This window comes from Halalkalibacter sp. HAAS-P014, assembly GCF_056619965.1.
Genome location: NZ_JBWQTV010000018.1, coordinates 1 through 169,225 on the forward strand (window position 1 = coordinate 1; position 169,225 = coordinate 169,225).

Genomic DNA, 169,225 nt, shown 5'->3' on the forward strand with positions numbered 1-169,225 from the left:
GACTCCTCTACTTGTTTCTCGACAACTCAAGTATAAAGGAAGGGAGAGTTTGCGTGTTTTTTTATGCTCAAAATCTATCCCTCGAATTGTTTTATAACCCCAACATATATAATAGAGCCCAAAAAAATACCTACCACCATTACATCAGGTGGTAGGTATTTCATCTATCAAAACTTAGTTTTCTTCTTCTTCGTCTTCATCTTCGTCAGCTAGCTCGTCGCCGTTATCGTCGTCAAGCTCAACGTCGATTTCTTCTTCAGTGTCAAGCTCTTCATCGTCTAGAGCTGGCTCTTCAACGTCTTCAGCAGGCTCATCCATTGGTACTTCTTCTTCTAGAGCTGGATCTTCTACTGGTGCTTCTTCTTCTGCAGGCTCACCACAAGCTGCAAGTAGTCCTAGTGATAATACAGCAACTGCTGATGTCATTAAGAATTTCTTTTTCATAATAATTACCCCCAATAATTTTATATGACTAGCAGATATATCTTTAGCTTGCTGTTAGTCTTTGTGTATCTTAGCAAGATTATTCATGCTCGTCTATGCAAATCGAACTTTTTTGGTATTATCTAACAACTTTCTCATCTTATTACATTTTTTCCCACAATCCTAGAAATAACACTTTACCATGTTAAAGGAGGGTCAGACCCCTCTTTACCACTCTACTACACTACAGTGGGGACTGACCCCTCTTCACTACATCACAGCAATATAGAGGGGATCAATCCCCTCTATAGCTTAGTGTGTCTTTTTTGGTTTTTTTAATGCATGCATGATCATGGTACATTCATGATGTGGAACTGGTTTGCTGAACAGGTAGCCTTGTGCGCGAAAGCAGCCTTTATTTTTGATCAGAATTAGCTGATCATGTGTTTCGACTCCTTCACAAATGACGGAAACGCCAAGGCTTTGTCCCATCGCAATGATCAGCTTCACAATTGCATCTTTTTCCTTCGTTGACTCGCCTCGTACGAACGATTGATCAATTTTCAATGTGTCAATTGGGAAAAGGTTTAACTGACTTAAGGAAGAGTAACCGGTTCCAAAATCATCTAAGGACACCTTCACTCCCTGCTCTTTCAGCGCGTTCAGTTTCTCACGGATATCTGATAATTGCAAAATAGCCATTTTTTCTGTCACTTCAAGGCATAATAATTGTGGGTCTATTCCAGAATTATTTAATATTTTACTTACTCGTGATGTGAAATTTTCCTTTACAAAAAAGGGCATTGATACATTAACTGATATAACCAGGTCACTAAACCCATTATCATGCCACTTTTTCCCTTGTTCCACGGCGCACTTTAACACCCACTCATCTATATCAGCGAGAACCCCCATATCTTCAGCCACCGGCAAAAATTCAGCCGGAGAGATCAATCCTTTCTCAGGGTGATTCCAACGAACGAGAGCTTCTACACCAAATGGCTTTTCCGTTTCAAGATCTACTTGCATCTGGTAATGCACATCTAACTGATTTTCACTTATTGCTTTTAACAGGTCGACTTCTAACGAAAGTTCCTCTGCGCTTTGATCATTCATTTCAGTCCTGTAAAAACGAAAACTATTACGCCCCTCATTTTTTGTCCAGTACATCGCCGAATCAGCATTTTTTAAGAGCGTGGTAACGTCCGAACCATGATCTGGGAAACGACTAATTCCGATGCTCAGTGTTAAATAAAAAAATTTTTCACACACTAAAAACGGTTGGCGAATCGCCTCAAAGATCGATTCAATGAGCTCTTCTAACACCAACTCATCTTTATACCTGATAAAAATAGTAAATTCATCTCCTGCAAAGCGACTAACCACTCCATTTGAACTAACCACATTCCTTAAACGCCCCGCCAGTTGCACCAAAACATCATCGCCTGCTTGATGGCCATAGGAGTCATTGATCTTTTTAAAGCGATCTAAATCAAGGAACATTACAGCAATTTTTTCAGACGTTCTTTTTGCAACAGATATCGCCATTTCTAACGATTCTTTAAAATTAATCCGATTCGGCAGCTGCGTCAGCTCATCATGATACGCAAGGTGCTTCATCATTTGCTCGTTGTTTATACGCACGGTCATATCACGCATAATCCCGATATAAAAACTCTCTTCGTCATTTTCTTGCTTGATCTCAGTAACGGTAATGTACGACCAAAAAAGCGCACCATCTTTTCGTTTATTAATTAACTCCCCAGTCCATGATCCTGATGTACGGATTTGGTTCCACATTTCAATATACGTTGAGCGAGGCGTTTTCCCCGATTGTAAAAAATTAGGGTTTCTCCCCACCGCCTCACCTAACGTGTATCCCGTTATTCGTTCAAACGCAGGGTTGACCACGATGATTTCACGCATATTATTCGTTATCATCAAACCATCATTCATATGATCGAATAAAACTTCAACATTTTTCTGATCCTTCGTAAAACGTTCAATCGCTGCGTTCACTAGTTTTCCCCCTCTTCATTCGTCCATAACCCCTGCGTGTATATTCCCTTATTTATTTAATTGCAAACGTAATATCAGCTTCACAAGCTAGTTCACCATCAACGGTTGCAATAGCATGTCCTTTTCCAACTGGTCCTTTCAACCTTGTGATCTCCACTTCTAAGCGTAACTGATCACCTGGTACGACTTGTCTTTTAAAACGGCATTTATCAATTCCACCAAAAAACGCGAGCTTGCCACGGTTTTCTTCTCTCTTCAACATTGCCACAGCCCCAACTTGAGCGAGTGCTTCTACAATTAATACTCCAGGCATAACTGGGTAATCGGGAAAATGGCCATTAAAGAATTCCTCATTTGCTGTAACATTTTTAATCCCAACCGCTTTTTTGCCTTCTTCAAGTTCAAGAATCTTGTCCACTAATAAAAAGGGATAACGATGTGGGATAATCTCTTTAATTTCATTAATTGTAAGCATTTACAACATCCTCTCAAAATAGATAGTTGTCCTGATTATATCATACGTTTGTACCAATTTCTTTTCCATAAAAAAAAGGGACAATTTAATGTCCCTTGATAATATCTATAATATGGTACCAAGTGTCTGGATGAGTTGCATCGCCTGCATCACCATCTCCAATTACACTAAACCCAACAATCACACCTAATATGAGACTCCCACCAATCAAGATGATCGCGAGTAAAATTCGGAGCCAAATCGGAATCAAGCGCAAACGTGGCTTTTTCCGATTTTTTCTTCGCTCTTCACGTGATTCCTCTTCTTTTGCCTTTAAAGCGAGTGCCTCTGAATCATTTTGTTCTGTGGAATCAGACTGGTCATCAGTAATTAGTTCTTGGTCTTCGGCTGCAGTGGCTTCCGCTTGCTCTACACCCTCGCCTTGCTCCAGCTCTTCAGACCCACTAGCATTTGTTTCTTCTGTAACAGCTTCTTCCTGTTCGCTCTTAGACTCTCCAGCTTCTTCTACTTCATCAGTTGGCTCCTCTTTTTCATCCTCAGAACCATCTGCAACAGCTTTTTCCTCCAGCTCACCCTCAGATTCCGCTGCTTCACCCTCAGAACCTCCGGCATCCACTTCTTCTGCATCCTCTTGCTCGCTCTCAGATTCGGTTGCTCCTTCAAGTGTCTCCAGTTCTTCTGCAGCAGCTTCATCTTTTTGCTCGACGCTAGAATCTGCCACTTCCTCAGAAGCATCCACACTCGACTCAGTAGCGTTCTCGTCACTACTTTTATCTATGGTCATTGCGCTTGCTTCCTGCTCTTTGTCAGTACTCTCTTTTTCGGATAGCTCGCTGCCTCTATTTTGTTTTATGTCTGTTTCTTCTTCTCGGCTTTTATTATTTGATCGATTTTCAGTCATCGTTTTCTCCTCAAATCTGTTCAGCCGTTTCATGCTGATTTGTAACGTTTCCGAGTATAGCTATTGTCCCTCATTAAATCACTGGTGAAATTTTATTATCTGCGAAGACCGTTTACGAGTCCTGACATTTCATCGGCCATCGAAATAGAGCGCGAATTGAATTGGAAATGGCGCTGCGCTTCAATTAGTGCATTCATTTCCTTGCTTAGATCAACATTAGACCCTTCTAAAAAGCCTTGGTTAATGCGTTGGTTACCAGCTCCAACCTCTTCTAGCACATCAGCAATGGCTAAACCCAATGCTTGAAAGTCCGGCAAGCGATAAAGATTGTTCCCGGTTGGGTCAAGCAGTTGTGGCTTCAATACTCTTGTTAGCGCCATCTCTCCAACGTTTTGAACCGTACCATCATTTAATGTGACCTGCAGTTGCCCTTCACCCGTTAGAGTGATAGTTTGAAAGTTTAAGGGAATATTTATTCGATTTCCTGCATCATCTAATACAAAATCTCCGTTCGCTGTTACCAATGTTAAAGAATCATCTGTATCTGGATCACCACTTAAATAAAACGAACCGTCTCTTGTCAGACGCTCAACAGATTGGCCGTTTTCTACAGTCTCAATCCTAAAGAAGTGATTTTTTTCCGTAATTGCAAAATCAAGTTCACGTTCTGTTTCGATAAGGGGTCCAAGCTCTGTGCGCACAGCTGTTTGTGCAATTTTAGCTCCTGTTCCAACACGTAGTCCGTCCGGTGTTAAACGGCCAGCTTCATAGGCAGGGTTTGATTGATTATTCAATTGTTGAACTAACAAATCTGAAAACGTTGCTTCACTGCGCTTAAATCCCGTTGTGTTCGTATTTGCTATGTTGTGAGATATGGTATCAAGCTTCTTTTGCAGTTGTCCCATCGTAACAGATGCTGCGATCATTGATGTATTCATCATTCATCCCTCGTTTTTCTAATTAATACGTGCTCAAACAGAAACAAGAATGAGACGCACAGGAGGATAGGTTCCCATACGTCTAGCTCGTTTACCCAATTCTTCCGATTTCGTTAACAGCTTTATCTAGACTTTGATCATACGCTTGCAAAACTCGTTGATTGGCTTCAAATGAACGGTACGCACTCATCATTTCTGTCATCGTTTGCTGCGCATCAACATTTGAGCGTTCCAAAAACCCTTGTTGGACTTGAAATGTCAGATCACCATTTCCAATCGCTGTTGGGAGCGCCTCTCCGTCAAGGCGTAGGAGCCCATCCCCTTCTTTTACAAGTTGCAATGGATCCTCAGCATAGACGACATTTAGTTGTGCAACTTGCACACCGCCTTCATTGATGATGAAGCCTTGTTCATTCACCCGGAACTCTTCACTTCCTACTTGCATCGGTTGCCCGTTCGTATCTAGCACGTAATGACCCGCTGCTGAAGTGAGAAACCCCTCTCCATCAACGGTAAAACTTCCATCACGCGAGTAGCGAAGATCACCATCGCCATTTTGCATCGTATAAAAAAGCGCGCCCGGATTGCCTGATTCCGTCTCAGGCATCACCCCTTGCAACAGGGCAAGATCGGTACTATTGTCCGTTTGCATTAAATCACCTTGGCGAAAGTTCGGCATGCGTTCTTGTAAGTACACACCTGTAGTTAACTGACCAATCGTTTGAGCTGAGCCAGGGCCTGGTCCTTGCGACTGGGTTCCCATTGCTTTAATTAACATATTCGGAAACGCTCGTAGCGACGCCTGGTCCGCTTTGAATCCCGGTGTATTGGCATTGGCCATATTATTCGTTAACATTTCTTGGCGTTGCTGCTGCGCGATCATTCCTGCAGCTGCACCGTACATACCACGAAGCATGCTCGTTCCTCCTAAAATCTTGGAAATGCGCTGCCTATTGGCAACGCCTCCGCTTTTATATTTTTACTTTTTTACTCGACATACGGTCTAGATTTTCTAAGATAATTCCGGTTCCTTTTGCCACGCAGTGCATTGGTTCTTCGGCAATCAGAACTGGGACTTTTAATTCTTCTGCTAGTAATTGATCAATTCCGTGTAAGAGTGCTCCTCCACCTGTTAGGATTACTCCACGATCGATTATATCGGCTGAAAGCTCTGGTGGCGTTTGTTCTAGGACTTGTTTTGAAGCTTGTACGATATATGAAACAGACTCTGTTAACGCCTCTTCAATCTCTTTTGAGTGTACCGTAATTGTTCTTGGAAGTCCACTGACCATATCACGCCCGCGGATGTCAATTTCTTCCTGACGTGCACCTGGAAATACTGTTGCGATTTGGACTTTGATGTTCTCTGCAGTTCGCTCACCAATTAAGAGCTTATACTTCTTCTTTATGTATGCAAGAATATCTGCGTCGAAGCGATCGCCCGCGATTTTCATGGAAGAGGCGGTGACGATATCACCCATCGAAAGAACAGCAACATCTGTTGTTCCACCGCCAATGTCTACTACCATGTTACCGCTTGGTTGGAAGATCTCCATTCCAGCACCAATTGCAGCAACTTTCGGTTCTTCTTCTAAATAAACATTTTTCCCCCCACTTTTCTCAACCGCTTCTCGAATTGCTTTTTGCTCAACGGATGTAATATTCGTTGGGCAACAAACAAGAATGCGAGGCTTTGAGAAAAGGCTCTTGACGTTAATCTTGCTTAAGAAATGTTTGAGCATTGATTCAGTCATTTCAAAGTCAGCAATGACACCGTCTTTCATTGGACGCATAGCAACAATATTTCCTGGTGTACGTCCGACCATACGAAACGCTTCTTCTCCTACTGCTAGGACTTTGTTCGTTGTTGTTTCAACTGCAACTACTGACGGCTCATTTAGGACAATCCCACTACCTTTAACATATACGAGGACATTTGCAGTTCCCAAATCTATTCCTATATCGCGACCAAACATGATTCTTTTTCCTCCCTGTTCCACGAACATATCATACTTTATATATTACGATTTACCTAATTTTCTATTTTATCACAGAATGTTCAAACAGGGCCATTTTTTTCAGAAAAAGTTACATGATTTGACAAATTAATTTTTTGTTTTAGCAATTGGTGGAGTGGGCTCATCCGACTTGCGGTACTTCACTTTCGTTGCTTCGCCACCTCGCAAGTGACGAATGGATTTGTGATAATCCAAGATTTCTTTGACTTGATTTGCTAGTTCTGGGTTGATTTCTGGTAAACGTTCTGTGAGGTCCTTGTGTACGGTACTTTTTGAGACGCCGAATTCTTTTGCGATGGTCCTCACCGTTTTCTTTGTCTCAACAACATACCTACCAATCTTGATAGTTCGCTCTTTGATGTAATCGTGCACACGACTCGCCTCCTAATTCTGTGTTGGTGATTGGTACAGTTTATTAAGGCGAGCCGCAAGATATACCATATTATTGTAAGGACATGCTTGACTTTTCAGAATTTTATGTTCCTCTTAGTTTGTTCACTAATCGCAAGAAGGTCGGCAAGGGTGCGTTGGCCACGATTTTCAAGGTGATACAGAAGCTCACAAAAAAGATGTGCTGTCGTAAGAGCATCCCCTAATGCTCGGTGTCGATCGTAAATTCTCGTGCCAAATTGACTAGCGTACCGTTCTAAGTCATACATTTGCCGTGATGGGCTAATATAGCCAATCAGATCTAGGGTATCGATACACGTTGGCATCTCCATTCGGTATTGATGTCGTTGTAGTTCCTTTTTGAGAACGAGCAGGTCAAAGCTAACGTAATGCCCGACCCATATCGATCCGTTTGTCTTCTCACTAAATTCAAGCAGAGCTTCAATTGCTTTGAGCGAGGACGGAGCATTTTGAATTGTTTCCATGGAAATACCGGTGAGGCTAGTAATCTCAGCAGGAATTTCTCGCTCAGGATGCACAAACATCTGAAACGTCTCCTCTTGGACCTTCCGATTTCGAACGGAAACGGCACCAATTTCAATCATTCGGTCCTTCGCGCCAACTGCGAATCCTGTCGTTTCCGTGTCGAACACCGTAAAGCAAAGCTCAGAAATCGGCGTAGAAAGTGGCGTCTCCTTTCCTTCGCCACGAGGCAGCAACGGCTTCCTCCAGAACATCGGCTCACCTCCTTGTTGTTGGGGTGGGGTCAGACACCTCTTTAGTGTGGTGAAGAGGTGTCTGACCCCGGTCGGTCTGCTCACCATAGGGTTATGGTGAAGTTTTGTAGGTTGCGGATGGCCTTTAGGGCGAGCAGTAGCTCTTCTTTGTCCTTCGTGCGTAGATGACGGAATTCAACTTGGCTGCTCTTCTCTTCTCCAAGTTTATATGCTTGCCAGGCGCGTTCAACCCGTATGCGTAAGACAATCTCATAGGCATAGCGTAGTTCGTCAGCTGTTTTCTCTGAGAGAGTCTTTTTCTTTTCAAGCTGTTCAATCATGTTTTCGGAGCTCCCCCCTCCAAACATCCCTTCTCGTGCGCACAATAGCTGCAAGCAATGATGAAACGGGAAGAGAGCTTCCTTTTTCAAGTCAATCGTCTCACGCTTTCTTAAGAGCCGAGCGAGAATTGGATGGTCAAAGGTCGGAACCGGTCGCTCTTTCTCAACCTCAGTCATCCGGAAGAAAAAAATACGCGCACGTTCAAACGCTTCTTCTACACCTTTTACAAACTGATCATGCAACGCCTCATCGCCATATAAAAACCGGAACGCAAAAAAATTATACGCCAGCAATATGTTTTCATTCGTCGCCCGGATGCTCCATTTCCTCAAGCGTTCCTGCCAAGCAGTGACAGACCCACGCCACTTCTTCTCACTTGCCATCATCAGCCCTTTACAGCGCGTATATCCGGCTAGCTCCAAACAGTGGACAATCTCAACGCCCAACCTCTCAAAGTACTCCTCAACACGCGCCACCTCAGCACCACTATCACTTTCAGCATTCACGTCCACATCCTCATACACAAGAAAATGATCCTGGTCGGTCAGCATAAACTGCTCGCGACGGCCCCCGCTTCCCATCATGTACCACGCAAAGCGTACGGGTGGCTCGCCGTAACCCTCTTCAACCAAACGCTCAACAGCTAGCTCAATAGCATGCCGAACCAAACGGTCATACAACTTTGTCATTACATCGAGCGTATGAACGGTTGGAATCCCGTCAGTTATCAAACTGCCCAGTACTTCATACATCGCAGGCTCGAGCTCACCGATCGTCTCAACTGTTGATTGTTCAATCGTTTGCAGAAGCTGCATCGTACCCCGATTTTTCTTGCGCATTAAATCAGACAGCGTCACCATTCCAATCACGCGACCACGATCCATGACCGGCAAGTGCTTGACACCATTCATCAAGAAGCTCGACAGCGCCTCATAGTAAAATGCATCCCGGGAAATAATGTACGGGTTTGGCGTCATGACATCTCGTGCAACGACACCACCCCCACCACCTCTTGCCACTACACGTTCAACTAAGTCTTTTTCTGTAATAATCCCAATTAGCTGATCACTATCGTTTAACACAGCGACAGAACTCGTCGAACGCTTCACCATTGTGCGTGCGACATCACGCACATCATCGTCCATATCGACAATCACAACAGGCTCACTCATAAAATCTTGAATACGCCGGATAAACGGCTCGCTCTCACCCCATTTATTGGCGAGACGAACTTGTTCAGCGAAGGAGCCGTAAATGTCACGCAAGCGAATCGTCGCTTGTTTTAAGAGGAAATCGCGAACGACAGGGTCCTCCCACCTCGCTTTTACAACAGAATAAGGGATATGAAGGCAGGTCGCTTCTGCCACTGCCCCCACCTCAGCTTCATAGTGGCCCGGCTCCTCTGTTTTCCCACCTAAAAAATCAGCTAAGCTTGAAAAGCCAATCATATCGCCCTCCTCTAGCACTTCGAGGACCTCTTTTTGATTATGGCCCTCCTTAACAAAAACTTCTGCTACCCCCTTTAGGATAAGCAGAAGTCCTTCTCGTGGTGCTTTCTTATAAAGCACCTTCTCAAATTTTTTATAATCTTTGAGGGCGCAGGCCCCCATTAGTGTTTCAAAGTCTGCATCGGTTGCGCCTTGAAACAAGGGGTGCCTACGAATTTTTTCATAAAATTTATTTTCCTGTTGATTCATCCATCCATACCTCTCCATCTTTATACGTCATTTGCTCTGGGTAACGGAGATCAACTACTTCATCTTGCAGTTTCTGTGATGGTGCTGCTGTCATTTTTGAAACGATGATCGTTACAAGCAAGTTCACCGGAACCCCGATCAAACCAGCACCTGTATCTTGGATGCCAAAGAGCATATATCCTTCACGAGCAAATAAAATGTAGCCGAGCGTTACCGTTAAGCCGACAACCATCCCAGCGATCGCCCCTTGCTTGTTCGCACGCTTCCACCATACACCAAGTAAAAGAACAGGGAAGAAAGTACCACCAGCAAGCGCAAATGCCCATGCCACAATTTGAGTGATCACTCCAGGAGGATTAAGCGCTACAGCACCAGCAACAATCGTTGCTAATACAATCGCCCAACGACCAGCCGCGAGACGTTTTTTATCACTAGCATTTGGATTCATTAAACGGTAGTAAATATCATGGGCAAACGATGATGAAATCGTAATAAGCAAGCCGCCAGCTGTTGAAAGCGCTGCCGCCATTGCCCCGGCTGCTACAAGTCCGATTACAAATACCCCAAGGTTTGCGATCTCAGGAGTAGCCATTACAACAATATCGTTAGAGATCACAATTTCTTGCCATTGCAAAATTCCATCGCCATTCGTGTCAGCAAGCTGCAACAGGCCTGTGTTGATCCAGTTTTCCGTCCATGCCGGTAATTCATCGAGCGGCTGTCCTGCAACACGCGTCATTAAGATAAAGCGCGAAAAGGCTGCATATGCCGGAGCCGATAAATAAAGGAGTGCGATAAAAACAAGTGCCCACGCTCCACTCCAACGTGCTGCTTTCATCGTTGTTACAGTGTAGAAACGAACGATAACGTGTGGAAGTGCTGCTGTACCAACCATTAAGGTGAACATTAAGGCGATAAATTGCGCTTTTTCACTTTCAGCAAATGGAGCAAAGTATTCGGTTATTCCAAGCTCCCGATCAAGCGCACCAAGCTCACTTACAATATTACCATATGTAAGCCATGGCAGTGGATTTCCCGTTACTTGAAGAGACATAAAGACAATCGGGATAATGTAGGCAATGATCAAAATCATGTATTGCGCTACTTGCGTCCACGTGATCCCTTTCATCCCACCGAGAGTAGCGTAAATCGCAATAACGACAACCCCAATCATTGTCCCGTACATCGCTGGAATGTTTAAAATACGCCCAATTACAACCCCTGAACCTGCAAGCTGTCCAATGATGTACGTGAAACTGATGATAATCGTTGCGATTGCTGCAATCAGTCTCGCTGCATTACTGTCGAAACGATCGCCAATAAACTCTGGAACCGTATAACGACCATATTTACGTAGTTGTGGTGCAAGTAAAAAGGTAAGAAATAAATAGCCACCAGTCCAACCCATAATATAGGCTAAACCGTCATATCCAAGAATCATAACCGTACCAGCCATCCCAATGAATGAGGCTGCACTCATCCAATCGCCACCGATGGCCATCCCGTTCCAAAACGGTGGTACTCCTCGGCTTGCGACGTAGAAGTCTGATGTCGCTTTTGCTCTATTAAAGATTGAAATCCCAATATAAAGTCCGAACGTTGCGAGAATCAAAAGCAATGAAACAATGGTTTGCTGATCCATGTATCTTCCCCCTTATGCTTCTTTTTTCGTCATGAAGCGATTCACTTAAAGCCTAGTGATCTAGTACCTTGCCTGAGCTAACTCTCGTATTCTGCTCTTCATCAATGCCAAACTTTTTATCAATTTTGTCACTAATAATTGCATTGCCAAAAAGCAAGATTACAAATGTTGCGACAGCGCCCTGTGCTCCCATATAGTAATGAGCTGGCATTCCCATAATTGAAAACTGAGAAAAATATTCAGCAAAGGCAACGACAGCAAATGAAACCAAGCCTCCAATTATCAAACAGATCACAACGAGCATGGTGCGCGCACGAAAATAAGCATCGGCCACTTTTTTATCAATTTTTTTCACAACGTACTCCTCCTCTTTTGTAAAAATTCGAAGCAACTTAATAGGTTAGACGTAAGACAACATGCCTCCCTTCCTATGTTTTTTACAGTCGAGTAAATTCGTTTGTAGATTTTTGAATTGGGCGATAGCGTTGAATGGTGTTACATGAGTTGCAGCGTCCGAGTCTTCGGCGTTTCGTAGCGATGATCATGTTGAGGTATCCAATGGTTGGTATAAAGAGTAGAAAAATAGGATGAATGAAAATCGAGAATAGCATAGCAACGATCCAAGGAAACATACTTAAGAATAAAACATACTGCAGCTTCGGCATGGCCTGAAGCTTTCCACGCTTACATTTTTCGCATACTGGATAGTCGGTCTGAATAAGACGCAAGTGGTCCCGTTTACGATTTTCCATAGGCTTCACCTCAATCCAAAAATGAACCGAATGGTCTCAACAAAGCCAAGTGGCACCATTGCAATTTGGACAACCATGTAGGCAGCGATTGAAACAAACGGAACGGACATAAGCAGTGGTTTTTTCAAACGAATTGCAAAAATGATTGAAAAGAGCGTAATCACTAAAAACAGATAAATCATTTTGATCCCCCCCAAACCTAGTTTGTAAGCGTTATCATATTTTTGCAAAGGCTGTTATACTCGCCTACGCTCTGTTCTATATCACATTATTCCAAAATTTCGGATTTATGTCAATATTCTGTATTGTATTTTTCACCCCAAAAAAACGACAAGCTACCTCGAGTATTGTCGCATACTTAAGGTAGCTTGCCTTTTCCTATTAACCTAACTCACTTTGCTCTTGGTCTTCATCTTCATCATTGTTTTCTTCCGGTGTTACGTCTTCTTCGTCAGATTCAGATTCATCTTCCTTATCCTCATCTTCACCAGCGTCGACAGCACCATCTTCTTCACTAGCATCTACAGCATCGTCTTCTTCAGTGCCTTCTTCTTCAGCAGGCTTTTCATCTTCGTTCTTCTTTTCTTCATCTGCAATATCTCTTACAGAGTCAATTGGTTGTTGGAATACATCATTTGGATTAACAGCAATCCCATCATGGCGAATTTCAAAGTGTACATGAATTCCAGCTTCTGAATTATAACTGTTGCGTCCAGCTCTGCCTAACACATCGCCTTGCTCAACCGTTTCGCCTTCCTCTACTTCCAATGCTTCTAAGCTATGATAATGCGTAACAACGCCATCTTCGTGTGAGATTTCAACAACATATCCTAGCAATGAATCTTTTTCTGCTTTGATCACAGTACCACTAACAGCAGCCGTTGCATCAAAACTCTCACCATCAACATGTGCGAAGTCCATACCTTTATTTGGGAAATACGTATTATTGTAGTATACAAGAGCTTCTTGCTGTTCCTCTGGTGAACTATTCACATCATAAAAGTACCCAACAACTGTAACTTCTTCCTCATCGACTACTGGCATTTTGATTACTTCAGATGAAGCCGTTACTGCTACTGCATCTTCAGAGTATGGGTCCATTCCTTGTGCATAACTTGGATCCGTTACTTCAACACTATCTTCAGGTGTTGCGCTCTCGTTGCCACTTTGTGCAACAAAAACAGCACTTAACACACCTGCTGCAGCAACTAGATAGACTGCTGGCAATACCCAGCGTTTACGTAATAAACTTTTTACATTTAATTTTTCTTCAGAAGAGCGTTTGTTTTCTTCTTCTCTCATTTTCCATCACCTCAGCAATCATTCTGATCAGATTGCTAGAAATGTATACATTGGAAAAAAAATTTTTTGAAATTAGTTTTCGACAAAGGGAATGGTTTTATGCATAGTTTTAAAACAAAAAATAAAAAGGCCCTAGAGTTCCCTCTAGAACCTTCCAGTATTTAATCTGCTTTTGCCATCATTTCCGATACGAACGGATCAACAGCCTGTATTTCCACACCTTGATAATAGTGATGAACAATGTCTGTATACTCCCTGCCTTCCTTGGCCATTCCGTCAGCTCCAAATTGGCTCATCCCAACTCCATGTCCCCACCCTCTAGTTTGGATCGCAACTTGGTCACCTTCACGCTGCCACTGAAAGTCCGATGAATCTAACCCCAATTTATCACGTACTTGGCGTCCGGTTAACTCCTTGCCATTAATCACGACTTTCGCAACTCGGCCCCCTTCTGTGCGTTCTACAATCGAACCGGCTGAGCCATCTTCAGGCATCGTCACTTTAAGCTTTTCTTCAAATTCTGAAACAGGGACAACCTTTTCAGCCGTAAACCGTGGCGATACCTGGTCCCACGGACTTTCTACACTACGTAAATACGGGATTTCATTTTCCCAGTAATCCTCAGAGTTTTCCGTATAGCCGTTGCTTGTTGAAAAGAACATCGCATCAATTGGCTCTCCGTCATATGTTAGCACCTGCCCTTGAGTAGACAGGACAGCTTCTTGAATTCTAGCCATATATAATTCATAATCAGAACCCCACTGCTCCCGGAGTTCCTCTTCGCTTTTATAAACTTGATGAGTAACCGTATCGGTAACCATCGCCCCATCTGGAAGCTCGCTTGTCGGGTGGAGCATATGCTTGACCATATAGGTTCTAGCAGTTAATGCTTGTGCTTTTAATGCTTCCATTTCAAAGTCAGCATGCATTTCTGACGCCACAACACCCATTACATATCTCTCTAAAGGCGCCTCCTCAATTTCCTCGGTTTGTGTTCGGAACACCGTCACCGCAACATCCTCATCTGGATCATAAGAATATTGGTTCTCTACTTCTTCAATTGTTACAGTACGCGTTACTGTCGTCGTACTCTCAGCAGGATCTGAATTGAATACTACAAGCATGGTTGGAATGATAAGCACAACAGTGCATAAAATAGTGGCTATTACGAGAAGTCGCTTCATGTCTGATCCTCCAAATTAAATATTCTGTCTAAAAAAGTATATGAGTGCTTGGCAGGAAATAGAACTCGTTCATATTGTTGCGTTTGTTTATTTTTGGGCAGGGGGTTGCAGGCGGTCCGGCTTTTTTTCGGGTGGTTCTGCTTGGTTTCCGGCCAACTCTGCTCCCTTTTCGGCCACTCGCTCTTTTTCCGGCCGGTTCTCCTCCCTTTCCGGCCACTTCTCCTCTTTTTCCGGCGACACCTCTGCATTTTCCGACCACTTCTCCTCTCTTTCCGGCCACTCGCTCTTTTCCCAGCTTTAACATCAAAAAAAGAAGCCTCGCCATGCGAGACTTCTTTCTTCCATTACATATTAGATTGATTTAATTTGAAGTGGAGCTGGAGCTTCGAGGTTTTCGATTTCCTCTTCTGTTTCTTCTACGATACGTTCAACGTCTGCTCCTAGTGCTTGGAGCTTGCCAGCTAGGTTTACGTAGCCACGATCGATGTGCTTTAATTCCATTACACGAGTGACGCCATCTGCGATTAGACCGGCAATGATCAAGGCAGCACCTGCACGTAAGTCTGTAGCAGATACTTCTGCTCCTTGAAGGTTATTCGGTCCAGTGATAATTGCTGAGCGTCCTTCGATTTTAATGTTTGAATTCATGCGACGGAATTCTTCTACATGCATGAAGCGATTTTCGAATACAGTTTCAGTGATCACACCTGTTCCGTCTGCTGCTAGCAATAAGGCCATCATTTGAGCCTGCATATCAGTTGGGAAGCCTGGATGTGGCATCGTTTTGAAATCAACTGGCTTCAGTTTATCTGGTCCGATCACGCGTAATCCATTTTCCTCTTCGATAATTTTTACGCCCATTTCCGTCATTTTTGCAATAAGTGGACGAAGATGTTCAGATAGTGCTCCTTCAACGAGAACATCTCCTTTTGTAATGGCAGCTGCTACCATAAATGTTCCAGCTTCGATACGGTCAGGAATTACTGTGTGCTCTGCTCCGACAAGTTCGTCAACGCCTTCGATACGAATTTCTCCAGTACCTGCTCCACGAACTTTTGCACCCATTGCATTTAAATAGTTAGCAACACAAACAATTTCCGGCTCTTCTGCAGCATTTTCGATAATTGTCGTTCCTTTTGCCATTGCTGCTGCCATCATAATGTTTTCTGTTGCCCCAACACTTGGGAAATCGAGATAAATTTTCGCACCTTGTAAACGTCCATCGATGCGCGCTTCAATAAAGCCATTTCCGATTTCAACCGTTGCTCCCATTGCCTCGAAGCCTTTTAAGTGTTGATCAATAGGTCTTGATCCAATTGCACAGCCACCAGGAAGCGCAATTCTCGCTTTCCCTACACGTGCAAGAAGAGGTCCCATAACTAAGAACGATGCTCTCATCTTACGGACATACTCAAACGGCGCTTCAGTCTTTAATGTTTTTTCAGCATTTACAAGGAACTGACCATCTTCATATTTAACATCAATATTTAAATTGCTTAAAACTTCTTTCATCGTGTATACATCAGCCAATTCTGGCACATCATATATGTGGCTTTTGCCGCGGCCTGCTAGGATTGATGCAGCAATTACAGGTAAGACTGCGTTTTTCGCACCCTCTACCTTGACAGTGCCGCGTAGCTGATTGCCACCCCGGACAATAATTTTTTCCAACGTATTCCCCTCCGCGTCTAAATTATAGTCTCTTCTCTATCATCAATATTCAGTCGTAATAATAGGCGTTACTATTGTCAACGTTGTCCCTACGCCCAATCATTTTTTTCTCTCTATTCATGCAACTTGGATAGGCCATGATTATTCTAAAATGTCCCTCTAAAAATACGCGGAAAAGGAGACAAACTGATCGACTCAGTACATCCAACCAATTCTGCAATACCTTACCATGTCTCATGAAGAGGAACTTGTATGTGGGTTGTCTAAGTGGAACTTAGAAAATTCTTATGCTATATTACATTCACATACAGTCCTTTTTGTTCCAAGTACCTGACACTTGACTAGGTATAATCTATGTTGGCTGCTGTGGTCTTGGATCAAGCGCATCCTTGAATCGATTTCAAACTACCCGATGGAGTATTATGTAAGTGAATCTCATCTTCTGTTTCACAAGTCACCAAAAGCACTTCCGGCTGGCTAACAAGCATGTAAATAAAAATTTTTCCTTCATCTATATACGTCTGGAAATATTTATTCGTTTCATAAAATTATGAAACTTGCTGTTGAATAACCGAAAAAAACAAATTTTGGTTCACTGAACATATATACCCACTCAATAAAAAATGAAACCAATCAAATAAAATCGCCATGTATCCATTCCGTTCTCCTCCCCAAAGGAAACGTTATTACTAACATTTTTTCCTTACAGGGCTCCAGCATACATGGAAGTTGTAGTCAAACTCGACAACACTTACTCCCACAAATAACGAAGCATTTGTGACGAATAAAGATAATCAAGGAAAAACTGACTAACCAACTGGGCAATGGCAATCGTCACGATTATCATTAATACTTTTGCCTTTGGACCATTTGGTTCTTTTACAAACAGATCAAATCGAAAAGATTGTAATGCCCACCATGTAACGCCAATAAAAAAGACATTGACCACGATATGTAAAATCGCTTGTTGTCCAAATCCGTCGAACATTGTCATTACTCCCTTACTTTTGATCAAAAAAATAATTGAAACCCCTTGTTCAAGGGCTAACAAAATTCAGCCCATTTTCCATCATAACCGATAAAAAGTAAAAAATCTATAGCCATATTCTAGTTGTTCGGACCTATTTTAGACCCTCACCAAGAAGGACGAATTACCCTTCTTGGTGAGGGTCTCTTTCCCTAGAATATTATACCCTGTCAAATCACCTTCTCACTCTTGAAAATACCACCAACTGTGTACAAAAACGCACATTTTTCCCTCTAGGTAAAGTTTTTCAATACGTTTTTGACAAGGTCATTACAGTTTCGTTACGTAATTTAACAATACACCTTTAGCTTATTACGAAAGCATAAAAATAAGACGCCTAAAAAGGCGTCTCATTGAAAATTATTTGCTAGCTACCTTGATACGGTTGATAGCACGTTTTAAGGCTAGTTCTGCACGTTTGAAGTCAATTTCGTCTTTTTTGTTTTTCTCAATGCGCTCTTTGGCGCGACGTTCTGCTTCGCGTGCACGGTCTACATCAATATCTGAAGGCAACTCAGCTGCCTCTGCTAAAATCGTTACCTGATCAGGGCGAACTTCAACAAATCCACCTGTCACGGCTACTTTTTCCACAGTGGTGCCTTTATTTAGGCGTACAGCTCCAATTGTTAATGGAGCAACGAGCGGGATGTGGTTTGGTAAAATCCCAAGTTCGCCATCAACTGTGCGAACTACAACCATATCCACATCTCCGTCATACACCTTGCCATCAGGAGTAACAACACTTACTTCGATTGTCGGCATTTGAAAACCCTCCTAAAGTAGCAAATCCGGGTTTTAATACAGATCAAGAGATGGATGATCTCTTGATCTTAAGCGTATAAGATTACGCCATTTGCTTCGCTTTTTCTACTACTTCTTCAATACGACCAACAAGACGGAATGCATCTTCAGGAAGATCATCATACTTACCTGTAAGAATTTCCTTGAAGCCTTTGATCGTTTCTTTTACTGGTACATAAGATCCTGGTTGGCCAGTGAACTGCTCAGCAACGTGGAAGTTTTGAGATAAGAAGAATTGGATACGACGCGCACGCGCAACAACCAATTTATCATCCTCAGAAAGCTCATCCATACCAAGAATTGCGATAATATCTTGTAATTCATTGTACTTTTGTAGCGTAGACTGAACTTGACGAGCAATTTCATAATGCTCTTCTCCAACAATTTCAGGAGAAAGTGCACGTGAAGTTGATGCAAGTGGATCCACCGCTGGATAGATACCCATCTCAGAAAGTTTACGCTCAAGGTTTGTCGTTGCATCTAAGTGAGCAAACGTTGTCGCTGGAGCTGGATCCGTATAGTCATCGGCTGGTACATAGATCGCTTGGATCGATGTAACAGAACCAACTTTTGTTGATGTGATACGCTCTTGTAATTGACCCATTTCAGTAGCAAGTGTCGGCTGGTAACCAACGGCTGATGGCATACGTCCTAAAAGGGCTGAAACTTCCGAACCTGCTTGTGTGAAACGGAAGATGTTATCGATGAAAAGAAGTACGTCTTGTCCATCGCGATCACGGAAATGCTCAGCCATTGTCAAACCAGACAGAGCAACACGCATACGTGCTCCTGGTGGCTCGTTCATCTGACCGAATACCATTGCCGTCTTCTTAATAACGCCTGAATCTGTCATCTCGTGGAAAAGGTCATTTCCTTCACGAGTACGCTCTCCAACACCGGCGAATACAGAGATACCACCATGCTCTTGAGCGATGTTATTAATTAATTCCTGAATAAGTACCGTTTTCCCTACACCGGCACCTCCAAAAAGACCGATCTTACCACCTTTGATATATGGTGCAAGTAAGTCAACAACTTTGATACCTGTCTCAAGGATTTCAGTTGTCGTAGAAAGCTCATCAAATTTTGGTGCTTCACGGTGAATTGGATCACGTTTTACATCTGCTGGAATTGGATCATTTAAATCAATCGCTTCACCTAGTACGTTAAATACACGTCCTAGTGTTGCGTCACCTACAGGTACAGAAATCGCCGAACCTGTGTCAACTGCCTCTGTCCCACGTACTAACCCGTCTGTTGAGTCCATTGCGATCGTACGCACTGTATTATCACCAAGATGCAAGGCAACTTCAAGTGTAACATTGACATCAACAGCATTAATTTCACTGCCTTTTTGTTCAATCACTAAGGCATTGTTGATTTCAGGAAGGTTTCCGCTGTCGAACTTTACGTCAACAACCGGACCCATTACCTGCGTAATGCGACCTTTATTCATAGTTTGTAGTCCCTCCTATTCGTTTACAATGAGAAGGCTGGAAGGGAGGTTGGGAGCGTTGCTCGTTTTCCAGCAGTGCTGGGTTCGGAGCGTTGCTGGGTCAGACCCCAACTTATATCGCGTAGTACCGGAATCTCTGCTTCTCATGGAGCATGAGTGAAATCGGTAGTTTGGCTTTTGGGGTCAGACCCTGTGTTTTGCTCTTTGGCCTAGACCCTTCCCTTCCTTTGCCTTTTGTTTCTATTCTAGAGCTGCGGCACCGCCGACGATTTCGGTGATCTCTTGTGTGATCGCCGCTTGTCGTGCTCGGTTGTATACTAATGATAAATCGTCTATTAGAGCTGTTGCATTATCAGTTGCAGCGCTCATCGCCGTCATACGTGCTCCGAACTCACTTGCTTTTGCATCAAGTAAGGCGCCAAAAATAAGGCTCTCGGCATACTGTGGCAATAAACGTTCTAAAATGGCTTGCTCAGACGGTTCATATTCATACGTTGTTGTTGTTACGCCTTCTGCAACATCAGATAGCGGCAACAATTTTTTCTCCGTTACTTCCTGTGTTAAAGCACTCACGAAGTGGTTGTACCAAATATACAGTTCATCAAAGAGGCCGTCAGCAAACATTTCAACCGTTGTTCTAGCAAGGTTTTTTACATCATTGAATTCCGGTTGGTCAGGCAAGCCTGTGATTTCTTGAATAATTGGCATATTCCTTCTTCTAAACATATCACGTCCGATTCGGCCGATGACAATAAGTCCGTACTCATCAGGTGATTTGTGACGCTTTTCGATCGTTTTAAGAAGTTCACGAGTTAAACCGGCGTTATATCCCCCTGCTAGTCCACTGTCAGAAGTGATAATAACATAGCCCGTTTTCTTCACCTCACGTTCTTCTAACATCGGGTGAGAAACTTCCGTAGAAGACGCAGCGATACTAGCGACTACCTCTCTAATTTTATCCGTGTAAGGTAAAAATGATTGGGCATTGGCTTGAGCTCGGTTTAATTTCGCAGCAGAAACCATTTGCATCGCCTTTGTAATTTGCATTGTCTTCTTCGTTGAAGTAATTCGTGCTTTTATATCTCGCATTGAAGCCATTTTTTTCACCACCTTTTCGCAAAACTAAACCGTTCTATCCTGTAAGACAAAACCACTAAAGCATTGTCTATTACGAATTAATTGCTAGATACAACAAATCCTTTTTTGAACTCACTGATCGCAGCTTTGAACTCATCTTCATCAGGAAGAGCACCTGTTGTGCGAATGTGATCAAGAATGTCTTTCTTGTTATGATCAAACCATGTGAAGAGTTCAGATTCAAAACGAAGAACATCTTTAACCGGAATTTCATCTAAGAAACCTTTTGTTAGTGCATAGATGATTGTAACTTGATACTCAACCGGTTGTGGTTTGTTTAAGTCTTGCTTTAATACTTCAACAGTACGTTGACCACGGTTTAACTTCGCTTGAGTTGCTTTATCTAAATCAGACCCGAACTGAGCAAATGCTTCTAGTTCACGGTAAGCCGCTAAGTCTAGACGAAGGGTACCGGCAACTTTTTTCATTGCTTTAATTTGGGCAGAACCCCCAACACGAGATACGGAAAGACCCGCATTTACCGCTGGACGAACACCAGAGTGGAATAAATCTGATTGTAAGAAGATTTGTCCATCTGTGATCGAGATAACGTTTGTTGGAATGTAGGCAGATACGTCACCTGCTTGTGTTTCGATGAAAGGAAGAGCTGTAATAGAACCTCCACCTTTTGCATCACTTAACTTCGCTGCACGTTCTAGTAAACGAGAGTGAATGTAGAATACATCCCCTGGGAATGCCTCACGACCTGGAGGACGACGTAGCAATAATGAAAGCTCACGGTATGCAGCAGCTTGTTTTGAAAGATCATCGTAGATGATTAAAACATGCTTGCCGTTATACATGAACTCTTCACCCATTGATACCCCTGCATATGGTGCTAAGTATTGCATCGGCGCTGGGTCAGATGCTGCTGCAGATACAACGATTGTGTAATCAAGAGCACCACGCGCGCGTAGTGTTTCAACTACTCCTGCAACCGTTGTTTTCTTTTGCCCAATCGCAACATAGATACAAATCATATCTTGATCTTTTTGATTCAAAATGGTATCGATCGCAATTGATGTTTTACCTGTTTGACGGTCCCCGATGATTAACTCACGTTGTCCACGTCCGATTGGAACCATTGTATCAATTGACTTGATCCCAGTTTGAAGTGGCTCATGAACTGATTTACGGTCCATAACACCTGGTGCTTTGTTTTCAATTGGACGAGTCTTTGATGTTTCAATTGGTCCTTGACCATCAATTGGCTGACCAAGTGGGTTTACAACACGTCCAAGCAATTCATCCCCAACTGGTACTTCCATAATACGGCCCGTACGTTTAACTTCGTCACCTTCACGAATGTCAACAAATGGTCCTAAAATAATAATACCGATGTTATTCTCCTCAAGGTTCTGAGCCATCCCCATTACCCCGTTTGAGAACTCAAGAAGCTCACCAGCCATAACGTTTTCAAGGCCATGAGCTAGTGCGATACCGTCACCAACACGGATAACTGTACCTACATCCTGAACTTGCACATCAGATTGAAAGTTCTCAATCTGTTGTTTAATAAGAGAACTAATTTCCTCTGCTTTGATGCTCATTGCTTTCACCCCTATTCTACTAGCGTGTTCCGGCTACAAGCCTACGCTCGATCTCATCAAGCTGTGCTTTTATCGTGCCGTCATATATGCGATCCCCGATACGGATCTTAATTCCACCGATTAGCTCAGAATCGACGATGTTTTTCACTTCAAGCTTTGATTTCTTTGCTTTTTTTGCAAAAACTTTTGCGATATGAGTTTGCTCTTTCTCTGACAGTGGCTTTGTCGAATAAACTGTCGCTTCAGCCATATCTTGAGATTCATATGCTAACTTTTTAAATTGATCTATCATCGGAACAAGGATGTCTGTTCGTTTGCGTTCAACCAACATAAGAAGTGTATTTAAGCTAATATCACTTAAACCTTTGAAGCTTTCTTGAAGAAACGTTTGTTTTTGCTTGATGGTTACTTTCGGATGAGTTAGGAATGAAACGAGTTCTGGCGTTGCCGAAACAACTTGTTTCACTGCTTGTAACTCTTCATTTACTTTTTTCAAGTCATGCTTTTCTTTAGCAAGCTGAAAAAGGGCTAAGGCATAACGATTTGCTACCGCTTGGTTGCTCATAGCTTATCGCCTACCTCTTTAAGATACTCATCAACAAGTTTCTCTTGTGCTTTCTCGTCTAGTTCTTTTTCAATAACTTTTTTCGCAATTAAAACAGATAGACCAGCAACTTGTTCACGTAAAGCTGTAACAGCTTGATCTTTTTCACGTTGAATCTCTGCTAAAGCAGAATCCTTCAGACGCTCAGCATTTTCACGGGCTTGGTCGAGGATTTCCTGACCTTGTTGCTCGCTCATTTTCTTCGCTTGCTGAACGATCTCTTGCGCCTCTACGCGAGCTTTCTCTAGCTCTTTGCGTTGCGATGCAATAAACTCCTCAGCTTCTTTACGAGTCTTTTCCGCTGAATCGATATTTTCATTAACCATTTCCTCACGTTTTTGCATTACACCTAGTAAAGGTTTAAGAGCAAACTTGTTGAGGAGAGCAAGTAATACTAGAAATGCGAATAGTTGATAAAGAATTGAACCCCATGGAATTTCAAACACTTCGATTCACTCCTTTCTTGGATGTGAAGATTAAAATCAAAATTTATACGACAATTAACGAAACGTTACGTAAATAATTCATAGTTACATAAGGAATGGCGAAGGTTCAGAGCCGAACGCAGTCGCCATTCATCATGATAATCCCGTCATAAGACGAGGTCCTTTTATTATTGGAATAATAGTAGGAAAGAAATAACGATCGCGATGATCGGAACAGCCTCAGCAAGAGGTACACCGATGAACATAAGTGTTTGTAATGTACCACGTAGTTCTGGTTGACGTGTTGTACCTTCGATTGTTGCTTTAACGATAAGTGCTACCCCGATTGCTCCACCAATTGCTGCTAAACCTGCTGCAATTGCAGCTCCTAATAATGCCATAGACATAATTCAACTTCCTCCTTAGATTTATCTAATATATTTTTTATAAAATAATGTCCTAGTTTCAGGACGGTGGTAACCTAATTAATGATGCTCAACTTTATGAGCCATGTAAACCATTGCTAACATTGCAAAAATGTATGCTTGTAGCGTACCAATAAACATACCGAACGCCTGCCAAGCGATTAGAGGTAGAAACCCTCCAAACATTCCTATCAAACCTGAAGTACCTAGACCGACTAGAAGTACCATTAGAATTTCTTTTGCATATACGTTACCAAATAGACGCATTCCAAGCGTTAACGTATTAGCAAATTCCTCGATAATCTTAAACGGCAAAAGGAAAGGTACTGGGCGAACGTAATCTTTGATGTATTCTCCAAACCCGCGAATCTTAATTCCATAATAGTGCGTTAAAATGATAACCATTGCTGCCATTGTTAGGGTAAGTGCAGGATCTGATGTTGGTGATTTCCACCAAACTTCATGTGTTTCCTTGTTATAAAATTCAAAAGGAAGCCCCAACATGTTTGCGACAAAGACATAGAACAAGAGAGTAAAAGCGAGAGCGAGAAATTGACCGCCGACTTTCCAGCCCATGTTTGCCTTAATGATTCCTCGTACGAAATCAATAAGCCATTCGATAAAGTTCTGCAAACCACTTGGTCTCATCGCAAGTCTGCGAGTTCCGAAAAAACAGATTAAGAATACAATCAAACATGTAACAGTCGTCATTAAAACTGTAGACATATTAAAGGTCAACCCAAAGTACTCCCTCATGGGTGCTATATGATCCATTAAATTTTCACCTCTTTCTACCAGATTCAATAAGTATATCTGTCATAATTATTATATAAATCAGGGCGAACCCTGCAATGACCGAGATTAGGTGTAAGTGTTCTGGAAATACGAGAGCAAGCCATACACACAAGATAGCCAGTCCCATACGAATTATGACACCAAACGTGGAAACAAAGTAGGAGAAAGGTGAAAATTTCTTCTTCCCTGTCGAGAACGCTCCGACCCACTTCACTTTCCAATAAGTTGTCCAAAGACTGACAGTACTAAAGATAAGCCCTACAATAAGGCCGAGGAATTGAGACGTAAACGGAGTTAAAACATAACCAATTGCAAAGAGGATAATCAGTATTGATACAATTTTCATATAGTGCTTCATTCTACCTTCAACTGGAATCATTTCTCTTTACCGTCTCCTAAAAAGGGCTTGATAACGTGTGACACGCCGTAAAAGCCAGTTGCAAGTCCCAACAACAGACATGTGATGAGGAAAAAAGGTTTTGCGCCAAATTGGTTCCCTAACCAAAGGCCGATAAACACTCCACTGACAGTTCCACCAACAATGTATGATGAAATAACAGAAACGAGAGCCATAGCACGCCACGGACTGCGCTTACCATCTGTCATGAAATATTTCCCCCTCTCAACTGACGTTGAGCCTATTTTTTCTATTATGTATGAAAACCTTCTCATTTAACATCCTTTGTAATCGTACAATAAGCGGAAACCTTGTGTCAATGCGTTTTCCCGTGAAATCAAAATTGTGTAAATTAAATTCACATAACTGTCAAAAAGGGACCAAAAATGTGTGGGGAAATAGCGGAGAGAATAGGGGTCAGACACCTCTGTATTTCTGTAAAGAGTTAAAGTGGGGACTGTCCCCTCTCTGTTGCTGTGATGCAATAGAGAGGGGACAGTCCTCCTTTCTTATGGTTGACCAATTGTGATGCTGGATTCGATTGTGTCTTCTTTTCCATCTTTTCTGGCATAGATGAGGACTTTATACGTTCCATCTTCTAAATCGATCTCATCCCACTCTTTTCCGATCATTCCTCGCCCGACATCTTTTTTGACATCGAGAAACTCAAGAAATTGGAATGTGTCGGCATCATATAAAGCAATCGCCACTTCTTCTGCACCGCCTGGTAAATACAGTTCATAGCGATATTCTCCAGGGTGGTCTCCATGTCCGAAATTAAAAGCCATCGCACGTGGATAGTCCGGTTCCTCAATGAAAAATACGTATGGAATAGAAATTGGCTCCCTTCCACCTTCGATAACGATGTCACCATGGTGGATTCCTTCTGCTAATACTGCCGGAAACAAATCTAACTCCACAGTCACTTCTTTCTTTTTTCCGGGTTTAATCTCGACTGAAAATGGCACTTCCCACTGCAATCCATCAGGTAGCTCAAATGGAGGCTTCACATGATAGGATCGCGTTTTTTCATCATGATTTTCAATTGTAAATGTTATTTTTCGTTTCTCACGTGGATCATTTTTGGACCACTTTCCAAATGTAACGGCACCCGGGTACGCGAGAGTCGTCGCTTCAACGGCTTTATCGACTTGGAGCCTGCCTGCTCCTTGCTCATATGGGTAATACGGCTCTCCGTCTTCATTGATTAATTTTACTGCCGTGTTCATTAAAGCTGCTTTAACTTGCTCCGGCGTCCAATTGGGATGAGCTTGCTTGACAAGCGCGGCTGCTCCGGCAACGTGTGGGGCCGACATACTCGTTCCATTTAGTCCTAAATACCCTTTGGGAACTGTGCTATCGATTGCCACACCCGGAGCGACCAAGTCCGGCTTGACATCCCATGTATGAGTCACAGGACCACGCGAACTAAAAGGGGCGATAAAATCCTCCTCTTCGCGATAAATCGTTCGCGCATACGGGGTCTCTTTTTCATCTTCCATTTGTTCAAGTAACCACTCACCGTCTTCTTTTGTAATGCTTACGACAGGGAGCTTTAATCCTTGTTCAACTGCTCCTACAAAAGCTCCTGGTAAGTTGTTGTAAATCAACACGGCTTTTGCTCCATTTTCCATCGCATACATTGCTTTTTCTGAAAAAGGGATCATTCCTCTTTTTACGAGAACGATCTTACCTTGAACATCGATGTCATCCCACTCTTCTTGCAAGCCGTAACCAGCATCAACAAGCTCGAAATCTCTTTTTAACGTCCAAGGAAGTGTTCCTCCGATTGGAGATAATGAAATTTCTTTGTCTTGACCAGCAATTGTGACATACGGTGTTTTTATTGGTGGCGCTGATGCACCGACTGATATCGCTTTTGTTGATGTACCAGGAGAACCAACCGTCCACATATTCGGACCACTATTACCGTTAGAAGTAACAGCGACAATACCTTCTTCAACAGCCTTATCAAGCGCAACACTCGTCGGCCAATCCGGACCATTCACTGTATTACCAAGCGATAAATTAAGAACATCGACTTCGTCTTCAATCGCTTTTTCAATCGCTTCAATGACTTGTTCTGTCGTCCCCTGTCCTCCAGGACCAAGTGCTCGGTACGCATATATATCGGCTTCTGGCGCGATGCCTTTTACCTGTCCATTTGCCGCAATAATGCCGGCAACATGCGTTCCGTGAAGCGTCGGTGGGCCTTGTGAAGCGACCGTCTCCATTGGGTCATGGTCGTAATCGACAACATCATAGCCACCTTTATAATTATCCTTTAAATCAGGATGGTGGTAATCAATGCCGGTATCGATGACAGCGACTTTGATCCCCTTTCCTGTTAAACGCTCTCCTTCTGGATCAAGTATGCCACGCATTTTATCGCCACCGACGAACGGCACACTCCCATCAAGGTTCGCTTTATATTTGACGACTTTATCAACTCGTTCTACCTCTTGCAGCTCTTTGAGCATATCAACTTCGCTCTCTAATACTTCTATTGAAAAACCGTTAAGTGCTCGTTTAAAGGTCTTTCTAACATTACTCGAAGGAAAAGTTGAAGTGACTCGCTGTACAGCCTCCTCGACTTCACCATCTGTTGTCACGATAACAACAACCTTTTCATCCGATGATGGCTGTTCCACTTTTCCTACGGTTGGGATCTCTGGGTATATGGCAGCCTGAACCGAGCTAAGACTGACACTACTTGCTATTGTCAATACTAACAAACATGCAATTAATCGTTTCACATCCATCTCCCCCACCATTTTGCATATGTAGATAGTATGGACAGCAATGAAAAAAAAATGCAAAACAATTTAGAGGGGTCAGACACTCCTTTTGCGTGGTGAAGGGGTAAAGTGGGGTCTGACCCCTCTTCATCGCTGTAACGGGGCATAGTGGGGTCTGACCCCAAAAAAGGCTGATCCTCCAATAGGATCAGCCTTTTTCTTTATTTTGTTCCAAATAAGCGGTCCCCTGCATCGCCTAGCCCTGGGACGATATAGCCTTTTTCATTGAGCTTCTCGTCTAGTGCTGCTAGGAAGATGTTCACATCCGGATGCGCCTCATGCACAGCTTCGACGCCTTCTGGCGCTGCAACTAGGCACATAAGTTTGATTGTTTTTGCACCACGCTTTTTCAAGCTGTGGATCGCTTCAACGGCAGATCCTCCTGTTGCGAGCATTGGATCGATTACGATAAATTCACGCTCTTCAACATCTGTTGGTAATTTCACATAATACTCAACAGGCTGTAGTGTTTCTGGGTCACGGTATAAACCAACATGACCAACTTTTGCTGCTGGAATCATACGCAAAATTCCATCTGTCATCCCAAGACCTGCTCGCAAAATTGGCACAAGACCAAGTTTTTTTCCTGCAATTGTTTTAGAGTTCGCTGTACCAACTGGCGTTTCAACCGTTACTTCTTGAACCGGTAAATCACGCGTAATTTCAAACGCCATCAATCCAGCTACCTCATCGACTAACTCACGAAATTCTTTTGTTCCAGTTTCCTTATCACGGATATACGTTAATTTATGCTGAATCAAAGGGTGATCAAACACGAAAACTTTGCTCATACGGTTTTTAGCTCCTTTTTTCATTCTTCATCTGTTATGTAAGATGCATCTACTACTAGAGATTATTCACAAGTCAGCAACAACTCACTTATCACCTATAATAACTTCGCTCATTGCCACTTATCTTCTACAAAATTCTACATAAAAAGCTTGTCCCCTTCAAGCCTTCATAAGCGATTTCATGAAAATCACTCGTAATACCAAAATTGCGAATTTTCAGCTCTCTTAAGTCATCGTACTGTAGGCACACAAATATGCTTCCAGCGAAATCGATGTTTTCATACATTTATCAACTTGACTTCCCCTCTTCACACCACAAAAAACCTAAGAGGATACTCCTCTTAGGTTTTCTCTCTTACAAATGTGTATACATTTGGAATTTTTTCGTTAACTCAGAAACTCGTGTACGTGCTTCTGCTAATTTTTCTTCATTGTCAACATTTTTTAGTGTTAATGCAATGATTTCGCCGATTTCATCCATTGCTTCCACACCAAAGCCACGAGATGTAACAGCAGCTGTTCCGATACGGATCCCACTTGTAACAAATGGTTTTTCTGGATCATACGGGATCGTATTTTTATTTGTTGTAATTCCTACTTCATCTAGAGCATGCTCTGCCACTTTACCTGTTAAGCTAAGTGAACGCAAGTCTAATAAAAGAAGGTGATTGTCTGTTCCACCAGAAACGATGTCAATGCCTTCGCTCATTAGCTTCTCAGCAAGACGCTTTGCATTGTCAACGATTGCTTGTCCATACTGTTTAAATTCAGGTGTAAGCACTTCGCCAAATGATACAGCTTTTGCTGCGATTACGTGCATTAGTGGTCCACCTTGGATTCCAGGGAAAATCGACTTATCAATTTTCTTACCGAATTCTTCTTCACATAAAATCATACCACCACGTGGTCCACGAAGTGTTTTATGTGTCGTTGTTGTAACAAAATGTGCATGTGGAACTGGGCTTGGGTGTATTCCAGCTGCTACAAGACCTGCGATATGAGCCATATCAACCATTAAGTATGCGCCAATTTCATCAGCGATTTCACGGAACTTCGCAAAATCAATTTGACGTGGGTATGCACTTGCACCTGCAACAATTAATTTCGGCTTATGTTCTTTTGCAAGTTCACGGACAACATCGTAGTCGATTGTTTGCGTTTCTTTGTCGACACCATACTCAACGAAGTTATACTGAACACCACTGAAGTTAACAGGACTTCCGTGTGTTAAGTGACCACCATGAGAAAGGTTCATACCTAAAACTGTATCTCCTGGCTCTAAGATAGTGAAGTAAACAGCCATGTTCGCTTGTGCACCTGAGTGCGGTTGAACGTTTACGTATTCTGCACCGAAAATTTCCTTCGCACGATCACGAGCGATGTCTTCAACGATATCAACATATTCACAACCACCATAATAACGGCGACCAGGATAACCTTCAGCATACTTGTTCGTTAATACAGAACCTTGTGCTTCCATTACAGCTGCACTAACAAAGTTCTCAGACGCAATTAACTCAATTTTATCGCGTTGACGACCTAACTCCTGTTCAACAGCTCCAAATACTTTCGGATCTTGCTCTTGTAACGATTTTTGATTCATCTCTCTCCAAACCCCTTCCAATTCTTTATCTTTCGGATTTTGATAACACGACATTCTATTCGCTTTTATCTTAACACATAATTGCGTCTATTTCCGTATGAAATTAACTAAAAAATTAATTTTATTCATGTTCGTCTGTTTTTTCATAGACAGCTCTAATTCCACCGATTAATTTAGGCCTTGTTTTGGCCATTGTTAAATGCGCTTCTCCTATCGACTTTACTCTACTTCGCACTGGGACTGCAACCTTCTTAAGGTGCATGCCAATGAGCGTATCTCCGATATCAATTCCCGCCTCAGCTTGAATTTCTTCAACAAGCGCTGGGTTTTTCATTTGTCTAAAAGCATATGTAGCCATCGCCCCTCCTGCCTTTCGCACAGGAACAGCCGAAACCAATTCATAGCCACGTTGCTTGGCTGTTTCCTCTTCGATAACAAGAGCGCGATTTAAATGTTCGCAGCATTGAAAAGCAAGTTTCACACCTGTTTTTTGTTGTTGTTCGATTAAAGCCTCATAGATTGCCTGCGCTGCTTCGTGAGAGCCATTCGACCCAATGTAGGAGCCGACCACTTCACTTGTGCTCGTTCCAACTACGAGTAAAACATCCTCCGTTAACGGCATTACTCCGTTTAAATCTTCAAGTGCCCGGCTCACCTGCTCTTTAATCTGTTCAGTCGGCAGATTCATAGCACGCCTCCTTGCCTTTTATGCTTCGTAACTTGTAATTTTGTTCACTCGATTTCCGTGGCGTCCACCTTCAAATTCAGCTTGAAGCCATACTCGCGCAATCTCCCTGGCAAGTCCAGGACCAATTACTCGCTCACCCATTGCTAAAATATTGCTGTCATTATGCTCGCGCGTCACTTTAGCTGTAAACATATCATGAACGAGCGCACAACGAATTCCTTTCACTTTATTGGCTGCAATCGACATACCAATTCCTGTACCACAAATCAGAATGCCTCGGTCAAACTCGCCATTGGCTACTTTTTCAGCGACAGGTAGCGCATAATCTGGATAGTCTACAGACGTACCACATTCACAACCGAAATCTTCATATGGGATTTGCAATTCATCCATTAAACTTTTTATTTCTTCGCGAATATTAATTCCACCGTGGTCTGATGCAATTGCTACTTTCATTACTATCTTCCCCTTTTAGTTTGAATTTAATTTGAGTCTAATCACAAAGGCAAAGGCGGCCTTTGTTTTCATAGATGCCCTTTAGCTTCTTCACGGATGAGCAATGGCTTCTCGCGCCGTGCGCTTTTAGGAAAGGTCACCCTAAAAGCTTAAAACCGTTTACGGCGGTTTCGCTCATTGCTGAGTCTAATCACAAAGGCAAAGGCGGCCTTTGTGATTAGACTCTAAATCGTTCGATTGTTGTTTTTAGTTTTTTGGCTTGGGTGGAGAGTTCGTAGGCTGTGTTTTCCATTTCGTTGATGATTGATCCTTGTTGCTCAGTCATTGCCGCTATTTCAAGGGAACCCGCTGATGTTTCTTCGGCGATTGCTGCTACTTCTTGCGACTCATGGGTTGTTTTCTTTATTGATTCCATTTGCCGGTTAATCATATACGAGATATCGTCAATAAAGGTGGCTACTTCATTCACTGATTTTTCCATTTCACCGATTGATTCGTTCGTCGCCGTACCTTGCTCGGATTGATTTAACGCGACTTTCACCTGATCACCGATTTGTCCCGCGACATTTTTTACTTCCGTTTGCATGTTATGAATTAGTTCTGTAATTCCTTGAACGGCTTTGGCGCTCTCATCCGCTAATTTTCGCACTTCATTCGCGACAACAGCAAATCCTCTTCCTCGCTCGCCTGCTCTTGCTGCTTCAATTGAGGCATTTAGAGCGAGAAGATTGGTTTGTCCAGCGATATCACCAACAAGGGAAATAATTTCACCGACTTCTTTCGCCTGATTTTCTAAACGACTGACAGCCGTAAGAGATTTTTCATTGTCTGAAGCCAGTTGTTGAATTCCTTGCACGAGTGAATTCACAACGGTTCTGCTCTCTGTCAGCTTATTAACCATATTAATTGATGAAGTCTTTGATGCATTTGCTCGACCTTGTACTTCTTCTGCGATGCTTGTTACTTCTTCCATTGATTCAGCCGTATTTTGAATCGCATAGGCAGTATTTTCAGCTCCCTTTGCAATCTCCTCCATCGTCGAACCAATTTGTGTTGCTTTTGTTGCTGCAAATTCAGATGCTCCTGATATCTCACTCACCTTCGTATTCGTATTTTTGAAGTTGTGGTCGATATCCTTTACCATATTACGTAAGCTTTGCAGCATCTCATTGTAAGCAAGTCCAAGTGCCCGAATTTCATCATCTGATTTTGTAACAACAATATCGTTTTGAATATCTCCAGCTGCTGCCCGTCTTGCTGCTTCTTCTACTTCTTTCAAAGGTTTTGTAATTAGTGGTGCTGCAATATAACCCAGTACCCCACTCCAAAACACTCCTTTAATAAGAGTGAATCCTATCACAGCATTGCTGCTTAAGCCAAGCATTCCTTCTAAAAAGTCAGCTAAAAAGAATATAAAGATAGCGCTAAATCCAAACGTAACAACAGCTAGTCCACTAATTCCGATAACCAACTTTTTCCGAATACTGGCACGGTACGTTCTCTCTTCCCCCATTTTTCAAAGTTCCCCCAATATGATTTACTCTTCCAATTTCTTTTCTATTGCATCAAAGCACTTCTCTAATTGTCCAGCCGTTTCCCTATATGCCTCAATCGGTCCACCTATTGGGTCAACAATATCGACATCTGTTGTTTTGGGATCTACATATTCTTTTAGCGTAAAAAGTCGCTCGTTCACTTCAGGGTAAAAAACTTTAATCATTTCTTTATGGGAGCTTGTCATCGTTAAAATGACATCTGCCCACTTGATCAAGTCTTCTGTAAGCGATTGTGAAGAATGATTTAAATCAATCCCTTTTTCCGCTAAAACCGCTAAAGTCCCCTCAGATGCTGGACTATCAGGAAATGCTTGAACACCGGCAGATTTAACTTGCACTTTCTCCCCTAACTTTGAACGCAAAAGCGCCTCAGCCATCGGACTTCGGCATGTATTGCCAGTGCAAACAAATAAAACTTTTTTCATGTAAAAACCAACGCCCTTTCATCCATACATTCTTACTTTCCATACTTTAATAACGAAATTTTCTTTCTATTATATTATCTGACTCCATATTATCACAATGCCTTCCAAAACGGTATTAGTGCTCAAGGAAAAAGTTTCCTACTTTTATTGTGATTATAGCCATTTATAGAAGAATTAAAAAGGGGGAAGTGGAACTTTTCATTGACCATGCACCTGATTATCTCATCATGCATTTTCACGAGTGGGCAATGGCTTCTCGCGCCGTACGCTTTTTGAGAAGTTCGCTCAAAAAGCTTAAAACCTTTACGGCGGTTTCGCTCATTGCTTCGTCACCTGAAAAAGGCAAGGGTGGCCTTTTGGATCCAAGTAGCTTTTCATAGAAGGGCAATGGCTTCTCGCGCCGTGCGCTTTTTGAGAAGTTCGCTCCAAAAAGCTTAAAACCTTTACGGCGGTTTCGCTCATTGCTTCGTCACCTGAAAAAGGCAAGGGCGGCCTTTTGGATCCAAGTAGCTTTTCATAGAAGGGCAATGGCTCCTCAAGCCGTGCGCTTTTTGAGAAGTTCGCTCAAAAAGCTTAAAACCTTTACGGTGGTTTCGCTCATTGCTTCGTCACCTGAAAAAGGCAAGGGCGGCCTTTTTCAGGTGACTTATAGAACCAGTTTTAGGCCGAAGCCTATTAGGATGCAGCCTCCTAGTAGTTCGCCGTAGGTGCCGATGTATTTTTGGAATCTGGAGCCCATTAGGAGGCCGATCCATGATAGGACCATGCTTACTAGGCCAATCATGAGGACGGTTATCATTACTTGGGAACCTAACATGCCAAAGCTGAGTCCAGCCGAGAAACTGTCGAGACTGACGCTTAATGCAAACAGGATTAGGCCGAAGCCAACTGGCTGCATGATTCTTTCTTCCTCTTCAGATTTAAATGATGCGACTACCATTTGCATTCCGATGATTAGTAAAAGCCCACCACCAATTAAAGTTGCGATCATTCCAAAATAATTTGATAACAGCTTGCCAGCTGCAATTCCTAATAGGGGCATAAAAATATGAAAAAGTCCAATTGTTAAGCCGATATGAAAAACTTGTTTCAAACGTAAGCCGAGCAGACCCATCCCTAAGGCAATCGAGAACGCATCCATGCCAAGAGCACTTGCCATGATAAATAGCGCAATAAATTCATTCATCCGCAACCCTCTCCTTGTACATGCTACTCCCCCAATGTGTATGCATGTACAAAAAGAAATAGAAGAGAGGTCTTTTGAGGATGCTGCATTCACTTCACAATTTAGACGCCACCTATAGAAATTCCATTTACAGTTTGCTTTAAATGAGGCAACGATCTCGTTCACACCCAAAAGAGATGCAAAAGGAAAGAACACCCCCTTTCGCATCTCTCTTTTCCACTTTACCGTGGTGAACACCTACAGAGGTGTCTGACCCCCGGCTGCTTTTTCGAGGCGGTTCATGATCGCGATTCCGAGCCCTTCGTATGGGAATATTTCTGAGAAGATGACCTCGGCCTCTTCCTGGTCAAATCTTCGCAAGCTGTCGTACAAACCGGCTGCAACTGATGCGAGATCTTTCCTTGCACCACAGCTGACAACCACATCAGCTTTGTAGCGAGCTTCGTTCTCCTTCGTTGTTAACACTCCAACGCGTCGCCCTTCTTTTTTAGCTTCATCAACCAGTTTTTGAATTCGCTCAACTTCACGCACTAAAAACAACGTACCAGCAGGTGAATAATGAGTGTATTTCATCCCTGGGGATAACGGCGTTTCATCTTCAGACAATAATGACGGATCGACTTCAACCTTCCCGACTACAGCCTCAAGCTCTTCCTTTGTCACGCCACCCGGCCGGTACAACACCGGAATCTCTTTTGAACAATCGATCACGGTTGATTCAAGTCCAACCCCTGTTTTTCCACCATCAACAATCCCTTTGATTCTTCCTTTTAAATCATGATAAACATGTTCGGCAGAAGTTGGGCTCGGTTTTCCTGACAAGTTTGCACTCGGAGCTGCAACCGGTACCTTCGCTGCGCGCAAAAGCTCAAGCGCAACAGGGTGATCCGGCATTCTCACAGCCACCGTATCTAGCCCTGCTGTCACACTCGGTGCAACGGCCTCTTTCTTTTTAAATATGATTGTAAGAGGCCCTGGCCAAAACTGTTTCATTAACTTCTTCGCAACATCTGATATATCCACAACCAACTCATCGAGCTGCGCGAATTCAGCAATGTGGACAATCAGTGGATTATCACTCGGGCGTCCTTTTGCTGCAAAGATTTTTTTTACAGATTCCTCCTCTAACGCGTTTGCCCCCAGCCCGTACACAGTTTCAGTTGGAAACGCAACAACTTCACCTTTTTCTATCCACAGTGCAGCATCCTTGATTTTCGGGAGGTTTTCATCCACCGATTCGAAGTTATCCACACGCCAATATTTTGTCTGTTCATAACTCACAGTTCATCTCTCCTATCTCCTCCATTTTGCAAGGGTTGTCTTTTGATGTCAACAAAACGACAAAAATTCGACAGTTTCCCCTCTATATCAGTATTTTCACTTCACTAATCTCAAGAAGAATACCGACTTTTCGACACATCTTGTATCCCCAACAACAAAAAAGTTGTCCACAACTGTGGACAACCTGTAGATAACTACCAGCATTTATTCACTTTTCCACAAGTTACTCATCAATTTCACATGCCCACACTTTCGCTCCTGCACTTGCGTTTCGTTTAAAGTGTGGAGAACGTTCGATTGAACTTGGTACATCGTCTTTATCCACTTCCCGAAAACCTAGTTGGTGAAACAAGGCATTTGTTCCCTTGGCACACAAGTACACCGTCTCTATGTTTTTCTCCTCGGCATATTTTAACGTTAGTTGCAAAAATTCCAAACTAAGTTTCGCATTCCAAATCGGCGAATCGAGCACAAGTGACCGCAGCAAGCCATTTTCATCATATTGCTCTATCCCTACTGTACCGATCAACTGTTGCTGTTCATCTTCAACTACGAGAAAGCTTTTAATATACTTTTCAATTCCCTCATCACGCAAGCCTGCTTTGGCAACCAATCTTTGAACTTGCAGCATGTCCTTTTCCTTAGCCTTACGTACGACGATTCCCATAAGCTCCACCCTCTCTTAATCTATTACTAGATCATATGTGGAACTTGTACCGTTTATGATAGAAAAATATAGATGTTTTCTATTATACTTGTTCAGAAGAAAAGATTCGATCTTTAATTTTTGAAAAAATCTCAACTAGGAAGAAGGCCACTTCAACTTCCTCACTCTCTTCCTCTTCGACTGGCTCGCCTTCTACTTCAGCATCTGCTGCTACAGCATCACCATTTGACATATCCAAAAAGCATAATGGAGGAAACAATACACACCACCAGTTTTCACCTTGACCGTCACCTAATGTAATCAGCACAGCATCATACAAACCAGCTGGATAAACGATGTTCCCATAAAGCTTTGTTGGAAATTGCACTTCTGAAAAACTTACTTCAAACGATTGATCAAGTCCCATGCTCGCTAACTCTTTTTCTACGATTCCTTCTATTATAATTAGATTATCTTCTATCATTTCTTTTGCTTCATGTAAACTCGCCACACCAACAACCATTTCTGTAATAGCTGCATTCACTTCATCACGGATTTCGCGTTTCAAAGCTTGATCTTTTACCGAATCACTATTTGCTAGAATTCGTAAACGAACAGCATCCTCTTCGCTTACTTCATTATGTAAAGACGCCACCGCCACTGCATTTTGAGATTCCCAATTTAATAGTAAAACAAATAAAGAGAATAATAGATAAATAACAACGTTTGGTTTCATTTCAAAAGCACCGTCCCTTCATAAGACCATTGTGGCCAGGACGGTTGAAGTTTATTCAGAAACTACGAAAAAATTGATCTTTGTTTTTTCGTAGTTTCTAAATATGTAATACGCGTACCTCCTACTCGTAACAGTAGCAACCTTAGCAAAGAGAGGGATGCTGAAATCATTTTGATTCCCTAATAGCTCATTCCAGCCGTTTTCAGGGTCTCAGTCTTCTTCTCTGAGTCCCTCTTTTCTCCCTTTCCTCATTTTCAGGGTCTCAGTCCTCTCTTCTGAGTCCCTCTTTTCTCCCTTTCCTCGTTTTCAGGGTCTCAGTCCTCTCTTCTGAGTCCCTCTTTTCTCCCTTTCCTCATTTTCAGGGTCTCAGTCCTCTCTTCTGAGTCCCTCTTTTCTCCCTTTCCTCATTTTCAGGGTCTCAGTCCTCTCTTCTTTTTATGCTTCATCAGCCTTTTCCCTTCCCGATCCGAGCAGAAACAACATGCCCAAAACCAGCATTCAAAAAAATCATATTCTTCAAAAAATACAGCTAACTCTACCTTAGTATGATATAATTAGTAGTAGATAGATAACCTCCCAACTTATCCCAACGTCTCTACTCTTAGCTAAACGATAAAAAAGGAGTGATTAAAATGGAATTTTTCAAATTATTTTTTCCAACTTCCATTTCCGGTGTCACTTTCTTTATTCTAGGGTCTTTGTTCATTATTTATTTGCATCTTAGAGTCTATCGTTTTGATAACAGCAAATAAACACTTTCTTTACCTCAAATGAACATCATTACGCCATTCAACTCAACTCTCGACAACCAACAACATGAGTAACTAATTAGTTCTTTCCCATAAAAATTCACCCTTCAACTGTGAGCAACATCACATCTTTATTGACAAAGACAGAATACAATACCTTTATGTAGGGATCCTTAAAAAGGAACAGTTACCAAATAAAGAAAATTGTAAGCGTGTCCAAACTTATGTGACATGAATTTAAACTACGGGGGTTATTTATCATGACAAGATTCTCTGAAAAAGTCGCCGTTATTACAGGTGGAGCAAACGGTATTGGAAAAGTGACTGCAGAAAGATTTTTAAAAGAAGGCGCTAAAGTTGTGATTGTTGATTTATTTGAAGACGCTCTCACAAAAGCTAAGACTGAATTAGAAAGCTTCGGTGAAGTTGTTGCGATCCAAGCAGACGTATCAAAAGAAACCGATGTTAAAAACTATGTAAATAAAGCTATTGAGCACTTTGGCCGTATTGATATTTTCTTTAACAATGCAGGAATCGAAGGAAAAGTCGCTCCAATACCAGAGCAAAAGTTGGAAGATTTCGACCAAGTGATGAGTGTCAATGTTCGTGGTGTCTTTTTAGGCTTACAATATGTACTCCCTCATATGACAAAACAAGGTTCTGGAAGTATCATTAATACATCATCTGTTGCTGGATTGTCCGGTTCTCCTGGTGTTGCCCCATACATCGCTTCCAAGCATGCTGTTGTTGGACTTACGAAAACAGCTGCATTAGAAGCAGCAAGTGCAAATGTACGGGTCAATTCCGTTCATCCATCACCCGTGAATACAAGGATGATGCGCTCACTAGAAGAAGGAATGCAAGTTGATGAGCAAACATTAGCTCAAGCTATTCCATTAGGTCGTTACGGTGAGTCTTCAGATATCGCCAATCTCGTATTGTTTTTAGCATCAGATGAAAGCACCTTTATTACGGGTGTTCAGTACCGTGTTGACGGTGGAATGGGCGCGTAAGTGAGATTTCCATTGAATGAAAGACGCACAGTTGTTAGTCAACTGTGTGTTCTTTTTAGGTTGAACCAAACTCAATCAATTCATGGTATAATTTGGATAAAAGACTACTGGAGGACTTGATCACATGTCTCAATTGCCAAAGTGCCCAAAGTGTGGCTCAGAATATACATATGAAGATGGAAACCTACTCGTTTGTCCTGAATGTGCTCATGAATGGACGTTAGAGGAAGAAACTGAAATGAATGAAGATCAAAAGGTTATAAAAGATGCAAATGGAAATATTTTAACTGATGGCGATACAGTTTCCGTTATCAAGGACTTGAAAGTAAAAGGAACATCATCGGTCGTAAAAATAGGGACAAAAGTAAAAAATATCCGTTTAGTAGACGGCGACCATGACATCGACTGCAAAATTGATGGCTTTGGTGCGCTGAAACTAAAATCTCAGTTTGTAAAAAAGATATAGTCATAGAAGGGACCTCTTAGGGTCTCTTCTTTTTTTACCCCACCTTAAATACAGACCTATTCTCTACTTCATTTACATTCAGCAAACGTTAAATTACATATTTTATCCCTCTAAGTGAATAAATAACTAGTGTTTACAGATGCTAGTAGAATCACTCGACATAGGTGGGTGCAGCATTTATGACTTTTTCCCGACTTCAACTACTGTTCGTTCTCGTATTATTTATAGGCATCGCTAATCACGTGTTAATTCTTCCCCACTTATTAGGAGTTGCCAAACGCGACGCTTGGATTTGTATATTAATTAGTTATCCAATCCTACTACTCTGGGGATGGGTTTACTCTTATATTTTATCAAAAAATAAACAAAGACAGCCTCTTTATCAATGGGTCGAAACACGCACAGGCAAAATAGGTGCCCGTTTCATCACCTTCTTTTTTCTCATCTATATTGTGTTTATTGGCTTTATTTCTTTTTTTGATTTAATCGTATCAGTTGTTATCTACTTTTTGCCACGGACGCCAACTTGGGTCGTTTTGTTACCATTCTTGTTACTGTGTATATGGGCTGCATCGACAGGTTTAAAGACCATTGTCTATACAGCCGCTGTGGTCCTACCGATTGTCTGGCTGCTAGGACATTTCGTTGCGTTTGCGACAATGGCAGAAAAAGATTATTCCTATCTGTTTCCTTTGTTTGCTGATGACGAAGCTTCTATTATAAGAGGCGTCATCATTTTACTTGGGGGCAGTGTTGATTTGCTTGTCTTGTTTTTGATACAGCACTATTTCAATAAGCCTATTTCCTACGCCTATCTGGCTATTTTGGTTACAGTCTTAACTGGGTTAGTTTTAGGTCCAACGATTGGATCGCTCTCGGCATTCGGTCCAAATGTTGCAGCAGATATGCGTTTTCCTGCGTTTGAACAATGGCGTCTCGTTACAATTGGTGAACATATTTCCCATGTCGATGCACTCGCTGTTTTTCAACTTTTATGTGGGGTCGTGATTCGCATTTCATTATGCTTGTACTTACTTCCTAATCTGCTACAACTCAAATCTATAAAAGGAAGAAGAACCACCATCATTCTGTTCGCTCTTGGCCTCGCAATACTGATGGTGCTGCACATTAGTGATATTCGCATGCAAACAATGCTTACGTTTGTTTTTTACCCTGTTGTCTTTTTCTTTGGCATTTTTATGACATTGCTATTACTAATCATTTGTTTTATTCCAGAAAAGAAGGGATCGCAAAGTGTATGAACCAAAGCAAACAACTAAACATCGCGAGCATGGAACAGTCGTTACAAGAAGGTGCGTTATCAGAAAAACAATTACAAAGATTTTTCAAAGGGTCTGCTGACATTGCCTTTTTACCTGTACAACATTCTCACTTTATTAGCGCCTTTTATTGTGAGGGTATGGCCGATATGACTCAGGTAAATGAATACTTTAATCAAGTGCTTGACCATATCACTAGTAAGTCAACAGATAGCACTGAAAACTTACCTCCTATTGATACAATCAAGACAATGAATGAGGCCATAGAAAAAGTCTTTTCTGGGTTCCTTCTTTTTTACAAAAAAGCTGATCGACACTTTTCTGCAATTGATGTCTCAAATATCCCGAAGCGAGGTCCAGAGGAATCAAAGACGGAAATCTCTTTAAAAGGTCCTCGCGATGGTTTCACAGAAGAAATCAACGTGAATATCTCGCTTATTCGGAAGCGACTCAGAACAGAAAATCTTCATAATGAAACATTTACGCTAGGATCATTAAGTCAAACAAAGGCTTCCTTGTTATATCTTCATGGAAAGGCAGATAAAGAAACCCTTCAGGAAATTAGAAAGCGTTTGGAGAAACTCGAGACTGAAAGTGTTCTTAGTTCCGGACAATTGGAACAGTGGATATCGGATCGAACCTTCTCACTGTTTCCTCACTTTGATTATATTACACGACCAGATTTCGCCGCTGAGTGCTTGCTGCGAGGTCGCTTTTTAATCATAGTCGACGGCTCTCCCAGCATCCTTATTGGTCCGATTAACATTTTTGAATTATTAAAGTCGCCTGAAGACGTTCATTTTCCCTATTATATCGTCGCATTTCAACGGTTGATCAGAACATTAGGTTTAGTAGTTGCCATTTTTGCACCTGGTCTTTATATTGCCGTAACAAATGTCAATGTTGACCAACTCCCTTTTTCGCTACTTGCCACCATCGTTGTTTCCAGACAAGGCTTGCCTCTATCGCTACCATTGGAAGCCTTTTTTATTCTGATCTTGTTTGAACTTCTTAGGGAAGCAGGTATTCGAATGCCAACCGCTGTCGGACAAACGATTTCAATTGTTGGCGGGCTTATTATAGGTGATGCTGCAATTCGAGCAGGATTGACTTCACCGACGATGCTCGTTGTTATTGCCGTCGCTGCTGTTGCAACCTATACACTTGTAAACCAGTCATTAACTGGGACCGTTACGATATTACGAATATACTCATTGATTTTATCAACGTTTTTAGGCGTCTATGGGTTTATTCTCAGTTTTTTAAGTGTGGTAGTGTATTTAGCTCATTTAGAGTCTTTTAAAATCGCCTATCTTGAACCCGTTGCCTCTCTATCCTTTAGACAGTATCTACCAGCTTTTTTGGTCGATCCATTTAAACGAAAAAGCTTTACAACTAGCATGTTAAAAGGAAAAAAGAACGATGAATGATGTAGGAAACCGTTTCGTCTACCTATTTCTAATTATTTTGGTTGTCTCTGGTTGCACAACCGATATGAAAGAAATACAACAACTAAATTATGCGACAGGTATTGGTGTTGATTTTCAGGATGGAAAGTATCATATTTATATCCAATTAGTCGGACTAAATGGTGTTGCCAAAACAGAAGGAGAAGAAAGTGATCCAGTTGCATACGTTTCTGAAGTCAGTGGGTCTACTTTTATTGATGCTTTTTTTGAAGTGTATGAAACAGGACAAGAACAATTTATCTGGGCCCATATGACGTCGGTTGTCTTAAGTGAAAGTGTTCTTGAAAAAGGGATTGAGAATATTTTTGACGGATTAACACGCTACTATGAATTTCGCTTAACACCTTGGGTTTTTGCTACGAATGAACCAATTGAAGACGTGTTATCGACGCATGGGTTAATTGACCAAGCCGCCTTAGAAACCATTTTGCATAACCCGAATCGAATACATGAGCAAAGCTCGATGATCAGGCCAATCAAGCTACAAGAATTTGCAAGAGAAGTATTTGAACCAGCACGTACAACCTATATACCTTCCCTCACAATCGATGAAACACAGTGGGAACGAAACCAGGAAGAAGAGCCAAAATTGGGGTTAAACGGTGGGTATTTTCTGCAAAACAAACAATACAAAGGCTATTACACATTAGAAGAGTTAGCAGGACTTCGCTGGATTTCACCTGATACGAAGCGAGCCTCCATCTTAGTTCCAGATGAAGAAAAAGCTGAATTCCTTGCTGTTATTACGCATTTAAAACAAGACATTGCTATAGAAGGAGAAAACTACCCTTATCAGTACCATGTGAACATAGAGGTCGAAGGAGAAATTTCCAACCAAATAAGAGGTAAGAACCAATTAACAAAAATGGAGAATGCAGTAAGTGCTAGCATCAAAGAGCAGATTGAACAATTGTATGAATTAGGAGTTCGAGAAAATGTGGACTTCTTCAATTTAGAACATACTTTGTACCGAAAGCAACATGATGACTGGAGGCAACATAATAAAGAGCCTTTATCGATGAATGGGCTTCAGCCAACCATTACCGTTGACGTAAAGCTAAAGCATTCTGGTGGCTATAAAAATAAGATAGTGGACGTTAACTAGCATGATTACTTTTGAAAAACATGTAAAAGCACATCGTTTCTAATTAGAACGATGTGCTTTTTGTTTTGCTTAGTTATTTTGTCATCTTTCCATATGCAAAAACCATTCCTCATGCTCTCTTACATGAACAGCTAAATAAGATGCACTTGTTAACAGTATGGGATCTGCATCTTATTTAAGTGGAAATAAAAATCATCTCTTTATAAATCGTGAAAAACCGTCCAACATTATGGCGTAACGGTTTTCTATTTTTGAATTTAGGTTTTTGCCATGCTTTCTTGAGAGGCATACGGTTTACGAGCAGTTTTAATTGAATCCGTTGGACATCCACACTCAGCATCTTCTAACTCGTCTATTAACTCTTGAGGAACTTCTTTTGTTCCCGTATTATTATCCAAAATAACAAAAGATATCCCGTCATCGTCATAATCAAATAACTCGGGAGCGATTGCCCCACATGCACCACACGCAATACATGTATCCTGATCAACGATTGTATACTTTGACATCGTCACGCCTCTCCTTTTCTCTTTGTAACATACTTTCAATAATCTTCTACAATCGTCATCTTTTTCCATTTAAAGTTCAATTTCTTACTTTCTCCTTTAGATCTCAAGCTGCTTACTCATTGACTATTTTGTCAAACTAGCTTAGTTATATAGCTAGTTTGACAAAACTAGAGAACTTGTCTTGTATAGATAAAATCTAAGCTTCATTTAAGTATGGAAAGCTTTACTCTCTTTTTCATATTAGAAACGATTAGTCCAACATGGCTACAGCTCGTACAGATCCAGCAGTACCACCTTTCACCTTAATAGGGAAGGCACAAAACTTAAAACCATGCCGTACAGGGACCTTATCAAGGTTGGCTAGCTTCTCAATATGGTAATATTCTTTTTTTCGTCCCATAAAGTGGGCAGGAAATAACGCATCTTTGTTACCGGCTTTTACGTCCTCTACCATCGCTCCGAATGGACGATCAAAGGTGTAGGTATCGATTCCCATCAGTTTAACACCTTGATCAATTAGCCATTCTGTTGCTTCTCCAGTCATACCCGGTTGATCTTTAAGGTATTTTTCCGTATAGATATATTTGTCATAGCCCGTCATGATTAACACGATATCCCCAGACTTAATCGTATATTCCATATTTTTAAGATCATTCTGTACATCTTCTACCGTGATTGCACTTCTTGGCTCTTTATGACGCATATCAAGAATGACACCATCACCGATAAAATCCTCTAACGGCAGCTCATCAATCGTGCGAGCAGGCTTTCCTTCAGTAGTCGGTCCAAAGTGAAACGGTGCATCACAGTGTGTGCCAATGTGAAAAAGAAAATCCCCACTGACATGTTCCCCTGACATCGCCATGCCGTCTTGGAAATCCTCTGTTGCGACACCCAACTTTTGTCCAAGCAACTCAGCTTGTTCGGCACTGCTCGAAAATTCAACTTTTAACGGCCACGGTTCTGCCATCGGATTCGCTTCCCAATACGAACTTAAATCATATAATTTCATCTTGCCCACGCCTCCTAATTTACTTGGTAGTTTCAGAAAAAAATAGGAGCACACCACCTTTAGTAGAACTGCTAATTTTTTTCATAAATGGATTGGTATACTCCCGAAACAACCTGAATAGATAACTGAATATTCAGTCTATATAAAACCTAAGAATCTTCATCTCTTCCATTACTACTCTACTTATACCCCTTGAGTTGCCTCTGTCTTTGTAATACCTAGAATCTCTCTCGCTTCTTCAGGTGAAGCAATGTCATAACCCAAATCTGTAGCAATCCCGACGATTCGCTCTACTAACTGAGCGTTGCTTGTAGCTAGCTCGCCTTTTCTAAAATAAATATTGTCTTCAAAACCGACTCGAACATTTCCACCTAGGAGAAGAGAAGCAATCGTTGCTGGATGTTGCTGTTGTGCAACCCCCATCGCACCAAATAAAGCATTAGAAGGCAGCTTACGTACCATATGTGTCAGATTTTCCATACTGAATTGAATCGAACCCTGATTTACCTTCTGCATTCCAAATACAAAGTTAAAAGAAGGAGGATCATTAATCAGACCTGCCGGCATCAAAATATTGAGCACATCCTCAAGTTGAGCATGGTTGAAAATCTCTAATTCTGGCTTAATATTCAGTTCCTTCATACGCGTTGCTGCATTCGTTAACCAATCACGCGTCCATAAAGTTGGCTTTTCTAGTTTCCCGAATTTAGCAAGCATCAAACCACAATCAAGAGAGGCCATTTCAGGTTCAGCATCCAATACGTTCAACCCATCATCAATATGGCTTTCCGGTGTCATTGCAGGAGCTGTACTAAATTGTTGAATGATATTGCTTTTTGCACTTACCTCGGCTTTAATCTCTTTAAATACATTTCCATCATTGGTCGGAATTCCATTTTTATCTCTAGCGTGAATATGTGCGATTGCTGCTCCTGCATTTAAACAACGATAAACATCTTCTGCAATTTCTTTCGGTTGCTCCGGAAGAGCAGGGTTTGCATCTTTCCCGTGAAAGTTACTTGTCGGTGCTACTGTAATAATAATTTTTCTTTTTGCCATGTGAAAACAACCTCCTAGGGTTTTTATAATAGTTTGATATTTTAATTGATAACGAGATTATGAATGTACTGCTATGTCCTGTTACATCTATCCCCCCTCTCAAAAGATTGCAATTTATTTATTGACTCACTCCATTAAATTAGGCAAGAAGAGTGAGATTTGTGGAAAGGCAATAAGCAAAGCTAGAATAACAAATCCAGTAACAATAAAAGGTAAACTCCCTTGTATAATATCTTTGAGTTCGCTGCCTGGTATTGCTCCTTTTACGACAAACAAACTTAATCCAAGAGGAGGCGTGACCAGAGCGATCTCTGTCAAGAAGACAATAATGATTCCAAACCAGATAGGGTCATAGCCTAAACTGATAATGGTAGGAAAAATGATCGGCAGCGTCAAAAACATCGCTGAAATCATATCAATAAACATACCTAGTATTAAATACATGAAAACTATCCCAATAATAATTAAAATCGGCGCCACCGGAAGCGCTGTCAAAAAGTCAGACAGCATTGTCGGGATCCTGGTAATACCTAAAAAATATCCAAAGATCATCGAGCTGATAACAATCAAAAATACCATACTCGTTGTCTTGAGTGTTTCAATCAAAGATTCCTTCATGATCTTTTTATCCATACGCTTTAAACAAAGCGCCATCACTAAGGCTGCAAAAGCTCCGATTGCACCAGCTTCATTTGGAGTAAACAGTCCGGAGTAGATACCTCCGATAATGATCAACGCTAATACCAAAAGTCCCCATGTATACTTCAGCGAAGCAAATCGATCTTTCAAGTTTACTTTGGGTATCGACGGTGCTAAAGCTGGATTGTGCTTGACACGCATAAAGACCATTGAACTGTATAATGTAACGATTAGTATACCTGGAAGAATCCCGGCTACAAACATTTTAGCCACCGATGTTTCGGTAATAATGGCATAAATAATCATAATCATACTTGGTGGGATCATCGATGCCAACGGGCCTGCAGCAACGACTATTCCATAAGCGAGCTTTCTATCAACACCGTTATTTATCATCTCTGGTGTTGTAATTCTTGCTAATGTAGCAGTTGATGCTATCCCTGAACCACTCACGGCTCCAAAAGCAGCTCCCCCGACGATTGTTGCATGTCCTAATCCACCAGGGATATGCCCTAACCACGTTTTTCCTGTTTTGAACATATCCGTTGCGAACCCGGTATAAAAAGCGAAGAACCCCATGAGCAAAAAGAGTGGTACGACACTGAATGTATAATTCGCCATTACCGAGTAAGGGATCATCCCCACAATTTTTAGAGCCGGACCCGAACCAGCAATTAGCCAATAGCCACTAAATCCGACAAAAGCTAATGCATAGGCGACTGGAACTCTCAACAGCAATAAAAGTAGTAGGACAGCAATTCCAATCCATCCGATGGCTTCAGGGCTCAGTGCCATATTGTTTCACCTTCTTCCTTCGGCGTTTCAACTACATCTATTTTTTTATCAGGGAATAGATAGAAAACGATATCCCAAAAAATTCTTAAGGTGAGTAAGCCCAACCCGATTGTGACAACTATTTTTGCCGGCCAAATAGGTATATGAACAATCCCTGCTGCGTACTCCATCATAAGCATCGATTCCCAAGCTACTAATCCCGTTTGCCATGTCATGATAGCGCAGATCGCTATACCTATCAAATAGCCAAAGAAATTTAAGCCTTGCTGTACTTTTTCCGAAAAACCACTCGTTGCTACTTCAATAAAAATATGACCTTTTATCCTTTGAACATAGGCGACACTTAAAAAAATGATGGCTACTGTTAGAGTTTCTACTAGTTCATATGATCCGGGAATTGGACTCGTTAGCTTCCTTAAAATCACATCAACCGTAACGAGCAGCATTAGAAAGATTGTTATCCCTGCGCCAAGAAACAAGAGAGCTTTTTCTACTTTTTGTTGAGTTCTTTCAAGATAACGGATCCATGTAATCATTTGACCTTCCTCAATTCTCTACAAAAGGATTTTCCTGCTCGTATTTATCAGCCAATTCAATATAGCGTTCTAATATGGCGCCAGCTGCTGAACCACCTTTCTCTTTCCAGCTCTCCCAGACTACTGTTTCAGCAACCTCTCTCAATTGATCGATATCCTCAGGGCTAGCTTCTGTAACTTCTCCTTTTGCAGTTGCAATTTTATCAAGTGCTAGTTGATCTCCTTCAGTTTGATAGATTTTGTGAAAATCATCAGGATGTGCTTCTGCAACTTCATGGATGATTTCTTGTAAATCTTCTGGAAGATCGTTAAATTTGTCTAAGTTCATTCCTATGAGTAACGACACTCCCCCAATTGGCAATCTATAGACGTGATTTGCTACTTCTTCAATGTTATAAGATGTTGCAGCTGTAAGATTGAATAACGTACCGTCCACCGTTCCTCGCTGTAGCGCTTCGAAAGACTCTGTAGACGGGATCGCAACCGGTACTGCTCCAAGCTCCTGTGCAATAACACCGTGATCACCTTGAGCTATTAACCGTTTCCCTTTTAAATCACTAATCGTTTCGACTGGATCTGTTGTAAAGATGTAAGTGGAAGGGACCGAAAGTTGTCCTGCAAACGTTACATTCTGGTTGTTTAGCTCCTCATTTAGTTCAGGGAACTCCTGATACAAATCATAATGAGCGCGAGCTCCGGCCCATGAATTTTCATATACGGCCGGATTATGGCCAACCGCATTTAACGGGATCCTACTTTCAAATAGAGGGGGAATAATAATCGCTATGTCTGCTATACCAGCAGATACACCCTCTAAAGCATCAGCTGCTTTAACAAGTGACTCTGAATAGTACCTTTCAAATGTAATCCTTCCTTCGCTCTTTTCTTCAATTGTGTCCAGGTATACATCGAACCCTTCTGATAAAGATGAAACCTGAGGTGTTTGAATGCTCGTTTTAAAAACAAATTCTTCCTGCTCTTCATTGCTTTTGGTTTCACCATTTCCTGTATCTGTTTCCGTGGTCGAGCAAGCAACTAGCAGTGTCAAGCTCAGAACACTAACAACCCTACCGATTTTAAGCGTTTTGATAATTCCCATTACATATCCCCCTTTTTATTTAAAATACTTACTTATTTTACCGGCGAATCATTTTGCTACTGCTGGTTCAAGATGTTTTTCCAATTCAGCTCTTACAAAATCCGGTATTGGGATTTTTTTACCGTTTGAACTGCTGATAAAAACAATCGTCATTCCACCTTTAGTTACGATTTGACCATCTTTTCTAAATTCGAATGTATACGTAAATGAGGAATTCCCGATTTTCGCAATAGAGGCTTGCCCCTCAAGCTCATCATCATATTCAATACTGCCCAAGTAGGTACATTCCACATGGATACGAGGCATTTCAAACCCTTGTTCAAAAAGGTCCTTATTTGAATAACCGATATGTCTAAAAAACTCATGATCTAGCAGTTCAAAGTAACGGAAAATAGAGCTGTAATGAATACGTTTCGTTGCATCAGTATCAACAAATTGAATACGGATTGGTTTTGTAAACATGTTTGTTCCTCCTTAGACGCGTTTAGCGCTTCTATTATTGGTTGTACCTATTTTATTGCAAGTAGCATGCCAAAATGGAAATTGTTGTGGCATTACTTACCCTTAGGCCTATTGCTGCTCACTTTTTTTAAAATTGTCACTAAACTGAACATGTAATCGGTAACTCTTGGTTGTTCAAATACTGAACATTTGTCCATTCGATTAACGTTCAATAATTTAACCTTTACTGGAGTAAATGAGCTGCATTTGAGCCAGCGTCAGCAAGTTTAACACCTATACTTCTACCCTCCTTCGATTTGCAGAAAGCGCTTTCCTTTAATTACATTTTATGGACAATATATAATAAAGTAAAGTTAACATTAATTACATATATGTTAGTTTTAATTACATTAAAATCGTATTTAATCTCGTAGTCCACCTCTCAAAAATAAAAGAAAAAACGTACCTCAACCGGATCGGCTAAGGTACGCATATTCATTACACAATTCTATTTACGAACAGCTACTAGAAGCCTGGATAGTTCATCGTTCCCTAAGGAAACGATCGCTTCAAGATGCAATGGATCAAGAAGTACATGCTCTCCACTTGACGGTATTTCAATGAGTAGCCGCTCGCCATTTCCGACAGCTACCTTGCCAAAACGCACCATTGCAAATTCGTTTGACAATTTTTCTAGCTGTTTATTGTTTGCGTTTGAATAACGGTTATTTTGCATCTTATATCCTCCTATCCATTTTCATTGTCTGCTAGAAAAAGAACCCTAAACTTCGAGTCGGGATAACCGTATGATCTAGGTATACTACCCTTTGTGCTAATTTCAATCCATCCCCCTCGCGCCGAACCACATCATGGCGCTGACCACAAAGAATGTCACCATCAGCCCGTTCCTTCCCTCGGTAGAGCATGAATGAACTCCGTACTCTATACTCATTCTCGTTCTCTCCAGGCATAACAAGTACTCCTGAAATTACACGTCGTAAGCGCGATGGAGACTCTTCTGCCCATGCTTTCTCCGTATCTAATCGCTCGATACGCTTTAAAACAATAAACTTATTGTCTGACTGATGATACGATCCTGGTGGGAATAATGGTTGACTTGAGTGCCTCTCGCGTGCAACACGAACTGGAACCTGATAGAGAAAATCTTCTGTCAATAGATTTGCCCAATCCCAAAGCAAATAATAATCATCTAGTAGCATCGCCTCATAATCGAGAAAATCTTTTATTTCGTCAACAGTTTTTCGATCAACCTGACCAGGAAGAAAACCTGCAGCTGCCGGTGAATAGTCAATATTTAAACTTTTCATTATGATTGAACCTCCTCTTCACTCATCATTTTTAACCAATGCTTCTGGAAATTACGCAAGTTAGAATCGTTAGCTGTTGAACGGTGTCCAATCAATGAAAGCGAAGGATCAAAGGATTCCTCTTTGTTGCTACCTATCCCGTTCAACCCCATTTGATAGTTCAAACTCATTTTGCCCTTCTTGGCAAAAAGCGTCTTTCCTGCTTTTGCAGACCCTTCCCAGTTGTTACCGTCATCCATATCAAGAAAGCCTGCAGCTCCCATCATAAGTAAAGCTCCTTGGTAGGCAATCATACAGTTTTCCTCAGGCTCAATGGCATAATTAAACATAATATTACAAACTTCCGTCTCCCCAGCACCACGTGGTTGCATAATCCGTAATTGATAAAATGTTGCTACTTTCCCTGTAGCCGGGTCCGGTGAATACCATCTGAAAATGTATGCATTCGGAAAATGCCCGAGGATGAATGGATGATAGTCATTCAGGAATTTTAAATGTCTCTCATCTAGCTCTTTTTTATCAAATAAATCCAATACCTCTTCTGTATACCCATTAAATTTTGTACCTTCCGGCTTGAAACCGGGAACGCTGTCCAGTTCCTTACACATGATGCCGGCTCCGTTATTTTCTGTATGCCACGTTGTATAATTGTTTGATAGTTTATGAACCGGAGGAAGCATTTCGATATCTACCATCGATGCATGCCCATAAAAAATATGATAAGCATCACCGATGGCATTTTCTACACCGGCTTTCCAGTTCTTCTTCATAATGTAATTACTCGGTTCACCAAGTGTACGTAATCCCCTGGAGTCAAGGCCTAAAAAGACATCATAAAAGAAGGAAGCATCACCTAGAAACTCCTCTAGCGACGGAGCATCCGGATCAATATTTGCAAAAATCAATCCCCAACGAACTTCTACACGCGCTTGTAAGAGTCCCCATTCATCACCATCAAGATGTTGATAACACGCCTTCTTATGAGGTGCAGCAATCCATTTTCCATTGTTTTTAAAGGTCCAGCCATGGTAACCGCAGACGAAATGTGATGTATTCCCTTTCATATCACGGCATACTGTTGTACCCCTGTGTGGACAGTTATTCAGCATTACTCTAACGTCACCGGACTCATCACGTGCCACAATCACTTCATCTTCCCCTAATTGGCGCAGCATATAGTCACCATTATTAGGTATTTCACACTCTAACCCCAGAATTAACCAAGAACGTCCATAAACTCTCTCAATCTCTGCTTCGTATACGTCATTATCACCGTAAATCTCAACAGGAACTTCCCCACTAGTAAGACCCTCTTTTGACCTGCTTAAGATTTCATCGAGTTTCGCCCTCTTCTTATCAATTGTTTCCATTTTCTTCTCCTCCTTCAGGATCGATTCAACAATTTATATTTAAGTAGACCTTACGTATTAATGGAGCATCAATCCACCTGTCACATTAATTCCTTGCCCAGTCATATTAGCTGCCAAATCAGAGCAAAGGAACGCCACAACTCCAGCAATATCTTCGGGGGTTTGCAATCTATTTAGTGGAATTTCTTTACAAAATCTCTCAATCACTTCATCTTTTGAAACTCCTTCGAGCTTCGCCATTTGCTCTGCCTCTCTATGCATTAACTCCGTCATAATGACACCGGGACAGACTGCATTAACATTGATATTATGTTGTGCGACTTCTTTTGCGACACCTTGTGTTATACCCATTACTGCAAACTTACTCGAAGAATAAGGAACATTATTGGCATATGCTTCTTTTCCGACCATTGACGAAAAATTAACGATTTTTCCAGACTTCTGTTTCATCATATAAGGCAATGCAGCGCGAATACTTAAAAATACTCCTTTCACATTAATATCAAAAACCCGGTTCCAATCTTCTACTGTCGTTTCGATTAATGGATTATTTTTACTGACTCCTGCACTATTAACTAACAGATCTAACCGTCCAAAACGTTCAACTGTAAAATCTACCATTCTAGAGGTATCCTCTTCCTTTGTTACATCCGTCTGAATCGCTTCGGCATCAAACCCCTTGCTTTTAATTTCATCACGGACCATTCTTGCATTCTCCAAATTAATATCAGCAACCATTACAAGCGCACCCAACTCAGCCAAGGTTAGAGCCGTGCATTTTCCGAGGCCGTTTCCTGCACCTGTGACAAGCGCTACCTTTTTAGTTAAATCAATCTTGATCATGTATCTCTTCCTTTCACAAAGTGACAGCGTTTAGAATCATTTATTGAATATTCGGGTAATTTTGTTGTTATTTTACCGTCAAATAAGACCAAATTATAGTTAACGTTATTTACACATATGTTAATTCAACTTACAATAAAGAAGGCATCCTGCCATTGTCTGGAGGTAATGACTTTGAATCTAGAACAAATCCAATATGTGATTGAAGTTGCTGAACAAGGAACCATCTCAAGAGCTGCCGAAAACCTTCATGTATCCCATTCTGCGATAAGCCAAGCAATCGCAAGCTTAGAATCAGAACTAGGTGTCATCATTTTTGTAAGGTCACGTTCAGGCAGCAAATGTACGAAAGACGGTAAAGCAGTCCTTAAATTAGCCTACGAGATTATGAACAGAATAATGGAACTAAAGGAATTAGGCCAAAGATCAACATTGCTTATCGGCGAGTTAAAAATAACAGCTGCAACTATTTTCTTTTCTACCTTTCTTCCTGAAGCTCTTTACTCTTTTAAAAATGATTACCCTCAAGTACAAGTTGAAATTCAAGAAAGCGAAACCCATGAAATTATGAAATCTGTCAAAAATAATCAATTCGATATTGGCTTGATTCTAGGTAACGATGTAACCCTCAAGGGGATCGCTTCAACTGTTACTTCTCAAACACTGATCCAATCCAAAATAATGGTTTGTGTGAGCAAGCATTCTCCACTGGCTTACAACCAAGTAGTAACTCCTGAAGAGTTGCTACAGCAGCCTTTAGTAATTCGAAACGAAGAACTCTCACAAACATTTTGGAACGAATTATTTTCAACTCACGGTAAAGGGAACGTTGTTTTTTATTCAAACAACCATGATGTCATCAAAAGGCTCATAGCCAATAACATTGCTGCCGGTATTTATACAGAATTTTGGATTAAAAATGATCCGTTGGTGCTAAATGGCGACATCATTCCCATACCGTACTTTGATCATAATTTTGTCGAATCATACTTAATCAGTTTGTTACCAAAGCATAAACATCAATCGATTATTATGAAAGAGTTTCTAAAGTATTTAAATCGCACCCTCGAAAAGCATACTTTACAAAAAGACAGTTAATTATCGTTATTTACGTGCCTTCTTGTACAAATCTTAATACCGGCTCAAAATTGAATTTGGCTTGTTTGAGTCGGTTGTATAAGGTTGTTCTTGATATACCTAATATTTTAGCTGCAAGAGTAATGTTCCCATCACATTCTCGGACCGTTTGAATAATGGCTTGATTCTCTATTTCCTTCAGCGATAACATTGCTACTGAGTTCTCTTTAAGGTCAGAACCGATTTGACTCTGGTTGTTAATAAAACGTTCAGATTCAAACAATCGCTCCGGCAAATGCTCAGGTTCGATTACCCCACTGCTCAAAACAACTGCTCTCTCCATGACGTTTTCCAACTCTCGGACATTGCCAGGCCATGAGTAATGTTCTAATATTCTAAGTGCTTCAGGTGTGATATCCGGTCTCGTGACCCCTTCCCTTTCTACCGCTTTCTCCATAAACGCTTCAATTAAAAGCCTTACATCCTTGCTTCTGTTTCTAAGTGCCGGCACAGATAGTTGAATGACATTAAGACGGTAAAACAGGTCTAACCGAAAATTTTTATTGTTTACTTCTTCTTCTAAGTCTCGATTAGTAGCTGAGATAATCCGAATATCCACCGGGATCGGTTCATTGCCTCCAACACGTACAACGGTACGGTTTTGAATGACACGAAGCAATCGGGCTTGCATTTCCAACGGCATCTCTCCAATTTCATCTAAGAAGACCGTTCCCCCATTGGCTAATTCAAATTTCCCCATCCGTCCTCCTTTACGTGCTCCTGTGAAAGCACCTTCAACATATCCAAACAGCTCACTCTCCACAAGTTCACGTGGAATCGATGAACAATCAATCGCTACAAAAGGCCCGTTCTTGCGTGCACTGTGATTATGAATAGCTTGAGCAATCATTTCTTTACCCGTGCCACTCTCGCCTTCAATCAACACATTGGAGTCGCTTTGGGCACTGAGTTTAGCCAATTGAACCAAACTGTCCATTTCTTTGCTTTTGTACAAAATTTGATCGAATTGGAAGGTGGCATTTGCCCCAACCATCTCATTTAACATTTTCCTTACACTCTTGATCTCTTTAAACAGAATAACAACTCCGAGCATTTCATCATAATCACTAATAATCGGCACAGAGGTAACCACCAGGTGAAAACGCCCTTTCGCCGTTTTCACATGAACTTCCTTATCAGTCCAACCTTTTCTTGTAGAAATGGGTTCCATTAGGTCGGCTGAGCACTCAAGGTGATCTAATAATCTCGTTCCTGTGATCTGTTTTGAGCGAAACCCTAATATAGTTATACAAGCAGAGTTTACGTACTTAATAATCCCATCATTATTGATTGTGATATAGCCGTCTGGGAAATTCTCGCAAATTTTATGTTGTATTTCACTTGATAAAAAGTCCGATTCGACGCTGCGGTGAATTTGCAGTTGTGAGCTTATACTTTCTGCAAGTATCAAAAGTAGTTGCAGTAAATTACGGTGTTCAGGTTGCCGATCAAGGCAAACTAAGTAATATTCAATAGCCCCCCCAATATTTACAGGAGTGCAATACATCCATTCCGGTCTGTCACCTATTGAAAAACAACCGGCTTCATCGTATTCTTCAACTTTCCTTTTCTGAAACATTTCAGAAACCATGTTCCTTATATTGTTGCTTCCTTCGCCTTCTTTAAGCTCAAATTCCCCAACCATTTTGCCCGTGGAATCTACTACGAACAATGTTTGAATCAATTCATTGTACCGAAAATTCTGACTATTAATTAAATTATTGAGTGCATTCATGATTTGATTATCCTTCTTCATATGAAGAACCTGCCTCCTTTAATTGATTAATAATCGGACATAACAATTGGTAGCGCTTTCATAAGACTCTCATAGAGGAATAAGCTAAAAAGAAGAAGAGAAGCTATATTCTGCTATGACCAAAAATAGTGTCCATATCGTTTGTACAATTATATCATATTGGTTACGACCTCTATCAAGGAGTTGTTTCATTCTATTAATTGAATAGCAGAAGAACCCACAGTTTCATTTCAATCTCCAACACCTCTTAATAGGTAATCTAACAAGCATTTTTTTCCAAAAGGCGACATCTGTTGAAAGTTCAGCAAGTCCCATTTGCTTGGAGATTCTATCTAACGAGAATCAAAAGCTTACTTCCACTTTTTTTAGCAAAGGGAGCTTGCAAGACTTCTTACAAATGGTTTTTAAACCAATCAAATAAAGGAAAAGCTTTCGTATGGTTGTCCGCCTGACAATGAACATCCCCTGTTTGCCCTGACGGAACGACTTCCAACCATTTAGGGCAAGTCAATGCATTATAAACTCTATATGCATGGTCGACGTTCGCTTGTCGGTCATCTTCGCCGTGGAGAATATACGTCGGACACTGAATCCGTTCGGCTACTCCCTCGCGCAAATTATAATTTTTCAGCTTATCTCTTGCTTCTTGTATCGTTTCAACGCCCATAACATGCTTTAAGATGTTAGCTAGTGGGTGATCATCTGGTCGATTTGCCCACATTTCGTTATAGTCAAATACACCACTAAAAATTCCACATACTTTGTAACGAGGCTCATAGGCAGCAATCCGTGCAGCCATATAACCACCCATCGACCAAGCCATAATACCAATACGGTCCGGGTCTATACCTGGCTGGTCGATAGCCCATTCCAACGCAGCCGTTCCTGCCTTTTCATAGTCATATCTAGAAGCAATGTTATTCAAACGCAATGCCCCTCCCTGTCCGGGGCCATCTACTGCAATGAGACCGATTCCTCTCTCTTGCAAATACGGCGCTAGAGCAAAATACATTTCTTCAGCTGTTGAATCGAGGCCTCCGAACATAACGACTGCTGGTGCATTTTCTCCTTCTGGGCTTTCATAGAAATAACCAGGTAAATAAGAGTCCTCATAAGGGATTTGAATCTCCTTTGGAGGGTTAGGCAGCATAGAAGCACCAACCTTAAAAGCCTTCACTCCTTTTTCATAGGTTTCGAGTTTGCGTGGATCTTCTGGCTGCAGATAAAACTCAGCCAAGCGAATATAATCAGCCGCTCGTAAAAAATGGACTCTCGCAGATTCTTTATTTTCATTTTGTAACGCTTCATTCGCTTGAGACAATACTTGATCCCCTAGTCTGTTCCATTCTGTAAACCAACTATTATAATTACCGAGTTCAACCCGTTCTGCTGTTTGAAGGCATTCGCTATATTGACTCCCACCATAAACGCTCGTATGCCCTAAAATCCTTGCAACTTGATATGACCACATATAATTTTCCGGCCAATAATACCACATACTATTCCTCCGTTCCAATTTTTCATATTTTTATTCGTATTTTTTATCATCCATTGGAATCATAATGTTAAATTCATCCCAAGCGGCGTTAGGGTTTTCCTCGATCTTCCACTTATGTGGTCCCCAGTCCGGAGCAAAAATCAGATGAGATAATGCATAAAGTTCAATTAAGTTTCCACCCGGTTCACGCACATAAAGATAGAATCCTTCCGCTAGTGCATGGCGCGTCGGTCCCCCTTCAAGCTTATAGCCGTAATCAACAAGCATATCAGCTGCAAGTAATACTTCTTCCCTACTGTCAACTGCATATGCTAAGTGATGGATTCCCCCACGTGGTGTGCCAGGTCCAGGATTTAAGAAAGCGACATCGTGAGACAAATTACTGACCGCCAGCCAAGCTCCAATTTCGCTTTGCTTTTCAGATGTATAAATTCCTTCATGGTATTTAAAACCGATATCCTCGTAAAACTCGCGACAAGCCGTTGCATCAGGTGTTGCGCAAGTGATGTGGTCAATCCGTCTAGCACCGATTCCACGTCGTACGATCTTTTGCGCACGATTTTTCCATTTGCTTTTCATTCCCTCCGGTGCCTCATACCAAGATACATCCCAAAAAACTTCTGAAGGATGACCACCCGGCGTCTCAAACTGATAAGCTGCGCCATGTCCTTTATCGCCCTCAATCCAACCTTTCCCTAACCCTTTTTCTTCAATGACTTTAGCAGCTTGCTCGAGCCCTTCTGGACCGGTAGCACGCCAGCCAATATGCCCTAGCCCAGCCTCTTTTCCTTCTGTAATCTTTAAAGAATGGTGGAAATAATCGTTCCAAGCACGCATATAAACAGAGTTACCAGATCGCTCCGTAATTTCCATCCCCATAATATCGTGCATGAATTTTACTGTTTCTTCCGGCTTTGGTGATATAAGCTCGACATGAGCCAACTGAGAAATCAAATAATCATTTTTCATTTTACTTTCCCCCTTATTTGTAAATCCTTACATCGGATTACTGTAAGAATTCGTTTTACACTTTATATATTGCAAATTGCATGCCAAAAATTTAAATATACTAGTTTAAATAAATTTAAAGCTTGTTGTTCTGCCTTTTTTGAGTTTTTTTATGCTAATTTAACATTAGTTGGATAATCTTTTTTCTGTTCAAAAATTGAACAATTGTTAAATTTAAAAACGTCCAATTATTTGATTATCGTGAAAGAGGCAACGCAAAAAAACCATTTATGGCCTTAAAAAGACCACAAACGGGTTTTAAACTACGAGCATATTTTGCATTGTATTCCTTTTCTTTTAGACAGGATCTTCCCATATCACTACTTCAAACGCCCCCGTTCTTTATTGCTCCATTTTTCCATATGCAAAAACCATTCTCTCTTTGCCGTTGATATCGAGTTTGATTTCTGTTGTGGCATGAGGAAATGTTTCTTCTAGCATTTTTTTTACGATTGTTGCTTGGCCGATTCCGACTTCAAAACCAATAAGACCAGTCTCTTTAATCACGCTGGGAAGCTGCTCCATAAAACGTCTGTACAAATCAAGACCGTCCTCCCCACCGAATAAAGCGAGATGTGGCTCATGTTCCCTAACATGAACAGCTAGGTCGGGCGCGTCCGTTAATGGAATATACGGAGGATTCGAGACGATCGCTTCAACTTTAGTCCCTTCTTCAATGAGAGGTGTGAGCAAATCGCCTTGCTTAAACGAAACATCGACTTTGAGGGCTGCTGCATTTTGCTTAGCAACCTCAAGTGCCTTTTCTGAAATGTCAACAGCTTGCACGCACAACGTATCATCCTCAAGTGCAAGCGTAATGGAAATCGCCCCGCTACCCGTTCCAACATCGACACACGTAATCGATTCGTTATGAAAAAGCTTCTGCTTGAGCTCGATCATGGCAAGTACAAGCTCTTCTGTTTCCGGTCTTGGAATGAGTACATGCTCATTTACCGTAAAGCGTCTTCCGAAAAATTCCTCATAGCCGATAATATGCTGCATGGGTTCCCCTTGGGCGTGGCGATTGAGGTCCTTTTTGAAGCGCTCTGCTAGTTCAGGAGTGATTTTTTCATCTAATATCATTAACAGCTTTGCACGGCTTGCATCAAAATAATGACGCAGGAGCCATTCAGCAACAGGTGGTTCGAGCCTACGCTCTTCTAAAAAAGAAGAAGCCCAACGAAGGGCCTCTCGAATTGTCATGTCTTTCATATCGTTACTCTGCATTTTGCATCACTTCAGCTTGCTCTTCCACGATCAATGAATCGATAATTTCATCAAGCTTCCCTTGAAGGATTTGCTCCAATTTTTGCAGTGTTAAGCCGATACGGTGGTCGGTTACACGGCTTTGTGGGAAGTTGTATGTGCGAATACGCTCAGAGCGATCCCCTGTTCCAACAGCTAGCTTACGATTCTGGTCGTATTCTGCTTGCGCTTCACTTTGGAACTTATCATAAACACGAGCACGAAGAACCTTCATCGCTTTTTCTTTGTTCTTGATTTGTGATTTTTCATCCTGACACGAAACAACAACACCTGTTGGCAAGTGCGTTAGACGAACAGCAGACATCGTCGTATTAACACTTTGTCCACCCGGTCCACTTGATGCGAACGTATCAACGCGAATATCTTTATCATGAATATCAATTTCCACTTCTTCTGCTTCAGGAAGAACCGCTACTGTTGCCGTTGATGTATGAATACGGCCACCTGATTCCGTTGCCGGTACACGTTGAACGCGATGTGCGCCGTTTTCATATTTAAGCTTGGAGTAAGCCCCAGCTCCGTTAATCATAAAGATAATTTCCTTATAACCACCAAGCTCTGTTGACGTTGCCTCAATGACTTCTGTTTTCCAACCTTGCGCTTCAGCAAAACGGCTGTACATTTTGTAAAGGTCACCAGCGAACAGCTGCGCTTCGTCTCCACCAGCTGCCCCACGGATCTCCAAGATAACGTTCTTATCATCATTCGGATCCTTTGGCAATAAAAGAATTTTCAAGCGTGCTTCAAGCTCTTCTTTACGATCAGCAAGCTCACTGATTTCTTCTTTTACCATTTCATACATTTCATCATCTAACTTTTCTTCTAACATCGCTTTAGCATCTTTATGCTGCTCATTTACTTCTTTATATTCACGATACGTTTGAACCGTTTCCTCAAGGTCCGATTGTTCCTTTGAATATTCACGCAATTTTTTTGAATCATTTATGACATCAGGATCACTAAGTAATTCGTTGAGTCGATCATAACGATCCTCAACCGATTGTAAACGATCTAACACGGCTTTTTCACCTCATTAAGATTTCCAGTGTATAACAGTATAATTATAGTATACAGACCGAGCCGGGTCAATGCGAGAGAGAATAACGAAAAAGGCCGGGGTTGCCTTTTTCGTTATTCTCGACGCAATGTGCGCAGCCGCCGTTACGATTTTAAGCCTTTTGAGCGCCCTTCTCTAAAGGCGCACGGCGTGTGGAGCCATTGCCATATGTTCGCTCTGTTTGTGGTAGGTCGGGGTTCACCTTTTTGGTTTGACTCGACGCAATGAGCGTAATCGCTGTCACGATCTTAAGCCTTTTGAGTGCTCTCCTCAAAGGACGCATGGCGTGTGGAGCCATTGCCATAAATGTTCGCTCTGTTTGTGATAGGCCAAGGGTTCACCTTTTTGGTTTGACTTGACGCAATGAGCGTAATCGCTGTCACGATTTTAAGCCTTTTGAGCGCTCTTCTCTAAAGGCGCACGGCTGTTTATGAATGAACACTTTTCGACCCTATCAAAGACTCGGCGCGCGAAGCCATAACCATATCTTCACGCAATTTGGGAGTAAATTTCCCCAACAATTAACCCATTCCAATAACACTCCCTCTAGCCTTCCCAATTTTTGCTTAATTAGAAGTAAATCAGGGAAAAGTAAAAGTAGAAAAGGAGTGTGTTAGTGATGAAGTATGTCATTATTGGAGGAGATGCTGCCGGTATGAGCGCAGCGATGCAAATAGTGCGCCATGATGAGTCAGCCGAGGTGACGACGCTTGAAATGGGCGAGGTTTATTCGTATGCCCAATGTGGTCTTCCCTATGTCGTCGGTGGCAAGATCAATTCATTTGATTCGCTTATTGCGCGCTCAATTGAGACATTTCGTGATAAATACGGGATTGATGCTCGTATCAATCATGAGGTTAAGGCTGTCGATGTTGAAAAGAAAGTCGTCTCTGGTGACGGTTTTGAAGTGAGCTATGATAAATTGCTCGTGGCAACCGGTGCAAGTCCTATTATGCCTCCGTGGGATGGAGCTGATTTAAAAGGGATTCATACAGTAAAAACAATTCCTGATACCGAGGCGTTAGTCGCTGATTTAGACGGAGTTTCACGAGTCGTTGTGATCGGTGGGGGCTATATTGGCCTTGAGATGGCTGAAAACTTTGTAGAAATCGGCAAAGAGGTATCAATCATTGAACGGGGTTCTCGTTTAGCAGGCATTTTTGATGAAGCGATTAGTGAAAAAGTTGCTGAGGAAGCCGAAAAGCACGGTGTGACGTTGCATCTAAATGAGTCCGTTGAAGGGTTTGACGGTGGAGCTAGCGGGCGAGTTGAACGAGTGGTCACCGATAAAGGCAGCATTTATGCTGATTTGGTCGTAGTTGCAATTGGTGTAAAACCGAATACAGGTTTTCTTGACGGGACAGGAATTCACTTGCATACCAACGGAGCGATAAAAGTGAATGCGTTTATGGAAACAAATATAGCTGATGTGTACGCCGCTGGAGATTGCGCCACCCAATACCACCGGGTAAAAGAGCGCGATGACTACATTCCACTTGGAACCCATGCCAATAAGCAAGGACGGACTGCAGGCCGGGCAATGATCGGTTCCCCTCTCCCATTTCAGGGAATAGTCGGAACATCGATTATAAAGTTTTTTGATTTGACATTAGCGAGAACTGGAATGTCTGAGGATGAGATAAAGGCACAGGGTTATCCATATGAGACGATCACGGCTTCAATGCCACACATCGCAGGGTATTACCCAGAACCGAAAAAATTAGATATTCGGTTAAGCTATCATACTGAGTCTGAGAGATTGCTTGGTGGTCAGGTAATCGGTGAAGCTGGAGTAGATAAGCGCATTGATGTGCTTGCGACTGCCCTCTTTCATCGTATGCGCATTTCTGAATTAGAGGATCTCGACCTCGCCTATGCCCCACCCTATAACGGCGTGTGGGATCCCGTGCAGCAGACCGCAAGACGACTGTAGGTGTGTGGGGTCAGGCACCTCTTTAGCGCGTTGCTGTGGTGCCGTGGGGTCTGACCCCCTCAGCTAATAAAGCTGTATTATCGCTAATAAGTTGTTAATCTTACTAATAAACGTTTTTCACCGTTATATTAAGTTTTTCGCCGTTATATCAAAACTTTCACCGTTATTTTGAGCTTTTCGCCGTTATTTCACGATTTTCGCTAAGAAATCGTCATCGCCTTAAGCAAAAGCATCTCTCCAAAAAAAACTTAACTTTTTTCCTTTTTATGCAGGAAGCCGTCAATTTTTGTCGTATTATATTTATACAATAAAAAAGAGGTGGGAGAATGATCATAAAAAAACGGGAAATGCCTATTTTTATTAAGCAGTTGCAAGCCCTGCTGCGGCGTATACCGAATTCACATCCAAAGTGGCAACAAATTGCCGATACTCTTTCTCGACATACCGCTGGTTATAAAGGCGAGAACTCACTTGATTATCACTTAAGCTTCCTACCTGAAAAACGCTACTATATCCTCCATGACCTCAGACTCCTTCATAAGGATTTCTACTTTCAAATTGATACTCTAATCCTTTCGCCGTATTTTATTTTAATGATTGAAGTTAAAAACATAGCAGGCTCTTTATTTTTTGATCCAATATTAAACCAGTTCACACGTAAACTTAATAATAAAGAAGATCTTTTTCCAAATCCTATTCTTCAAACAAACAGACACCAAATACAGTTAACAGAATGGCTGCAAGCGAATAGGCTGCCCCAAATCCCCATACTTTCGATCGTTGCCAATAGTCACTCAAAAGCCATTATCCGTACCATACCTGAATATACTCACATTCTTGCCAAGAAAGTCATTCACTCTGAATATCTCCCTGAAAAAGTAAAACAGTTAGAATTGGATTACACAGAAGAAGCATACTCTGATAGTACCTTAAGAAAATTAATTCGCAAATTACTAAAAAAGCATGAACCGGTGGAAGCCTCTATTCTCGATTATTTTCAACTTTCCCAAGAAGAGATTCTAACCGGCGTACACTGTCCAACTTGTGCTTATTTACCGATGGATCGAATACATGGTTATTGGTCATGTCCTTCTTGTTGGACCAAATCGAAAACAGCTCATGAAAATGCACTGAACGATTATTCTCTTTTAATTCAGACGACCATTACATCTCCTTTAGGAATGCACTTCTTGCACACCCCCTCACCATACGTTTGCAACCGGCTTCTTCGGGATGCAGCCTTTAGCTACACAGGTGCCAAAAAAGGACGTCTTTATTATTTAATCTCTGAGTGACCAATAAAAAAAGAAACGCCCAACCTTAGGCGTTCCTCTCAGTCACATGCACTTCATAACGCGGGATTTCCTCGCGAAGAGCACGATTTATTTTATTCATCTCTTTTTTCTTGTCCTCTTCATTTAGATCTGTTGGAGGAGTGACATTGACGAATGCATGGTGTCCGGTAATGATAACCATGCCAGCATCCCAGCCGTGTTCGTCTTCAATAATATGGTGAATCAATTCTTGGTCGTTCCCAAGATGTCTTCGCTCTCGATGCAACGTTTTAAAGCTTGTCCCGGTGTTAATCTCACCTGGATGAATATATGTTGGTGGTTGTCTATATAGACTTCCATAATTGGCTGGCCCTGGTCCTAATAAACCATAGCCATAATCACTCGCTTCTTGTCGCTCATTTGCTTGAGCGGTGAGGTTATTTCCTTGTGCCTGTGGATCATTACAACCTGTTAGAAGGAAAAGACCGGCTGCCATACAGCTTAACCATTTTTTGTTCATGTCTCAAATACACCTCCATGCGCCTAAACGGGGCTGCACTTATAGTATGTCCTTTACATGAGCAATGCTCCCTGTTAGTTTTGACCAGATTTGACGGGAACACCCGGAAGCAATGGTGGTTTATTCGGTACTTCATGACAATGGCGACAGCGTGGCTCATACGATTCAGAGGCCCCTACAAGAATGACTGGATCATGGTATGAAGCTGGTTTGCCATCGATTAAACGCTGCGTTCGGCTTGCCGGTGATCCACAACTTGGACAAACTGCTTGTAATTTTGTGACTTCTTCGGCTAACGCCATTAAACGTTCGATTGGCCCAAATGGTTCACCTCGGAAATCCTGATCGAGTCCCGCACAAATTACGCGTTTGCCATGATTGGCAAGCTCATCAGCCACTGAGATAATGCCTTCATCAAAAAATTGAACTTCATCAATTGCGACGACTAGTGTATCTTCTTTGACTAAATCCAAAATACCAATTGACTTTTTTACAGGAGCAGCTAGCACCTTTGTCCCATTATGTGAGACGACTTCTTCTTCACTATAACGATTATCGATCTCAGGCTTAAACACTTGAACGCTTAATTTCCCAAAGCTTACGCGACGAACTCGTCTAATAAGTTCTTCTGATTTACCGGAAAACATACTTCCACAAATGACCTCAATCCAGCCTTCTTGTTTCATGACGTACATTGATTATTCCCCCACCTTACAGCTTGTATATGTCTACTTTTTTCTCTAGGTATCGTACCATTTATATAAACGGATTGTTCCCGTAAATTCATGCAACTATTATGATCTCGAGCAAAAAAAACAGGCAATAGCTATGCGCTTGCCTGTTTGTCTATCCAATTATTACTAAAGGTTATATTTCTTCTTAAACTTATCAACACGGCCACCAGCGTCAGCAAGCTTTTGCTTACCAGTGTAGAACGGGTGAGAATCCGAGCTAATCTCTACCTTTAAAAGTGGGTATGTGTTACCATCTTCCCATTCAATTGTATCACTTGATCCTTTTGTAGAACCAGATAAAAACTTGAAGCCAGTGCTTGTATCCTGGAAAACCACTTTTTGGTATTTAGGGTGAATTCCTTGTTTCATTTTCTTTCATCTCCTTTTGCCCTGAATCTCTTCGAAACAGAGTTATCTAAATCACACATAGCGAAATTATAACAAGTTACAAGGTAAAAATCAACTCTCCATTTTCAACCAATGTACTTTGTTTCTTATCTTTTCACCTTACGTTTCATTTCTTCTTCCATCGCTTCAAAGAAGTCAACATTTGTCTTTGTTTCTTTTACGCGCTTAATGAAGTGGTCGACGAATTCAGGTGTGTCGCTCATTGTTTTACGGATTGCCCACAGTTTCTCTAACTGATTTTTCGGCATAAGAAGTTCTTCCTTACGTGTACCTGAGCGGCGAATGTCAATCGAAGGAAAGATGCGACGTTCTGACAATTTACGGTCAAGATGTAGTTCCATGTTTCCTGTTCCTTTAAATTCTTCATAGATCACATCATCCATACGAGAGCCTGTCTCAACAAGTGCGGTTGCTAGGATCGTTAAGCTTCCACCCTCTTCAATGTTACGAGCTGCTCCAAAGAAACGCTTCGGACGGTGGAATGCAGCTGGGTCAATCCCTCCGGACAATGTTCTGCCACTTGGTGGAATAACAAGGTTATAAGCTCTTGCTAAACGGGTAATACTATCCATCAAAATCACAACGTCTTTTTTATGTTCTACAAGGCGCATCGCACGCTCAAGAACAAGTTCTGCGACTTTAATATGATTTTCTGGGACTTCATCGAATGTCGAGCTAACGACTTCTGCTTTGACAGAACGTTCGATATCGGTTACCTCTTCTGGACGCTCGTCTATTAAAAGAACAATAAGATCAACATCAGGGTGATTTTCGGCGATGCTATTAGCAACTTCCTTCATTAAGGATGTTTTACCAGCCTTTGGAGGGGCAACAATTAAGCCACGTTGACCAAACCCTACAGGGGAAATCATATCGATGATTCGAGAAGAGACACGACCGGGTGCCGTTTCAAGTTCAATCTTTTGTTCTGGATAAAGTGGCGTTAAAGCAGGGAAGTACGGGCGATCTCTTGATGTTTCAGGAGCGTCACCATTGACGGCTTCCACATGTAACAAACCGTGATAACGTTCATTTTCTTTCGGAGGCCTTACTTTACCTGATACTTTATCACCGTTTCTCAGGTCAAAACGTCGGATTTGCGAAGCTGAGATGTAAATATCTTCGGAGCTTGGCATGTAATTGATTGGTCGCAGGAAACCAAATCCTTCTGACTGAATGATTTCAAGGACACCTTCCATGAACATCAAACCGTCTTTTTCTGCTTGCGCTTTCAGAATCGCAAACACTAATTCTTTTTTTGTTAATTTACTGTAATACGAAACTTTATACTCTTTAGCAAGTTCGTAAAGCTCTTTAAGTTTCATATTGTCTAGATCGGATATGTGAACACCCATTCTAACACCACACTTCTTCTATAGTTTGTTAAATTCCGTTACGCCAGTACTATGTATCTAGTGTAAGGAGGAAATGTTTTTACTAAAATGAAATAATAAGGAAACAGCAGAAATAGTTCATAATTATCCTCTTGTACTTTAAACTTTAGAGATAACTGTCATAAAGTGTAAAGGAGGTTCGAGGGTAGTTGGAGATTGAAGCGATGAAAGGACTATCTAATAATCGAACATATATACTTATTTTAACCATAAACCAAGAAAATATTCAACAACTATTTCTTAATAATTTTGTAATGAGCACTTTTTCTATAAAAATGGATAGTAAGGGGAAACTTGAATTAGCACTTGCCCTCAAGCTTCCCCTTCTATGATTAGCGGATAACTAAATCCGGTTTCTTTTGCATACTATGTTTTCCGTCAACAAAACGAACTGTTCCAGATTTCGCTCGCATAACTAGAGATTGAGTTGTTGCTGCAGAACCGTGGTAACGAACGCCTTTTAATAGCTCTCCGTCTGTAACGCCTGTTGCAGCGAAAATACAATCGTCCCCTGAAACTAGGTCGTCCATTTTTAAGACTTTGTTTACGTCTTCGATCCCCATCTTTTTACAACGTTGCAACTCCTCATCATTTGATGGAAGTAGCTTTCCTTGAAGTTCTCCACCTAAGCATTTCAGGCCAACTGCTGCAATTACGCCTTCAGGTGCTCCACCTGATCCAAGCATAATATCTACACCAGTGTCTCCAAATGCTGTATTCAGTGCTGCTGCAACATCACCATCTGAAAGCAACTTTATTCTAGCGCCTGCTTCACGAACGTCTTGGATAATTTTTTCGTGACGTTCACGGTTTAGAATTGCTACCACAACATCTTCAATATCTTTGCCTTTTGCCTCAGCAACGGCTTTAAGGTTGTCAATAACAGGTGCATCAATGTCGACTTTGCCAACAGATTCTGGTCCAACTGCGATTTTATCCATGTACATATCAGGTGCATGTAAAAGGTTACCGTGGTCTGCAATTGCAAGAACAGCTAGTGCATTCCATTGACCTGATGCAACGATGTTTGTTCCTTCTAGTGGGTCAACAGCGACATCGACTCTTGATCCGTAACCATTTCCAAGTTTTTCACCGATGTAAAGCATTGGTGCTTCATCCATTTCACCTTCACCAATTACAACGGTACCTTTCATTGGGATCGTGTCGAAAACATCACGCATCGCTTCCGTTGCGGCACGGTCAGCTTCCTCTTTATTTCCACGCCCCATCCAACGTCCTGATGCAAGTGCTGCCGCCTCAGTAACGCGAACTAACTCCATTGATAAACTTCTCTCCATTTTTTCTCCCCCCAAAGGATTGATATTTTTAACTATTGACTTGGTCTAATTCTTCTTCGGTCATCTTTTCACGCCAAATTTTTGCTCCAAGGCCAATTAACTTCTCTTCTAGATTAGCATAACCACGATCAATGTGCTCAAGTCCAGATATTTCCGTAACCCCTTCAGCAAGCAAACCTGCTACGACTAATGCTGCACCAGCCCGTAAATCGCTCGCTTTTACTTTGGCACCTTGCAGCTTTGTTTTTCCGTTAATGATCGCTGAACGGCCTTCGACTTTCACATTAGCACCCATTCTTCGTAACTCATCGATATGTTTAAATCTAGCATTATAAATTGTATCCGTTACAATGCTTGTTCCCGCGGCTTGTGTTAATAAACTGGTAAAGGGTTGTTGAAGATCTGTCGGGAAACCAGGGTATACAAGGGTTTTGATATCTACTCCTTTTTTCTCGCCATTGTTATGTATTAACAACTTATCATCAGATTCTTCAATCGATACACCCATTTCACGTAGCTTGGCTATCAATGATTCGACGTGGTACGGAATGATGTTATCAATAATCACTTTTTGACCAACTGCCGCAGCTAAAATCATGTACGTCCCAGCCTCAATACGGTCTGGAATAATCGAGTGCCTGCATCCATCAAGTGCATCGACACCGTCTATACGAATGACATTTGTACCTGCACCTTTAATTTTCGCGCCCATGCTTGTTAATAATGTCGCTACGTCAATAATTTCTGGCTCTTTCGCTGCATTTTCAATGATCGTTTGCCCCTTTGCACGAACAGCCGCAAGCATAATATTAATTGTAGCACCGACACTAACAACATCAAGGTAAATTCTCGCACCACGAAGCTCATCAGCACGCAAATAGATCGCACCTTGTTCATTTGTTACCTTTGCTCCAAGTGCTTCAAAGCCTTTAATGTGCTGATCAATTGGACGTGGTCCAAGATTACAGCCACCTGGAAGGCCAATAACAGCTTTTTTAAACTTCCCGAGCATTGCACCCATTAAGTAATAAGAAGCACGCAACTTCTTTACCCGTCCATTTGGAAGTGGCATTGCTATCATTGATTCAGGATTAATTGTAATCTCATGCTCAGACAGCTCCACTTTCCCTCCAATTTCCTCTAGCAACTCAGCCAGTAAATGAACGTCTGATATCTTTGGTAGATTATCAATCGTCACCTTGGAATCTGCTAGGATTGCTGCAGGGATCAATGCAACTGCACTATTTTTTGCTCCACTAATTTGTACTGTACCTTCTAGCGGATAACCGCCTTCAACCATTAATTTATCCATAACCGCATCCCTTCCATTGGTGCATTTTGCAAAAAAGACACAATTTTGCTCTCTATTCTCCATTATAACCAGATCATTGAATTTGTAACGAGTTTTTTCTTTTGTCTGATTGTAACGGAACTTTAAACAAAATTCCACTTATGAATGTATTCACAGTACAAAAAAATGGCTTTTTCTGATGTGAAATCCATTGCGTATATTGACAAAAAAGTGTCTCACACTCAAATTTTAGACCCCCGAGTGAGTGCATGATCGCCTCATAGTGGGGGTCAATTTTTCACGAGGAATGATGGATAAAGCTTAACGGTTGTTCCAATCCGCAAGAAACTTCTCAATCCCTTGGTCTGTTAAAGGATGCTTTGTTAATTGTTGAATAACGTTAAAAGGAATTGTAGCAATATGAGATCCTCTTCTAGCTGCCTCTGCTACATGCATTGGGTGGCGAATTGATGCCGAGATGATTTCTGTTTTAATGTCATGAACTTCAAAGATTTCAACCACTTCAGTAATGAGGTCTAAACCATTTTGACCAATATCATCAAGTCTTCCTAAGAAAGGAGAAACATACGTTGCTCCAGCACGCGCTGCAAGTAAGGCTTGTACACCAGAGAAAACCAATGTCACATTCGTTGTAATGCCAAGTTCTGAAAAAGCGTGAACTGCTTTTAACCCTTCTGTTGTCATTGGCACTTTCACGGTAATATTCGGCGCAATAGCAGCTAGCTCTTTTCCTTCTTTAATCATTCCTTCTGCATCTAGTGCAATCACTTCTGCACTTACAGATTCTTCTGTTACGATCGAAGTAATTTCGCGAAGGCGATCGTGAAAATCAACACCTTCTTTGGCCACAAGTGAAGGGTTTGTTGTTACCCCAGCCAAAACCCCTAGTGCTTTTGCTTCTTTAATCTCTTCTACATTTGCTGTATCAATAAAAAATTTCATTCTACTTCCTCCCAGTTCATCTATCTAGGTCAATAAGCCCGATAATATTTTTATTTTTAGAAAAATTTTTGTTTAAGAAATGCCATTAAAAGCAGCTCATTTGAACTGCTTTTAATGGGACTTTTAATTATGCTTTGTTGGAAGAACCAAATTCGCGCATTTTGCCTTTAACTGTTTCTTTAATAGCATCGCGAGCTGGACCTAAGTATTTACGAGGATCGTATAGTTCTGGCTTAGCTGCAAGCGTTTCACGAACTGCTTTTGCAGAAGAAATTTGGCTTTCTGTATTTACATTGATTTTCGCATGGCCGTATTCAATCGCTTTTTGAATATCAGCTGTCGGGATACCCGTACCACCATGTAGGACAAGTGGAATTCCAACCAATTCATCGATTTCTTTCATACGGTCAAAACCAAGGTTTGGTTCACCTTTATAAGGACCATGCACAGATCCTAGAGCTGGCGCGAAACAATCTACACCTGTAGCTTCTACGAGTTCTTTACACTCAGATGGAATTGCATAAGCTGCTTCTGCATCACTAACAATCAAATCATCTTCTTGCCCACCGATACGGCCAAGTTCTGCTTCCACTGAAACACCTAATGCGTGAGCAACTTTAACAACTTGCTTGGTGATCGCAATATTTTCTTCTAACGGATGGTGTGACCCATCAATCATAACAGATGTGAAGCCTGCATGAATTGCTTCCACACACTTTTCAAAGCTTGAACCATGATCAAGATGAATCGCTACTGGAACCGTTACATTGTACTCTTCCATAAGCGCTTCCACTATTTTCACAACCGTTTTAAAACCACCCATATAACGCGCAGCACCTTCAGAAACACCACAAATAACTGGTGATTTCTCCTCTTCAGCTGCTTGTAAAATCGCTTGAGTAAACTCAAGGTTATTTAAATTGAATTGACCAACTGCATAACTTTCGGCTTTTGCTTTTTCAAGCATTTCCTTCATAGATACTAAAGGCATTTTACATCCTCCTTCATATTAGAGCGAATCTCACAAATAATTTACCATGTTACAGCTACCTTACCTATTTAACAAGTTACCCGAAACGTTCAGCTACTATCCAACATTATGTATAAAGTCTCTTGCTAAATAAATCACACAATAAATACCATGTCTAACGACTTCATTATAGCATAATTAGGTAAATATATACGCGCTTCTATGTCGTTTCTTTGAATTTTACCCTGCATGTTTGGATCTTTTCACACTATTACGATACCGCCAAACTGTTCTTAATCACTTCACGAATATCATCAATATCAAACGGCTTTGCAAAGTGGGTTATAGCCCCTAAGCTCATCGCTTCATTGATCAAATTTAATTCGCCATAAGCTGTCATCATAATCACTTCAACTTGAGGGTGGCTTTCTTTAATTCGTTTTAAAATTTCGAGTCCATCCATTCCTGGAATCTTCATATCCAGCAACACCAAATCCGGCACTTCCTCTTCTACTATTTTTAGTGCTTGGACCCCATTTGCTGCCTCATGCATTTTATAGCCATCCTTTTGAAGAATTTCACAAAGCAACACCCGAATTCCGTACTGGTCATCTACTACTAATATCTTTTTCATCCAGACTCTCTCCTTCTAACGTTTTTATTTATGTTCATCTCATGAGTTCAACAAATAATATACAGCTGGACATATGATTTCACAACTAGTGTAATTCTCTATGTCTTATTTGAATCCTGCAATAATTTTCAATAATCGTCGGACAGTGTCCGACATCACCTGTCTAAGGCTGTCGATTTGGAAACCGTCGAAGTTTATGATGTCCATTGTTTATTGTATAATGCTTTTACTACCGTTGTATGAGGAGGATATCAGGTTTGCAAAAAATTTTCACAACTCAATTAATAGGGCTATTAAATAACACGCTTGATGAGTTTCAATTAGAAGACGCGGCACGCCTTTTGAGCCAAGCTTTGGTTGGGGATGGCAACCTTTATATTTACGGCGTGGGAGAAATGGCTGCTGTTAGCGCAGAGGCCTTGCATGGAAAAGAAAGACTTCAAGGGGTTAAACCATTGATGGTTGATGGACAAATAGCTGAGCTAGACCCGGCTGATCGTGTTCTCTTGCTTTCACGTACTTCTTTTGATGAGGACATGGTACGTGTTTTTAAGCAAGTGCGTTTGAAAGGAATTCCTGTTGTCTGCGTGACCGCTGTCTCAGGGAATGACGCAAATGCTGTTAACGAGGATCCAGAGAGAGAACTTGGGGCTGAATGGACAGATGAGGCTGACATACACCTTGACCTAGGAATCAACAATAGCCTAGTACCTACTGATACAGGCGAAAGAATTGGCTATCCCGCGTCACTTATTGCGCTCTATGCCTACTTTTGCTTATATTTGCTCATTGCAGAAATATTGGAGGAATACGGGGTCTGACCCCTACCCCCAGGGGGTAGGGGTCAGACCCCGTAATAATTATTTTTTCAACGATGCTCCGACGAATTCTCTAAAGAGTGGTTGTGGGCGTGTTGGTCTTGAACTGAACTCTGGGTGGAACTGTGATGCGATAAAGAATGGGTGTTCCTCTAACTCAATGATCTCAACAAGTCTTCCATCTGGGCTTGTCCCAGAGAATTTGAAGCCTGCGCTTTCCATTTGTTCACGGTACTCATTGTTGAACTCATAACGGTGGCGATGGCGCTCATAAACGATCTCATCCGTATACGTAGCACGAGCCATTGTTCCGTCCACTAATTTACAAGGGAATAACCCAAGGCGAAGTGTACCTCCCATGTCTTCCACATCTTTTTGTTCTGGCAATAAGTCAATGATTGGATGTGGCGTCTCTGGATTCAACTCAGCTGAATGCGCTCCTTCTAGGCCAAGAACGTTACGAGCGTACTCAATTGAAGCAAGCTGCATCCCTAAACAAATTCCTAAGAACGGTACATTGTTTTCACGAGCGTAGCGAATCGCTGAAATTTTTCCTTCCACTCCACGATCGCCAAATCCACCGGGAACTAAAATTCCGTCTGCAGAACCGACAAGCTCAGCAACATTTGCATCTGTTACTTCCTCTGCATCAACCCACTTAATGTCAATGTCAGCATCATAGGCATAACCAGCATGGCGAAGTGATTCGGCTACTGAAAGATAGGCATCTTGAAGTGCCACATACTTCCCAACAAGGGCAATCGTCACTTTTTCAGATAAATTTTGAACTTTGTCAACAAGAGCTGTCCATTCAGTCATATCAGCATCATTACAAATAAGCTTCAAATGATTACACACAATTGTATCTAAATTCTGCGCTTGCAAATCAAGTGGTACTTGGTAAAGAGTTTCGGCATCACGGCATTCGATCACGGCATCTTTATTAATGTCACAGAATAGCGCAATTTTTTCCTTCATCTCTTGAGGAACTGGCTTTTCTGTCCGAACAACAATAACATTCGGCTGAATCCCTAAACTACGCAGTTCTTTTACGCTGTGTTGCGTCGGTTTTGATTTCATTTCACCAGCTGCAGCCAGGTAAGGAATCAGCGTACAGTGAATGTACATCACATTTTCATGGCCTGCATCACTTTTAATTTGGCGAATTGCCTCTAGAAACGGTAAGCTCTCGATATCCCCAACCGTACCACCAATTTCAGTGATTACAACATCAGCACTCGTTTCGCGACCAGCACGGAATACACGCTCTTTGATTTCATTTGTGACATGAGGAATAACTTGAACAGTCCCACCTAAATAGTCACCACGGCGCTCTTTCTTTAAAACCGTTGAATACACGCGACCTGTTGTCACGTTGCTGTTCTGACTAAGATTAATGTCAATAAAACGCTCATAGTGTCCTAAGTCTAAATCTGTTTCCGCTCCATCTTCTGTTACGAACACTTCCCCATGTTGGTACGGACTCATCGTTCCAGGGTCCACGTTAATGTATGGATCAAATTTTTGGATCGTTACTTTCAATCCACGATTTTTCAACAAACGTCCAAGTGAAGCTGCTGTAATTCCTTTTCCAAGTGATGACACAACGCCACCTGTTACAAAAATATACTTAGTTGTCGCCATTTTTTCGTCTCCCTTGCATGTATAAGTATACTCCTTAAATGGAGCGTATTAGAGGTATTTGCAATGTGTTTTTCACATTGCCGGAAAGATTACCCAAAAAGGATAAGCCACCTTTTTGAGTAACCTACCTATAGGGTATGCTATATAAAATAAAAAAAACAAAAGTGACAGCTCTCCCTAGAAAGGGGGCGCACTTTTGTTTTTATTTATAAATCATAACGAATTGATTTCTAAAGCCCTAAATGATTCTACCTATATTACCAGCAGAAGTCAAGAGAATTTGTTTTAATGAAATTAACGTAAATCCTCTTCATCCTCAGTATCTAAATCCGCATCTTCACCATCATCAATGTCGATATTTTCATTGTCGTCAAAGCCTTCGTCGTCTTCCTCGTCGTCATCGACATCTTCATCGTTTGAGATTTCATCAAGTTCATCTTCTAAATCTTCATATTCATCTTCATAATCTTCAAAATCATCATCAAGTGTATCCACATCATCAAGATCTGCTTTTGCTTTTGCCTTCGCTTTTTTACGTGGCTTAACAGGTGTTGTAATCTCTTCTTCAGCTTGTTCAAGAGGATACCAGCTCTTTAGACCCCAACGGTTATCTCCTAAAGAGTGGAAACGCCCATCAATGTTCATGTCAGTATAAAGGTTGGCAATTCGTGAATCCACTTCTTCTTGTGACATTTCCTTTATTTCTGCCACCTTTTGTACAAGATCATAATAATCATAAGGTTGACGCTCATCTTTCATAATTTCAAACGCCACTTCCACCATTGACGTCTCTTGTAATTCCTCTTTACTCATCTCTTGCAGCTTCATCAAAAAGGCACGTCCTTTCCGTCAATCTTCTATCTATTCATCCAATGAGTATTGGCACTTAAAAACATACTTTTCATTATAAACACATTTCATACGTTTATGCTAGTTTATGGTAGAATAAAGTCTGCTTTGTCCAAAACTAGACAAAATTCACTCAAATTACTACAGCAACTTATGAATAAAAAGATCCGTTTGCCCTAGCTCAATTACCTTTTCATTTACACGTATAAGAGGGTGGATAGGGTCATGTGGATAAACAAAAATAATCTCTGCTATAACCCCATTGTTTAGTTCTACCCGGTTACCAATCGCAAGCTCCATAAACTTCTGAATAAAAATAGCAACATAGCTCGGCTCTAGCTTCCCAAAGGCGTCTTGACGCATTTGCTTTAGAACCGTATAAAGTGGCAATCCATTTCGATAAACCCGATCTGACGTCATCGCATGAAAGATATCAGCGATTGCAATCACCTTTGAAAACGGATGAATGTCACTAGCTGTCTTTTGAAAAGGGTAGCCCGTTCCATCCTCTCGCTCATGATGTTCTAACGCCATCAAGCAAATTTCATCAGTATATGTAGAATACTCCTTTAAGATTTGATACCCATAGATCGCGTGTTTTTGAATCGTAGTGTACTCATCATTTGTTAACAGGCCCGGCTTTGTTAATAAATCATCCCTGATCTTTAACTTGCCGATATCATGCAAAAGTCCCCCCAACGTAATCGTTTGTATATCTTTATCAGAAAAATTTAACCACCTAGCAAGCATCGATGCAATAATAGCAACACCGATATTGTGACGATATGTATAATCATCTTTCCCCAACATTCCTTCAAGTAAAACGGAAAGCTGTTCTTCATACGCTAATCTCTCCACAGTTGGCAATACAGAAGATTCTATTTTGTATATGGCACTTTTGTCAGTTTTAATACTCCGAAAAATATCTTTAATCTCGTTTGCAGCTCCCGTTATCAGAGATCGAGGGTTATCTTTTTTTGAAGAGCGTTCAATTGCACTTTCCAATTGTTCAACACTGATATTCAAACGCTTCAAAACTGACTCAGAAAGCCTTGTACCTTTGCTTAAAAGAAGCAACCCTTCGTTATTCATTAAATCAAATACTAGTTCCTCTCCTATATAACGTTGATACAGTTCTCTCACCATCATCCCTTACCCCACCTATCGACACACTACCTTTTTCCTGCATTATACAATATGGAGTAATATTTTTACAGATTTACCTATAAAAAGACAGACTGCCCCTGCTTTTGGTACAGGGTCAGTCCACTCTACTACATATTTCTACGATACTCACCCCCAACTTCATATAATGCATTCGTAATCTGACCTAAGCTCGCAACTTTTACCGTTTCCATCAGTTCTGTAAAAATATTTTCTCCCTGTATCGCTTTTTCTTGAAGGCTTTTTAAGGCACAGGTCCCCTTTTGTTGATGTCTTTTTTGAAACGCCCGTACGTTTTCAATTTGTTGCTCTTTTTCTTGCTTTGTTGCTCGCGCCAGCTCCATCTCGAATGTTTCCTCTTCTTTTTTGCTTGGATTAAGATACGTATTGACCCCAATGATCGGAAGCTCACCTGTATGCTTTTTCATTTCATAGTGCATCGACTCTTCTTGAATTTTGCTGCGCTGATACTGGGTTTCCATCGCTCCAAGCACACCACCTCGATCACTGAGTTGTTCCAGTTCAAAAAGCACTGCCTCTTCAACTAGATTCGTCAATTCCTCAATGATAAATGAGCCTTGTAGCGCATTTTCATTTTTAGCAAGCCCTAGCTCTTTCGTTATGATCATTTGAATTGCCATAGCCCTTCTGACTGATTGTTCTGTCGGTGTCGTGATTGCCTCATCATAAGCATTCGTATGAAGGGAATTACAGTTATCGTAGATCGCCATTAACGCTTGAAGTGTCGTACGAATGTCATTAAAATCAATTTCTTGCGCATGCAAAGAGCGCCCCGACGTTTGAATATGGTATTTTAATTTTTGACTTCGCTCATTTGCCTTGTATTTGTGCTTCATCACCGTTGCCCAGATCCTCCTTGCCACCCGGCCGATCACTGTATATTCTGGATCGAGGCCATTGCTGAAGAAAAATGAAAGGTTCGGAGCGAACGCATCAATGTCCATCCCCCGACTCAAATAATATTCAACATACGTAAAGCCATTAGCGAGGGTAAACGCAAGCTGCGAGATTGGGTTCGCTCCTGCTTCAGCGATATGATAGCCGGAGATCGAAACCGAATAATAGTTTCGTACGTTATGATCGATAAAAAACTGCTGAATATCACCCATCATCCTGAGCGCAAATTCGGTTGAAAAGATGCACGTATTTTGACCTTGGTCCTCTTTTAAAATATCAGCCTGCACCGTACCACGTACTTGCTCAAGCGTTCTTTTCTTGATCGCTTCTCTTTCTTCTGCTGTTGGCTCTTTCCCATGCTCATTCACGAAAAATTCCAGCTGCTGAGCAATCGCTGTATTTAAGTACATCGCAAGCAAAATCGGAGCCGGCCCGTTTATCGTCATTGAAACCGATGTAAGAGGTGCACATAAATCAAAACCAGCAAACAGCTTTTTCATATCTTCTAATGTACAAATGCTAACGCCACTTTCGCCAACTTTCCCGTAAATGTCAGGGCGATCATCGGGATCCTCCCCGTATAACGTCACCGAGTCAAAGGCCGTACTTAAGCGCTTCGCCTTATCATCTTTTGATAAGTAATGAAAGCGCCGATTCGTACGCTCCGGCGTTCCTTCTCCTGCAAACTGGCGCTTTGGGTCCTCGCCTTTACGCTTGAACGGAAACACACCTGCTGTAAATGGGAACTGTCCGGGAACATTCTCTTCCATTGACCAGCGCAAAATATCTCCCCAATCGGTATAGCGTGGCAGTGCAATTTTCGGGATTTTTAACCCAGACAAGCTTTCTGTCGTAAGCTCCGTGACTATTTCTTTTCCACGTACTTTTGTTGTGAGCGTATCTTGTTTGTAGGCTTCTTTAAGATTGTTCCAGTTAGCTAGAATCGATTTAGAAGCCGGAAGCAGCCTTTGTTCATACTCCTCTTTCAGTTCCTTAAGTTCTTCGACATCTCCGTTATGTTCAATTACCGTCTCAAGCGCACCGTTCAGTTGAAAAAGTTTGCTTGCAACATTTGCTTGCTCCTTGGTCGTTCGTTTATACTGGCGTATTGTTTGGACGATCTCACGCAAATACTCGGTTTGGTCCGGTGGAATGATTTCATTTTGCTTTGTTACCACAGCACTTGTTTCAATCGCTGTATTCCAATTTTTATTGAATTTTTTTGCAATCAGATTCACAAGCGCTTTAAATAATGTGTTGGTGCCAAGATCATTAAATTGACTCGCAATCGTGCCGTAAACTGGCATGCCCTCAAGTGGATCTTCAAATAAGTTGTGGCTGCGCTGGTACTGCTTTCTAACATGTCTCAGTGCATCCGCTGATCCTTTCCGGTCAAATTTATTGATGGCAATCATATCAGCAAAATCAATCATATCGATTTTTTCAAGTTGCGTAGGTGCCCCGTATTCACTCGTCATTACATACAGTGATAAATCGGAAACCTCAGCAATTTCAGCATCCCCTTGCCCAATCCCACTCGTCTCGACAATGATCAAATCATAACCAGCAGCTCCCACAACACAAAGCGCGTCCTCTAAACTTTCTGACACTTCTGTTTTAGACGTTCGTGTGGCAAGACTTCGCATAAAAACACGTCGATCATTGATGGCATTCATCCTGATCCTGTCACCAAGCAAGGCTCCCCCTGTTTTTCGTTTGGTCGGATCGACTGAAAGAATGGCAATTGATAACGAGTTGAATTCAAAAAGAAACCGTCGCACAAGCTCATCGGTTAACGAGCTTTTTCCTGCTCCTCCTGTTCCAGTAATCCCGATTATAGGAGGGGCTTCCGGTCTCTCTTTAAGCTGTTTTAACGTCTCAGTTAGCGCTTGATCCTGTGTCTTTGCTTGATTTTCAGCTAGCGTAATGCAGCGTGCGACATGGAGTGGATGTTGTTTCGATAATCGAGCAAACTCCTCTTCTACTTGCCAAGCGATTTTGTCATCACATAGCTCAAGCATTTTATTAATCATCCCTTGAAGTCCTAGCTTCCGGCCATCTTCAGGTGAGAATATCCAGGTAATGCCGTACTTGTGAAGTTCTTCGATTTCAGGTGGGGTAATTACGCCCCCACCTCCTCCGAAAATTTTTATATGACCTGCGCCTTTTTCTTGTAACAAGTCATAACAATATTTGAAAAACTCAACGTGCCCTCCTTGATAAGAAGAAATCGCAATTCCATGGACATCCTCCTGAATGGAAGCGTTTACAATTTCTTCAACAGAGCGATTGTGACCAAGATGGATAACCTCAGCCCCACTCGCCTGCAAAATCCGTCTCATAATGTTAATTGATGCATCATGACCATCAAATAAACTAGAAGCAGTCACAAAACGAACATGCTGTTTTGGACGGTATATTTCAGCCATGTTTCCTCCTCCTTACTTAAGGACGCTCAATCCCTTGAAGCAACTGCCGAATCTGTAAATTTGTGTATTCTTCCAAACTGTAAAGCTTTTGAATTTCCCATCTACGAAACGCCCACATATGTCCTTGAACAAGAATGTTATTTGCTATTAATTTTACATGTTTGTCTTGCACTCCGATCACGCCCTCTTTCACACAATCGAAAATGACGCGCTCAATCATCTCTGTCATCTCTGCTTCTTTTTTCAACACATATGAAAGCGCCTCTTTCGGCAACGATTTCACCTCTTGGTACATGACAAGTACTTCATCTTGCATATCGTCGATCACTTGATAGTAAGCGGAGATCGTATTTTTCAACTTTATAATTCCGGCACTCTCCATATCAAGATGCAACGCAAGTCGATCTCGTACTTCCTCATAAATCGCATCACAAACTAGGTACAGCACATCTTCTTTCGACCTAATATATTCATAAAGCGTACCAATACTAAAGCCAGATTCCTTGGCAATTTCTCTCGTAGTCGTACGGTGAAATCCCTTTTGAATAAATAAACGCACAGCACCTTTGACCATTTGCTCACGGCGCTTTTTAATTAACTCCGGGTCTTTGACCAATGATGGAACTGATTTTTTCACTTCTGTCAACCTACTTCCTCTTCTTTTGCTATTAGCATACTAGACTTTAGTAGATTGTACCACACTGAAGTTTGATTATTTTGAAATCAAGGTGCATTTTTTGAGGATAGTGGAAAAACTGCGGTTTGGTGGCGGCTGGTTTCTCCTAGATTCCGGCGACTTCTTCTCCGATTTCGGCCGCTTCCCCCTAATTTCCGGCGACTTCTTCTTCGATTTCGGCCACTTCCTCTCTGATTCCGGCCGGCTCCCTCTTTTCCGGCCAGTTTCCCTCCGATTCCGGCCGCTTCCCCCTAATTTCCGGCGACTTCTTCTCCGATTTCGGCCACTTTCTCTCTGATTCCGGCCAGCTCTCCTCCGGTTCCGGCGACCTCCTCTCCGATTCCTCCCACTAAACCAAACCTCGCGCGCGTTCTAATCAGTCAGTAACATTTTTGAAATAACGACGCGCTGGATTTCGTTCGTGCCTTCATAGATTTGCGTGATTTTCGCATCGCGCATGAAGCGTTCGACGGAGTATTCTTTTGTGTAGCCGTAGCCTCCGAATACTTGCACGGCATCGATGGTGACTTCCATCGCTGTATCTCCGGCAAATAGTTTTGACATCGCTGATTCCATTCCATATGAGAGGCCTTCGCTTTCTTTCCAGGCAGCTTGATACGTTAGGAGACGACTTGCTTCAATTTTAGTTGCCATATCGGCAAGTTTAAAAGCGATTCCTTGCTTGCTTGCAATTGGTTTGCCGAATTGTTTACGTTCTTTAGCATACTCGATTGCTGCATCAAGTGCGCCTTGAGCAATGCCGACTGCTTGGGCTGCGATTCCATTTCGGCCACCATCTAGCGTCTTCATCGCAATTTTAAAACCATCGCCTTCTTCTCCAAGTCGGTTCGCCACCGGTATTCGGCAATTTTCGAAAACAATCTCTGTTGTTGGCGAGGAGCGAATCCCTAATTTGCTTTCTTTTTTTCCTACTTTAAAACCTGGTGCATCACTGTCTACGATAAATGCTGTCACGCCTTTGTGGCGCAGACTTGCATCTGTTAGAGCAAAGACAATATAGATATCTGCGACGCCACCATTTGTAATGAAGATTTTTGATCCATTTAAGACATAATAATCTCCATCCCTGACAGCTGTTGTTTTCATCGCTGCTGCATCAGAGCCGGATCCTGGTTCTGTTAAGCCGTATGCCCCAATTTTCGTTCCTTCTGCTAAAGCACGCAAATATGTTTGTTTTTGCTCTTCGGTGCCAAATTGATAGATCGGCCAGCCAGCTAGCGAGGTGTGAGCAGATAACGTCACACCGGTCGAAGCACAAACACGTGATAATTCTTCAACTGCGATGCAATAGCTTAGGTAATCGGCACCGATCCCTCCGTATTTTTCTGGCCACGGGATACCGGTTAAGCCAAGCACGGCCATCTTGTCAAAAATTTCACGATCAAAACGTTCGTCCTCATCACGCACAGCTGCTGTTGGTTTCACTTCCTTTTCTGCAAAGTCACGCACCACTTTTCGAAGCATCTCTTGTTCTTCAGATAATAGAAAGTCCATCGTCATTGCCCCCTAACGTAGTAGCTGTTTGCTAATGACCATTCGTTGGATTTCACTTGTTCCTTCATAAATTTCGCACACCTTCGCATCTCGGAAGTAGCGCTCAAGTGGGTATTCTTTTGTATAGCCGTAACCTCCGAAAATTTGCACGGCTTCGATGGTTGCCTCGACTGCTATTTTTGAGGAGTACAATTTTGCCATTGACGCTTCCTTTCGGCAAGACCTCCCCTTATCTTTTAAGTTGGCAGCTTGATAGGTTAACAATCTTGCTGCTTCTATTTTTGTTGCCATATCTGCGAGTTTAAAAGCGACTCCTTGCTTTGTGCTGATCACTTTTCCGAATTGCTTTCGTGTTTTGGCATAATGCTTTGCTGCTTCAAACGCAGCTTCGGCAATGCCTAGTGCTTGAGCTGCAATACCAATTCGCCCGGAATCAAGGTTGGCCATTGCGATTGTAAACCCGTCACCTTCTTGACCGAGGAGGTTCTCGGCTGGAACAAGGGCCCAATCGAAAATGAGCTCCGTCGTAGGGGAGCCGAGTAATCCCATTTTATTTTCACTTTTTCCGATCATAAAGCCTGGGGTTCCTTTCTCCACTAAAAAGGCAGAGATTCCTTTCACTCCTTTGTCTGGGGCTGTTTTCGCAAAGACGATATAGGTATCTGCTTCTCCTCCGTTTGTAATGAATACTTTCGATCCAGTCAATCGGTAAAAGTCGCCCTCTTTCACGGCAGTTGTTTTTAAGGCCGCAGCATCGGATCCTGCACCTGGTTCCGTTAAACCAAACGCTCCTAAATAAGTGCCTGTTGCAAGCTTGGTAACATACGTTTGTTTTTGCTTTTCGGTTCCGAAATAGTAAATTGGGTTTGTACCGACCGATGTATGAACGGATAAAATTACGCCAACTGTCGCGCTTACTTTTGACAATTCATGAATGGCAATAATGTAGGAGGTGAAATCCATCCCGGCACCACCGTATTTTGCAGGGATCGGGATGCCCATTAAGCCGATGTCAGCCATTTTATCGATAATTGAACGTGGGAAGGTTTGATGGGTTTCCATTTCGGCAATAGTAGGCGAAATTTCTTCTTTTGCAAACTGCCGTACCATGTTTCGCATCATTTCTTGTTCATCTGTCAAACGCAAGTTCATGACTTGCACCTCCCTGTGATGTCAATCCACAATGCCTTTTTTACTCATATCGGTAAAATCCTTGCCCCGACTTTTTCCCGAGCCAGCCTGCTTTTACATATTTTTTAAGGAGAGGACAAGGTCGGTATTTGTCATCACCAAAGCCGTCGTGGAGCGTCTCCATAATATATAGGCACGTATCAAGTCCGATAAAGTCGGCTAATGTAAGAGGCCCCATTGGGTGATTCATACCAAGTTTCATGATCTCATCGATTGCCTCGGGTTCTGCCACTCCTTCATAAACGGCAAAAATCGCTTCATTGATCATCGGCATTAAAATTCGGTTTGAGACAAAGCCAGGGAAATCGTTTACTTCAACTGGTGTTTTTCCGAGCTTCTGTGCCAACTCTTTCACGGTTTCACATACTTCATCCTTCGTTGCAAGACCTCTTATCACTTCAACTAACTTCATCACCGGAACAGGGTTCATAAAATGCATGCCGATGACGTTTTCTGGGCGAGTTGTTGCTGCTGCAATTTCTGTGATTGGTAGCGATGATGTATTTGTAGCTAAAATCGCATGTGGAGGAGCAACTTGATCAAGCTCGGTAAAAATTGCTGTTTTCACGTCGATTTTTTCAACAGCTGCCTCAATCACAAAATCAACGCCCGATGCATCAGAAAGACTCGACGACTTTGTAATCCGGCCTAGACTCGCTTCTTTTTCTATCGCTGTCATCCTGCCTTTCTCAACTTGACGAGAAAAGTTTTTTGCAATTGATTGGAGTGCTCGTTCGCAAGCTTCTTCTTTCAGATCATAAAGTACAACGTCAAAGCCTGCTCTTGCATGAACTTCGGCAATGCCCGATCCCATTTGGCCAGCTCCGATTACCATCACCTTTTCCACTTTCATGTACACCCTCTCCTTTCTCAAGTCACTTCAATTAAAATTGCATCTCCTTGGCCACCACCACTACAAATCGCAGCGATTCCAAGCCCCCCACCTCTTCGTTTTAGTTCATGGGCAAGCGTTAAGATGATTCGTGTGCCACTTGCTCCGATTGGATGTCCAAGCGCGACGGCTCCTCCATTTACATTGATGTTTTCACTGTTTAAACTAGCAATTTGTTTGCTTGCCAAGGCAACAGCACTAAAGGCCTCATTGATTTCAAAAAGGTTGATGTCTCTAACCTCTTTATTTGTTTTTTGCAGTAGCTTGTTAATGACGAGTCCGGGTGTTTTCGGAAAGTCCTCTGGTTTAGTGGCTAGGGAGGTGTGGGCGATGATTGTTGCTAGTGGTTTTTGTCCTGTTTGCTTTGCTTTTGTTTCACTCATGAGAAGAAGTGCAGCTGCTCCATCATTAATGCCAGGTGCATTTCCTGCTGTAATGGTTCCGTCCTTTGAGAAGGCCGGCTTTAAGTTTGCTAGCGCTTCAAGTGATGTATCTTTACGTGGGGCTTCATCTTTATCAATGATGATTGGGTCGCCTTTTTTCTGTTGTATTTGTACCGGGGTGATTTCTTCTGCCAGTTTGCCTGATTCAATCGCTGCCATCGCCTTTTGGTGGCTTTCATATGCCCACTCATCCTGCTCCTCTCTTCGGATCCCTAGCTCTCTGGCAACAGCACTTCCGTATGTGCCCATATGAACATCGCGAAAAGAACACGTCAATCCATCGTAGATCATGCCATCAATCAGCTTGCCATCCCCCATGCGCCTGCCCCATCTTACTTCGGGAAGGTAATATGGGACATTGCTCATCGATTCCATTCCACCAGCAACAATCACATCTGCTTCTTTTAAGCGAATGGTTTGATCAGCCATTGTCACACTTCTCATCCCTGAGGCACAAACTTTGTTAATCGTTTCCGTTTTGACTTGCCACGGCAAACCGGCATAATTCAAGGCTTGACGTGATGGTATTTGTCCCTGACCAGCTTGGAGCACATTTCCAAGAATCACTTCGTCTACCTGGTCTTTATCCCAGTTCGCTCGTGTTAAGGCAGCACGAATCGCATATGCTCCTAACTCACTGGCCCGTAAATCGCGAAGTGCCCCTCCATATTTTGCAAAAGCTGTTCTCGCACCACTGACAATTACTGTTCTCACCACGATTCCCCCTTCGTAAGACTTTCGAACGAACGCTCACTCATATCCTTGTTGAAAAGCGCCGTTCTTTTTTTCATAAAAAAAGGAGTGACCCCTACAACAATCTCCATATGCTCTCTGTACAAGGAGTCAATTGCGTTTAGAGTCACCCTTTTTCTTTTTGACAAAGAGGAAGGTTATGGGGTACCCTTCCTCTTCTTGCATGGCTTTTATTCGACTGCTAACTAAGGGGTCATGTCACTAGCAGTCTTGAGGCTTGCGCGACACATAGTTTTTTTCAGAGCATCTTTAGTGGAGCCATTGAAACCACTCTTTCATGCTCTTTCCCTCATTATATGAAAGCCCTTTCCCCAATATTCTACTGTACGACTTCATTTTCTTTTTGGACGAGCGATTTTTCTAAAATTTCGACTAAGTCAAGCGTTTGAACGCCTTCTTCGACTTCTTTTGCTTTCGTTCCGTCACTTAGCATCGTTAAGCAATACGGACAGCCACTTCCGATCACGGATGGCTCAACTTCAAGTGCCTGCTCCGTTCTAGCAACGTTCACACGAGTACCCGTATCTTCTTCCATCCACATCATGCCACCACCGGCTCCGCAACACATGCCGTCCTGGCGATTACGTTTCATTTCAACGATTTCTACTCCCGGAATCGCCTGTAAAATTTCGCGTGGTGGCTCGTAAACTTCGTTGTAACGTCCGAGATAACAAGAATCATGATAAACGATTTTTTCATTTACTTCATGTTTTGGCTTGATGCGGCCTTCTTTAATTAGCTCAGCGAGTAATTCTGTATGGTGGAACACTTCGACATCTTCAAGGCCGAACTCTGGATACTCATTTTTGAAGGTGTTGTAAGCATGTGGGTCAATCGTAACGATTTTTTTCACGTTGTGCTTTTTGAACAATTCAATGTTTGCCGTTGCAAGCTCTTGGAACAAGAACTCATTCCCAAGACGTCTTGGCGTATCGCCTGAATTCTTCTCTTTGTTTCCGATAATCGCAAACTTCACATCTGCTTCATTCATCACCTTCGCAAAAGACTGTGCGATTTTTTGACTGCGTTTATCGTAGGAGCCCATTGAACCTGCGAAGAATAAAAATTCAAATTCTTCTCCTGCTTTCTCCATTTCTTTTACCGTCGGTACGTGAATATCATCACGGCCATTTCTCCAGTTTTCGCGCTCTTTTCGGCTGATTCCCCACGGATTGCCTTGGCGCTCAATGTTTGTCATAGCACGCTGGGCATCGGCATCCATTTGCCCTTCTGTTAACACAAGATAGCGACGCATATCGATGATCTTATCAACATGCTCATTCATCACCGGGCACTGATCTTCACAGTTACGGCATGTTGTACAAGCCCAAATCTCTTCTTCAGTTATTACATCACCAATTAAGCTAACGTCATAGCCCGCAGCTGCTTCCTTGCTTCCGGCTCCTTGCATCGCTAGTTGGTTCGCTTTCGTGTTCGAAAACGCATATGCTGGCAGCCAAGCTGATTTTGACGTTACAGCAGCCCCTTTTTCCGTTAAATGGTCGCGCATTTTCACGATTAAATCCATTGGTGAGAGCATCTTACCAGTTCCACTTGCTGGACACATATTTGTACAGCGTCCACATTCAACACATGCATAAAGATCGACAAGCTGCTTTTGGTTGAAGTCTTCAATTTTGTTGACTCCAAACACTTCTTGTTCTTCATCTTCAAAGTTAATCGAAGACAGTTGGCCAACTTTATGTGTACGCCCTAAAAAGACATTGACTGGCCCCGCAAGTAAGTGAGCATGCTTAGATTGTGGTACGTACACTAAAAATGTTAATAAGAATAATAAGTGCATCCACCAGAACACAAAGAATAAAGCGCCCGCAACAGCCGGAGACACAAAGCCAAAGACAGCGGCAATACCAGATGCGATCGGCTCAAACCCACTTAATGATTTTTCAAGCCAAATGAGTTCCATCCCTTTTGCGAGTAACTTAGATGTCATCAATCCCCCGATAAAAATCAACACAAGTCCAGCTTTCCAGTTGCGCTTCAGACGACCTAGCTTTTCCACATAACGACGGTGGAATGCCCAGTAAACAGCAACTAAGATCATGAGAACAACAATTTCTTGGAAAAACGTAAAATAAGGATAAATTCCACCAAGTGGCAAATGCGATCCAATCGCAAGCCCTTTCCAAATTAAATCAATCGCCCCAAGTTGAACAAGTAAAAAGCCGTAGAAGAACATTAAATGAATCGTTCCACTCTTTTTGTCCTTCATCAATTTTTTCTGGCCAAATACATTGACCCAAATTGCATTAAGACGCTCTCTCATCGTATGTTGAAATTCTGCTTTCTTGCCGAGCTTAATGTATTCATACCTTGTTTTGACAAGTGTAATAAATAAATACACGGCATAACAGGTGACGAGTAAAAACATAAGCCAATTAATTAATGTTAGCGTTTCCATTTTACGACCTCCTTTGTATCTTTTAGAATAGTTAAAATAGTTAGATAAATTTAGTATATCACAATTTTGGGCTTGAGTGTATTCACATGTTCGTTCCATTTCGCTCCAATCACTCGCTTTCCGTGGGGAGGTGCCGAGCCTCCTCGGCTGTGGGGTCTCGCCCCTACCTCTAAATCCCACAGGAGTCGAATGACTTCCGCTCCATTTCACTACGAGTAAAAACTTTCTAATAGCAACAATCTATACAAAAACAGCCAAAAGGAAAAAAGCACTTCAGATTAATTAGGAAAGTGCCAGTACTGCACTAGCTGTGCGCTTTTTGGGCATACTTAAAAGAGTAGGATGGCTTCACACATGGCTTAGAATGAACTGGAAAAGGTGAAAGATGGACTTATTCAGCCCCCTCGAAACTTGCCATTCTTTTTTCTCATGATTTCAGTGATTTTCGTACATGCTATAAATATGACTTTTGCGCTTGCAATGAACTTTTCGGGACATCTCTGTCTTTTTAGGCAGCATATGGATGGTAGCAAGCATTGCAAAATAAAAAACATGCTCTTGTAGAAGGAAGGTTATGCGATGAATGGATGGGTTATTACTGCTTTAATTATTATTGCCGTTTTGATATGGTTACGTATTGATTTTATACTCGGTTTAAAGCAACAGCGAAAGGAAGCAACTCGGCATGATCAAAAAACTCGCTACAGTGACGTGACAATGTTACCTACTGGTGATGAGTTTTTCAAACGATTATTTGCTGATATCCAACAAGCAACGGATCATGTTCATTTGCTTTTTTACATCATTCGAAATGATCATATAAGCAGCAAGTTTTTAAATATATTAGAAAGCAAAGCAAAAGAAGGTGTCACAGTTCGGCTCCTAGTTGATCGCTTAGGTTCTGATATTAGCAAAAAAGACCTAAAACGTTTAAAAGAAGCAGGTGTCAGATTTGCTTATTCTCATCCAGTTTCGCTTCCTTACCTCTTTTTCACGTTTAACAGAAGAAACCATCGAAAATTAGTAATCGTAGACGGGCAAGTTGGTTACATTGGTGGGTATAATGTTGGCGATGAATATTTAGGAAGGGATCCTAAGTTTGGACCATGGCGTGATTTTCACCTTCGCCTTTACGGAGATGGTGTCCAGGATTTGCAGGAACAGTTTTTACAAGACTGGCAAACAGCAAAGCAAAAATTTATGGAAAAGCCTTCGCATTATCCAACACTAAAAAAAGGCCCCATTCCATTGCGAATTTTGCCAACAGATGGTGTCTATTTAGAAGAGACGTTCATCAATTTAATTAGTCAAGCAAAGGAAACCATTGTGATCGGAACGCCTTATTACATTCCGGGTCAGGCCTTGCAAAAGGAGTTAATTGCTGCTGCCGGGCGTGGGGTTGATGTAAAGTTAATCGTACCGAAAAAAGGAGATCACCCTCTTGTAAAAGAAGCAGCATTTCCGTACTTTAAACCATTGCTAGAGGCAGGAGTCAATGTGTATCAATATTATCGTGGCTTTTTCCATGCAAAGTCGGTTGTCATCGACAATCAAGTTTGTGATATTGGCACAGCCAATTTTGATCAACGAAGCTTCCATATTAACCATGAGATCAACTGTTTGATTTACGATGCTGAGTTCATTCAAACCGTGCTCGGCGAGATGGAGCATGATATCTCCATTTCAGAACGACTCACACTAGAAGCCTACAAAAAACGTCCTCTCACACAAAAAGGAAAAGAAAAAGTAGCCAAACTTGTCTCCGGCCTCCTGTAGCACAGCACAGCAATAAAGGGGGGTCTGACCCCTCCCCAAAAAAAGGACCCAAAACTGGGTCCTTTTTCACTAACTACGAAAGCTGTTTTCGTTTAATCCAGCTGTCGATGATCGAGTTGCATTGGTCAGGTCGCTTAGTAGGGACTTGATGGGCAACACCACTTATGAGTACGACATCTAGGTCTTTTAATTCTGCATAAAACATGAGAGCATATAACGTTGCAACCGTATCAAGCTTTCCATAAATTGTTAGTACGGGTGCTTTTATTTTCTTTAACCTATCCGTTGATTTATACTGCTTTCCTTTTTCGTAAATTTCTCTTAATGTAGCCGGGTCGCTACGCTTAATGAAAAACTCCATTTTTTTCTTATCTTTTTTCGAACGAAAATGAGCCGTTGGCAAGACAAATGAAAACAAGTCCATAAGCTCCTTATTCGCAGCCCAAATTCCTAAATCAAACTCTCTTTTCAGTAAAAACGATGATACTTCAGGAAAGCCACTGATTAGGATGACTCCCTTCGTCATTTCCGGGTATAGGAGCGCAAATTCCTGAGCAATCGAGCTACCGTTTGAGTAACCACAGACGAGAACAGAGTCCAATTTCAACTTCATTGCAAGCGTATGGGCGATCTGTGCAAAGTCTGTTACAGATGTTTGTGGGGCTCGTTTCGAACTACGGCCACTATCGGTTAAATCAAGAAAAATAAGCTGGTACTTTTCAGCTAACGGAAGCTGGTATTGAAACGTCTCTATACCCATTACGGGTGGATGAAAAAAAATAATCGGTGTCCCTGTGCCATGAACTTCATAATAAAAATGCGTATTCTCTGCTGTTAAGTATGGCAAATGACCTTGCCTCCTTTCCTCCTATGATTGAATAAATGGAAGAAGCCAATGAAACATCTTATATCCTAAGTAAACGCCTACTATTCCCATCACTCCGGCAAACGCAGGTGGCGCCGGTATTGGTAGTTTAATTAGTGCAAATAAAAACCCAACAACAAGTCCTGCAATTAATGCTAAAAATACTTCTTGCATAAGTTACCCCTTCTTTCTATCTTTACTATGTGTGAAAATCATGCCTTTATTCGACCACTCTTAAAAAGGCCCATTTTTAGTTTGTTTTAAAAAACAACTTCAATAACAAACCAAATGATCATAATTAGTTGAATGACCGCTTTGGCAAAAGTACTACTTAAAAATGCAAGTAAGGAAGCCACTGCCACTTTAAATGCGTGCTGGGTATTCTGACTTGTGACGAGTTCTGTTACGAAAACAAGCAAAAATGGCACTAAGATCAAACCAAATGGTGGGTAGATAAATGATCCAACAATGACTCCAATCGCAGCCATCCTCTCCCCCCATTTAGAGCCTCCATATTTTTTCACAAAAAACTGACTCGCAATCAAGTCAGCACCAAGAATAACGATTGTTAAGAGTCCTATTCCAATCCAAAACCAAGTTGACAATGCTTGCGCGCTTATGACAAACGCATAGAGGAGAAATCCTCCCCACAATACTAAAACGGAAGGAATGATCGGAAAAACCAAACCAACAAAACTCAATATAAATAGAGCTATGATGAGAATCCAAATGACGATCTCCATTCTCAACCTCCTTGTGCTGCTTAAGTTCTTAAATAGAGCTGCTACTTCATTTTTATCAGCTTATTCGAAAATATTATAGCTTTTCCATTTCACCTGCTAAAAATCAAAAATGCTTAGGAAAAAACATCCTATGCGTTAATTTTATATTCCAGTAAAAAATGTGTACAGCTGGATGAGGTGGCTCGCTCTGTCTTGTGGGGATTTCGCCCATCATGCTTAAAACTGAAGAGGCTGCTGCTCAATTTATTAATCGGAATATCTTTATTTACATAGGAAACTCTAAAGAAAAAGGAGTTGTTAAAGATGATAACGAAAAATCAATGGTTACTTAATATAGGAATGGTCTTATTATCATGGTTGACATTTCCTTCATTAGGGTTACGAAACATAAAAAGATTTCTACCAGCATCCATCCTTATTTTGCTGTTAGAAATGTTTCATCAACGTTATGGAAAAAAACAAAGGTGGTGGGTTTTCTATAATAAACCGAAATCATCCTTTTTTGGGGAATTTCCCTTTCAAATAGGTCCGTTTCTGATGGTTTCATTATGGACGCTTACAATGGCATACGGAAATTTCAAACGGTTTATTTCACTCAATATGTTGGCACATGCCGTCTTTGCATTTCCAGCCTCTTTTTTCGCAAAAAAATTAAGGTATTATTCCTTAGTTCGTATTAACAATCTACAATTTTTTCTTTATTTCTTATATAAGGCACCTTTATTATATGTGTTACAATCCCTTCTTTTTGAAAATAAGAAGGAATCAAAAAGCTCTACAAATACTCGTTGAAATCAGTAAAAAACGCGCAGAGAATGTAATCATCTGTACGGTTACCTGGTTGATAAATTTATTGCTTCTCATAGTTGGCAATGCTTCTCTCGCCGTGCGTATGTTGGGAAATGCACCCAACATACTTAAGACCGTTTACGGCGGGTTCGCTCATTGCTCTCGAGAAAAAGGAACCAGGAAATTCGCCTGGTTCCTTTTTCTCTCCTACATTTTTTCTGGGGCTTTTACGCCTACTAGGGCTAGGGCGTTTTTGATGGTGATTTGGGTTGCTTTCATGAGTGCTAGTCGTGCTGATGATGCTTCTTTTTGTTCTGGGTCGATGACTCGTTCTGCGTTGTAAAAGCTGTGCAGTGTTGATGCTAGGTCGTGAACATAGTTTGTGATGCGGTGTGGAATTTGTTTTTCTGCCGCTTCCGCTACAACCTCTGGGAAGTCACCAATTGCCTTGAGTAAATCGTATGCTTTTTCAGATGACAGTACAGATAGATCTGTTGATTCATCGAATTCCATTCCTTGTTCTGCTCCTTGACGCAGCATGCTGCATACGCGAGCGTGGGCATATTGAACATAGTAGACTGGATTTTCATTTGATTTAGATACAGCTAAGTCCATATCGAAATCTAGCTGAGTATCTGAGCTTCGCATCGCAAAGAAGTAACGGGTTGCATCAATTCCAACCTCTTCCATCAAGTCACGGAGCGTAACGGCTTTTCCTGTACGCTTACTCATCTTCACTTTTTCGCCACCTTGGAACAAACTCACCATTTGAATAATCTCAACATCAAGTTGCTCTGGTGCATAGCCGAGCGCTTGAATCGCTGCTCTCATACGTGGAATGTATCCGTGATGGTCAGCTCCCCAAATGTTGATTAATTTTTCAAAACCACGGTTCATTTTATCTTGGTGATAGGCAATGTCCGGCGTTAAATATGTGTAACTTCCGTCATTTTTAATTAACACACGGTCTTTATCATCGCCGTAGGTTGTTGAGCGGAACCATGTTGCTCCATCTTCTTCGTATGTTTCGCCTTTATCTTTTAACACTTGCAAGGTTTCTGTTACTTTTCCTGATTCATATAATGAAGTTTCAGAGAACCACTCATCAAACTCGACACGGTACTCTTTTAAGTCTATTTTAATTTTTTCTAATTCTTTCTCAAGACCATATTGGCGTAAAAATGTATGACGCTCTTCTTCTGAAACATGGACATACTTATCGCCGTACTCATCAGCTAATGCTTGTCCAAATCCGATAATATCCTGACCATGGTAACCATCTTCTGGCATTGGTTTGTCTTGGCCTAACGCTTGATAGTAACGAGCTTCAAGAGAAAGCGTTAAGTTATGGATCTGATTTCCTGCATCATTGATATAATACTCACGCTCAACATCGTAGCCTGCTTTGGCAAGGACGTTACACAGCGCATCACCAACAGCTGCCCCACGCGCATGACCTAAGTGCAGGGTTCCTGTTGGATTAGCTGAAACAAACTCAACTTGGATCCGTTTGCCCCCTCCAACATTCGTCTCCCCATAAGCATCGCCAGCTTTTATAACGGTTGGGATGACTTCACGCAAGTAGCTATTATCCATGAAAAAGTTGATAAACCCAGGACCGGCAATGTCTACTTTTTCTACCGATGCACGCTCGTAGTTTAGTTTTGCAACAAGTTCTTCGGCAATCATGCGTGGTGCTTTTTTCGCAACTCGCGCTAATTGCATTGCCATGTTTGTCGCGTAATCACCGTGCGCTTTTTCTTTCGGTGTTTCTAAAATGACTTCAGGAATTTCCTCAGCACTTGCCAGTCCTGCTTCTTTCACTGCTGCAACGATTTCGTCTTTTAATTGCTGCTTAATCTGCTCTACACTATTCATTTTTTGTTTTATCCTCCTCTAATGTCAACCGTACTTGATGAGTTCCTGTTTCTTGGCCTTGTAAGACAAATTTGTATGTAAGTTGAATGCTGCCACGTTGTTTTCCACAAGGCCATTTTACGAGGAGCTTGTCCGTTGTTGCTGTCGTTTCCCACGATGCCTCTGGTGTAACATAGCGTCCATAGGTTTCTGTACCGGCGATAAAGCCTTGGCGCATTAAGATCGCTCCTTGGCGAATTAACATCAGCTCTCTTCCATCCCATTTCATTGTTGTTTGAACCGTGTCTGTTTCCGATAAAGACTCGGAAAAACGCAAATAATCTTGGGCTCCTTTATGAAACAGTTCACCACGAGTTGTAAACTCATGAGACTCCGTATGATCACCATGATTGATTTTAGTTTGAAAACGCATTTTTATTGAACGTTTGATCGTTTTATTCATGTGGCTCGCACACCTCTCTATCCTTCAAGTTTAGCGAGTTTGTCCACCAGTTGCAAGGCTGGAAAAAAAGAGTATGGGGTCAGACCCCTCTTTACTTCTTTAAAGCACCACTGCGGGGTCTGACCCCCACTCCCTCAAAAAGAGCAACCTGGCTAGGTTGCTCTTTTGGGTTTGCTTTATTTTACTAAGTCGGCGACGAATTTCGGGAGGACAAATGCTGCTTTGTGCAATTCTTTTGTGTAGTATTTCGTGTCGATCTCATGAAAGCGGCTTTCTTCAACCTCTAGTGGGTCGTGTTTTTTTGTGCCGATCGTGAATGTCCAAAGTCCACTTGGGTACGTTGGAATGTTTGCTGTGTAGAGGCGCGTAATTGGAAAGATTTCTTTTACATCTTTGAATACTTTCGTAATCAATTCGCTTTGGAACCATGGGTTGTCCGTTTGCGCAACAAATACACCATCTTCTTTCAACGCTTTTGAAATGCCTTCATAGAAACCTTTCTCAAATAGTTTCACAGCTGGTCCAACCGGTTCTGTCGAGTCAACCATGATCACATCATATTCAGCCTCTGATTTAGCAATATGCATGAAACCATCATCGACTTGAACATCAACTCGATGGTCATCAAGCGCACCAGCAATCGTTGGCAAGTATTTTTTTGAATACTCGATTACTTTGCCGTCAATTTCAACAAGCGTAGCTTTTTCAACAGAAGGATGCTTTAAGATTTCCCGGATCACCCCTCCGTCGCCTCCACCAACGACCAGAACATTTTTCGGGTTGGGGTGAGTAAACAAAGGCACATGCGCAACCATTTCATGATAAACAAATTCGTCTTTTTCCGTTGTCATCACCATGCCGTCTAACACGAGCATATTGCCAAACTCTTCTGTTTCAATCATATCAAGCTTTTGAAAATCTGTTTGTTCTGTATGATGAGTTCGCTTTATTTTCGCTGTAATTCCAAAACGTTCAGTTTGTTTTTCTGTATACCATAATTCCATATTCGTCACCTCATAAATTCCAAACTTATTCATGTATAGGGTTGTCTATTCGAACCCGTTCTACTCGTAACAAATGAATTATAAAGCACTAGACAAAAAAAGCAAGGAAAACTTATCCAAAGAGTTCTCCTGCACGTTTAAAAAATAGATTTTTTACCAATCATGGTAGTACTACTGCGAAATCATCGCAATCTATTTACTTAATTATTTTACTTTATTTTTAAAGAACGGGGTGACGTAATGGAAATCGTCATTGACCGACGAGTACGCCGAAGAAGGCGCTTAGTCCGTTTATTTTTTCGTCTATTATTAATCTTTTTAGTTTTAGCAGCTGGGAGTGCCGTCGCGCTTCTATCTTACACAAAAATGCAAGGACCACCTCCATTAAATGTTCCACAAACAACCGTCTTTTACGGAGCCGACAACTCCCCAATTGGCCAGCACCATCAAGGGGAAAACCGGCACTGGGTTGATTTAAAATCAATTGACTCTGATGTAATTGAGGCAACGATCTCCATTGAAGACAAACGGTTCTATCAACATTTTGGTTTTGATGTCACTAGAATTGGTGGGGCAGTCGTAGCCAACTTACGGGCAGGATCTATGGCCCAAGGTGCTAGTACACTCACACAACAGTATGCCAGAAACCTTTATTTAAGCCATGATAAAACGTGGGTCCGGAAGTGGAACGAGCTGCTTTATGCGTTACGCTTAGAAATGAATTATAGCAAGGATCAAATCTTAGAAGGGTATCTAAATACTGTCTATTACGGACATGGGGCTTATGGGATTGAGGCTGCTGCGCACCATTATTATGGGAAACCAGCGAGTCATTTATCACTTGCTGAAGCGAGTATGCTCTCAGGGATTCCAAAAGGGCCAAGCTATTATTCTCCTTTATTTGATTTGGACCGGGCTAAAAATCGTCAGGCCATTGTACTGCAATCAATGGTGGAAAATGGCTATATTACTCAAGTTGAAGCAGACGAGGCTTATGAAGAACCACTAGATTTTATTCGTGATGAACTCGACAGCCCTTCAACAGTAGGACCCTATTTTCAAGATGCTGTTGAGAAAATTTTAGTGGAGGAAGTTCAAATTGACCCAGCATTATTTGAAGCTGGTGGCTTAAAAGTGTATACAACACTTGATCCTGACATGCAAAAAGAAGCTGAGTATTGGGTTGATGAAATCATGCCTGACTCTGAACTCGAAACAGCATTAGTTGCGATGGACCCACGTACCGGCGATGTCAAAGCGCTTGTTGGTGGAAAAGATTATGTAAAAAGCCCTTATAACCGGGCAACAGAAGCAAGAAGAAGTCCTGGGTCGGCGTTCAAGCCGTTTCTTTACTACGCAGCACTTGAAAATGGCTTTACAACAGCTTCAACGTTATTAAGTGAGGCAACCACATTCCAAGTCGATGATGGCCGCTCAACTTGGTCACCGACGAATTTTAACGATAATTATGCCGATGATTTCATAACATTGCTGCAAGCAATGGCATTCTCGGATAATATCTTTGCCGTCAAAACCCATCTCCTTTTAGGAATGGATAAACTTATTGAGGCTGCCCAACGCGTTGGTGTCGAAAGTACACTTGATGAAAGACCATCTCTAGCTTTAGGAACATCTGATGTCGGAATCGCCGAGATGGCGCGAGCTTACAGTGCCTTTGCAAATGGCGGAAAGAGAGTTGAGCCTCGCTTCATTCGTAAAGTCGTTGATGCAGAAGGAGAAGTGCTATACGAATCAGAACCTGAACTCGTACAAGTGCTTGATCCAAAGCTAGCCTTTATTATTACAGATATTATGACGGGTATGTTTGATCCATATTTAAACGCACACGCATCCGTTACCGGTGGCTCGATTTCTCACATAGTAAATCGGCCGGTCGCAGGAAAATCTGGTTCAACTGAATTTGATAGCTGGATGGTCGGTTATACACCACAGCTTGTCACAAGTGTATGGGTTGGCTATAATCAAGGCCAAAGATTAAACCACTCATCAGACGGCCAAAACGCGAAAAAGATTTGGGCAAACTTTATTGAGGGGGCATTGGAAAATCAGCCTGCGCTAGATTTCCCTATTCCTGATGGTGTTGTCGGCGTAGAAGTTGACCCAAGTAACGGGTTACTAGCAACTGAACACTGCCCAACACATCGAGTCAGTTACTTCGTTGAAGGAACCGAACCGACAAAGGAATGCCCAAAACCAGCTGATGATGGTGAACCTGTTGAAGCCATTGATGAGGAAACACATGAGAAAGAAAATTTTATCGATCGTTTTTTTAAATGGTTTGGTCATTAAAAAAAGACGGCTGTTTCTTGAGGGGCTTTAACATAACCCCAATTAAGAGACAGCCGGTCTTTTGTAAAATCTAGCAAAAAAACTACTCTCCAACGATTATGGAAGTAGCTTACTGAAAAATTGAATTTAAATGAAAAAGCGCAAGGAGTGTCCAATTCCTTGCGCTTTTTCGTGTCCTAGTATAAATGTGCGTTTATACTTCCTTCAGTTTACTCGTAATAAACAAAAAGCTCAAGGGTCGCAACCAGTGTTCAAAAATCTTTCATAGTTTTTTGAAATTAGGTCTTTACAAAAAGCGAAACACCTGCATAATCAGTTTGCAAAAAAGGCCACTGAAACCCTTTTAGCAGATTCAAGGAAGCAGCATTGGCTCCACACGTTGCGCGCCTGCTATGAGAAATCCACTCATAGCAGGCTTTCAAAAGATTGCACCGGCTTCGCTCAATGCTTCGGTTTAATACCAAAAGGCAAAACCGGCCTTTTGGTATTAAACCTCTAGCGCGGTGTGGAGTTCTTTGTTTGAGTTGTTCCACATTTCTTCATTGTGTTCTTTTAAGTAGGTAGCGAGGATTGCTTTTGATTTGTCGTCCATTTCGTCGATTAAAATGTGGCCTTTTAATGATTTATCCATTTTGTTGACGTGTTCAGGCAAACTTTTGTAGCCTCTTCTAATTTCTGTGTCAACAGTCATTTCACAACCTGCTACTCCAGCGTAATATGGCTTGCCGTCTTTGTAATTGATTGTTACCCATACGAGCCAATAGAGCTTGCCGTTTGGAACCTTTTCTTTATCTGGAAGGAATTTAATCCTTTTCTCAATCGCAGAGCGAGCGTGTAGTGCACCCATATCAACGAAAGCTTCCCCTTCAGCTGGATCAATGAATACTGGTGATACATTATCAAGGTTCATAACCCCTGCGCCATAACCACCATGACCATCCGTTGAGTCATTGCTTAAAATGTTAAATCCGCCCGTTTTCTTTTTTAAGTTATCATTATTTAATAAGTCCATATTCTTTCACCCTTTCCCCTTTTTATCTTATTACTAATTTTATCACAGTGCTCCCACTTCTACACCTACAACTGCTTACAGAATTGTTCGACAACAAAAAAAACAAAAACCCACTCTCCTTAAAAAGGATGTGGGACTCTCTTTAGTGTGCTAGTTTGCGAAGCATTTCGATAAACTGGTAGGCTTTTTCTATGTCATCTTCTGTATAGTTTGATTTCTTTTTCAATGTAAACACTTTCTCTTTTACTTCATCACGTGATAGTTCCTCGAAGTACAAAAGCGTCGATACAAGCTCCAAAAAACGTGAGCTTTGACTGTTTAATTGATCTACGAGTTCCTGGATTTCGGGCAAATCAAATTGATATAAATCTAGAAACTTTTGGCCTTCACCGGAAAGGACATAGCGATACTGATAGTAGTTTCCTTTATCCTCTTTATTTTCACTGACAAATCCTAAGTTGCACAGCTCTTCTACCCGTAAGCTTAGTTCTTCTGAATACGGTCCAAACATATGAAATTTAAAACGCTCCGAAAATGGCACGTCCATTTTTTTTGCAATATAAATGATCTTTTGCAGCTTTTTCCGTCCGATAACCTCTCCTGCTTGCAAAAAAAGTGCCATTACATTTGCATGATCCTTCAGCAACGTTCGTTCCCCCTTTATCCTAAACGTTCAGTAACTCTCTAATCTTCTTTTTAACGTCTTTATGCTCACGCTCGTCCTCTAAATAGTCAAGCGGAAAATAGAGTTTGTGATCGGTACGCTTTTTCCCTGATATTGCTTCGACAACATCAGATTCCCTCGACAATTCACGCAGTTTCCCATTTGGCATAACTAAATGAATCGGTAAGCGCTCTTCCTCTTCACCTGGTCGGTAGAAATCATACGGGAGGTCTGAAGATGAATCAATGACTAAATAATAGTCAGGATTTAAGTTCGCTTTTCGGAATAATTCTTGGAGTACCGGCCAGTCATTCATGCTTAAATTCGGATTAAATTCGACATATTTAAATAATCGTCTATTAACGAATCTTACACAAAGATCACGCAAAATGCGATCCTCTTCTTCTTGCCAAATTTGAAAATAATAGAGAGTTATCGACTCATCTAGCCGTAAATAATCGTTCAAGCTCCCTTTTCCATTAAAAAAGGAATAAAAATGGTGTGGCTTATGTTTAAATTGGTAGCCTTGTTCATGTAGTTCTTTTGCTCGTTTAAAAATTTTGCTTAAAATGACTTCGGCACTGCGCGTTACTGGGTGGAAATAAACCTGCCAGTACATTTGGTAGCGACTCATTATATAATCTTCGACTGCATGCATCCCACTTTGTTTAATTACGACTTGATCCTCCATTGGACGCATGACACGCAAAATTCTCTCCATGTCGAAATGCCCGTAACTAACCCCTGTATAGTAGGCATCACGTTGGAGGTAGTCCATTCGATCAGCATCGATTTGGCTTGAGATAATGCTTGTTACGAGTTTATTAGAATACGTCTTCTCAATAACATCCGCAACCGCTTGAGGAAAGTCAGGGCCAACATTTGAGAGGACTTCGTTCACTTCTGTATTTCCTAGGATGATTTGTCTTGTCCACTCTTCGTGATCTGTATCAAACACTTTTTCAAACGAATGCGAAAACGGCCCGTGCCCGACATCGTGAAGCAGCGCTGCTGCCAACGTCAACAGACGTTCATTTTCATTCCAATGAGGGCGTCCTTCAAACACTTCAAGAATTCTTCTTGTAATTTCATACACACCGAGCGAATGGTTAAAACGGGTATGTTCTGCACCGTGAAACGTCACATATGTTGTACCGAGCTGTCGTATCCGGCGCAAGCGTTGAAATTCCTTTGTGCCAATTAAAGCCCATATCAGTTCATCACGCACATGAATATAGCGGTGAACTGGGTCTTTAAATACTTTCTCTTCTTCTAATTGACCGTAAAATGGTTTTGTCATGTCCGTTCCTCTCGTTTTTCAGGTAATAGTACTTCCATTATAACGGAACAAAGCAAACATGTCAGGGGTCAGTCCCCTCTTTAGTATAGTAAAGAGGGGACTGACCCCTGTTCAATGCTGTAAAGCGACAAACTGGGGTCTGACCCCAAAAATCCCAGTTACCACAGCAACTGGGACTTATTTTTTCACTTTTTTCAGAACTTTTTCGATCAGATGGTCTTCATCTGGTGCTGCTACTGGGCGATTGTTCACAAATGCAAACGACTTTTTTCTTCCTGGTCCACAGTATGACTGACAGCGAATATCAATAGTTGCTTCTGCATCCACCTTTTTCAACCGAGGAACAAGTGTCTTAATATTCGTCGCTTGGCACTCATCACAAATACGAAATTCATTTGCCATTTTCCTTACTCCTTCTTATGCAATTATCTATATGTTCAACGTAATTATCTACTTTTAAACCATCAACTAGTATAACATAAACTTCGTCATTCGCAATCAGATCACGCTGGAGCAGTATTTGCTAAAGAAATCCTTTTGAAGGCCCTGTTAACCAATCTCTTTTCCTGCACCTCATCCTCATCACCCAGTCACCTCCCCTAATTTTGTTAACAAAGCATTCGTACATGTTATAATAATGACCATGACTAACGAACTAATAGGAGTTTCAACATGAACAAATCTAACTTACAACTAGTCTCCAACATTTGGCGCTTGCTTGACCATACAACGTTTGGCCCCGACTTTGATGCATTGCAATCATTTGCTTACGATGACACCCTTTGTACGTTTATCGGCCAGCACGACGAGACTGCTACAATCCGAACATGGGTCCACCACGACACAATTGTCCTTGGCATCCAAGACAGCCGCCTTCCAGCTATCCATTCTGGACGCACGTATTTGGAGTCACAGGGCTATCGCGTTATTGTTCGAAATTCAGGTGGGCTCGCTGTTGTCTTAGACAGTGGTGTCCTCAACATTTCGCTTATTCTAAAAGAGGAAAAAGGATTTTCAATCGATCATGGCTACGAGCTGATGTACGCCCTCATAAAAGACATGTTCAAAGATTATCCAGTTCAAATTGATGCTTATGAGATTGTCGGATCGTATTGTCCGGGTAGCTTTGACTTAAGCATTGGCGGAAAGAAGTTTGCTGGCATTTCACAGCGCCGGATTCGTGGTGGGATCGCTGTTCAAATTTACCTTTGTGTAACAGGCAGTGGCAGCGCACGAGCTGAGTTAATCAAGCATTTTTACGAAAAAGCGGTAAACGGAAAAGAAACGAAGTTTACGTACCCAACTATCAAACCGGAAACAATGGCTTCATTGAATGAACTCCTTGATGAACAGTTTACAATTGCTGATATGATGAAATTATTATTAGTAACTGTTCAAAAGCAAGGTGTTCAGTTCACGCTTCACCCATTTTCCGAAGAGGAACAACGGGTATTCATTGAGAATTATGAACGCGTGACAACCCGCAATGAAAAAGCATTAACACGATAAATAAAACGCAGCACACTTCTGTTCATTAACAACAAAAGTGTGCTACTATACGAATAGAATCTATTTTATTATAGTTTGTAGTCAAGAGGTGACAGCATGTTAAAGAACTTTCTAGCAGATGACTCTATCGTAAACAAATCTACTAGAACAATCTATGAGTATATTTATCAGTATGGTCCGATTACACAAGCAAAGCTATGCGAAATGACGAAATTAAAGCGTTTGAAAGTAGCACGTATCTTAGATGAGTTACTCGAGGAACATTATATTGAAAAAGCCGGGTATGACAAACCATCAGGTGGTCGTCCTCCCCTTATTTATCAAGCGAATGCTCGAAGTGGATTTATTATTAGTGTGCATATAACACGAATAAGTACAAGAATCACTTTATTTGACCTTTTTCTAAATCCATTAAACGAAACAACTTTTTCAATGACAAAGAAACATACCCCAACCGTTGTTCTTACAAATATTAATGCGACAATTCAATCATTCATGGAAAACCATCACTTTACTTCTGATGAGTTATTAGGGGTAGGAATTGCTACAGTTGGTCCTTTAGATGGCGAAAAAGGGATCATCTTAAACCCTGAACATTTCTTAGCACCTGGTTGGGAAAACGTACCGATTATAGAGATGATAAAAGAAGTTCACCCGGTTAACGTCTTACTCGAAAATGCCACTAGCATGACCTCTTTAGGGGAATATAAATACTTACGCAATTCTCACAAAAACATTCTTCATTGCTTTAACGGTTGGGTATTTGTCTGTGGCATTATTACTGATGGTAAAATTGTTAAACCTGAATACGGTAATGCGACTAGTTATGGGCATATGGTCATTAACCCAACTGGAAAAGCATGTTCCTGTGGAAGTCGAGGCTGTGTTTCCACCTATTCAACATTACAGGCAATCCTAAACAATTTAAAAGAAAGTCACCCAAATCTGTATAACGACCTTAAAGATCATGAACAATTCATTTCAATCGAGAAAATCATTAAACGATTAGCGAATGAAAAACAAGCACAGGATGTTATAAAAGAATCTGCTTACTATTTTGGGATTGGTGTAGCAAATTTAATTAATATTTTTCAATCAAGTGTTGTCGTTTTAGGTGGCCCTTTGGTTCAGTGGATGCCTAATTACTATGAAGAAGCAATCCAAACAGCAAAACAATTTATTGCCTATAACAAAGAAGTTACGTTTAGCAAACAAAAAGATACATCTGCAGTCGAAGGCATTGCTGTCGCTGTTTTGCAATCTTTTATGAGTAGTGACCTTTCTGAAAATTCGATTTTATAAAAAAAGTTCTTGATAAAATAAAAATCGTCCTTTACAATGATCTCAAAGGGAATCAAAAACTCACTACTTTTTTTTACTCACTTTAGTTCAAAAACAACAAAAGGCAAGCGGAATTTTTTTTACTATCTTTAGTTCAAAAAGAACAAAAGGTAAAATGAAGCTTAATCTTGTTACACACCTTCTTAAGGTGAAGAATCTCGTATCGTTTGAAAGCGCTTTATAACATTTTTAGTATTTTTTTTTAAAAAAGTACTGCTAAATTAGCTAAACCATAGTTTAATAAAGTTTGGAGGAAAATGAGATGAAAATTAAATTTTTAGGTACTGGACTTCCTATCCCCAACGTTGATCGCGTCGGTCAAGGAATATTAATCAGTCACGAAGGACACAACGTTCTTTTCGATTGTGGCCCTGGAGTTAACAGAAGACTATTCGAAGCAAACATCAGTCATAAGGACATCAATCACCTTGTCTTTACTCACCTTCACTGGGATCACTTTGGTGACTATGATGCATTTGTTCAAACTGGATTTGTCACAGATCGCGAGACACCTATTAATGTATATGGACCAAACGGAACACAAGAAGTAACTGACTTACTCTTCAAAAAGGTCTATTATCGTGATCTTATCTACAGAAGAGGGATTCGTGGCCCAGGCGCTTGGAAAGAACCAAACGTTACAGAGGTATTTGGAGGTCATCAATTCACAATCGGACCGTTCAACATTAACGTATTTCGCGTCCACCATGGTGAGTATGTTGATTACTCATTAGCTTACCGAATTGAATGCGAAGGAAAGTCAGTTGTCATTTCAGGTGATACAGCCCCTGTTCTTGGCTTTGCTGACTTTGCGAAAGATTGTGATGTTCTCATCCATGAAGTTATGGCAGGAAAGCCACCTTCAAAGTTTTTACAAGAAGCAAGACCAGAATTAAACGCCGAGCAACTAGTAAATTTAATGGGACATTGTTCCCCAAGACAAGTAGGAGAAATTGCGCGTGAGGCAAACCCTAAAAAGCTTGCACTCATCCACCTAGCACCTAATTTGCCAAATGATCTAATTGACCAAGTCGCTGAGTATTATAAAGGTTCAATTGAAATTACACAAGACTTATCAGAGATCGATCTAGCAACAGATTTATCAGAATTAAAAGTTTAGTCTATTTATTCTAAAAGCAGGGGCCTCTAAGGCCTTTGCCTACCCTACTAACAGGAGGAATCAGAAAAATGAATCGAAAGCGCTTACGCAATTTTAGCATCTTTTTACTACTAACAGTCATGGCAGTGATCATTGCAGCATGTAACAGTGAACAGTCTGAATCGGGAGGCAATGGTTCTGAAGATGAATTGTCCGGCAGTGTTCCTGTTTATACTTCAGGTACCGGTGGCATTCTTTATATATTAAATGCTGGTATTAGCAACATCTTCAATACAAATGACTTAATGCCAGGAGTTCAATTGGTTACAGAAGCAACAAGTGGATCGACAGAAGTTATGACCTTAACATTAGAACGAGGAGCAAGTGGCCGTGCTGCACTAGGTGCCAACTCTGCACCTAGTGTGTACAAGCTATACGAAGGAACTGAGGAACACATTCCAGGAGAACATCCAAACATTCGTGGTATTGCGAATTTAGGTTATGCCGCTGTCCATGTTTTAGTTCGTGAAGATTCTTCGATTGAAACATTTGCTGACTTAGAAGGAAAACGTGTCGGTGCAAGCCCAGGTTCAGCTCCTGAGTTATTTTTAAAAGAATTGCTATCAGCTGGCTATGGTTTAGAGGAATCTGATTATAACATGTTGCCTTTAGGTTACCAAGAAGTACAAGACGGCCTTCAAAATAGAAGTATTGACGCTGGTATCGTTATGGGTTCAGTTCCTGCTCCACTTGTAAATGAAGCAGCTTCTATGACAGATGTACGCATCCTTACTGTTGAAGAAGACGTACAAGAAAAGTTCCTTGAAGTACACCCGTATTATAATTTCAGAACAGTAGATTCAGGTACGTATGCTGGTCAAGATACGGATGTAAACATTGGTTCACTTGACCTTCTTATGTTTACAGACAAAGATACATCTGAAGAGTTAGTTTATAACTATTTAAAATCAATTTTAGAGTATCAAGATCAGTTTACTGACCTGCATCCTTCTGCAAGTGCTATTAATGAAGAAACAATTAATGAAGGAATTCAAATCCCTCTCCACTCTGGAGCTGAAAAATATTATAAAGAAATAGGAATTCTAGATTAATCCTTTGTAATGTGACTGGTCTTATCTGAATTCATAGTATGTAATGGCGCAATTTTTGTCCATTACATACTATTCAATACACCTTAAGAGGGGTGGAAAACAATGAAAATGATTTTAGCTCGTACAATAAGTGTTTTAGCCATTGTAATGGGGTTATTCCACCTATATGCTGGAGGAATTCAACTATTTCCAGCCACTCAACAACGCGCCGTTCATATCGGTTTTGCTTTAGCACTTATTTTCCTACTTTATCCAGTAATACGAAAAAAGCCTGATGATGAAGAAAACAATATACCAAGTCCATTGACAAACTCTTTTACTCTTGCAATGAACATTGTACTAGCTTTGATGGGATTGTATATTGGAGCCTATATCTTCTTTAATTATTTAGATGTAGCAACTCGTTTGTTTGCTCCTTCGACTGCGACTGTTGTCATCGGAGCGATGCTCATTCTTTTAACATTAGAAGCTTCACGAAGAGTTATCGGCTGGTCATTGCCGATCATTGCTATCATCTTTTTACTCTATGCATTCTTAGGTGACCGTTTGCCACTAATGTTCTCTCACACCGGTTTTTCATTTGAGAGAATTATTACGCAAGTCGGCCTTAGTAATGAAGGAATACTCGGAACGCCACTCGGAGTATCAGCAACATACATTGTTTTATTTATTATGTTCGGGTCATTATTAGAACGCTCAGGCGCCGGGAAATTGTTCATTGAACTTGCGATGGCACTTGTAGGAAGGTTTAGAGGTGGAGCGGCCAAAGTATCTGTTACCGCGAGTGCTCTCTTTGGAACAATCAGTGGAAGCCAGGTTGCAAATGTGGCAACAACAGGAGTTTTAACAATTCCTCTTATGAAAAAAGGTGGTTATAAACCTGCCTATGCCGGAGGAGTTGAGGCTGTTGCCTCTACCGGGGGAATGTTTCTTCCACCTGTTATGGGGGCCGTTTCATTCTTAATTGCAGACTTCCTTCAAGTTGACTATATATATGTTGTCATGGCTGCGATCCTACCAGCCTTGCTTTACTTCTTTGCTGTTTTTATGATGGTAGACTTACGCGCAGCACAACTACCTAAGGACAGTGCTCAAGACTTAGAGGTACCTGATCTAAAGAAATCGCTAAAAGATAAAGGACACTTACTACTTCCGTTAGGTGTGCTTATCGTCTTATTGCTAGTTATTCAAGTTAGTCCACCACTTGCAGCATTTTGGTCGATTCTTTCGATTCCAGTTTTCAGCATGCTTCGCAAACATACAAGAATGGGCATTCGCCAAATTGTTGAAGCAGTTGAACAAGGGGTTAAATTATCTTTAGTGGTTGCAGCCGCAACAGCCTGTGCCGGTATCGTCATCGGCGTTGTAAATATGACAGGTATGGGGCTAAGATTCTCAGGGTTATTGATTGAATTGTCGGCAGGAAACTTATTCGTCTTATTAATTTTAACAATGCTTGCTTCTATCATCATGGGAATGGGACTACCTCCTGTAGCTGCCTACATTGTCTTAGCGATTCTAGCAGCTCCTGCAATGGTTCAGTTAGGTGTTTCTCCAATGGCTGCACATATGTTCATTTTCTATTACGGAACACTTTCAGCAATCACACCACCAGTCGCAATTGCTGCCTATGCTGCTAGTGGTATTGCAAGGTCCGATGCCATGAAGACAAGTCTATACGCTGTACGGTTAGCTGCTGTTGCCTTTTTAGTTCCATTTATGTTTGTGTACGGACCATCGCTTCTTATGGAAGGGTCGATCGTATCCATCATCACAACGGCTATTACAGCATTCATCGGCGTATTCGCGCTTGCCGTTGCACTAGAAGGCTATTTGAAACAACACATCTTAGCCATTTCGAGAGTCATTCTTTTTGTCGGAGCACTTTTATCCATGTTTGTCGGCTATGCAACCGATCTAATCGGGATCGCGCTGATTGCCGTCACCTTGCTCATTGAATTAAAAAGAAAAAACTCGGCTAAAGCTGAAAAAATCAGTGCTTAATCTATCATAAAAAATGCTTGGATACCAGTTATCCAAGCATTTTTTTATGACAATTTGGCACTACAATCAGCTTTTAGAAAGACTGATTCGCATACTTTGTTGTTTTTGGGCTTGCGTGTATTCACATGTTCGTTCCATTTCGCTCCAGTCAACTCGCACCCGCTAGGAGGTGCCGAGCCTCCTCGGCTGCGCCTGTGGGGTCTCGCCCCTACCTCTAAATCCCACAGGAGTCGAGTGACTTCCGCTTCATTTCACTACGAGTAAAAACTTTCTAATAGCAACAATCTTTACGATAACAGCCTTTAGAAATAAATAGATTTTATAATACACAAAGCAATAAATAAAAAGCCGTTGATGGCCCAATTTTCTCCATCAACGGCTTCTCTATTACCAGCGTCTTATTTCATTATAGAATGTATCACGTTCAATCGGTGTTCTGTTTGCACCTTTTACTAAGTGAATAAGTTCATCTCGAGTTAATCCAGCTGGACTCAATGCTCCTGCAGCATGGCTAATTCGTTCTTCAACGAGCGTACCATGCACATCGGATGCTCCAAATGATAAAGCAACCTGTGTTAATTGTGTTCCAATATTAATAAAGTACGCTTTAATATGATCAAAGTTATCTAGCATCAAACGACTAATCGCAAGTGTTTTTAAGTCCTCTACCGCTGCTGTTCTGCGTTTAATTCCTGCCTTCGTGCTCTTCGGTTGAACGGCAAGTGGAATAAACACATAAAACCCTTGTGTTTTATCTTGAATTTCTCTAAGCTGTAGCATGTGCTCAATGCGTTCTTCAATCGTTTCAATTGAACCGTAAAGCATCGTCGCATGAGTTCTCAATCCTAGGCTATGGGCAACTTGTTGAATTTCAAGCCACTGATCTGTTGTCGCCTTCCCAACGCCCATTTTCTTACGGTAACGTTCAGATAAGATCTCTGCACCACCACCGGTTAATGTATCCAATCCAGCATCCATTAACGTTTGTAGAACTTCTTTATAGCTTAAGCCACTTAGTCTAGAGAAGAATTCAATTTCAGCTGCTGTATGGGCTTTAATGGCTACATCCGGGTAATGCTTCTTCAATGTTCTAATACAGTCGACATAATACTCAAACGGAACATTTGGATTATGACCACCAGTAATATGAAATTCGCGAACATTCGGGTTGATGTTTTTCTCAACGTACTCAATCATTTCTTCAGGACTAGTGGTATAAGCACCTTCGTCCCCTTCCGTTTTCTTAAAATTACAAAAAGCACACTTCGCTTCACATACGTTTGTAAAATAAAGTGTCATATTTTGAATAAAATAAACTTGATTTTGGTTCTTTCTATAATTCACTTTATCTGCAAGTTGACCAATTGTTAACAAATCATCAGATTGATATAAGTAAATACCATCTTCTTTTGTAAGTCTCTGACCTGCTTCGACTTTATCTGCAATTTCCTTTAGTCTATTATCCGTACTTACTACTGTATTCAATCTATTTTCCTCCCGGTAGGTCTTTTTCAATCAAGTTAGATCGATTCTCCTATCATTATCAAGACTCTATAACTATAATAATAACGTCAATAAGGCCATCTTCATGCTATGCAGTCATGTAAATGGGACAACCCCCATATACTATAAAACTAACAATCTATCTACTACTTAAAAGGAAATACTACTTTTTTCCAAAACAAACAAAAGGTTAATAACTCATGTATGTAGTTAAGTTTAACTAATTTCCTAAAGTTATGCAACATCCCTGCCCAGTGTATTCCGTACAGTCAAACGTAACAAACACTCCCAAAAAATTGCTATACTATTGGTTATAACAAGCAAAAAATAGCTTTTCAAGTTAAAGGCAACACCCTGTCACACCTTAACGAGAAAGCCCTTTAAATCTAGGCGCTATACCTAAAGAGCTGCACAATCTTTTTCTTTTAAAACACAAAAACTGAAACTTTTGCCCATTATGAACAAAAGTATAGTAAACTATAATCAGATACAGAAATCTCGGAAGACGAAAAAGCATTTACCAACATTTACATTTTCCATTTGAGCAAACTCCATTGCTTGCAGATTAAGGAGGGTATTTTTTATGTTTAACAAAATGAACAATCAGCTTAGTATCGATTATAATCAACAGACATTAAAAAAAGATTTAATTGCTGGTTTAACAATTTTTGTCATGCTTGTCCCACAAGGAATGGCCTACGCAATGCTAGCTGGTGTTCCTCCGGTTATGGGATTATATGCATCAACGATTCCGTTAATCATCTATGCGTTGTTTGCTTCCTCTAAACACCTGTCTGTTGGTCCTGTTGCTATTACATCTTTGCTCGTTTTCTCCGGTGTCTCTGCTCATGCAGAACCTGGAACTTCTAATTTTGTTTCGCTCGTTCTCATCCTGGCCTTAATGGTAGGAGCTATCCAATTACTACTCGGCATCTTTAATATTGGATTTATTGTAAAATTTATACCTCATTCGGTCTTAAATGGGTATACATCAGCTGCCGCGATTGTCATTGGTCTTAGCCAATTAAATCATTTATTAGGGATTAATACTGGAAATTACTTGCAGGTTCATCTTTTGCTCATAGAAGCTGGCAGAAACATCGGAGGCATTCATTGGATTACCGTGTTGTTTGCTGCAGCCAGTATCGTTGCTCTACTCGTTCTAAGGAAGGTATCACCTAAATTACCTGGAGCGTTAGTCGTTGTGGTTGCATCGATTTTATTCGTTTACTTGCTTGGCCTCGATCAAACAGGGCTAGCGATTGTCGGGGATGTTCCACAAGGCTTTCCTTCATTTGAACTACCAGTGATAACACTTGAGATGATTACACTTTTATTTCCAATGGCACTGACAATTTCATTAATTGCCTTCATGGAATCGTTGGCCATTTCAAAAGCAATTGCTCGAAAAGAAAAGTATAAAATAAACCCCAATCGAGAACTGAAAGCTTTAGGGCTAGCAAATATCGTCGGCTCATTCTTTCAATCGTTCCCTGTAAACGGGAGCTTTTCTAGAACGGCCGTTAATCACCAATCAGGAGGAGCAACGCAAGTAACATCAATCATTACTGGTCTTTTCATTATGATTACCGTGCTCTTTTTCACTTCATTTTTCTACTATTTACCGAATGCTGTATTAGCTGCCATTATTGTCGTTGCTATTTACAAATTGGTTGATATAAAAGAAATGAAGCACTTATTCCAGGTAAAACCGTTTGAAGGTGGGATCTGGGTAGCAACTTTTTTTGTCACTTTACTAATTGGAATTCAATGGGGCATTATTATGGGGGCACTCTTCACGCTCTTACTTTATATTAAACAAAGTGCACAGCCGAATATTGTTGAAATTGGTTATGTAAGAGAAGACAGTGTGTTTCGAGATGTAAGCCGCTATCCAGAGGCAAAAACATCAGATGACCTACTCATCATTCGAATTGACGCGTCGCTTCACTTTGCCAATATTGCCTTTTTAGAAGAGAAAATAAAATCATTTCATCATAACAAGCCAAAAGCAAAATGGATCGTTCTCGAAATGTCAGGTGTAAACGATATTGATACCTTCTCCATTGATATGTTAGAAGAACTGATTGAAGATTACCAGAGACGAGGCGTTACCGTCTTGTTTATGAATATGAAAGGATCAATAAGGGATACCGTCGCCAAAGTAGGATGGGATCAAAAGTATCAAGAGCAAATGAATCGTTCATCTGTAGAAAAACTGCTTAAAGAGAAAATCATCGTTCCGATTTACACGTTAGATTATTATATATAAGAGTCAGGAGAAAAAGGTACGGTTTTTACCTTTTTCTCCTGACTCTAAGCCATGTGTGGAGCCGCCGTATTCTTTTAAGTTTTTTGAACGAACTTCTCAAAAAGCGCACGGCGTGTGGAGCCATGGCCTTCCTGCCCACCAATAAACAGCATAGATAAAAGTAACAGCTCAATTTTGGGGGCAAGTTACATAACAGGGTATCTTACATTCATAGCATACAAAACGCACAGAATAAAAAAATTCTGTGCGTTTTCACTCTTATTTGAATTTAATTAACGCTCACCTTTAGTACACTATTTCAAGTAGATTCTTTGTTCAATAAAACACTAAATCAAGAATAAAATACTCCATATTATAAACAATAAACACGGATATGATTAATAGAATAAGACTCGTTATATACTGTTTAGAATTCTTGAGGTATCTCCACTCCAAAATAGACTGAAACCCAACTAAAACAATCAATAAAAAAATCCAATACCACTTCATATAGCCGAATAAAGTATCATTCATATGAAAAAAAGGCAGTATACATAAAAAAAGAATTAAAATAATACCTCTTCCCCAACGATCTACCTTTTTACCAGCAGTATCCGTAATCTTTTTCTTTTTTACACCAAGTAATTTATTTATCCCTTTTTCTAACAGTAATATGAAAATTGCAAGAAGAAAAATAATGAGTAAAACCCTTGGAAGTATGAGAAACATACGTACATTCCCCCTTTTCTACCCTCACCATACCATAAACTCCCAATTAGGAGATACCCTACGCTCATTGCTTAAAAAGAAACAGCCAAAGGTAAAAAGCGACCTTTTTATTCGAAGAAGTGGCAATGGCTTCTCGCGTTGCGCGCCTTTTATGGGAAACCCACCCATAAAAGGCTTAAAAGATTGCAACGGTTTCGCTCATTGCTTAAAAAGAAACAGCCAAAGGTAAAAAGCGACCTTTTATTCGAAGAAGCTCGGCAATGGCTTCTCGCGTTGCACGCCTTTTATGGGGAAACCACCCATAAATGGCTTAAAACATTGCAACGGTTTCGCTCATTGCTTAAAAAGAAACAGCCAAAGGTAAAAAGCGACCTTTGGCTGTTTCTTTTTAGTTCATTACTTTTTGGTTGATTGCTTGCATGGCTGTGATTAGTGATAGTTTATAGACATCATCTACGTTACATCCACGTGATAGATCATTTACTGGTCTATTTAGTCCTTGTAAGATAGGTCCAATTGCATCGTAGCCACCTAGACGTTGAGCAATTTTGTATCCTAAGTTCCCTGATTCAAGGCTTGGGAAAATAAAGACGTTTGCTTGGCCTTGAAGAGGTGAGTCTGGGGCTTTCTTTTGTGCTACAGCCGGTACAAATGCTGCATCGAATTGGAATTCTCCATCAATTACTAAGTCAGGTCTAGCTTCTTGAGCCATTTTTGTTGCTTCTGAAACTTTTTTCGTTTCAATTGAAGAAGCAGAACCTTTTGTAGAGAAGCTTAGCATCGCTACTTTGGGATCAATGCCAAACACCTTTGCCGTTTCAGCTGTTGCAATTGCAATTTCTGCTAGTTCCTCATTGTTGGGCGCAATGTTAATCGCACAATCACCAAAGACGAACTTTTTGTCTTCTTTCACCATCACAAACACACCTGAAGTACGCTTAATTCCTGGTTGTGTTTTAATAATTTGTAATGCAGGTCGTACCGTGTCACCCGTTGAATGGGCCGCGCCACTCACTAAGCCGTCTGCTTTATCCATATATACAAGCATTGTTCCAAAGTAGTTTACGTTTAGCAATAGTTCGCGTGCTGATTCCTCAGTTTCTTTCCCTTTACGACGTTCAACAAATGATGCAACCATTTCATCAAAACCAGCATAATTTTGAGGGTCAATAATTTCTACGTTACCTAACTCAACTTGATGCTCAGCTGCTTTTCTGCTTAATTCCGTTTCATTTCCGATAAGAATTGGCTTAACGACGTCATCTTTTGCTAATCGGGCAGCAGCTTCTAGTACACGCTCATCTGTACCTTCTGGTAAGACAATCGTTGGTTTATGTTGTTTGACTTGATCTTTAATTTCTTGAAAAAGATTACTCACTATTGGTTCCCCCTATTTCTAGCGTTCAGTTCTATATATGTTAAGGATACCCCTTCTGCATGCAAAAAGAAACCATATCTGTCAAGTTCACTAAAGTGTTAATTTTTCTAAAAATTATAATGTTTTCGCTTACATACTATCTACATTAAGCTTTTTCGTATAACATCATATTTATTATGACCTCATCTTTAGTGTTTATGTACTTCCGAACATATTCAAAAAGGGAAGGTCGCCTTTTTTGGCGCTGGTGTCTTGCGGTGGCTTCTCTCGGGGCGCGTCTCTGTGAGAAAGGCGCTCACAGAGACTTTAAGTTCTTGCCCCGGCTTCGCTCATCGCTTATTCAAAAGATATTCAAAAAGGGAAGGTCGCCCTTTTTGAATATCTTTTGAATCTTATGGTATAGTATTTTTGATACATAGTTATTGTTAATGCGATTGATTATGATTAAAGGAGTGTTTTGAATGAGTGAAGCTGCAGTTACTTTAGATGGTTGGTATTGTTTACATGATTTCCGTACAATTAATTGGCCTGCTTGGAAAACGATCTCAACGGAAGAGCGCGAGCAAATTTTATCGGAATTCCATTCGATGATTGATAAATGGGAACAAACCGAAGCAAGTGAGCAAGGGAGTCATGCGATTTATTCCATCGTTGGGCAAAAAGCTGACTTCATGTTGATGATTCTTCGTCCTACAATGGAGGAATTAAATGAAATCGAGACTGTTTTTAATAAGTCACGTCTTGCTGAGTATACAATCCCAACTTATTCTTACGTATCAGTTGTTGAGCTAAGTAACTACATGGCTGGTGACAGCGATGAGGATCCTTATCAGAATGAACATGTTCGTTCTCGCCTTTATCCTACATTGCCAAAAGCAAATCATGTATGCTTCTACCCGATGGACAAGCGTCGTGAAGGTGACGATAACTGGTATATGCTTCCAATGGAAGACCGTCGCTCACTTATGCGTAGCCATGGCATGATCGGACGCAGCTATGCTGGGAAAGTAAAGCAAGTTATTACTGGGTCTGTCGGTTTTGATGATTGGGAATGGGGCGTTACATTATTTGCCGATGACGTTCTGCAATTTAAGAAGCTTGTTTATGAAATGCGCTTTGATGAAGTTTCCGCTCGTTACGGTGAATTCGGATCATTCTATGTTGGAAACATTTTAAATCCTAGTCACCTATCTAAATACTTTCACATATAACATTACATAACCACATCTTCACTATAAGTGAGGGTGTGGTTTTTATTATAAACGAGCAAAGTGGTTGCCTTTTTTGGGAGGCGTCCCTTTGCTTTTTAAAAGACATTCAAAGTTGTTTTTTTAAAAGAAAAGTCAGTTTTACTTCACAGGCTAGAGAAAAAAACGTATGCATACGCCCCTGTTTACGTTCATATAGTGGAGTAACTGCACCGTCTACGGCAAATCATCCTTTTTTTATTGTGGATGCAGTTTCGTTTATTTCTCTTACTTAACAACATGAATGTCAACTTTGATTGGAGGTGAACGGATGGCTGTTATTAAGGCTAATTCCAGCGACATCGATATGCTTGCTAGATTGATGCGAGCGGAGGCTGAAGGCGAAGGCGAATTAGGGATGCTGATGGCAGGAAACGTGATGGTTAACAGAACGAGGGTCCGTTGTCTAGATTTCGGAAACGTGAATTCGATTCCTGATATGGCGTTCCAATCTCCAGGTGGGTTTGAAGCTGTACAGAAGAGTTATTTTTATCAGCGGGCTCGTGAGAAAGATCGGCGCCTCGCACGTCGTGTAGTCAATGGCGAGAGGTTCCATCCGGCTGAGTTCTCTTTATGGTTTTTCCGACCTGAAGGAGCATGCCCTGCACAATGGTGGGGTCAATGGAACTCAGGCAGATTCAAGTTACATTGCTTCTACAACCCACTTCAGTCTGAGTGTGCAGAAGTATTTGGAACGTATTAATTAACTAAAAAAGGGGCGATCAATGTGCATCAACAACAACCGTGGTACCCACAAGACCAATCGACAACTGGATTTGGGCAGCAGCATCAGCAGGCTCATCCACAACATCATCAGGCATTTCCTCAACATCAGGCACCAACTCACCAACCGGGGCAAATGCCATTTCCAGGCCAGCAGCCTTTCCCACAATTTCAGCAGCCGTTACAGGTGCCACCAATGCCACCACATCAGCCATTTCTACCTACGGCTCCTGGAACGGACCCTGGGATGCTGCCACTAGAACAATCTTTTATCGAAAATATCCTTAGGTTGAACCGCGGAAAAATCGGCACATTTTATTTTACTTATGAAAATAATCCCGAATGGAATGCTCGGGTCTACAGAGGAATGGTAGAAGAAGCCGGTCGTGACCATATTATTTTAAGTGACCCAGAAACAGGTCAGTTTTTCTTACTTCTTATGGTTAACTTTGATTTTGCTGTTTTCGATGAAGAACTCGAGTATGACTATCCTTTTGGTCAACCGTTAGCTACTTATTCACCACGACCTGACAATTCATAACGAACAGAAAGGGGTGACTACAAAGTCACCCCTTTCTCTTTATCTACAGCCCTCTCACAACAGCAATCCCTAGCAATATCCATCCAATAATAAATGCCACTCCTCCAATCGGTGTAACCGCACCAAGCTTTGTCACACCTGTTAAAGCCATAGCATACAAACTCCCAGAGAAAAGAACAATTCCAATTAAAAAGCTCCAACCAGCACCGTTCAAGCCTGGTAAAGGGTACTTTAATGCAATTATGCCAACAGCTATGATAGCTAATCCATGAATCATATGATACTGCACACCTGTTTGATAATTTTTCATCATACGTTCTGTTAACCTAGGCTCCAACCCATGTGCACCAAAAGCACCAATCATGACAGAAAGAGCCATTGCAATGCTGCCTATTAATATGAATATCTTCGCCAACTCATCCAACTCCTTTTAGCGTTCATAGAAGACCTTATTTCACAAAAAATTTCTACTGCTCATGTTTGATCTTACCATATATGGTTAATCGCATACACTTAGCTCTTTGACAAATCTCAAAAGCGCAACACGTGAAATATCAAAGCCAATTGTTTAAAATTATAAAAAAGGGAGGGTCTAAAAAATGAGTTCTGTAAATGTTCGTCGCTACACGCTAAATGATTATGAGCAACTGTTGGACATAGAAAAGGAAGCCTTTCCACCTCCATTTCCTGAGGAATTATGGTGGTCACGTGATCAAATTGCCTCTCATGTAAATACATTTCCTGAGGGTGGTATAATCGCTGAAATTAACGGTATTGCTGTTGGTTCAGCTACTTCATTACTCATTCGCTATGACGGCAAACCACACACATGGGATGAAGTTGCAGACCATGGTTTTATTCGGAAAAGTCATAACAATAATGGTGATAGCTTGTACGGCATTAACCTTTGCGTAAGACCGAGCTACCGAGGAAAAGGGATCGCCGGAGCTCTTTATGAAGCACGCAAAGAGACCGTTAGACAACTAGGGTTAAAACGTTTTGTGGCCGGCTGCCGTATCCCTAATTATCATCAATATGCTGATCAACTTGACGTTGAATCTTATGTAAAATCAGTAGAAGCAGGAACAATAAAAGACCTTGTCCTAAGCTTCATGCTAAAACAAGGCCTAACACCACTGCAAATATTACCGAATTATTTAGAAGACGACGAGTCGCTCAACTATGCTGTTCTTGTCGAATGGCAGAATGACCAACTTGCTTAGAGTCACAGGAAAAAGGCAAGAGCGGCCTTTTTCCTGTGACTCTAAAAGTCTAGTAGGTTGCGTTCTTTTTCGTTGATGGTTGGTTCTGTTGTTGTTAGTGGTTTTGACATTGGCATAGGTTGAGCTGGTGGGGTGTTATATGTGTTTGATTCAGCCAATCGTTCTTGTGGTTGTTGCTCTTTCGTTGGCGTTGTGCCTTTTAATAGTTGACAGTACGCTTCAATCACTGCCGTCGTTTCTCTTATCGTTGTTTGATCTCCGTCTTGAAGCCCTTTTCTAAGCTTCGCCACTTGTGTGTCTATATGGTCGCAAATTTGGTTTGCCGGAATGTTCATTTGGATTCCTCACTTTCCTAGAGATGAAGACCAAAAGGCAAATTCGCCCTTTTGGATCTTCATCTATTTTAGCATATTGGGCTCGTCAACAAAAAGGAGGAACTAAGCAAGGCCAGTGAAAAAGGTAAAAAGCGTACCTTTTGAAGATCTAAGGAAAACAATTGATCTAAAGGCAGGGCGCTCAGGTAGTTTCAGGAAGGCCATGGCTCCATTCGCCGTGCGCTTTTTGAGAAAATCACTCAAAAAGCTTAACAGAATACGGCGATTCCACACATGGCTTCAAGGCCAGTGAAAAAGGTAAAAAGCGTACCTTTTTCACTGGCCTTTTTCTTTTGGTTTCCTGGATGAGAAGATTGCTTTCACACCGGCTATATTCACACCTTGGTTAATCAAGGTTTTGATTTCGATAAATCGTTCGATGTCTTCTAATGAAAACATTCGCTGATTTCCTTCATTTCTAGTAGGTTTAATAAGTCCTTGTTCTTCATAATAACGAATTTGTCGGGCAGACAAATCCGTCATCTCCATAACTACACGTATGGGGAAATATGCTTGCCTTCTAGGAATATCTGACTTCATTACTCCCCTCCTCCTTCGCTATTACTCTTTCACTTTGTTAATTTTCCTTTGGCCAAATACGAGTAAACATCCCTCAGAGTTTCAAAGCCTTGTTCCTTCGCAAGTCGAATGTTTTTTTGCCACAACTGTGCTGTAACAAGAGCATCTTCTAATGCATGATGCCGTGTGCGCACAGGAATTTCATGATAAGCACAACATTCATCTAATGTAATTAAATTACTTTCTGGAGTTACAATTTTCGTTAAAAAGGATGTATCAATAATACGGTGCTGAAAGGTTGATCGTAAGGTTTGCCATGTCGCATGAGACATAAAGCGCTTTTCATGTGATGCGTGGTGTGCTACTAATGTCGAGTGCCCAATAAACTCATAAAAATCAGAAAGCACATCAACTAAAGGCGGGGAATCGTTCAACTCTTCTATCTTCAAACCCGTTAGTTCTAAAATTTCAGGAGACAAAGGGGATGAACATTTCACAGTTGAATAAAACACATCATGTGTAAAAATCGTCTCCCCCTTCATTTTCACGGCCCCAACAGACAGAATTTTGTCACCTTTATCAGGGAAAAATCCACTGGTCTCCAAATCAAAAATGATGAACATAAGCTCAGAAAGTGGGTGGTCGAGAACATCCTCTTGCTTTAATTGACGCTGAATATGACGTAATTGCGACATTCTCGCTGCATCAGACTGCTGCTGAAGTGACGTATAGACGTTTGGACTTATTCGATTCGACAGTTGTTTAACTAGTTGCATCATGTTATTAATCATAGTCACTCACCCTTTTAACAGCCTCTCTATATTCTGATACAACCTATGCCCTTCCCTTATCCACCTTTTTAATTGCTTCCTTTCCAATTTCGTTAAACGTTCAAAGGACAAATAATGAATGTTTTCATAACTAGAAATTGATTTTTGCCAGATGATTCGTTTCTCGAGCAGTTCTTCAAATGAGTTTTGCAACAATTTTACATTGTCGTACTTACTTGGCAATTGTTGAAATCGCTCAACCGTTGAGGTTACATAGATTTCTTCTTTTAGAGCAAGTAGCCTCAACCCGTTTACATAGGGAAAAAGGACGATCTGTTTAAAATCAAACTTTCCTTTATGACTACCTTTTGTCTCTACAAGCAATTGATTAAACGGGCCAATCCCTCTTTTTAATCTTCCTGTATTCTCCGTAAATCGTTTTAGTAAGTGTGGTTGAGCGCGAACTTGTTGAAAGAGCATTCGTTTCAAGTCAAGAAGCAGTTCATGTTTGCCGTAAATAGAGCGAGAGTCAAAAAACGTTAACGTGTAACGGAGAGTTTCCCATTTATCTTCCTCCATCCATGTTTTCAATTGCTCCTTCCACCTCTCGTAGGAACAACACCATTTCGGACTAGAAGCCATTACATTACCATCACAACGCTCGTAGCCCACCTTTTCAAGAGCGTAGACAATATCCTTTCCTAGTTTAAGAAAGTACGTCCGATCCCCTTCATCATCACTATCATATATGAGGCCATGATCTTGATCACTCCAAAACGATTGCTCGAGCCTCCCAGCACTACCCATTAAAAAGAAAGTAAAGTGAGCGGGCGGTTGGCCCCACTCACTTTCTGCCTTTTTCAGAGCGAGACAAAGCGCTTTATTCATAATCTGTTCATGACTATTTTGAAGAGAGGCTGAAGTATGCTCCTGATTATGAATGGTCTGAATACGTTCATCATACAACTTCTGAAGTTGTTCCTCCCATTCACGTTCACTTAAGAAAGAATAACTCTTTGCCCCTGTCATCCTTATGCACCTGTTTTTTCGTTGCCAGGCATGCTTTCAGGATATCCATAGCTACCATGCTCACTCAGGTCAAGACCAACAATTTCTTCTTCCTCAGATACACGTAAGCCTCCACACACTGCTTTCGTTACAAGTAATAAGATGTACGAAGCGATAAAAGCGAACGCCCCACAAGCAACAACACTTAATACTTGAACACCAAGTTGACCAAGTCCACCACCGTAGAATAACCCAGCACTTCCTCCGTTCATTGCTGCAAGCTCAGGAGTTGCGAAGAAACCAGTTGATACCGTTCCCCACACACCAGCAACACCGTGAACAGAAAGTGCAAATATCGGATCATCTATACGAGCTTTATCAAAGAATTTCATTGAGAAGAATACGATCAAACCACCGACAATACCGATAACGACTGCTGCCCATGGAGCAACGAATGCACATGATGCTGTGATGGCTACTAGACCTGCTAAAGCACCATTTAACATAGTTGGTACATCAGATTTCCCTGTCATTGCCCAAGCAATAAATAAGGCTGCTACTGCACCAGCTGCTGCTGCCAGCTGCGTGTTTAATGCAACATATCCAAAGAATGCATCTGCTACTTCTAACGTACTACCTGCGTTAAATCCGAACCAACCTACCCAAAGAATCAAAACCCCTAAAGCTGTGTAAACTTGGTTGTGTCCAGCTAACTCATTTGCAGAACCATCTTTATTGAATTTCCCAAGACGAGGCTTTAATAAAATTGTAGCTGCTAAAGCTGCCATTGCCCCTGTTAAGTGAACTACTGTAGAACCTGCGAAATCTTGCTTTCCTAATTCAGCTAACCATCCGTCGCCCCAAATCCAGTGTGCAACGATTGGATAAACAAAAGCTGAAAATAGTACTGCGAATACGATGTACGCTGATAATTTAGCACGTTCTGCAAATCCACCAAAAGCGATTGTTAATGCGATTGCTGCAAACATTACTTGGAAGAAGAAATCAACCGACCCAACTAACCCTGCTTCAGCTGTTGAAAAATCTCCAAAGAAGAAATCGGACATTCCGATAAAGGCATTCCCTTCACCGTAAGCAAACCCCCACCCTACTGCCCAATAGACAAGTGAAGCGATCCCGACTGTAAAGATTGTTTTTCCGGCAATGTGGCCAGCGTTTTTCATACGCGTTGAACCTGCCTCTAAAAGGATAAACCCACCTTGCATGAAAAGAACTAAGACTGCGCAAATCATAACCCATAAATTATCCATAAGTGCTAATTCAGTCATTTCTTCTGCCCCCTTTAAAATGTATACACGTTAGCGTTAAAGAAGCTAACATCTTTTGTTAGTTCTTATTATACGGACTAAATATTCTGAATCTACTATATTGTCAGATATCCTTACATACTTTCTAACCAGGGCGTTCGTCATGAAAAGGCTTACTCCCTTGCCATTTCTAGCATTTTTTAGATAATTAAGACACAAGAAAAACCCCACTTATTTTTACTGTGTAGGGTTCACATAAATACAGATCTGACACAAAAGACCTTAGTCACTTATCTCCCATTTAATCACTGACTCGCCACGATCTGCTAATATTTGATTGATTCTTGAAAACGGGCAGCTACCAAAAAAACCTCTTCTTGCTGAAAACGGGCTAGGATGTGCCGATTCAATCACAGCATGGTGCTGATTTGTAATCAAGTCACGTTTCGACTGTGCATGCTTGCCCCATAAAACAAAAACAACTGGCTTTCTGCGATTATTTAATGCTTTAATGACGGAGTCGGTAAATAACTCCCATCCTTGACCTTTATGAGAAGCAGCCTCCCCTTTTCGTACGGTCAACACTGTATTTAAAAGCAAGACTCCTTCTAAAGCCCAAGCCTCAAGATTTCCATGACTTGGCATCGCACAACCAAGATCTTCTTGCAGTTCCTTATAAATGTTTTTTAAAGAGGGAGGAACCTTCGCATCTTTTTTTACCGAAAAACTTAACCCATGCGCTTGATTTTCACCATGATATGGATCTTGACCTAAAATAACGACCTTTGTTTCATGATAGGGCGTATAATGAAATGCATTAAATAGATCATTTCGGTTCGGGTAGACAATCTCATTTTCATATTCTGATTGCAAAAAGGCCTCAAGCTTTTGGTAATACTCTTTATGAAACTCTTCTCCTATGATATCTTGCCAATCATTTGTTATCACTTTCATTTTTATACCACCTTTGTGCCCTTTAGTTTAGCACAAAGTGAAAAAGTCTACAGCAAGATTACCAGTTCGAGAAAATTCCTTTCACCATTCGAGCAACAAGCCTTGGTGCATATAATAAAATTTCAATAAAAAAGCCAATGACATCAGGTATCCACAAATATTTGTCATCATTTCTTTTTCTTTTCTTAGCCATTTTGTAGTGGTCCCTTCTCTCTTTTATTATAGTAAAACAAAATTATTGATATTTTTTGGATTCATTGCTTAATAGATGTTTGCTCTGGCTAGAGGTCGGATTTATTTTACTTTAAGATGGTAGGTTCGCTCTCTTTAATATCTCTTTGGTGATGCCTCTCTGTTTTCTCTGTCTTCACGGTTCCAGTCGTCCTCTCTGATACCCTCGTTTCTCGCCTTCTCTATTTTCAGGGTTCCAGTCGTCCTCTCTGATACCCTCGTTTCTTTCCTTGTCTATTTTCAGGGTTCCAGTCTCTCTCTTTTGAATCCCTCGTTTCCCTCCGTCCCCGTTTGCAAGGCTTCATCCACCCTCACAGAAAAAAGAGAGATCACTCTCTCCTGTAAAGCGTCTTTCCGTGTGTGTTCAGCGCTTGTTCTAATGATGCTGCTGTCAGTTCTTCCGTAGAGTGAAGATGAAAATGCGCTCTTGTTAAAGATGGCTCCTCCCCAACCCCGACAGAAAACATGTCAGTTTTCAAAATTCCTGTTAATCCTGCCTCAGCATCTTCTATTGCGACACAGGCGCTCGGTTCGACTTCAAGCATCTCTGCTGCTTTTAAGAAGATTTCTGGGTCTGGTTTGCCTCGTGTCAAAGTTGTGACATCGACAACTCCTTCAAAAGAATCAATTAACTCTAGTTGTTTTAATACGCGACTAGCATTTTGACTTGCAGATGCAACAACCATCGGCGTGCCTATTTGCTTTAATTCGTTAATAAATGAGCGAATACCTGGCTGGCTATCCTCTCTTGTCAATTCACTAAGTAACTTTATGTAGTGGGCATTTTTGTCTTCACAAATCTTTTCAAATTCCTCAGATGTTACTTCGGTTTCTGACCGATCAACAATTGCTTGAACCGTTACACGTCGGCTTAAGCCTTGCAGCTGTTGGTTCCACTCTGTACTGAAGCTGACACCAAGTTCGCTTGCAACTTTCTTATTGACAATATAATGCAAATGAACTGTATTTGAAATAATGCCATCCATGTCAAAAATCACTGCTTTTATTTGTTTCATTATGGCTCCTCCTTTTTATTTAGGAAACCGAAGAAGTTTCCATAGGCTTTTACAGATCAGTTGTGTAAAATATAGTTACATCATTGAGAGAGAGGAAGTTTAAACTATGCAACAAAAAGAGCATCAGATTGGTGTAATAGCTGCAATTTGTGCTTATCTTATATGGGGAGTCCTTCCCCTGTATTGGAAATTATTAGATTCCGTCTCAGCATTTGAGGTCCTTGCGCATCGAGTTGTTTGGTCATTGGCTTTTATGATACTCATTTTAGCGGTTACGAGACAACTACGTTCAAGCTGGAGGGAAATCATTTCGATTTTTACACAGTTACGATCAGCAATCGCTATTATTTTAGCATCTATTTTTATTACGGTTAATTGGTTTGTTTTTATTTGGGCTGTAACGAATGATCGAATTATCGAAGCAAGTTTAGGTTATTACATAAACCCGCTTATTAATGTTCTTTTGGCGTTCGTCTTTCTGAAAGAGCGTTTTACCCGTTGGCAAGCCATTTCGCTTGTACTCGCCTTTACCGGCGTAGCCATTATGACCCTTTATTATGGTGTAATGCCGTGGGCAGCCCTTCTTTTAGCACTGTCCTTTGGATTATATGGATTGATTAAGAAGTTAGCAAATGTAGGCGCGATGACTGGACTAACAGTTGAGACGTTGTTAATGACTCCGTTTGCTCTTTTGTTTCTTTTTTGGTTTTACACCCAGCCTGGGTATGACGCAGGATTCACTTCTCTGCTTTCAAGCACAACTTGGTTACTAATCGGTGCTGGTGTTGCAACAGCGATACCGTTGTTATTATTCGCTGTTGGGGCTAGAAGAATCTCACTTTCTCTGATTGGCTTCCTCCAGTATATCGGCCCGACGCTTATGCTATTTCTAGGAATCTTTTTATTCGAAGAGCCCTTTTCATTAGCACAATTTATCGCGTTTCTATTTATTTGGATCGGGTTGTTTATTTTCACAACTTCCAAGACAAATCTCTTCAAAAAAAACACCGAAAAATTGGTGTCCGTATCGAAGGTATAGTAGTTTTGGGCCAATTCTATAAGAGAATTGGCTCTTTTTCATTTTGCCGTTACATTTACATTCAGCATCAAAAAGCAGTTGAGAAATAATTCTCAACTGCTTTCTTTCTAGTAGATTAAAATTTGTTTTGATAAGCTGCAACTTCCCAGTTTGTAACAGCAATTCGGAAGTCATCACACTCAGCACGTTTTAATGCGACATACTCATTAAAAGCATGATCTCCAAATGTTTGTTTACCAATTTCACCAGCTTCAAAGCGCTCAATCGCAGCTTCTAGACTTGTAGGAAGGTTCTCAATTCCACGAGCTTCTAGTTCTTCTTTGCTCATTTCAAAAATATCAGCATTTGTAGCTGGAGAAACTGATAATTCACGATCGACTCCATTTAAACCAGCCGCAGCAATGATGGCAAATGCAAAGTAAGGATTCGCAGATGGATCTGGACAACGGATTTCAACACGAGTTCCCGCGCCACGAGTTGCCGGGATACGGATTAATGCAGAACGATTTGACGCAGACCATGCGATGTAACAAGGCGCTTCATATCCTGGTACTAAACGCTTGTAAGAGTTTACTAGAGGATTAGTTACCGCGACGAAATCTTTAACGTTTTCCATTAGACCTGCAATGAACTGATACGCTTTTTCAGATAAACCTAGATCATTTGACTCATCATAGAAAGCATTTTCTTGTTTCTCATCATCAAATAATGAGATGTTAACGTGCATGCCACTTCCATTTTCGCCAGCAAGAGGTTTAGGCATGAACGTCGCATGATAACCAAATTGTTGAGCAACTGTTTTAACAACCCACTTGTACGTTGTTGCAGCATCTGCAGAACCTAATGCATCTGCATATTTGAAGTTAATCTCATGCTGACCGATCGCAACTTCATGGTGAGATGCTTCAATTGTAAAGTTCATCATTTTCAATGCTTTATAGATTTCAAGACGAACCTTCTCACCAAGGTCTTTTGGAGATGGCTCAAAGTATCCACCTTTATCTTGTGTATCTAAAGTCGGTTTTCCATCCTCATCCGTTTTAAATAGAAAGAATTCAAGCTCTGGGCCTACACTGATAGAATACCCTTGATCTTTCGCGCGCTTAACTGTTTTTTTCAAAACGTTACGAGGGTCTCCATCAAAGTCAGACCCATCAGCTTTTTTTACACTACATAAGAAACGAGCTTCTGAATAGCCTTCTTGTTCCGTCCAAGGTAGTACAGCAAATGTAGATAAATCTGGATCTAAGTAAAGGTCTGATTCATTAATTGGAGTGAACCCAGTAATAGAAGAACCGTCGAACATTACCTTTCCATCTAACACTTGATCTATTTGTTCAGCAGTAACCGTAACATGCTTTAGTGAGCCTTCAATGTCGACAAATTGTACGTGAAGAAGTTCTACATTCTTTTTCTCAATCGTTTCCTTAATCGTCGCAACTAAACTTTCCCTTGTCGGTGTAGATATTGCCATTTCTAAACACTTCCTTTTCATGTAATGATATGTGACATCAACTTGTTATGTTTACTTTAGAATGTTACGAACATTTTCGCAATTACTATGTAAGATAATCTAACAAAGAATCTAAAGTACCATTTTTCGTTGAGTTGTCTTTGTTTGCATCATAACAGGAATGAAAAGGTTTTCACTTATTTGAAATTTTATTAAATGGTTAAAATAAAAAGTTGACTCTTGTGAGTCAACTTTTTATTTTAATTATGCGTTTTTCGTTCTGCGTTGGCCGCCAGTGTTACTGCGTCCACCTTGTCTACGAGATGAACGATCATCTTTGCCACGGTATTGACCTTGGCCTTTACGACGGTCATCACGACGTTTGCGATATGGCTTCCCAGCGCCACTACCACCACCATCACGACGCTTTTTGGCACGTAATGGTGCTTCACCCGTAAGGCGAATTGGCGTTGTGTCAGGCTCTTTTGTTAACAGCTTTAACGCTGCTGCAAGGGCCGTTGTTGCATCTGTTTCTTGAAGTAGATCCTTTGCAGCTTTTCGATAGTTATCTGCATCACCACTAGCTACAAGTGAGCGCAATTGTTCAATTGCTAATTCTTGCTGACCTTTAATTGCCTCTTCAAATGTCGGCTTAGCGACTTTTGTCATCTTCTTCTTCGAAACTTTTTCGATTGTTTTAACGTGGTCCATTTCACGTGGTGTAGCAAATGTCATAGCTAAGCCTGATTTTCCAGCACGCCCTGTACGCCCGATACGGTGAACGTAGCTTTCAGGATCTTGTGGAAGGTCAAAGTTGTAGACATGTGTTACGCCACTAATATCTAATCCACGAGCTGCAACATCAGTTGCAACAAGAACGTCGATTAAACCACCTTTAAACTTGCGCAGCACGCTATCGCGCTTCGCTTGGTTCAAATCACCATGGATTCCTTCAGCACGGTAACCACGTTTGATAAGTGCTTCTGAAAGCTCATCAACACGTCTTTTCGTACGGCCGAAAACAATCGCAAGCTCTGGAGTATGAATATCCATGAAACGGCTTAATGCATCGAATTTTTCTTTCTCATGAACTTCGACATATTGTTGTTCAATATTCTCCATCGTTACTTCTTTTGCTTTAACAGCAATTAATTCCGGATTGGACATAAATTGTTGCGCAAGCTTTTCGATACGCTTTGGCATTGTTGCTGAGAACAATAGCGTTTGGCGCTCAGTTGGTACTTCTTTTAAGATCGTTTCGATGTCTTCGATGAAGCCCATGTTAAGCATTTCATCTGCTTCATCAAGGACAACTGTTTCCACTTCGTTAAGACGAATTGTTTTTCGTCTCATATGATCCATTAAGCGACCAGGTGTAGCCACAACAACGTGAGGCTTGCGTTTTAAATCAGTGATTTGCTTACGCATGTCCTGGCCACCATACACGACAACCGTACGAACGCCTTTATGCTTACCAAATTTAACGAGTGACTCTGCGACTTGATTCGCAAGCTCTCGTGTAGGGGCAAGGATAAGTGCTTGAACATGTGGCTCTTCTACATTAATACGGTTAATAAGCGGTACACCAAAAGCACCTGTTTTACCTGTACCCGTTTGCGCTTGTCCGATAATGTCTTTCCCCTCTAATGCTGTGGGGATTGTTGCTGTTTGTATAGGTGTTGCTTCTTCAAATCCCATTTCTGTTACTGCTCGAACCACTTTCTGATCCAAGTTAAAGTCATAAAAAGTTGCCAAATATATAATCTCCTTTATCGGTGAATTCACCATGTTTCTAAATAGAAAACATCTCTAATACTATCATGTCCAGCACCACAGCACAATATGTATTTTTTTTAAGAGGGGTCAGACACCTCTTTATTACTGTAAATAGTTAAAGAAGTGTCTGACCCCGTTACCCTACACGGTATAGTCTGGCTTCATATGGTTGTAGCGCTTTCTTTGATCTTCCTCTCCCTCCACTCACGAGCAACAACTCTGCTTTTTTGGCATCATGTAAAAGGGGCAAATCAAAGTATGTTTTCTCAGCAAAGAGATTCACAATCACTACATATTGCTCATTGTCTAAAGTCCGTGTATACGCATAAATCTGTTTGTGATCTTCAAGCTCCAACTGATAGGTCCCATAAATTAGGGCTTCATGGGATTTCCTTAGTGTAATCATGTTCTTATAGTGGGTTAAAATGGAGTCTTTTTCTTTTCGCTGCTTCTCAACATTAATCTTTTTGTAGTTTGGATTAACGTGTAACCATGTCTTCTTGGCAGTAGAAAAACCAGCTTGCTTCTTACGATTCCACTGCATCGGTGTACGCGAATTATCACGTCCTTGCTCCCAAACGACCTTCATCACGTCATCATGATTTTTTCCAGAACGCGTTTCGAATTTATAAAAATTTTTCATCCTCACATCATCGTAATCATCAATTGAGGGAAACTTCACATTCGTCATCCCAATCTCTTGCCCTTGGTAAATAAAAGGCGTTCCTTGCATAAAAAAGTACATAGTTGCAAGGGCCTTCGCACTTTCTTTCCAATACCTTTTATCATTGCCCCAAGTTGAAACACTTCTTGGCTGGTCGTGGTTTTCCAAAAAGAGCGCATTCCAACCACGACCTTCTAAGCCTGTTTGCCATTTTGTTAGCGTCGTTTTAAGTGCTGGTAAATCGAGCTTTCCCCCTGTTTCCTTCCCCCATAAATCCAGATGCTCAAATTGAAAAATCATATCGAAAGCGCCACGCTCTTCACCTACCCATAAATCTGCTTGCTCAACACTAACCCCGTTTGCCTCACCAACCGTCATGACATCATATTTGTCAAATGTTTCACGTTTCATTTCTTGCAAGTATTCATGAATCCCTTCACGGTTCATATGACCTTCAAACGAAGGAACAAAGTCTAACTCATCAGGGTTAGGCAAGTCAGGCAGCCCGTCAATTTTTTTAATATGAGAGATCGCATCCACTCGAAACCCGTCAATTCCTCTGTCCATCCACCAGTTCATCATCGAGTACAGCGTATGGCGTACATCGCTATTTTCCCAATTCAAATCCGGTTGTTTTATCGAAAAAAGATGCATGTAGTATTGACCTGTATTTTCATCGAATTCCCATGCCGGTCCACTAAAAATCGACTCCCAATTATTAGGTTCACTCCCATCCGGTTTCGGATCACGCCAAATATACCAATCTCGCTTTGGGTTCTCTTTTAATGTACGCGACTCGACAAACCAAGGGTGTTCATCTGATGTATGGTTGATGACTAAATCAATAATCAACTTCATCCCACGACGATGAACCTCTTTTAGCAGCTCATCAAAGTCTTCCATCGTGCCAAACTCCTCCATAATATCTTGGTAATCACTTATGTCATAACCATTGTCATCATTCGGAGATCGGTACATCGGGCTGATCCAAATGACATCAATTCCAAGCTCCTGGATGTAATCCAACTTCTGAATGACTCCTTGAAGATCACCAATTCCATCACCATTTGAATCCATAAAACTGCGCGGATAAACTTGATATGCTACTGCTTCCTTCCACCAATACCTCTTCATATGATCCCCCCCATTTTAGTTGTGTTCTGACATTTGATGAGATTCATATACCGTCAAGTGAGAATCTACATTGGCTAGCGCAGCACCCATCATTACACCTGCGACCACATCATCTGAAATCGCTCTGTATTTTGCTAAGCCCCCTCGTAACAACGGCTGAAACAATGCCATTGCCCACTCGCCCATTTTTTCACCAAAACGAAACTCATTACGCTCACCTACTAACAAAGACGGACGAAAAATATGTATATGTTCATAATTTAGTTTCATGACTGCTTTTTCCATTTCCCCTTTTACCCGACTGTAAAAAAAGCGTGAGTTTACATCTGCACCAATCGCTGAAACAACTAAAAACTGTTTAGCCCCTTTTTTTAAGGCTTCTTCGGCTATTTTCACTGGGTATTCGAGATCAACTTTTTGAAAAGCTTCTTTTGTTTTCGCCTTTTTGATCGTCGTCCCTAAGCAACAAAAGACATCATCGACAACTGGATAATCATCTAAATTGAGTGAATCAAACGCTCCAATTCGAGTAAACATTTTTGGGTTTTTGATATCAATCTCTCTGCGAGCGAAAACATATATTTTCTCATATTCATTTTGGTCCAATAACCTTTTAACAAGCGCACGGCCTACTAACCCGGTAGCCCCCACAACAAGTGCTGTTTTCTCTTTCATGAAATTCACTCCTTTTTTAAATCTTTTTATAAGCTTTAAACAATAGATTTTCTCAACAACGAAACGATCAGCCGTTCCAATTCTAAAAGAGTAGGCACTCGTACATGAAAAACCCTCCACTGGTTATATTATGAAAAGAAATCCATATCGGAGGGATACATATGTCAGATGAATTCACATTAACAAATTCTACCATGCCAGAAAAACCTGAGCCGTACTGGCGTAATTCGCTGCATCTACCTGCTTTTCCTGCGCTTAATGAAGATATTGAGACCGATATTGCTATTGTTGGTGGTGGCATATCTGGGATTACAACTGCCTATCTCCTTGCAAAAGAAGGGAAAAAGGTTGCTTTACTTGAAGCAGATGTTTTATTAAACGGGACGACTGGTCATACAACTGCCAAAATCACTGCTCAACATGGCGCCATTTATAACGAATTTATTTCCCACTTGGGAGAGGAAAAGGCAAGGCTTTACTATGAGGCTGCGACAGATGCCCTCCATTTCATTGAAAACCTTGTAAAAGAAGAGCAAATTGACTGTGACTTCTCCAATGAAGATGCCTACTTGTACACTACTACGAATCGTGGTGTGAAAAAGCTCCAAACAGAACATGAAGCCTATCAAACGCTAGGAATTGATGGTGGACTTGTTGATTCAATTCCATTGAAACAACCCGTCAAGTCAGCACTAGTCATGAAAAACCAAGCCCAGTTCCATCCACTTAAGTATCTTTCTTTTCTGGTCAATAAAATCAAAGAGTACGGTGGGAAAATTTATGAAAATACCGTTGCTGTTGATATTAAAGATCGTCCAAAACCAACGATCATGACGAGACAAGGCCCGAAAGTAACAGCGAACCAAGTCGTCGTTGCTTCCCACTTTCCTTTTTATGATGGTGGTGGCCTTTATTTTTCAAGAATGTATGTGGAGCGTTCCTATGTGATAGCTGCAAAAGTTAAACAAGAGGAATGCCCTGATGGAATGTATTTAAATGTTGACTCTCCTTCACGCTCCCTTCGTTATACGATGCAAGACGGTGAAAAGCTCGCCATTATCGGTGGAGAAGAACATAAAACAGGACAAGGGATTGATACGCAATATCATTATGAAGCACTTGAACAATTTGGAATGGAACTGTTTTCAGATTTTGACATTCAACACCGTTGGTCAGCTCAAGATATAATCACACTTGATAAAGTTCCTTATATCGGAAAAATTTCTAGACTACATCCGAACGTATTTGTTGCAACTGGATATCGTAAATGGGGAATGACAAACGGAACGATGGCGGGTCTATTGTTAAGCGATTTAATTACCAATCGTGAAAATCGTTATGAAGTGCTGTACCGTCCATCTAGATTTCTTGCAGACCCAAGCGTGAAAAAGTTTATTACTCATAATGCAGATGTAGCAAAACAATTGCTGCAAGGCAAGTTCGATAAAAATGAATTACATCCAGATGATGTAAAACGTGACGAATCTGCGATTATGACCGTCAATGGAAAACGCGCTGGTGCTTATCGTGATAAAGATGGACACCTCCACGTTGTCGATACAACGTGTACACATATGGGTTGTGAAGTTCATTGGAATCATGGCGATCGTACATGGGATTGCCCATGCCACGGGTCAAGGTTTTCCTACGAAGGCGAAGTCGTTGAAGGCCCAGCCAAAAAACCACTAACCAAACTTGATAAATAGGGGTCAGACACCTCTTCACCACACTATCGTGTGAAAGAGGTGTCTGACCCCCGTCTGTTTATTTTTTCAGTTTTGCCAGGGCATCGGCTAGGGCTGTATTCGCAAATCCTTCATCTTTGTTTTGCTGTTTCATATAATTTTGTACTTCTCGTTTTGACACTTTTTTATTTTGGTTCTTCTTTCTTCGTTCTTGGAACGTTGAAAGCTTCTCTTTATGCCCACATTTGCACACAAACGTTTGGCCCTCGCCTTCTCCCCAAAGCTCTAATTTCTTTTTACACTGAGGACAGCGTGCGTTCGTTGTTTTCGCAATGTTCTTTTTGTAACCACAGCTAGGGTCCTGACAAACGCGTCTTTTCCCGTGCTTCGATTTGACCTCAAGCAACATCTTCCCACATTCTGGACAAGGACTTCCTGTCACATTATCATGCTTAAATTTCTTCTCACTTTTCTTAATTGAGCTAACAATCTCAGTCGCATACTGTTTCATCTCTGTGACAAACATCGATTTCTTCAACTGGCCTTTGGCAATTTGCTCAAGCTTTTGTTCCCACTCTGCCGTTAACGCAGGTGATTTTAGATCAGCCGGAACGAGATCCAAGAGCTGTCGTCCCTTTCCTGTCACATGTAAATACTTTTCTCGTTTCTCTACTAAATGGGTATTTAAAAGCTTCTCAATAATATCAGCACGAGTTGCTACCGTTCCTATTCCACCTGTTTTTCCAAGTGTCTGAGCGAGCTCCTTGTTATTACTTTCTAAATAAGCACTTGGCTTCTCCATTGCTTGCAACAAAGTTCCTTCCGTTAGTCGAGGTGGTGGTTGCGTATGGCTTGCAGCAACTTTCACTTCTTTTACTGCTAATTCATCACCAACTGCTAGTTTCGGCAGGTCATTATCCTTTTCCTCATCATCTTGATAAGAGGAATCATCGCTATACACAACTTTCCACCCCAAGCTTGTCATCCTTTTTCCTTTTGCCGCAAACGTTTCACCCTCTGCAGTTGCTGTTACCGTCGTTTGCTCATATTGATACGCTGCAAAAAATGCTGCTAAAAACCTACGCACAATTAAGCGATATAGCTTATTTTCCTTCTCACTCAATGCATTCGGACTAGGAGATTGTTCAGTCGGAATAATCGCATGATGATCAGAAACGAGTTTATCATTAATAAACGGCAAGTTTTTATCAATTTTAACGCCTTTAAGCTGTGAAACAATTTTACGGAATGGTTGAACATCACAAGCTTTGACTCTCTCTTGCAACGTTTCTACCATGTCCGAAGATAAATATTTTGAATCTGTCCTGGGGTACGTGATCACCTTATGCTGTTCATACAATCGCTGGATCACTTGCAACGTCTCTTTCGCTGAATAACCAAAAATCTTATTCGCTTCCCGTTGCAATTCTGTTAAATCATACAAACCTGGAGCTGGTGTCTTTTTCTTCGCTATTTGAACATCTTTTACGTTAAGGGTACTTGATTTAACGCGTTGTTCAATCTCTTCTGCCTTTTTCTCTACAAAAATACGACGCTCATTCGTCTTTTGATCAACCCACTGAAACGATATTCCATTTTTTGTTTTAACTGTCACCTGTTTATATGGAACTGGTTTGAACGTTTGAATATCCTTTTCGCGCTTGGCAATCATCGCAAGTGTCGGCGTTTGCACCCGACCACATGAAAGTTGCGCATTAAATTTAGTTGTAAGCGCGCGTGTCCCATTGATGCCGACATACCAATCAGCCTCTGAACGAGCGACGGCCGAATGATACAGTCCTTCAAATTCTCTCGCATCTTTCAATTTTTTAAAGCCTTCTTTAATCGCCCGGTCGGTAACGGATGAAATCCATAAACGCTTTAAAGGCTTATTCACATGGGCCTTTTCAAGGATCCACCTTGCAACAAGTTCCCCTTCACGCCCCGCGTCGGTTGCAATAATGATTTCTTTAACATCCTTGCGCTTCAATTGTGTTTTTACAGCTTGAAACTGTTTATTCGTTTGTTTCATTACAACAAGCTGAAGACGATTTGGCAGCATTGGCAACTCTTCCAGCTTCCATGTTTTATAATTATCACCATAGCTTTCAGGATCTGCTAAAGTCACCAAATGCCCTAAAGCCCATGTTACGATGTATTGATCTCCTTCTATAAATCCGTTTCCTTTTCGTCCACAATTCAACACTCGCGCAATATCGCGTGCGACGGACGGTTTTTCTGCTAAAACAACTGACTTTTGCATCGAAACATCCTTTCCAATATCGGTTCTTTTATGATAGCATCCTCCACTAAAAAAAGATAATCAAGCCCCAAACACCACAAGCCCTAAACCTTACCTATCACTTACAAAACTTCTAGTTTCACACCACATGTTCCACGTGAAACATTCTTATGAATATTCTCATAAATTAGCAAACTAGCACCTATGTCACAAGCTTTAACCCAACAGAAGCTAAGACAATCAAACTCAAAAAGAAAACCCTCTTCCAATGCCTCGGTTCACCAAAAAACAACATCCCAACTAGAACGCCACCAGCAGCCCCAATTCCCGTCCATACAGCATAAGCAGTTGCCATCGGTAAAGCGCTCATCGCTAACGAGAGAAAGAAAAAGCTCAAACTAAATGCAGAAACCAATAATAGAAGCGACCCAGTTCCTCTCTTCCGGTTGTATTGCGTAATCATCGCAACACCAGCCATTTCAAATAATCCAGCCAACACAAGATAACCCCACTCCACTTCAAGCACGCTCCTTTGCTTTAACATCTTCCACCGTTGTCATTTTTAGGCCAACAACCCCTATTAACAATAAGGAGATTAACAATAAAACAGCCCCATTAACCGGCTCTTGAAAAACGAATATATCAACGAGCGCTGTTCCAGCCGTTCCTAACCCTACAAATACAGCGTAAGCCGTCCCAACTGGAAGCTGTCTCCCTGTCTTAATTAATAATGTAAAACTTACTGCGATTGCGACAATCGTTGCTAACCACTCAACACTAGTACTTGCATATTTAAGGCCAACGACCCACCCCACTTCAAAAAAGGCAGCAATCAAAAGCATCACCCATGCGATATTTTTTCCCATAATCTCTTCTTCCTTTCTTACAGTTTTGGTCTATAAAGCCTCTTCAATAGAAAAAAGCCCGAAACGTCGCTATCAATAGATAGTAACCTCCCGGGCTTTTCTCCCTCCGTGTACATAGATACTCTATGCGCCTTCTCTCGGACCAGACCGTTTTTAACGCGGAACCCTAGAAGGCCTTGTATTTTTTTCTTTATAACTATTTATTCTAAAATCTTATCCCAACTTTTTCACAAACACAACCTTTAAATAATCGCCTTCGCGAAAAGCCTTGTTTGTGCGAAAGTCTTCAGGAAGAGAGTACTCTTCCAAAATTTTGTAAGCTGTTTTTTCTCTTTTAAAAGCCTCTTTAATAAACATATGAAACTTTTCCATATTAAATGTACTACAATTTGTCGAAGCAACAATGACTCCATTTTTCTCGGTAATCGAGATCGCATCCTGTAGCAAGCTTGGATAATCTTTTGCAGCACTAAATGTGTGTTTCTTTGATCGAGCAAAGCTAGGAGGATCTAAAATGACAAGATCAAATGTCTTCTCTTTCTTCTTCGCAAACTTAAAATAATTGAAGACATCCATTACAACAATGTCCTGCGCCTCATAATCAATATCATTCACACTAAATTGCTCAATTGTTTTAGGGAGGCTGCGCTTTGCCAAATCAACACTCGTCGTTTTCGCAGCACCACCAAGAGCTGCTGCAACTGAAAATGCCCCTGTATAAGAGAATGTATTCAACACATGCTTCCCATCGGCATACTTCTCTCTTATTCGCTTCCGAACATCGCGTTGGTCAAGGAACACCCCAACCATCGGTCCATCATTCAAATAAATGGCAAAGGTCATACCGTTTTCTTTTACTAGTAACGGAAACTCGCCACGCTTGCCCATAACAAAGTCATCATCTTCTACGTATTGGCCTTTTCTTGCAAACCGTTTTTTTTCATAAACGCCAAGAGGCGAGGCTACTGCTTGCAAGGCTTCATAGATGTCAGATCGAAAATGATAGATTCCCTCACTATACCACGTGCACACATAGTAACCATCGTAATAATCAATGGTTAATCCACCAATTCCGTCCCCTTCTCCATTAAAAAGACGAAATGCAGTCGTCATCGTATCCTGAAAAAAATGCTTTCTCTTGTTCATTGCAGCTTGAATTCTGCCTGTAAAAAAAACGAGGTCAACTGGCTCTCCTTCATTTTTCGTTAACAACCAGCCTAACCCTTTGTTTTGTTTCCCGTAATACCCCCTACCGATGAACACACCCGATGATTCATCTACGAGACGAAGGATTGCTCCTTCCTCCTTTAGGCTGCTAGAGTTCACAATCGCATTTGGTTCGATTAATGGATAGCCCTTTTTCATCTTATCAGCTGATCGTCTCTTTACTTTAATTGTTATTTCACTCACACTAAACCATCCAATCTATCAGAAGCTACTCCACTTAAGCCTCTATATTGTTTTCTCACTCATTTTATACATATATCGGTTCCCTAATACAAGTATAATTTTCAATCATTAGCATCCCTATACAGATTCTCCTCGCAACCAAAAATGCCTGTCCTAAATTTTTTCAAATCCAATTGACATAAATATAGTATTAATAGATCTATAGGTGTAAGAGAGTTTAGTTAATCAATCATAAAAAAATCGAGTATGGAGATCCATACTCGATTTTTTATGATTGATCGATCAAAGTCCATTCCATTTGGGCTTGTTTTGTAGTTTTATCCAAAATTTCTATAGGAACCGGTTTGCTAAATAAGAACCCTTGTAGCTCATCACATGAGATTTCTTTCAGAAGTCTTGCTTGTTCTTCTGTTTCAACCCCTTCTGCTGTCACATTCACATTGATTTTCTTAGCTAAACTAAGGATGGCTGAAATAATATGGAACTCTTTTGAGCCATAAGAGATATTTTGCACAAAGGATTTATCTATTTTAATTTTATCAACAGGAAGCAAGCGTAAATAATTAAAAGATGCATGCCTCATCCCAAAATCATCAATTGCAACGCGAAAGCCCATTTCCTTTAGCTCCACCAGCTTTTTAATCGTCCTTTTTTCATTTTGCAGGAGTGAATGCTCTGTTATTTCTAACTCAATTTGGCTTGGGGAAAGACTGTTTTTCTTACAATGCAATAGCAAGTAAGTTGGCAAATCAATCGTCTCTAGCGATTTCATTGAAAGATTGATCGAGACTTTTCGCAAAGGGTTATCATCCTCCCCCAACTTCTTACAAACATTCTCAATGACCCATAAATCAATTTGCTCAATATATCCACCATCTTCGGCCATGGTTATAAATGCATCAGGAGCAACTGGACCAAATTTCGAGCTGAACCAGCGTAACAAAGTTTCATAATGAACCTCTCCCGTGTTTAGCTCTATAATCGCTTGAAAATATAACACAAACTCTTCATTCACAATGGCCTTTTTCAGTTCTTCTTCAACATTACGCTTATGTTTCATCTCATTCGCCTGCTTATTTAAGTCAAACATACTCGCCACATTGCAGGTCTCTTGCTTAGCTTGAAGCATTGCATGATACGCTTCGTCTATTAACTTCTTAATTGGTTTAGTCACACTATCTGAAAAGCTTAGACCAATTTTCGTTTCCAAAATAATGTCTTTTCCATTTTCCACAAACGGTTTTGAAAGGTTTTGCTGCAGCTCATTAACTGAATCAATTGGATTCTCTCTCCATGGGAAAACATAAACAAATTCATCTCCGGCTACACGAGATAGTTCTCCTTCTTCAGCTATCTGATCCTGCATTCGTTTGATGAGTTCCATCATGTAAACATTTTTCTTTATGTGATCAACTATCAGCCCACCCACCGTTACTTGACGCAACTTTATATAGCAAAGTACAAACTTTTGCTCACCCTGCTGTACTTTTGCTTCCACTCTGTTCACAAACAATTGAAAATTGGGCAACCCTGTTAACACATCAATTACTGGTTCATTTTCAAATGCCTTTTCTTCTGAATAACTTAAAAAGTAGCGCAAATTACCAGCAGCATCTTCTAATGGCATCACAACTAATTTCGCCACGCGATCAACTGAACCCATATTAAACTTGTCCTCAACAACGACCGGTTTGCGCGTTTCCTTGGCCTCTCTATATAAGGCTCCTAAATGTTCAGATATATAATGAGGGTAAATATCTCTTAGCGAATGTCCAATGCAGCCTTCATCTAATGCAGCTAAATCAGCAGCAGCAGAACTAATATATTTATATATGAACTCATCATCTATACATTCCATTAAAAAGACGACTCCATACAAATGTTCAAATGATCTAACTAGATTCTGGATTCTAATGACTTCTACTTCCTCAATCAATAGGACTGCCCCTCCTTCTGATTGCAAACAACCAGTAGTACCATCTCACAAAATTACATACTTGTATATTTTTCTATTCTATTTGATTACTAAACAAAAAGAAACCACCTAAAAAAGGTCTACTTGCGATAGTAGCATCCGTCATCCCATTCGGGCCCTTTACATTTGATGCCAAACTACTCAAAGAAGAACCAGCTACTACCAGCAAAAGTGCATAACGAACATTTTTTACCTATTATGCCCCTTTGAACTTTTGAACTAAAGGGGGTTTGTCATTTCATAATTGTATTGTAAAAAAGTGGTTAATTCATTAGGGAGTGTAGTATAAAAACATATTGTGACCCCTCATAATGTCAGTTTGATTCTTTAATTCTTTGATTCCCTTTTCTCGCTCTTCTCCTGATTTTACGGCTTCACTGTTAGATACCCAACTCTTATAAAGAACAACCCTAAACAAAAATTTACACAAACTAGCAAGAAATCCCTTTATTTTATAGAAAAATCGTATTATACTCTACATATGTTCTTCAAAAAGAACGCGCTATTTTATATCATTTTTGTTCTTTATAATGAATACCATTGATGAAGAGGGGATGAAATAATGTCTAATCAGCCTGATGCTCTAGATCCGGATTGGGTAACATTGTTAATAGAAGCTAAGAAGCTTGGTCTTACTTACGATGAGGTACGAGAATTCTTACAAACCCATTCAAAAGAAAATGTTTCTTAATTCTTACTATTTCTACACCACTCTCCACCCTACGTTTGTACTATCACCATAGTGTTAATCTTATAGTGAGAAGTAACTACAATTCAGAAAAACAACTAAATAACACAACTTTAGTACTTGATAAAAAGTGTGGTGAATCAGGTATACAAGGAAATTTAGCCTAGTTAATCGTTCAGAAGTATACAACGGAGATCGCAATAGTTCTATTTACAGAACAACCTCTGCACTGTTATAATTTTACTAATAAAGTAGGCAGAGAGGACAAGATAAATATGATTGGCGAAAAAGTTAAAAAATATCGACTAGAAAAAGGGTTCTCTTTATCGGAGTTAGCTGAAAAAGCCGGAGTAGCTAAGTCTTATTTAAGCTCGATTGAGAGAAACATTCAATCTAACCCTTCTATACAATTTTTGGAGAAAGTTTCTTCAGTATTAGGTGTAACGGTGGAGCACTTATTAAGTGAAGAAAAAAGTGAAGAGACTCCTTTAGATCCAGCTTGGATTGAGTTAGTAAAAGAAGCGATGGATTCCGGTATTAGCAAGGACCAATTCAGAGAATATTTGGAGTTTAATAAATGGAAGAACAACCAATCATAGATTTTCATCAATAAAATGGGTGACGTAAAATTAGTATATCGCCGAGCTAAGCACTACTAGCAACCCTTACATTTCATGCCACCCTTCTACCCTCTACCCTTTTTCCTTTTCACTCTTTATTTAGTACTTCAATTAGCTCTAAAAATTCAACCCCTAGTGCATTTGAAATCTTTTCGAGAATAGAAATGCTAGGGTTTTTTTGCATTCCTCTTTCAATATAACTGATATATGATTTCGATACCCCTGATAAAGCAGCCAGCTCATTCAATGTAATTCCTCTCTCTTCCCTTAATAGTCTTATATTTTTACCATTCATCCTGGACGGTTCTCCTTATTCTGCTTTTTGGAGCAAGATTTTTTGTCTTCTATTCGTTTACATGAAGGTTTTGACATGACATCTTCCATCAATCGTACATAGTCCAATTGGTAATAGGAAACTTCACCGTTCAAATTCCTGATCGACTTACTAATGAACCCATATAGTTCAATTTTATTTTCTGCTATTTTTGTATTTAGCAGGTAGATAACTGTCTCAGACAATGGAAACTTCAAATGACTTTTAAACCACAATGATGTTAGTGTCATTTCTTCAATAACAATCGACGTTGCCTTTGAATTCACATGTCTTCCTTCAACTTTAATGATAGAGAGGCTCCCAAATAACGGGCAATTATCAATCAAGTGATTCTTCATCATTTCCTCCTATAAAAAAATAGAATCATTTGTTCACTAATAAGAACATTATACCTTTTTATCTTAATGAGGTAAACATTTTTGTTCTTTATAAAGAATTATTAAAGCAGAAAAAAGCTGAAGTTAGTCTGTAACCAACTCAGCTTCTGCTAGGTCCTTATTTACTTTGAGATAAATTTACTATTTGCCATCCAGAAACGCCATAGGTATTCCTTTGCTTCTCCACTATTATCGATGCCAATTCTTGGTCCTGCCTCGATTTTTGTAGCTGGTTTCCCTTCCGCTATATACAATGGTGGTTGAAAGCAAGGAAGGCCATAATCCTCCTTCGTAATGCCTAATGCTTTTGTTAATTTCCCCGGACCACTCGTTAACTCGACTTCTTTCTTTGCCTTCCCTCTACGCTCATACATTAACTCTACCCCACTGTATGGCTCAAGAGCTCTTATTAAAACAGCCTCTGGCTTATCAATTTCTGCACTGACAACATTAACAAGACAATGCGTATGCATCACATAGGTATAAATGAAGCCTGGTGGACCAAACATCACTTCCGTTCGCTTCGTTCGACGATTTCGATAACTATGCGCAGCGCGGTCATCAGGTCCTATATAGGCTTCCGTTTCTACAATAAAACCCGAGGAGACCCCTTCATCCGTTTCTTTAACAAGCAGCTTCCCGATTAAAGAGCGAGCCAGTTTTAGGGTATCCTGTTCATAAAAATCCTGTGGCAGTAGTTGAAAAGTCATTGGGCACCTCTTTTTAGGATAAGGTAACCTCTAGCTAAGGTCCTTATCCTTTGGAATAAAATTAAATATTTCTTTCGATTCAATGCTATCAATAAGCCGATTAAGCCAGTTATAGTATTCAAGTGCATGCACTAGTTTTTCCCTATCAACCTTCGCTGCTTCTCTTATTTCCTCTGACGTCTGCTTATCATCAATCAATTGTTCTAATTCAACGAGTGACTTATGAATCGTATTCATATTAAATGAAACACCTGCTCTCCATTTCACTGAAAATAGGTCAGAAAATGTTTCATACCAGTCATCAATTGATTGATATAAATCTTTACGGGTCCCTTTTCTCCATACCTTCTCAACCATTTTAAGTTCTTGAAGCTGTCTTACGGATGTGCTCATACTTGTCTTAGACATTCCTAGCTCATCTTTCATCCTATCTAATGTTAGTGGTTCACTGTGGAAATACAGCAATCCATATAGTCGTCCAACCGATGGAGTAATCCCATATAAATTCATATTTTGTGCCATTGAATCAATAAATCGCGATCTAGCTCGTTCTAGCGTCTCTTTCTCGCCCATACCATCACTTCCCTGTGACTTTCTTTTTTTTATAGACTAACATACGAAAATAAAAAACTGAAATTGGCAATGAGTAGCAATTGACAGCATGAGTGAGCATTCGTATGTTACAGACTAACTAGTTTGTACAGTTTTAACTGTACAAACTTAACATATGATATTTGGCCTATTTTGAACTTTGTCACTTATTGTCGACCTTTTATATAATTAAATGGTCTTATAGAAGAGGTGGAAACATGACTGAGAAAAAAGTAAAAATAAAAGTTGATCATGTAACGAAAATTTTCGGCAAGAATTACAAACAAGCGTTACAACAACTTGAAAGTGGGAAATCAAAAACGGAAATCCTACAAAGTACAGGCTGCACAGTTGGTGTAAATCAAGCGACATTCGACGTTCATGCCGGTGAAATCTTTGTTATTATGGGACTTTCAGGAAGTGGAAAGTCGACACTTGTTCGTTTATTAAATCGTCTTATTGATCCAACGAGTGGAAAAGTTGAAATCGATGGACAAGATGTTGTCAAAATGACAACGGAGCAACTGCGCGAAGTTAGGCGAAAGAAGATTAGTATGGTTTTTCAGAAGTTCGCCCTACTCCCACACTATACCGTTTTAGAAAACACAGAATACGGCTTAGAAATACAAGGCGTACCAAAAGCAGATCGAACAAAGCAAGCAATGGAATCTCTTGAACTAGTTGGACTAAAAGGCTATGAAAATCAATACCCTAGCCAATTAAGTGGTGGGATGCAACAGCGGGTTGGACTTGCTCGTGCCCTTGCAAATGACCCTGATGTGTTATTAATGGACGAGGCATTTAGCGCCCTTGACCCACTAATCCGTAAAGACATGCAAGATGAGTTACTCGACCTGCAATCTTCAATGGAAAAAACAATTGTTTTTATTACCCATGATTTGGATGAAGCGCTGCGTATCGGCGACCGAATTGCTCTAATGAAAGACGGTAACATCGTTCAGATCGGGACTCCTGAGGAGATTCTCATGAATCCTTCTAACCAATATGTCGAACGATTTGTTGAGGATGTTGACCTTTCGAAAGTGCTAACAGCAGAACATGTAATGAACCGTGCAGAAAGTGTCCAAGTCGATAAAGGTCCTCGTGTTGCACTTAAAATGATGAAAGATTTAGGAATTTCATCTATTTACATAGTAGATAAACAAAAAACGTTACTTGGAGCAGTTACAGCAGATGCTGCAAAAGCTGCAATTGATGGAAGTCAGTCGCTTACAGATGTATTAACGAATGATGTCACAACGGTCAAACCAGATGTTGTCTTAACGGATCTATTTGAAAAAGTTTCAAATGCAACTGTCCCTGTTGCCGTAACTGATGAAAGAAACCGTCTTAAAGGTCTTCTAGTGAAAGGTGCTGTCATCGGCGCACTTGCCGGCGATGAAGAGCACATCAACCTTATGACCGGCGCTTCTGTTAGGGGGGTGAAGTAAATGGAAGATCTCATACCTAGACTTCCCTTAGCAGACATTATTGATAATTTTGTCTCATGGCTAACAGATAATCTAAGTGGTTTTTTCCAGTTTATTAGCATGGTTTTACGTGGAGTTACAGATGGAATTGAGTGGCTATTACTGATTCTCCCTCCAATTCTATTAATCTTGCTAATAGGTTTTATTGCTTGGAAGACAAGTAGATGGACAATGGCGTTATTTTCCATTCTAGGTTTATTATTAATTTGGAATTTAGGCTATTGGGAGCATATGGTTCAAACGCTATCCCTAGTCTTAACGGCAGTCTTCGTTACCATCGTGATTGGAATTCCAATTGGGATATGGGCATCTCAAAAGAAAGTAGTAAGGCAAATCATTACACCGATTTTGGACCTTATGCAAACAATGCCTGCATTTGTCTATTTAATACCGGCAATCTTCTTCTTTAATATCGGGGTTGTTCCTGGAGTTTTTGCGTCGGTTATTTTTGCGATGCCACCAACAATCAGGTTAACGATATTAGGTATTCAACAAGTTCCATCTGACTTAATTGAAGCAACGAATGCATTTGGTTCAACGACAAAACAACGTTTGTTAAAAGTCCAATTGCCACTCGCGATGCCAACGATTATGGCAGGAATTAACCAAAGCATCATGCTTGCTCTTTCCATGGTCGTAATTGCAGCGATGGTTGGAGCACCTGGACTCGGTACAGAAGTATACCGTGCTGTTACACAGATTCAAACTGGAGTTGGTTTTGAAGCTGGTTTGGCTATTGTAATCATTGCAATTATTTTAGACCGGATCACTCAAAATATAGGCAAGAAAAAACAAGGGGGTACACAGTAATGTTAAAGAAATTTTTAGGTTTCACAACTGCATCTGTTCTAGCGCTTGGTCTAGCAGCTTGTGGTGGAGAAGAAGCATCTCAAGAAGCACCAGCAGATGATGCAGAAGGTACAGAGGAAACAACTGCTCATGTAGGAGAGTTACTTGATTACAACATCGTAGGAATTGATCCTGGTGCAGGAATTATGAACATTACAATCAATGAAATTCTACCTGAGTATGGTCTTGAAGATGACTGGACAGTTATTGAAAGTTCTGGAGCTGCTATGGCTGCCGAGTTAAAGAGTGCATATGAAAATGAAGAACCTATTATCGTAACTGGTTGGAGCCCGCACTGGAAGTTTTCTGACTTCGATCTTAAATACTTAGAAGACCCATTAAACATCTATGGTGATGCGGAAGATGTTCATACTATTGCTCGTTTAGGCTTAGAAGAGGATGATCCTAATGCCTACCAACTATTAACCCAGTTCCAATGGGAGCCAGAACATATTGAGTATGTGATGGCACTTATTAATGAAGGAACAGACCCTAAAGAAGCAGCGGAACAATTCGCAGTAGAGTATGAAGAACTTGTTGCAACTTGGACTGAAGGTATCGAATCTGTTGATGGTGAAGAGTTCACATTACTATATGTTGCTTGGGATGATGTAATTGCCAGCACAAATGTACTTGGCCATGTACTTGAAACTCTTGACTATGATGTTACTCTTACTCAAGTTGATGCAGGTCCAATGTGGGCTGGAGTTGCGAGTGGCAGTGGCGATGCAACAGTTGGTGCTTGGCTGCCAACAACGCATGCCGACTACTATGCTCAATATGAGGGAGACTTTGACGATTTAGGTTCAAACCTTCATGGTACATTACTTGGTTTAACAGTTCCAACTTATATGGATATAGATTCAATTGAAGATTTAGTTGTTGAGCAATAATGAAAATGAGAGTGCCGGAAAGATCTATTGATCTTTCCGGCACTCTTTTTTTATAATTGACCTTCTGCTGACAGTTGGAACGTAACTCCGAACTTATCTACCACGACCCCATATGCTGGGCTCCAAAACGTTTCCTGAAGTGGCATCGTAACCTTTCCACCCTCTTCTAATGATTCGAAGATCTCTTTTGTTTGTTCTTTTGTATCAGTCATAATACAAATGGTCATATGATTCCCTGTTTCGTACGGTTGGCCAGGGAATGTATCAGAGATCATCAATTCCGATTGCCCAATTACTAACATCGCATGCGAGACTCGGTCCTTAGCCTCTTCAGGCAAAGGAAACTCTGGATTATCAGGCATTTCGCCAAAAGTTTGGACTCCAAATATTTTTCCTTGTAGGGCTTTTTCATAAAAGCTGACTGCTTCTTTTGCATTACCATCAAAAATTAAATACGGGATTAATCGTGACACCTAGCTACCACTCCTTATTTAGTTTTGGCTATTTTCGCATTGTTTTAGGTTAGGGGAAAAGACATGCTCGTTCCATTCTGCTACAGCCACTCGCTTTCGGTGGCGAGATGCTGAGCCTCCTCGGTGCGCCTGTGGGGTCTCACCCTTCCTCTACATCCCCCAGGAGTCGAGTGACTTTCGCTCCACTTCACTAAGAGCTAAAAAAATATTCCAAAGTAACAATCCTTATGAAAACAGCCTTATTTTTACAAATTCTTTCAATCAATCATCGTTTCCCCATCATAAGAGGTGATGATTTTATATAAATCTGGTCGGCGATCTCGGAAGATCCCCCACTCGATGCGTTGAATTTCTAATGCATCAAGATCAAACTCGGCAACAAGAACGGTTTCCTCTGTACGATCTGCTTCAGCTAATTTATTACCTTGAGGTCCTGCGATAAATGAGGAACCGTAAAACGTAATCAAAGAATCATCATCTTCCTCAACCCCTACTCGGTTCGAAGCAATAACAGGTACTAAGTTCGCTGCTGCATGCCCTTGCATACATGTTTGCCAATGATCTTTTGAATCAATCTCTTCATCTTCAGGCTCTGATCCAATCGCAGTTGGATAAAACAAGATTTCAGCTCCCATTAATGCCATACATCTTGCTGCTTCTGGATACCATTGATCCCAGCAAATCCCGATACCAATTTTTGCATAGCGCGTCTCCCACACTTTAAAGCCCGTGTCACCAGGGTTGAAATAGAACTTTTCTTCATAGCCTGGGCCATCCGGGATATGGCTTTTTCGGTAAACTCCCAGCACTTCCCCATCGGCATCGATAACCGCTAATGAGTTGTAGCGCGCGTTATTTTTCTTTTCATAAAAGCTAATAGGAAGAACAACTTCTAATTCTTTTGCAATCTCTTTAAAGTGATTAACCGCTTTGTTCTTCTCTACTTCAGTCGCATAAATATAGTAATCCGATTTCTCCTTTTGGCAAAAGTAAGGTGTTTCAAATAGTTCTTGAATTTGAATGATTTGTGCTCCTTGACTTGCAGCCTCTCTGACAAGCTTATCGGCTTTTTTGATATTTTCCTCTATATTATCTGAACAACTCATTTGTGTTGCTGCTACTTTTACGTTTCTCATAGTTTTCACCCCAGATTCTATTCATTTCCTACCGGCATTTGTTGGGTTGTACAATGAACATTGCCACCCTCTTTGATGATCGCCATTCCATCGATTGTTCGAATTCTCCGGTCAGGGAACGTCTTTTGTAAAATATCAATCGCCTTTTGATCCGTTTCTGCAGCTTCGCCACCAAACACAGGTAAAATAATACCACCATTCACAAAATAAAAATTTAAGTAGCTTAATGTTAGGCGACTTTCTTCAAAATGAGACGCTGGTGGTTGTTCGATCTCAACAATCTCAAGCTTTCGTCCTTTCGCATCCGTTACCGATTGCAAAATTTCAAGGTTTTCCTTCGTGATATCGTAATTTGCATCATTAGGATCATGACAGACTTGTATCATCACTTTTCCAGGGGATGCAAAGCAAGCTACATTGTCAACATGCCCGTCCGTTTCATCACCAAATAACCCTCTCTTTAACCAAATCACCTTTTCAATATTTACATAATCTTTCAAATATTGTTCAACTAATTCTTTTGTTAAGTCCGGGTTACGATTCGGATTTAGCAAGCATTCTTCCGTTGTAAGCAATGTTCCTTCACCATCGACATGAAAAGAACCACCCTCCATTACAATTTGAGCATCAAACTGCTGAATATCAAAGTGTTTTAAGATCTTGGGTGCAACATCATTGTCTAAATTCCATGGAGAATACTTTTCTCCCCACGCATTGAAAATCCAGTTAATTCCTGCAATTTCCCCTTGGCTATTTTTCACAAAAGTTGGTCCATTATCGCGAAGCCATGCATCATTATGCTCGATTGCGAGAAAGCCAACTCGTTCATCTACAAAAATTGCTTTCAATTTATCTATATCATTTGGATTAGCAACAATCGATACAGGTTCAAACTCAGCAATCGCATGAACCAACTCAACATAACCGTTCCAAACCGTATCATAATCATTCGGGTATACCATCGATTCTTGTACAGGCCAAGAAATAAATGTACATTGATGGCTTGTCCATTCTGCTGGCATTTGGTAGCCTAGTTCTCTTGGATACATCGTTTTCCATCTCTCTTTTTCAGTGAATTTTTTTGTAATTTGTATCATTCATCATATAAGAATGTATTCAAAAAGGCAATAATTTCAACGCTCCAATACACCCCTTACTGTACACATGTTTCCATCATAAAATACAACGGATACCTAAAGTCACAGTCTGACAGATACGTGCCATATAGGAAAGAAATCGCAATATGGTGTCACCTACTTGCCAGACTAAAGTTTAGCATCGTTGTTTCACATGAAACTATAATGGTTTCTCCATTAATGTAGACACATCGTTAAAACCTAAGCGTTCATATAATTGCTTTGCTGTATTGCCTGCAAATACATTTAACTGTACTTTTTTAAATCCCCTTTGTCTTAAATAATTCATAGATTCGTTCATTAAACGAACCCCATACCCTTCTTTACGACAGTTTGGCATCACATACAGTTCAAGGATCATTCCAACAGGTTCAAAGTCAAACGGTGTTTGTGTCTGCCCTACTAAAACCCATCCACATAACTGATTATGATTTATTAACACTAAGTATTCAGCCTGATGATAATAAAAAATGTCATCGGTCATCAAGTTGCTCTTTCCATTCATATACCCTACCGTTGCTTCCTGTTGCACTATTTCTCCACAGCTTTTAATATACTGATGCTCTTTATTTGTTGCTTTTCTTATAATCACCCAGCTCTCCTCCTATGCTCTCATCTATGTACTACTATATTCAGAATTTACTAATTTGTTATCAACGTGTTATGCTTGAAGAAAGCAGATGATTAGGGTGATGCGAATTGAAAAGCTGGGTTTCAACGAAAGAGAAAAGTAGTTTTTTAAAGTGGTTTATAAATCAACACCAACTTAAACATAAAGATGCAAAAATGTTACTTGAATACATTCTAAAAAATCATCATATTCTTGAAAACCTCACCTTTACAGAGACGCCTCCAACTAACCAAAAAACAATGATCATTTCCAGCATGAACTCAGATAAACCTGGCTTTGTCTATTATCAAAACAAAAGAAAAACAGAAGATGTTTCAAAAGCGCTGGGCGATTTAATGAACAACCCTTCAGACAAGATTTTTGTTGTTCTTCATTTTTATGGGAAAATGCTGAATCATCGTTACCTTCAGCTAGTCCAGTCTACTTCAAATTCCTTTGTCCGTTATAAACAATTTAAAGAATACGAAAATGAAACGAACGTCATTCTTGAAAAAGCGCTTCTTGATCAAGAAATTGAAAAAGTTCGCCAGCAAATTGATGATGCGCTTGATCAAAATGACAAGCCCCTCTTCAACAAACTAGTGCTAAGATTACAAGAACTAAAGAATATGAAGGTTCCTACATAGTGCTTTGTTCCACGTGAAACAATTGATATAGTTTACGATCTTAAAAGCTTGAGAAGACAAATTTTTCTCAAGCTTTTCCTATTAAACCATTTCAGAGGATAAAAAATCAGCACCGGTGAAATCGATTTCACCGGTGCTGATTTACAAAATATTCATCAACCTGTATTTACTAAACCTGCTGCTACACCACTAATAGTAAGCAACACTTCTGTTAATAATTCTTCTGATTTCTCATCTGATTCTCGCATTTTTTGAATTAAATCAACTTGTAAAAAGTTAAGTGGATCAACATACGGATTCCGTCTGTGGACAGATTCCTTGATCGCTGGTGTATGATCAAGAAGCTCTTTACTCCCTGTAATCTGTAGGAGAGCCTTCTTTGTTCGATTATACTCATCAGAAATGTTATTGAAAATTCTCTCTCCCATTTCCTTATCTTGCACTAAGTTAATATATTCATTTGCAGCCTTTAAATCAGCTTTCATTAGAGCCATTTGCAAGTTGTTAATCGTCGCTTGGAAAAATGGCCAGTTTTCATACATGTCTTGTAGCATGCTTAGATTTCCTTCGCCTTCTGCAATAAATGCATCTAGGCCTGTACCTGCAGCATACCAAGCTGGTATCATTTGACGCGATTGTGTCCAAGCAAACACCCACGGGATCGCACGTAAATCTTCAAAGCGCTCGCTGCCTTTACGTTTCATTGGACGTGATCCAATATTTAACGCCCCTAACTCATTTAACGGGGTTGCCTGTGTAAAATACTTCAAGAAATCTTTATCTTCAAAAACAAGCGATTGGTATTTCTTTAACGCCACTTTCGACATTTCTTCCATTGCCTCTTCCCATGCTTTATCACGAGAATGACCTTGTAATGGATTTTTATGTGCCTTTGCAGAACCTTCAAGTAAAGCAGAGGCTGCCTGTTCAAGATTACGATACGCGATATCTTCAAGCAAGTAACGAGAAGAAAGGACCTCTCCCTGCTCGGTAATTTTCACTCCATCTCCTAATGTTTCCGACGGCTGTGATAAGATGCTGCGGTTTAATGGGCCGCCTCCTCGCCCTAATGAACCACCACGTCCATGGAAGAACTTCAAGCGAATATCAAATTTCTTAGCCATATTGTGAATCTCTAGTTGTGCTTTAAAGAGCTTCCAGTTCGCTGTTAATGTTCCACCGTCTTTACTTCCATCTGAATATCCTAGCATGATTTCTTGATGGTTTCCACGCTCTTTAATATGATTGCGATACACATCCATCTCAAACAATGTCTTCATAATTTCTGGTCCAGCCACTAAATCATCAATCGTCTCGAGTAGTGGTGCAACATGAAGATTGCTTTCTACCTTTCCATTGGCATGAAGGCGATAAATTCCTGCCTCTTTTGCAAGAACAAGTACTTCAAGCAAGTCACTTGGCGATTGAGTCATACTTACTAGGTACACTTCGATTGAGCGAGGCCCGAATTCTTTATGGGCTTGTTTAATCATCTTGAACACTTTAAAGACTTCCAGTGTTTCGTTTGAATAATCATCTTCCAGTAAGAAAAGTGGTCTTGGTTCGCTAAGCACTTGTTTTAAAACGGCTACTTTTTCCTCTTCAGATAACGCTTTATAGTCGCTTGAAATTCCGACTACTTTTAGCATTTCTGCAACAGCTGTTTCATGTTCACCACTATGGTTACGAATATCTAATGTCGCAACATGGAAACCAAACAGCTCAACCTGACGAATCAACTTTCGAATTGTTTTCAATTTGCGATTAGAAGGCTGGTGTCTTTCTGCACTTTCTTTAATCAACATTAAATCTCTTAACAATTCTTCAGCGTTGTTGTAGCCATTTTCTGACTCCCCTACTTCACTTAGACGCTTTAGGATAACTGCAAATTTACGACGGTAAATTTCAACTTTAATTGGCCACTCTTCCCCTTGTTCCATATACGTGGCTTCATCTTGTTCAACCGATTGAATTAACTCTGCATCTAACTCAACTCGAGTTGTAGTTTGACTGAAGCGCTTCATTAGATCAACAATTGTTTCTTTGTATTTTTTCAATGCAACTTGGCGCTGTAATTTTAATGTCTCCCATGTTACCTCAGGCGTAACATTCGGATTTCCATCGCGGTCGCCACCAATCCATGATCCAAAGTGCAGGAAGTTTGGCACCTTCCACTTATGATCAGGAAAATGCTGATCTAATTGCGCTTCAAGTTCTTGGTGAATATCTGGTAACGCATCAAATAATGTCTCATTAAAATAATACAGTCCATTTTTCACTTCATCTAGTACGGTCGGCTTACGTTGACGTAATTCATCTGTTTGCCACAATGCTGTTACTTCGTTAAATAAACTATCTTCTAAGTTTCTTCTTTCCTTTTCCGTTAGCAACGGGTTATCGAACTCTTGAAGAATGGTTGAAATCCGTTTTTGTATCTCAAGTACACTTCGCTTCGTTGCTTCTGTTGGATGTGCGGTAATAATTAACTCTATTGAAAGGTCATCCAATACTTTTTGAATTATTTCGTCCGAAAAGTCACCTTGTTTGATTGAGAGAACGGCACTTTCAAGAGAAACAGGCTGGATCACTCCATCATCTTGCAATTGATATTGGCGTCTGCGGCGAACACGATGGTTTTGCTCCGCAATATTTACTAAATGAAAGTAAATGGAGAACGCGCGAATTACTTGTTGACGTTCAGGTGGTTTAAGCTCACTAATTTCTTTTTTTAACCTATTGTATTCTTCTTCATCATAGTCTTTTCTTAAGCTTATTGTCATCTCTCTAATAGATTCGACTTTGTTAAATAGTGAAATACCACCATGATGTATGAGAATCTCTCCTAGGATATTGCCTAGTTTTTTTACATCACATCGTAAAAGAGAGCCATTGTCTGTTACATTAATCATTAACCTTATCCCCCCTAATAAAAGCTGCATTGCACTACAGGAAATCATTATATCACAAAACCACACGGGACAATAAACGTCCCGAACGGTCATGTCGCGTCCCTGTAATGCAAAAAAATATATTGTTTATTAGTTTAACAGAAAAGCGAACATATCTCCATTGTTTTCTGATTATTTGGTAATTGCATTTCTTATAATGCGCTTTCATAAAGTTCAACGCATCGTTGTTAATTTTCATGTAAAAAGATTGTTAAAAACATGATTTCTCTTAATACAGTTTACATTTCACCATCTCTAATTACCTATGCTAAAACCCTTCCACTATAAAGTCTACCACCCTCCTCTCTTTTATTCAGGACAAATGAAACTCAAAGCGTCTTATCATGACTACTATTATTTCGATAGACCCCATCAATTTTACTATTTTCGGGAATTAACAAATTATTTAACAAGCAATTTATATTGTCTTTACACTAGATTGTTACCTTGTAAATAGACAAAGCATCTATAAGAGTTAACAACAAATACATGATTGGAGGGACAAGTTATGAAAAGGAATGGAGAGTTGAACAGGAGAGAGTTTTTAAAAGTAGGTGGAATGAGTACGTTAGCTTTAACGCTTGGAACAACTGGCATCTTATCACTTAGCAATGGTTCAAAAAGCGCAGCTGCAACTAGCACCCCCACTAGTGGCTTTGGTGGATATGGTCCTTTACTAGAAGATCCAAATGGCATTATTGATCTCCCACAAGGCTTCCAATACAAAATCATTTCTAGAACAGGCGAAAAAATGTCCAATGTCGATGCGATTCCTGGTGTTATGGATGGGATGGCCGCTTTTAAAGGTTCAAAAAACACAACCGTCCTTGTTCGAAACCATGAAATTTCAACCAATCATCGATACCCAGTAAACGGGAAAAACCCTTGGAGTAAAGGAGCAGCCGGAGGGACAACAGCTCTTGTCGTAACTCCTAATCGCGAGGTCGTTGAGGAATATGTCACAAACTCAGGCAACATTCGAAACTGTGCTGGTGGTGCTTCAACTTGGGGAACATGGTTAACCTGTGAAGAAACACGTAATCTAGGCCATGGGTTTGTATTTGAAGTTAACCCTGAAGATCCTGAAAACGAAATGTCAAAAACACCGATACGTGATATGGGTTACTTTTCACATGAAGCATGTGCGGTCGACCCAACAACAGGAATTTGGTATTTAACAGAAGATAACAGCCCTAGTTTCTTTTATCGCTTTACCCCTCACGATCGCAGCCAAAAGCTGGGTTCGTTACAGAAAGGAGGCATTCTTGAAGCGGCTGCATTCGATGAGCTTCCGTCCAATCAAGCAAGTCAATTTTCATCTGGACAGAAGTTTGGCATCGTTTGGAAGGAGGTTAATCCAGAACGGGCAAAAGAAGACGCAGCTGACTTGAACTGCATTCGCTTTAGCCGTTTAGAAGGCGCTTGGTTTTCGGAAGGGACATTCTGGTTTGATGATACAAATGCCGGTGACACAAGACATGGAAGAGTGTATCGCTACTTCCCTGCCACTAATACATTAGAGCTTTTTTATGAATCTTCAACCTCAAATGATTTACGTGCTCCAGATAATATTACGATTACACCTTGGGGAGATCTTTGGATTGCCGAAGATGGCTCTGGACCAGATCGAATTATTGGTCTTACACCTGAAGGCGAAGTATATCCATTTGCCTACAATCGTATGAATGGCGAAGAGTTTGCTGGCCCTGTCTTCTCACCAGATGGAAACACCTTATTTGTCAACATTCAAAATCCAGGCCTAACTCTCGCAATATGGGGACCCTTTGCAAGAACCAATGCAGCTAGAAAGCGCGCTATGAACCATGCAGCGCCACCTGCAGGTTTTGCTCCTGCTGCTTCGGACAAGCTTACAGCATTTGCAGAAGAACAAGGGATCTCGATTTTAGAAGCTGCAGCGTTAGATCGTCACGGAATAACTATTTAATAATGGGAGGTGCGTGTATTGTTATCAAATATCGGAATTCCAGGTTTAATTCTTATTTTAGTTATAGCATTAATCATTTTTGGCCCTTCAAAACTTCCTGAAATTGGTCGTGCATTCGGAAGCACATTAAAGGAATTCAAAAAGGCTACGAATGAGCTTGTCTCAAATGATGAGAACACCGAGAAAACAGCTGAGGAAAGCACGCATTCACTTCATGCTGCACCACGCGCAGCAAGCAAAACAGGAAGTTAACTTTTTAAACGGGATTGTCTAATAGACGATCCCCCTCCTCTTTTTTAATGAAAGGAGTTTGTCAATGCATAAGACGAACATGCATGTAATTGCTCATTTAAGTGAATTACGAAAGCGCATCATTATCACGTTACTATTTTTTCTCATTTCCTTTATTGCTGTATTTTTTTTCGTAAACGATATTTATCAATTTCTCATTAAAGATCTAGATGGAACATTAGCATTGCTCGGACCTGGAGAAATCCTTTGGGTTTATATGATGATTGCAGGAGTATTTGCACTTGCTGCGACGACTCCTATTGCCGCCTTTCAAATTTGGAAGTTTGTTAAACCTGCTCTTTCAAAGGAAGAGCAGAATGTAACGGTCGGTTTTATACCAGGTCTTTTTTTCTTATTTCTTTCCGGTATTGGATTTGGTTATTTTGTTTTATTTCCAATTGTCCTTCATTTTTTAACAGGGCTTGCCGGCGATGACTTCCAAACGTTTTTCACAGCTGAAAAGTACTTTACCTTTATGCTTCATTTAACATTGCCCTTCGGCATTTTATTCGAGATGCCAGCAGTTATTATGTTCTTAACAAAGCTTGGCATCGTCCAGCCTGAAAAACTCATTAAAGGCAGGAAGTATGCATACTTTTTGCTCATTGTTATCTCTGTATTTGTCACTCCACCTGACTTTATCTCTGACATTTTGGTCATTATTCCATTACTTCTTTTATACGAAGTAAGCATTACGTTAAGCAAGCTCATTTCCCGGAAAAAGACGGTGAAAGATGGTAAAGCGATTGCTTGAACCATTTAAAGGAGGATTTTGACATGATTTCAAAGTGTTCTGCCCTTGCAAAAAACAGTTCTAATGTGAAAAATAACCAAGTTATACGTGCCTGTTACTCTTGTCAATCTTGTCAATTACATAAACAATTAATAACAAACGATAAAAATAAGTCAGTCAAAGTAAAGTGAAGCTTTATTTTAGCTAAAAATCTCACGACCTTCTCTGCATATAAAAAGTCGCTCTATAGCACATTATTAAACAGAAGGAGGAGTGAATTATGAAAAACAACGTCTCAAGTTTACAATCACAAAACCAAATTTTCCAAGCTCAAGAATCCATTGAACATGCGCACCAAGCAATCAATCATGCCAGTTCTCATCCGAATGAAAAAACGATTCAAGAAGCAAAGAACTCAATTGAGAAAGCCGAACACGCTTTAAATCAAGCTGCAGAAGATGAAAACCAAGATGCTGTTCAACTCGTCCGTGAACAGTTTGAACAGTATAAGCAAACATTTAATCAGATTCCTAACTCGAATCAATAAAAAGATGCGCTGCCTTAAGTTGTTGAGATTAGCTTTGGGCAGCGACCTTTTATCCTGCTTGCTCTTTGCTCATCATTCCACTCCCCCAGTTTCTCTCTTTAACATCCCTCGCAGTCATTCTCAGACTGATTAGTCATTACTCGTTGTCCATCGTTACTATTATCGATATAATAAAAGTTATCTATTAGATTTTAGGAGAACGATTATGAACCTAACTCGTATTTTTATAATGATTAGTACTATTTGTCTTCTTATAATTTTACCAGCGTGTAATGGGAAAACTTCTGATAACGGCGAAAAGCAGCCTGAATTGCTAGTAGCAGCTGCCTCTGACCTCACGTTAGCCTTTTCAGAAATCGGTCCATTATTTGCCGAGGAAACAGGAGCCGCTGTGACGTTCTCTTTCGGATCTACAGGGCAGCTAAGTGATCAAATTGAAAATGGTGCTCCTTTTGATGTGTTTGCTGCAGCGAATATTTCCTTTGTTGACCACTTACGTGAAAACGAGCTCATTTTTGCTGACTCGCAAACAACGTATGCGTTTGGACGAATAGGAATCGCTACCACTTTTGATCAATCGATTACGATTGAAACATTAGAGGACTTAACGAAACAGGAAATAAGAAATATAGCGATTGCCAATCCAGACCATGCTCCGTACGGCCTTGCTGCAAAGCAGGCACTTGAGTCAGTGGGATTATGGGAAGAGGTAAAAGACAAGCTCGTATACGGCCGAAATATTTCCGATACCCTTTCCTACGTTGAAACAGGAAACGCAGAGGCTGGCATTATTGCTTTATCGCTCTATAAAGAAGATGAAGTGGGTTTTTCCCTTATCGAAGAAGAGTTACACGAGCCACTCGAGCAATCAATCGCTGTTGTTAACCAGACAAGTGAGGAGCAACTTTCAAGAGAATTTATCGCCTTTTTAAAAGGTCCAATTGGGAAACCGATTATGGAAAGCTACGGGTTCATCGTTCCAGAGGGGCATGAGTAATGGTTGATATTAATTTATTTCCCCTATTTTTATCATTAAGAGTTGCTACAATCGCAACTCTTTTAGCCATTGTTATCGGAATTCCCATTGCCTATCTTTTAAATAAATCAAATGGAAAATTAGCTGATGTGTTTGATACAATTTTGACCCTACCAATCGTCTTGCCACCAACAGTCCTTGGATATTATTTACTCGTATTGCTGGGAAGACAAAGTACTCTCGGTCAATTTTTAGAAGAGCGCTTTGATATGACAATTGTATTTACACCAACAGGAGCTGTCATTGCAGCACTCGTTGTGTCGATTCCTTTTTTGATTAAATCAGCCCGATCCGCCTTTGCAACAATTGACCCGACACTCATTAAAGCTGCACGGGTGCTTGGGCGTTCCGAATTAAGTATTTTTGTTACGATTATGTTCCCTCTTGCATGGAGAGGGATCGCAGCTGGTATTACGCTTGCATTTGCTCGCGCTTTAGGTGATTTTGGTGCAACATTAATGGTCGCTGGAAGCATTCCGAATGAAACGATGACCATGCCAATTGCAATCTATGATGCATTGCTTGCTGGCAATCGAGACCTTGCTAACATTCTCGTCTTGGTTATGACAACGGTATCCATTGCCATCCTGTATTTACTCAATCGGTTAGAAAAGAAAAACACACGGGAGGGAAGATAACAACCACTATGCTCAAAGTATCGATTACAAAGAAACTACATCATTTTACATTAAACAGTCAGTTTGAGGTCAAAAGTGGCATTACTGGTATTATCGGCCCTTCTGGTTGCGGAAAAAGCCTTACACTGCAATGCATCGCAGGCTTGCAAACACCAGATTATGGGGATATATTTGTAGGAAATCGCCCACTGTTTCAAGCGAAAAAACATGTTAATGTAAAAACGAAAGATCGCAAAATTGGCTATGTGTTTCAAAATTATGCACTCTTCCCTCATTTAACAGTCGAACAAAATATCGCATATGGATTAAAAACGAAATCCAAACAAGAAAAAAAGGCAAACGTTACGAACATCCTTGAAAAAGTTCAATTAACAGGCTACGAAAAGCATTATCCCTCGAATCTGTCCGGGGGCCAACAACAACGTGTCGCCCTTGCCCGAACGCTTATTACAGAGCCAGACATATTGCTACTCGATGAACCTTTTTCTGCTTTAGACCATCATGTCAAACATCTTCTTGAACTTGAGTTGCTACGCATTATTAAAGAGCATTTTTCCGGTGTTGTTTTACTTGTGACCCACAATATGGAGGAAGCATATCGACTTTGTGACCAGCTTCTTTTATACGATCAAGGAACGATCGTACAAGTTGGTGCAAAAGAAGACGTATTTGCACGTCCAAATAATGTAACAGCCGCTACTATCATCGGCTGCAAGAACATTCTCAAATTCGATTCTGTTACCGAACAAAAGGAGAAGCTTATTTGTACAATTAATAAAGCAAAGCTTATCATCAAAAAACAACCAATCCATAACGCAAGCCATATTGGCATACATGCTGAAAACATACGCTTTGTCGAACAAGGTCTTGACCTAGAGAATACGTTTTCGTATGAAGTTACCAATATCGTTAAAGGCATCCATCAAACCGATGTTACCGTACAAACGGAGGCATTTTCAGTGACTTCGGCAATCGCGAATAAACAAATGACTCCTATTTTACAAGGTAACCTACGAGTAGCGCTTCCTTCAGATGAACTATTTCTCCTACAAGGTTAAAGGGCATGGCGTGTGGAGCCATGCCCTTTTTGCATCTACCCGATTGCCCTTACTTTTAGATAACGTTCTTACATAAAATTTCACGACATGGCTGATAATAGAAGCAGAATAAAGGAGGAGTCACCCATGTTAGAGCGTTACATCATTAAATTAGGAATTACGTTCGGAATTGTTTCTATCATAACATTATTTAAAAAACCATCTGCAAAGCTTTGGCTTCCACTTTATATAATCAATTGTATTATTAATTATCTTTTTGATAAGGTGTTAGTCGAAACCAAGCAAGTAAAGTATCCAGTTCGATTTGCACCAAAAGTCTTTAAAATAAATGCCGTCTACGATTTTTTAGTGTGTCCCTTTTTATCCATTTGGTATTGTCAATCAACCTATAACTCAAAACCTTTAGCGATGGTAAGAAAGCTCCTCCTTTTTGCTATACCTCAAGGAATTTATGAAATCCTCCTTGAGAGAAAAACAAAAGCACTAGAATTCACAGGAAATTGGCATTGGCTTTATTCGTTTTCTCTTGTCTTTGTCGTAAAAATTATATCAAGAGGAATACTAGAATTTTTCAAACGAACTGTAAATCACTTTCCTCGTTCAACTGATAAAACAGAGGTCGTTAAATAGTGGGGCTGGCGTAAAAGTTGTAATATTGACTTTTTGCCTCAGCCCCACTTCTCGTTAAATAAAGAGCCCGAACTCCTCTTAAATTAGTCCTCAATCACTTCTTTTATTACTTTAGCTGGATTTTCCGGCCACTTTTCACTAGCGATTGTCCCCCTATCCATTATGTATCTTTCCAAAGCTTCCTATATTTTTTCTGATATTTCTGATCTTCTTCTAATTCAATCAATTGTAACGCTACTTGTTTGATCTCTTCTTCTTTTAAGACATCATATAATTGCCTTAAGCCGAAAATGATATCAAATCGAATCAAAGTATAATTTTTCTCATCCATGCAATGGGTAAATCGGTCAATTAACTGGCCCATAAGAAGCTCCCGTTGCCTGCTTCCTGCTAGACCTACACTCCAAATAGCCTGCAAGCTATGCCTTGCTGTGACAAATTTTTCATCTTTCGTCACTTCCCATACTGCAGGAAAATCCGTTAGCATCCGTTCTTGTGGGTCACTAATCGCTAAATGAGATAAAAACTGTGCTGCTCTTGAACGTTTATGATCGTCCTTATCAGTTAATTCCTTCTTCAGCTTATCCCAAACTTCATAAGCCCAATCGACTTCCTTTTCTATCACTTTTAGTATATTTTGATACGCTTCGTATTGCGTTTGTTTATCGTTTGATTCTAGATTTGCGAAATAAGACTTAGTTAACTCATCCATATCATCATCTCCTAGACAGAAAGAGGATGAAACCATTAAAGATTTCATCCTCTCCCTACTGTTTATTTCTATGCTTGAGGCTCTTTCATCTGTTTGCTTCGCAGCTGTCCACATGCAGCATCAATATCTGATCCATGTTCAATTCGAATCCCACACGTAATGCCGTTTTTCTTAAGTGTATCGTAAAACGCAAGAACCGTTTCTTCTTCACTTCTTTGATACTGACTGTGCTCATCAACAGGATTATACGGAATCAGATTTACATAGGCGCGCATGTCTCCGATTAACTCAGCTAATTCTTCTGCATGTTCTTTTTGGTCGTTAACATCTTTTAATAAAATGTACTCGAGTGTAATCCGACGATTTGATTTTTCAATGTAATATTCAATTGCCGGCATTAACTTTTCAAGAGGTATCGCACGGTTGATTTTCATAATACGTGTTCTCAACTCATTATTCGGGGCATGTAATGAAATCGCTAAGTTCACTTGTAATTTCAGATCAGCAAACTCATAAATTTTATCGGCTAGCCCACTCGTTGAGACGGTGATATGACGAGGTCCAATTTCAAGTCCCTTTTGGTCTTTAACAATTTCCAAAAAGGTAACCATGTTCGTAAAGTTATCAAAAGGCTCACCAATTCCCATAATCACGATATGACTGACGCGCTCATCCTTACCGACTTGATCGAGATGAAGTTGAACTTTCATAATTTGTTCGACAACTTCGCCACTTGTTAAGTCGCGATCCTTCTTGATTAAACCACTTGCACAAAAACTACAGCCAATGTTACATCCAACTTGTGTTGTCACACAAACAGATAACCCATATTTATGGCGCATTAACACCGTTTCAATGAGGTTCCCGTCCTGTAACTGAAACAAAAACTTAATCGTTCCGTCAGCTGATTCTTGTTTTGTATGTTCGGTTAGCGTTTGAATCGTGAAATTCTCAGCTAACACGTCTATGCAATCTTGATTGACACCAACCATTTCAGAAAAGTCCGTTACACGCTTGCGGTAAAGCCACTCCCAAACTTGAGTGGCACGACCTTTTTTATGTCCATGTTCCAAAAGCCACGCTTGCAACTGTTCAAATGTTAATCCATAGATGGACTGTTTCTTCATTCGTTACCCTCTTTTCAAAACATAAAATTCATTCTAATTCTACTTAAAGAAAGCCAAACTAGCAAACCATTCTTCTTCTTTCCATTATTTTACCCATCGCTTCTTTGAAATAGTATAGCCTGAGACTTTGTATAAAAAAATGATTCACAATTTTCCAGAGTTGCTCGCATAAGTATAAGTACTACGTTTGAAACATAGGAGGTAACCATGTCTAATTCCTTTGATCGTTACACACAACCTCATCTGACTACACGCAGCTTACATCCAGAAAATCAAGAAGCTCCCATATCCTTTCTGAACACAGACGTCATACCCCCTACGTTATTTTATAAAAGAAATCATTTTTCTTATCCGAGCCTTACGTACTCAAATTATTGGTTGCCGATTAACGGAGCCGTTACAACTCCAAAAGTTTTCTCCTTACAGGATATTTCCAAAATGCCCTCAAAAACAAATAAAGTCATCTTAGAATGCGCCGGCAATAAACGGAGCTTTTTTAAACCAAAGGTGTTTGGAGAGCAATGGGAAAAAGGGGCAATAAGCCAAGGTTACTGGACAGGAGTTCCATTAAGAACGTTTCTTGAATTGGCTGGTATTACACAGGAAGCCAAAGAAGTGCTCATCGAAGGCTATGATAGTGGAAAACGAACCGATTTATCTAATGAGTACGCTTATGCAAGAAGCTTGCCCCTAGAAGTAGCCCTTGATCCAGATACACTCATTGCCTATGAATACAATAATGAACCGATCCCTTTCAAACACGGCTATCCTTTACGGCTGATCGTTCCAAATTGGTACGCAATGGCATCGGTCAAATGGATTAAACAAATTAGCATTATTAGCTCTACTTTTAAAGGGCCTTTTCAATCGATTGATTATGTTTATTATCCAAATAAAGAAGATGATACAGACGCCTATCCAGTTACAACCATCAATGTTAATTCTACAATCAAGCAGCCAATGGATATGGAAGAATTAAAAGCCGGTAGACAAATTATTGAAGGAATTGCATGGACCGGAAAAGGTACGATTGCAAAAGTCGAAATTAGTACCGATGCAGGTACGACATGGTCTGATGCCAAACTGCATCCAACAAAAGGTCGCTACGAATGGACACCATGGTCATTTGAATGGGATGTATTCGATGAAGGGGAATATACGATTATGTCAAGAGCAACGGATACACATGGAAGAACGCAACCTTTTGAACCTTTTTGGAATCGAAAAGGCTATGGGTATTACGCGATTGACAATGTCACTGTCAAAATCGAGTAAAAATAGGGCTGTCTCGTAAGGATCTATCCCCCAGGAGGAGACACATATGGTGTTTGCTTTGGGATGGAAACCTGACTTTGAGGCAGCCCTATTTTTAGTAGAAAAGACTTATTTGCCACTTTAGTTATGTTACGTTCTACCGACTTCCTTTATAGTATGATACGCTTTTCGTATTTACTAAAAAATTGTGGGGGACGTAACGATGACGACTAGACCATATCTATCAATGATCCAGCAATCAGTAGAGGATGACGGGGTTCAATTTGAAGAGGTAGCAAAAAACTATCTTTATCGTGTAAAAAAAGGCAAGCATTCTTTTATGATGTATGATGTCGAAGTGGGCTTAAACAATAGTAGCTCTGCAAAGCTAGCGAGCAGTAAATCAGCTACATATGATGCCCTGCGTGCGAGTGATGTTCCTGCCGTTGAACATATCTTCCTACTTAATAACAAATCGCGATTTAATAGTAACGATCCTTTCCTGTTAGCAAGCAACCTTTTTGATCAATTTGATCAAAATGTCGTTGTAAAGCAAGATAACGGTTCACAAGGAGCGAATGTCTACAAGATTAGCGATGAAGCCGACCTCCATCATCGCTTAGAGGAGATTTTCTCACTCCAAACAAATGCTGCAATCAGCCCATTTTATGATTCCACTTTTGAATATCGGGTTGTAACACTTAAGCAGAAGCCTAGGGTTTATGTGGCCAAAAAACGGACTACTTCGTGGAAACATAATTTAATAGGTGGGGCTGTTTCAGCTGAGGTAACAGCTGATAAATCTGCTCTATTAGGTGCAATTGCTTCACAGGCAGCCAAAGCATTAGAGCTTGACTTTTGTTCTGTTGATATCATTGAAACAGAAAAGGGCCTACTCGTTTTAGAAGTAAACGAGCAAGTCATGCTTGATGAATACATGAAACAAGATCCAAGACGTAAACAAGTTATCTCAGAGCTGTACCGAGACGCCATCCTCGCTCGTTTAATGCAGGGTAGTCTTTGATTCCCTCTTGTTTCAGGGTCTCAGTCACTCTCTCTGGGGGTCAGACACCTCTTTACCCTTTCACAGACATAAAGCAGTGTCTGACCCCTCACCCCTCCCCGTTATTCTCCGATGTCTTGTAAGGTATGTCCCAATATGCGTTTGGCATTGCCGATAAGTGTTTGTGTTCCAACAATTAAGACGATGTCTGCTTTAGTTTCCTCTTTTGCATACGTAATGGCCTCTTGTAAGTATGGAAACTCTTTGCTGGTAGGCACTATCGCTTTTGCATAGGAAAGTGCATCGTCTGGAAATGAAAGATGAGTTTGATCTGGTTTCGTAATAATCAACTGGTTAGACACTTCTCCTAAGATATCAATAACACCCTGATAATCTTTGTCTTCTGGAACGCCTACAACTGAAGTAATGTGATGGTTCTTATCCTCGTTGATCAAGTCGATCACATCTTTAATATACATAGCTGAATCCTTATTAATAGCACCATCCAATATCATAACTGGTCGACTGCTGATTACCTCACATCGCCCCGGCCATTGGAGCGTAGCAAAACAATCTCGCACAATATCTTCGTTCAGCTCTTCGCCAACAATATCTTCACATAATTGCAAAGCCAGTGCAGCATTTCCAGCTTGAAATGTCCCAAGCAACGGTATACGTAGCTTCTCATAGAACGCTCGTTTCGTTTTCACACCAAACATGACCCCGTTCTTATCCATTGAAATATTGTATGCTGAAAAGTCTTCTTGACCATAAAACACATCAGCATTCGTTTGGCCAAGTACTCTCTTGATCTCTGGTTGTACCTCTTCACTTTGTTCATGAATATAGGTAAATTTCGTTTCATTCTTTACAATCCCAGCTTTATGCTCAATAATGTCAAAAATCGAAGGCCCAAGATGACGAACATGCTCCATCATAATTGGCGTAATCGCAGCCCATTCATTCGGAAGCACGTTCACGTCATCATACATTCCTCCTCTTCCAACTTCTATGACATTGAGGTCAGTCTGTTGTTCTTTAAAATAAAGCGCAGCAATCGTTAAAGCAATCCCAATAGGACCTTGATAGATATCTGACGGAAGCTCTTTTTCAATTGCTGCGACGCTACTTTCTACAACATTGCTGAACCGAATAAAGTCATCTGTAGAAATAGCTCTTCCGTTCACTCTGATTCTTTCTTTGAAATCTACTAAATGAGGCGACGTAAATAGCCCTACCTTATAACCAGCATGGCTTAGTAAAGAAGAGATGAATCTAGACGTAGACCCTTTCCCTTTGCTTCCTGTCACTAAAATAAATCTCTGCTGACCGTCTGGAGAGCCAACCAAATCTAGCAATTTCCTTGTTAATTCAGGGTGCTTACTCTTTTTATCATTGCTTTCTTTAACATGTGAAATGGCCCTCATATATGATTGGTAAATTAAGTCCTCAGCTTCTTTTTGTGTCCGTATTGCCATATTCGCTCTCCTCTACAAAATCGTTACATATATTATGGACGATTCTGCCACGTTTAAAAAGCCTTTACCATTTCCCAGATAAAACCTCACACTCTCATATAAGTAAAAGACAGCAAGCAACCTAGCTTTATTTGCTAGATTGCTTGCTACTTACTATTTTGCGTTTATCATTTGCCTTGAATGTTCAGTATGTTCCTTTTCTTCTTCACTTCTCCAACGAATATACTCAAACACACTTTTACATTCTTTGCAATAAAATTGTCTAACAAGCTGTGCCGTACCAAATGGAGCAATAATGTCAACATTTTCTGAATGGCAAAATGAGCATGTTGGCTGATCCTTTTGACTAAACATTGGCTATCATTCCTTGGTCTTTTAAGCTATCAACTGCTCTTTTAAATTTAGCTGTTAAATCATTATATGCTAAATACTCTGTTACCTCTTGATTTTCTTCGATTTCCTTTAACCATGCTTCTGCTTCAGCTAGTACTTTATTTAGTTCTTCCTCAAATTTTCTCGGTACCCCACCACGATCATTCAATAATTTTAATGCCCAGCCTTCTGAGTATACGCAATGCTCCTTATGCTCTAAAAATAATTTATTGATATAGGCCGTTACCTCGTCGTTATTTGCTTGCGCCATTGATTCCATCACGATATCAATCGCTAAGTTCGCCGTATAAAAACCAGCAATCAACTTCACCCAGCTATTAATCTCTCTAACCTGTGAGAATGATTTCCCTGTTTCATTCCGGTGATCTGGCTTTTTCCCTTTATGCCCTTTAAGGTCTAGCACCCAATTGTATAAAATTCTTGCATGACCTAATTCTCCTTGTGCGATTGCAACCGATGAAAGTGTTGATTCTACATCCGGACCACTAAAACCAACCTCAACTAAACGATCTCCAAGAATATATTTATTATCAGCAATTCCCTCGATGACATTAATTAGCTCCTTGTTACTCATATTACCTCAGCTCCTTTTACTCGAGATTCATAATTCATAACACCTTCTGAAAGGGCAACTTTTAAGAAATGATCTTTTCTAACAACGTACATTTCAAACCAATCTTCTTCATCATACGTGTAATTTGCATACACTTTTGCTAGATTATCAGTATCAGCATCAACGGAACCAATAAATAATAATTCATCGCCTCGCTTAATCCGTGTAAAAACCAAATATTCTTTTTTCTCATTTAGCATTTTGTACTCACACCCCAATGTTTTAGTTGTTCTTTCGCCTTATCAGTTAAACGATCTACTGTCCAAGCTGGTACCCAAACGACATTAATGTTAACCTTTTTTACATCCTCTTCTTCTAATAAGCGGTTTTCGATATCGCTTTCAATCCATTCCATGCAAGCACAAGATGATGCGGTATAGGTCATCTTGATAACGACTTGCTCACCCTCCTGCTCTTTAATCTCATAAATAAGTCCCATGTCAACCACACTGATCGGGAACTCTGGATCCATTACTTCTGTAAGTGCATTCCATAAGCGTTCTTCTTTTTTAGTCACTGTTTGTTGCATATTAAACCACCTCGTTACGAAGATTTTCTAATTCGAAGTATCCTTTTTGAACTCGTTCAATAAATTCTCCGTTTTGTGGGCCACGTTGTTTAAAGCGTTTAATCACATTGTCCCATGTGTCAGGTTGGTTAAAGTCCCACTTTTTATTTTCTGCATCGAACACGCATGGGAACGGAACATCTAATACGTATTTCTCTGTTTCTTCATCATAATGAGCAGGTACGTCTACACCGATTGATTCACAGAACGGAATGGCTGTAGATAACCATACTTGGCGTAACTCATCATTTGTTTTTCCTTTTAAGCTATATTCTAATTGTGCAGACCGACTCTTTAAGTTATCAGCAACTCCAAAGAACTCAAGCGCCATTAAGAACATCCAGTCTACTGCTTCTTGTACTTGTTTCGCCGTTTCTGGATCCTTCATTGCATTTCTCATTATGACTTCGCCGTTTCTGAGATGGAAAAGTTCTTCTTTATCAACTTTTACAAGCGCTCTCTTCCAAGGTCCATAAGTTGTATGTTGATAAGCATCTCCTAAAAGCGTATAGCCTGCTCGGTCGAAAAAGGCGTTAAATACCCCCAACTCAATCCAGTTATCTAATTTGAAATCAAACGCATACGGATTTTTCCAACGATGAGCTTCACGGTTGAACATTAAGCTTTCAACATCTTCTCCTAAATCTTTTAACAAGCGCCAAGCAATATGGGCATGGCCAATCTCATCCTGCATAACAGCTAGTGCTGTAATTTTTAAATTCAAACTAGGTGCTTGGTCATAGACCGTTAACAATGGAGGAACACTCAAAAGCTCTGTATCAGCTACAATCATCAGCGTTTGTTTCAAAGCCTCAAGATACTCTTCGTTCATATCCTCCATTTCCTCTAAAACAAACCCTTTTTCAATCTTTTTTAGCAACTCTTCTCTAGTCATTCAAAACACCTCTTTTTAATTATTTTTATTACGTTTTTGTCTCTTACGTCTATATAACGTAATATAAAACACCTGAATAATTCTGTCAATTAGTTTTCAGAAAATTTATTTCAATATTGAATTATCCTCATTTCCAATATTATTTTGTTTATTAACATGGAAATAGTGTTAATTTAGTAGGGTTTTTACAATATTGTGAGTAAAATGCCTATTAGAGAAGGTTTGAAGCATACAAGGGACGTTTTATTAAAATTAGGGGTTTTGTCATTATGTATTTTAAACGAACGTTTTAATATTGTTATCAACTTGTCTATAAAGGGGTTAAGAAAAAAGAAGGCAAGACAAAAAACCGATTCTCTTCTATGAATGAGAACCGGTTCGTGGATCACTTTGATTTAATTGAGGTAATATCATCGTACCATCCTTATTTACATTTGTTATTTTTGTTTTTCTCTTCCTTCAAGTCTGCTGTAAGTATTTGCATAAAATTCATATGTTTCTTTGATTTCTTCAATTAGTTTTTTGACCATCTGGATCACCATTCCTTTTTGTTATTATGTCTATATTATGAATTGTTTTCAACAATTTCACAACGCTCTTGAAATCGGTAACATCTTGCATGAAAACGAAAACAAAAATGGTGAAAACGGGTACATCTGCTTTTCTCTTACATTTCCACCGTTTTTCTATTATATAAAACGTTAGCATTCATTAAAAAAGAGGATGACCCACTATTGATGAGCCATCCTTCAAGTTTATCTTCTTTGTTCAAATGTAGTTAAAGCCTGATCGAGCATATCAATCCCTGCATCAATCTGTTCCTTAGAAACCGTCAATGGTGGGATCATACGAATTATTTCACTCTGATTGCCACAGAAGTAAAATAAGACGCCATTTTCAAGTGCTAAATCAAGTATTTCAAACATTGCATCACCATCTGGTTCGCCTGTTTTTGGATCTATGATTTCAATGCCGATCATCAACCCAATCTGGCGAATGCTGCCGATAACAGAATGTTTTTCTTTTATTTTTTCCAGTTCTTTTGCTGCATACGCACCCATTTGCTTTGTGTTCTCTAGAAGATTCTCTTCTTCAATGACATCTAGAACAGCAAGTGCTGCTTCACAAGCAATTGGGTTACCACCAAACGTTGTCGCATGGCTGCCTAGTGGCCACTTTTGCATCAGCTCATTTGACGCTACTGTTGCACTTAGTGGCAAGCCGTTTGCGATTCCTTTTGCAATCGCCATAATGTCAGGGACCACATCGAATGTTTGGGCTGCAAACCACTCACCTGTACGTCCAAAGCCCGTTTGTACCTCATCAAAAATAAGAAGAATGTTATGACGGTCACAAATTTCGCGAATCTTTTTTAACCAAGCTTTCGGTGGAATAATGTAGCCACCTTCTCCTAATACCGGTTCAACAATGACAGCTGCTACTTCTTCAGGTGTCACCTGGTGATTAAAGAGACGTTTAAAATCTTTTTCTAATTGGTCTACGACATATTGCTCTTTGTCGATTCCTTCTGGACAATCCGTTGCATCCGCATACGGTACTTGGTAAGCTCCTGACGGTTGCAAAAATTTACGGTACTTACTTTTAGATGTTGTAACGCTAAGTGCACCCATCGAGCGTCCGTGAAAACACCCGAAGAATGAAACAATATATGGACGCTTGGTTACATGTTTTGCAAGCTTGATTGCTCCTTCAATCGCTTCTGCGCCACTGTTACCAAAGAAGAATGTATCTAAATTCCCAGGCAATTTTTCTGCTAAACGGTCTGCTAACGTTAATATTGATTCATATATAATGACACCTGAAGGACCGTGCCCTAGGTGATCTGCACCATCTTTAATTGCTTGTACGACTTTAGGGTGGCGATGGCCGACATTCGTCGTTGCAATTCCTGATGTAAAATCTAAATATTTTTTGCCATCGACACCAAAGTAATAGCAACCCTCTTCTTTTACCACTGGTAAATTTGGGTGATCTTTTGCCATACTTGGTGCTAATCGGCTAGACATGTTTTCTACTAGATGACTCCAATCCTTAGCCAAGAATACTACCTCCAAAAAAAATTTATTGTTTATTATATCACGATATTCAAAATTATAGGTCACAAAGGTAACACTACCTTTGTGACCTCGTACTTTGTTATTCTGCCCTCATTTAAGAGCAATGGCTTCTCTCGCCGTGCGCCTTTTGGGGAAGTTCACCCAAAAGGCTTAAAACATTACGGCGGTTTCGCTCTTATTCCTCCCTTTGGCATGGCAATGGCTTCTCTCGCCGTACGCCTTTTGGGGAAGTTCGCCCAAAAGGCTTAAAACATTACGGCGGTTTCGCTCTTACTCCTCGCTTTGGCATGGCAATGGCTTCTCTCGCCGTACGCCTTTTGGGGAAGTTCGCCCAAAAGGCTTAAAACATTACGGCGGTTTCGCTCTTACTCCTCGCTTTGGCATGGCAATGGCTTCTCTCG

General features: G+C 40.7%; 162 protein-coding genes, 1 pseudogene and 1 riboswitch. Of the genes and pseudogenes, 41 read left to right on the forward strand and 122 right to left on the reverse strand.

Annotation, left to right across the window (positions count from 1 at the left end; translation table 11 throughout):
* Positions 1–174: 174 nt before the first annotated feature.
* From AC1FXZ_RS15440 to spoIIR, 38 genes are all read right to left on the reverse strand, one after another.
* On the reverse strand, positions 175–444 hold the full coding sequence (locus AC1FXZ_RS15440; protein WP_480055223.1) for a DNA primase: 270 nt from the start codon (positions 442–444) through the stop codon (positions 175–177).
* Between the two features lie 291 nt (positions 445–735).
* A complete protein-coding gene (locus tag AC1FXZ_RS15445) occupies positions 736–2,442 on the reverse strand; it encodes a putative bifunctional diguanylate cyclase/phosphodiesterase (protein ID WP_480055225.1) in 1,707 nt (568 codons plus the stop codon).
* Between the two features lie 52 nt (positions 2,443–2,494).
* Positions 2,495–2,917, reverse strand: coding sequence for a 3-hydroxyacyl-ACP dehydratase FabZ (gene fabZ, locus AC1FXZ_RS15450; RefSeq protein WP_480055227.1), 423 nt, complete (start codon positions 2,915–2,917; stop codon positions 2,495–2,497).
* Between the two features lie 85 nt (positions 2,918–3,002).
* Positions 3,003–3,818, reverse strand: a complete 816-nt coding sequence (locus tag AC1FXZ_RS15455) for a DNA-directed RNA polymerase subunit beta (protein ID WP_480055229.1) — start codon at positions 3,816–3,818, stop codon at positions 3,003–3,005.
* A gap of 95 nt (positions 3,819–3,913) precedes the next feature.
* Complete coding sequence (locus AC1FXZ_RS15460; protein ID WP_480055231.1) at positions 3,914–4,756, reverse strand: flagellar hook-basal body protein; 843 nt, start codon at positions 4,754–4,756, stop codon at positions 3,914–3,916.
* 91 nt (positions 4,757–4,847) lie between these two features.
* On the reverse strand, positions 4,848–5,672 hold the full coding sequence (locus AC1FXZ_RS15465) for a flagellar hook-basal body protein (RefSeq protein WP_480055233.1): 825 nt from the start codon (positions 5,670–5,672) through the stop codon (positions 4,848–4,850).
* A 55-nt stretch (positions 5,673–5,727) separates the two neighbouring features.
* On the reverse strand, positions 5,728–6,732 hold the full coding sequence (gene mreB, locus AC1FXZ_RS15470) for a rod shape-determining protein MreB (protein ID WP_480055235.1): 1,005 nt from the start codon (positions 6,730–6,732) through the stop codon (positions 5,728–5,730).
* Positions 6,733–6,861: 129 nt separating this feature from the next.
* Positions 6,862–7,146 carry a sporulation transcriptional regulator SpoIIID gene (spoIIID, locus tag AC1FXZ_RS15475; RefSeq protein WP_480055237.1) on the reverse strand — a complete coding sequence of 95 codons (285 nt, stop codon included), beginning with the start codon at positions 7,144–7,146 and terminating at the stop codon, positions 6,862–6,864.
* 95 nt (positions 7,147–7,241) lie between these two features.
* Positions 7,242–7,901 (reverse strand): 3'-5' exonuclease, encoded by a 660-nt coding sequence (locus AC1FXZ_RS15480; RefSeq protein WP_480055239.1) that lies wholly within the window; start codon positions 7,899–7,901, stop codon positions 7,242–7,244.
* 80 nt (positions 7,902–7,981) lie between these two features.
* Positions 7,982–9,919 carry a DUF294 nucleotidyltransferase-like domain-containing protein gene (locus tag AC1FXZ_RS15485; RefSeq protein ID WP_480055241.1) on the reverse strand — a complete coding sequence of 646 codons (1,938 nt, stop codon included), beginning with the start codon at positions 9,917–9,919 and terminating at the stop codon, positions 7,982–7,984.
* On the reverse strand, positions 9,900–11,561 hold the full coding sequence (locus AC1FXZ_RS15490) for a sodium:solute symporter family protein (RefSeq protein ID WP_480055243.1): 1,662 nt from the start codon (positions 11,559–11,561) through the stop codon (positions 9,900–9,902). Before AC1FXZ_RS15490 ends, AC1FXZ_RS15485 begins: the two co-directional genes overlap by 20 nt.
* Positions 11,562–11,613: 52 nt before the next feature.
* Positions 11,614–11,916, reverse strand: a complete 303-nt coding sequence (locus tag AC1FXZ_RS15495) for a DUF4212 domain-containing protein (RefSeq protein WP_480055245.1) — start codon at positions 11,914–11,916, stop codon at positions 11,614–11,616.
* A 402-nt stretch (positions 11,917–12,318) separates the two neighbouring features.
* On the reverse strand, positions 12,319–12,495 hold the full coding sequence (locus AC1FXZ_RS15500; protein WP_480055247.1) for a hypothetical protein: 177 nt from the start codon (positions 12,493–12,495) through the stop codon (positions 12,319–12,321).
* Positions 12,496–12,694: 199 nt separating this feature from the next.
* Entirely contained in the window at positions 12,695–13,615 is a 921-nt protein-coding gene (spoIIQ, locus tag AC1FXZ_RS15505) for a stage II sporulation protein SpoIIQ (RefSeq protein WP_480055249.1), read from the reverse strand.
* A gap of 161 nt (positions 13,616–13,776) precedes the next feature.
* Entirely contained in the window at positions 13,777–14,799 is a 1,023-nt protein-coding gene (gene spoIID / locus AC1FXZ_RS15510) for a stage II sporulation protein D (RefSeq protein ID WP_480055251.1), read from the reverse strand.
* 351 nt (positions 14,800–15,150) lie between these two features.
* Positions 15,151–16,470 (reverse strand): UDP-N-acetylglucosamine 1-carboxyvinyltransferase, encoded by a 1,320-nt coding sequence (murA, locus tag AC1FXZ_RS15515; RefSeq protein WP_480055253.1) that lies wholly within the window; start codon positions 16,468–16,470, stop codon positions 15,151–15,153.
* Between the two features lie 751 nt (positions 16,471–17,221).
* The gene (locus AC1FXZ_RS15520) at positions 17,222–17,458 is read right to left on the reverse strand and encodes a DUF1146 family protein (protein WP_480055255.1); all 237 of its coding nucleotides are present in this window, start codon (positions 17,456–17,458) and stop codon (positions 17,222–17,224) included.
* 399 nt (positions 17,459–17,857) lie between these two features.
* Positions 17,858–18,259: a F0F1 ATP synthase subunit epsilon gene (locus tag AC1FXZ_RS15525; protein ID WP_480055257.1), complete on the reverse strand. Its 402-nt coding sequence runs from the start codon at positions 18,257–18,259 to the stop codon at positions 17,858–17,860.
* A gap of 82 nt (positions 18,260–18,341) precedes the next feature.
* A complete protein-coding gene (gene atpD / locus AC1FXZ_RS15530) occupies positions 18,342–19,754 on the reverse strand; it encodes a F0F1 ATP synthase subunit beta (RefSeq protein WP_480055259.1) in 1,413 nt (470 codons plus the stop codon).
* Between the two features lie 240 nt (positions 19,755–19,994).
* Positions 19,995–20,852, reverse strand: coding sequence for an ATP synthase F1 subunit gamma (atpG, locus tag AC1FXZ_RS15535; protein ID WP_480055261.1), 858 nt, complete (start codon positions 20,850–20,852; stop codon positions 19,995–19,997).
* A gap of 77 nt (positions 20,853–20,929) precedes the next feature.
* Positions 20,930–22,441, reverse strand: a complete 1,512-nt coding sequence (gene atpA / locus AC1FXZ_RS15540; RefSeq protein WP_480055263.1) for a F0F1 ATP synthase subunit alpha — start codon at positions 22,439–22,441, stop codon at positions 20,930–20,932.
* Positions 22,442–22,460: 19 nt separating this feature from the next.
* Positions 22,461–23,006: a F0F1 ATP synthase subunit delta gene (locus AC1FXZ_RS15545; protein ID WP_480055265.1), complete on the reverse strand. Its 546-nt coding sequence runs from the start codon at positions 23,004–23,006 to the stop codon at positions 22,461–22,463.
* Positions 23,003–23,491 carry a F0F1 ATP synthase subunit B gene (gene atpF / locus AC1FXZ_RS15550; protein ID WP_480055267.1) on the reverse strand — a complete coding sequence of 163 codons (489 nt, stop codon included), beginning with the start codon at positions 23,489–23,491 and terminating at the stop codon, positions 23,003–23,005. The genes AC1FXZ_RS15545 and atpF overlap by 4 nt, the downstream gene beginning before the upstream one ends.
* 167 nt (positions 23,492–23,658) lie before the next feature.
* Positions 23,659–23,871, reverse strand: a complete 213-nt coding sequence (gene atpE, locus AC1FXZ_RS15555; RefSeq protein WP_480055531.1) for a F0F1 ATP synthase subunit C — start codon at positions 23,869–23,871, stop codon at positions 23,659–23,661.
* Between the two features lie 84 nt (positions 23,872–23,955).
* Complete coding sequence (gene atpB, locus AC1FXZ_RS15560) at positions 23,956–24,669, reverse strand: F0F1 ATP synthase subunit A (RefSeq protein WP_480055269.1); 714 nt, start codon at positions 24,667–24,669, stop codon at positions 23,956–23,958.
* 7 nt (positions 24,670–24,676) lie between these two features.
* A complete protein-coding gene (locus AC1FXZ_RS15565) occupies positions 24,677–25,069 on the reverse strand; it encodes an ATP synthase subunit I (RefSeq protein WP_480055271.1) in 393 nt (130 codons plus the stop codon).
* Positions 25,066–25,296 carry an AtpZ/AtpI family protein gene (locus AC1FXZ_RS15570; RefSeq protein WP_480055273.1) on the reverse strand — a complete coding sequence of 77 codons (231 nt, stop codon included), beginning with the start codon at positions 25,294–25,296 and terminating at the stop codon, positions 25,066–25,068. The genes AC1FXZ_RS15565 and AC1FXZ_RS15570 overlap by 4 nt, the downstream gene beginning before the upstream one ends.
* A gap of 300 nt (positions 25,297–25,596) precedes the next feature.
* Positions 25,597–27,849, reverse strand: coding sequence for a S8 family serine peptidase (locus tag AC1FXZ_RS15575; RefSeq protein WP_480055275.1), 2,253 nt, complete (start codon positions 27,847–27,849; stop codon positions 25,597–25,599).
* A gap of 197 nt (positions 27,850–28,046) precedes the next feature.
* On the reverse strand, positions 28,047–28,676 hold the full coding sequence (gene upp / locus AC1FXZ_RS15580; RefSeq protein WP_480055277.1) for a uracil phosphoribosyltransferase: 630 nt from the start codon (positions 28,674–28,676) through the stop codon (positions 28,047–28,049).
* Between the two features lie 355 nt (positions 28,677–29,031).
* Positions 29,032–30,279 carry a serine hydroxymethyltransferase gene (glyA, locus tag AC1FXZ_RS15585; protein WP_480055279.1) on the reverse strand — a complete coding sequence of 416 codons (1,248 nt, stop codon included), beginning with the start codon at positions 30,277–30,279 and terminating at the stop codon, positions 29,032–29,034.
* A gap of 121 nt (positions 30,280–30,400) precedes the next feature.
* Complete coding sequence (locus tag AC1FXZ_RS15590) at positions 30,401–30,967, reverse strand: TIGR01440 family protein (RefSeq protein WP_480055281.1); 567 nt, start codon at positions 30,965–30,967, stop codon at positions 30,401–30,403.
* An 18-nt stretch (positions 30,968–30,985) separates the two neighbouring features.
* Complete coding sequence (gene rpiB, locus AC1FXZ_RS15595; protein WP_480055283.1) at positions 30,986–31,423, reverse strand: ribose 5-phosphate isomerase B; 438 nt, start codon at positions 31,421–31,423, stop codon at positions 30,986–30,988.
* A 217-nt stretch (positions 31,424–31,640) separates the two neighbouring features.
* On the reverse strand, positions 31,641–32,936 hold the full coding sequence (locus AC1FXZ_RS15600; protein WP_480055285.1) for a methyl-accepting chemotaxis protein: 1,296 nt from the start codon (positions 32,934–32,936) through the stop codon (positions 31,641–31,643).
* A gap of 24 nt (positions 32,937–32,960) precedes the next feature.
* Positions 32,961–33,404: a low molecular weight protein arginine phosphatase gene (locus AC1FXZ_RS15605; protein ID WP_480055287.1), complete on the reverse strand. Its 444-nt coding sequence runs from the start codon at positions 33,402–33,404 to the stop codon at positions 32,961–32,963.
* Positions 33,405–34,050: 646 nt separating this feature from the next.
* Positions 34,051–34,590: a manganese efflux pump MntP gene (locus AC1FXZ_RS15610; protein WP_480055289.1), complete on the reverse strand. Its 540-nt coding sequence runs from the start codon at positions 34,588–34,590 to the stop codon at positions 34,051–34,053.
* Between the two features lie 237 nt (positions 34,591–34,827).
* Entirely contained in the window at positions 34,828–35,871 is a 1,044-nt protein-coding gene (locus AC1FXZ_RS15615) for an L-threonylcarbamoyladenylate synthase (protein ID WP_480055291.1), read from the reverse strand.
* 223 nt (positions 35,872–36,094) lie between these two features.
* The gene (locus AC1FXZ_RS15620) at positions 36,095–36,538 is read right to left on the reverse strand and encodes a GNAT family N-acetyltransferase (RefSeq protein ID WP_480055293.1); all 444 of its coding nucleotides are present in this window, start codon (positions 36,536–36,538) and stop codon (positions 36,095–36,097) included.
* A gap of 82 nt (positions 36,539–36,620) precedes the next feature.
* Positions 36,621–37,253: a stage II sporulation protein R gene (gene spoIIR / locus AC1FXZ_RS15625; protein ID WP_480055295.1), complete on the reverse strand. Its 633-nt coding sequence runs from the start codon at positions 37,251–37,253 to the stop codon at positions 36,621–36,623.
* Positions 37,254–38,262: 1,009 nt separating this feature from the next.
* Here spoIIR and AC1FXZ_RS15630 point away from each other — a divergent pair.
* From AC1FXZ_RS15630 to AC1FXZ_RS15650, 5 genes are all read left to right on the forward strand, one after another.
* The gene (locus tag AC1FXZ_RS15630; RefSeq protein WP_480055297.1) at positions 38,263–39,015 is read left to right on the forward strand and encodes an SDR family NAD(P)-dependent oxidoreductase; all 753 of its coding nucleotides are present in this window, start codon (positions 38,263–38,265) and stop codon (positions 39,013–39,015) included.
* Between the two features lie 124 nt (positions 39,016–39,139).
* The gene (locus tag AC1FXZ_RS15635; RefSeq protein WP_480055299.1) at positions 39,140–39,481 is read left to right on the forward strand and encodes a zinc ribbon domain-containing protein YjdM; all 342 of its coding nucleotides are present in this window, start codon (positions 39,140–39,142) and stop codon (positions 39,479–39,481) included.
* 179 nt (positions 39,482–39,660) lie between these two features.
* A complete protein-coding gene (locus AC1FXZ_RS15640) occupies positions 39,661–40,743 on the forward strand; it encodes an endospore germination permease (protein WP_480055301.1) in 1,083 nt (360 codons plus the stop codon).
* Entirely contained in the window at positions 40,740–42,191 is a 1,452-nt protein-coding gene (locus AC1FXZ_RS15645) for a spore germination protein (protein WP_480055303.1), read from the forward strand. Before AC1FXZ_RS15640 ends, AC1FXZ_RS15645 begins: the two co-directional genes overlap by 4 nt.
* The gene (locus AC1FXZ_RS15650; RefSeq protein WP_480055305.1) at positions 42,184–43,335 is read left to right on the forward strand and encodes a Ger(x)C family spore germination protein; all 1,152 of its coding nucleotides are present in this window, start codon (positions 42,184–42,186) and stop codon (positions 43,333–43,335) included. Before AC1FXZ_RS15645 ends, AC1FXZ_RS15650 begins: the two co-directional genes overlap by 8 nt.
* A gap of 257 nt (positions 43,336–43,592) precedes the next feature.
* Here the strand turns inward: AC1FXZ_RS15650 and AC1FXZ_RS15655 are convergent, their stop codons facing one another.
* The 11 genes from AC1FXZ_RS15655 to AC1FXZ_RS15705 form a co-directional block, all read right to left on the reverse strand.
* On the reverse strand, positions 43,593–43,844 hold the full coding sequence (locus tag AC1FXZ_RS15655; protein WP_480055307.1) for a ferredoxin: 252 nt from the start codon (positions 43,842–43,844) through the stop codon (positions 43,593–43,595).
* Between the two features lie 250 nt (positions 43,845–44,094).
* Positions 44,095–44,856 (reverse strand): cyclase family protein, encoded by a 762-nt coding sequence (locus tag AC1FXZ_RS15660; RefSeq protein WP_480055309.1) that lies wholly within the window; start codon positions 44,854–44,856, stop codon positions 44,095–44,097.
* A gap of 183 nt (positions 44,857–45,039) precedes the next feature.
* On the reverse strand, positions 45,040–45,915 hold the full coding sequence (locus AC1FXZ_RS15665; protein ID WP_480055311.1) for a beta-keto acid cleavage family enzyme: 876 nt from the start codon (positions 45,913–45,915) through the stop codon (positions 45,040–45,042).
* A 126-nt stretch (positions 45,916–46,041) separates the two neighbouring features.
* Complete coding sequence (locus AC1FXZ_RS15670; protein ID WP_480055313.1) at positions 46,042–47,349, reverse strand: TRAP transporter large permease; 1,308 nt, start codon at positions 47,347–47,349, stop codon at positions 46,042–46,044.
* On the reverse strand, positions 47,340–47,885 hold the full coding sequence (locus AC1FXZ_RS15675; RefSeq protein ID WP_480055315.1) for a TRAP transporter small permease: 546 nt from the start codon (positions 47,883–47,885) through the stop codon (positions 47,340–47,342). The genes AC1FXZ_RS15670 and AC1FXZ_RS15675 overlap by 10 nt, the downstream gene beginning before the upstream one ends.
* A 10-nt stretch (positions 47,886–47,895) precedes the next feature.
* Positions 47,896–48,984, reverse strand: coding sequence for a TRAP transporter substrate-binding protein DctP (gene dctP / locus AC1FXZ_RS15680; protein ID WP_480055317.1), 1,089 nt, complete (start codon positions 48,982–48,984; stop codon positions 47,896–47,898).
* Positions 48,985–49,032: 48 nt separating this feature from the next.
* A complete protein-coding gene (locus AC1FXZ_RS15685; protein WP_480055319.1) occupies positions 49,033–49,446 on the reverse strand; it encodes an acyl-CoA thioesterase in 414 nt (137 codons plus the stop codon).
* A gap of 487 nt (positions 49,447–49,933) precedes the next feature.
* On the reverse strand, positions 49,934–50,161 hold the full coding sequence (locus AC1FXZ_RS15690; protein WP_480055321.1) for a hypothetical protein: 228 nt from the start codon (positions 50,159–50,161) through the stop codon (positions 49,934–49,936).
* 31 nt (positions 50,162–50,192) lie between these two features.
* On the reverse strand, positions 50,193–50,753 hold the full coding sequence (locus AC1FXZ_RS15695; RefSeq protein ID WP_480055323.1) for an aromatic-ring-hydroxylating dioxygenase subunit beta: 561 nt from the start codon (positions 50,751–50,753) through the stop codon (positions 50,193–50,195).
* A complete protein-coding gene (locus tag AC1FXZ_RS15700; protein ID WP_480055325.1) occupies positions 50,753–52,123 on the reverse strand; it encodes an aromatic ring-hydroxylating oxygenase subunit alpha in 1,371 nt (456 codons plus the stop codon). Before AC1FXZ_RS15700 ends, AC1FXZ_RS15695 begins: the two co-directional genes overlap by 1 nt.
* Positions 52,124–52,180: 57 nt before the next feature.
* Positions 52,181–52,966, reverse strand: a complete 786-nt coding sequence (locus AC1FXZ_RS15705) for an SDR family NAD(P)-dependent oxidoreductase (protein ID WP_480055327.1) — start codon at positions 52,964–52,966, stop codon at positions 52,181–52,183.
* A 174-nt stretch (positions 52,967–53,140) separates the two neighbouring features.
* Here AC1FXZ_RS15705 and AC1FXZ_RS15710 point away from each other — a divergent pair, with 174 nt between their 5' ends.
* A complete protein-coding gene (locus tag AC1FXZ_RS15710) occupies positions 53,141–54,064 on the forward strand; it encodes a LysR family transcriptional regulator (protein ID WP_480055329.1) in 924 nt (307 codons plus the stop codon).
* Positions 54,065–54,074: 10 nt separating this feature from the next.
* Here the strand turns inward: AC1FXZ_RS15710 and AC1FXZ_RS15715 are convergent, their stop codons facing one another.
* The 5 genes from AC1FXZ_RS15715 to prfA all read right to left on the reverse strand — a co-directional run bounded on the left by AC1FXZ_RS15715 (position 54,075) and on the right by prfA (position 60,649).
* Entirely contained in the window at positions 54,075–55,859 is a 1,785-nt protein-coding gene (locus AC1FXZ_RS15715) for a sigma-54 interaction domain-containing protein (RefSeq protein WP_480055331.1), read from the reverse strand.
* A 391-nt stretch (positions 55,860–56,250) separates the two neighbouring features.
* A complete protein-coding gene (locus AC1FXZ_RS15720; RefSeq protein ID WP_480055333.1) occupies positions 56,251–57,357 on the reverse strand; it encodes an alpha/beta hydrolase family protein in 1,107 nt (368 codons plus the stop codon).
* Positions 57,358–57,387: 30 nt separating this feature from the next.
* On the reverse strand, positions 57,388–58,326 hold the full coding sequence (locus AC1FXZ_RS15725; protein ID WP_480055335.1) for a VOC family protein: 939 nt from the start codon (positions 58,324–58,326) through the stop codon (positions 57,388–57,390).
* 381 nt (positions 58,327–58,707) lie between these two features.
* Positions 58,708–59,568 carry a peptide chain release factor N(5)-glutamine methyltransferase gene (gene prmC, locus AC1FXZ_RS15730; protein ID WP_480055533.1) on the reverse strand — a complete coding sequence of 287 codons (861 nt, stop codon included), beginning with the start codon at positions 59,566–59,568 and terminating at the stop codon, positions 58,708–58,710.
* 13 nt (positions 59,569–59,581) lie between these two features.
* Positions 59,582–60,649, reverse strand: coding sequence for a peptide chain release factor 1 (prfA, locus tag AC1FXZ_RS15735; RefSeq protein ID WP_480055337.1), 1,068 nt, complete (start codon positions 60,647–60,649; stop codon positions 59,582–59,584).
* 658 nt (positions 60,650–61,307) lie between these two features.
* Between prfA and AC1FXZ_RS15740 the strand changes: the two genes are divergently transcribed.
* Together AC1FXZ_RS15740 and AC1FXZ_RS15745 are read left to right on the forward strand one after the other, a co-directional pair.
* Complete coding sequence (locus tag AC1FXZ_RS15740; RefSeq protein WP_480055535.1) at positions 61,308–62,621, forward strand: FAD-dependent oxidoreductase; 1,314 nt, start codon at positions 61,308–61,310, stop codon at positions 62,619–62,621.
* Between the two features lie 326 nt (positions 62,622–62,947).
* Positions 62,948–63,916: a nuclease-related domain-containing protein gene (locus tag AC1FXZ_RS15745; RefSeq protein ID WP_480055339.1), complete on the forward strand. Its 969-nt coding sequence runs from the start codon at positions 62,948–62,950 to the stop codon at positions 63,914–63,916.
* A 25-nt stretch (positions 63,917–63,941) separates the two neighbouring features.
* Here AC1FXZ_RS15745 and AC1FXZ_RS15750 read toward each other — a convergent pair whose 3' ends face one another.
* The 4 genes from AC1FXZ_RS15750 to rho form a co-directional block, all read right to left on the reverse strand.
* Positions 63,942–64,415, reverse strand: a complete 474-nt coding sequence (locus AC1FXZ_RS15750; protein ID WP_480055341.1) for a hypothetical protein — start codon at positions 64,413–64,415, stop codon at positions 63,942–63,944.
* A 74-nt stretch (positions 64,416–64,489) separates the two neighbouring features.
* Positions 64,490–65,110 (reverse strand): thymidine kinase, encoded by a 621-nt coding sequence (locus AC1FXZ_RS15755; RefSeq protein ID WP_480055343.1) that lies wholly within the window; start codon positions 65,108–65,110, stop codon positions 64,490–64,492.
* 165 nt (positions 65,111–65,275) lie between these two features.
* A complete protein-coding gene (locus AC1FXZ_RS15760; RefSeq protein ID WP_480055345.1) occupies positions 65,276–65,518 on the reverse strand; it encodes a type B 50S ribosomal protein L31 in 243 nt (80 codons plus the stop codon).
* 125 nt (positions 65,519–65,643) lie between these two features.
* Positions 65,644–66,912, reverse strand: coding sequence for a transcription termination factor Rho (gene rho, locus AC1FXZ_RS15765; RefSeq protein WP_480055347.1), 1,269 nt, complete (start codon positions 66,910–66,912; stop codon positions 65,644–65,646).
* A gap of 188 nt (positions 66,913–67,100) precedes the next feature.
* On the opposite strand from rho, the gene AC1FXZ_RS15770 reads away from it, so the two are divergent.
* Positions 67,101–67,283, forward strand: coding sequence for a hypothetical protein (locus AC1FXZ_RS15770; RefSeq protein WP_480055349.1), 183 nt, complete (start codon positions 67,101–67,103; stop codon positions 67,281–67,283).
* Here the strand turns inward: AC1FXZ_RS15770 and glpX are convergent, their stop codons facing one another.
* The 5 genes from glpX to AC1FXZ_RS15795 all read right to left on the reverse strand — a co-directional run bounded on the left by glpX (position 67,284) and on the right by AC1FXZ_RS15795 (position 72,107).
* Positions 67,284–68,249: a class II fructose-bisphosphatase gene (gene glpX, locus AC1FXZ_RS15775; protein ID WP_480055351.1), complete on the reverse strand. Its 966-nt coding sequence runs from the start codon at positions 68,247–68,249 to the stop codon at positions 67,284–67,286. It abuts the gene before it with no gap.
* Between the two features lie 28 nt (positions 68,250–68,277).
* Complete coding sequence (locus AC1FXZ_RS15780; protein WP_480055353.1) at positions 68,278–69,561, reverse strand: UDP-N-acetylglucosamine 1-carboxyvinyltransferase; 1,284 nt, start codon at positions 69,559–69,561, stop codon at positions 68,278–68,280.
* A 300-nt stretch (positions 69,562–69,861) separates the two neighbouring features.
* Positions 69,862–70,503 carry a fructose-6-phosphate aldolase gene (gene fsa, locus AC1FXZ_RS15785; RefSeq protein WP_480055355.1) on the reverse strand — a complete coding sequence of 214 codons (642 nt, stop codon included), beginning with the start codon at positions 70,501–70,503 and terminating at the stop codon, positions 69,862–69,864.
* Positions 70,504–70,630: 127 nt separating this feature from the next.
* Entirely contained in the window at positions 70,631–71,494 is an 864-nt protein-coding gene (locus AC1FXZ_RS15790) for a class II fructose-bisphosphate aldolase (protein WP_480055357.1), read from the reverse strand.
* A 250-nt stretch (positions 71,495–71,744) separates the two neighbouring features.
* On the reverse strand, positions 71,745–72,107 hold the full coding sequence (locus tag AC1FXZ_RS15795; protein ID WP_480055359.1) for a response regulator: 363 nt from the start codon (positions 72,105–72,107) through the stop codon (positions 71,745–71,747).
* Between the two features lie 257 nt (positions 72,108–72,364).
* On the opposite strand from AC1FXZ_RS15795, the gene AC1FXZ_RS15800 reads away from it, so the two are divergent.
* Positions 72,365–72,928, forward strand: a complete 564-nt coding sequence (locus AC1FXZ_RS15800) for a DUF2529 family protein (protein ID WP_480055361.1) — start codon at positions 72,365–72,367, stop codon at positions 72,926–72,928.
* 39 nt (positions 72,929–72,967) lie between these two features.
* On the opposite strand, the gene AC1FXZ_RS15805 is transcribed toward AC1FXZ_RS15800, so the two are convergent.
* From AC1FXZ_RS15805 to AC1FXZ_RS15850, 10 genes are all read right to left on the reverse strand, one after another.
* Positions 72,968–74,569: a CTP synthase gene (locus tag AC1FXZ_RS15805; protein WP_480055363.1), complete on the reverse strand. Its 1,602-nt coding sequence runs from the start codon at positions 74,567–74,569 to the stop codon at positions 72,968–72,970.
* Positions 74,570–74,863: 294 nt separating this feature from the next.
* Complete coding sequence (gene rpoE / locus AC1FXZ_RS15810) at positions 74,864–75,397, reverse strand: DNA-directed RNA polymerase subunit delta (protein WP_480055537.1); 534 nt, start codon at positions 75,395–75,397, stop codon at positions 74,864–74,866.
* Positions 75,398–75,559: 162 nt separating this feature from the next.
* Positions 75,560–76,567 (reverse strand): HD-GYP domain-containing protein, encoded by a 1,008-nt coding sequence (locus tag AC1FXZ_RS15815; RefSeq protein WP_480055365.1) that lies wholly within the window; start codon positions 76,565–76,567, stop codon positions 75,560–75,562.
* Positions 76,568–76,692: 125 nt separating this feature from the next.
* Positions 76,693–79,929 (reverse strand): fused isobutyryl-CoA mutase/GTPase IcmF, encoded by a 3,237-nt coding sequence (gene icmF, locus AC1FXZ_RS15820; protein ID WP_480055367.1) that lies wholly within the window; start codon positions 79,927–79,929, stop codon positions 76,693–76,695.
* A 16-nt stretch (positions 79,930–79,945) separates the two neighbouring features.
* On the reverse strand, positions 79,946–80,575 hold the full coding sequence (locus AC1FXZ_RS15825; RefSeq protein WP_480055369.1) for a TetR/AcrR family transcriptional regulator: 630 nt from the start codon (positions 80,573–80,575) through the stop codon (positions 79,946–79,948).
* 402 nt (positions 80,576–80,977) lie between these two features.
* The gene (locus tag AC1FXZ_RS15830; RefSeq protein ID WP_480055371.1) at positions 80,978–82,120 is read right to left on the reverse strand and encodes an acyl-CoA dehydrogenase; all 1,143 of its coding nucleotides are present in this window, start codon (positions 82,118–82,120) and stop codon (positions 80,978–80,980) included.
* Between the two features lie 12 nt (positions 82,121–82,132).
* Positions 82,133–83,272: an acyl-CoA dehydrogenase gene (locus tag AC1FXZ_RS15835; protein ID WP_480055373.1), complete on the reverse strand. Its 1,140-nt coding sequence runs from the start codon at positions 83,270–83,272 to the stop codon at positions 82,133–82,135.
* A 40-nt stretch (positions 83,273–83,312) separates the two neighbouring features.
* On the reverse strand, positions 83,313–84,164 hold the full coding sequence (locus AC1FXZ_RS15840; RefSeq protein WP_480055375.1) for a 3-hydroxybutyryl-CoA dehydrogenase: 852 nt from the start codon (positions 84,162–84,164) through the stop codon (positions 83,313–83,315).
* 17 nt (positions 84,165–84,181) lie between these two features.
* Entirely contained in the window at positions 84,182–85,363 is a 1,182-nt protein-coding gene (locus AC1FXZ_RS15845) for an acetyl-CoA C-acetyltransferase (RefSeq protein WP_480055377.1), read from the reverse strand.
* A 355-nt stretch (positions 85,364–85,718) separates the two neighbouring features.
* Positions 85,719–87,821 carry a heterodisulfide reductase-related iron-sulfur binding cluster gene (locus tag AC1FXZ_RS15850; protein ID WP_480055379.1) on the reverse strand — a complete coding sequence of 701 codons (2,103 nt, stop codon included), beginning with the start codon at positions 87,819–87,821 and terminating at the stop codon, positions 85,719–85,721.
* Between the two features lie 579 nt (positions 87,822–88,400).
* Here AC1FXZ_RS15850 and cls point away from each other — a divergent pair.
* Positions 88,401–89,597: a cardiolipin synthase gene (gene cls / locus AC1FXZ_RS15855; protein ID WP_480055381.1), complete on the forward strand. Its 1,197-nt coding sequence runs from the start codon at positions 88,401–88,403 to the stop codon at positions 89,595–89,597.
* Positions 89,598–89,670: 73 nt separating this feature from the next.
* Here the strand turns inward: cls and AC1FXZ_RS15860 are convergent, their stop codons facing one another.
* The 3 genes from AC1FXZ_RS15860 to AC1FXZ_RS15870 form a co-directional block, all read right to left on the reverse strand.
* On the reverse strand, positions 89,671–90,444 hold the full coding sequence (locus tag AC1FXZ_RS15860; RefSeq protein ID WP_480055383.1) for an alpha/beta fold hydrolase: 774 nt from the start codon (positions 90,442–90,444) through the stop codon (positions 89,671–89,673).
* A gap of 21 nt (positions 90,445–90,465) precedes the next feature.
* On the reverse strand, positions 90,466–90,636 hold the full coding sequence (locus AC1FXZ_RS15865; RefSeq protein WP_480055385.1) for a XapX domain-containing protein: 171 nt from the start codon (positions 90,634–90,636) through the stop codon (positions 90,466–90,468).
* An 86-nt stretch (positions 90,637–90,722) separates the two neighbouring features.
* Positions 90,723–91,205, reverse strand: coding sequence for a DUF456 domain-containing protein (locus AC1FXZ_RS15870; protein ID WP_480055387.1), 483 nt, complete (start codon positions 91,203–91,205; stop codon positions 90,723–90,725).
* 303 nt (positions 91,206–91,508) lie between these two features.
* On the opposite strand from AC1FXZ_RS15870, the gene AC1FXZ_RS15875 reads away from it, so the two are divergent.
* On the forward strand, positions 91,509–91,997 hold the full coding sequence (locus AC1FXZ_RS15875; RefSeq protein WP_480055389.1) for a hypothetical protein: 489 nt from the start codon (positions 91,509–91,511) through the stop codon (positions 91,995–91,997).
* Positions 91,998–92,201: 204 nt separating this feature from the next.
* On the opposite strand, the gene argS is transcribed toward AC1FXZ_RS15875, so the two are convergent.
* The 3 genes from argS to speE form a co-directional block, all read right to left on the reverse strand.
* On the reverse strand, positions 92,202–93,872 hold the full coding sequence (argS, locus tag AC1FXZ_RS15880) for an arginine--tRNA ligase (protein ID WP_480055391.1): 1,671 nt from the start codon (positions 93,870–93,872) through the stop codon (positions 92,202–92,204).
* Entirely contained in the window at positions 93,865–94,314 is a 450-nt protein-coding gene (locus AC1FXZ_RS15885; protein WP_480055393.1) for a YwiB family protein, read from the reverse strand. Before AC1FXZ_RS15885 ends, argS begins: the two co-directional genes overlap by 8 nt.
* Positions 94,315–94,490: 176 nt before the next feature.
* Positions 94,491–95,318 (reverse strand): spermidine synthase, encoded by an 828-nt coding sequence (speE, locus tag AC1FXZ_RS15890; RefSeq protein WP_480055395.1) that lies wholly within the window; start codon positions 95,316–95,318, stop codon positions 94,491–94,493.
* Between the two features lie 240 nt (positions 95,319–95,558).
* Between speE and AC1FXZ_RS15895 the strand changes: the two genes are divergently transcribed.
* Complete coding sequence (locus AC1FXZ_RS15895; RefSeq protein WP_480055397.1) at positions 95,559–97,628, forward strand: transglycosylase domain-containing protein; 2,070 nt, start codon at positions 95,559–95,561, stop codon at positions 97,626–97,628.
* A 487-nt stretch (positions 97,629–98,115) separates the two neighbouring features.
* Here the strand turns inward: AC1FXZ_RS15895 and AC1FXZ_RS15900 are convergent, their stop codons facing one another.
* The 4 genes from AC1FXZ_RS15900 to AC1FXZ_RS15915 form a co-directional block, all read right to left on the reverse strand.
* Positions 98,116–98,640, reverse strand: coding sequence for a YwhD family protein (locus tag AC1FXZ_RS15900; protein WP_480055399.1), 525 nt, complete (start codon positions 98,638–98,640; stop codon positions 98,116–98,118).
* Positions 98,641–98,782: 142 nt separating this feature from the next.
* The gene (locus AC1FXZ_RS15905; RefSeq protein WP_480055401.1) at positions 98,783–99,286 is read right to left on the reverse strand and encodes a YwgA family protein; all 504 of its coding nucleotides are present in this window, start codon (positions 99,284–99,286) and stop codon (positions 98,783–98,785) included.
* 19 nt (positions 99,287–99,305) lie between these two features.
* Positions 99,306–100,604, reverse strand: a complete 1,299-nt coding sequence (locus AC1FXZ_RS15910; RefSeq protein ID WP_480055403.1) for an HD domain-containing protein — start codon at positions 100,602–100,604, stop codon at positions 99,306–99,308.
* Positions 100,605–100,781: 177 nt separating this feature from the next.
* Positions 100,782–101,006, reverse strand: coding sequence for a YuzB family protein (locus tag AC1FXZ_RS15915; protein WP_480055405.1), 225 nt, complete (start codon positions 101,004–101,006; stop codon positions 100,782–100,784).
* Positions 101,007–101,276: 270 nt separating this feature from the next.
* On the opposite strand from AC1FXZ_RS15915, the gene lipL reads away from it, so the two are divergent.
* The 5 genes from lipL (at position 101,277) to AC1FXZ_RS15940 (ending at position 107,669) form a co-directional block, all read left to right on the forward strand.
* Positions 101,277–102,113, forward strand: a complete 837-nt coding sequence (lipL, locus tag AC1FXZ_RS15920; RefSeq protein ID WP_480055407.1) for an octanoyl-[GcvH]:protein N-octanoyltransferase — start codon at positions 101,277–101,279, stop codon at positions 102,111–102,113.
* A gap of 96 nt (positions 102,114–102,209) precedes the next feature.
* Positions 102,210–103,415 (forward strand): ROK family protein, encoded by a 1,206-nt coding sequence (locus AC1FXZ_RS15925; protein ID WP_480055409.1) that lies wholly within the window; start codon positions 102,210–102,212, stop codon positions 103,413–103,415.
* A gap of 301 nt (positions 103,416–103,716) precedes the next feature.
* Positions 103,717–104,574, forward strand: a complete 858-nt coding sequence (locus AC1FXZ_RS15930; protein ID WP_480055411.1) for an MBL fold metallo-hydrolase — start codon at positions 103,717–103,719, stop codon at positions 104,572–104,574.
* A gap of 68 nt (positions 104,575–104,642) precedes the next feature.
* The gene (locus tag AC1FXZ_RS15935) at positions 104,643–105,665 is read left to right on the forward strand and encodes a TAXI family TRAP transporter solute-binding subunit (RefSeq protein ID WP_480055413.1); all 1,023 of its coding nucleotides are present in this window, start codon (positions 104,643–104,645) and stop codon (positions 105,663–105,665) included.
* A gap of 102 nt (positions 105,666–105,767) precedes the next feature.
* Positions 105,768–107,669 (forward strand): TRAP transporter permease, encoded by a 1,902-nt coding sequence (locus AC1FXZ_RS15940; RefSeq protein WP_480055415.1) that lies wholly within the window; start codon positions 105,768–105,770, stop codon positions 107,667–107,669.
* A gap of 387 nt (positions 107,670–108,056) precedes the next feature.
* Here AC1FXZ_RS15940 and mqnE read toward each other — a convergent pair whose 3' ends face one another.
* On the reverse strand, positions 108,057–109,154 hold the full coding sequence (gene mqnE, locus AC1FXZ_RS15945) for an aminofutalosine synthase MqnE (RefSeq protein WP_480055417.1): 1,098 nt from the start codon (positions 109,152–109,154) through the stop codon (positions 108,057–108,059).
* Between the two features lie 601 nt (positions 109,155–109,755).
* Between mqnE and AC1FXZ_RS15950 the strand changes: the two genes are divergently transcribed.
* Positions 109,756–111,444, forward strand: coding sequence for a SulP family inorganic anion transporter (locus AC1FXZ_RS15950; protein ID WP_480055419.1), 1,689 nt, complete (start codon positions 109,756–109,758; stop codon positions 111,442–111,444).
* 315 nt (positions 111,445–111,759) lie between these two features.
* Here AC1FXZ_RS15950 and AC1FXZ_RS15955 read toward each other — a convergent pair whose 3' ends face one another.
* Positions 111,760–112,152 (reverse strand): DUF4181 domain-containing protein, encoded by a 393-nt coding sequence (locus tag AC1FXZ_RS15955; protein ID WP_480055421.1) that lies wholly within the window; start codon positions 112,150–112,152, stop codon positions 111,760–111,762.
* A 388-nt stretch (positions 112,153–112,540) separates the two neighbouring features.
* A complete protein-coding gene (gene pta, locus AC1FXZ_RS15960; RefSeq protein ID WP_480055423.1) occupies positions 112,541–113,530 on the reverse strand; it encodes a phosphate acetyltransferase in 990 nt (329 codons plus the stop codon).
* Positions 113,531–113,991: 461 nt separating this feature from the next.
* On the opposite strand from pta, the gene hemQ reads away from it, so the two are divergent.
* The 3 genes from hemQ (at position 113,992) to gerQ (ending at position 116,041) form a co-directional block, all read left to right on the forward strand.
* A complete protein-coding gene (gene hemQ, locus AC1FXZ_RS15965) occupies positions 113,992–114,741 on the forward strand; it encodes a hydrogen peroxide-dependent heme synthase (protein WP_480055425.1) in 750 nt (249 codons plus the stop codon).
* 307 nt (positions 114,742–115,048) lie between these two features.
* Positions 115,049–115,480, forward strand: coding sequence for a cell wall hydrolase (locus tag AC1FXZ_RS15970; RefSeq protein WP_480055427.1), 432 nt, complete (start codon positions 115,049–115,051; stop codon positions 115,478–115,480).
* Between the two features lie 24 nt (positions 115,481–115,504).
* Complete coding sequence (gerQ, locus tag AC1FXZ_RS15975) at positions 115,505–116,041, forward strand: spore coat protein GerQ (RefSeq protein WP_480055429.1); 537 nt, start codon at positions 115,505–115,507, stop codon at positions 116,039–116,041.
* 43 nt (positions 116,042–116,084) lie between these two features.
* Here the strand turns inward: gerQ and AC1FXZ_RS15980 are convergent, their stop codons facing one another.
* Positions 116,085–116,456: a DUF423 domain-containing protein gene (locus AC1FXZ_RS15980; RefSeq protein ID WP_480055431.1), complete on the reverse strand. Its 372-nt coding sequence runs from the start codon at positions 116,454–116,456 to the stop codon at positions 116,085–116,087.
* 184 nt (positions 116,457–116,640) lie between these two features.
* Here AC1FXZ_RS15980 and AC1FXZ_RS15985 point away from each other — a divergent pair, with 184 nt between their 5' ends.
* Entirely contained in the window at positions 116,641–117,264 is a 624-nt protein-coding gene (locus AC1FXZ_RS15985; RefSeq protein WP_480055433.1) for a GNAT family N-acetyltransferase, read from the forward strand.
* Between the two features lie 41 nt (positions 117,265–117,305).
* On the opposite strand, the gene AC1FXZ_RS15990 is transcribed toward AC1FXZ_RS15985, so the two are convergent.
* The 8 genes and pseudogenes from AC1FXZ_RS15990 to pgmB form a co-directional block, all read right to left on the reverse strand.
* The gene (locus tag AC1FXZ_RS15990; RefSeq protein ID WP_480055435.1) at positions 117,306–117,599 is read right to left on the reverse strand and encodes a DUF5327 family protein; all 294 of its coding nucleotides are present in this window, start codon (positions 117,597–117,599) and stop codon (positions 117,306–117,308) included.
* A gap of 336 nt (positions 117,600–117,935) precedes the next feature.
* A pseudogene (locus AC1FXZ_RS15995) lies at positions 117,936–118,178 on the reverse strand (MerR family transcriptional regulator); the annotation flags it as partial.
* Positions 118,179–118,207: 29 nt separating this feature from the next.
* Positions 118,208–118,948, reverse strand: coding sequence for an exonuclease domain-containing protein (locus tag AC1FXZ_RS16000; protein WP_480055437.1), 741 nt, complete (start codon positions 118,946–118,948; stop codon positions 118,208–118,210).
* A gap of 6 nt (positions 118,949–118,954) precedes the next feature.
* The gene (locus AC1FXZ_RS16005; protein ID WP_480055439.1) at positions 118,955–119,956 is read right to left on the reverse strand and encodes a DUF294 nucleotidyltransferase-like domain-containing protein; all 1,002 of its coding nucleotides are present in this window, start codon (positions 119,954–119,956) and stop codon (positions 118,955–118,957) included.
* 2 nt (positions 119,957–119,958) lie between these two features.
* Entirely contained in the window at positions 119,959–121,224 is a 1,266-nt protein-coding gene (locus AC1FXZ_RS16010) for an ammonium transporter (RefSeq protein WP_480055441.1), read from the reverse strand.
* A gap of 261 nt (positions 121,225–121,485) precedes the next feature.
* Positions 121,486–122,157, reverse strand: a complete 672-nt coding sequence (locus tag AC1FXZ_RS16015; RefSeq protein ID WP_480055443.1) for a uracil-DNA glycosylase — start codon at positions 122,155–122,157, stop codon at positions 121,486–121,488.
* Between the two features lie 58 nt (positions 122,158–122,215).
* Positions 122,216–122,350, reverse strand: a complete 135-nt coding sequence (locus AC1FXZ_RS16020) for a hypothetical protein (RefSeq protein WP_480055445.1) — start codon at positions 122,348–122,350, stop codon at positions 122,216–122,218.
* 367 nt (positions 122,351–122,717) lie between these two features.
* Positions 122,718–123,404: a beta-phosphoglucomutase gene (pgmB, locus tag AC1FXZ_RS16025; RefSeq protein WP_480055447.1), complete on the reverse strand. Its 687-nt coding sequence runs from the start codon at positions 123,402–123,404 to the stop codon at positions 122,718–122,720.
* A 106-nt stretch (positions 123,405–123,510) separates the two neighbouring features.
* Between pgmB and rarD the strand changes: the two genes are divergently transcribed.
* A complete protein-coding gene (rarD, locus tag AC1FXZ_RS16030) occupies positions 123,511–124,443 on the forward strand; it encodes an EamA family transporter RarD (RefSeq protein WP_480055449.1) in 933 nt (310 codons plus the stop codon).
* Positions 124,444–124,558: 115 nt separating this feature from the next.
* On the opposite strand, the gene glnA is transcribed toward rarD, so the two are convergent.
* The 4 genes from glnA to AC1FXZ_RS16050 all read right to left on the reverse strand — a co-directional run bounded on the left by glnA (position 124,559) and on the right by AC1FXZ_RS16050 (position 130,145).
* On the reverse strand, positions 124,559–125,917 hold the full coding sequence (glnA, locus tag AC1FXZ_RS16035) for a type I glutamate--ammonia ligase (RefSeq protein WP_480055451.1): 1,359 nt from the start codon (positions 125,915–125,917) through the stop codon (positions 124,559–124,561).
* Between the two features lie 243 nt (positions 125,918–126,160).
* The gene (gene cshA / locus AC1FXZ_RS16040; RefSeq protein ID WP_480055453.1) at positions 126,161–127,651 is read right to left on the reverse strand and encodes a degradosome RNA helicase CshA; all 1,491 of its coding nucleotides are present in this window, start codon (positions 127,649–127,651) and stop codon (positions 126,161–126,163) included.
* Between the two features lie 157 nt (positions 127,652–127,808).
* On the reverse strand, positions 127,809–129,470 hold the full coding sequence (locus AC1FXZ_RS16045) for a glycoside hydrolase family 13 protein (protein WP_480055455.1): 1,662 nt from the start codon (positions 129,468–129,470) through the stop codon (positions 127,809–127,811).
* A gap of 15 nt (positions 129,471–129,485) precedes the next feature.
* Complete coding sequence (locus AC1FXZ_RS16050) at positions 129,486–130,145, reverse strand: oxidoreductase (protein ID WP_480055457.1); 660 nt, start codon at positions 130,143–130,145, stop codon at positions 129,486–129,488.
* A gap of 161 nt (positions 130,146–130,306) precedes the next feature.
* Here AC1FXZ_RS16050 and AC1FXZ_RS16055 point away from each other — a divergent pair, with 161 nt between their 5' ends.
* Entirely contained in the window at positions 130,307–131,851 is a 1,545-nt protein-coding gene (locus AC1FXZ_RS16055; protein ID WP_480055459.1) for an FAD-dependent oxidoreductase, read from the forward strand.
* Positions 131,852–131,909: 58 nt separating this feature from the next.
* Here the strand turns inward: AC1FXZ_RS16055 and AC1FXZ_RS16060 are convergent, their stop codons facing one another.
* The 5 genes from AC1FXZ_RS16060 to AC1FXZ_RS16080 all read right to left on the reverse strand — a co-directional run bounded on the left by AC1FXZ_RS16060 (position 131,910) and on the right by AC1FXZ_RS16080 (position 138,284).
* Entirely contained in the window at positions 131,910–134,093 is a 2,184-nt protein-coding gene (locus tag AC1FXZ_RS16060; RefSeq protein ID WP_480055461.1) for a DNA topoisomerase III, read from the reverse strand.
* 181 nt (positions 134,094–134,274) lie between these two features.
* Positions 134,275–134,589 carry a DMT family transporter gene (locus AC1FXZ_RS16065; protein WP_480055463.1) on the reverse strand — a complete coding sequence of 105 codons (315 nt, stop codon included), beginning with the start codon at positions 134,587–134,589 and terminating at the stop codon, positions 134,275–134,277.
* A 1-nt stretch (position 134,590) separates the two neighbouring features.
* Positions 134,591–134,938 (reverse strand): DMT family transporter, encoded by a 348-nt coding sequence (locus AC1FXZ_RS16070; RefSeq protein WP_480055465.1) that lies wholly within the window; start codon positions 134,936–134,938, stop codon positions 134,591–134,593.
* Between the two features lie 85 nt (positions 134,939–135,023).
* Positions 135,024–135,119, reverse strand: a riboswitch (guanidine-I (ykkC/yxkD leader).
* Positions 135,120–135,151: 32 nt separating this feature from the next.
* On the reverse strand, positions 135,152–136,348 hold the full coding sequence (locus tag AC1FXZ_RS16075; protein WP_480055467.1) for a class I SAM-dependent rRNA methyltransferase: 1,197 nt from the start codon (positions 136,346–136,348) through the stop codon (positions 135,152–135,154).
* 268 nt (positions 136,349–136,616) lie between these two features.
* On the reverse strand, positions 136,617–138,284 hold the full coding sequence (locus AC1FXZ_RS16080; protein ID WP_480055469.1) for an EAL domain-containing protein: 1,668 nt from the start codon (positions 138,282–138,284) through the stop codon (positions 136,617–136,619).
* Between the two features lie 601 nt (positions 138,285–138,885).
* Between AC1FXZ_RS16080 and AC1FXZ_RS16085 the strand changes: the two genes are divergently transcribed.
* Both AC1FXZ_RS16085 and AC1FXZ_RS16090 read left to right on the forward strand, forming a co-directional pair.
* Complete coding sequence (locus AC1FXZ_RS16085; RefSeq protein ID WP_480055471.1) at positions 138,886–139,014, forward strand: anti-repressor SinI family protein; 129 nt, start codon at positions 138,886–138,888, stop codon at positions 139,012–139,014.
* Between the two features lie 272 nt (positions 139,015–139,286).
* Positions 139,287–139,610, forward strand: a complete 324-nt coding sequence (locus AC1FXZ_RS16090; RefSeq protein WP_480055473.1) for a helix-turn-helix domain-containing protein — start codon at positions 139,287–139,289, stop codon at positions 139,608–139,610.
* A 109-nt stretch (positions 139,611–139,719) separates the two neighbouring features.
* Here AC1FXZ_RS16090 and AC1FXZ_RS16095 read toward each other — a convergent pair whose 3' ends face one another.
* The 4 genes from AC1FXZ_RS16095 to AC1FXZ_RS16110 form a co-directional block, all read right to left on the reverse strand.
* Complete coding sequence (locus AC1FXZ_RS16095) at positions 139,720–139,926, reverse strand: helix-turn-helix domain-containing protein (protein WP_480055475.1); 207 nt, start codon at positions 139,924–139,926, stop codon at positions 139,720–139,722.
* Positions 139,923–140,303 (reverse strand): hypothetical protein, encoded by a 381-nt coding sequence (locus tag AC1FXZ_RS16100; protein WP_480055477.1) that lies wholly within the window; start codon positions 140,301–140,303, stop codon positions 139,923–139,925. The genes AC1FXZ_RS16095 and AC1FXZ_RS16100 overlap by 4 nt, the downstream gene beginning before the upstream one ends.
* 161 nt (positions 140,304–140,464) lie before the next feature.
* Positions 140,465–141,052: a DNA-3-methyladenine glycosylase gene (locus AC1FXZ_RS16105; protein WP_480055479.1), complete on the reverse strand. Its 588-nt coding sequence runs from the start codon at positions 141,050–141,052 to the stop codon at positions 140,465–140,467.
* Between the two features lie 30 nt (positions 141,053–141,082).
* A complete protein-coding gene (locus AC1FXZ_RS16110) occupies positions 141,083–141,625 on the reverse strand; it encodes a GbsR/MarR family transcriptional regulator (RefSeq protein ID WP_480055481.1) in 543 nt (180 codons plus the stop codon).
* Between the two features lie 236 nt (positions 141,626–141,861).
* On the opposite strand from AC1FXZ_RS16110, the gene AC1FXZ_RS16115 reads away from it, so the two are divergent.
* From AC1FXZ_RS16115 to AC1FXZ_RS16125, 3 genes are read left to right on the forward strand one after another with little or no spacing between them, the layout of a single operon-like run.
* A complete protein-coding gene (locus AC1FXZ_RS16115; protein ID WP_480055483.1) occupies positions 141,862–143,094 on the forward strand; it encodes a quaternary amine ABC transporter ATP-binding protein in 1,233 nt (410 codons plus the stop codon).
* Complete coding sequence (locus tag AC1FXZ_RS16120; protein ID WP_480055485.1) at positions 143,095–143,943, forward strand: ABC transporter permease; 849 nt, start codon at positions 143,095–143,097, stop codon at positions 143,941–143,943. It begins immediately after the preceding gene.
* Positions 143,943–144,875 carry a glycine betaine ABC transporter substrate-binding protein gene (locus AC1FXZ_RS16125; RefSeq protein WP_480055486.1) on the forward strand — a complete coding sequence of 311 codons (933 nt, stop codon included), beginning with the start codon at positions 143,943–143,945 and terminating at the stop codon, positions 144,873–144,875. The genes AC1FXZ_RS16120 and AC1FXZ_RS16125 overlap by 1 nt, the downstream gene beginning before the upstream one ends.
* Positions 144,876–144,925: 50 nt before the next feature.
* Here AC1FXZ_RS16125 and AC1FXZ_RS16130 read toward each other — a convergent pair whose 3' ends face one another.
* From AC1FXZ_RS16130 to AC1FXZ_RS16145, 4 genes are all read right to left on the reverse strand, one after another.
* Entirely contained in the window at positions 144,926–145,348 is a 423-nt protein-coding gene (locus AC1FXZ_RS16130; RefSeq protein ID WP_480055487.1) for a VOC family protein, read from the reverse strand.
* Positions 145,349–145,605: 257 nt separating this feature from the next.
* The gene (aguB, locus tag AC1FXZ_RS16135; RefSeq protein WP_480055489.1) at positions 145,606–146,484 is read right to left on the reverse strand and encodes an N-carbamoylputrescine amidase; all 879 of its coding nucleotides are present in this window, start codon (positions 146,482–146,484) and stop codon (positions 145,606–145,608) included.
* 17 nt (positions 146,485–146,501) lie between these two features.
* Entirely contained in the window at positions 146,502–147,533 is a 1,032-nt protein-coding gene (locus AC1FXZ_RS16140; RefSeq protein WP_480055491.1) for an agmatine deiminase family protein, read from the reverse strand.
* A gap of 247 nt (positions 147,534–147,780) precedes the next feature.
* Positions 147,781–148,212: a GNAT family N-acetyltransferase gene (locus tag AC1FXZ_RS16145; RefSeq protein ID WP_480055492.1), complete on the reverse strand. Its 432-nt coding sequence runs from the start codon at positions 148,210–148,212 to the stop codon at positions 147,781–147,783.
* 107 nt (positions 148,213–148,319) lie between these two features.
* Here AC1FXZ_RS16145 and AC1FXZ_RS16150 point away from each other — a divergent pair, with 107 nt between their 5' ends.
* Positions 148,320–148,877 carry a YpiB family protein gene (locus AC1FXZ_RS16150; RefSeq protein ID WP_480055494.1) on the forward strand — a complete coding sequence of 186 codons (558 nt, stop codon included), beginning with the start codon at positions 148,320–148,322 and terminating at the stop codon, positions 148,875–148,877.
* A 155-nt stretch (positions 148,878–149,032) separates the two neighbouring features.
* On the opposite strand, the gene ppc is transcribed toward AC1FXZ_RS16150, so the two are convergent.
* Positions 149,033–151,786 carry a phosphoenolpyruvate carboxylase gene (ppc, locus tag AC1FXZ_RS16155; protein WP_480055496.1) on the reverse strand — a complete coding sequence of 918 codons (2,754 nt, stop codon included), beginning with the start codon at positions 151,784–151,786 and terminating at the stop codon, positions 149,033–149,035.
* A gap of 547 nt (positions 151,787–152,333) precedes the next feature.
* On the opposite strand from ppc, the gene AC1FXZ_RS16160 reads away from it, so the two are divergent.
* The 8 genes from AC1FXZ_RS16160 (at position 152,334) to AC1FXZ_RS16195 (ending at position 158,703) form a co-directional block, all read left to right on the forward strand.
* Complete coding sequence (locus AC1FXZ_RS16160) at positions 152,334–153,770, forward strand: alkaline phosphatase PhoX (protein ID WP_480055498.1); 1,437 nt, start codon at positions 152,334–152,336, stop codon at positions 153,768–153,770.
* 18 nt (positions 153,771–153,788) lie between these two features.
* Positions 153,789–154,022, forward strand: a complete 234-nt coding sequence (locus AC1FXZ_RS16165; RefSeq protein WP_480055500.1) for a twin-arginine translocase TatA/TatE family subunit — start codon at positions 153,789–153,791, stop codon at positions 154,020–154,022.
* A 64-nt stretch (positions 154,023–154,086) separates the two neighbouring features.
* A complete protein-coding gene (tatC, locus tag AC1FXZ_RS16170; RefSeq protein WP_480055502.1) occupies positions 154,087–154,815 on the forward strand; it encodes a twin-arginine translocase subunit TatC in 729 nt (242 codons plus the stop codon).
* Between the two features lie 259 nt (positions 154,816–155,074).
* Positions 155,075–155,341: a hypothetical protein gene (locus AC1FXZ_RS16175; RefSeq protein WP_480055504.1), complete on the forward strand. Its 267-nt coding sequence runs from the start codon at positions 155,075–155,077 to the stop codon at positions 155,339–155,341.
* A 205-nt stretch (positions 155,342–155,546) separates the two neighbouring features.
* Positions 155,547–156,338, forward strand: a complete 792-nt coding sequence (modA, locus tag AC1FXZ_RS16180; protein ID WP_480055506.1) for a molybdate ABC transporter substrate-binding protein — start codon at positions 155,547–155,549, stop codon at positions 156,336–156,338.
* Complete coding sequence (gene modB / locus AC1FXZ_RS16185; protein WP_480055508.1) at positions 156,338–157,015, forward strand: molybdate ABC transporter permease subunit; 678 nt, start codon at positions 156,338–156,340, stop codon at positions 157,013–157,015. Before modA ends, modB begins: the two co-directional genes overlap by 1 nt.
* Before the next feature lie 8 nt (positions 157,016–157,023).
* Positions 157,024–158,073 carry a sulfate/molybdate ABC transporter ATP-binding protein gene (locus AC1FXZ_RS16190; protein WP_480055510.1) on the forward strand — a complete coding sequence of 350 codons (1,050 nt, stop codon included), beginning with the start codon at positions 157,024–157,026 and terminating at the stop codon, positions 158,071–158,073.
* Positions 158,074–158,199: 126 nt separating this feature from the next.
* Positions 158,200–158,703, forward strand: a complete 504-nt coding sequence (locus AC1FXZ_RS16195; RefSeq protein WP_480055512.1) for a CBO0543 family protein — start codon at positions 158,200–158,202, stop codon at positions 158,701–158,703.
* Between the two features lie 160 nt (positions 158,704–158,863).
* Here the strand turns inward: AC1FXZ_RS16195 and AC1FXZ_RS16200 are convergent, their stop codons facing one another.
* On the reverse strand, positions 158,864–159,415 hold the full coding sequence (locus AC1FXZ_RS16200) for a hypothetical protein (protein ID WP_480055539.1): 552 nt from the start codon (positions 159,413–159,415) through the stop codon (positions 158,864–158,866).
* A 68-nt stretch (positions 159,416–159,483) separates the two neighbouring features.
* The gene (gene rlmN / locus AC1FXZ_RS16205; protein WP_480055514.1) at positions 159,484–160,542 is read right to left on the reverse strand and encodes a dual-specificity RNA methyltransferase RlmN; all 1,059 of its coding nucleotides are present in this window, start codon (positions 160,540–160,542) and stop codon (positions 159,484–159,486) included.
* Positions 160,543–160,749: 207 nt separating this feature from the next.
* On the opposite strand from rlmN, the gene AC1FXZ_RS16210 reads away from it, so the two are divergent.
* On the forward strand, positions 160,750–161,817 hold the full coding sequence (locus AC1FXZ_RS16210) for a sulfite oxidase (protein ID WP_480055516.1): 1,068 nt from the start codon (positions 160,750–160,752) through the stop codon (positions 161,815–161,817).
* A gap of 202 nt (positions 161,818–162,019) precedes the next feature.
* Positions 162,020–162,820, forward strand: a complete 801-nt coding sequence (locus AC1FXZ_RS16215) for an ATP-grasp domain-containing protein (RefSeq protein WP_480055518.1) — start codon at positions 162,020–162,022, stop codon at positions 162,818–162,820.
* Positions 162,821–162,921: 101 nt separating this feature from the next.
* Here AC1FXZ_RS16215 and AC1FXZ_RS16220 read toward each other — a convergent pair whose 3' ends face one another.
* The 7 genes from AC1FXZ_RS16220 to AC1FXZ_RS16250 all read right to left on the reverse strand — a co-directional run bounded on the left by AC1FXZ_RS16220 (position 162,922) and on the right by AC1FXZ_RS16250 (position 168,806).
* On the reverse strand, positions 162,922–164,277 hold the full coding sequence (locus AC1FXZ_RS16220) for a bifunctional folylpolyglutamate synthase/dihydrofolate synthase (RefSeq protein ID WP_480055520.1): 1,356 nt from the start codon (positions 164,275–164,277) through the stop codon (positions 162,922–162,924).
* 153 nt (positions 164,278–164,430) lie between these two features.
* Positions 164,431–164,631 carry a PaaD-like zinc ribbon domain-containing protein gene (locus AC1FXZ_RS16225; RefSeq protein ID WP_480055522.1) on the reverse strand — a complete coding sequence of 67 codons (201 nt, stop codon included), beginning with the start codon at positions 164,629–164,631 and terminating at the stop codon, positions 164,431–164,433.
* The gene (locus AC1FXZ_RS16230; RefSeq protein ID WP_480055523.1) at positions 164,624–165,244 is read right to left on the reverse strand and encodes a Phenylacetic acid catabolic protein; all 621 of its coding nucleotides are present in this window, start codon (positions 165,242–165,244) and stop codon (positions 164,624–164,626) included. Before AC1FXZ_RS16230 ends, AC1FXZ_RS16225 begins: the two co-directional genes overlap by 8 nt.
* Positions 165,241–165,483 (reverse strand): hypothetical protein, encoded by a 243-nt coding sequence (locus AC1FXZ_RS16235; RefSeq protein WP_480055524.1) that lies wholly within the window; start codon positions 165,481–165,483, stop codon positions 165,241–165,243. Before AC1FXZ_RS16235 ends, AC1FXZ_RS16230 begins: the two co-directional genes overlap by 4 nt.
* On the reverse strand, positions 165,477–165,812 hold the full coding sequence (locus AC1FXZ_RS16240) for a metal-sulfur cluster assembly factor (protein WP_480055525.1): 336 nt from the start codon (positions 165,810–165,812) through the stop codon (positions 165,477–165,479). Before AC1FXZ_RS16240 ends, AC1FXZ_RS16235 begins: the two co-directional genes overlap by 7 nt.
* A gap of 1 nt (position 165,813) precedes the next feature.
* The gene (locus tag AC1FXZ_RS16245; RefSeq protein WP_480055527.1) at positions 165,814–166,746 is read right to left on the reverse strand and encodes a Phenylacetic acid catabolic protein; all 933 of its coding nucleotides are present in this window, start codon (positions 166,744–166,746) and stop codon (positions 165,814–165,816) included.
* A gap of 755 nt (positions 166,747–167,501) precedes the next feature.
* Positions 167,502–168,806 carry an aspartate aminotransferase family protein gene (locus AC1FXZ_RS16250; RefSeq protein ID WP_480055529.1) on the reverse strand — a complete coding sequence of 435 codons (1,305 nt, stop codon included), beginning with the start codon at positions 168,804–168,806 and terminating at the stop codon, positions 167,502–167,504.
* Positions 168,807–169,225: the final 419 nt, after the last annotated feature.

Bases quoted from the DNA above. Each gene is read 5' to 3' on its own strand.
- AC1FXZ_RS15440 (WP_480055223.1), bottom strand. From the start codon at position 444: ATGAAAAAGAAATTCTTAATGACATCAGCAGTTGCTGTATTATCACTA.
- fabZ (WP_480055227.1), bottom strand. From the start codon at position 2,917: ATGCTTACAATTAATGAAATTAAAGAGATTATCCCACATCGTTATCCC.
- AC1FXZ_RS15455 (WP_480055229.1), bottom strand. From the start codon at position 3,818: ATGACTGAAAATCGATCAAATAATAAAAGCCGAGAAGAAGAAACAGAC.
- AC1FXZ_RS15460 (WP_480055231.1), bottom strand. From the start codon at position 4,756: ATGAATACATCAATGATCGCAGCATCTGTTACGATGGGACAACTGCAA.
- AC1FXZ_RS15465 (WP_480055233.1), bottom strand. From the start codon at position 5,672: ATGCTTCGTGGTATGTACGGTGCAGCTGCAGGAATGATCGCGCAGCAG.
- mreB (WP_480055235.1), bottom strand. From the start codon at position 6,732: ATGTTTGGTCGCGATATAGGAATAGATTTGGGAACTGCAAATGTCCTC.
- AC1FXZ_RS15480 (WP_480055239.1), bottom strand. From the start codon at position 7,901: ATGTTCTGGAGGAAGCCGTTGCTGCCTCGTGGCGAAGGAAAGGAGACG.
- AC1FXZ_RS15485 (WP_480055241.1), bottom strand. From the start codon at position 9,919: ATGAATCAACAGGAAAATAAATTTTATGAAAAAATTCGTAGGCACCCC.
- AC1FXZ_RS15490 (WP_480055243.1), bottom strand. From the start codon at position 11,561: ATGGATCAGCAAACCATTGTTTCATTGCTTTTGATTCTCGCAACGTTC.
- AC1FXZ_RS15500 (WP_480055247.1), bottom strand. From the start codon at position 12,495: ATGATTTATCTGTTTTTAGTGATTACGCTCTTTTCAATCATTTTTGCA.
- spoIIQ (WP_480055249.1), bottom strand. From the start codon at position 13,615: ATGAGAGAAGAAGAAAACAAACGCTCTTCTGAAGAAAAATTAAATGTA.
- spoIID (WP_480055251.1), bottom strand. From the start codon at position 14,799: ATGAAGCGACTTCTCGTAATAGCCACTATTTTATGCACTGTTGTGCTT.
- AC1FXZ_RS15520 (WP_480055255.1), bottom strand. From the start codon at position 17,458: ATGTTCGACGGATTTGGACAACAAGCGATTTTACATATCGTGGTCAAT.
- AC1FXZ_RS15525 (WP_480055257.1), bottom strand. From the start codon at position 18,259: ATGCCGACAATCGAAGTAAGTGTTGTTACTCCTGATGGCAAGGTGTAT.
- atpD (WP_480055259.1), bottom strand. From the start codon at position 19,754: ATGAATAAAGGTCGCATTACGCAGGTAATGGGTCCGGTTGTTGACGTA.
- atpG (WP_480055261.1), bottom strand. From the start codon at position 20,852: ATGGCTTCAATGCGAGATATAAAAGCACGAATTACTTCAACGAAGAAG.
- atpA (WP_480055263.1), bottom strand. From the start codon at position 22,441: ATGAGCATCAAAGCAGAGGAAATTAGTTCTCTTATTAAACAACAGATT.
- AC1FXZ_RS15545 (WP_480055265.1), bottom strand. From the start codon at position 23,006: ATGAGCAACCAAGCGGTAGCAAATCGTTATGCCTTAGCCCTTTTTCAG.
- atpE (WP_480055531.1), bottom strand. From the start codon at position 23,871: ATGGCATTATTAGGAGCTGCAATTGCAGCAGGTTTAGCAGCAATTGGT.
- atpB (WP_480055269.1), bottom strand. From the start codon at position 24,669: ATGGATCATATAGCACCCATGAGGGAGTACTTTGGGTTGACCTTTAAT.
- AC1FXZ_RS15565 (WP_480055271.1), bottom strand. From the start codon at position 25,069: ATGATTCCAGTTGAAGGTAGAATGAAGCACTATATGAAAATTGTATCA.
- AC1FXZ_RS15570 (WP_480055273.1), bottom strand. From the start codon at position 25,296: ATGACAGATGGTAAGCGCAGTCCGTGGCGTGCTATGGCTCTCGTTTCT.
- AC1FXZ_RS15575 (WP_480055275.1), bottom strand. From the start codon at position 27,849: ATGGATGTGAAACGATTAATTGCATGTTTGTTAGTATTGACAATAGCA.
- upp (WP_480055277.1), bottom strand. From the start codon at position 28,676: ATGAGCAAAGTTTTCGTGTTTGATCACCCTTTGATTCAGCATAAATTA.
- glyA (WP_480055279.1), bottom strand. From the start codon at position 30,279: ATGAATCAAAAATCGTTACAAGAGCAAGATCCGAAAGTATTTGGAGCT.
- AC1FXZ_RS15590 (WP_480055281.1), bottom strand. From the start codon at position 30,967: ATGAATCTGCCGACTGAACAGATTAAAGAGCAGGTGAGCCGGGCACTT.
- rpiB (WP_480055283.1), bottom strand. From the start codon at position 31,423: ATGAAAGTAGCAATTGCATCAGACCACGGTGGAATTAATATTCGCGAA.
- AC1FXZ_RS15600 (WP_480055285.1), bottom strand. From the start codon at position 32,936: ATGGGGGAAGAGAGAACGTACCGTGCCAGTATTCGGAAAAAGTTGGTT.
- AC1FXZ_RS15605 (WP_480055287.1), bottom strand. From the start codon at position 33,404: ATGAAAAAAGTTTTATTTGTTTGCACTGGCAATACATGCCGAAGTCCG.
- AC1FXZ_RS15610 (WP_480055289.1), bottom strand. From the start codon at position 34,590: ATGAATGAATTTATTGCGCTATTTATCATGGCAAGTGCTCTTGGCATG.
- AC1FXZ_RS15620 (WP_480055293.1), bottom strand. From the start codon at position 36,538: ATGGGAATCGTCGTACGTAAGGCTAAGGAAAAGGACATGCTGCAAGTT.
- spoIIR (WP_480055295.1), bottom strand. From the start codon at position 37,253: ATGAAACCAAACGTTGTTATTTATCTATTATTCTCTTTATTTGTTTTA.
- AC1FXZ_RS15630 (WP_480055297.1), top strand. From the start codon at position 38,263: ATGACAAGATTCTCTGAAAAAGTCGCCGTTATTACAGGTGGAGCAAAC.
- AC1FXZ_RS15635 (WP_480055299.1), top strand. From the start codon at position 39,140: ATGTCTCAATTGCCAAAGTGCCCAAAGTGTGGCTCAGAATATACATAT.
- AC1FXZ_RS15640 (WP_480055301.1), top strand. From the start codon at position 39,661: ATGACTTTTTCCCGACTTCAACTACTGTTCGTTCTCGTATTATTTATA.
- AC1FXZ_RS15645 (WP_480055303.1), top strand. From the start codon at position 40,740: ATGAACCAAAGCAAACAACTAAACATCGCGAGCATGGAACAGTCGTTA.
- AC1FXZ_RS15650 (WP_480055305.1), top strand. From the start codon at position 42,184: ATGAATGATGTAGGAAACCGTTTCGTCTACCTATTTCTAATTATTTTG.
- AC1FXZ_RS15655 (WP_480055307.1), bottom strand. From the start codon at position 43,844: ATGTCAAAGTATACAATCGTTGATCAGGATACATGTATTGCGTGTGGT.
- AC1FXZ_RS15660 (WP_480055309.1), bottom strand. From the start codon at position 44,856: ATGAAATTATATGATTTAAGTTCGTATTGGGAAGCGAATCCGATGGCA.
- AC1FXZ_RS15665 (WP_480055311.1), bottom strand. From the start codon at position 45,915: ATGGCAAAAAGAAAAATTATTATTACAGTAGCACCGACAAGTAACTTT.
- AC1FXZ_RS15670 (WP_480055313.1), bottom strand. From the start codon at position 47,349: ATGGCACTGAGCCCTGAAGCCATCGGATGGATTGGAATTGCTGTCCTA.
- AC1FXZ_RS15675 (WP_480055315.1), bottom strand. From the start codon at position 47,885: ATGATTACATGGATCCGTTATCTTGAAAGAACTCAACAAAAAGTAGAA.
- dctP (WP_480055317.1), bottom strand. From the start codon at position 48,984: ATGGGAATTATCAAAACGCTTAAAATCGGTAGGGTTGTTAGTGTTCTG.
- AC1FXZ_RS15685 (WP_480055319.1), bottom strand. From the start codon at position 49,446: ATGTTTACAAAACCAATCCGTATTCAATTTGTTGATACTGATGCAACG.
- AC1FXZ_RS15690 (WP_480055321.1), bottom strand. From the start codon at position 50,161: ATGCAAAATAACCGTTATTCAAACGCAAACAATAAACAGCTAGAAAAA.
- AC1FXZ_RS15695 (WP_480055323.1), bottom strand. From the start codon at position 50,753: ATGAAAAGTTTAAATATTGACTATTCACCGGCAGCTGCAGGTTTTCTT.
- AC1FXZ_RS15700 (WP_480055325.1), bottom strand. From the start codon at position 52,123: ATGGAAACAATTGATAAGAAGAGGGCGAAACTCGATGAAATCTTAAGC.
- AC1FXZ_RS15705 (WP_480055327.1), bottom strand. From the start codon at position 52,966: ATGATCAAGATTGATTTAACTAAAAAGGTAGCGCTTGTCACAGGTGCA.
- AC1FXZ_RS15715 (WP_480055331.1), bottom strand. From the start codon at position 55,859: ATGAAGAAGGATAATCAAATCATGAATGCACTCAATAATTTAATTAAT.
- AC1FXZ_RS15720 (WP_480055333.1), bottom strand. From the start codon at position 57,357: ATGTGGTATTATTGGCCGGAAAATTATATGTGGTCATATCAAGTTGCA.
- AC1FXZ_RS15725 (WP_480055335.1), bottom strand. From the start codon at position 58,326: ATGAAAAATGATTATTTGATTTCTCAGTTGGCTCATGTCGAGCTTATA.
- prmC (WP_480055533.1), bottom strand. From the start codon at position 59,568: ATGACAATTCGAGAGGCCCTTCGTTGGGCTTCTTCTTTTTTAGAAGAG.
- AC1FXZ_RS15740 (WP_480055535.1), top strand. From the start codon at position 61,308: ATGAAGTATGTCATTATTGGAGGAGATGCTGCCGGTATGAGCGCAGCG.
- AC1FXZ_RS15745 (WP_480055339.1), top strand. From the start codon at position 62,948: ATGATCATAAAAAAACGGGAAATGCCTATTTTTATTAAGCAGTTGCAA.
- AC1FXZ_RS15750 (WP_480055341.1), bottom strand. From the start codon at position 64,415: ATGAACAAAAAATGGTTAAGCTGTATGGCAGCCGGTCTTTTCCTTCTA.
- AC1FXZ_RS15755 (WP_480055343.1), bottom strand. From the start codon at position 65,110: ATGTACGTCATGAAACAAGAAGGCTGGATTGAGGTCATTTGTGGAAGT.
- AC1FXZ_RS15760 (WP_480055345.1), bottom strand. From the start codon at position 65,518: ATGAAACAAGGAATTCACCCTAAATACCAAAAAGTGGTTTTCCAGGAT.
- rho (WP_480055347.1), bottom strand. From the start codon at position 66,912: ATGGGTGTTCACATATCCGATCTAGACAATATGAAACTTAAAGAGCTT.
- glpX (WP_480055351.1), bottom strand. From the start codon at position 68,249: ATGGAGAGAAGTTTATCAATGGAGTTAGTTCGCGTTACTGAGGCGGCA.
- AC1FXZ_RS15780 (WP_480055353.1), bottom strand. From the start codon at position 69,561: ATGGATAAATTAATGGTTGAAGGCGGTTATCCGCTAGAAGGTACAGTA.
- fsa (WP_480055355.1), bottom strand. From the start codon at position 70,503: ATGAAATTTTTTATTGATACAGCAAATGTAGAAGAGATTAAAGAAGCA.
- AC1FXZ_RS15790 (WP_480055357.1), bottom strand. From the start codon at position 71,494: ATGCCTTTAGTATCTATGAAGGAAATGCTTGAAAAAGCAAAAGCCGAA.
- AC1FXZ_RS15795 (WP_480055359.1), bottom strand. From the start codon at position 72,107: ATGAAAAAGATATTAGTAGTAGATGACCAGTACGGAATTCGGGTGTTG.
- AC1FXZ_RS15805 (WP_480055363.1), bottom strand. From the start codon at position 74,569: ATGGCGACAACTAAGTATATTTTTGTAACAGGTGGCGTTGTGTCATCA.
- rpoE (WP_480055537.1), bottom strand. From the start codon at position 75,397: ATGAAGCTGCAAGAGATGAGTAAAGAGGAATTACAAGAGACGTCAATG.
- AC1FXZ_RS15815 (WP_480055365.1), bottom strand. From the start codon at position 76,567: ATGATGGTGAGAGAACTGTATCAACGTTATATAGGAGAGGAACTAGTA.
- icmF (WP_480055367.1), bottom strand. From the start codon at position 79,929: ATGGCTGAAATATACCGTCCAAAACAGCATGTTCGTTTTGTGACTGCT.
- AC1FXZ_RS15830 (WP_480055371.1), bottom strand. From the start codon at position 82,120: ATGGACTTTCTATTATCTGAAGAACAAGAGATGCTTCGAAAAGTGGTG.
- AC1FXZ_RS15835 (WP_480055373.1), bottom strand. From the start codon at position 83,272: ATGAACTTGCGTTTGACAGATGAACAAGAAATGATGCGAAACATGGTA.
- AC1FXZ_RS15840 (WP_480055375.1), bottom strand. From the start codon at position 84,164: ATGAAAGTGGAAAAGGTGATGGTAATCGGAGCTGGCCAAATGGGATCG.
- AC1FXZ_RS15850 (WP_480055379.1), bottom strand. From the start codon at position 87,821: ATGGAAACGCTAACATTAATTAATTGGCTTATGTTTTTACTCGTCACC.
- cls (WP_480055381.1), top strand. From the start codon at position 88,401: ATGAATGGATGGGTTATTACTGCTTTAATTATTATTGCCGTTTTGATA.
- AC1FXZ_RS15865 (WP_480055385.1), bottom strand. From the start codon at position 90,636: ATGCAAGAAGTATTTTTAGCATTAATTGCAGGACTTGTTGTTGGGTTT.
- AC1FXZ_RS15870 (WP_480055387.1), bottom strand. From the start codon at position 91,205: ATGGAGATCGTCATTTGGATTCTCATCATAGCTCTATTTATATTGAGT.
- AC1FXZ_RS15875 (WP_480055389.1), top strand. From the start codon at position 91,509: ATGATAACGAAAAATCAATGGTTACTTAATATAGGAATGGTCTTATTA.
- argS (WP_480055391.1), bottom strand. From the start codon at position 93,872: ATGAATAGTGTAGAGCAGATTAAGCAGCAATTAAAAGACGAAATCGTT.
- AC1FXZ_RS15885 (WP_480055393.1), bottom strand. From the start codon at position 94,314: ATGAATAAAACGATCAAACGTTCAATAAAAATGCGTTTTCAAACTAAA.
- speE (WP_480055395.1), bottom strand. From the start codon at position 95,318: ATGGAATTATGGTATACAGAAAAACAAACTGAACGTTTTGGAATTACA.
- AC1FXZ_RS15895 (WP_480055397.1), top strand. From the start codon at position 95,559: ATGGAAATCGTCATTGACCGACGAGTACGCCGAAGAAGGCGCTTAGTC.
- AC1FXZ_RS15900 (WP_480055399.1), bottom strand. From the start codon at position 98,640: ATGGACTTATTAAATAATGATAACTTAAAAAAGAAAACGGGCGGATTT.
- AC1FXZ_RS15910 (WP_480055403.1), bottom strand. From the start codon at position 100,604: ATGACAAAACCATTTTACGGTCAATTAGAAGAAGAGAAAGTATTTAAA.
- AC1FXZ_RS15915 (WP_480055405.1), bottom strand. From the start codon at position 101,006: ATGGCAAATGAATTTCGTATTTGTGATGAGTGCCAAGCGACGAATATT.
- lipL (WP_480055407.1), top strand. From the start codon at position 101,277: ATGAACAAATCTAACTTACAACTAGTCTCCAACATTTGGCGCTTGCTT.
- AC1FXZ_RS15925 (WP_480055409.1), top strand. From the start codon at position 102,210: ATGTTAAAGAACTTTCTAGCAGATGACTCTATCGTAAACAAATCTACT.
- AC1FXZ_RS15930 (WP_480055411.1), top strand. From the start codon at position 103,717: ATGAAAATTAAATTTTTAGGTACTGGACTTCCTATCCCCAACGTTGAT.
- AC1FXZ_RS15935 (WP_480055413.1), top strand. From the start codon at position 104,643: ATGAATCGAAAGCGCTTACGCAATTTTAGCATCTTTTTACTACTAACA.
- AC1FXZ_RS15940 (WP_480055415.1), top strand. From the start codon at position 105,768: ATGAAAATGATTTTAGCTCGTACAATAAGTGTTTTAGCCATTGTAATG.
- AC1FXZ_RS15950 (WP_480055419.1), top strand. From the start codon at position 109,756: ATGTTTAACAAAATGAACAATCAGCTTAGTATCGATTATAATCAACAG.
- AC1FXZ_RS15955 (WP_480055421.1), bottom strand. From the start codon at position 112,152: ATGTTTCTCATACTTCCAAGGGTTTTACTCATTATTTTTCTTCTTGCA.
- hemQ (WP_480055425.1), top strand. From the start codon at position 113,992: ATGAGTGAAGCTGCAGTTACTTTAGATGGTTGGTATTGTTTACATGAT.
- AC1FXZ_RS15970 (WP_480055427.1), top strand. From the start codon at position 115,049: ATGGCTGTTATTAAGGCTAATTCCAGCGACATCGATATGCTTGCTAGA.
- AC1FXZ_RS15985 (WP_480055433.1), top strand. From the start codon at position 116,641: ATGAGTTCTGTAAATGTTCGTCGCTACACGCTAAATGATTATGAGCAA.
- AC1FXZ_RS15990 (WP_480055435.1), bottom strand. From the start codon at position 117,599: ATGAACATTCCGGCAAACCAAATTTGCGACCATATAGACACACAAGTG.
- AC1FXZ_RS16000 (WP_480055437.1), bottom strand. From the start codon at position 118,948: ATGATTAATAACATGATGCAACTAGTTAAACAACTGTCGAATCGAATA.
- AC1FXZ_RS16005 (WP_480055439.1), bottom strand. From the start codon at position 119,956: ATGACAGGGGCAAAGAGTTATTCTTTCTTAAGTGAACGTGAATGGGAG.
- AC1FXZ_RS16010 (WP_480055441.1), bottom strand. From the start codon at position 121,224: ATGACTGAATTAGCACTTATGGATAATTTATGGGTTATGATTTGCGCA.
- AC1FXZ_RS16015 (WP_480055443.1), bottom strand. From the start codon at position 122,157: ATGAAAGTGATAACAAATGATTGGCAAGATATCATAGGAGAAGAGTTT.
- AC1FXZ_RS16020 (WP_480055445.1), bottom strand. From the start codon at position 122,350: ATGGCTAAGAAAAGAAAAAGAAATGATGACAAATATTTGTGGATACCT.
- pgmB (WP_480055447.1), bottom strand. From the start codon at position 123,404: ATGAAACAAATAAAAGCAGTGATTTTTGACATGGATGGCATTATTTCA.
- rarD (WP_480055449.1), top strand. From the start codon at position 123,511: ATGCAACAAAAAGAGCATCAGATTGGTGTAATAGCTGCAATTTGTGCT.
- glnA (WP_480055451.1), bottom strand. From the start codon at position 125,917: ATGGCAATATCTACACCGACAAGGGAAAGTTTAGTTGCGACGATTAAG.
- AC1FXZ_RS16045 (WP_480055455.1), bottom strand. From the start codon at position 129,470: ATGAAGAGGTATTGGTGGAAGGAAGCAGTAGCATATCAAGTTTATCCG.
- AC1FXZ_RS16050 (WP_480055457.1), bottom strand. From the start codon at position 130,145: ATGAAAGAGAAAACAGCACTTGTTGTGGGGGCTACCGGGTTAGTAGGC.
- AC1FXZ_RS16055 (WP_480055459.1), top strand. From the start codon at position 130,307: ATGTCAGATGAATTCACATTAACAAATTCTACCATGCCAGAAAAACCT.
- AC1FXZ_RS16060 (WP_480055461.1), bottom strand. From the start codon at position 134,093: ATGCAAAAGTCAGTTGTTTTAGCAGAAAAACCGTCCGTCGCACGCGAT.
- AC1FXZ_RS16070 (WP_480055465.1), bottom strand. From the start codon at position 134,938: ATGGGAAAAAATATCGCATGGGTGATGCTTTTGATTGCTGCCTTTTTT.
- AC1FXZ_RS16085 (WP_480055471.1), top strand. From the start codon at position 138,886: ATGTCTAATCAGCCTGATGCTCTAGATCCGGATTGGGTAACATTGTTA.
- AC1FXZ_RS16090 (WP_480055473.1), top strand. From the start codon at position 139,287: ATGATTGGCGAAAAAGTTAAAAAATATCGACTAGAAAAAGGGTTCTCT.
- AC1FXZ_RS16095 (WP_480055475.1), bottom strand. From the start codon at position 139,926: ATGAATGGTAAAAATATAAGACTATTAAGGGAAGAGAGAGGAATTACA.
- AC1FXZ_RS16100 (WP_480055477.1), bottom strand. From the start codon at position 140,303: ATGAAGAATCACTTGATTGATAATTGCCCGTTATTTGGGAGCCTCTCT.
- AC1FXZ_RS16105 (WP_480055479.1), bottom strand. From the start codon at position 141,052: ATGACTTTTCAACTACTGCCACAGGATTTTTATGAACAGGATACCCTA.
- AC1FXZ_RS16110 (WP_480055481.1), bottom strand. From the start codon at position 141,625: ATGGGCGAGAAAGAGACGCTAGAACGAGCTAGATCGCGATTTATTGAT.
- AC1FXZ_RS16115 (WP_480055483.1), top strand. From the start codon at position 141,862: ATGACTGAGAAAAAAGTAAAAATAAAAGTTGATCATGTAACGAAAATT.
- AC1FXZ_RS16120 (WP_480055485.1), top strand. From the start codon at position 143,095: ATGGAAGATCTCATACCTAGACTTCCCTTAGCAGACATTATTGATAAT.
- AC1FXZ_RS16125 (WP_480055486.1), top strand. From the start codon at position 143,943: ATGTTAAAGAAATTTTTAGGTTTCACAACTGCATCTGTTCTAGCGCTT.
- aguB (WP_480055489.1), bottom strand. From the start codon at position 146,484: ATGAGAAACGTAAAAGTAGCAGCAACACAAATGAGTTGTTCAGATAAT.
- AC1FXZ_RS16140 (WP_480055491.1), bottom strand. From the start codon at position 147,533: ATGTATCCAAGAGAACTAGGCTACCAAATGCCAGCAGAATGGACAAGC.
- ppc (WP_480055496.1), bottom strand. From the start codon at position 151,786: ATGATTAATGTAACAGACAATGGCTCTCTTTTACGATGTGATGTAAAA.
- AC1FXZ_RS16160 (WP_480055498.1), top strand. From the start codon at position 152,334: ATGAAAAGGAATGGAGAGTTGAACAGGAGAGAGTTTTTAAAAGTAGGT.
- tatC (WP_480055502.1), top strand. From the start codon at position 154,087: ATGCATAAGACGAACATGCATGTAATTGCTCATTTAAGTGAATTACGA.
- AC1FXZ_RS16175 (WP_480055504.1), top strand. From the start codon at position 155,075: ATGAAAAACAACGTCTCAAGTTTACAATCACAAAACCAAATTTTCCAA.
- modA (WP_480055506.1), top strand. From the start codon at position 155,547: ATGAACCTAACTCGTATTTTTATAATGATTAGTACTATTTGTCTTCTT.
- modB (WP_480055508.1), top strand. From the start codon at position 156,338: ATGGTTGATATTAATTTATTTCCCCTATTTTTATCATTAAGAGTTGCT.
- AC1FXZ_RS16190 (WP_480055510.1), top strand. From the start codon at position 157,024: ATGCTCAAAGTATCGATTACAAAGAAACTACATCATTTTACATTAAAC.
- AC1FXZ_RS16195 (WP_480055512.1), top strand. From the start codon at position 158,200: ATGTTAGAGCGTTACATCATTAAATTAGGAATTACGTTCGGAATTGTT.
- AC1FXZ_RS16200 (WP_480055539.1), bottom strand. From the start codon at position 159,415: ATGGATGAGTTAACTAAGTCTTATTTCGCAAATCTAGAATCAAACGAT.
- rlmN (WP_480055514.1), bottom strand. From the start codon at position 160,542: ATGAAGAAACAGTCCATCTATGGATTAACATTTGAACAGTTGCAAGCG.
- AC1FXZ_RS16210 (WP_480055516.1), top strand. From the start codon at position 160,750: ATGTCTAATTCCTTTGATCGTTACACACAACCTCATCTGACTACACGC.
- AC1FXZ_RS16215 (WP_480055518.1), top strand. From the start codon at position 162,020: ATGACGACTAGACCATATCTATCAATGATCCAGCAATCAGTAGAGGAT.
- AC1FXZ_RS16220 (WP_480055520.1), bottom strand. From the start codon at position 164,277: ATGGCAATACGGACACAAAAAGAAGCTGAGGACTTAATTTACCAATCA.
- AC1FXZ_RS16225 (WP_480055522.1), bottom strand. From the start codon at position 164,631: ATGTTTAGTCAAAAGGATCAGCCAACATGCTCATTTTGCCATTCAGAA.
- AC1FXZ_RS16230 (WP_480055523.1), bottom strand. From the start codon at position 165,244: ATGAGTAACAAGGAGCTAATTAATGTCATCGAGGGAATTGCTGATAAT.
- AC1FXZ_RS16235 (WP_480055524.1), bottom strand. From the start codon at position 165,483: ATGCTAAATGAGAAAAAAGAATATTTGGTTTTTACACGGATTAAGCGA.
- AC1FXZ_RS16240 (WP_480055525.1), bottom strand. From the start codon at position 165,812: ATGCAACAAACAGTGACTAAAAAAGAAGAACGCTTATGGAATGCACTT.
- AC1FXZ_RS16245 (WP_480055527.1), bottom strand. From the start codon at position 166,746: ATGACTAGAGAAGAGTTGCTAAAAAAGATTGAAAAAGGGTTTGTTTTA.